The sequence below is a fragment of the Pseudomonas sp. PLMAX genome, assembly GCF_046042685.1.
GTDB lineage: Bacteria > Pseudomonadota > Gammaproteobacteria > Pseudomonadales > Pseudomonadaceae > Aquipseudomonas > Aquipseudomonas putida_AE.
Map to the genome: position 1 here is coordinate 6,630,001 of NZ_CP064949.1, position 230,686 is coordinate 6,860,686.

The 230,686-nt window shown below is 60.2% G+C and carries 201 protein-coding genes, 1 tRNA gene, 5 pseudogenes and 1 riboswitch (1 of these 208 cut by a window edge); of the genes and pseudogenes, 105 read left to right on the top strand and 102 right to left on the bottom strand.

Translation table 11 applies throughout. The features are described 5' to 3' along the window. The first annotated feature begins 133 nt into the window (after positions 1–133). Both DKB71_RS30305 and DKB71_RS30310 read left to right on the top strand, forming a co-directional pair. Entirely contained in the window at positions 134–1,579 is a 1,446-nt protein-coding gene (locus DKB71_RS30305) for a peptidoglycan DD-metalloendopeptidase family protein (RefSeq protein WP_408599137.1), read from the top strand. Between the two features lie 3 nt (positions 1,580–1,582). Continuing rightward, positions 1,583–2,674 carry an anhydro-N-acetylmuramic acid kinase gene (locus DKB71_RS30310; RefSeq protein ID WP_408599138.1) on the top strand — a complete coding sequence of 364 codons (1,092 nt, stop codon included), beginning with the start codon at positions 1,583–1,585 and terminating at the stop codon, positions 2,672–2,674. 67 nt (positions 2,675–2,741) lie between these two features. Here DKB71_RS30310 and erpA read toward each other — a convergent pair whose 3' ends face one another. Both erpA and argC read right to left on the bottom strand, forming a co-directional pair. Continuing rightward, positions 2,742–3,092 (bottom strand): iron-sulfur cluster insertion protein ErpA, encoded by a 351-nt coding sequence (gene erpA, locus DKB71_RS30315; protein ID WP_007906865.1) that lies wholly within the window; start codon positions 3,090–3,092, stop codon positions 2,742–2,744. A gap of 167 nt (positions 3,093–3,259) precedes the next feature. After that, positions 3,260–4,294 (bottom strand): N-acetyl-gamma-glutamyl-phosphate reductase, encoded by a 1,035-nt coding sequence (gene argC, locus DKB71_RS30320; protein ID WP_274078002.1) that lies wholly within the window; start codon positions 4,292–4,294, stop codon positions 3,260–3,262. A gap of 134 nt (positions 4,295–4,428) precedes the next feature. Between argC and hemJ the strand changes: the two genes are divergently transcribed. The 6 genes from hemJ (at position 4,429) to coq7 (ending at position 8,939) form a co-directional block, all read left to right on the top strand. Then, the gene (hemJ, locus tag DKB71_RS30325) at positions 4,429–4,857 is read left to right on the top strand and encodes a protoporphyrinogen oxidase HemJ (RefSeq protein ID WP_274078001.1); all 429 of its coding nucleotides are present in this window, start codon (positions 4,429–4,431) and stop codon (positions 4,855–4,857) included. A gap of 32 nt (positions 4,858–4,889) precedes the next feature. After that, entirely contained in the window at positions 4,890–5,858 is a 969-nt protein-coding gene (locus tag DKB71_RS30330; protein ID WP_408599139.1) for an NAD(P)H-dependent flavin oxidoreductase, read from the top strand. 62 nt (positions 5,859–5,920) lie between these two features. Beyond that, positions 5,921–6,868 carry a DUF805 domain-containing protein gene (locus DKB71_RS30335; protein ID WP_408599140.1) on the top strand — a complete coding sequence of 316 codons (948 nt, stop codon included), beginning with the start codon at positions 5,921–5,923 and terminating at the stop codon, positions 6,866–6,868. Positions 6,869–6,929: 61 nt separating this feature from the next. Continuing rightward, positions 6,930–7,718 (top strand): SDR family NAD(P)-dependent oxidoreductase, encoded by a 789-nt coding sequence (locus tag DKB71_RS30340; protein WP_406592782.1) that lies wholly within the window; start codon positions 6,930–6,932, stop codon positions 7,716–7,718. An 80-nt stretch (positions 7,719–7,798) separates the two neighbouring features. After that, on the top strand, positions 7,799–8,137 hold the full coding sequence (locus DKB71_RS30345) for a histidine triad nucleotide-binding protein (RefSeq protein ID WP_274077997.1): 339 nt from the start codon (positions 7,799–7,801) through the stop codon (positions 8,135–8,137). Between the two features lie 154 nt (positions 8,138–8,291). Further along, positions 8,292–8,939 (top strand): 2-polyprenyl-3-methyl-6-methoxy-1,4-benzoquinone monooxygenase, encoded by a 648-nt coding sequence (gene coq7, locus DKB71_RS30350; protein ID WP_274077996.1) that lies wholly within the window; start codon positions 8,292–8,294, stop codon positions 8,937–8,939. Positions 8,940–9,003: 64 nt separating this feature from the next. Here the strand turns inward: coq7 and DKB71_RS30355 are convergent, their stop codons facing one another. After that, positions 9,004–9,426, bottom strand: coding sequence for an OsmC family protein (locus tag DKB71_RS30355; RefSeq protein ID WP_015097046.1), 423 nt, complete (start codon positions 9,424–9,426; stop codon positions 9,004–9,006). A gap of 230 nt (positions 9,427–9,656) precedes the next feature. Here DKB71_RS30355 and crp point away from each other — a divergent pair, with 230 nt between their 5' ends. Next, the gene (crp, locus tag DKB71_RS30360) at positions 9,657–10,301 is read left to right on the top strand and encodes a cAMP-activated global transcriptional regulator CRP (protein ID WP_274077994.1); all 645 of its coding nucleotides are present in this window, start codon (positions 9,657–9,659) and stop codon (positions 10,299–10,301) included. A gap of 10 nt (positions 10,302–10,311) precedes the next feature. Here crp and DKB71_RS30365 read toward each other — a convergent pair whose 3' ends face one another. The 4 genes from DKB71_RS30365 to DKB71_RS30380 all read right to left on the bottom strand — a co-directional run bounded on the left by DKB71_RS30365 (position 10,312) and on the right by DKB71_RS30380 (position 13,595). After that, a complete protein-coding gene (locus tag DKB71_RS30365; RefSeq protein WP_408599141.1) occupies positions 10,312–11,013 on the bottom strand; it encodes a biotin/lipoate A/B protein ligase family protein in 702 nt (233 codons plus the stop codon). Positions 11,014–11,109: 96 nt separating this feature from the next. Next, a complete protein-coding gene (gene trpC / locus DKB71_RS30370; protein ID WP_274077992.1) occupies positions 11,110–11,946 on the bottom strand; it encodes an indole-3-glycerol phosphate synthase TrpC in 837 nt (278 codons plus the stop codon). Beyond that, complete coding sequence (trpD, locus tag DKB71_RS30375) at positions 11,943–12,992, bottom strand: anthranilate phosphoribosyltransferase (protein ID WP_274077991.1); 1,050 nt, start codon at positions 12,990–12,992, stop codon at positions 11,943–11,945. Before trpD ends, trpC begins: the two co-directional genes overlap by 4 nt. Positions 12,993–13,001: 9 nt before the next feature. Beyond that, positions 13,002–13,595 carry an aminodeoxychorismate/anthranilate synthase component II gene (locus tag DKB71_RS30380; protein ID WP_408599142.1) on the bottom strand — a complete coding sequence of 198 codons (594 nt, stop codon included), beginning with the start codon at positions 13,593–13,595 and terminating at the stop codon, positions 13,002–13,004. Positions 13,596–14,000: 405 nt separating this feature from the next. Here DKB71_RS30380 and estP point away from each other — a divergent pair, with 405 nt between their 5' ends. Further along, a complete protein-coding gene (gene estP, locus DKB71_RS30385) occupies positions 14,001–15,908 on the top strand; it encodes an esterase EstP (protein ID WP_408599143.1) in 1,908 nt (635 codons plus the stop codon). Between the two features lie 156 nt (positions 15,909–16,064). On the opposite strand, the gene trpE is transcribed toward estP, so the two are convergent. The 10 genes from trpE to DKB71_RS30435 all read right to left on the bottom strand — a co-directional run bounded on the left by trpE (position 16,065) and on the right by DKB71_RS30435 (position 28,351). Then, complete coding sequence (gene trpE / locus DKB71_RS30390) at positions 16,065–17,546, bottom strand: anthranilate synthase component I (protein WP_323628440.1); 1,482 nt, start codon at positions 17,544–17,546, stop codon at positions 16,065–16,067. Positions 17,547–17,616: 70 nt separating this feature from the next. Next, positions 17,617–18,435, bottom strand: coding sequence for a phosphoglycolate phosphatase (locus DKB71_RS30395; protein ID WP_274077987.1), 819 nt, complete (start codon positions 18,433–18,435; stop codon positions 17,617–17,619). Continuing rightward, positions 18,432–19,106 carry a ribulose-phosphate 3-epimerase gene (gene rpe, locus DKB71_RS30400; protein WP_033044299.1) on the bottom strand — a complete coding sequence of 225 codons (675 nt, stop codon included), beginning with the start codon at positions 19,104–19,106 and terminating at the stop codon, positions 18,432–18,434. Before rpe ends, DKB71_RS30395 begins: the two co-directional genes overlap by 4 nt. Positions 19,107–19,186: 80 nt before the next feature. Beyond that, positions 19,187–20,335 (bottom strand): iron-containing alcohol dehydrogenase, encoded by a 1,149-nt coding sequence (locus DKB71_RS30405; protein ID WP_274077986.1) that lies wholly within the window; start codon positions 20,333–20,335, stop codon positions 19,187–19,189. Between the two features lie 214 nt (positions 20,336–20,549). After that, positions 20,550–21,374, bottom strand: coding sequence for an ABC transporter permease (locus DKB71_RS30410; RefSeq protein WP_323628439.1), 825 nt, complete (start codon positions 21,372–21,374; stop codon positions 20,550–20,552). A 12-nt stretch (positions 21,375–21,386) separates the two neighbouring features. Then, positions 21,387–22,634, bottom strand: coding sequence for an ABC transporter permease (locus tag DKB71_RS30415; protein WP_274077985.1), 1,248 nt, complete (start codon positions 22,632–22,634; stop codon positions 21,387–21,389). A gap of 189 nt (positions 22,635–22,823) precedes the next feature. Next, positions 22,824–23,867, bottom strand: a complete 1,044-nt coding sequence (locus DKB71_RS30420) for an ABC transporter substrate-binding protein (protein ID WP_274077984.1) — start codon at positions 23,865–23,867, stop codon at positions 22,824–22,826. Positions 23,868–23,915: 48 nt separating this feature from the next. Continuing rightward, positions 23,916–25,040 (bottom strand): ABC transporter ATP-binding protein, encoded by a 1,125-nt coding sequence (locus tag DKB71_RS30425; protein ID WP_274077983.1) that lies wholly within the window; start codon positions 25,038–25,040, stop codon positions 23,916–23,918. A 281-nt stretch (positions 25,041–25,321) separates the two neighbouring features. Then, positions 25,322–25,951, bottom strand: a complete 630-nt coding sequence (locus tag DKB71_RS30430; protein WP_274077714.1) for a response regulator transcription factor — start codon at positions 25,949–25,951, stop codon at positions 25,322–25,324. Further along, positions 25,952–28,351 carry a PAS domain S-box protein gene (locus DKB71_RS30435; protein WP_408599144.1) on the bottom strand — a complete coding sequence of 800 codons (2,400 nt, stop codon included), beginning with the start codon at positions 28,349–28,351 and terminating at the stop codon, positions 25,952–25,954. A gap of 73 nt (positions 28,352–28,424) precedes the next feature. Between DKB71_RS30435 and DKB71_RS30440 the strand changes: the two genes are divergently transcribed. Next, complete coding sequence (locus tag DKB71_RS30440) at positions 28,425–29,402, top strand: alpha/beta hydrolase family protein (RefSeq protein WP_408599145.1); 978 nt, start codon at positions 28,425–28,427, stop codon at positions 29,400–29,402. A 15-nt stretch (positions 29,403–29,417) separates the two neighbouring features. Here DKB71_RS30440 and DKB71_RS30445 read toward each other — a convergent pair whose 3' ends face one another. Genes DKB71_RS30445 through DKB71_RS30455 form a run of 3 tightly spaced genes read right to left on the bottom strand, consistent with a single transcriptional unit; the run spans position 29,418 to position 31,877 of the window. Beyond that, positions 29,418–30,188: a DnaJ domain-containing protein gene (locus DKB71_RS30445; RefSeq protein ID WP_274077717.1), complete on the bottom strand. Its 771-nt coding sequence runs from the start codon at positions 30,186–30,188 to the stop codon at positions 29,418–29,420. A gap of 1 nt (position 30,189) precedes the next feature. Further along, positions 30,190–30,861, bottom strand: a complete 672-nt coding sequence (gene murU / locus DKB71_RS30450; protein ID WP_274077718.1) for an N-acetylmuramate alpha-1-phosphate uridylyltransferase MurU — start codon at positions 30,859–30,861, stop codon at positions 30,190–30,192. Further along, on the bottom strand, positions 30,858–31,877 hold the full coding sequence (locus tag DKB71_RS30455; RefSeq protein ID WP_408599146.1) for an aminoglycoside phosphotransferase family protein: 1,020 nt from the start codon (positions 31,875–31,877) through the stop codon (positions 30,858–30,860). Before DKB71_RS30455 ends, murU begins: the two co-directional genes overlap by 4 nt. Positions 31,878–32,007: 130 nt before the next feature. Between DKB71_RS30455 and DKB71_RS30460 the strand changes: the two genes are divergently transcribed. The 11 genes from DKB71_RS30460 to DKB71_RS30510 all read left to right on the top strand — a co-directional run bounded on the left by DKB71_RS30460 (position 32,008) and on the right by DKB71_RS30510 (position 46,130). Continuing rightward, positions 32,008–34,806 (top strand): LPS-assembly protein LptD, encoded by a 2,799-nt coding sequence (locus tag DKB71_RS30460; protein WP_274077720.1) that lies wholly within the window; start codon positions 32,008–32,010, stop codon positions 34,804–34,806. Then, the gene (gene surA, locus DKB71_RS30465; protein WP_274077721.1) at positions 34,781–36,103 is read left to right on the top strand and encodes a peptidylprolyl isomerase SurA; all 1,323 of its coding nucleotides are present in this window, start codon (positions 34,781–34,783) and stop codon (positions 36,101–36,103) included. Before DKB71_RS30460 ends, surA begins: the two co-directional genes overlap by 26 nt. After that, positions 36,100–37,089: a 4-hydroxythreonine-4-phosphate dehydrogenase PdxA gene (gene pdxA / locus DKB71_RS30470; protein WP_408599147.1), complete on the top strand. Its 990-nt coding sequence runs from the start codon at positions 36,100–36,102 to the stop codon at positions 37,087–37,089. The genes surA and pdxA overlap by 4 nt, the downstream gene beginning before the upstream one ends. Continuing rightward, on the top strand, positions 37,086–37,904 hold the full coding sequence (rsmA, locus tag DKB71_RS30475; RefSeq protein WP_274077723.1) for a 16S rRNA (adenine(1518)-N(6)/adenine(1519)-N(6))-dimethyltransferase RsmA: 819 nt from the start codon (positions 37,086–37,088) through the stop codon (positions 37,902–37,904). The genes pdxA and rsmA overlap by 4 nt, the downstream gene beginning before the upstream one ends. 120 nt (positions 37,905–38,024) lie before the next feature. Continuing rightward, a complete protein-coding gene (gene apaG, locus DKB71_RS30480; RefSeq protein ID WP_274077724.1) occupies positions 38,025–38,405 on the top strand; it encodes a Co2+/Mg2+ efflux protein ApaG in 381 nt (126 codons plus the stop codon). Continuing rightward, positions 38,405–39,289, top strand: a complete 885-nt coding sequence (locus DKB71_RS30485) for a symmetrical bis(5'-nucleosyl)-tetraphosphatase (protein WP_274077725.1) — start codon at positions 38,405–38,407, stop codon at positions 39,287–39,289. Before apaG ends, DKB71_RS30485 begins: the two co-directional genes overlap by 1 nt. 33 nt (positions 39,290–39,322) lie before the next feature. Then, on the top strand, positions 39,323–39,652 hold the full coding sequence (glpE, locus tag DKB71_RS30490) for a thiosulfate sulfurtransferase GlpE (protein WP_408599148.1): 330 nt from the start codon (positions 39,323–39,325) through the stop codon (positions 39,650–39,652). Positions 39,653–39,948: 296 nt separating this feature from the next. After that, complete coding sequence (locus tag DKB71_RS30495; protein ID WP_008061555.1) at positions 39,949–41,871, top strand: PrkA family serine protein kinase; 1,923 nt, start codon at positions 39,949–39,951, stop codon at positions 41,869–41,871. A gap of 141 nt (positions 41,872–42,012) precedes the next feature. Then, positions 42,013–43,284: a YeaH/YhbH family protein gene (locus DKB71_RS30500; protein WP_008061553.1), complete on the top strand. Its 1,272-nt coding sequence runs from the start codon at positions 42,013–42,015 to the stop codon at positions 43,282–43,284. Beyond that, positions 43,281–44,843 (top strand): SpoVR family protein, encoded by a 1,563-nt coding sequence (locus tag DKB71_RS30505; RefSeq protein WP_274077727.1) that lies wholly within the window; start codon positions 43,281–43,283, stop codon positions 44,841–44,843. The genes DKB71_RS30500 and DKB71_RS30505 overlap by 4 nt, the downstream gene beginning before the upstream one ends. A gap of 63 nt (positions 44,844–44,906) precedes the next feature. Next, entirely contained in the window at positions 44,907–46,130 is a 1,224-nt protein-coding gene (locus DKB71_RS30510; protein ID WP_408599149.1) for a multifunctional CCA addition/repair protein, read from the top strand. Positions 46,131–46,219: 89 nt separating this feature from the next. Here DKB71_RS30510 and folK read toward each other — a convergent pair whose 3' ends face one another. Continuing rightward, positions 46,220–46,738, bottom strand: a complete 519-nt coding sequence (gene folK / locus DKB71_RS30515) for a 2-amino-4-hydroxy-6-hydroxymethyldihydropteridine diphosphokinase (RefSeq protein ID WP_323608538.1) — start codon at positions 46,736–46,738, stop codon at positions 46,220–46,222. Beyond that, complete coding sequence (gene folB, locus DKB71_RS30520) at positions 46,729–47,085, bottom strand: dihydroneopterin aldolase (protein WP_008051601.1); 357 nt, start codon at positions 47,083–47,085, stop codon at positions 46,729–46,731. Before folB ends, folK begins: the two co-directional genes overlap by 10 nt. A 74-nt stretch (positions 47,086–47,159) precedes the next feature. On the opposite strand from folB, the gene plsY reads away from it, so the two are divergent. Then, positions 47,160–47,729: a glycerol-3-phosphate 1-O-acyltransferase PlsY gene (gene plsY, locus DKB71_RS30525; protein WP_323608539.1), complete on the top strand. Its 570-nt coding sequence runs from the start codon at positions 47,160–47,162 to the stop codon at positions 47,727–47,729. 23 nt (positions 47,730–47,752) lie between these two features. On the opposite strand, the gene tsaD is transcribed toward plsY, so the two are convergent. Further along, positions 47,753–48,778 (bottom strand): tRNA (adenosine(37)-N6)-threonylcarbamoyltransferase complex transferase subunit TsaD, encoded by a 1,026-nt coding sequence (tsaD, locus tag DKB71_RS30530; RefSeq protein WP_274077731.1) that lies wholly within the window; start codon positions 48,776–48,778, stop codon positions 47,753–47,755. A gap of 199 nt (positions 48,779–48,977) precedes the next feature. Between tsaD and rpsU the strand changes: the two genes are divergently transcribed. From rpsU to DKB71_RS30555, 5 genes are all read left to right on the top strand, one after another. Continuing rightward, positions 48,978–49,193 carry a 30S ribosomal protein S21 gene (gene rpsU, locus DKB71_RS30535; protein WP_002551877.1) on the top strand — a complete coding sequence of 72 codons (216 nt, stop codon included), beginning with the start codon at positions 48,978–48,980 and terminating at the stop codon, positions 49,191–49,193. A gap of 480 nt (positions 49,194–49,673) precedes the next feature. Continuing rightward, entirely contained in the window at positions 49,674–51,641 is a 1,968-nt protein-coding gene (gene dnaG / locus DKB71_RS30540) for a DNA primase (RefSeq protein ID WP_408599150.1), read from the top strand. Between the two features lie 67 nt (positions 51,642–51,708). Then, positions 51,709–53,556 (top strand): RNA polymerase sigma factor RpoD, encoded by a 1,848-nt coding sequence (gene rpoD / locus DKB71_RS30545; RefSeq protein WP_274077733.1) that lies wholly within the window; start codon positions 51,709–51,711, stop codon positions 53,554–53,556. Positions 53,557–53,678: 122 nt separating this feature from the next. Further along, positions 53,679–57,425, top strand: a complete 3,747-nt coding sequence (locus tag DKB71_RS30550; RefSeq protein WP_323628998.1) for an EAL domain-containing protein — start codon at positions 53,679–53,681, stop codon at positions 57,423–57,425. A 13-nt stretch (positions 57,426–57,438) separates the two neighbouring features. Then, positions 57,439–57,515 (top strand) — tRNA-Ile (locus tag DKB71_RS30555). 72 nt (positions 57,516–57,587) lie between these two features. Here DKB71_RS30555 and DKB71_RS30560 read toward each other — a convergent pair. The 4 genes and pseudogenes from DKB71_RS30560 to DKB71_RS30575 form a co-directional block, all read right to left on the bottom strand. Further along, on the bottom strand, positions 57,588–57,893 hold the full coding sequence (locus DKB71_RS30560; RefSeq protein ID WP_274077744.1) for an XRE family transcriptional regulator: 306 nt from the start codon (positions 57,891–57,893) through the stop codon (positions 57,588–57,590). Then, positions 57,886–58,075, bottom strand: a pseudogene (locus DKB71_RS30565) (type II toxin-antitoxin system RelE/ParE family toxin); the annotation flags it as partial. The pseudogene DKB71_RS30565 and the gene DKB71_RS30560, both read right to left, overlap by 8 nt. Positions 58,076–58,085: 10 nt before the next feature. Continuing rightward, positions 58,086–58,727: a site-2 protease family protein gene (locus DKB71_RS30570; protein WP_408599151.1), complete on the bottom strand. Its 642-nt coding sequence runs from the start codon at positions 58,725–58,727 to the stop codon at positions 58,086–58,088. Between the two features lie 74 nt (positions 58,728–58,801). Beyond that, positions 58,802–59,455 carry a hypothetical protein gene (locus DKB71_RS30575; protein ID WP_408599152.1) on the bottom strand — a complete coding sequence of 218 codons (654 nt, stop codon included), beginning with the start codon at positions 59,453–59,455 and terminating at the stop codon, positions 58,802–58,804. A gap of 218 nt (positions 59,456–59,673) precedes the next feature. Between DKB71_RS30575 and DKB71_RS30580 the strand changes: the two genes are divergently transcribed. From DKB71_RS30580 to DKB71_RS30625, 10 genes are all read left to right on the top strand, one after another. Next, a complete protein-coding gene (locus DKB71_RS30580; protein ID WP_274077737.1) occupies positions 59,674–60,135 on the top strand; it encodes an Lrp/AsnC family transcriptional regulator in 462 nt (153 codons plus the stop codon). Positions 60,136–60,423: 288 nt separating this feature from the next. Next, positions 60,424–62,106 carry an NAD(P)/FAD-dependent oxidoreductase gene (locus DKB71_RS30585; protein WP_274077738.1) on the top strand — a complete coding sequence of 561 codons (1,683 nt, stop codon included), beginning with the start codon at positions 60,424–60,426 and terminating at the stop codon, positions 62,104–62,106. Between the two features lie 12 nt (positions 62,107–62,118). After that, positions 62,119–62,913 carry a carbon-nitrogen hydrolase family protein gene (locus tag DKB71_RS30590; RefSeq protein ID WP_323628994.1) on the top strand — a complete coding sequence of 265 codons (795 nt, stop codon included), beginning with the start codon at positions 62,119–62,121 and terminating at the stop codon, positions 62,911–62,913. A gap of 48 nt (positions 62,914–62,961) precedes the next feature. Further along, positions 62,962–65,385: a pyrroloquinoline quinone biosynthesis protein PqqF gene (pqqF, locus tag DKB71_RS30595; protein ID WP_408599153.1), complete on the top strand. Its 2,424-nt coding sequence runs from the start codon at positions 62,962–62,964 to the stop codon at positions 65,383–65,385. Between the two features lie 158 nt (positions 65,386–65,543). After that, a complete protein-coding gene (gene pqqA / locus DKB71_RS30600; RefSeq protein WP_003444522.1) occupies positions 65,544–65,618 on the top strand; it encodes a pyrroloquinoline quinone precursor peptide PqqA in 75 nt (24 codons plus the stop codon). A gap of 80 nt (positions 65,619–65,698) precedes the next feature. Continuing rightward, positions 65,699–66,610, top strand: coding sequence for a pyrroloquinoline quinone biosynthesis protein PqqB (pqqB, locus tag DKB71_RS30605; protein ID WP_274077741.1), 912 nt, complete (start codon positions 65,699–65,701; stop codon positions 66,608–66,610). A gap of 126 nt (positions 66,611–66,736) precedes the next feature. Continuing rightward, positions 66,737–67,489, top strand: a complete 753-nt coding sequence (gene pqqC, locus DKB71_RS30610; RefSeq protein WP_408599154.1) for a pyrroloquinoline-quinone synthase PqqC — start codon at positions 66,737–66,739, stop codon at positions 67,487–67,489. Beyond that, positions 67,486–67,761 (top strand): pyrroloquinoline quinone biosynthesis peptide chaperone PqqD, encoded by a 276-nt coding sequence (pqqD, locus tag DKB71_RS30615; RefSeq protein WP_408599155.1) that lies wholly within the window; start codon positions 67,486–67,488, stop codon positions 67,759–67,761. The genes pqqC and pqqD overlap by 4 nt, the downstream gene beginning before the upstream one ends. 13 nt (positions 67,762–67,774) lie before the next feature. Next, entirely contained in the window at positions 67,775–68,905 is a 1,131-nt protein-coding gene (gene pqqE / locus DKB71_RS30620) for a pyrroloquinoline quinone biosynthesis protein PqqE (RefSeq protein WP_408601177.1), read from the top strand. After that, positions 68,871–70,697, top strand: coding sequence for a S9 family peptidase (locus DKB71_RS30625; protein ID WP_408599156.1), 1,827 nt, complete (start codon positions 68,871–68,873; stop codon positions 70,695–70,697). The genes pqqE and DKB71_RS30625 overlap by 35 nt, the downstream gene beginning before the upstream one ends. A gap of 5 nt (positions 70,698–70,702) precedes the next feature. On the opposite strand, the gene DKB71_RS30630 is transcribed toward DKB71_RS30625, so the two are convergent. Beyond that, positions 70,703–70,861 carry a YqaE/Pmp3 family membrane protein gene (locus DKB71_RS30630; RefSeq protein WP_003228885.1) on the bottom strand — a complete coding sequence of 53 codons (159 nt, stop codon included), beginning with the start codon at positions 70,859–70,861 and terminating at the stop codon, positions 70,703–70,705. Between the two features lie 211 nt (positions 70,862–71,072). Next, positions 71,073–72,356: an aspartate aminotransferase family protein gene (locus tag DKB71_RS30635; RefSeq protein WP_323606561.1), complete on the bottom strand. Its 1,284-nt coding sequence runs from the start codon at positions 72,354–72,356 to the stop codon at positions 71,073–71,075. A gap of 169 nt (positions 72,357–72,525) precedes the next feature. Here DKB71_RS30635 and DKB71_RS30640 point away from each other — a divergent pair, with 169 nt between their 5' ends. Beyond that, positions 72,526–73,455: a LysR family transcriptional regulator gene (locus DKB71_RS30640; RefSeq protein WP_274075526.1), complete on the top strand. Its 930-nt coding sequence runs from the start codon at positions 72,526–72,528 to the stop codon at positions 73,453–73,455. 227 nt (positions 73,456–73,682) lie between these two features. Here DKB71_RS30640 and DKB71_RS30645 read toward each other — a convergent pair whose 3' ends face one another. The 10 genes from DKB71_RS30645 to bioB all read right to left on the bottom strand — a co-directional run bounded on the left by DKB71_RS30645 (position 73,683) and on the right by bioB (position 86,073). After that, entirely contained in the window at positions 73,683–75,461 is a 1,779-nt protein-coding gene (locus DKB71_RS30645; RefSeq protein ID WP_408599157.1) for an acyl-CoA dehydrogenase C-terminal domain-containing protein, read from the bottom strand. Positions 75,462–75,652: 191 nt separating this feature from the next. Next, positions 75,653–77,449 carry an acyl-CoA dehydrogenase C-terminal domain-containing protein gene (locus DKB71_RS30650; RefSeq protein WP_408599158.1) on the bottom strand — a complete coding sequence of 599 codons (1,797 nt, stop codon included), beginning with the start codon at positions 77,447–77,449 and terminating at the stop codon, positions 75,653–75,655. A gap of 87 nt (positions 77,450–77,536) precedes the next feature. Continuing rightward, positions 77,537–78,829, bottom strand: coding sequence for a GGDEF domain-containing protein (locus tag DKB71_RS30655; RefSeq protein ID WP_408599159.1), 1,293 nt, complete (start codon positions 78,827–78,829; stop codon positions 77,537–77,539). Positions 78,830–79,003: 174 nt separating this feature from the next. After that, the gene (locus DKB71_RS30660; protein ID WP_323606565.1) at positions 79,004–80,809 is read right to left on the bottom strand and encodes a phenylacyl-CoA dehydrogenase; all 1,806 of its coding nucleotides are present in this window, start codon (positions 80,807–80,809) and stop codon (positions 79,004–79,006) included. Between the two features lie 253 nt (positions 80,810–81,062). After that, positions 81,063–81,359: a pyrroloquinoline quinone biosynthesis protein PqqE gene (locus DKB71_RS30665; RefSeq protein ID WP_323626428.1), complete on the bottom strand. Its 297-nt coding sequence runs from the start codon at positions 81,357–81,359 to the stop codon at positions 81,063–81,065. 106 nt (positions 81,360–81,465) lie between these two features. Beyond that, positions 81,466–82,146: a dethiobiotin synthase gene (gene bioD / locus DKB71_RS30670; protein ID WP_274075532.1), complete on the bottom strand. Its 681-nt coding sequence runs from the start codon at positions 82,144–82,146 to the stop codon at positions 81,466–81,468. Next, complete coding sequence (bioC, locus tag DKB71_RS30675; RefSeq protein ID WP_274075533.1) at positions 82,143–82,955, bottom strand: malonyl-ACP O-methyltransferase BioC; 813 nt, start codon at positions 82,953–82,955, stop codon at positions 82,143–82,145. The genes bioD and bioC overlap by 4 nt, the downstream gene beginning before the upstream one ends. Then, positions 82,948–83,679, bottom strand: a complete 732-nt coding sequence (locus DKB71_RS30680; RefSeq protein ID WP_408599160.1) for an alpha/beta fold hydrolase — start codon at positions 83,677–83,679, stop codon at positions 82,948–82,950. The genes bioC and DKB71_RS30680 overlap by 8 nt, the downstream gene beginning before the upstream one ends. Next, the gene (gene bioF / locus DKB71_RS30685) at positions 83,672–84,850 is read right to left on the bottom strand and encodes an 8-amino-7-oxononanoate synthase (protein ID WP_408599161.1); all 1,179 of its coding nucleotides are present in this window, start codon (positions 84,848–84,850) and stop codon (positions 83,672–83,674) included. The genes DKB71_RS30680 and bioF overlap by 8 nt, the downstream gene beginning before the upstream one ends. A gap of 167 nt (positions 84,851–85,017) precedes the next feature. Continuing rightward, entirely contained in the window at positions 85,018–86,073 is a 1,056-nt protein-coding gene (gene bioB / locus DKB71_RS30690; RefSeq protein ID WP_020796035.1) for a biotin synthase BioB, read from the bottom strand. 94 nt (positions 86,074–86,167) lie between these two features. Here bioB and DKB71_RS30695 point away from each other — a divergent pair, with 94 nt between their 5' ends. The 5 genes from DKB71_RS30695 to rarD all read left to right on the top strand — a co-directional run bounded on the left by DKB71_RS30695 (position 86,168) and on the right by rarD (position 91,949). Beyond that, the gene (locus tag DKB71_RS30695; protein WP_408599162.1) at positions 86,168–86,908 is read left to right on the top strand and encodes a ComF family protein; all 741 of its coding nucleotides are present in this window, start codon (positions 86,168–86,170) and stop codon (positions 86,906–86,908) included. A gap of 63 nt (positions 86,909–86,971) precedes the next feature. Further along, positions 86,972–87,736: a TOBE domain-containing protein gene (locus tag DKB71_RS30700; RefSeq protein ID WP_408599163.1), complete on the top strand. Its 765-nt coding sequence runs from the start codon at positions 86,972–86,974 to the stop codon at positions 87,734–87,736. A 67-nt stretch (positions 87,737–87,803) separates the two neighbouring features. Then, on the top strand, positions 87,804–89,705 hold the full coding sequence (locus tag DKB71_RS30705; protein WP_408599164.1) for a PhoX family protein: 1,902 nt from the start codon (positions 87,804–87,806) through the stop codon (positions 89,703–89,705). Between the two features lie 175 nt (positions 89,706–89,880). Beyond that, a complete protein-coding gene (locus DKB71_RS30710) occupies positions 89,881–90,855 on the top strand; it encodes a serine/threonine protein kinase (RefSeq protein WP_323626436.1) in 975 nt (324 codons plus the stop codon). Positions 90,856–91,061: 206 nt separating this feature from the next. After that, positions 91,062–91,949 carry an EamA family transporter RarD gene (rarD, locus tag DKB71_RS30715; protein ID WP_323606569.1) on the top strand — a complete coding sequence of 296 codons (888 nt, stop codon included), beginning with the start codon at positions 91,062–91,064 and terminating at the stop codon, positions 91,947–91,949. A 215-nt stretch (positions 91,950–92,164) separates the two neighbouring features. Here the strand turns inward: rarD and DKB71_RS30720 are convergent, their stop codons facing one another. Then, complete coding sequence (locus DKB71_RS30720; protein WP_274075541.1) at positions 92,165–92,683, bottom strand: glycine cleavage system protein R; 519 nt, start codon at positions 92,681–92,683, stop codon at positions 92,165–92,167. A 502-nt stretch (positions 92,684–93,185) separates the two neighbouring features. Between DKB71_RS30720 and DKB71_RS30725 the strand changes: the two genes are divergently transcribed. Beyond that, positions 93,186–95,363: a malate synthase G gene (locus tag DKB71_RS30725; RefSeq protein ID WP_408599165.1), complete on the top strand. Its 2,178-nt coding sequence runs from the start codon at positions 93,186–93,188 to the stop codon at positions 95,361–95,363. 62 nt (positions 95,364–95,425) lie between these two features. On the opposite strand, the gene DKB71_RS30730 is transcribed toward DKB71_RS30725, so the two are convergent. Together DKB71_RS30730 and DKB71_RS30735 are read right to left on the bottom strand one after the other, a co-directional pair. Then, positions 95,426–96,334 (bottom strand): EamA family transporter, encoded by a 909-nt coding sequence (locus DKB71_RS30730; protein WP_274075543.1) that lies wholly within the window; start codon positions 96,332–96,334, stop codon positions 95,426–95,428. Positions 96,335–96,708: 374 nt separating this feature from the next. Next, the gene (locus DKB71_RS30735) at positions 96,709–97,152 is read right to left on the bottom strand and encodes a response regulator (RefSeq protein WP_274075544.1); all 444 of its coding nucleotides are present in this window, start codon (positions 97,150–97,152) and stop codon (positions 96,709–96,711) included. Between the two features lie 254 nt (positions 97,153–97,406). Here DKB71_RS30735 and DKB71_RS30740 point away from each other — a divergent pair, with 254 nt between their 5' ends. The 10 genes and pseudogenes from DKB71_RS30740 to DKB71_RS30785 form a co-directional block, all read left to right on the top strand. Then, positions 97,407–99,347 carry a putative nucleotidyltransferase substrate binding domain-containing protein gene (locus DKB71_RS30740; protein WP_408599166.1) on the top strand — a complete coding sequence of 647 codons (1,941 nt, stop codon included), beginning with the start codon at positions 97,407–97,409 and terminating at the stop codon, positions 99,345–99,347. Further along, on the top strand, positions 99,344–100,051 hold the full coding sequence (locus tag DKB71_RS30745; protein WP_323606572.1) for a 3'-5' exonuclease: 708 nt from the start codon (positions 99,344–99,346) through the stop codon (positions 100,049–100,051). Before DKB71_RS30740 ends, DKB71_RS30745 begins: the two co-directional genes overlap by 4 nt. Before the next feature lie 228 nt (positions 100,052–100,279). Then, positions 100,280–100,798, top strand: coding sequence for an RNA polymerase sigma factor (locus DKB71_RS30750; RefSeq protein ID WP_032831242.1), 519 nt, complete (start codon positions 100,280–100,282; stop codon positions 100,796–100,798). Beyond that, the gene (locus DKB71_RS30755) at positions 100,795–101,757 is read left to right on the top strand and encodes a FecR domain-containing protein (RefSeq protein WP_408599167.1); all 963 of its coding nucleotides are present in this window, start codon (positions 100,795–100,797) and stop codon (positions 101,755–101,757) included. Before DKB71_RS30750 ends, DKB71_RS30755 begins: the two co-directional genes overlap by 4 nt. 121 nt (positions 101,758–101,878) lie before the next feature. Further along, on the top strand, positions 101,879–104,308 hold the full coding sequence (locus tag DKB71_RS30760) for a TonB-dependent siderophore receptor (protein ID WP_408599168.1): 2,430 nt from the start codon (positions 101,879–101,881) through the stop codon (positions 104,306–104,308). A gap of 72 nt (positions 104,309–104,380) precedes the next feature. Next, positions 104,381–105,511 carry a PepSY-associated TM helix domain-containing protein gene (locus DKB71_RS30765; RefSeq protein WP_408599169.1) on the top strand — a complete coding sequence of 377 codons (1,131 nt, stop codon included), beginning with the start codon at positions 104,381–104,383 and terminating at the stop codon, positions 105,509–105,511. Then, on the top strand, positions 105,508–105,687 hold the full coding sequence (locus DKB71_RS30770) for a hypothetical protein (protein ID WP_274075550.1): 180 nt from the start codon (positions 105,508–105,510) through the stop codon (positions 105,685–105,687). Before DKB71_RS30765 ends, DKB71_RS30770 begins: the two co-directional genes overlap by 4 nt. Positions 105,688–105,965: 278 nt before the next feature. Then, a complete protein-coding gene (locus tag DKB71_RS30775; RefSeq protein WP_323626440.1) occupies positions 105,966–107,267 on the top strand; it encodes an MFS transporter in 1,302 nt (433 codons plus the stop codon). A 168-nt stretch (positions 107,268–107,435) separates the two neighbouring features. Further along, a complete protein-coding gene (locus DKB71_RS30780) occupies positions 107,436–108,065 on the top strand; it encodes a glutathione S-transferase (protein WP_408599170.1) in 630 nt (209 codons plus the stop codon). Between the two features lie 144 nt (positions 108,066–108,209). Then, positions 108,210–108,522: pseudogene (locus DKB71_RS30785) on the top strand (RHS repeat-associated core domain-containing protein); the annotation flags it as partial. A gap of 430 nt (positions 108,523–108,952) precedes the next feature. Here DKB71_RS30785 and DKB71_RS30790 read toward each other — a convergent pair. From DKB71_RS30790 to DKB71_RS30810, 5 genes are all read right to left on the bottom strand, one after another. Then, on the bottom strand, positions 108,953–109,177 hold the full coding sequence (locus tag DKB71_RS30790; RefSeq protein ID WP_408599171.1) for a hypothetical protein: 225 nt from the start codon (positions 109,175–109,177) through the stop codon (positions 108,953–108,955). After that, a complete protein-coding gene (gene creD, locus DKB71_RS30795; RefSeq protein ID WP_408599172.1) occupies positions 109,174–110,544 on the bottom strand; it encodes a cell envelope integrity protein CreD in 1,371 nt (456 codons plus the stop codon). Before creD ends, DKB71_RS30790 begins: the two co-directional genes overlap by 4 nt. Before the next feature lie 72 nt (positions 110,545–110,616). Next, positions 110,617–112,059, bottom strand: a complete 1,443-nt coding sequence (gene creC / locus DKB71_RS30800; RefSeq protein ID WP_408599173.1) for a two-component system sensor histidine kinase CreC — start codon at positions 112,057–112,059, stop codon at positions 110,617–110,619. Beyond that, complete coding sequence (gene creB, locus DKB71_RS30805; protein WP_408599174.1) at positions 112,059–112,739, bottom strand: two-component system response regulator CreB; 681 nt, start codon at positions 112,737–112,739, stop codon at positions 112,059–112,061. Before creB ends, creC begins: the two co-directional genes overlap by 1 nt. A 59-nt stretch (positions 112,740–112,798) precedes the next feature. After that, complete coding sequence (locus DKB71_RS30810; RefSeq protein WP_323626445.1) at positions 112,799–113,305, bottom strand: ATP-dependent zinc protease; 507 nt, start codon at positions 113,303–113,305, stop codon at positions 112,799–112,801. A 165-nt stretch (positions 113,306–113,470) separates the two neighbouring features. Here DKB71_RS30810 and DKB71_RS30815 point away from each other — a divergent pair, with 165 nt between their 5' ends. After that, on the top strand, positions 113,471–114,358 hold the full coding sequence (locus DKB71_RS30815; RefSeq protein WP_408599175.1) for an acyltransferase: 888 nt from the start codon (positions 113,471–113,473) through the stop codon (positions 114,356–114,358). Here the strand turns inward: DKB71_RS30815 and DKB71_RS30820 are convergent, their stop codons facing one another. From DKB71_RS30820 to DKB71_RS30860, 9 genes are all read right to left on the bottom strand, one after another. Next, positions 114,359–114,931 carry a DUF2780 domain-containing protein gene (locus tag DKB71_RS30820; RefSeq protein ID WP_408599176.1) on the bottom strand — a complete coding sequence of 191 codons (573 nt, stop codon included), beginning with the start codon at positions 114,929–114,931 and terminating at the stop codon, positions 114,359–114,361. It lies immediately after the preceding gene. A 561-nt stretch (positions 114,932–115,492) separates the two neighbouring features. Next, entirely contained in the window at positions 115,493–116,692 is a 1,200-nt protein-coding gene (gene fdhA, locus DKB71_RS30825; RefSeq protein ID WP_046818240.1) for a formaldehyde dehydrogenase, glutathione-independent, read from the bottom strand. Positions 116,693–116,837: 145 nt separating this feature from the next. Beyond that, positions 116,838–117,695: a formyltetrahydrofolate deformylase gene (gene purU / locus DKB71_RS30830; protein ID WP_046818241.1), complete on the bottom strand. Its 858-nt coding sequence runs from the start codon at positions 117,693–117,695 to the stop codon at positions 116,838–116,840. Between the two features lie 147 nt (positions 117,696–117,842). Next, positions 117,843–118,475, bottom strand: a complete 633-nt coding sequence (locus DKB71_RS30835) for a sarcosine oxidase subunit gamma family protein (protein ID WP_323626447.1) — start codon at positions 118,473–118,475, stop codon at positions 117,843–117,845. A 156-nt stretch (positions 118,476–118,631) separates the two neighbouring features. Then, the gene (locus DKB71_RS30840; RefSeq protein WP_408599177.1) at positions 118,632–121,649 is read right to left on the bottom strand and encodes a sarcosine oxidase subunit alpha; all 3,018 of its coding nucleotides are present in this window, start codon (positions 121,647–121,649) and stop codon (positions 118,632–118,634) included. Then, entirely contained in the window at positions 121,646–121,975 is a 330-nt protein-coding gene (locus DKB71_RS30845) for a sarcosine oxidase subunit delta (RefSeq protein WP_274075562.1), read from the bottom strand. The genes DKB71_RS30840 and DKB71_RS30845 overlap by 4 nt, the downstream gene beginning before the upstream one ends. Before the next feature lie 14 nt (positions 121,976–121,989). Continuing rightward, a complete protein-coding gene (locus DKB71_RS30850; RefSeq protein ID WP_408599178.1) occupies positions 121,990–123,240 on the bottom strand; it encodes a sarcosine oxidase subunit beta family protein in 1,251 nt (416 codons plus the stop codon). 23 nt (positions 123,241–123,263) lie between these two features. Next, entirely contained in the window at positions 123,264–124,517 is a 1,254-nt protein-coding gene (glyA, locus tag DKB71_RS30855) for a serine hydroxymethyltransferase (RefSeq protein WP_274075563.1), read from the bottom strand. Positions 124,518–124,800: 283 nt separating this feature from the next. Further along, positions 124,801–125,529: a TraX family protein gene (locus DKB71_RS30860; protein WP_408599179.1), complete on the bottom strand. Its 729-nt coding sequence runs from the start codon at positions 125,527–125,529 to the stop codon at positions 124,801–124,803. Positions 125,530–125,660: 131 nt separating this feature from the next. On the opposite strand from DKB71_RS30860, the gene DKB71_RS30865 reads away from it, so the two are divergent. Next, positions 125,661–126,701, top strand: a complete 1,041-nt coding sequence (locus DKB71_RS30865; protein ID WP_274075564.1) for a low specificity L-threonine aldolase — start codon at positions 125,661–125,663, stop codon at positions 126,699–126,701. 199 nt (positions 126,702–126,900) lie between these two features. Then, a complete protein-coding gene (locus DKB71_RS30870; protein WP_408599180.1) occupies positions 126,901–127,725 on the top strand; it encodes an SDR family oxidoreductase in 825 nt (274 codons plus the stop codon). A 118-nt stretch (positions 127,726–127,843) separates the two neighbouring features. Here the strand turns inward: DKB71_RS30870 and gbcB are convergent, their stop codons facing one another. Then, complete coding sequence (gene gbcB, locus DKB71_RS30875) at positions 127,844–128,944, bottom strand: glycine-betaine demethylase subunit GbcB (protein ID WP_046818719.1); 1,101 nt, start codon at positions 128,942–128,944, stop codon at positions 127,844–127,846. Positions 128,945–129,227: 283 nt separating this feature from the next. Here gbcB and gbcA point away from each other — a divergent pair, with 283 nt between their 5' ends. Continuing rightward, entirely contained in the window at positions 129,228–130,523 is a 1,296-nt protein-coding gene (gene gbcA, locus DKB71_RS30880; RefSeq protein WP_408599181.1) for a glycine-betaine demethylase subunit GbcA, read from the top strand. A gap of 1,032 nt (positions 130,524–131,555) precedes the next feature. Here gbcA and DKB71_RS30885 read toward each other — a convergent pair. The 7 genes from DKB71_RS30885 to DKB71_RS30915 all read right to left on the bottom strand — a co-directional run bounded on the left by DKB71_RS30885 (position 131,556) and on the right by DKB71_RS30915 (position 139,990). After that, a complete protein-coding gene (locus DKB71_RS30885) occupies positions 131,556–132,122 on the bottom strand; it encodes a GNAT family N-acetyltransferase (RefSeq protein WP_323606585.1) in 567 nt (188 codons plus the stop codon). 112 nt (positions 132,123–132,234) lie between these two features. Further along, positions 132,235–133,005, bottom strand: a complete 771-nt coding sequence (locus DKB71_RS30890) for an electron transfer flavoprotein subunit beta (protein ID WP_408599182.1) — start codon at positions 133,003–133,005, stop codon at positions 132,235–132,237. 15 nt (positions 133,006–133,020) lie between these two features. After that, complete coding sequence (locus DKB71_RS30895; RefSeq protein ID WP_408599183.1) at positions 133,021–134,241, bottom strand: electron transfer flavoprotein subunit alpha/FixB family protein; 1,221 nt, start codon at positions 134,239–134,241, stop codon at positions 133,021–133,023. Then, positions 134,241–136,190, bottom strand: a complete 1,950-nt coding sequence (gene dgcB, locus DKB71_RS30900) for a dimethylglycine demethylation protein DgcB (protein ID WP_408599184.1) — start codon at positions 136,188–136,190, stop codon at positions 134,241–134,243. Before dgcB ends, DKB71_RS30895 begins: the two co-directional genes overlap by 1 nt. 137 nt (positions 136,191–136,327) lie before the next feature. Next, a complete protein-coding gene (gene dgcA / locus DKB71_RS30905) occupies positions 136,328–138,388 on the bottom strand; it encodes a dimethylglycine demethylation protein DgcA (protein WP_274075571.1) in 2,061 nt (686 codons plus the stop codon). 15 nt (positions 138,389–138,403) lie between these two features. Continuing rightward, positions 138,404–138,934, bottom strand: coding sequence for a 4-vinyl reductase (locus tag DKB71_RS30910; protein WP_046818255.1), 531 nt, complete (start codon positions 138,932–138,934; stop codon positions 138,404–138,406). Positions 138,935–139,012: 78 nt separating this feature from the next. Next, complete coding sequence (locus tag DKB71_RS30915; protein ID WP_008033250.1) at positions 139,013–139,990, bottom strand: dipeptidase; 978 nt, start codon at positions 139,988–139,990, stop codon at positions 139,013–139,015. Between the two features lie 236 nt (positions 139,991–140,226). On the opposite strand from DKB71_RS30915, the gene DKB71_RS30920 reads away from it, so the two are divergent. From DKB71_RS30920 to DKB71_RS30930, 3 genes and pseudogenes are all read left to right on the top strand, one after another. After that, on the top strand, positions 140,227–140,628 hold the full coding sequence (locus tag DKB71_RS30920; protein ID WP_408599185.1) for a lysozyme inhibitor LprI family protein: 402 nt from the start codon (positions 140,227–140,229) through the stop codon (positions 140,626–140,628). A 17-nt stretch (positions 140,629–140,645) separates the two neighbouring features. Next, a pseudogene (locus DKB71_RS30925) lies at positions 140,646–140,867 on the top strand (helix-turn-helix domain-containing protein); the annotation flags it as partial. 33 nt (positions 140,868–140,900) lie between these two features. Beyond that, positions 140,901–141,317, top strand: a complete 417-nt coding sequence (locus DKB71_RS30930; RefSeq protein ID WP_408599186.1) for a DUF3010 family protein — start codon at positions 140,901–140,903, stop codon at positions 141,315–141,317. Positions 141,318–141,439: 122 nt separating this feature from the next. Here DKB71_RS30930 and DKB71_RS30935 read toward each other — a convergent pair whose 3' ends face one another. Then, the gene (locus DKB71_RS30935; protein ID WP_408599187.1) at positions 141,440–142,384 is read right to left on the bottom strand and encodes a GlxA family transcriptional regulator; all 945 of its coding nucleotides are present in this window, start codon (positions 142,382–142,384) and stop codon (positions 141,440–141,442) included. A gap of 209 nt (positions 142,385–142,593) precedes the next feature. Here DKB71_RS30935 and choX point away from each other — a divergent pair, with 209 nt between their 5' ends. The 6 genes from choX to DKB71_RS30965 all read left to right on the top strand — a co-directional run bounded on the left by choX (position 142,594) and on the right by DKB71_RS30965 (position 147,997). Then, entirely contained in the window at positions 142,594–143,538 is a 945-nt protein-coding gene (choX, locus tag DKB71_RS30940) for a choline ABC transporter substrate-binding protein (protein ID WP_274075575.1), read from the top strand. A gap of 76 nt (positions 143,539–143,614) precedes the next feature. Then, complete coding sequence (locus DKB71_RS30945; protein WP_274075576.1) at positions 143,615–144,502, top strand: 3-keto-5-aminohexanoate cleavage protein; 888 nt, start codon at positions 143,615–143,617, stop codon at positions 144,500–144,502. A gap of 142 nt (positions 144,503–144,644) precedes the next feature. Continuing rightward, positions 144,645–145,610 carry an L-carnitine dehydrogenase gene (locus DKB71_RS30950; RefSeq protein ID WP_408599188.1) on the top strand — a complete coding sequence of 322 codons (966 nt, stop codon included), beginning with the start codon at positions 144,645–144,647 and terminating at the stop codon, positions 145,608–145,610. A 134-nt stretch (positions 145,611–145,744) separates the two neighbouring features. Further along, complete coding sequence (locus DKB71_RS30955) at positions 145,745–146,221, top strand: thioesterase family protein (protein ID WP_408599189.1); 477 nt, start codon at positions 145,745–145,747, stop codon at positions 146,219–146,221. Between the two features lie 12 nt (positions 146,222–146,233). Next, entirely contained in the window at positions 146,234–147,397 is a 1,164-nt protein-coding gene (locus DKB71_RS30960; protein ID WP_408599190.1) for a gamma-butyrobetaine dioxygenase, read from the top strand. A gap of 333 nt (positions 147,398–147,730) precedes the next feature. After that, complete coding sequence (locus DKB71_RS30965; RefSeq protein ID WP_408599191.1) at positions 147,731–147,997, top strand: hypothetical protein; 267 nt, start codon at positions 147,731–147,733, stop codon at positions 147,995–147,997. 103 nt (positions 147,998–148,100) lie between these two features. Here DKB71_RS30965 and DKB71_RS30970 read toward each other — a convergent pair whose 3' ends face one another. Continuing rightward, positions 148,101–149,204 (bottom strand): GlxA family transcriptional regulator, encoded by a 1,104-nt coding sequence (locus tag DKB71_RS30970; protein WP_007975492.1) that lies wholly within the window; start codon positions 149,202–149,204, stop codon positions 148,101–148,103. Between the two features lie 514 nt (positions 149,205–149,718). Further along, positions 149,719–151,095, bottom strand: coding sequence for an L-serine ammonia-lyase (locus DKB71_RS30975; RefSeq protein WP_408599192.1), 1,377 nt, complete (start codon positions 151,093–151,095; stop codon positions 149,719–149,721). A gap of 438 nt (positions 151,096–151,533) precedes the next feature. On the opposite strand from DKB71_RS30975, the gene DKB71_RS30980 reads away from it, so the two are divergent. The 3 genes from DKB71_RS30980 (at position 151,534) to choV (ending at position 154,568) form a co-directional block, all read left to right on the top strand. Further along, complete coding sequence (locus tag DKB71_RS30980) at positions 151,534–152,481, top strand: choline ABC transporter substrate-binding protein (protein ID WP_274075581.1); 948 nt, start codon at positions 151,534–151,536, stop codon at positions 152,479–152,481. 66 nt (positions 152,482–152,547) lie between these two features. After that, positions 152,548–153,393 (top strand): choline ABC transporter permease subunit, encoded by an 846-nt coding sequence (gene choW, locus DKB71_RS30985; RefSeq protein ID WP_274075582.1) that lies wholly within the window; start codon positions 152,548–152,550, stop codon positions 153,391–153,393. Further along, complete coding sequence (gene choV / locus DKB71_RS30990) at positions 153,390–154,568, top strand: choline ABC transporter ATP-binding protein (protein WP_408599193.1); 1,179 nt, start codon at positions 153,390–153,392, stop codon at positions 154,566–154,568. The genes choW and choV overlap by 4 nt, the downstream gene beginning before the upstream one ends. A 212-nt stretch (positions 154,569–154,780) precedes the next feature. Here choV and DKB71_RS30995 read toward each other — a convergent pair whose 3' ends face one another. After that, positions 154,781–156,721: a BCCT family transporter gene (locus DKB71_RS30995; protein ID WP_274075695.1), complete on the bottom strand. Its 1,941-nt coding sequence runs from the start codon at positions 156,719–156,721 to the stop codon at positions 154,781–154,783. A 380-nt stretch (positions 156,722–157,101) separates the two neighbouring features. On the opposite strand from DKB71_RS30995, the gene betI reads away from it, so the two are divergent. From betI to yccS, 11 genes are all read left to right on the top strand, one after another. Continuing rightward, positions 157,102–157,695 carry a transcriptional regulator BetI gene (gene betI, locus DKB71_RS31000; protein ID WP_150719160.1) on the top strand — a complete coding sequence of 198 codons (594 nt, stop codon included), beginning with the start codon at positions 157,102–157,104 and terminating at the stop codon, positions 157,693–157,695. 62 nt (positions 157,696–157,757) lie between these two features. Then, positions 157,758–159,230, top strand: coding sequence for a betaine-aldehyde dehydrogenase (betB, locus tag DKB71_RS31005; protein ID WP_274075585.1), 1,473 nt, complete (start codon positions 157,758–157,760; stop codon positions 159,228–159,230). Between the two features lie 152 nt (positions 159,231–159,382). After that, complete coding sequence (betA, locus tag DKB71_RS31010; RefSeq protein WP_408599194.1) at positions 159,383–161,083, top strand: choline dehydrogenase; 1,701 nt, start codon at positions 159,383–159,385, stop codon at positions 161,081–161,083. A 295-nt stretch (positions 161,084–161,378) separates the two neighbouring features. Beyond that, positions 161,379–162,104: an AzlC family ABC transporter permease gene (locus tag DKB71_RS31015; RefSeq protein ID WP_408599195.1), complete on the top strand. Its 726-nt coding sequence runs from the start codon at positions 161,379–161,381 to the stop codon at positions 162,102–162,104. Beyond that, a complete protein-coding gene (locus DKB71_RS31020; protein WP_408599196.1) occupies positions 162,101–162,445 on the top strand; it encodes an AzlD domain-containing protein in 345 nt (114 codons plus the stop codon). The genes DKB71_RS31015 and DKB71_RS31020 overlap by 4 nt, the downstream gene beginning before the upstream one ends. 228 nt (positions 162,446–162,673) lie before the next feature. Continuing rightward, a complete protein-coding gene (locus DKB71_RS31025; RefSeq protein WP_408599197.1) occupies positions 162,674–164,116 on the top strand; it encodes a TldD/PmbA family protein in 1,443 nt (480 codons plus the stop codon). Beyond that, positions 164,116–165,453, top strand: coding sequence for a TldD/PmbA family protein (locus DKB71_RS31030; RefSeq protein ID WP_408599198.1), 1,338 nt, complete (start codon positions 164,116–164,118; stop codon positions 165,451–165,453). The genes DKB71_RS31025 and DKB71_RS31030 overlap by 1 nt, the downstream gene beginning before the upstream one ends. A 135-nt stretch (positions 165,454–165,588) precedes the next feature. Then, positions 165,589–167,016 (top strand): multidrug transporter subunit MdtD, encoded by a 1,428-nt coding sequence (mdtD, locus tag DKB71_RS31035; RefSeq protein ID WP_408599199.1) that lies wholly within the window; start codon positions 165,589–165,591, stop codon positions 167,014–167,016. A gap of 105 nt (positions 167,017–167,121) precedes the next feature. Further along, positions 167,122–168,459, top strand: coding sequence for an ATP-dependent RNA helicase DbpA (gene dbpA, locus DKB71_RS31040; protein ID WP_408601178.1), 1,338 nt, complete (start codon positions 167,122–167,124; stop codon positions 168,457–168,459). Between the two features lie 154 nt (positions 168,460–168,613). Next, positions 168,614–169,792 carry an NAD(P)/FAD-dependent oxidoreductase gene (locus DKB71_RS31045; RefSeq protein WP_274075593.1) on the top strand — a complete coding sequence of 393 codons (1,179 nt, stop codon included), beginning with the start codon at positions 168,614–168,616 and terminating at the stop codon, positions 169,790–169,792. Between the two features lie 243 nt (positions 169,793–170,035). Continuing rightward, the gene (yccS, locus tag DKB71_RS31050) at positions 170,036–172,219 is read left to right on the top strand and encodes a YccS family putative transporter (protein WP_274075594.1); all 2,184 of its coding nucleotides are present in this window, start codon (positions 170,036–170,038) and stop codon (positions 172,217–172,219) included. Positions 172,220–172,234: 15 nt separating this feature from the next. Here yccS and DKB71_RS31055 read toward each other — a convergent pair whose 3' ends face one another. Further along, positions 172,235–172,972, bottom strand: coding sequence for a substrate-binding periplasmic protein (locus tag DKB71_RS31055; RefSeq protein WP_408599200.1), 738 nt, complete (start codon positions 172,970–172,972; stop codon positions 172,235–172,237). 255 nt (positions 172,973–173,227) lie between these two features. Between DKB71_RS31055 and DKB71_RS31060 the strand changes: the two genes are divergently transcribed. Next, positions 173,228–173,680 carry a GNAT family N-acetyltransferase gene (locus DKB71_RS31060; RefSeq protein ID WP_274075596.1) on the top strand — a complete coding sequence of 151 codons (453 nt, stop codon included), beginning with the start codon at positions 173,228–173,230 and terminating at the stop codon, positions 173,678–173,680. A gap of 99 nt (positions 173,681–173,779) precedes the next feature. On the opposite strand, the gene DKB71_RS31065 is transcribed toward DKB71_RS31060, so the two are convergent. The 3 genes from DKB71_RS31065 to DKB71_RS31075 are packed head-to-tail and all read right to left on the bottom strand — an operon-like array spanning position 173,780 to position 176,765. Further along, the gene (locus DKB71_RS31065; protein ID WP_274075597.1) at positions 173,780–174,076 is read right to left on the bottom strand and encodes a winged helix-turn-helix domain-containing protein; all 297 of its coding nucleotides are present in this window, start codon (positions 174,074–174,076) and stop codon (positions 173,780–173,782) included. 28 nt (positions 174,077–174,104) lie between these two features. Then, entirely contained in the window at positions 174,105–174,596 is a 492-nt protein-coding gene (locus DKB71_RS31070; protein WP_406591147.1) for a M48 family metallopeptidase, read from the bottom strand. 45 nt (positions 174,597–174,641) lie between these two features. Further along, positions 174,642–176,765 (bottom strand): putative bifunctional diguanylate cyclase/phosphodiesterase, encoded by a 2,124-nt coding sequence (locus tag DKB71_RS31075; protein WP_406591146.1) that lies wholly within the window; start codon positions 176,763–176,765, stop codon positions 174,642–174,644. A 321-nt stretch (positions 176,766–177,086) separates the two neighbouring features. Between DKB71_RS31075 and DKB71_RS31080 the strand changes: the two genes are divergently transcribed. Continuing rightward, positions 177,087–177,755, top strand: coding sequence for a polysaccharide lyase family 7 protein (locus tag DKB71_RS31080; RefSeq protein ID WP_274075600.1), 669 nt, complete (start codon positions 177,087–177,089; stop codon positions 177,753–177,755). Positions 177,756–177,969: 214 nt separating this feature from the next. Beyond that, on the top strand, positions 177,970–178,353 hold the full coding sequence (locus tag DKB71_RS31085) for a hypothetical protein (RefSeq protein WP_274075601.1): 384 nt from the start codon (positions 177,970–177,972) through the stop codon (positions 178,351–178,353). Between the two features lie 42 nt (positions 178,354–178,395). Here DKB71_RS31085 and fba read toward each other — a convergent pair whose 3' ends face one another. The 6 genes from fba to tkt form a co-directional block, all read right to left on the bottom strand. Then, positions 178,396–179,460, bottom strand: coding sequence for a class II fructose-bisphosphate aldolase (gene fba / locus DKB71_RS31090; RefSeq protein ID WP_019694035.1), 1,065 nt, complete (start codon positions 179,458–179,460; stop codon positions 178,396–178,398). A 133-nt stretch (positions 179,461–179,593) separates the two neighbouring features. Then, a complete protein-coding gene (locus DKB71_RS31095; protein ID WP_408599201.1) occupies positions 179,594–179,926 on the bottom strand; it encodes an MliC family protein in 333 nt (110 codons plus the stop codon). A gap of 56 nt (positions 179,927–179,982) precedes the next feature. Then, on the bottom strand, positions 179,983–180,204 hold the full coding sequence (locus DKB71_RS31100; protein WP_274075603.1) for a hypothetical protein: 222 nt from the start codon (positions 180,202–180,204) through the stop codon (positions 179,983–179,985). A 35-nt stretch (positions 180,205–180,239) separates the two neighbouring features. Then, complete coding sequence (locus DKB71_RS31105; RefSeq protein WP_274075604.1) at positions 180,240–181,403, bottom strand: phosphoglycerate kinase; 1,164 nt, start codon at positions 181,401–181,403, stop codon at positions 180,240–180,242. A gap of 26 nt (positions 181,404–181,429) precedes the next feature. Next, positions 181,430–182,485 (bottom strand): erythrose-4-phosphate dehydrogenase, encoded by a 1,056-nt coding sequence (epd, locus tag DKB71_RS31110; protein ID WP_408599202.1) that lies wholly within the window; start codon positions 182,483–182,485, stop codon positions 181,430–181,432. A 191-nt stretch (positions 182,486–182,676) separates the two neighbouring features. Then, the gene (gene tkt / locus DKB71_RS31115; protein ID WP_323606596.1) at positions 182,677–184,674 is read right to left on the bottom strand and encodes a transketolase; all 1,998 of its coding nucleotides are present in this window, start codon (positions 184,672–184,674) and stop codon (positions 182,677–182,679) included. Between the two features lie 258 nt (positions 184,675–184,932). Between tkt and DKB71_RS31120 the strand changes: the two genes are divergently transcribed. From DKB71_RS31120 to DKB71_RS31135, 4 genes are all read left to right on the top strand, one after another. Further along, the gene (locus DKB71_RS31120) at positions 184,933–185,928 is read left to right on the top strand and encodes a metalloregulator ArsR/SmtB family transcription factor (protein ID WP_274075607.1); all 996 of its coding nucleotides are present in this window, start codon (positions 184,933–184,935) and stop codon (positions 185,926–185,928) included. A gap of 18 nt (positions 185,929–185,946) precedes the next feature. After that, positions 185,947–187,137: a methionine adenosyltransferase gene (metK, locus tag DKB71_RS31125; RefSeq protein ID WP_274075608.1), complete on the top strand. Its 1,191-nt coding sequence runs from the start codon at positions 185,947–185,949 to the stop codon at positions 187,135–187,137. 134 nt (positions 187,138–187,271) lie between these two features. Continuing rightward, positions 187,272–188,945 carry an NAD-dependent DNA ligase LigB gene (gene ligB / locus DKB71_RS31130; protein WP_408599203.1) on the top strand — a complete coding sequence of 558 codons (1,674 nt, stop codon included), beginning with the start codon at positions 187,272–187,274 and terminating at the stop codon, positions 188,943–188,945. A gap of 103 nt (positions 188,946–189,048) precedes the next feature. Continuing rightward, a complete protein-coding gene (locus DKB71_RS31135) occupies positions 189,049–189,444 on the top strand; it encodes a DUF1090 domain-containing protein (protein ID WP_323626464.1) in 396 nt (131 codons plus the stop codon). Positions 189,445–189,493: 49 nt separating this feature from the next. Here DKB71_RS31135 and DKB71_RS31140 read toward each other — a convergent pair whose 3' ends face one another. Next, the gene (locus DKB71_RS31140; protein WP_274075611.1) at positions 189,494–189,943 is read right to left on the bottom strand and encodes a cytochrome c; all 450 of its coding nucleotides are present in this window, start codon (positions 189,941–189,943) and stop codon (positions 189,494–189,496) included. A gap of 128 nt (positions 189,944–190,071) precedes the next feature. Here DKB71_RS31140 and DKB71_RS31145 point away from each other — a divergent pair, with 128 nt between their 5' ends. Beyond that, positions 190,072–191,256 (top strand): murein transglycosylase A, encoded by a 1,185-nt coding sequence (locus DKB71_RS31145; RefSeq protein WP_408599204.1) that lies wholly within the window; start codon positions 190,072–190,074, stop codon positions 191,254–191,256. Between the two features lie 141 nt (positions 191,257–191,397). Here the strand turns inward: DKB71_RS31145 and DKB71_RS31150 are convergent, their stop codons facing one another. Together DKB71_RS31150 and DKB71_RS31155 are read right to left on the bottom strand one after the other, a co-directional pair. After that, entirely contained in the window at positions 191,398–191,781 is a 384-nt protein-coding gene (locus DKB71_RS31150) for an MAPEG family protein (protein WP_408599205.1), read from the bottom strand. Between the two features lie 31 nt (positions 191,782–191,812). Beyond that, positions 191,813–192,646, bottom strand: coding sequence for an EamA family transporter (locus DKB71_RS31155; protein WP_274075614.1), 834 nt, complete (start codon positions 192,644–192,646; stop codon positions 191,813–191,815). A 269-nt stretch (positions 192,647–192,915) separates the two neighbouring features. Between DKB71_RS31155 and DKB71_RS31160 the strand changes: the two genes are divergently transcribed. Continuing rightward, positions 192,916–194,085, top strand: coding sequence for an MFS transporter (locus DKB71_RS31160; RefSeq protein WP_408599206.1), 1,170 nt, complete (start codon positions 192,916–192,918; stop codon positions 194,083–194,085). On the opposite strand, the gene DKB71_RS31165 is transcribed toward DKB71_RS31160, so the two are convergent. Both DKB71_RS31165 and DKB71_RS31170 read right to left on the bottom strand, forming a co-directional pair. Further along, positions 194,086–194,973 carry a formate/nitrite transporter family protein gene (locus tag DKB71_RS31165; RefSeq protein ID WP_274075616.1) on the bottom strand — a complete coding sequence of 296 codons (888 nt, stop codon included), beginning with the start codon at positions 194,971–194,973 and terminating at the stop codon, positions 194,086–194,088. 71 nt (positions 194,974–195,044) lie between these two features. Beyond that, positions 195,045–195,449 carry an acyl-CoA thioesterase gene (locus DKB71_RS31170; RefSeq protein WP_008057039.1) on the bottom strand — a complete coding sequence of 135 codons (405 nt, stop codon included), beginning with the start codon at positions 195,447–195,449 and terminating at the stop codon, positions 195,045–195,047. A 198-nt stretch (positions 195,450–195,647) separates the two neighbouring features. Beyond that, positions 195,648–195,750: riboswitch (S-adenosyl-L-homocysteine riboswitch) on the top strand. Positions 195,751–195,773: 23 nt separating this feature from the next. Here DKB71_RS31170 and ahcY point away from each other — a divergent pair. From ahcY to DKB71_RS31190, 4 genes are all read left to right on the top strand, one after another. Next, entirely contained in the window at positions 195,774–197,183 is a 1,410-nt protein-coding gene (gene ahcY / locus DKB71_RS31175; RefSeq protein ID WP_274075617.1) for an adenosylhomocysteinase, read from the top strand. Between the two features lie 162 nt (positions 197,184–197,345). After that, on the top strand, positions 197,346–198,191 hold the full coding sequence (gene metF, locus DKB71_RS31180) for a methylenetetrahydrofolate reductase [NAD(P)H] (protein ID WP_274075618.1): 846 nt from the start codon (positions 197,346–197,348) through the stop codon (positions 198,189–198,191). Positions 198,192–198,381: 190 nt separating this feature from the next. After that, positions 198,382–199,197 carry an ABC transporter substrate-binding protein gene (locus DKB71_RS31185; protein ID WP_274075619.1) on the top strand — a complete coding sequence of 272 codons (816 nt, stop codon included), beginning with the start codon at positions 198,382–198,384 and terminating at the stop codon, positions 199,195–199,197. Between the two features lie 225 nt (positions 199,198–199,422). Then, positions 199,423–201,297: a DEAD/DEAH box helicase gene (locus DKB71_RS31190; protein WP_274075620.1), complete on the top strand. Its 1,875-nt coding sequence runs from the start codon at positions 199,423–199,425 to the stop codon at positions 201,295–201,297. Positions 201,298–201,525: 228 nt separating this feature from the next. Here DKB71_RS31190 and DKB71_RS31195 read toward each other — a convergent pair whose 3' ends face one another. From DKB71_RS31195 to DKB71_RS31205, 3 genes are all read right to left on the bottom strand, one after another. Further along, positions 201,526–202,113 carry a YceI family protein gene (locus DKB71_RS31195; RefSeq protein WP_408599207.1) on the bottom strand — a complete coding sequence of 196 codons (588 nt, stop codon included), beginning with the start codon at positions 202,111–202,113 and terminating at the stop codon, positions 201,526–201,528. 32 nt (positions 202,114–202,145) lie between these two features. After that, positions 202,146–202,697, bottom strand: coding sequence for a cytochrome b (locus DKB71_RS31200; RefSeq protein ID WP_274075621.1), 552 nt, complete (start codon positions 202,695–202,697; stop codon positions 202,146–202,148). A gap of 639 nt (positions 202,698–203,336) precedes the next feature. Beyond that, positions 203,337–205,070, bottom strand: coding sequence for an FAD-dependent oxidoreductase (locus DKB71_RS31205; protein ID WP_408599208.1), 1,734 nt, complete (start codon positions 205,068–205,070; stop codon positions 203,337–203,339). Between the two features lie 221 nt (positions 205,071–205,291). On the opposite strand from DKB71_RS31205, the gene DKB71_RS31210 reads away from it, so the two are divergent. Together DKB71_RS31210 and DKB71_RS31215 are read left to right on the top strand one after the other, a co-directional pair. Beyond that, positions 205,292–206,698, top strand: coding sequence for an adenosylmethionine--8-amino-7-oxononanoate transaminase (locus tag DKB71_RS31210; RefSeq protein ID WP_408599209.1), 1,407 nt, complete (start codon positions 205,292–205,294; stop codon positions 206,696–206,698). Between the two features lie 179 nt (positions 206,699–206,877). Continuing rightward, positions 206,878–207,597: a 16S rRNA (uracil(1498)-N(3))-methyltransferase gene (locus tag DKB71_RS31215; RefSeq protein ID WP_408599210.1), complete on the top strand. Its 720-nt coding sequence runs from the start codon at positions 206,878–206,880 to the stop codon at positions 207,595–207,597. 99 nt (positions 207,598–207,696) lie between these two features. Here DKB71_RS31215 and DKB71_RS31220 read toward each other — a convergent pair whose 3' ends face one another. Then, positions 207,697–208,314: a hemolysin III family protein gene (locus tag DKB71_RS31220; RefSeq protein ID WP_408599211.1), complete on the bottom strand. Its 618-nt coding sequence runs from the start codon at positions 208,312–208,314 to the stop codon at positions 207,697–207,699. 92 nt (positions 208,315–208,406) lie between these two features. On the opposite strand from DKB71_RS31220, the gene DKB71_RS31225 reads away from it, so the two are divergent. Then, entirely contained in the window at positions 208,407–209,321 is a 915-nt protein-coding gene (locus DKB71_RS31225; RefSeq protein WP_323606601.1) for a LysR substrate-binding domain-containing protein, read from the top strand. A 66-nt stretch (positions 209,322–209,387) separates the two neighbouring features. On the opposite strand, the pseudogene DKB71_RS31230 reads toward DKB71_RS31225, so the two are convergent. Next, positions 209,388–209,597 (bottom strand): annotated as a pseudogene (locus tag DKB71_RS31230) (malonate transporter subunit MadM); the annotation flags it as partial. Between the two features lie 419 nt (positions 209,598–210,016). Between DKB71_RS31230 and DKB71_RS31235 the strand changes: the two are divergent. The 5 genes from DKB71_RS31235 to DKB71_RS31255 all read left to right on the top strand — a co-directional run bounded on the left by DKB71_RS31235 (position 210,017) and on the right by DKB71_RS31255 (position 214,822). Continuing rightward, a complete protein-coding gene (locus DKB71_RS31235; protein ID WP_408599212.1) occupies positions 210,017–210,142 on the top strand; it encodes a hypothetical protein in 126 nt (41 codons plus the stop codon). A gap of 258 nt (positions 210,143–210,400) precedes the next feature. Next, positions 210,401–212,164 carry a B12-binding domain-containing radical SAM protein gene (locus DKB71_RS31240; RefSeq protein WP_408599213.1) on the top strand — a complete coding sequence of 588 codons (1,764 nt, stop codon included), beginning with the start codon at positions 210,401–210,403 and terminating at the stop codon, positions 212,162–212,164. A 24-nt stretch (positions 212,165–212,188) separates the two neighbouring features. Next, positions 212,189–213,052, top strand: a complete 864-nt coding sequence (locus DKB71_RS31245; RefSeq protein ID WP_408599214.1) for a DUF692 family multinuclear iron-containing protein — start codon at positions 212,189–212,191, stop codon at positions 213,050–213,052. Continuing rightward, the gene (locus DKB71_RS31250) at positions 213,033–213,560 is read left to right on the top strand and encodes a hypothetical protein (protein ID WP_408599215.1); all 528 of its coding nucleotides are present in this window, start codon (positions 213,033–213,035) and stop codon (positions 213,558–213,560) included. The genes DKB71_RS31245 and DKB71_RS31250 overlap by 20 nt, the downstream gene beginning before the upstream one ends. Next, positions 213,557–214,822 (top strand): hypothetical protein, encoded by a 1,266-nt coding sequence (locus DKB71_RS31255; RefSeq protein ID WP_408599216.1) that lies wholly within the window; start codon positions 213,557–213,559, stop codon positions 214,820–214,822. The genes DKB71_RS31250 and DKB71_RS31255 overlap by 4 nt, the downstream gene beginning before the upstream one ends. Before the next feature lie 158 nt (positions 214,823–214,980). On the opposite strand, the gene madM is transcribed toward DKB71_RS31255, so the two are convergent. From madM to DKB71_RS31315, 12 genes are all read right to left on the bottom strand, one after another. Beyond that, positions 214,981–215,745 (bottom strand): malonate transporter subunit MadM, encoded by a 765-nt coding sequence (gene madM / locus DKB71_RS31260; protein WP_020797401.1) that lies wholly within the window; start codon positions 215,743–215,745, stop codon positions 214,981–214,983. A 1-nt stretch (position 215,746) separates the two neighbouring features. After that, positions 215,747–216,163, bottom strand: coding sequence for a malonate transporter subunit MadL (gene madL / locus DKB71_RS31265; RefSeq protein ID WP_408599217.1), 417 nt, complete (start codon positions 216,161–216,163; stop codon positions 215,747–215,749). A gap of 61 nt (positions 216,164–216,224) precedes the next feature. After that, a complete protein-coding gene (gene mdcH / locus DKB71_RS31270) occupies positions 216,225–217,136 on the bottom strand; it encodes a malonate decarboxylase subunit epsilon (RefSeq protein ID WP_408599218.1) in 912 nt (303 codons plus the stop codon). Next, positions 217,133–217,753 (bottom strand): malonate decarboxylase holo-ACP synthase, encoded by a 621-nt coding sequence (locus DKB71_RS31275; protein ID WP_408599219.1) that lies wholly within the window; start codon positions 217,751–217,753, stop codon positions 217,133–217,135. The genes mdcH and DKB71_RS31275 overlap by 4 nt, the downstream gene beginning before the upstream one ends. After that, positions 217,747–218,550, bottom strand: a complete 804-nt coding sequence (mdcE, locus tag DKB71_RS31280) for a biotin-independent malonate decarboxylase subunit gamma (RefSeq protein ID WP_408599220.1) — start codon at positions 218,548–218,550, stop codon at positions 217,747–217,749. The genes DKB71_RS31275 and mdcE overlap by 7 nt, the downstream gene beginning before the upstream one ends. After that, a complete protein-coding gene (locus DKB71_RS31285; RefSeq protein WP_408599221.1) occupies positions 218,547–219,398 on the bottom strand; it encodes a biotin-independent malonate decarboxylase subunit beta in 852 nt (283 codons plus the stop codon). Before DKB71_RS31285 ends, mdcE begins: the two co-directional genes overlap by 4 nt. Then, entirely contained in the window at positions 219,391–219,690 is a 300-nt protein-coding gene (locus tag DKB71_RS31290) for a malonate decarboxylase subunit delta (protein ID WP_274075632.1), read from the bottom strand. Before DKB71_RS31290 ends, DKB71_RS31285 begins: the two co-directional genes overlap by 8 nt. Further along, on the bottom strand, positions 219,690–220,565 hold the full coding sequence (locus tag DKB71_RS31295) for a triphosphoribosyl-dephospho-CoA synthase (protein ID WP_408599222.1): 876 nt from the start codon (positions 220,563–220,565) through the stop codon (positions 219,690–219,692). Before DKB71_RS31295 ends, DKB71_RS31290 begins: the two co-directional genes overlap by 1 nt. Then, entirely contained in the window at positions 220,565–222,235 is a 1,671-nt protein-coding gene (gene mdcA, locus DKB71_RS31300) for a malonate decarboxylase subunit alpha (RefSeq protein ID WP_408599223.1), read from the bottom strand. The genes DKB71_RS31295 and mdcA overlap by 1 nt, the downstream gene beginning before the upstream one ends. Before the next feature lie 134 nt (positions 222,236–222,369). After that, the gene (locus DKB71_RS31305) at positions 222,370–223,452 is read right to left on the bottom strand and encodes an RHS repeat-associated core domain-containing protein (RefSeq protein WP_408599224.1); all 1,083 of its coding nucleotides are present in this window, start codon (positions 223,450–223,452) and stop codon (positions 222,370–222,372) included. Between the two features lie 363 nt (positions 223,453–223,815). Next, positions 223,816–224,013 (bottom strand): hypothetical protein, encoded by a 198-nt coding sequence (locus DKB71_RS31310; protein ID WP_408601187.1) that lies wholly within the window; start codon positions 224,011–224,013, stop codon positions 223,816–223,818. After that, positions 223,976–224,605: a transcriptional regulator gene (locus DKB71_RS31315; protein ID WP_323606611.1), complete on the bottom strand. Its 630-nt coding sequence runs from the start codon at positions 224,603–224,605 to the stop codon at positions 223,976–223,978. Before DKB71_RS31315 ends, DKB71_RS31310 begins: the two co-directional genes overlap by 38 nt. 448 nt (positions 224,606–225,053) lie before the next feature. Between DKB71_RS31315 and DKB71_RS31320 the strand changes: the two genes are divergently transcribed. Together DKB71_RS31320 and DKB71_RS31325 are read left to right on the top strand one after the other, a co-directional pair. Then, the gene (locus DKB71_RS31320; RefSeq protein ID WP_408599225.1) at positions 225,054–225,386 is read left to right on the top strand and encodes a DUF6124 family protein; all 333 of its coding nucleotides are present in this window, start codon (positions 225,054–225,056) and stop codon (positions 225,384–225,386) included. 30 nt (positions 225,387–225,416) lie between these two features. After that, the gene (locus DKB71_RS31325) at positions 225,417–226,844 is read left to right on the top strand and encodes an IS1182 family transposase (protein ID WP_408596762.1); all 1,428 of its coding nucleotides are present in this window, start codon (positions 225,417–225,419) and stop codon (positions 226,842–226,844) included. A 342-nt stretch (positions 226,845–227,186) separates the two neighbouring features. On the opposite strand, the gene DKB71_RS31330 is transcribed toward DKB71_RS31325, so the two are convergent. Together DKB71_RS31330 and DKB71_RS31335 are read right to left on the bottom strand one after the other, a co-directional pair. Further along, the gene (locus DKB71_RS31330; protein WP_408599226.1) at positions 227,187–227,654 is read right to left on the bottom strand and encodes a chemotaxis protein CheW; all 468 of its coding nucleotides are present in this window, start codon (positions 227,652–227,654) and stop codon (positions 227,187–227,189) included. Next, positions 227,647–230,686, bottom strand: a pseudogene (locus tag DKB71_RS31335) (Hpt domain-containing protein) (it continues 2,973 nt past the right edge of the window). The gene DKB71_RS31330 and the pseudogene DKB71_RS31335 overlap by 8 nt, the downstream one beginning before the upstream one ends.

Below are 230,686 nucleotides of genomic sequence, written 5' to 3' on the forward strand. Positions count from 1 at the left end.
GACGCCAATCCGCTGACAGAGCGTCTGCGGACTTGCTTAAGGGATGATTTGGTTATATTTTATACAGTTATTTCATCTTTATCATGTCATTCATCTTTTCCAATTCATCTTTTTCAAAGTCAAAACACTACTTATGACCAAAGAATCGTCTAAAGCGCCACCGCTTTACCCGAAGACCCACCTGCTCGCAGCGAGTGGCATTGCCGCCCTTCTGAGCCTGGCGCTTCTGGTATTTCCTTCCAGTGATGTCGAAGCCAAAAAGACAACCCTGAGTCTTGAACTGGAAAGCCCTGCTGAACAACTGACACAGGAACAAGACGCTGCAGAAGCCGTCCAGGCCACAAATGAGGCGGTCGAGTCTCCATTTGCGCAGATCGAAGACAGTGCGCAGGAACCCCAGGAAACCGCTCAAGCCGCACCTGCACCAGTAGTCCCTGCACCCACCCCTGCACCGGTTGCCGAAGAAAAGAAGGCGCCCACTCACAGGGAAGTGATCGTCACCAAAGGCGACACGCTCTCCACGCTGTTCGAGAAAGTCGGCCTTCCAGCCCCTTCGGTACATGACGTGCTGGCCAGCAGCAAACAGGCCAAGCAATTCAGCCAGCTCAAGCATGGGCAGAAACTCGAATTCGAACTGGGCCCTGACGGGCAACTGGCCAGCTTGCATAGCCAGGTCAGCGACCTCGAGACCATCACCCTGACCAAGAACGACAAGGGGTACAGCTTCAACCGCGTGACCGCCAAGCCCACCGTGCGCTCAGCGTACGTGCATGGCGTGATCAACAGCTCGCTATCCCAGTCCGCTGCCCGCGCTGGCCTGTCGCACAGCCTGACCATGGACATGGCCAGCGTATTTGGCTATGACGTCGACTTTGCCCAGGATATTCGCCAGGGTGACCAGTTCGATGTGATCTATGAACAGAAAGTGGTCAACGGCAAAGCGGTCGGTAACGGCCCGATCCTGTCCGCCCGCTTCACCAACCGCGGCAAGACCTACACCGCCGTGCGCTACACCAACAAGCAAGGCAACACCAGCTATTACACGGCTGACGGCAACAGCATGCGCAAGGCATTCATCCGTACCCCGGTGGACTTCGCCCGCATCAGCTCGAAATTTTCCATGGGCCGCAAGCACCCGATCCTGAACAAGATCCGCGCCCACAAAGGCGTCGACTACGCAGCACCGCGCGGCACGCCAATCAAGGCGGCCGGTGACGGCAAAGTATTGCTGGCGGGCCGCCGCGGCGGTTACGGCAACACCGTGATCATCCAACACGGCAATACCTACCGCACGCTGTACGGCCACATGCAAGGCTTCGCCAAGGGCGTCAAGACTGGCGGCACCGTCAAACAAGGCCAGGTCATCGGCTACATCGGCACTACCGGCCTTTCCACCGGCCCGCATTTGCACTACGAGTTCCAGGTGAATGGCGTACACGTCGATCCGCTGGGCCAGAAAGTAGCGATGGCCGACCCTATTTCCAAAGCCGAACGTGCACGTTTCCTGGCGCAGAGCCAGCCACTGATGGCGCGCATGGACCAGGAAAAATCCACCCAGCTGGCTTCGGCCAAGCGCTAGGCCATGGCGCTCTATATAGGGGTAATGTCCGGGACCAGCCTTGATGGCCTGGACATAGCGCTGATCGAGCAGGCCCCGGCGATCAGGCTGATTGCAACACATTACATCCCGATGCCCGACTCCCTGCGCGCCGAGCTGCTTGGCTTGTGCGCCAGCGGTCCGGATGAGATAGCCCGCTCCGCCATTGCCCAACAGAACTGGGTGAAACTGGCGGCGCAGGGCGTTCATGCCCTCCTTGCCCAACATCAGCTCAAGCCTGAAGACATTCGCGCGATTGGCAGTCACGGCCAGACCATTCGCCATGAGCCCGCTCGCGGCTTCACGGTGCAAATCGGCAACCCTGCCCTGCTGACCGAGCTGACCGGCATCACCGTGGTCAGTGACTTCCGCAGCCGCGACGTCGCCGCCGGCGGGCAAGGTGCTCCACTCGTTCCAGCCTTTCACGAAGCGCTTTTTGAAGAACGCACCGGCAACCGCGCGGTGCTCAACGTGGGTGGTTTCAGCAACCTCAGCCTGATTGAACCCGGCAAACCCGTTGCAGGTTTCGATTGCGGCCCGGGCAATGTGTTGCTGGACGCCTGGATTCACCAACAGCGCGGTGACAACTTTGACCGTGATGGCCAATGGGCAGCCAGCGGCAAGATTGAGCCGGCACTGTTGAAGATACTGCTCAGCGACCCCTTCTTCGTGACCAAGGGCCCAAAGAGCACCGGCCGTGAAGTCTTCAACCTGCCATGGCTGACCCGCCATCTGGCAGCGCTGCCGACCTTCGCTGCCGAGGATGTCCAGGCAACGCTGCTGGAACTGACGGCATTGACCATCATCGAATCGCTGCACAGCGCCCAGGCAGATACTCAAGAGCTGCTGGTCTGCGGCGGTGGTGCGCACAACGCCACACTGATGAAGCGCCTGGCCAACCTGCTACCGAATGCGACTGTCAGCAGCACCGCCACTCACGGTGTAGACCCGGACTGGGTCGAAGCCATGGCCTTCGCCTGGCTGGCCCACTGCTGCCTGGAAGGCATCGCGGCCAATCGCCCAAGCGTCACTGGCGCTCGCGGGCTGCGTGTACTCGGCGCCATCTACCCCGCATAAGTTGCGCACAGCAAAACGCCGCAGGGCCTCAGGGCCATGCGGCGTTTTGATGATACCGACGCGCTGATCAGATCGAGAACGAAGAGCCACAGCCACAGGTGGTGGTCGCGTTCGGGTTCTTGATAACGAAGCGCGAGCCTTCCAGACCTTCCTGATAATCCACCTCGGCTCCTGCCAGGTACTGGAAGCTCATCGGATCGACAACCAGACTCACACCTTCGCGCTCAACGATGGTGTCGTCATCGGCCACTTCTTCATCGAAAGTGAAGCCGTACTGAAAACCTGAACAACCGCCGCCCGTAACGAATACGCGCAGCTTCAAGCGATCATTCCCCTCTTCATCGACCAGGCTCTTCACCTTGTGCGCGGCACCGTGGGTGAATTGCAAAGCCGTGGGGGTGAAGGATTCGACGCTCATGCTGACTATCTCCCGGCGTTACGCCGTCATATTGCGTGATGACGCGCATTATCCGCTTCTCCTAGAAAAGCGGTCAACTATTGTTATGGTATATCAACCAACCCAGTCGCCCGCCCTGAATGCAAAAAGGCCCGTTCAACGGGCCTTTTGCTGGGTGCGATACAGCGTTACGGCAACATGCCCGCGTGGGACAGGCCCAGACGCTCATCCAGGCCAAACAGGATGTTCATGTTCTGCACCGCCTGACCCGACGCACCTTTGACCAGGTTGTCGATCACCGACAACACGACCACCAGGTCACCGTCCTGTGGACGGTGCACGGCAATACGGCAGACGTTGGCGCCGCGCACGCTGCGGGTTTCCGGGTGGCTGCCGGCAGGCATGACGTCGACGAACGGTTCGTCGGCATAACGTTTTTCAAACAGCGCCTGCAGATCCACCGAGCGATCCACGACGGTCGCGTAGAGCGTGGAGTGAATGCCACGGATCATTGGCGTCAGGTGCGGAACGAAGGTCAGGCCAACGTCCTTGCCGGCGGCACGACGCAGACCCTGGCGAATTTCCGGCAGGTGGCGATGCCCTTTGACGGCGTAAGCCTTCATGCTTTCCGACGTCTCGGAGTACAGCGAGCCTACGGCAGCGCCACGACCGGCACCGCTGACGCCGGACTTGCAGTCGGCGATCAGGCGCGAAGCATCGGCCAGGCCCGCTTCAAGCAATGGCAGGAAACCCAATTGAGTGGCGGTTGGATAGCAACCGGGCACGGCGATCAGGCGTGCTTTCTTGATCTGTTCACGATTGACTTCCGGCAAACCGTAGACCGCCTCGTCCAACAACTCCGGTGCACCGTGCGGCTGGCCGTACCATTTTGCCCACTCATCAGCGTCTTGCAGACGGAAGTCCGCGGACAGGTCGATGACCTTGGTCCCGGCCGCCAGCAGCTCGCCCGCCAGGGCATGCGCAACACCGTGCGGCGTGGCGAAGAACACCACATCGCAGGCGCCCAGGGTCTTGATGTCCGGAACGCTGAACGCCAGGCCGTCGTAATGGCCTCGCAGGTTCGGGTACATGTCGGCCACGGCCAGGCCAGCCTCGGATCGGGAAGTGATCACCACCACTTCAGCTTGCGGATGCTGTGCCAACAGACGCAACAGTTCGACACCGGTGTAACCCGTGCCGCCGACGATACCGACCTTGACCATAAACCTGCCCTCAACGAACCCACTGGAAAGCCGTCGATAATAGGGCCCGTATCGTCCTGCGACAACCGGCAAGGTGACGTGTGGAGCCTCAACCCTCTACTATCCGGGCTACCGTGAACCTGGGAATAACCAAAATGCTTTATCTGTGGCTCAAAGCTTTCCACATCATCAGCGTCGTCTGCTGGTTTGCCGGCCTGTTCTACCTGCCGCGCCTGTTCGTCTACCATGCTCAAAGCGAAGACGCGGTCAGCAAGGAGCGCTTCAGCATCATGGAGCGCAAGCTGTACCGGGGCATCATGGGACCTTCGATGATCGCCACGCTGATCTTCGGTGGCTGGCTCATCTACCTTAATCCAGGCATCTTCAGCCAGGGTGGCTGGATACACGCCAAACTGACCCTGGTCGTATTGTTGATCGGCTACCACCACATGTGCGGCGCGCAGGTGAAGCGCTTTGCCCGTGGCGAGAACACCCGCAGCCATGTCTTTTATCGCTGGTTCAACGAAGTGCCAGTCCTGATGTTGCTGGCTATCGTAATTCTGGTCGTCGTCCGGCCGTTTTAAATCAACAGGCACCCATTACCGGGGTATTTCCAATGTCGCTGCCCGCTCTGCTCGAACAACGTTTGCGTCTGCCCGTGGTGGCGGCGCCAATGTTCCTGATTTCCAACCCGCAACTGGTGCTCGCCTGCTGCCGCAATGGCGTGGTCGGCAGCTTCCCGGCGCTGAACCAGCGCGAGAGCAGCGGTTTCAAGGCCTGGCTGGAAGAAATCGAAGCCGGGCTGGCGAAACTGGAGAATCCCGCGCCCTACGCGGTGAACCTGATCGTTCACAACAGCAACCCGCGATTGCAGGCGGATCTGCAAATCTGTATCGAACACAAAGTGCCGATCGTGATCACCAGTCTCGGCGCCGTGAAGGAAGTGGTCGATGCGGTCCACAGCTACGGCGGCCTGGTATTCCATGATGTGACGACTCGCCGCCATGCGGAGAAAGCCGCTGAGGCGGGGGTGGACGGGCTGATCGCCGTCGCTGCGGGTGCCGGCGGACATGCCGGGACCTGGAGCCCGTTCTCGCTGATCGCCGAAATCCGCCAGTTTTTCGACAAGACCCTACTGCTGGCCGGGTGCCTGAATCACGGCCACGAAATTCTCGCCGCGCAATTGCTCGGCGCCGACCTGGCCTACTTCGGCACGCGATTTATCGGCACCACCGAAAGTCATGCACCGGATGCCTACAAAGAGATGCTGCTGACATCCAGAGCGGCAGACATCATCCATACTCCAGCGGTGTCGGGTGTACCGGCAAGTTTCATGCGCCGGAGCCTGGAGGCCGCCGGTTTCGACATGACAGCCCTGCAAAACAAGGGCGAGGTCAATTTCGGCTCCAAGCTCAAACCCATCAGCGATGAAGCCAAAGCCTGGAAAACCGTGTGGTCCGCGGGCCAGGGCGTGGGTGAAATCGATGACTTGCCGAGCGTCGAGCAACTGGTCGCGCGCCTCGACGCCGAGTACCGCACGGCGCAGGAACAAGCAGCGCAGCTGCGCCAACACTGGCCGCGCTGAACATTCGGGCCAGCCGAGGCTGGCTATTCGTACCAATGACTGGCGACAAGGATGCCTGGGCAATGAGCGAAAACCGTTACAAGATCGTGTTCGACGGAGCACTGTTGCCGGGTGTTGATCTCAACAGCGCCAAACTCAATCTCGCTACGCTGTTCAAGAGCGACGTCAACGCCATCGAGCGCCTGTTCAATGGTCGACCGGTAGCACTCAAGCGCGACCTGTCCAAGGCGGATGCGCAGACCTACCTCCAGGCCCTGAAAAACACTGGCATCGATGCCCGGATCGAGACGGAACCTTCCATCGAGCTTGACCTGGCCGATGTTCACGACCATCCCGCCGCGGCTGAGCCCCACTCCCCTTATGCGCCTCCACAGGCCCGCGTCGGCGAAAAACTGCCGGAGTTCGCCGCACTCAAGCCCTTCAGCATTGAAGGTCGAATCGGACGCCTGCGGTTTCTCGCATGGACCTTGGTGCTGAGCCTGGTCACACTGCCCGTTGTCGGCGTGTTTGCACTCATCGGCCTGGGCCTGGTCAGTGGCAATTCCACCACCGGACTGATCCTCGGCGGCATCCTGGCCTTCTTCCTGTTCCTGGCGTTCATAGTTGTCGGCGTTCTGTTCAGCGTTCAGCGTTTGCATGATATCGGCTGGTCGGGCTGGCTCTGGCTCCTTCACCTGGTTCCGTTCATAGGCAGTTTTTTCCCGCTGGTGATCATGCTCGTTCCAGGCAATACCGGCGCCAATCGTTATGGCCCACCCCCGCCGCCCAACAGCACGGCGGTCAAGGTTCTGTGCGCATTGTGGATTGCGTTTATCGGCTTGTTTGGCGTCGCCGCTATGCTGGGTGGTATCTCGGCAATCCAGCAAGAGTATGAAGACAGCCTCGAAAGCAGCTACCAAAGCGGCTCGGTGAGCACCGAGGAAATCGATGTCGACGTCGAACCTGAAGCAAATTCCCCAGCCGAGGCAGCCGAAGAAGCCCCGCCCCCTGTAGACTCTGCGAAAGAATGAACAGCGCTCCCCGCCCGTGACACCTGCGTCGCGGCGCGGAGCTGTTGCGATGGAGAATGGCATGACCCGTTACGCTCTGATCACTGGCGCTTCCAGCGGCATCGGCCTGGCGATGGCCGAAGCGCTGGCCCGGCGCGGCCGCAGCCTGATTCTGGTGGCCCGACAGCGTGATCAGCTGGAAAGCATTGCGATTGAACTGACCCAACGTTTTGGCGTGGAAGTGTTGTTCCGTGCCTGTGACCTGGGCGAGCCGCTACGCCTGTCCGGCTTTTTGCTGGAGCTGGAAGAAGGTGACCGGCAGATCGACCTGCTGGTCAACTGCGCCGGCATCGGCACCTGCGGCCCGTTCCTGGCGCAGGACTGGATGACCGAGCAGGACCTGATCGAAGTGAACATTCTGGCGCTCACCCGCCTGTGCCATGCCGTCGGCAACAGCATGGCGCTGCAGGGAGGCGGACAAATCCTCAACGTCGCGTCGGTCGCGGCGTTCCAGCCCGGCCCGTGGATGAGCACTTACTACGCCAGCAAGGCTTATGTGCTGCACTTTTCCGAAGGCCTGCGCGTCGAGTTGAAAAAATGCGCGGTCAAGGTCTCGGTGCTATGCCCCGGCCCGACTCGCACGGCGTTCTTCCGCACAGCGCAACTGAACAACGACAAACTGGCCAACAGCAAATTGCTGATGAGCCCGGAGGAAGTCGCGCTCTATACCGTGCGGGCCCTGGAAAAAAATCGCGCAATCATTATTCCCGGGCGGCGCAACCGCTGGTTCGCTACCCTGCCCCGGTTCGGCTCGCGCTGGCTGATCCGCACAATCACCGGCATGGTCATCAAGGCCCACTGCCCGCGCTGAATGGCCCTGCGGTAAAACACTGGGCTGGCGCATCCGCCATGGGTACACTCAGGCCAGCTCAAACAACGGAGAAAACAGCTGTGGATACTCTGTTCACCAAGATCATCAACCGGGAAATCCCGGCGAATATCATTTACGAGGACGACCAGGTACTGGCCTTCCACGACATCGCGCCACAGGCACCGGTGCACTTCCTGGTGATCCCGAAAAAGCCGGTACGCACCTTGAACGACCTGACCGAGGACGACAAGGCGCTGGCTGGACACATCCTGTTTACCGCCCAACGCCTGGCCAAGGAACTGGGTTGCGAAAAAGGTTTCCGCGTTGTCATGAACTGCAATGAAGAAGGTGGGCAGACTGTCTACCACATTCATATGCATGTGCTGGGTCAGCGTCAGATGCACTGGCCGCCGGGCTGATTTGTATTTTCCCTTGCCGGCGATGGCGTGATTGAGATCGCCTTCGCCGGCAAGCCGGGTTCCTACAGATATTGCCTGCGTCGCAATGTCCCAGCGCAAACCTTCCCCGGCCGATTGGGTTAAACTGGCCACCGAGATTCCTCCGGAGGTCAGCATGACTACCCAACGTCACTACTCGCCGATTGATCGCCTTCTGCTGCAAGCCGATGCCGCGATGCGCACCCTGCTGCCCTTCAGCGGCCAGCCTTACCGTCCGTCGCCCGCCATCGTGCAACCCGATGCGAAAATGAGTGACGAAGACACCCGCCACGTGGCCGGGCTGATGCGCATCAATCACACCGGAGAGGTCTGCGCCCAAGCGCTGTATCAAGGCCAGGCCCTGACTGCCAGACTGCCGCAAGTGCGCGTCGCCATGGAGCACGCCGCCGAAGAAGAAGTCGACCATCTGGCGTGGTGCGAGCAACGCATTCATCAGTTGGGTAGCCACACCAGTATTCTCAATCCGCTGTTCTATGGCATGTCATTCGGGATTGGTGCTGTTGCAGGCCTGATCAGCGACAAAGTCAGCCTGGGTTTTGTCGCCGCGACGGAAGATCAGGTGTGCAAGCACTTGAACGAACACCTTGAGCAACTGCCGGCCGAGGATGAAAAATCCCGGGCGATCCTGGAGCAGATGCGCATCGATGAAGAGCAACATGCCGAAAGCGCACTGGAGGCTGGGGGTTTCCGCTTTCCGGCGCCGGTGAAGTTCGGGATGAGTTTGATGGCCAAGGTCATGACCAAGAGTACTTATCGGATCTGACCGGCTGCGTCAGAGACAAAAAAGGCGACTGCCGTGAGGTAGTCGCCTTTTTTATGATCTCGATTCAACCCAGCTCGATGATCTCATAATCGTGGGTAATCTCGACACCTGCTGCCCCGAGCATGATCGACGCCGAGCAATACTTCTCGGCGGACAGTTCGATGGCGCGCTTGACCTGCGCTTCCTTCAGGCCACGGCCCTTGACCACAAAATGCATGTGGATCCTGGTGAAAACCTTTGGATCTTCGGTCGCACGCTCGGCTTCGAGGAAGGCTTCACAACTCTCGACGGCCTGGCGTGATTTCTTGAGGATGCTGACCACATCGAAATTGCTGCATCCGCCGACACCCAGCAGGAGCATTTCCATCGGCCGGACACCCAGGTTACGACCGCCGGCATCGGGCGGACCGTCCATAACCACGACATGACCGCTGCCGGATTCGCCGAGGAACATGGCTTCGCCAGCCCATTGGATGCGTGCCTTCATCGCCAAGACTCCACTGTCTAAAAAAAGGGTCGCCAGCTTAGCACAGGCCCCTTGATTGACAGTGATCACCGTCCTAGGACATAACCTGCGACGCTGTAGGTAAAATCTCGAATATTGCAGGAAGTGTCTGGTAAGCTGGCGCCAATTCACTGGCGCATGGCCAGCTATGCCCCAACGTGCGCAATTCATAAAAAACCCAACACACCCTGCAGTCTTTTCGGGATACAACCATGGTTGCTATTGCCCCCAACCCCAAGATGAAAAACCTCGACAAGCTGTTGATGCATTGCCAGCGCCGTCGCTATCAGGCCAAGAGCAACATCATTTGCGCTGGCGACCGCTCGGAAACGCTGTTCTTCATCATCAAGGGTTCGGTGACCATCCTGATCGAAGACGACGACGGTCGGGAAATGATCATCGCCTACCTGAACGCCGGGGATTTTTTCGGTGAATTGGGTCTGTTCGAGCAGGCAGGTCTGGAACAGGAGCGCAGCGCCTGGGTGCGGGCCAAGGTCGAATGCGAAGTGGCGGAAATCAGCTACGCGAAATTCCGCGAATTGTCCCAGCAGGACCCGGACATTCTTTACGTATTAAGCGGACAAATCGCACAACGCCTGCGCAACACTACGCGCAAGGTGGGTGACCTGGCGTTTTTCGACGTCACCGGTCGCGTCGCCCGTTGCCTGCTTGAACTGTGCAAGCAGCCAGACGCCATGACCCACCCCGACGGCATGCAGATCAAGGTGACCCGTCAGGAAATCGGACGGATCGTCGGTTGTTCCCGGGAGATGGTCGGACGCGTGCTCAAGGATCTGGAAGAGCGCAACCTGGTGGACGTCAAAGGCAAGACCATGGTGGTCTTCGGTACGCGCTAGGCTCGTAGACTTAGCCGCTGAAGATCTGCGCCAGCATTCGCCGGTAGAGTTCATCGAGGCGTTCCAGCGCATCCTTTGCTGCGAACTTCTCATGCAAGGCGATGTGGCTTTCGGCGCGCACCCGTTGCTCAAGGCCGCAGGCCTCATTGAAGCGGTTGACCGCCGCTACCATCGATTCGCGCTCGTTATCCAGCAACATCGCACCATGAACCAGCCCGACTGGACGCTGACCACCCTGACTCTGGCGCCAGCGCTGGGCGGTGCCGACCATCTTGCGCCCATCCAGGTTGACGTTGAACCGGCCATCACAGAACGCACCGTCAATTTCGCCCAGCGACGAAGTGCCGCCCAGCTCATCCAGTAACTGGCAGATCGGATCGCACAGACGCCGGTAGCCGGTCTCGATGCGGTTCAGATCCCCTTCGCTGCGCGGCGGCGCGTAAACCAGGGCAATGTTGATCGTTGTGGCCGATTGCGGAACAGGTTCGCCACCGGTATCGCGCAATAGCACCGGCCAGCCAGCAGCGGCGGAGACTTCGCAGGCATGTTCGAAACCTGGTAAGCGATTCAAGCGGCGCGGCATCACTAATGCCTGATCGCTTGGCTGCCAGAACAGCAGGCCAACCGCGGCGTCGCCGGCACAGACAGAGGCCAGCAAATCCTGTTCGGCTTGCAGGCCGGCTTCGATGGTCAGAGAAACAGGTGAGGTCACAAGGTACTCCGTAAGACAAAAAGTCTGTGGTGTTTCTTATGCCGCTATCGCGAGCAGGCTCGCTCCTGTAGGAGCAAGCTTGCTCGCGATGCCTTTTCAGTCGAGGGTAGAACCGCTGACAGGAATGCCGCGCTCCGGGAAGAACAGACGCTGCAGTTCAGTGCCCGGATTCTCGGCACGCATGAACGCCTCGCCAACCAGGAACGCGTAGACGTCGCTGATTTCCATCAGCTCGACATCGGCGCGATTGAGAATGCCGCTTTCGGTGATCACCAGACGATCGCGCGGGATACGCGGCAACAGATCGAGGGTGGTTTCCAGGTTGACCTCGAAGGTGTGCAGGTTGCGGTTGTTGATACCCACCAGCGGAGTGTCGAGGGTTTTCAACGCCCGCTCCAGCTCATCGCCATCGTGGACTTCCACCAGCACATCAAGGCCGACACCTTTGGCCACGGCGGCCAGTTCGGCCATTTTCACGTCGTCCAGGGCGGCGACGATCAACAGCACGCAGTCGGCCCCCAGCGCACGGGCTTCGACGATCTGGTACGGATCGATCATGAAGTCCTTGCGGATCACCGGCAGTTTGCACGCCGCGCGGGCTTGTTGCAGGTACAGATCGGCGCCCTGGAAGTAATCGATATCGGTGAGCACCGACAGGCAGGTCGCGCCGCCCTTCTCGTAGCTCCTGGCAATATCGGCGGGAACGAAGTTCTCGCGGATCACGCCTTTGCTCGGCGAAGCTTTCTTGATTTCAGCAATCACTGCCGGCTCTTTGAGCTTGGCCTGAGCCAGCAAAGCCTTGGCAAAACCACGGGGTGCATCGGCCGCCTTGGCCAGACTTTCCAGCTCGGCGAGGCTGACACGAGCGCTACGCTCGGCAACTTCTTCAACCTTGCGCGCCAGAATGTTTTCCAGAACCGTCGGTACACTCATCCCTCATTCTCCACTTTGAATACCGCGGTAAATGCACCCAGCTCCTCGAGTTTCTCCCGAGCAAGGCCGGTGTGCAGCGCATCGTGCGCCAGGGCAACACCCTCTTTCAAACTGCTCGCATGGTCGGCGGCGTACAACGCGGCACCGGCATTGAGCATGATCATTTCAGCCGCTTTTTGACCGTTTTCGGTCTTGCGCTTGCCCAGGGCATCGCGGATCAGCTCCAGGGACGCCGCCGGACTATCCACCGCCAGACCATGCAGACTCTGGCTCTTCATGCCCAGATCTTCCGGCTCGACCCAATACTCGGTGATCTGGTCGTTTTTCAGTTCCGCGACAAAGGTTGGTGCCGCCAGGCTGAATTCGTCCAGGCCGTCCTTCGAATGGACCACCAGCACATGCTTGCTGCCCAGACGCTGCAGGACTTCGGCCAATGGCCGGCACAGCGCTTGAGTGAATACGCCCACCACCTGATGTTTCACACCGGCCGGATTCGTAAGCGGGCCTAGCATGTTGAACAAGGTGCGCAACCCGAGTTCCTTGCGCGGGCCGGCGGCGTGCTTCATGGCACTGTGATGGGTCTGGGCAAACATGAAGCCGATGCCGACATTATCGATGCAGCGCGCCACCTGGACCGGGGTCAGGTTCAGGTAGATACCGGCCGCCTCCAGCAAATCGGCACTGCCGCTTTTACCCGAGACCGCGCGGTTGCCGTGCTTGGCCACCGTGCAACCGGCCGCCGCGACCACGAAGGACGACGCGGTCGACACGTTGAAGATGTTGGCACCGTCACCGCCGGTGCCCACCACATCGACTACACCGTCGAGGGTCTTGAGTTCGACCTGGTCCGCCAGCTCACGCATGACCGACACGGCACCGACGATTTCGTCGATGCTTTCGCTCTTCATGCGCATGGCCATCATGAACGCGCCGATCTGCGCGTCCGTGCATTGGCCGGTCATGATTTCGCGCATTACGTCGCGCATTTCATCAGTGCTGAGGTCGAGGTGATCGACGATACGGCCCAGGGCTGTCTTGATATTCATGAATAGTCCTTAGCGCGTGCCGCCGGTTTGTTTGAGGAAGTTGGCGAACAACTCGTGGCCCTGTTCGGTGAGGATCGACTCAGGGTGGAACTGCACGCCTTCGATGTTCAGGGTCTTGTGACGCAGGCCCATGATCTCGTCGACCGAGCCGTCTTCCAGTTGGGTCCAGGCGGTCAGCTCGAGGCAATCGGGCAGGGTTTCGCGCTTGACGATCAGTGAATGATAGCGGGTGACCGTCAGCGGCATGTTCAGGCCTGCAAAGACACCTTTGTCTTCGTGAAACACCGGGCTGGTCTTGCCGTGCATGACCTGGCGCGCGCGCACCACATCGCCACCAAAGGCCTGGCCGATGGATTGATGGCCCAGGCAGACGCCAAGAATCGGCAGTTTGCCGGCGAAGTGCTTGATGACGTCAATCGAGACGCCGGCTTCGGTGGGGGTGCAAGGACCGGGAGAGACGACGATGCGCTCAGGATTGAGGGCTTCGATCTGTGCAACCGTGAGTTCATCGTTGCGCACGACTTTGACCTGGGAGCCGAGCTCACCGAGGTATTGCACAACGTTGTAGGTAAAAGAGTCGTAGTTATCGATCATCAGCAACATGGCGTTAAGAACCTCTAAAATTCACTGACTTAATACAGCCTTCGAATGATTTACCCGCAGCGCCCTGCACTTTGGCGGTCGCTGGAATCGCGAAGCAAAGCGCAGTGTTACGAATAAAGAAGGCAAGCGGTAAAGATCCGGCCGGGCCGGCAGAAGGATTCAGGCGCGCCAACGCCAGCGGGCGTGTGCCTTGATGACTTGATCCAGGAGTTTGCTGACGATCAACACGGGGAAGGTCTCATTTATACGTCTTGGCACAGTAACTTAGCTGGGCAGAGCGTGCAATATGGGGCGATCGAAGCAAGTGAAACATTCGCCAGGTTCGCGCCGAATGGCATCAGGCTCTATAGTTTTTTTTGGCACTGTCGTTTCACTCACTAAAACAATAAACAAACGGACTTGCTCATGATCAGACAGACGCTGTTTGCACCGCTTGCCGGTTGCCTGCTCGCCATGGCCTGCGCCCAGGCGATCGCGGCACCCAATCCTTATTCGAACTTCATCGTCTTCGGCGACAGCCTCAACGATGCGGGGCAGTTTACCGACACGGGCGGACCTCCCGGTTCGACCCTGCGCTTCACCAATCGGACCGGGCCGACTTATCAGGACGGCAGCGGCGAAGCCTACTCCGCCAACTCGACCCAATTGCTTGGAGGCAGGCTTGGATTCTCAGCGGACCAGACCGCCGCTTCGACGTCAGCCGCCCGCGCCGCCCAGGGCCTTGCGGATGGTAACAATTGGGCTGTCGGTGGTTACCGCACCGATCAGATCCTCGATTCCATCACCACCGTATCCGCCACGGGTGAACGTGCGCGACTGGGTTACTTACCGACGAATGATTTGCGTGCAGATCCGAACGCACTCTATTACCTCTCCGGCGGCGGTAACGACTTCCTGCAAGGGCGCGTGCAAAGCGGCGCCCAGGCGAATGCCGCTGCGGACCGCCTGGCAAACAGCGTTCAGGTACTGCAAACGGCCGGTGCCCGGTACATCATGGTCTGGCTGTTGCCCGACCTGGGACTGACCCCTGCCATCAATGGCAGCCCTCTGCAGGGGCCTACTTCGCAACTGAGCGCGGCCTTCAACCGACAACTGGTCACTCGACTGGCGGGGATCGATGCCGAAATCATTCCGCTGAACATTCCCCTGTTGCTGCAGGAAACCTTTGCCGACCCAGCGCGATTCGGCTTTGCTACCGGGCAAAACCTGACGGCGACTTGCTTCAGCGGTGACGGCTGTACCGAAAACGCTACCTTTGGCATCAACAGCGCCAACCCGGACCCCAGCCAACTGATTTACAACGATGGGGTGCATCCGACCGAGGCCGGGCAAAAGCTGGTGTCCGATTACGCCTATTCCTTGCTCGCTGCGCCTTGGGAACTGACGCTGCTGCCAGAAATGGCCCACGCCACGTTACGTGCGCATCAGGATGAACTGCGCAGCCAATGGCAATCCGACTGGGAGGACTGGCAGGCCGTTGGCCAATGGCGCGCTATTGTCGCCGGCGGCGGTCAGCATCTGGACGTCGACAGTCAGGACAGCGGCGCCAGTGCCGATGGCAGCGGCTACAACCTGAACATCGGCGGCAGCTATCGCCTCAATGAAGCCTGGCGCGTGGGGGTGGCGGCGGGCTTCTATCGTCAGGATCTGGAAGCAGGCGATAACGATTCGGACTACAAACTCAACAGCTACCTGGCCACGGTATTCGCCCAGTTCCAGCAGAACCGTTGGTGGGCCGACGCCGCGTTGACCGGTGGCAAGCTGGATTACGACAATCTCAAGCGCAAATTCGATCTGGGTGCAGGCGAAGGTGCGGAGAAAGGCGACACCGACGGCTACCTCTGGGCCTTTAGCACACGCCTGGGCTATGACATTGCGCAGCCGGGCAGCGACTGGCACCTGTCGCCGTTCATCAGCGCCGATTACGCGAAAGTGGACGTCGACGGTTACTCGGAAAACACCAATCGTTCCACGGCGCTGACTTTTGATGATCAGAAGCGCGATTCAAAACGACTCGGCGCCGGGCTGCAGGGTAAATACCGGATCACCCCGCAAACCCAAGTGTTTGGCGAATATGCCTACGAGCGTGAATATGACGATGACGTGCAGAAGGTGAACATTGCCCTCAATAGCCTGCCTTCCCTCGACTTCAGGCTTGAGGGTTATACGCCGCAGAGCCATTTGAATCGCCTGAGCCTTGGCGTCAGCCACAAGTTGACGGCCGATCTGGCGCTGCGTGGCGGGTATACGTTGCGCAAGGATGATGACTTTACCCAGCAAGGGATTAGCGTTGGGGTCGCGCTGGACTTCTGATTGAGCAAACAGCAGGCATAAAAAACGCGGTGCCTTCACGGGCGCCGCGTTTTTTATGCTGGTGAAGTCTTTGTGGGAGCGGGCTTGCTCGCGAAGAGGCCAGCACAACCAACATTGATGTTGTCTGACCCACCGCTATCGCGAGCAAGCTCGCTCCTACAGGTCCGGAGTTTGTTCGGCCAGGGCCACCGCACGGAACATCGCGCGGCGTTTGTTCAGGGTCTCTTCCCATTCCAGCGCCGGCACCGAGTCGGCGACGATGCCGCCACCGGCCTGCACGTGCAGCTCGCCGTTCTTGATCACCGCCGTACGGATCGCAATGGCGGTGTCCATGTTGCCGTTCCAGGCGAAGTAGCCGACGGCGCCGCCGTAGACACCGCGCTTGACCGGCTCTAGTTCGTCAATGATTTCCATCGCCCGGATCTTCGGTGCGCCGGACAAGGTGCCCGCCGGCAGAATCGCCCGCAGTGCATCCATCGCCGTCAGGCCTGCCTTCAATTGGCCGGTGACGTTGGACACGATGTGCATCACGTTGGAGTAACGCTCGATCACCATCTTCTCGGTGAGTTTCACCGAACCGATTTCCGATACCCGGCCGGTGTCGTTACGACCCAGGTCGATCAGCATCAGGTGCTCGGCGATTTCCTTGTCGTCCGACAGCAGGTCTTTTTCCAGTGCCAGATCGGCCTCTTCGTTCGCACCCCGTGGACGGGTGCCGGCGATCGGGCGCACGGTGATCAGGTTGTCCTCTACCCGCACCAACACTTCCGGCGAACTGCCGACGACGTGGAAGTCACCGAAGTTGAAGAAGTACATGTACGGCGTCGGGTTGAAGCAGCGCAACGCCCGGTACAGATCGATGGGAGCCGCCTTGAAGTCGATCGACATGCGCTGGGACGGCACGACCTGCATGCAGTCACCGGCCAGAATGTATTCCTTGATGGTGTCGACCGCTTTTTCATAGTCGTCCTGGGTGAAGCTGGAGCGGAACACCGGATCAGCCGCTTGCTGCTTGCTGAAATCCAGGCCAGGGCGCGGGGTGATGGGTTGACGGAGTCTTTCCAGCAACTCCTCCAGTCGCGCGCGCCCTTGCTCAAAGGCGTCTTCCCGGGCCGGATCGGCCAGGACGATTGCGTGCATCTTGCCGGCGAGGTTGTCGAACACCACCACTGCGTCGGACACCATCAGCAGGATGTCCGGTACGCCCAGCGGATCCGGGTTCGGGCACTTGCCCAGGCGCTTTTCCACATAACGTACGCAGTCATAACCGAAATAGCCCACCAGGCCACCGTTGAAGCGCGGCAGGCCGGCGATAGTCGGCACGTTGTAGCGAGCCTTGAAAGCTTCGACGAAAGCCAGTGGGTCTTCTACATCGTGGCTTTCCGTCTCAACACCGTCGATGGTCACGCTGACGTGATGGTCATGCACCCGCAGCACGGTGCGGCACGGCAGCCCGATGATCGAGTAACGGCCCCACTTCTCGCCGCCCTGCACGGACTCCAGCAAATAGGAGTTGGGCTCGTCGGCCAGTTTCAGGTAGATCGACAACGGCGTGTCGAAGTCGGCCAGGGTTTCGCAGGCAAGCGGGATGCGGTTGTAGCCGGCAGCGGCCAAACGCAGGAATTCTTCGCGGATCATGAGGTGCCTCGTGGCTTGAGGTTCTAACAGTCAGGTATGCAAACGCGCCGGATGACCGGCCAGGATCAAGTCAGGCGCGCCAACGCCAGCGGGCCAGGGCCTTGATGACTTTCATCCAGAGTTTGCGAGTGACCACCACGATGGCGTTTCCAGAAGGGGGTTGAACAGCGTCGGCCAACGTTATCTCAGCGGCCGGGTCCAGGCAACCGCGAATTAGCTTGCGCAGATCGTCGATCACCAGCGCAGGCGATTCTTCGGCGATCGGACGCCCGTGGTTATAGCCGTAGCTCAAGGCCACGCACTTGACCCCCGCCGCTTTCGCCGCCAGCACATCGCTGCGCGAATCGCCGACGAACAAGGATTGCGAGGCCGGGATGTTGGCCATTTTCATCACGAAAAACAGCGCGGCCGGGTCGGGCTTTTTCTGTGGCAGGGTGTCGCCGCCGATGATCCATTTGAAATATCGGCCGATCTTCATCTGATCCAGCAGCGGCGCGACGAAGCGCTCCGGCTTGTTGGTGATCAGCGCCATCTCGACGCCCTGCTTTTGCAGCCATTTCAGGGTATCGCGCACACCGGGGTAGACCACGGTCAAGCCATGGCTGTCGGCATAGGCCTGCATGAAAATCTCCAGCGCACTGTCGGCCTCGGCGTCATCGACCATCGAATGGTCGATACCGCCGGCCAACGCACGGCGCACCAGCACCGGCGCGCCATTACCCACCCATTCACGCACCGCATCGAGACCGGCCGGTGCGCGACCGAGTTTGAGCAGCATCTTGTCCACAGCCACCGCCAGGTCCGGGACCGAGTCGACCAACGTGCCATCCAGATCGAACATCACCAGCCTGGGCAGGCATCCCGGGAACAGCTGCTCAAAGCCACTCATGGGCGAGCCAGCGCCAGTTCGGAACGCATTTTTTCAATCACTTCCTGATAGTTCGGTGCATTGAAGATCGCCGAACCGGCCACGAAGGTGTCAGCGCCGGCCGCCGCGATTTCACGAATGTTGTTCACGTTGACGCCACCGTCGATTTCCAGGCGAATGTCACGACCCGAAGCGTCGATCAGCGCCCGCGCCTCACGCAGCTTGTCGAGGGTGCCTGGGATGAACTTCTGTCCGCCGAAACCCGGGTTGACGCTCATCAGCAGGATCATGTCGACCTTGTCCATCACGTACTTGAGCACGTCCAGCGGCGTCGCCGGGTTGAACACCAGGCCCGACTTGCAGCCGCCTTCGCGGATCAGTTGCAAGGAGCGGTCGATGTGCTGGGTGGCTTCCGGGTGGAAGGTGATGTAGGTCGCGCCCGCTTCGATGAAGTCACCGACGATGCGGTCCACCGGGCTGACCATCAGGTGCGCGTCGATCGGCGCGGTCACGCCGTACTTGCGCAGCGCCGAGCAGACCATCGGGCCAATGGTCAGGTTCGGCACGTAGTGGTTGTCCATGACATCGAAGTGCACGAAGTCGGCACCGGCGGCCAGGACGTTGTCCACTTCTTCACCCAGGCGGGCGAAGTCGGCGGAAAGAATCGACGGAGCAATTACGAAGGGCTGCATGACGCACCTTTTCTGAGCAGAATCACGATGGCGCGCATTGTATACCTCATGCTTTGGCCGGCGCACCGAAAGCGCGATGATCAGTAGGCCGCCCGGTAGATTTTCTCGATATCGACAGCACTCAACCGGCGCGGATTGTTGCGCATCAGGCGCTCGATCCCCGCCGCCTCCACGGCCATCGCCGCAATGGCATCCTCGGGAACTCCGAAACTGCGCAGTCCTTGGGGGATTTCCACGGCCGCGCACAGCTCGGTCATGGCCTCAACGGCTTTGTCGGCCGCTTCATTGGCGCTCAGATGAGCAGTCTTCACGCCCATGGCTTCGGCAATATCCTGCATGCGTTCAACGCAAGCCATCTTGTTCCAGGTCATGACATGGGGCAGCAGCAAGGCATTGCTGACGCCATGGGCAATGTTGAAGCGCCCACCCAGCGGATACGCCAGAGCATGCACCGCGCCGACACCGGCATTACCAAATGCCATGCCCGCCATCAGGCTCGCGGTGGCCATGTCTTCGCGGGCCTGCAGGTTGGACGGGTTGGCGTAGGCCTTGGGCAATGCCTTGGCGATCAGTTTGATTGCACCGATGGCCAGGGCGTCGGTAATCGGCGAGGCATTGACCGACAGATAGGATTCGATGGCATGCACCAGCGCATCGACACCACTGGCCGCCGTGACACTGCGCGGACAGGTCAGGGTCATCTGCGGGCTGACCAATGCCACGTCCGGCAACAGATAGTCGCTGACGATGCCTTTCTTCAACTGCGCGACCTTGTCGGAAAGGATCGCCACGTTGGTGACCTCGGAACCCGTGCCGGCCGTGGTCGGGATGGCAATCAGTGGCGGGCCCTTGCGCGGCACCTGGTCGACACCGAACAGGTCTTCCAGCGCGCCGTGATAACCGGCGTAGGCCGCCACGCTCTTGGCGATGTCGATGGCACTGCCGCCGCCGAGGCCGATCAGCCCGTCATGCCCTCCGTCGCGATAGACCCGCATGCAGTCTTCGACGATGGCGATTTCCGGGTCCGGCAGCACCCGGTCGAAAATTTCGTAGCTACGCCCGCCCAGCTGCGCCAGCGCCAGCTCTACCGTGCCGGATTTGACCAGCGCGGCGTCGGTGACGATCAGCGGATTATCGATATCCAGACGCGTCAGCTCGGCGGACAGTTGCTCGATGGCCTCTGCGCCGGTGATCAGTTTGTGAGCGATTTTGAAAGAGGAAAGACCCATGTGCGCAGCCTCTTATAGGAGTGGGAGCTGGGCACAATAGTAGCTGGGGATTTGGGGTTGGCTGGTATTCAGGTCATGAATGACCGAACGTCCGATGGAGATCCAATGTGGGAGCGGGCTTGCTCGCGAAGGCTGTGTGTCATGCAACTTATACGTCAACTGACACTACGCTTTCGCGAGCAAGCCCGCTCCCACATTGTTACCGGGTTCGACTTCAGGCCTGCGCGGTACGAAGTTTCTCGCTGCGGCCACGCAGCCATTCCAGGGTCAGCAGCAGGATCACCGAGAACGCAATCAGCAGCGTCGCGGCGGCGGCGATGGTCGGGCTGAGGTTTTCGCGGATGCCGCTGAACATCTGCCGTGGCAAGGTCGCTTGCTCGGGGCCGGCGAGGAACAGCGTCACCACTACCTCATCGAACGAAGTGGCGAAGGCGAACAATGCACCGGAAATCACCCCGGGCGCGATCAACGGCAAGGTCACCCGACGGAACGCCGTGAGTGGCGAAGCACCGAGGCTGGCAGCGGCGCGCACCAGGTTCTGGTTGAACCCCTGCAATGTCGCCGACACCGTGATGATCACGAACGGCACACCCAATACCGCATGCACCACGATCAGCGAGAAGAAGCTGTTGCCCAGACCCAACGGCGCAAAGAACAGATAGCTGGCCACACCGATGATCACCACTGGCACCACCATCGGCGAAATCACCAGCGCCATCACCAGCGGTTTGCCGGGGAAGTCGCCACGGGTCAGGCCGATGGCCGCCAGCGTACCGAACACCATGGCCAGCACCGTAGCGGCTGGGGCGACGATAATGCTGTTCTTCAGGGCGCGCATCCATTCCGCCGAGGCGAAAAAGTCGTGGTACCACTGCAGCGAGAAGCCTTGCAGCGGGTACACCAGGAAACTGCCGGAGTTGAACGACAGCGGGATGATCACCAGCACCGGCAGGATCAGGAACAACAGGATCAAGCCGCAGAGTATCCGCAAGCTGTAGAACCACACCCGCTCAATGGGGGACATATAAGGACTCAGCATTTCATTCTCCCCTTAGCTCAGGCGCAGGCGACTGGCGCCCACCAGCCAGCTGTAAATCAGATAAAGCACGACCGTCGCGAGCAACAGCAGCCCGCCGAGTGCGGTCGCCATGCCCCAGTTGATGCTGGTGTTGGTGTAGAAGGCGACGAAGTAGCTGACCATCTGATCGTTCGGGCTGCCCAGCAACGCCGGGGTGATGTAGTAGCCGATGGCGAGGATGAACACCAACAGGCAACCGGCGCCGACACCGGCATAGGTTTGCGGGAAGTACACCCGCCAGAAACTGGCGAACGGATGGCAGCCGAGGGAAATCGCGGCGCGCATGTAGGTCGGCGAAATGCCTTTCATCACGCTGTAGATCGGCAGGATCATGAACGGCAGCAGGATGTGCACCATGGAGATGTAGACACCGACCCGGTTGAACACCAGCTCGATCGGCTTATCGATGATGCCCATGGCCATCAGGCCGCTGTTGATCAGGCCACCCGATTGCAGCAACACGATCCACGCCGCGACACGCACCAGAATCGAGGTCCAGAACGGCAGCAACACCAGAATCATCAGCAGGTTGCTCTGGCGCGACGGCAAGTTCGCCAGCAGGTAAGCCAGTGGATAGGCAAGCACCAGGCAGATCACTGTGATGACCAGGCCCATCCAGAAGGTGCGGGCGAAGATGTCGAGGTAGATCGCCTGGTCCGGAGTGGCCGGGGCGATTTCGCCGAGGTCATCGATGCGGTGGTCGACGGCGGCCAGCAAATAGTACGGGGTGATGCTGCTGGTGTTGCGGCGTACGGCTTGCCAGTAGGCCGGGTCGCCCCAGCGTTCGTCGAGACCTTCCAGCGCTTCTTTATAAGAGGCCGGTTCAGTGGCGAACGGCAAGGCGCGGGCGGTCTTGGTCAGCAGGCTGCGGTAGCCGGCCAACTCCATGTTCAAGCGTTTGGACAAATCGCCCAGGGTCTGATTCTTGCGCGCTTCGGCGAGGTCTTCGCTGGCTGCCTTGTACACAGGTTCCGCAGGCAGGCCGCGGCCGTCCCAGCTGGCAATGGCTGCCACAGTGCGCGGCATGCCGCCGACCACTTCCGGGTTACCCACGCTTTTGTAGAGCAGCGCCACGATTGGCACCAGGAACACCAGCAACAGGAACAGCACCAGCGGCGCGATCAACGCCTGGGCCTTCCAGCGGTTGACCCGCTCGGCATGCTTGAGCCGCTGCTTCAAGGTGGGGTCAGTGCCCGCGTTCACGGGAACGGCGATAGCCATGGCGTACTCCGGAAATCTTTGATCGTTACAGAGGTGGCACTCTTTGAATGTGAGTACACCTCTGTTCTTGATAACAACTGATCACCTGTAGGAGCCTGGCTTGCCAGCGATGAACGATAACGGGGTCTGGCTGATACACCGTGCCGCCCGGAACGCTGGCAAGCCAGCTCCTACAGGTTTAATCGCACGTTATTTGGCAGCCCAGGAATTGAAGCGCTGTTCCAGTTGCTCGCCGTTGTCAGCCCAGAAGCTGACGTCGATCTGCACCTGGTTGGCGATGTTTTCCGGGGTGGTCGGCATGTCCTTCAGGACATCCTTGGCCAGCAACGGAACAGCCTGGATGTTGGCCGGGCCGTAAGCGATGTTTTCCGAGTAGGTCTTTTGCTGCTGCGGCTGCACCGAGAAGGCGATGAATTTCTTCGCAGCTTCGGCACGCTTGGCGTCCAGGCCTTTTGGAATGGCCCATGCGTCGAAGTCGTAGATGCCGCCGTTCCACACCACTTTCAGGTTGCTTTCTTTCTGCACGGCAGCGATGCGGCCGTTGTAGGCCGAGCTCATGACCACGTCACCGGAAGCGAGGTACTGCGGTGGTTGTGCACCGGCTTCCCACCACTGGATGCTTGGCTTGAGTTCATCAAGCTTTTTGAACGCGCGGTCCTGACCATCCTTGCTGGCCAATACCTTGTAGACGTCTTTCGGCGCAACGCCGTCGGCCATCAGCGCGAATTCCAGGGTGTACTTCGCGCCTTTACGCAGGCCACGCTTGCCCGGGAACTGCTTGGTGTCCCAGAAATCCACCCAACTGGTTGGTGCGGTTTTCAGTTTGTCGGCGTTGTAGGCCAACACGGTCGACCACACGAAGAAACCCACGCCACACGGCTGGATAGCGCCTTTGACGTAGTCTTCGTTCTTGCCGAACAGTGCCGGGTCGAGCTGTTCGAACATGTCTTCGTCGCAACCGCGGGACAGTTCCGGCGACTCCACTTCCACCAGGTCCCAGGACACGCTCTTGGTGTCGACCATGGCTTTTACCTTGGCCATTTCGCCGTTGTACTCGCCCGCCACGATCTTGCCGTTGCCTGCCGCTTCCCACGGTGCGTAGAAGGCTTTGACCTGCGCGGCCTTGTTCGCCCCGCCAAAGGACACCACGGTCAGGTCCGGGCCAGCCGCCATCGCGCTGGCTGCCCCCATCATGCCCAGTGCCAGAGCGGTGAATTTCAGGGATCTCAACATTTATTGTTCTCTCCACGTGCAGGGTTGGTGTTGTTGAAGCCGGGGCGATCAATGCGCCTCTAGAAGTGGATCGAGCGCGCGAACGTGTTCGACCTGCCAGCCAAGCGGTACCACATCGCCGACCGCGAGCGCAGGATCCAGCTCGGCAATCGGTTGTTTCACGAAGAAGTCGGTCTTGCCACAGACTTCCAGGCGAACCCGGACGTGGTCGCCCAGATAGATGAATTCCGCCACCCTTCCCGAGAAGCGGTTGACGCACGACTCACTGGAGCCATTGAGGCTCACGCGTTCCGGGCGAATGGACAAGGTGACGGGTTCGCCGGTCTGGCCGACATTGACGGCCAGGGCTTCGACCTTTTCACCGCGACTCAACTCGACGATGCAACGATCGCCGGTCTGGCTGTGCAGGCGGCCATTGAGGCGGTTGTTTTCGCCGATGAAGTTGGCGACGAAGGTGTTTTTCGGCTCTTCATAAAGGGTGCGCGGCGGAGCGATCTGCTGGATTTCGCCTTGATGGAACACCGCCACCCGGTCGGACATGGTCAGCGCTTCGCCCTGGTCGTGGGTCACGTAGACCACGGTCACGCCCAGACGCTGGTGCAGGTGCTTGATTTCCATCTGCATGTGTTCGCGCAGTTGCTTATCGAGGGCGCCGAGAGGTTCGTCCATCAGCACCAGCTGCGGCTCGAACACCAGAGCGCGGGCCAGTGCGACGCGCTGCTGCTGACCACCGGACAATTGCGCCGGGTAACGCTGGGCGAACGTATCGAGCTGCACCATGCTCAGGACTTTTTTGACTTTGTCGCTGACGTCACTTTTATTCAGCCCGCGCACGGTCAGCGGGAACGCCAGGTTCTCGGCCACCGTCATGTGCGGGAACAACGCGTAGTTCTGGAACACCATGCCGATGTCACGCTTGTGCGGTGGCACGTTGTTGATGGCGCGACCGGCCAGCAGGATTTCGCCCGCGGTCGGTGTTTCGAAACCGGCGAGCATCATCAGGCTGGTGGTCTTGCCGGAGCCGGAGGGCCCGAGCAAGGTCAGGAATTCGCCTTTGCGAATGTCCAGGTTGAGGTCCTTGACGATCAGGTTCTCGCCATCGTAGCTCTTCTGCACTCCACGAAAGCTGACCAGAACATCATTGGCCCCTGCGCTTGAATCGACCTGGCTCATACCCACACCCTTGTTGTTGATGACTGCTGTGGACTAAGCCTAGTGGACGCTGGGGACCACGCAAATCGGGGGGCAAGAGAGAATCGCCTCAGCCATATGGAAGACTGGGGGTAGGGATTGCCCTACAAGGATGGCGCGTTTGGGTAGAGGCAGCGGCAAGCTTTCAGCTACAAGCCGCAAGTCAGAGCAAAAGCAGCTTGTCCGGTATGTCGCAAATGGATATGCCACAACCGAACCTGTGGGAGCGGGCTTGCTCGCTCCCACAGGGGGGGTCGGTGTTTTCAGAGAAGTTTGTGTTCCATCGCGTATTTCACCAGCTCCGCCAGTGAGGTGATGTTGAGTTTCTGCATCAACCGCGCCTTGTGGGTGCTGATGGTTTTGCTGCTCAATGCCAGTTGCTGGGCGATGTCGTTGACGTTGGCGCCCTGGGCCAGGCGTTCGAACACGGAAAACTCACGTTCCGAGAGCAATGAGTGCAACGGCCGCGAATCGGTCAGGCCGACTTCGAAGACCATCCGGTCGGCCAGGTCCGGGTCGATGTAGCGCCCTCCCGCGGCTACCCGGCGGATGGCTGTCAGCAACAGGGCGGGATCACTGTCCTTGGTGGCATAGCCCGCCGCACCAACCTTCAAGGCCCGCGCGGCCATCTGCGCCTCGTCGTGCATCGACAACACCAGGATCACCGGCGGATTGTTCAAGGCACGAATCCGCGGAATTGCCTCGAGGCCGTTGATCCCCGGCATGGAGATATCCAGCAGCACCACTTCGCAGGGCACGTGCCGCAAGGTCTCGAGCAACTGTTCGCCATTGCTCGCCTCCCCCACCACAAGCAAGTCCTTGGCCAGGCCGATCAATTGCTTGATGCCCTCACGCACGATGGTGTGGTCTTCGGCTACCAGTACACGGATCACTTACCTCTCCTCATCCAGGGGTACTCGCACGATCAGGGTCGTGCCCTCACCCGGCTCACTCTCAAGGGACAGCTGCCCGCCCATGATCAACACCCGCTCGCGCATGCCCACCACCCCAAAGGATGTCGGCCTGCCGCTCGAGGCGACAAATCCTACGCCATCATCGCTGACGGTCAGGCACAGGTCGTCACCCTCAATCGCCAAAGTCAGTTCGACAGTATGCGCCTGGGCGTGACGCATGACATTGGTCAAGGCCTCCTGAAGGATACGAAACAGGCCGATGGCCTTGGCATCACTGAGCACCGGCAAGTTTTCCGGCACCTGTACCAGACACGGAATCTGCGTGCGCGCCTCGAAGCGACGCGCCTGCCACTCGATGGCCGAAGCAATCCCGGCGTCCAGAATCGGCGGTCGCAAAGCCGTCGCTACATCGCGTACCAGCTGGAACAGTTGGGCGATCAAACGCTTCATGCTGTTCAACCGCTCGTTCAACCCGGGATCGAGTTGCGCATAAGCCAGCTCGCACATGGACGTTTCCAGCTTGAGCACCGTCAACATCTGGCCCAGTTCGTCGTGGACTTCCCGGGCAATACGGGCCTTTTCCTCTTCGCGCACGCTCTCCAGGTGCGCGGACAATTCCCGCAATTGCCCACGGGAGCTGGCCAGTTCCAGCTCGATGCGCTTGCTCTCGCTGATGTCCCAGACAATCCCATCCCAGACGTAGGCGCCATCCTCGAGTTGCCGGGTGATCGCCTTGATTTCAGCCCAACGCTGCTCGCCCTGTCGCGTCAGGATTCGCCCTTGCCAGGACCAGTCGCTGTCGGTGTCCAGCGCATGATCCTGGGTCTGGTGATAGCTCGCCTTGTCGTCCGGATGCACCAGGCTGCGCAGGCCTTTGTCACGATGGGCCAGGGTGGCCGGCGAGTAACCCACCAGGCTCTCGCTGCCTTCACTGATGTAGGCAAAGTCGATCTGGCCCGTCACCGGCGCCCGCTCCAGGCGAAAGACCAGGCCAGGCACATTCGCCGCGATCCCTTGCAAGCGCGCTTCACTTTCCTGCAGCGCCGCCAAGGCGCGACGCCTTTCGGTGACATCGGTCAGGTAGACCACCAGGTACTCGCCATCGCGAAAGCGCAGGAAGCTCAACGAGACATCGGCCGGCAGCACGCTGCCATCGGCCCTCAGGCAATGGGTTTCGAAACTTTGCGGCGCGTCGTCGCTGGCCCTGGCGCGCTTCCACAGGTTCAACCAGCGATCCATGTGCAGGCCGGGCTCGAAGTCGATCAATGGCCGCTCGATGATCCCACCAGGCGGATAGCCCAGCATGGTTTCGGCGGCGCGGTTGGCGTAGCGCACGTGACTGTCCCAGTTCACCCACAGAATGCCGACGGTACTCTGGTCGATGGAAAACTGCGTGAGTCGCAGGGCTTCTTCGCTGGCGGCGCGCAGGGCAATGTCAGCCTGCGCCGCCGCCAGCCGTTGCTCCAGGCTGTGCTGCTGGCGCCGTTGCCAGAACACGATGGCCATGGCGCTGAGCGCCACTACCAGCATCAGCAGGCAGAGGTTTTGCCAGAACCCCGGGGATTCGCTGAGCCGAGGATACTTGGGTTGCAGCCATTGGTTGTGCAGCGCCTCCAGATCCTTGGCCGGGATCGCCCGCAGCGCGCGTTCGACAATACCGGCCAACTCTGGCAGGTCACGCCGCGTGGCCACCCGCAGCAGCTGTGGCAAGCCGATATCCCCGACCACCACCAACCCGGCGAACTCCGGCTCGACGGACAGGCGCCCCAATTGCGCCTCGTCGACCACCGCGTAGGCCGCTTGCTGGCTCAGCAACAGCTGCAACGCCTGGCGTTCGACCGGCACCCCCTGCAGGTTCAAATGCGGGTAGTTGCCGCGCAGGTAATCGGCGGTGGCACTGGGCATGCGTACGGCGACGCGGGTCTGGCTGTCGAGTTTCTCCAGTTCCACCGCACCGGTGCTTTTCTGGTCGCTGACCACCAGTTGCGGCACCCGCATGTACGGATCGGAAAACTGCCAGAGGCGCAGACCGCCCGGGGTCTGGGTCAACCCCGGGGCGATGTCGATTTCGCCTGCGCGGGCGGCCGCTTCCAGTTGCTCCAGGTCAGGAAAGTTGCGCCAGCTCAGTTCCACCTTGAGCGACTTGGCGAGCCACTTCATCAGCTCGACATTGACCCCGGACAAGCGCTGCAAGCGGCGGTCGTACTGGGCGTAGGGCGCTTGCAACACCAACCCCACCCGCAGATCGCCCTGCTGCGCCAGCCATTGCTGCTGGCCTGCCGACAACGGCGCGACATGCGCCGGTGGCGCGGCGGCCGCCCAGCCCATCAAGGGCAACCACAAACAGCCGATAACCCACAGGCAGCGAAAAAGCATCATCGATCTCTCACACACTGACAAATACTGACCAACCCATTAGGCTGCCGGGATAACTTCTGGCCTGGAATATCCGATGCTCCCTGTCTACCGCCTGGCACTGCCAGCATTGTGCCTGTCGCTGATCCTGCCATGGGCTTTTTCCGCGGCAGCTGCCGCAGAGGCAAAACCCACCGAAGAAAAACCACTCGAACGCCAACCATTGCCTGAGCGTAGTCAGGAAGAAGCCGCTGCACTCGAGCGAAAAATTCCGCTTCAAGAACAGCAACAACTGCAAGCGGGCAGCGATACGTTCCTGGCCCTGTGGAAGCCGGCCAACTCCGCTGACCCCAAAGGCGCGGTGATTATCATCCCCGGCGCAGGTGAAACCGTTGACTGGCCGCAAGCAATCGGTCCGCTGCGCCGCCAATTGCCGGATGCGCAATGGAGCAGCCTGAGTATCACCCTGCCAGATTTGCAAAGTGATGCCATTGCGCCACGCGTGATGGAAGCCGCTCCAGCCCCCAAGGCCCCGGACGTCGGCAGCAAAGACTCGACCACCGCGGCCCCCATCGAACAGGCGGCGGGCGGCGAAGCCGAGGTGTTGGACAAGGCCGTCGCCGAAACCGCCGACGAGCAAAGCAAGGCTGACGCCGAGCGAATCTTCGCCCGAATCGACGCGGCCATCGCTTTTGCCGAACAGCAAAGCGCCCGCAGCATCGTCTTGCTGGGGCATGGCACGGGCGCCTATTGGGCCGCGCGGTATCTGAGCGAGAAGCAGACGGCGCAAGTCGAGCGCTTCGCCATGGTCGCCGCGCAGACGCCGGTCAAAGTGACACCTGAACTGGACGAACTCGCGCCAACCCTAAAGCTGCCCACCGTCGACCTCTTCTATATGGACAAGCCGCTGGATCGCAACGCGGCGCTGGCTCGCTTGCAGGCTAGCAAACGCGTGAAGACTTCGGCCTTCAGCCAGGTCTCGCTCAAGGCTTTGCCGGGCAATAACAAGGCACAACAGGAGCAATTGGTGCGCCGGGTGCGGGGCTGGTTGAATCCGCAAAATGCGGCGGACTGATTGACCGGGTCGTTGCTAGCGAAAATCCCGCCGCTGACGAATCAACGTATAGGCATTGTGCAGCTCGCGCGTCTTGTCGGTGGCCTCGCGAACCTGCGATGCCGTTGCACCACTGCCGGCAATCTTGTCCGGGTGATGGCGACTGAGCAGGCGTCGATAGGCACGCTTGATCTGGGCGGGCTCACTGGTGGCGGACACCCCCAACAACCGCAAGGCGTCCTGATAGCTTGTAATGACACTGCTGACCGGCGGTCGATGCTGCGGCTCGTAATCGGTTGCCAGCCCCTTGACCTGTGGCGCGCTCCACCCCAGCCAACTGCCCCACTGGAACAGCAGTTCACGCTCGCGGGTACCGGCATGACCATCGGCCCAAACCATCCGCCAGCAAGCGCGCAAGACCCCTTCTGCGGCAAAAGGCTGAGACCTCAGCCGGAGCAGATGACCCCGCAACCGGTCACTGCCCGCCTTGCCCCGATTGAACGCGGCAATCGCCCGTCGCTGTGCCGATTCGGACATTTCCAGGGCACGCATCTCCGCGCGGGCCTGCTGGATATGCCCCTCCACTACCCTTCCATCACACTTGGCCAGGCGCCCCAGTAATACAAACAACAACTCGTCGTTGCGCAGGACCGGTCGCCCCCCGAGCTTTTCGCGCAGATGCGCCCAACTTTGCAGGGCCAGGTGCCTGTCCAGCACCTGCCCCATCAAGGCCCCAAGCATGGCCCCGGGAATACTGGCGATGGCAAAGCCCGCTCCGGCTCCGATCAGAGTCCCTGGCCACAGCATGTCAGCGGCTCGCTTCGATCAGGGATTCAGCTTCCGCCAGGCGCTCGTGGGTGCCGACATCGACCCAAAGACCTTTCAGACGTTCGCCGGTCACTTGCCCTTCAGCCATGGCCTTGCGCAACAATGGCGCAAGCTTGAACGCCCCTGCCGAGCAGCCATCGAACAACTGTGGATGCAGCACGGCGATACCGCTGTAGGTCAGGGTGGCGGCGTCCGGCTGACCGTCCCGGACCTGGTCGCCGGTCAGGCTGAAGTCGCCGGCGAGGTGATGGGGTGGATTGTCGGCCAGCACCAGGTGCGCCAGCCCGGCGATGGGTTGATGCAGCACGCTGAAGTCATAGTCGGTCCAGATATCCCCGTTGACGACAAGGAAAGCCTCGTCACCCAACAACGGCAACGCGCGGAAAATTCCGCCACCGGTTTCCAGGGGTTCGCCTTCGGCCGAGTAGCGAATGCTGACACCGTAGCGCGATCCATCGCCGAGATAGTCTTCGATCTGCTGGCCGAGCCAGGCATGATTGATCACAATCTCGGTAAACCCGGCAGCGGCCAACGCTCGCAGGTGGTACTCGATCAGCGGCACGCCACCGGCGCGAACCAGCGGCTTGGGCGTGGTCAGGGTCAAGGGACGCATGCGCTCGCCCTTGCCCGCCGCCAGAATCATTGCCTTCATGCCGGCACTCCAGCACGCAGGCTGGCCAGCAGAACATCCAGTTCAGCCAGCTCAGGACGCCGCGCGATCACTGCATCTATATAAGCAAAGAAGCGTGGCACATCAGCCAGGTAACGCGGCTTGCCATCCCGGTGGCAAATGCGCGCGAAGATACCGATCACTTTCAGGTGACGCTGCACCCCCATCAGGTCGCTGGCGCGCAAAAAGTCTTCAAAGTCAGGCTGCACCGGAATATCCAGCGCAGCCGCTTGCTGCCAGTAATTTTCCAGCCAGCCGCGCACGCGCTCCTCGGGCCAACTGAGGAAGGCATCCTTGAACAGGCAGGTCACGTCGTAGGTGACAGGACCGTAGACGGCGTCCTGAAAGTCCAGCACACCGGGATTGGGTTCGCTGAGCATCAGGTTGCGCGGCATGTAGTCGCGGTGCACCAGGACTTTCGGCTGGGCCAATGCACTGTCGATCAACAGATCGCTGACCTGCTGCCAGAGCACTTGCTGCGCCGCATCGAACTCGATGCCCAACTCATGCTTGACGTACCACTCGGGGAACAACTCCAGCTCGCGGCGCAACAACGCCACGTCGTAACTCGGCAATGGCGCAACCATCGGCAACTGCTGGAACGCCAGGAGCGCTTGCAGGGCATCCTTGAACAAATCGTCGGCGTTTTCGCTGTCGATCACATCCAGGTACGTCTTCGTGCCCAGGTCATTGAGCAAAAGAAATCCGCGTTCAAGGTCTTCGGCGTAGATTTTCGGCACATTTATTCCGGATTTCGCCAGCAGAAAAGCGATATCCACGAAAGGCTTGCAGTTTTCCTGGGGCGGTGGCGCATCCATCACGATCAAGCTTCTGCCTGCGCCTTTCCAACGGAAATAGCGCCGAAAACTCGCGTCGCTGCTGGCCGCAGTCAACGTGGCCGGGGGGACGGCACCCCATCCCTGTTGCGCAAAAAGGATTGCCAGCTGTTCGTCGAGCCAAACTTTCAGGTGTTGCAAACGTAGATCTTGGTCAGGCATTGCAAGGGTCTCCGACGGCGCTAGCCGTCAAGCGGGTCATGCTTTATTATCCAGCATCTTTTTCAGACCATCGAGAGGCGTGCGGCCCACACCGCGGGCAGATGGCACGCAGGAAGCCCGGACTATTAAGATGGCATTGAAATCCCCCGCGTTTCGTAAAAAATTTCCGTTGTTGATGACCGGCAGTTTGCTGGCTTTGCAACCCTTGGCCACCCCTTTCGTGGTCGCCGCGGAACAGTATGACTGCTCGGCCTCCGCTTCGGGAGCCTGGAGTTGTGCGCCAAAATCGCCGGCGGCTGCATTGCCACCTCGTCCGGTCCACGACGGCAGCGCAGTCAGCGCCACCGGCGAGACACCCGCCGAAACGGGTACCAGCGAAGACACGGGGGCCAAGCCTGCACTGGTCACCGAATCCAAAGGCCGTGGCCTGAAGTCGCGTAGCGCAGACTACAGCCACCTCGACTGGGTTCCGCGCGAGCAGCTCACTGCAGCACAATTGGCCGAAACCGGTCCTTATTGCTCTGGTTCCTATATCGAACCGACTCGTCCTGGCATGAATGACAAGACGAATAAAAGTGACGCCCCAACCTTTATCGGCGCCAAAGCCTCCCGCTACAAGCAGGATGAGCAAGTCGCCACCCTGGCCGGTGACGTGGTCATGCGCCAGGGCAGCATGCAGGTCGAAGCCGACGAAGCCAACCTTTACCAGGCCGAGAGCCGTGGTGAGCTGAGCGGCAACGTGCGCATTCGCGACAACGGCGCACTGATCGTGGGCGACCACGCGGATGTGCAACTCGATACCGGTGAAGCCAAGGTCGACAACGCCGAATACGTGATGCACAAATCGCGTATCCGCGGTAACGCGCTGTACGCCAAGCGTGCCGAGAACGCGATCATCCGCCTCAAGGATGGTACGTACACCACGTGCGAACCGAACAGCAACGCCTGGCAGCTCAAGGGCAACAACATCACCTTGAACCCGGCCACCGGCTTCGGTACCGCGACCAACGTGACACTGCGGGTCAAGGACATTCCGGTCCTGTACACGCCGTATATCTACTTCCCGATCGACGACCGTCGTCAATCCGGCTTCCTGCCGCCGACCATCGGCACAGGCACCGATACCGGCTTCCTGCTGGTCACGCCGTATTACTTCAACCTGGCACCGAACTACGATGCCACGTTGTACCCGCGTTACATGAGCGATCGTGGCCTGTTGATGGAAGGCGAATTCCGCTACCTGACCAAGTCCAGCGAAGGTCAGTTCGGCGCCGCATACCTCAATGACGAGAACGACGATCGCAAGCTGCAGACCGATTACGAAAAAACCCGCTACATGTACAACTGGCAGCACAAGGGTGGTCTTGATTCGCGCGTCCTGACAGAAGTCGACTACACCAAGATCAGCGATCCTTATTACTTCCAGGATCTGCAGACTGACCAGATCGGTGTGAAAAGCGCCGACTACGTGAACCAGCAAGGTGTCGTCAGCTACCGTGGCGACAGCTACACCGCTCGCGTGAATGCCCAGGCTTATCAACTGGCGACCGTGTCGAACATCACGCCGTACGACCGCTTGCCGCAGATCACCTTCAACGGTGCGCTGCCGGATCGTCCAGGCGGACTGAATTTCACCTATGACACCGAGCTCGTACGGTTTGACCGGGACTTGAAGAACGGCAACTTCACCGATGAAGATGGCAACGTAGAGCCGCGCCTCGACACCAACGTTCAGGGTCTGGCCCGCGCCAATGGCGATCGCCTCAACCTTGCGCCAGCGGTCAGCTATCCGATGGAGGCAAGCTATGGCTTCCTCACGCCAAAACTCAAGTACCAGTACACGCAATACCAACTGGATCTCGACAGCATCGGCAAAAGCCAGGTTGCCGCGCAGACTGCAGAACAGGACCGCCTAAACGGCACGTTCGACAGCAACCAGAACCGTGGCGTGCCGATCGCCAGCATCGACAGTGGCCTGTATTTCGACCGCAAGACCAACTGGTTTGGCAAAGACTATAACCAGACCCTTGAGCCACGCCTGTTCTACCTCTACGTACCCGAGAAGGACCAGGAAGACATTCCGGTATTCGACACCAGCGAATACACCTTCAGCTATGGGTCGCTGTTCCGCGACAACCGCTTCTCTGGCTCTGACCGTGTCGGCGACGAGAACAAACTGTCCCTGGGCGTGACCAGTCGCTGGATCGAAGAAAACGGCTTCGAGCGCCAACGCATCAGCGTCGGCCAGGCTTTATACTTCAAGGATCGCGAAGTCCAATTGCCGGGTATCGATGCAAAAACCCGCGAAGACGCGCACTCTGACGTTTCTCCTTATGCGCTGGAGTACGAATACCGCTGGAACCGCGACTGGCGCACCACTGCCGATTACAACTGGGACCCGGACAGCCGCAGCCCTCGTTCGGGCAGCGCGATGTTCCACTACCAGCCTGAAGACAACCCGAACAAGGTCATCAACGCCGGCTATCGCTACCGCAATGACCAGGTTCGTTATGACCAGAACTCCGGTACATGGCAGGTCGGCGGTGGTGACTATGGCACCCCGGGCACTCCTGGCTACGTGAAGGACTACTACAAGATCGAACAGCACGACTTCTCGGTGATCTGGCCGGTCGTGCCGCAATGGAACGTCATCAGCCGCTGGCAGTACGACTACAACCGCAACCGTACCCTGGAAGCCTTTGGTGGCTTCGAGTACGACAACTGCTGCTGGAAACTGCGCCTGATCAACCGTTACTGGGTCGATTATGACGAAACCAGTCAAGACGCTCCGGAAAACGAAAAAGGCGACCATGGCGTCTTCCTCCAAATTGTTCTGAAGGGACTCGGCGGCCTCACTGGCTCCAAAGTAGAGAGTTTCCTCGACAAAGGCATCCAAGGTTATCGTGAACGTGAAGACCAAGCTTTCTGATTGTCTGCGCCCGCTTTTGCTGGGCGCGCTGTTCCTGGGTACCGCGGCCAACGCCGCGGTACAGTCCATCGATAAAGTGGTGGCCATTGTCGACAACGACGTGGTCATGCAGAGCCAACTGGACCAACGGGTCCACGAAGTCCAGCAAACCATCGCCAAGCGCGGCTCGGCCGTGCCACCGGCCAGCGTACTGGAGCAACAGGTGCTTGAGCGCCTGATCGTCGAGAACCTGCAACTGCAGATCGGCGAACGTTCCGGCATCCGTATTACCGATGAAGAACTGAACCAGGCTGTCGGGACCATTGCCCAGCGCAATAACATGTCGATCGAGCAATTCCGCGCTGCCCTGACTCATGACGGTCTGTCCTACGATGACGCGCGTGACCAGATCCGACGTGAAATGGTCATCAGCCGTGTGCGCCAGCGCCGGGTGGCCGAGCGAATCCAGGTGTCCGAGCAGGAAGTGAAGAACTTCCTCGCTTCAGACCTGGGCAAAATGCAGCTGTCCCAAGAGTTCCGCCTGTCCAACATCATGATTGCCACGCCGGAAAGCGCCAATTCCGAGGCCATTCAGGCTGCAGCCAAACAGGCTGACGCGGTGTACCAGCAGCTCAAGCAAGGCGCTGACTTCGCTCAATTGGCTCTCGCCAAATCCGCCAGCGAAACCGCACTGGAAGGCGGCGACATGGGCTGGCGTAAAGCCGCACAGTTGCCACCTCCGTTCGATCAGCTGCTGAGCACCATGGCGGTTGGCGACATCACTCAGCCAATGCGCACGCCAGGTGGCTTCATCATCCTGAAGATCACCGGCAAGCGTGGCGGTGAAGCCCAGGTACGCGACGAAGTGCATGTCCGCCACATCCTGGTCAAACCAAGTCCGATTCGTGACGAAGCTAAAACCAAGGCCTTGGCCGAGTCGCTCTACAGCCGCATTGAATCGGGTGAAGACTTCGGCGAACTGGCGAAAAGCTACTCGGAAGATCCGGGTTCCGCGCTCAATGGCGGCGACTTGAACTGGATCGACCCGAGCGTACTGGTTCCAGAGTTCCGCGAAGTGATGGCCAAGACCCCGCAAGGTCAGCTGTCCAAGCCGTTCCAGACTCAATACGGCTGGCACGTCCTGGAAGTCCTTGGCCGTCGCGCCACAGACAGCACCAACCAGGCTCGCGAGCAACAAGCGATGACCGTACTGCGTAACCGCAAATACGATGAAGAGCTGCAAACCTGGCTGCGTCAGATCCGTGACGAAGCGTACGTGGAAATCAAACTCCCTGGCGCCGACCAGGCAGCGCAGTGAAACCCCAACGTTTCGCGCTGACACCCGGCGAACCAGCCGGCATAGGTCCCGACCTGTGCCTGCTGCTCGCCTCGCACGCCCAGCCACACCCCCTGATTGCCATCACCAGCCGCGACCTGCTCCTTGAGCGGGCCGCGCAGCTGGGTGTGGCTGTCGATGTGCTGCCCGTCACGCCGGACAACTGGCCGGATGTTCCCGCTCCCGCCAACAGCCTGTATGTCTGGGATACACCGCTCAACGCCAAGGTCGTCGCCGGGCAACTGGACAAGGCCAACGCCGCTTTCGTCCTGGAAACCCTGACCCGAGCGGGCCAAGGCTGCCTGGATGGGCATTTTGCCGGAATGATCACCGCCCCGGTGCACAAAGGCGTGATCAATGAATCCGGTATCGCCTTTTCCGGGCACACGGAATTCCTCGCTGACCTGACCCATACCGCGCAAGTGGTGATGATGCTCGCCACTCGCGGGCTGCGCGTGGCGCTGGTCACTACTCACCTGCCTCTGCGCGAGATTGCCGATGCGATCACACCTGAACGGCTGGAGCGGGTCACGCGAATCCTGCACACCGACCTGCAACAAAAATTCGGCATTGCCCGGCCACGCATCCTGGTGTGCGGGCTCAACCCCCATGCCGGTGAGGGCGGACATCTGGGCCATGAAGAAATCGATATCATCGAACCCACGTTAGAGCGCTTGCGCGGCGAAGGCATGGACCTGCGCGGCCCCTTGCCCGCCGACACTCTGTTTACCCCCAAATATCTGGAGCACTGCGATGCAGTGCTGGCGATGTACCACGACCAGGGCCTGCCTGTGCTGAAATACAAAGGCTTCGGCGCAGCAGTCAATGTGACCCTCGGCTTGCCGATCATCCGCACATCGGTCGACCACGGCACCGCCCTGGACCTGGCCGGCAGCGGCAAGATCGACACCGGCAGCCTGCAAGTCGCCCTGGAAACCGCCTACCAGATGGCCGAGACCCGTTTATGACCGAGCAATACCAACACAAGGCGCGCAAGCGCTTTGGCCAGAACTTCCTGCACGATGCTGGCGTTATCGACCGCATCCTGCGCTCCATCCATGCCAAGGCCGAAGACCGTCTCCTGGAAATCGGCCCTGGCCAGGGCGCATTGACCCAAGGCCTGCTCAGCAGCGGCGCCCAGCTCGACGTGGTGGAACTGGACAAGGACCTGATCCCGATCCTCAACCAGCAATTCGCCGGCAAGAGCAACTTCAACCTGCATCAGGGTGATGCGTTGAAGTTCGATTTCACCAGCCTGAATGCCGCACCTGGCAGCCTGCGCGTGGTCGGTAACCTGCCCTACAACATCTCCACGCCGCTGATTTTCCACCTGCTGCACAACGCGCACCTGATTCGCGACATGCACTTCATGCTGCAAAAGGAAGTGGTCGAGCGCCTGGCGGCAGGGCCTGGTGGCGGTGACTGGGGCCGGCTGTCGATCATGGTCCAGTACCACTGCCGGGTCGAACACCTGTTCAACGTAGGGCCTGGCGCGTTCAATCCGCCACCCAAAGTCGACTCGGCCATCGTGCGCCTGGTGCCCCATGCGGTGCTGCCGCACCCGGCCAAGGATCACCGTTTGCTGGAGCGTGTCGTGCGCGAGGCATTCAACCAGCGCCGCAAAACCCTGCGCAACACACTCAAGCTGTTGCTGAGCAACGCCGAAATCGAAGCCGCTGGCGTCGATGGCAGCTTGCGGCCCGAACAGCTCGATCTGGCGGCCTTCGTACGCCTTGCCGATAAGCTAAGCGAACAAGTCCTACAGAAAGCCGCGGACGTCTGACAGAACTGAAGCGTTATCGGGTAGGACACCAGCGTTTATGTCTGGTTTACTATCCGATACCTGGCCTAGACTGATCATCAGTCATGCCCCGCGTTCCGCTTCGTTTTTAAGGCCCTTTGCATGTCCGATCCTCGTTATCAGGTCGACGTCAGCGTCGTCACCCGCTATCTGGCAGAACAGTCGCAACCCGAGCAAGAGCGTTTTGCCTTCGCGTATACCATCACCGTGCAGAATAACGGCTCGCTAGCGGCCAAACTGTTGTCTCGGCATTGGGTCATCACCGATGGCGACGGGCATGTCGAGGAAGTTCGCGGTGCGGGCGTGGTTGGCCAGCAACCGTTGATCGAGCCGGGCGAAAGCCATACCTACAGCAGCGGCACCGTCATGACATCCAAGGTCGGTACCATGCAGGGTACCTACGAGATGCGCGCCGATGACGGCAAACATTTCGATGCCATCATCGCCCCGTTCCGCCTGGCGGTGCCCGGAGCCTTGCACTGATGGCAACCTATGCCGTTGGCGACCTGCAAGGCTGCCTCGACGCATTGCAATGCCTGCTCAAGAAGGTCGCCTTCGACCCGGCAAGCGATCGCCTGTGGCTGGTGGGCGACCTGGTCAACCGCGGCCCGCAGTCGCTGGAAACCTTGCGCTTCCTCTATAGCATCCGCGAATCGCTGGTGTGCGTGCTCGGCAACCATGACCTGCACTTGCTGGCGGCCGGGAAGAACATCGAGCGCCTGAAGAAAGCCGACACCCTTCGCGAGATTATCGAAGCCCCGGACAGCGCCGAGTTGATGGAATGGCTGCGCCAGCAAAAACTCATGCACTACGACGAACAGCGCAACGTTGCGATGGTGCATGCCGGCATTCCACCGCAATGGTCGCTGCGCAAAGCGCTGAAATACGCTGCCGAAGTCGAGACCGCCCTGCGCGACGACAACCTGCTGCCACCCTACCTCGATGGCATGTACGGTAACGATCCGGCGAAATGGGACAGCGACCTCAAGGGCGTGACGCGCCTGCGGGTGATTACCAACTATTTCACGCGCATGCGCTTTTGTACGGCCGAGGGCAAGCTTGACCTCAAGAGCAAGGAAGGCCTCGACACGGCACCGGCCGGCTACAAACCGTGGTTCCAGCACAAGGAGCGCAAGACCAGGGACCTGAAGATCATCTTCGGCCACTGGGCAGCGCTGGAAGGCAAGGTCCAGGAGCCGAACATCTCGGCCCTCGACACCGGCTGCGTCTGGGGCGGTGCCCTGACCCTGATGAATGTCGACACGGGCGAACGCCTGTCCTGCAAATGCGACGAACATGGCCATGCCGCCGCGCCGCCAGTCGCCCCACAGATTTCCGAACCATCGTCAGCCAGCGCCCCGCGCTAGACTGCGCTTTCAGCCGAGCCACAGGAGCCCGCCATGAGCGAATTCAAACGTATCCCCCCGGAACAGGCCCAGGCCCTGCGCGAACAAGGCGCAGTGGTGGTCGACGTCCGCGATCCCGCGACCTTTGCCGCCCTGCACATCAGCGGCTCCAGGCATCTGGACAACCACTCCCTGCACGCCTTCATCCAGGGCGCCGACCTGGACGCGCCAACCGTGGTGGTCTGCTATCACGGCAACTCCAGCCAGGGTGCCGCTGCCTACCTGATCAGCCAGGGTTTCTCTGACGTCTACAGCATGGATGGCGGTTTTGAGCTGTGGCGTACGACTTACCCTAAGGAAACGGCGCAAGGCACCAGCGAATAATTTTTTTGTCATGTGCAAGCCCCAGCCACCGCGGGCTTGCGCGGTGGCAGACGAACGGTCAGCCACAACTAATTACGTATCTCGCCTTTACCTCCCGAATTCCCAACTATCCTTAAGCGCAGGCCATCCAAAACAGGGGAGAGCCGGTACACCGGCGCACGGGTCATCGGGAGTAGCTTTCGGGGTAGTCAGCTCCGAAAGAGTTCTGGGGGGTAAACAGCGACTGCCTGTTCGGTTGCTGCCAGCATCGACTGAGTGATCCGGCGTCGGCTCCACGTATCGAGCGAGGTGACGTCATGAGTATCTTTAGCCACTTCCAACAACGTTTCGAGTCCACACGCCAGGAAGAACTCTCGCTGCAAGAGTATCTGGAGTTGTGCAAAAAGGACCGTAGCGCCTACGTTTCCGCCGCCGAGCGTCTGTTGCTGGCCATCGGCGAACCGGAACTCCTCGACACCTCGACCAACTCGAGGCTGTCGCGAATCTTCTCCAACAAGGTGATCCGCCGCTATCCGGCCTTTGAAGACTTCCACGGGATGGAAGAATGCATCGACCAGATCGTGTCGTATTTCCGCCATGCCGCCCAAGGCCTGGAAGAGAAGAAACAGATCCTTTATCTGCTCGGCCCCGTTGGCGGTGGTAAATCGTCCCTGGCCGAAAAACTCAAGCAACTGATGGAAAGAGTGCCCTTCTACGCGATCAAGGGCTCGCCGGTATTCGAATCGCCCCTGGGTCTGTTCAACGCCACTGAAGATGGCGCGATCCTCGAGGAAGATTTCGGCATCCCGCGGCGCTACCTCAACACCATCATGTCGCCATGGGCCACCAAACGCCTGGCCGAATTCGGCGGCGACATCAGCCAGTTCCGCGTGGTCAAACTCTATCCGTCGATCCTCAACCAGATCGCCGTGGCCAAAACCGAGCCGGGCGATGAAAACAACCAGGACATCTCGGCACTGGTGGGCAAGGTCGATATCCGCAAACTGGAAGAATTCCCACAGAACGACGCCGATGCCTACAGCTATTCGGGCGCACTGTGCCGGGCCAACCAGGGCCTGATGGAGTTCGTCGAAATGTTCAAGGCGCCGATCAAGGTGCTGCACCCATTGCTGACCGCGACCCAGGAAGGCAACTACAACAGTACAGAAGGTCTCGGTGCGATTCCGTTCACCGGGATCCTGCTGGCCCACTCCAACGAATCGGAATGGCACACCTTCCGCAACAACAAGAACAACGAGGCGTTCATCGACCGGATCTACATCGTCAAAGTGCCGTACTGCCTGCGGGTCAGTGACGAGGTGAAGATCTACGACAAGTTGCTGTTCAACAGCTCGCTGGCCAAAGCCCATTGCGCGCCCGACACCTTGAAGATGCTCGCCCAGTTCACTGTGCTTTCACGCCTGAAGGAACCGGAAAACTCCAACATCTATTCCAAGATGCGGGTGTATGACGGCGAAAACCTCAAGGACACCGATCCGAAGGCCAAGTCGATCCAGGAGTATCGCGACAACGCCGGTGTCGACGAAGGCATGAACGGCCTGTCGACCCGCTTCGCGTTCAAGATCCTGTCCAAGGTCTTCAACTTCGATCCTCACGAAATCGCCGCCAACCCGGTGCACTTGCTGTACGTGCTCGAGCAACAGATCGAGCAGGAACAGTTCCAGGCCGAAACCCGTGAACGCTACCTGCGCTTCCTCAAGGAGTACCTGGCACCGCGTTACATCGAATTCATCGGCAAGGAGATCCAGACCGCCTACCTCGAGTCCTACAGCGAGTACGGGCAGAACATCTTCGATCGTTACGTGCTGTACGCAGACTTCTGGATCCAGGATCAGGAGTATCGCGACCCGGAAACCGGCGAAATCCTCAACCGCGTCGCGCTGAACGAGGAACTGGAGAAAATCGAAAAACCCGCCGGCATCAGCAATCCGAAGGATTTCCGCAACGAAATCGTCAACTTTGTGCTGCGCGCCCGTGCCAACAACAACGGCAAGAATCCGACCTGGCTCAGCTACGAAAAACTGCGGGTGGTCATCGAGAAGAAAATGTTCTCCAACACCGAGGACCTCCTGCCAGTCATCAGCTTCAACGCCAAGGCCAGCAAAGAGGACCAGCAGAAACACAACGACTTCGTCACTCGAATGGTCGAGCGCGGTTACACAGACAAACAGGTACGGCTGCTGTCCGAGTGGTACCTGAGGGTCAGAAAGTCCCAGTAAGGGAGCTGCAAGCGGCACGCGACACCGCCCCACCGAAAACGCGTTGTTGGCGTAAATGTGGCCATATGTCGCGCGCCGCTTGTTTCTGAAGCTTCTGTCTTGCAGCTTGAAGCTTATGACTCGAAGCTCCCCGGAGGGCCTATGAGCTATGTGATCGACCGACGTCTCAATGGCAAGAACAAGAGCACGGTGAACCGCCAGCGGTTTCTGCGGCGTTACCGTGATCACATCAAAAAGGCTGTCGAAGAGGCGGTCAGCCGGCGTTCCATTACCGATATGGAACACGGCGAGCAAATCAGCATCCCGGGGCGCGACATCGACGAACCGGTGCTTCACCACGGACGCGGCGGCAAACAGACCGTCGTGCACCCGGGCAACAAGGAATTTACCAGCGGCGAACACATTGCCCGGCCACCTGGGGGTGGCGGCGGCAGAGGACCTGGCAAGGCCGGCAACTCGGGCGAAGGGATGGACGAGTTCGTCTTCCAGATCACCCAGGAAGAATTCCTCGAGTTCATGTTCGAAGACCTTGAACTGCCGAACCTGGTCAAACGCAACCTGACCGGCACCGACACCTTCAAGACCGTGCGCGCGGGGATCAGCAACGAGGGCAACCCCTCGCGGATCAACATCATCCGAACCCTGCGCTCAGCCCACGCACGGCGAATCGCCCTGTCCGGCAGCAGCCGGGCGAAACTGCGCGAAGCCAAGGAGGAACTGCTGCGACTCAAGCAGGAAGAACCGGACAACTTCGGCGATATCCAGGAACTTGAGGCAGAAATCGAAAAGCTCAGCGCACGCATTCATCGCGTACCCTTTCTCGACACCTTCGACCTCAAGTACAACCTGCTGATCAAACAACCCAACCCCAGCTCGAAAGCGGTGATGTTCTGCCTCATGGACGTTTCCGGTTCGATGACCCAGGCGACCAAGGACATCGCCAAGCGCTTCTTCATCCTGCTGTACCTGTTTCTCAAGCGTAACTACGACAAGATCGACGTGGTGTTCATCCGCCACCACACCAGTGCCCGCGAAGTGGACGAGGAGGAGTTCTTCTACTCCCGAGAAACCGGCGGTACCATCGTGTCCAGCGCCTTGAAGTTGATGCAGGAGATCATGGCCGAGCGCTATCCGGCCAACGAGTGGAACATCTACGCTGCCCAGGCCTCCGACGGCGACAACTGGAATGACGATTCGCCTATTTGCCGCGACATCCTGATCAACCAGATCATGCCATTCGTGCAGTACTACACTTACGTTGAGATTACCCCACGGGAACATCAGGCCCTGTGGTTCGAGTACGAGCGCATCGCTGAAGCCTTTTCCGACACTTTTGCCCAGCAACAACTGGTCTCGGCCGGGGATATCTATCCGGTCTTCCGTGAACTCTTCCAGCGCAGGTTAGTGACATGACCGCCAAAGAGCAGAAGCGCCAACCCATATCCACCGGATCGGAATGGACGTTCGAGCTGATCCAGGCCTACGACCGTGAAATCAGTCGTATTGCAGCTCGCTACGCGCTCGATACGTACCCTAACCAGATCGAAGTGATCACCGCTGAACAGATGATGGACGCCTACGCCTCCGTCGGTATGCCGCTGGGGTATCACCACTGGTCCTACGGCAAACATTTTCTCAGCACCGAAAAGTCCTACACACGCGGTCAGATGGGGCTGGCCTACGAAATCGTGATCAACTCCGACCCGTGCATCGCCTACCTCATGGAGGAAAACACCATCTGCATGCAGGCGCTGGTGGTGGCGCATGCGTGCTACGGGCACAACAGCTTCTTCAAGGGCAATTACCTGTTCCGCACCTGGACCGATGCCAGCTCGATCATCGATTACCTGGTGTTCGCCAAGCAGTACATCATGCAGTGCGAAGAGCGCCATGGCATCGATGCGGTCGAAGATTTGCTCGACTCCTGCCACGCATTGATGAACTACGGTGTTGATCGCTACAAACGTCCCTACCCTATTTCCGCCGAGGAAGAACGACGCCGGCAAAAGGACCGGGAAGAACACCTGCAGAAGCAGATCAACGATCTGTGGCGCACCATTCCCAAAGGCGCAGACAAGTACAGCGACAAGGACAACGCGCGCTTCCCCGCCGAACCGCAGGAGAACATCCTGTACTTCATCGAAAAACATGCACCGTTGCTGGAACCCTGGCAGCGGGAAATCGTGCGGATTGTGCGCAAGATCGCCCAGTATTTTTATCCTCAACGCCAGACCCAGGTGATGAACGAAGGCTGGGCCACATTCTGGCACTACACCCTGATGAACGACCTGTACGACGAAGGCCTGGTGACCGACGGCTTCATGATGGAGTTCCTGACGTCCCACACCAGCGTGGTCTTCCAGCCTGGCTTCGACAGCCCCTATTACAGTGGTATCAACCCCTACGCCCTGGGCTTTGCCATGTACCGCGACATCCGGCGCATGTGCGAAGAACCTACGGAAGAGGATTACCGCTGGTTCCCGGACATTGCCGGCACCGACTGGCTGGCAGCCATCAAGTTCGCCATGAGCAGCTTCAAGGATGAGAGTTTCATCCTGCAGTACCTTTCACCCAAAGTGATCCGCGACCTCAAGCTGTTCAGCATTCTCGATGACGACCAGAAAGACGATCTACTGGTACCGGCCATTCATGACGAAGGCGGTTATCGCATCATCCGTGAAACCCTGGCCGCCCAATACAACCTGGGCAATCGCGAACCCAACGTGCAGATCTACAGCATCGACAGACGCGGCGACCGCTCCCTGACCCTGCGCCACCAGCAACACGACCGTAAACCGCTGGGAGAGTCCACCGAAGAAGTGCTCAAGCACCTGCATCGCCTCTGGGGCTTTGATATTCACCTGGAAACCCTGCAGGGTGACCAGATCATGAAAACCCACCATGTGCCACCGAGGGGCGAACACGCCGAAGGCGATTACGGCCGGCTGGACCTGGCTGTCATCCATTTGTGATGCCGTTTATGCCTCCGAACGCTCGACGCAAGGGTTATCCTGTCGAGCTAACGGAGGTTTTTCATGCAGATTTATAAAGTTGGCGGTGCAGTACGCGATCGCCTGCTCGGCATAGCTGTCACCGATATCGACCGGGTCGTGGTCGGCGCGACCACTGAAGAGATGCTCGCCAAGGGTTACCGGCCTGTAGGCGCTGACTTTCCGGTGTTTCTTCATCCGAAAACCGGCGAGGAATATGCCCTCGCCCGCACCGAACGCAAAAGCGGACGCGGTTATGGCGGGTTCACGTTCCACGCCAGCCCCGACGTGACCCTCGAAGAAGACCTGATACGCCGTGACCTGACGATCAACGCGATGGCCGAAGACGATCAGCAGAACCTGACCGACCCCTACCACGGCCAGCGCGATCTCGAAGCCCGTGTACTGCGCCACGTTTCGCCCGCGTTTGCCGAAGATCCGCTCAGGGTCTTGCGCGTTGCTCGCTTCGCCGCACGCTACGCCGAACTCGGCTTCACTGTCGCTCCCGAAACCCTCGATCTGATGCGCCAGCTCAGTGAGTCAGGCGAACTCCAGGCACTGACGGCTGAGCGCAGCTGGAAAGAAATCTCCCGCGCCCTGATGGAAAATCAGCCACAGGTGTTTATCGAGGTATTGCGCGCGTGTGGCGCGCTCGAAGTGCTGATGCCGGAAGTCGACGCACTGTTCGGCGTCCCGCAACCGGCAGCCCACCACCCGGAAATCGACACCGGCGCCCACACCCTGAGCGTGCTGCAGCAAGCGGCACTACACAAACAACCGCTCACCGTACGCTGGGCCTGCCTGCTGCATGACCTGGGTAAGGGGCTGACGCCAGAGGAGCAGTGGCCGCGTCACATTGCCCATGAGTCCAAGGGACTGAAGTTGATCAAAGCGGTCAACGAACGCTTCAAGGCACCGAGGGATTGCCAGGAGCTGGCGTTGCTGGTCGGCGAGTACCACACCCACGGTCATCGCGCACTGGAACTGAAACCATCGACCTTGCTGGAGCTACTGCAGAGCTTCGACGTTTACCGTCGGCCGCAGCGGTTCGAGGAATTCATCGCGGCTTGTGAGATGGATGCGCGAGGGCGGAAGGGGCTGGAGCAGAGAAGTTATCCACAGGCGGATTATCTGCGCGGGGCGGCGACGGTGGCGCGTAGCGTGGCGGTTCAGCCGTTGCTGGAGCAGGGATTCAAGGGGCCGGAGCTGGGTGAGGCAATCAAGCGTGAACGGCTCAAGGCGTTGAAAGCTTACAAGGAACAGGCCTAAGCAAGATCACAGGATCGCAGCCTGCGGCAGCTCCTACACAGGAATATGCGTTTCCATGTAGGAGCTGCCGCAGGCTGCGATCTTTTGCTTTAAAGCAAATCGGACGGGGTTAATGGCTGCCCACGCCACTCAAATGCCACCGGCGCAAGCACTTGATCAATCTGCGCTTCGGCCCACAACGCGGCGAAACTTTTACCTACACCCGGGTGCACGCGATCCGGCGCAATCAGCGACAACGGCCACAATACAAAGGCATTTTTAAGAATTTCCGCCCTCGGCAGTACCAGGCCATCGAAGTTGCCCACCAGGTCACCGTACAGCAACACGTCGATATCCAGAGGCAAACCTCGGCGATCAGGCGCGTAACGCCCATTATCGGCCTCAATGAACTTTAATCGGCGATCCAGTTCCATCAGCGGCAAGTCGGTACAGGCCGACACCACGAAATTGAAGAACGGCCCGCTCTTGATCCCCACTGGCTGGCTTTCGAAGACCGCCGAGCAACGCATATCCACCAAAAAACCCGCCAGTGCTTCCAGGCCGGCCTGCAAATGGGTTTCGCGCTCGATATTGCTGCCGAGCCCGAGATACACCTGAGTCAGCGACATCCGCGCTCGATCTCCACGCCCACGCCACCGGTAGCGGCAGGAACCGCACCTGGCTTGGTCAGTTTGAGGCGCATCCAGGTGATCTTGAATTCGCTCATCAGCACTTCAACCAGCCGCTCGGCAAAGGTCTCGACCAGCTGGAACTGCGCCTGCTCGGCAAAGGCCTGGATGCGCGACGAAACGCTCGCGTAATCCAGCGCCAGGGTCAGGTCATCGCCAGCGGCGGCCGGACGATTATCCCAGGCGAAACTCAGGTCAAGCCGCAAGCACTGTCGGATGCCTCGCTCCCAGTCATAGGCACCGATCACGGTGTCGACTTCCAGGCCCTCGATAAACACTCTGTCCAAGCACTTTTCTCCGCTACACGACAAGGGCGCAATGCGCCGTTAGAATCAGGGCGTCCTCGCCCGGAATAGTTAGCATGTTTTGGTTACTGGCGACCCTCGCCTACCTGCTCGGCTCTCTGTCCTTCGCCATTTTGCTCAGCCGCCTGACCGGTACCCCCGATCCGCGAATGAGTGGCTCGGGCAATGCCGGCGCCACCAACATGTTGCGCCTGGCTGGCAAGAAACTCGCCATCCTGACCCTGCTCGGCGACCTCTGCAAAGGCCTGTTGCCCGTACTGATCGCCAGCCTCGCAGGCCTGTCACTGCAGGATCAGGCCTGGATCGGCGTTTGCGCCGTCATCGGTCACCTGTTCCCGCTGTACTTCCGCTTTCGCGGTGGCAAGGGTGTCGCCACCGCTGCCGGCATGCTGCTGGGGCTGTACCCGCCAGCAGCCTTGATGGCGGTCTGCGCCTGGCTGCTGACGTTCTACCTGACCCGTACCAGCTCGCTGGCCGCCTTGATCGCCACGCCCCTGACCCTGCCACTGCTGGCCTGGCAAGAGCCGGCAGCGCTGCTGCCAATGTGCGCCCTGACCGCAATGATCGTCTGGCGCCACCGGGGCAATCTACGCGACCTGTTTGCCGGGCGCGAACGGCATTTTTAGCAACCAGCCATGAGCGCCGCTCATCACAGGGGCGACAACTGCTCCATCGGCCACCGTGCCTGCACGCTGATCGCCAGGCTTTCCTGCTGGCCTGCCTGCAGGCGCTGGCAACCGGCAAACGCAATCATGGCGCCATTATCGGTGCAGAACTGCGGACGGGCGTAAAAAACATCGCCCTTCAGGTCGCCGAGCATTTTTTCCAGGGAGGAGCGAAGCGCCTTGTTGGCACTGACGCCTCCAGCGATCACCAGGCGCTTCATGCCAGCCGCTTTCAGGGCGCGCTTGCACTTGATGGTCAAAGTCTCCACCACGGCCTGCTGGAACGCCAGCGAGATGTCGCAACGGGCTTGCTCACCGTCGTCCCCGGCACTCACACACTGCTGCCAGGTGTTCAGGGCGAAGGTTTTCAAGCCGCTGAAGCTGAAGTCCAGGCCAGGGCGGTCGCACATCGGACGCGGGAAAACGAAACGTCCTGCAACGCCCTGCTCGGCCAGCCGAGCGATTTCCGGGCCACCCGGATAATTGAGCCCCATCATCTTCGCGGTCTTGTCGAAGGCCTCGCCTGCGGCGTCATCCAAGGTTTCGCCCAGCAGCGTGTACTGACCGATTCCGTCGACCTGAACCAACTGTGTATGACCACCCGACACCAACAAAGCGACGAACGGAAATTCCGGCGGCTGAGACTCCAGCATCGGCGCCAGCAGGTGGCCTTCCATGTGGTGCACGCCCAGCGCTGGAATGCCCCAGGCAAAGGCCAGCGCCTGGGCACAGGAAGCGCCCACCAGCAACGCACCGACCAGGCCAGGGCCCGCGGTATAAGCGATGGCGTCGATCTCGGTCGGCACGCAGTCGGCTTCGGCCAACACCTGACGAATCAAGGGCAGCATGCGCTTGACGTGGTCACGCGAGGCCAGCTCCGGCACTACGCCACCATAGGCGCGGTGCAGGTCGATCTGGCTGAACAGCGCGTCGGCCAACAGACCGCGTTCACTGTCGTAAAGCGCGACACCGGTTTCGTCGCAAGAGGTTTCTAATCCCAGTACTAGCATGGGTTTGCGCCTTGTTTAGGCTGAATTCGAAGGCGCGCATAATAGTCGCCGCGTGATGCCCCGACCAGCGGTTTTCGATCAGAGGCTTTGCATTCCGTGCGATGAGGGGTTAACATCCGCAACCCTTAAAAACCGACGTCTTCAAGTGCTCTTTTGCCGCGAGGATGTTGACCCCGGTAATGAATGAAGGTAGCTCTGGATGCCAGCCGTCAAAGTAAAAGAGAACGAACCCTTCGACGTAGCTCTGCGTCGTTTCAAGCGCTCCTGCGAAAAAGCCGGTGTACTGGCTGAAGTTCGTAGCCGCGAATTTTACGAGAAGCCAACTTCTGAGCGTAAGCGCAAAGCAGCAGCCGCTGTTAAGCGTCACGCCAAGAAAGTTCAGCGCGAACAGCGCCGCGCCGTTCGTCTGTACTAATACACAGACGATCGTAGCAAGCTTCTGCCAAGCCCGGCTTCACGCCGGGCTAATGGCATTTGCGTAAAACGCTTGATGCTTCACCGTCGAAGCCGCAGACGCGACCGAGACAAATCTGCTTCACTGCGTCAGACCTGGCTCTTTTGCCAGCGGTGCACGTCTTTTCTGACGAGCCTTTCAAGGCTACTGACGAGCACACCCACTGATTCCTCTCACGACGATCAGCCCAAGGCACCTGTTTGCGTGCCGAAAAAGAGCTATCCGAGACCCTTGACGGGCGCAGCCGGATTCAGCGCAACACTTTCAAACAGTCGAATACTGATGAGTAGTAACGTCAGTGGATTTTCGGCAGATACACTTCCCGACAGCGATTATGCAGGCGATACCGGTCGAGCAGCACATTTTGCGTGCCTCAAGCAATGACCCGCGCTCAGCTACCCTTCGCTTCGGTTCCTTTTCAGCGCAGACGACGAGAACGCCATGGCCGGGCTGATTCCCCAGAGCTTCATTGACGACCTTCTGAACCGCACCGACATCGTCGACGTGGTCAGCTCGCGCCTGCAACTGAAAAAGGCCGGCAAGAACCATACGGCCTGTTGCCCGTTCCATAAAGAGAAAACACCCTCTTTCAGCGTTAGCCCCGACAAGCAGTTCTATTACTGTTTCGGCTGCGGCGCGGGTGGCAATGCCCTGGGCTTCATCATGGACCACGACAATCTGGACTTCCCCCAGGCTGTCGAAGAGCTGGCCAAGGCCGCCGGGATGGAAATCCCCCGGGAAGAAAGCGGGCGCCCGCACAAGCCGCGCCAGCCCACCGATTCGCCGCTGTACCCGTTGCTTACGGCCGCCGCCGATTTCTATCGCCAGGCCCTGAAAAGCCATCCGGCGCGCAAAGCCGCAGTGGACTACCTGAAAGGTCGCGGGCTGACCGGTGAAATCGCCCGGGACTTCGGCCTCGGTTTTGCGCCACCTGGCTGGGACAACCTGTTTAAGCACTTGAGCAGCGACACCCTGCAACAAAAAGCCATGATCGATGCCGGCCTGCTGATCGAAAACGCTGAAACCGGCAAGCGCTACGACCGCTTTCGTGATCGCGTGATGTTCCCGATCCGCGACAGTCGCGGGCGCATCATCGCGTTTGGTGGCCGGGTGCTGGGCGACGACAAGCCCAAGTACCTCAACTCGCCGGAGACCCCGGTCTTCCATAAAGGCCAGGAACTCTACGGCCTGTACGAAGCGCGCAAGAACAACCGCAACCTCGACGAAATCATCGTCGTCGAGGGCTACATGGACGTCATCGCCCTCGCCCAGCAAGGCTTGCGCAATGCCGTCGCGACCCTGGGCACCGCCACCAGCGAAGAGCACATGAAACGGCTGTTTCGCGTCGTGCCCAGCGTGCTGTTCTGCTTCGACGGCGACCAGGCCGGCCGCAACGCCGCCTGGCGAGCCCTCGAAGCCACGCTGTCGAGCCTGCAGGATGGCCGTCGCGCGCGATTCCTGTTCCTGCCCGAAGGCGAAGACCCGGACACCCTGGTCCGCTCCGAAGGCACAGACGCCTTCCGCGCACGCATCAACCAGCACGCGCAGCCATTGGCCGATTATTTTTTCCAGCAACTGACGGAAGAAGCCGACCCGCGCTCACTCGAAGGCAAGGCCCACATGGCCACCCTGGCAGCACCGCTGATCGACAAAGTGCCTGGGGCCAACCTGCGCATCCTGATGCGCCAGCGCCTCAGCGAAATCACCGGCCTGAGCGGGGAAGCCGTCAGTCAGCTGGTGCAAAGCGCCCCGCAAGAAGCGCCACCGGCCTACGATCCGGGCATCGATTACGACGCGATGCCCGACCACAGCGACTATCATCAGCCGCAATCGCAGGAAATGTACGTACCGCAGCAGGAATGGACGCCGAAGAAACCCGGCGCAGGCGGCAAGAAATGGGACAAGAAGCCGTGGGACAAGAACGGCAAGCGTGGTGGTGATCGCGATCAACCCCGCGCGCCCAGGGTGCCGGCGGCCGTAGAGCCTCCGACGCTCGCCGCGTTGCGCACGCTGCTCCACCACCCGCAACTGGCCGAAAAAGTCGAGGATGCCGGGCATTTTGCCGCCGAGGACCACACCAACACGCAACTGCTGGTGGCGCTGCTCGAAGCCGTACAGAAGAATCCCAAGCTAAACTCATTTCAGTTGATTGCGCGCTGGCACGGCACGGAGCAAGGACGTTTGCTCAAGGCGCTGGCGGAAAAGGAATGGCTGATTGACGGAGATAACCTTGAACAACAGTTTTTCGACACCATTACTAGCTTGTCAGCCCGCCAACGCGAGCGAAATCTGGAACAACTGCTCAGGAAAGCCCGACAAAGCGAGCTGAGCACAGAAGAGAAAAACCAACTGCGCGACCTATTAAGTCGCAATGTTTCCGCATCAAGCCCGACCTCAACTGGCGCGTGAGGTCATAGCTCAGGTATAATCCTCGGCTTGTTTTTTGCCCGCCAAGACCTTCAGTGGATAGGGTGTTATGTCCGGAAAAGCGCAACAGCAGTCTCGTATCAAAGAGTTGATCACACTTGGTCGTGAGCAGGGCTACCTGACTTACGCGGAGGTCAACGACCACCTGCCGGAGGATATTTCAGATCCGGAACAGGTGGAAGACATCATCCGCATGATCAACGACATGGGGATCAACGTATTCGAGGTTGCGCCAGATAAGGATTCCCTTATGCTGGCCGACGCCGATACCGACGAAGCCGCGGCCGAAGAGGCAGCTGCTGCGTTGGCAGCGGTCGAGACCGACATTGGTCGCACTACCGACCCGGTGCGCATGTACATGCGCGAAATGGGTACGGTCGAGCTCCTCACTCGTGAAGGCGAAATCGAAATCGCCAAACGTATTGAAGAGGGCATCCGTGAAGTGATGAGCGCAATCGCGCACTTCCCTGGCACGGTTGATCATATTCTCTCCGAATACACTCGCGTCACCACCGAAGGTGGCCGCTTGTCCGACGTCCTGAGCGGTTATATCGACCCGGACGATGGTATTGCGCCGCCTGCGGCGGAAGTACCGCCGCCGATCGACGCCAAGGCCGCGAAAGCGGATGACGATGCCGAAGACGATGACGCCGAAGCTTCCGATGACGAAGAAGAAGCCGAAAGCGGTCCGGATCCGATCATCGCCGCCCAGCGTTTTGGCGCTGTCGCCGATCAGATGGAAATCACCCGCAAGGCGCTGAAAAAGCACGGTCGCCACAACAAGCTGGCAATTGCCGAGCTGTTGGCACTGGCCGAACTGTTCATGCCGATCAAACTGGTTCCGAAGCAATTCGAAGGCCTGGTCGAGCGTGTGCGCAGTGCCCTGGATCGTCTGCGTCAGCAAGAGCGTGCGATCATGCAGCTCTGCGTTCGTGATGCGCGCATGCCGCGTGCCGACTTCCTGCGCCAGTTCCCGGGCAACGAAGTCGACGAAAGCTGGTCTGACGCACTGGCCAAAGGCAAGAGCAAATACGCCGAAGCCATTGGTCGCCTGCAGCCGGACATCATTCGTTGCCAGCAGAAGCTGACCGCGCTGGAAACCGAGACCGGTTTGACGATCGCCGAGATCAAGGACATCAACCGTCGCATGTCGATCGGTGAGGCCAAGGCCCGCCGCGCGAAGAAAGAGATGGTCGAAGCGAACTTGCGTCTGGTGATCTCCATCGCCAAGAAGTACACCAACCGTGGCCTGCAATTCCTCGATCTGATCCAGGAAGGCAACATCGGCCTGATGAAAGCGGTAGACAAGTTCGAATACCGTCGCGGCTACAAGTTCTCGACTTATGCCACCTGGTGGATCCGTCAGGCGATCACTCGCTCGATCGCCGACCAGGCACGCACCATCCGTATTCCGGTGCACATGATCGAGACGATCAACAAGCTCAACCGCATTTCCCGCCAGATGCTGCAGGAAATGGGTCGCGAACCGACCCCGGAAGAGCTGGGCGAACGCATGGAAATGCCTGAGGACAAGATCCGCAAGGTATTGAAGATCGCTAAAGAGCCGATCTCCATGGAAACCCCGATCGGTGATGACGAAGACTCCCATCTGGGTGACTTCATCGAAGACTCGACGATGCAGTCGCCAATCGATGTCGCGACCGTTGAGAGCCTCAAGGAAGCGACTCGCGAAGTGCTGTCCGGCCTCACTGCCCGTGAAGCCAAGGTACTGCGCATGCGCTTCGGAATCGACATGAATACCGACCACACCCTCGAGGAGGTTGGTAAGCAGTTCGACGTGACCCGTGAACGGATTCGTCAGATCGAAGCCAAGGCGCTGCGCAAGCTGCGCCATCCGACGAGAAGCGAGCACTTGCGCTCCTTCCTCGACGAGTGACACCAGAACCCCCGGCCCAGGCCGGGGGTTTTGTTTTGTGCAGATTAAATCCCCCGCACCACCCCACCCGCCGTTTTGCCCGTCTACACTCGAAACATTCCCCGAGCCATAACGAGACCGTTATGCCCAGACTGCCGACCGTGTTTTTTTTGCTGTCGCTGATTTCCTGGACCGCAACGGCTGGCGCGCTGACTCTAACCGACGAAGAACGTAGCTGGCTTGCGGCCCACCCGGACCTGCGCCTGGGTGTCGATGCGTCCTGGCCCCCCTTTGAGTTTCGCGACGACCAGGGGCGTTACCAGGGCCTTGCGGCAGACTATATCGACCTGATTCGCGAGCGACTGGCCATCAAGCTCACACCCATCGAGCCCGTGAGCTGGACGGTCGTGCTGGACCAGGCCAAACAAGGCAAGCTGGACCTTTTGCCGGGCATCATGTCGACCCCGGAACGCCAGGCCTACCTGTCATTCACCCGCCCCTACCTGGATTTCCCGATCGTCATCCTGGCGCATGTCGGAGGCGCCCAGCCGCGTAAACTCAAAGACCTGTACGGGCTGAAAATCGCCGTGGTGGAAAACTACGCGCCCCACGAACTGTTGCGTACCCACAATCCCGATCTGAACCTGGTGGCGATGCCCAACGTCAGTTCAGCCTTGCAGGCGCTGGCCACCGATGAAGTGGACGCCGTGGTAGGCGATCTCGCCTCCAGCATCTGGAGTTTGCGCCAGCTCAAGCTCGACGGGCTGTATGTCAGCGGCGAAACCCCCTACCGCTATCAGTTGGCCATGGGCGTACCACGGGACAACAAGATGCTGGTCGGCATCCTGGATAAAGTCCTGGCCGACATGTCGCCTGCTGAAATCAGCTCGATCCAGGAGCACTGGGTGGGCAACGTTCTCGATCATCGAACATTCTGGTCCGATCTGCTGATCTACGGCCTGCCTGGGCTACTGCTGCTGATCCTCGTGCTGGCTGGAGTGATCCGCGTCAACCGTCGCTTGAGTTCGGAAATCGCCCGCAGGGTTGATCTGGAGCAGGAACTGCGCAGCAGCGAATACCATTACCGCGGGCTGGTGGAGAGTCTGTCGGCCATCGCCTGGGAAGCGCGGATGAGCGACTTCACCTACAGCTATGTGTCGCCCCACGCCGAAGACCTGCTCGGTTACCCCCTGTCCCACTGGTTGATCCCCGGCTTCTGGCGCAACATCATCCACCCCGCCGACCTCACCCGCGCGCAGAGCTTCTGCGACCACGAAGTGCTGGCCGGGCGAGACCACAGCCTCGATTACCGGGTCATCACCGCTGACGGGCGTTGCTTGTGGGTCCGCGACATCGTCAGCCTGATCGAACACGGTCATGAGCCGGTGATGCGCGGCCTGATGATCGACATCAGCGAAACCAAGCGCACCGAAGAAGCACTGCGCCAGTCTGAACAGAAGTTCGCTTCGGTATTCCAGCAATGCCCGGACATCCTCGTGATCGCACGCCTCAGCGACGGCTGCCTGCTGGAGGTCAACGAGGCGTTCGAAGAACAGATCGGCCTCAGGGCCGAGGACGTTATCGGCCAGACCGCCACCAACCTCAACATCTGGGGCATCCCGGGCGTCGGGCCCGGGCTGCTGCAGCGCCTGCAGGCCGGCAGCATCCGCAACCTGGAGATGCCCTTTCGCCGCAGCAATGGCCAAGTGTTCACCGGCCTGATCTCTGCCGAACCGTTCGACCTCGACACGACCCCGGCGCTGGTAGTCGTGGTGCGCGACATCACCCAGCTCAAGGAAACCCAGCAACAACTGCAAACCTCCGAAGAGAAATTCGCCAAGGCGTTCCACGCCTCGCCGGACGGCCTGTTGCTGTCCCGGCAAAGCGATGGCCTGCTGATCGAGGTCAACGAGGGCTTCAGCCGCATTACCGGCTTCAACAGCGCAATGTCCGTGGATCGCTCGGCTCTGGACCTGGGGATCTGGGTCAACCTCAACGAGCGCAAGCAAATGCTCGACCTGTTGCACCGGGACGGTTTCGTCCGAGACTTCAGCTGCCATATCCGCCGCAGCGACGGGCAGATCCGCCTCTGCGAGGTCTCCAGTCGTCCGCTGCCAATCGGTGACGATGACTGCATGCTGACCATTGCCCGGGACATCACCGAGCGCCACCTGATGCAGGAAAAACTGCAACAGGCCGCCACGGTATTCGAGAGCACCGCAGAAGGCGTGCTGATCACCGATACCCAGCAGCACATCAGCGCAGTCAACCGTGCCTTTAGCGAAATCACCGGCTACAGCGAAAGCGAAGCACTGGGCCATACTCCGCGCCTGCTTGCCTCGGGCCTGCATGACAGCGCGTTCTACGCCGCCATGTGGCATCAACTGACCGCCGAAGGTCATTGGCAAGGCGAGATTTCCAACCGACGCAAGAATGGCGAACTCTATCCGAGCTGGCTGACCATCAGCGCCGTGCGCAATCGCGAAAATTTCATCACCCACTTCGTGGCCGTGTTCGCCGACATTTCCAGCCTCAAACACGCCCAGGCCAAACTCGACTACCAGGCTCACCACGACCCGCTGACCGGCCTACCCAACCGCACGCTGTTCGAGAGCCGTTTACTCAACGCCCTCAATCACCAGAAGGAAAACGGCGGCCAGGGGGCGGTGCTGTTCCTCGATCTGGACCGTTTCAAGCACATCAACGACAGCCTCGGCCACCCGGTCGGCGATCTGTTGCTCAAGGGCATTGCCGTGCGCCTCAAGGACCAGTTGCGCGACATCGACACCGTCGCGCGCCTGGGCGGCGACGAATTCATCATCCTGCTCCCCGGCCTGCAGCAAGCCAGCGACGCCGACAACATCGCCACCAAGCTGCTCAACTGCTTTACCGCGCCGTTCCAGGCCGGCGAACATGAGTTTTTCATCAGTTCCAGCATCGGCACGAGCCTGTACCCCAAGGACGGCTGCGACGTGGCCACGCTGATCAAGAATGCCGATGCGGCGATGTACCGCTCCAAGGCCAAGGGCCGCAACCGTGTCGAAAGCTATACCTTCGACCTCACCGCCCAGGCCAGCGAGCGCGTGGCGCTGGAGCACGAACTGCGCCGCGCCATCGAGCGCAATGAACTGCACCTGTGCTACCAACCCAAGATCAGCCTCGAGGACTATCGCCTGGTGGGCGCCGAAGCGCTGATTCGCTGGCGTCATCCGACCTTTGGCGACGTACCGCCCGAACATTTCATTTCGCTTGCCGAAGAAAACGGCATGATCCTGCAGATCGGCGATTGGGTTCTCGAGACCGCATGCCGGCAGATGTTTGAATGGAACCAGATGTACGAAGGCCTCGGCCCGCTGTCGGTCAACCTCGCCGGTGCCCAGCTGCGCCAACCAAACCTGCTGGGGCGCATCGAGCAGTTGCTCAAGGACAACCGCCTCAACCCCGGCTACCTGCAACTGGAAATCACCGAAAACTTCATCATGAGCCAGGCCGAAGAAGCGCTGGCGGTGCTGCACCAACTCAAGCACTTGGGCGTGCAACTGGCGATCGACGACTTCGGCACCGGCTACTCCTCGCTGAGTTACCTCAAGCGCCTGCCGCTGGACATTCTCAAGATCGACCAATCCTTCGTCCGCGGCCTGCCGGATGACCCCCACGACGCCGCGATCGTGCGCGCCATCATCGCCCTCGGCCGCAGTATGCAATTCACGGTCATCGCCGAGGGCGTCGAAACCCAGGCGCAGCAGCAATTCCTGGCCGCCGAAGGCTGTGAGCAGATCCAGGGCTACATCGTCAGCCTGCCCCTGCCCCCCGACGAATTTGCCGCAACGTTCCTTCGTACAGTAGTTTCAGATTTTTCGGATAGCACAGCCGCGAAACCATCGCTATAATCCGCGACCAATGGGGCCTATAGCTCAGTTGGTCAGAGCAGAGGACTCATAATCCTTTGGTCCACGGTTCAAGTCCGTGTGGGCCCACCAAACAAGAAAGCCGCGCAATGCGCGGCTTTTGCGTGTCTGAAGGGTTCGAATCAGTCGCCATTGTCTAATCGCTCAGTTGGCAAAGTTCTCGATCTTTACCTGACCTTCCGGGAAGGTGGCAATGATTTCCAACTCGCCACCCATTGCGCGGATGTAGTTGCGCAAAGTACTGATGTACATGTCTGTACGCCGCTCCATCTTGGAGATCGCCGCCTGGTTGACATGAAGTGTTTTGGCCAGCGAGTCCTGACTCAACGCTTGCGCCTGGCGCAACTCGTGCAATGGCATTTGAGCTCGCAGCTTCTGATGCAAAGCCTCGACACGCGATTGAGACTCTGGAGCTCGACGCGCCACCAAATCAGCAAATTTTTTAGCCATTTTCATAGCCCTCTTTCTTCAATGTTTCCAAGTGCTCGTCGAAGAAACGCTCGGCTAGCGGCACATGGTCCGTATACCAACGCTCCTGGCCGGTTTTATCACCCCCGATCAGCAGAATCGCGCAGCGCCGTCCCGAACGCGTACAGCACACGGTACGGCCTGCCAGCGTGTTGGACCCTAACGCAGGCCTATTCAAATATGTAACACGGGTATCGCCTGCACCGCCCGCAGCCGCTCAAGCATCTGCCCCGTCAACACGACCTCATACGTATCCGCCGCCCGCCCCCACTGCTCGACGATAACCATGCCGCCCACCAAGGCCGCTGCCAGTTCGGTAATGGTCCCGGACAGTTCTTCCACGATGTCTTGAGTCCGCTGCCACGCGCGATCCGTCAGAATTTTAAGTTCAGCGGTTATACGCTCGGACGCCGCCGGATCGGTCTCGGGATAAAGCACATTGCGCAGTAGATGCTGCAGCTCCCTGATCTTTGCGTAATCCTGCTCCGCCCCCTGCTCTCCCTTGAGGATGGCTGTGGCTTTCGACTTGTCGACGCGTTGCCCGGCTGAAGATTTTGCAGGCAGTGTCTGCGCCATTGCGCCAGCCAGAAGGACGATCATCCGGGCCTCCAGATGTTGCTTCATGGCCTCGATCGAAGAAATCGCCCGCACCAGGCTAACGGACGCCCCGCCGTGATGCCGTAAGTCCATGGTCACTGTCAGGCTCACGCTGCCCGTGGCAAAACCCAAGGCACGGGCGACGACGTAGTGGCCCATTTCGTGATGGGCAATCTCCCAGGCACGAGCCCGTACAGCAGGAGGCATTTTCTTCGACATGACCTGTCCCTCGTGTCACGACCACAATTGAGCTGTCATACATCACAGACCAAATGCGGACTCCGGGTCAATCATCAAAACCTGAATCGAACCAGGGTGCGCCAGAGGTTTTTCCACACCGAGCGTTTGTGTTTCTTCCAGTTGCGTTCCCACCATTCATCTTCATTTACCGCGCGCGCCTCGATGTCGCTGCCTGTCACCGCCGCTGCGTGCTGGCGAAACAGCATGGGAAATACACAATGTTGTTTGATCTGCCGTTTGAACAGGACATCGACTGGTACTCCGACGTAGGGAGTTTGGGCCAGCACCCTGCAGCCTTCGCGGGAGAGGATGTAGGCGTGCAGTGCCACCACGTTGCCGCGGGCAATGAACGGGAACCATGTCAGCCACGTACGACCCATGCTGTACCCCAGGTGCAACGCCTGAAACCTGTTACGGCGAATAAACCGGTTCACCCAGCGCACCTGTATCGGATGAAGCCCATAGGGCTTGGCATCGTCCTCGAAGATCAATACCCGCTGCCAACCTTCGGCCAGGACTTTTCTGGCCAGTGCCTGATGTGATTCGTAACAGCCTCGGATCGGGTCGCTGTTGCGCTGGGCAATGAAGAACTCGATCGGGTTTGAAATAAGCGTTGCGACGCTGCTTCGGAACAGTTGCCGCCGGTCATGGCGCTCACTCAAGGATATGCAGTACACCTGATCAACATCGAACGAGACCTTTTCCATTCGCCCCTGGCACCTTAAGACCTCTCCGCGACCCGACGTCACGGAAAGAATCAATGATCGGCAAGGGGGTCCTGCCACGTATGTCAGACACGTCCTGAAATGGCGTTGGCTTTTCTGATCGATATCGCCCACGGTCAGCAGGATGTTGGCGTCGCGAGCGCTGCGGGGGATGTGCCTGTAACATGCCTGCACATTGATCCAAGCCGCTGGAGACCGCCTTGCCTGACATTCGCCCGCCCGTTCTCGACGAAATCGACCGTCAGCTGATTGCGGCCCTGCAGATCAACGCCCGCGAAAGCGTGGCCATGCTCGCCCGGCAACTGGGCATCGCGCGCACCACCGTCACGTCGCGCCTGGCGCGGCTGGAAAAGGCCAAGGTCATCACCGGCTACGGCGTGCGGCTCGGCCAGCGCGTGGTGGATGGCGGGCTGCAGGCGTATGTGGGGATTACCGTGCAGCCGCGTTCCGGCAAGGAGGTGTTGCGGCGCCTGAGTGCGATGGCCCAGGTGCAGCAGTTGTGTGCGGTGAGTGGAGAATTTGATTATGTGGCCTGGTTGCGCAGCGATTCGCCGGAGCAGCTGGATGAGTTGCTGGATCAGATTGGCAGTGTGGATGGGGTGGAGAAGACCACGACGTCGATCATCTTGAGCAGCAAGATTGATCGGGGGCAGCCGGTTTAAGGTTTTTCCGATGGTTATGGCTGTCTGGCTGGCCTGCAAAGAACCTGTAGGAGCTGGCTTGCCAGCGAAGGCGTCCGGACCATCAACACAAGATTCAAAGGCCTCATCGCTGGCAAGCCAGCTCCTACAGTGGTCAGTGTGCGCAGTTATCTCGTCATACTGATCAGAAATCTGGCAAAACGACGACACTTTGCGTCTTATTAACGTGTTCGGTGCTCTCTAGAATGGCTGGCATCTTTTCCTATACTCAGATGCGCATTCCGCGTCGGGTCGCCAGCAAGGTCAGCCATGAACAAGAACAATCGCCATCCTGCAGACGGTAAAAAACCGATCACCATTTTCGGTCCGGACTTTCCTTTCGCCTTCGACGACTGGATCGAACACCCGGCCGGCCTGGGCAGCATTCCCGAGCACCATCACGGTGCCGAAGTGGCGATTGTCGGTGCCGGTATCGCCGGGCTGGTGGCCGCGTACGAGTTGATGAAGCTGGGTCTCAAGCCCGTGGTCTATGAGGCCTCGAAGCTGGGCGGGCGCCTGCGCTCCCAGGCGTTCAATGGCACCGACGGCATCGTCGCCGAGTTGGGCGGCATGCGCTTCCCGGTATCGTCCACCGCGTTCTATCACTATGTCGACAAGCTGAACCTTGAAACCAAACCCTTCCCCAACCCGCTGACACCGGCCTCCGGCAGCACCGTCATCGACCTGGAAGGCAAGACCCATTACGCACAGAAACTGGCGGATCTTCCTGCACTGTTCCAGGAAGTCGCCGACGCCTGGGCCGATGCCCTGGAAGCGGGTTCGCAGTTCGCCGATATCCAGCAGGCCATCCGCGACCGCGACGTGCCGCGCCTCAAGGAGCTGTGGAACACCCTCGTGCCGTTGTGGGACGACCGCACCTTCTACGATTTCGTGGCCACCTCCGAAGCCTTCGCCAAGCTGTCGTTCCATCACCGTGAAGTGTTCGGCCAGGTCGGTTTCGGTACCGGTGGTTGGGACTCGGACTTCCCCAACTCGATGCTGGAAATCTTCCGCGTGGTGATGACCAACTGCGACGATCACCAGCATCTGGTGGTCGGCGGCGTCGAACAGGTACCACAGGGCATCTGGCGCCATGTCCCGGAACGCTGCGTGCACTGGCCGCAGGGCACCAGCCTCAAGTCGTTGCACAGCGGCGCGCCACGTTCCGGCGTGAAGAAAATCGCCCACGCGCCGGACGGCCGTTTTGCGGTCACCGACAACAACGGCGACACCCGCGAATACGCCGCGGTGCTGACCACCTGCCAGAGCTGGCTGCTGACCACCCAGATCGAATGCGACGAAACCCTGTTCTCGCAGAAGATGTGGATGGCCCTGGACCGCACCCGTTACATGCAGTCGTCGAAAACCTTCGTGATGGTCGACCGCCCGTTCTGGAAGGACAAGGATCCGGAAACCGGCCGCGACCTGATGAGCATGACCCTGACCGATCGCCTGACCCGTGGCACCTACCTGTTCGACAACGGCGACGACAAGCCCGGGGTGATTTGCCTGTCCTATTCGTGGATGAGCGATGCGCTGAAAATGCTCCCGCACCCGGTGGAAAAACGCGTGAAGCTGGCGCTGGATGCGCTGAAAAAAATCTACCCGAAAGTCGACATCGCCGCGCGCATCATCGGCGATCCGATCACCGTGTCCTGGGAGGCCGACCCGCATTTCCTCGGCGCCTTCAAGGGTGCCCTGCCCGGCCACTATCGCTACAACCAGCGCATGTACGCGCATTTCATGCAGGACGACATGCCGGCCGAACAGCGCGGGATTTTCATCGCCGGCGACGACGTTTCGTGGACCCCGGCCTGGGTCGAAGGCGCGGTACAGACCTCGCTCAATGCGGTGTGGGGCATCATGAAACACTTCGGCGGTGCAACTCACGCCGAGAATCCGGGTCCAGGAGATGTGTTCAACGAAATCGGCCCGATCGCCCTGCCCGAGTAAGAGGAATCCGAAATGCGCGTAGCCCTTTACCAATGTCCACCGTTGCCCCTGGATGTCGCCGGCAACCTTCAGCGTCTGCATCAGCTGGCGCTGGAGGCAAAGGGCGCCGACTTGCTGGTACTGCCGGAGATGTTCCTGACCGGCTACAACATCGGCGTCGATGCCGTCAGCGTGCTGGCGGAGGTACACAACGGTGAATCGGCGCAACAGATCGCGCGCATTGCCAAGACCGCCGGGATAGCCATCCTGTATGGCTATCCCGAACGCTGCGAAGACGGACAAATCTACAATGCCGTGCAACTGATCGACGCCCATGGCGAGCGCCTGTGCAATTACCGCAAGACGCACCTGTTCGGTGACCTCGACCGTTCGATGTTCAGCGCCGGCTCGGACGACTTCCCCATCGTTGAACTCAATGGCTGGAAGCTCGGCTTCCTGATCTGCTACGACCTCGAGTTCCCGGAAAATACCCGCCGCCTGGCCCTGGCCGGCGCCGAACTGATCCTGGTACCGACGGCCAACATGATCCCGTTCGACTTCATCGCTGACGTTACCGTCCGCGCCCGGGCCTACGAGAATCAGTGCTACGTGGCTTATGCCAACTATTGTGGGAGCGAAGGCGATATCCACTACTGTGGCCAAAGCAGCATCGCGGCACCGGATGGCAGCCGCATTGCCCAGGCGGGACTCGATGAGGCGCTGATTGTCGGTGAGCTGGACCGCCAGTTGATGCTCGACTCCCGCGCAGCCAATCGCTACCTGATCGATCGCCGTCCCGAGCTTTACGGCGCGCTGAACAAGCGCTGAGCCACCGTTATCCGCTAGCATTGGCACTTCTCTGTCCTGGAAGTGCTCATGCCTGCGCTGAATCCCCCTCGCCCCCACACTGAAACCCTGGCCAACGGCTTGCGGGTGACGCTGCGTCATGCCCCGGATTTGAAGCGCTGCGCGGCGGCGTTGCGGATTGCCGCCGGCAGCCATGATGTGCCGTTGGCCTGGCCGGGCCTGGCGCACTTTCTCGAACACCTGCTGTTTCTCGGCACCGAGCGTTTTGCCGCTGACCAAGGGTTGATGGCCTTCGTCCAGCGCTACGGCGGCCAGGTGAATGCGCAAACCTGCGAACGCAGCACCGATTACTTTTTCGAGTTGCCACCCCAGGCGTTTGCCCAAGGCCTGGAGCGGTTGGCGGACATGCTCGCCCATCCGCGCATGAAGCTGGATGACCAGCACCGGGAACGGGAAGTGCTGCACGCGGAGTTCATCGCCTGGTCCCAGGATGCCGCGGCGCAGCAGCAACTGGCACTGATGGACGGGCTTAGCGACACTCATCCGTTGCGCGGTTTTCATGCCGGCAACCGCGGCAGCCTGCCGGTGCCGCAACCCGAGTTCCAGCAGGCCTTGCAGGATTTTTACCAGCGCTATTACCAGACCGGACAAATGACCTTGAGCCTTGCCGGCCCCCAGAGCCTTGATGAATTGAGGCTGTTGGCCGAAGCGTTCGGCAACGTCATTGCCAATGGCGAGAAGGTCCCGCAACAAGCCCCGACGCCGCTGATGGCAGGCGCGAGCAATAGTTATCAACAGGTCGGCGAGCATCGGCTGGACCTGCTGTTTGCCCTTGAAGCACTGCCCGACTCATCCGCCGAAGCGCTGGGCTTTCTGTGCCATTGGCTGAACACCGCGAAATCCGGTGGGCTGCTGGCTGAACTGCGCAAACAGGGCCGAGTTGAAAACCTCAAGGCGCGTCCCCTGTATCAGTTCGCCGGACAAGCCTTGCTGCACATTGAGTTCACCCTGCCCGCCAATGCTTTGGCGAGCGAGATTGGCGAGCAATTGCAGGACTGGCTGGGCTTTTTCGCCCGACAGGACTGGCGCGGGTTACGCGAGGAATACGCGGCGCTGCGCCAGCGCCAGGCAAGTAGTGCCTTGCAACTGGCTCGTCAGGACATCGAAGAGCGCGAAGTAGACTTATCCGAAGTCGGTGTTGCCGCCCTCAAGGTCATTCTGGAAAAAATCGGCGCTGTGGATAACTTCAACGGCCCGTGGCAACTCCCCGCGCCCAATCCGTTCCTGCGCACCGAAGCTGCGCCTCCAGGGGCCGGCTTGATTCGCGGACAAACCAGCGCCCACCGGGGCCTGCGCACCTTTGCCCAAGACCGCTCACGCAGCCGCCGCGAACGTTCGCCGATGCAGTTCAGCCAGGCGCTACCGGAAAACGGCGCTGAAGCTGCGCTGTACCTGCGCTGGCGCCTGGACGCGGCCCCCGGCACCAGCCTTCAATCGCGTCTGGAAAACACTCTGCAAGCGCTGCGTGAAGACGCAAGTGAAGCCGGCGTGGATTTTTCCTTCGCTGCGTCGGGCAATCAATGGCTGTTGAAAATGACCGGCCCGCAAGCGCCGATGCCGTCCATACTCGAACACGCGCTGAACCTGCTGACCCAGCCTGATGCAGGGCTGTCACCGCCATCACCGGCCCGCCCCACCTTGATGCCGATTCGACAGCTACTCAAGGTTCTGCCCGAGCACTGCCTTGAGCCATCGGTTGAATCGGACAACTTGGCACAACTGTGGTCGAGCGCTCGCTGGACTGGCCTGGCGAGCGGTTTTTCTGCCCAGACTCAGGCGGCCATGGGGCTAGCTTTGAGCCGCGTGCCGGGTACTGCGGATACGCAACAGGCGCCGGCACCGTCAATCCATTCGCAGCACCTGTGGAGCAGCATGACGACCCACTCCAGCGAACACGCGCTGTTACTGTTCTGTCCGACAGCCACCCAGGATCTGGCCGACGAAGCCGCCTGGTGGTTGCTCGCCCATCTCTGTCAGACGCCGTTCTATCAGCGCCTGCGGGTGGAGCTGCAACTGGGCTACGCGGTGTTCAGTGCCCTGCGACAGATCCACGGGCAGACCGGGCTGCTGCTGGGTGTGCAATCGCCGAATGTGGCCGCTGCGGAGCTCTTGCAACATATCGAACAATTCCTGAACGGGTTGCCGGCGCTGATCCAGGCCCTCGACGAAAGCGCCTTCATCAGCAAGCGCCAGACCCTGGCCGATCAGTTTTCCAGCGCCGCCCTGCCAACAAGCCAAGCCGCCGAATTGCTCTGGCAGGGTAAATTGGCCGGCCGCCCGTCGGATTATCTGACGCAGTTACCCCAGGCCATTCTCCTGACCGACCGCGGCGCACTGCTGGCCGCGATCCAGCGCCTGAACCGGGCCGAAGGCGGCTGGCGCTGCCTGGCGAACAACCCTGCACCCGGAGCGCCCTGGCAAGCGACAAAATGATCATTACCCAGACGGTAAGGAGCTTTTTCAAAGTTTCACGGGCAATCCGTGTGAAATTTTGAGTAACATAGCAGCCTAACTATTTGGAACATCTCTGACTGGAGGTGGACTATACATATAGATAGCGCTGTCCAACCTTACCTGAAGGAGTTCAACTGATGGCCTGGACCAAACCGGCTTACACCGACCTGCGTATCGGCTTCGAAGTCACCATGTACTTCGCAAGCCGTTGATCTCTGCCCTGGCAGAATGCAGCACAACGCCTCGGTTATCCGAGGCGTTTTATTTTCAGCGTTGAAATGATGGAGCGCCCATGTTTGTCCAGATCCTAGGTTCCGCCGCTGGCGGTGGTTTTCCGCAGTGGAACTGCAATTGCGAGAACTGCGCAGGTTTTCGCAACGGCAGCCTGCGGGCCCAGGCGCGCACCCAATCGTCCATCGCGATTTCCGATGACGGCGTGAACTGGGTGCTGTGCAACACTTCCCCGGACATCCGTGCCCAGCTGCAAAGCTTCGCGCCCATGCAACCGGGGCGTGCCCTGCGTGATACCGGGATCAGCGCGATCATCCTGATGGACAGCCAGATCGACCACACCACTGGCCTGCTCATGTTGCGTGAAGGTTGCCCGCATCAGGTCTGGTGCACCGACATGGTCCACGAAGACCTGAGCACCGGCTTCCCGCTGTTCAACATGTTGACCCACTGGAACGGCGGCCTGAGCTGGAACCGCATCGAGCTCGACCAGAGCTTCAGCGTTCCAGCCTGCCCGAACCTGCGTTTCACCCCGCTGCCCCTGCGCAGCGCTGCGCCGCCCTACTCGCCGCATCGCTTCGACCCGCATCCGGGCGACAACATCGGCCTGATCGTCGAAGACCTCAATACCGGAGGCAAACTGTTCTATGCACCGGGCCTGGGCAAAGTCGACGCGCCGCTGCTGGAGATCATGGCCGCCAGCGATTGCCTGCTGGTGGACGGCACGCTGTGGGACGACGACGAAATGCAGCGCCGTGGTGTCGGCACCCGTACCGGCCGGGAGATGGGCCACTTGGCGCAGAACGGCCCTGGCGGCATGCTCGAAGTGCTGGAGCAGCTGCCAACGCAGCGCAAGGTACTTATCCACATCAACAACACCAACCCGATTCTCGATGAGGATTCACCGCAGCGGGCGGAGCTGGATCGGCGTGAAGTTGAAGTGGCGTATGACGGCATGAGTATTGTGCTGTAACTGACGGCCCCTTCGCTGGCAAGCCAGCTCCTACAGTGACCGCGTACCCCTGTAGGAGCTGGCTTGCCAGCGAAAGGGCCAGACCAGCCACCAAAGAATCCACCGGCTGTACTCCGGAGACCCGCAATGACCGACACCCCGATGTCCCCCGCCGAATTCGAAGCCGCCCTGCGCGCCAAGGGCGCCTTCTACCACATCTATCACCCGTATCACGTGGCGATGTATGAAGGCCGGGCGACCCGCGAGCAGATCCAGGGCTGGGTCGCCAACCGTTTTTACTATCAGGTGAACATCCCGCTGAAGGACGCGGCGATCCTGGCCAACTGCCCGGACCGCGAGATCCGCCGCGAATGGATTCAACGCCTGCTGGACCACGACGGCGCCCCCGGCGAAGACGGCGGCATCGAAGCCTGGCTGCGCCTGGGCCAGGCCGTCGGCCTCGACCCGGACCAATTGCGCTCCCAGGAACTGGTGCTGCCCGGCGTGCGCTTTGCCGTCGACGCCTACGTCAACTTCGCCCGTCGGGCCAGTTGGCAGGAGGCCGCGAGCAGCTCGCTGACGGAACTGTTCGCGCCGCAGATCCATCAGTCGCGCCTGGACAGCTGGCCGCAGCATTACCCGTGGATCGACCCCGCCGGCTACGAATATTTCCGCACGCGCCTGGGTCAGGCGCGGCGCGATGTCGAGCACGGCCTGGCCATCACCCTCGAGCACTACAAGACCCGGGAAGGCCAGGAACGCATGCTGGAAATTCTCCAGTTCAAACTGGACATTCTTTGGAGCATGCTCGATGCCATGAGCATGGCCTACGAACTCAATCGCCCGCCGTATCACAGCGTGACCGGGGAACGGGTCTGGCATAAAGGAATCACCCTATGAGCTTCGATCGCAGCAAGACCCCGACCTGGCGCCCTGGCTACCGATTCCAGTACGAACCGGCCCAGCAAGGCCATGTGCTGCTGTATCCCGAAGGCCTGATCAAGCTCAATGAAAGCGCCGCGCTGATCGGCGGCTTGATCGACGGCGAGCGTGACGTCGCCGCGATTATCAATGAGCTCGACACCCAGTTCCCGGGCGTGCCCGAACTCGCGGACGACATCGAGCAATTCATGGAGGTTGCCCGTGCGCAGCACTGGATCGAACTTGCCTGATTCATCCAGGCAAGTGCCGCCCACACCCGAGATCGGCCTGCCCCTGTGGCTGCTGGCCGAGCTGACCTATCGCTGCCCGCTGCAATGCCCGTACTGCTCCAATCCGCTGGATTTCGCCGAACAAGGCAAAGAACTCAGCACCGAACAATGGCTCAAGGTGTTCCGTGAAGCGCGGGAGATGGGCGCGGCGCAGCTGGGTTTTTCCGGCGGCGAACCCCTGGTGCGCCAGGACCTTGCCGAGCTGATCGCCGAGGCACGCAAGCTGGGTTTCTACACCAACCTGATCACCTCCGGCATCGGCCTGACCGAGCAGAAAATCAGCGACTTCAAGAAGGCCGGGCTCGATCATATCCAGATCAGTTTCCAGGCCAGCGACGAGCAGGTGAACAACCTGCTGGCGGGTTCGAAAAAGGCCTTCGCGCAAAAGCTGGAAATGGCCCGCGCCGTCAAAGCCCATGGCTACCCGATGGTGCTGAACTTCGTGACCCATCGGCACAATATCGACAAGATCGACCGCATCATCGAGTTGTGCATCGCCCTGGAGGCAGACTTCGTCGAACTTGCCACCTGCCAGTTCTACGGCTGGGCTCAGCTCAATCGAGTCGGGCTATTGCCGACCAGAGAGCAACTGGTGCGCGCCGAACGCATCACCAATGAATACCGCGCCAAACTGGAAGCCGAAGGTCATCCGTGCAAGTTGATTTTCGTCACGCCGGACTACTACGAAGAACGCCCGAAAGCCTGCATGAACGGCTGGGGCAGTATTTTTCTGACAGTGACGCCGGACGGAACCGCCCTGCCCTGTCACGGCGCCCGACAGCTGCCGTTGCAGTTTCCCAACGTGCGCGACCACAGCATGCAGCACATCTGGTACGACTCGTTCGGCTTCAACCGCTTTCGCGGTTACGACTGGATGCCCGAGCCCTGCCGCTCATGCGACGAGAAGGAAAAGGACTTCGGCGGCTGTCGCTGCCAGGCGTTCATGCTCACGGGTGACGCGAGCAACGCCGACCCGGTGTGCAGCAAGTCGCCTCAACACGGCGTGATCCTCAAGGCCCGCGAAGAGGCGGAGCACGCGACCCAGACCATTGAACAACTGGCCTTTCGCAATGAACGAAACTCACGCCTCATCGCCAAAAGCTGAACCCTTCAGCGCCGCCAACGCCGTCGCGGCCGGTATCGATTTTGCCGAACTGCAGGTCGGGGCCCAGGGTTTGTTCTGGAACGAGTACCGCCCGGAGGATGCCGCGTGCCGGATCTGGCACTGGCGCGATGGCGTGGCCCACTGCCTGACGCCAGCGCCGTTCAGCGTGCGCAGTCGGGTGTACGAATATGGCGGGGGCGCGTTTTGCCTGACCGGTGACGGCGTGGTGTTCGTCAATGAGGCCGATCAGCAACTGTATCGCCAATCGTTGCAAGGTGAGACGCCCCAGTTGCTGACGTCCGGCGTTTGTCGATACGGCGATCTGCAGTTCGCTAACGGCCAAGTGCTGGCAGTCGAGGAAAACCGCAATGAACACCGCCTGGTGGCGATCGACCTGGCGGATGGCACGCGGCATTTGCTGGCCGAAGGCGCGGACTTTTACGCCGCACCGACCTTGAGTCCCGACGGGCAACGACTGGCCTGGATCGAGTGGAGTCGCCCGGACCAGCCGTGGACCGCGACCCGCTTGATGGTCGCCCATCGCCAGGCTGACGGCAGCTACGCCAGCCCCTGCTGCGTGGCTGGCGACCAATCCCAGGAGTCGCTGCAACAACCGCGCTTCGACAGTAACGGCCACTTGTACTGCCTGACCGATCGCGCTGGATACTGGCAGCCTTGGGTGGTATCGGCCGACGGCCTGAAGCCGTTGCCCTGCGCCGCCGCCGACCACGGCCCGGCGCCCTGGCAACTGGGCGGCTGCACCTGGCTGCCACTGAGCGAAGGCAGCTACCTGGCCAGCTGGACAGAAGGCGGTTTCGGCCGACTGGGGCTTTGCGCTACCGGATGCGACGACCTTACCGGCGACTACAGCCGCTTCCGCCATCTTGCCCTGGATGAGCGGTTCATCTACTGCATCGCAGCATCCCCCGTCAGTTCATCGGCGGTGATCGCCATCGATCGCCAGACCCGCCACGTCAATGTCCTCGCAGGCGGCATCGCACCGCTGCCCGCCGAGCAAATCAGTCGCCCACAAACCCTGCGCTACCCCAGCGGCTCGGGTGAATCCCACGGTTTTTTCTACCCGGCCATGACCGGCGACGCCAAGCCGCCACTGGTGGTGTTCATCCATGGCGGCCCGACTTCGGCGTGTTATCCGATGCTCGATCCGCGCATCCAGTACTGGGCACAGCGCGGTTTCGCCGTGGCCGATCTCAACTATCGCGGCAGCAGCGGTTACGGCCGTGCCTATCGCCAGGCCTTGCATTTACGCTGGGGTGAAGTGGATGTCGAAGACGCTTGCGCGGTGGTCAGCCATCTCGCTGATCGTGGCATGATCGACGGCGACAAGGCCTTCATTCGCGGCGGTAGCGCCGGAGGCTACACCGCGCTGTGCGCGCTGGCGTTCCACCAGGTGTTTCGTGCCGGCGCCAGTCTTTATGGGGTCAGCGACCCTGTGGCGCTGGGCCGGGCCACGCACAAGTTCGAAGGGGATTACCTGGACTGGCTGATCGGTGATCCGCAACAGGATGCCGAACGCTACGCCGCCCGCACGCCGTTACTGCATGCCAGCAACATTCACGTGCCGGTGATCTTCTTTCAAGGCGAGCTGGATGCCGTGGTGGTGCCGCAGCAGACCCGCGACATGGTCGAAGCCCTGCAGCACAACGGTATTCTAGTCGAAGCGCATTACTACGCGGACGAACGCCACGGCTTTCGCAAAGCCGCCAACCAGGCCCACGCGCTGGAGCAGGAATGGTTGTTCTATCGACGGGTTATTGCGTCAGCAAATTGAATGGTTCAGCGCTTGGCGATGATGTACACCGCATGCACGATCCCGGGAATGTAGCCGCACAGCGTCAGCAGAATGTTCAGCCAGAACGCTCCGCCGAAGCCCACTTGCAGAAACACGCCCAGGGGTGGCAACAGAATGGCGATGATGATGCGGATAAAGTCCATGCGAGCAGCTCCTGATTGAAGGGGGCTCACGCGAGCCCATAACCAATCGACCTGTACCGTTGGTCAGGGTTCAGCCCGATTTGCCCAGCCAGTGTATCCAGGCCATGTTTCTGAACGACGCAGCTGCCACAAAAAAACGCCCCACGCCAAAAGAATCAGGCGTGGGGCGTGCGTTATACCGCGAGACGGTTCGGGAATTCTTGGGGCCTGCCTAGACGGCGATCCCTTTGCGACATTGCAACTGCGCGGTGCGCACGCGGGAGAAAGCGCGGGCCAGGCGCAGCAGCATTTCATCGATGTTGGCTTTGCTCACCGTCAGCGCCGGGGTGAAACGCAGGCAATCGGCTTGCGGCGCATCGAGCAACAGCCCTTCGTACAGCGCGGCCTTGACCACGGCGTCGGCCGAGTCGTCGGACAGGGTCAGCCCCCAGAGCAGCCCTTGTCCGCGCAGTTCGCCATGTCCGTAGCGATGGGACAATCGCTGCAGGCCTTCGCGCAGGTGCTGGGCCATTTCTCCGACATGCTCGAGAAAACCCTTGTCCTGCACACTGTCGAGCACCGCCAGGCCGGCCGCGGTCAGCAGCGCATTGCCATGATGGGTGCCACTCATTTCGCCCGCCTCGATGCAGCAGGCCTTGCCCCGCGCCAACAGCGCCGCCACCGGCACACCACCGCCAAGCCCTTTGCCGAGCACGACGATATCTGCGCGCACGCCGTAGGACTGTTCAGCCAGCAGGCTGCCACAGCGACCGACACCGGTTTGCACTTCGTCGAAGATCAGCAGGATGCCCAGCTCGCGACACAGGCGCTCGACCCCTTTGAGGTAATGCGCAGTGGCCGCAATCACCCCGGCTTCGCTCTGGATCGGCTCGAGCATGATCGCCACGGTCCGTTCATCCACCGCCGCGTGAAGCGCCGCGAGATCATTGAAGGGAACGCGGCTGAAGCCCGGAAGCTGCGGCTCGAAACGGTTGATCAGGGTCGAGCTGTCCGACGCCGAAATCGTCCCCAGGCTACGACCATGGCAAGCCTGGTTGGCCACGATGATCCGCGAAGCGCCGCCGCGGTGCCGCTGCCCCCATTTGCGCGCCAGCTTGATCGCCGCTTCGCACGCCTCGCTGCCGCTGTTGAGCAGGTACGCCTGATCGCTGCCAGTGCTGTCACACAGGCGCTGGGCGAGATTGAGCATGCCGCGGTTATGCAAGCCGAAACCGGGATTGATCAGCGCTTGCGCCTGCGCGGTAATGGCACTGACCAGTGCCTTGGGGCTGTGGCCGAGGCTGTTGGCGCCGCCGCCCTGGGAGAAATCCAGGTACGCACGGTCCTCGCTGTCCCACAACCAGGAACCCTGGCCACGGACAAAAACCTGTTTGGGACGATCGACACTGGGCATCAGGTACTCGCTGCAAAGATTGTCGTCCCTGGACGGGGCGCAATGGTCCGCCAGCAAATCATCGAGACTGGGCGATTGCCGACGCAGGCTGAACAGATTCATGGGGTCAACCCTCGCAGAAGGTTTTTTGCGTTACCTATGCAAATGCCATCGAAGCAAAGGATATTCATCGCGTTCCGGGGCCCTGTAAGCCTTGTGAATGCAGTTAGACTAGGCCCAGGCAAGGCGTTGAGCCATTTCGATTTAGCAGCATTTTTGATAAGCATTACTTATGGATTTCAAGCAACTGCGTTATTTCGTCGCTGTGTATGAAGAGGGCCATGTGGGCCGGGCTGCCGAGCGCCTGTCGATTTCACAGCCGGCGCTGTCCCAGCAGATCCGCCACCTCGAACAATCCCTGGATGTGAGCCTGTTCGAACGCAGCAGCAAACGCCTGTTGCCGACCCTGGCGGCCCATACGCTGTACAACCATGCCCTGCCCTTGCTCGATGGCTTGCAACGGGCACGGGAAGCACTGGGCAACTTCAAGGGGCATGCGCTGCGCACCCTGGCCATCGGTGTGCTGCAAACCGTCCACACCAGCCTGGTGCCACAAATGCTCGAGCGGGTGCGCAAGGCGCAGCCCCATCTGGTGGTGCAGATCTATGAACTGACCGGGCTGGAAATCGAGCGACGACTGCTCAATGGCTCCCTGGACATCGGCATCGGCTACTTGCCGCCCCGCCAGCCGGGATTGCACGGGGTGATGTTGTACGAAGATGAACTGACGCTGGTCATCCCGGCCGACCATCCTTTGCGCGAATTCAAGAAAGTCTCCATGAGCCAGGCCGCCGAATTGCCGATGCTGCTGCTGGGCGAAGAATTTCAGATACGGCAAATCTGGCAGGCGCAACTGGCCAGCCTGGGACGACGCCCGCAGGTACAGGCCGAGCTGAACAACATGGCCGGCATTCTCGACAGCCTGCCGCACACGCGGTTGGCGACGGTGCTGCCCGGACGCTCGCAGAAAACCCACGGCAACCGGCAATTGTTGTGGAAACCCCTGAGCGAGCCGCGGGTGCCGCTGAAAGTCGGGTTGGTCTGTCGCGATGTGCAACGGCAACAGGCCTCGCTGGCCTTGCTGCGCACGTTACTGGAGGAGGTGATCAATCGGCCGGATGAGCGTTTGAACAGCCCGTCGATACTGGATGACCTGGGCTAAACACTTTTCTCAAGGCCAAAGAAAACCCCGCCGAAGCGGGGCTTTGCAGACTGTTTCCCTGACATCCTTTTCACTCCGCCGTCCTGGCAGAATCCTACGTGTCCGTGTTGTTACTTTGCGCTTCCTGCGCTACGTCCATGAGAAGTAGATTAGCTGTGGATCCAATTTCCGACTATGGGAGAACAGCAGCACGTCATGTAAGAGAATGCTTACATTAGGTTACATCATCAGAATTGCCCGGCATCCAGCAGGAACAACGATTCGCTACCGGCCTTCACCGACGCGCTCAACGAGTGAATACGCGGCAGCAAGCGGGCGAAATAGAAGCGTGCGGTGCCCAGTTTGCTCGCGTAGAAATCGTCCTGGGTTTCTTTGCCCAGGGCGGCCTTGGCCATCAACGCCCACATGTAGGCGTAAGCGACGTAACCAAAGGTTTGCAGATACTCGACCGACGCCGCGCCGATTTCATTCGGGTTGTTTTTCGCCCGATCCAGCAGCCATGAGGTCAATTCGTCGAGTGTGGTCACCGCATCGTTCAGTGGCTTGGTGAACTCCGCCAGGTCCGCACTGGCGGTGGCGGTGAAGTGACGAATCTCGTCGGCGAACAGGTTGTAGAACGCACCGCCCGTGCCGACGATCTTGCGCCCGACCAGGTCCAGCGCCTGGATGCCGTTGGTGCCTTCGTAGATCTGGGTGATGCGCACGTCGCGCACCAGTTGCTCCTGGCCCCACTCGCGGATGTAACCGTGGCCGCCGAACACCTGCTGGCCGTGAACCGTGGTCTCCAGACCGAGATCAGTGAGGAACGCCTTGGCCACCGGGGTCAACAAGGCCACCAGGTCTTCCGCGCGTTTGCGGGTGGTGGCGTCTTCGCTGAACTTGGCGGTGTCCAGTTGCATGGCCACGTAGGTGGAGAAGGCGCGACCGCCTTCGTTCGAGGCTTTCATGGTCAGCAGCATGCGACGCACGTCCGGGTGAACGATGATCGGGTCAGCCACTTTGTCCTTGTTCTGCGCGCCGGTTGGCGAACGGCTCTGCAGACGATCACGGGCGTACTCGACGGCGTTCTGATACGAGCGCTCGCCGGTGGCCAGGCCCTGGATGCCGACGCCCAGACGCTCGTAGTTCATCATGGTGAACATCGCCGCCAGGCCCTTGTTCGGCTCGCCGACCAGATAGCCCACGGCTTCGTCGAAGTTCATCACGCAGGTCGCGGAGGCCTGGATGCCCATCTTGTGTTCGATCGAGCCGCAGTTGGCCGGATTGCGCGCGCCCAGGCTGCCGTCGGCATTGACCATGAACTTGGGCACCAGGAACAACGAAATCCCTTTTGGCCCAGCCGGCGCATCCGGCAGCTTGGCCAGCACCAGGTGGATGATGTTTTCGGTCAGGTCGTGTTCGCCGCCGGTGATGAAGATCTTGGTGCCGCTGACCTTGTAGGAACCGTCGGCCTGAGGCTCGGCCTTGGTGCGGATGATCCCAAGATCAGTGCCGGCATGTGGCTCGGTCAGGCACATGGAACCGGCCCAGACGCCGGCGTACATGTTCGGCAGGTAGGCGGCCTTCAGCTCTTCACTGGCGTGGGCGTTGATCGACAGGCAGGCACCCGCAGTCAGCATCGGGTACAGACCGAACGACAGGCTGGCCGAGTTGACCATTTCTTCGACCTGGGCCGAAACGGCCTTGGGCATGCCCATGCCGCCGTAGGTCGGATCGCCACCGACACCGACCCAACCGCCTTCAGCGTAGGTCTGGTAAGCCTGTGGGAAACCTGCCGGCGTGGTGACGGCACCGTCCGCCCAGTGGCAACCTTCTTCGTCAGCGGCACGGCTCAGGGGTGCGATGCTTTTGCTGGTGACCTTGCCGGCTTCTTCGAGAATGGCTTCGACCGTTTGCGCATCAACGGTCTCGGCCAGCGCTGGCAGCTCGGCCCAGAGTTTGGCGACCTCGAATACTTCATTGAGGACGAAGCGCATATCGCGCAGGGGCGCTTTGTAGTCAGCCATGGCAAACCTCGCAAGATCTAAACAGGTGAATCGTAGGAGTTGTGTTTTTCGTTGGTTCCGAGTGTAACCCAACAACTTTTGCGACACATAGGGTCGATCTGTGACCGTTTTGTAATTTTTAGTCACCGACTATTCAGTCATAAAAAAGCCCGTAATTCAGCGGGCCTTCCTTTGTGATTCATTTTAAAAGATTAAAGCGCGAATATTTCCGCTGGCAGCTTCATCAGGCAATCACTGCCTGCCTCGATGGCTGCCCGATGAGCGGCAGTACGCGGCAGCAATCGCTTGAAGTAAAACTCGTTGGTGGCGAGCTTGCCCTGGCAATAATCGGCATCACCGCTGCCCGAATCCAGCTGCGCCTGCGCCACCAGCGCCATGCGCAGCCACAAGTAGCCGAGGATGATGTATCCGCTGTACATCAGGTAATCCACCGACGCGGCGCCGACTTCATCCGGGTTTTTCATCGCGGCCATGCCGACCTGGGTGGTCAGTTCGCCCCACTGCTGATTGAGCGCGTTGAGTTGCGCCACATAACCGGCCAAGTGCGGATGCCCGGCGTTCGCCGCACAGAACTTGTGGACGATCTTGGTGAAGCCGCGCAGCAACTTGCCCTGGCTGCCGAGGACTTTACGCCCGAGCAGGTCCAGCGCCTGGATGCCGTTGGTGCCTTCATAGATCGGGGCGATGCGGCAGTCACGAACCAGCTGTTCCATGCCCCATTCACGAATGAAACCGTGGCCACCGAACACCTGCATGCCATGGTTGGTCACCTCCAGCCCGGTTTCGGTCATGAAGGCTTTGCAGATCGGTGTCAGGAAGGCCAACAGGTCTTCGGCGTCCTGGCGCGCCGTTGCATCCGCGCTCAGGTGCGCCACGTCGAGCAATTGCGCAGTGAAGTAAGTCAGTGCCCGGTTGCCTTCGTTGAAGGCTTTCATGGTCAGCAACATCCGGCGCACGTCCGGATGCACGATGATCGGGTCAGCGGCTTTTTCCGGAGCCTTGGGACCCGTCAGCGCGCGCATCTGCAAACGGTCGTTGGCGTATTTGATCGCGCCCTGGAAACTCGCTTCGCCCAGACACAAACCCTGCATGCCGGTGCCCAGCCGCGCGTGGTTCATCATGGTGAACATGCAGTTGAGGCCCTTGTTCGCTTCCCCGATCAAAAAGCCCTTGGCCCCGTCGAAGTTCAGCACGCAGGTGGCCGAGGCCTTGATCCCCATCTTGTGCTCGATGGAGCCGCAGGAAACGCCATTGCGTTCGCCCGCTTCACCCTCGGCATCGGGCAGGAACTTGGGCACGATGAACAGCGAGATGCCTTTGGTCCCGGCCGGCGCATCCGGCAGTTTCGCCAGGACCAGGTGAATGATGTTGGCGCTCATGTCGTGCTCGCCGGCGGAGATGAATATCTTGCTGCCGGAGATCGCGTAGCTGCCGTCGGCCTGGGGCACGGCGCGGGTCTTGATGATGCCCAGGTCGGTGCCGCAATGGGCTTCGGTCAGGCACATGGTACCGGTCCATTGGCCGGCGGTGAGTTTGCTCAGGTAAGTGTGTTTCTGTTCGTCAGTGCCATGGGCGTGGATCGCCGACATGGCGCCGTGGGTCAGGCCGGGGTACATGCCCCAGGACGTGTTGCTGGAACCGACCATTTCGCTGATGACCAGCCCCAGTGAACTGGGCAGCCCCTGGCCGCCATACGCCGGATCAGCCGCCAGGCCATGCCAGCCACCCTCGACGTATTGGGCGAAAGCCTGCTTGAAACCTGCGGGCGTGGTGACCACGCCGTTGTCGAAATGGCAGCCCTCTTCGTCGCCGCTACGGTTGAGCGGCGCCAGCACGTTCTCACAGAATCTTGCGCCTTCTTCGAGGATCGCATTGATCATGTCCGGGCTGGCATCGGTGGCGCCGAGGGCGGCGTAGTTGCTGTGAAAATCGAAAACGTGGTCGATCAGAAAGCGCATATCGCGCAAGGGGGCCTTGTAGTCGGGCATGGTCATTTCTCCGGCAGCAGATGAATGCAACCTACTGCCGCCGACCCGCCCTTCACAATCACAGTCCAGACGCTGAATGCGCCGTCATCACTCAACCGTAGCGGCGTCCATGCGCACGGCGCCACGGCGGCTCTGCCCGAATGCCATCACGCAGTTACGCCCGGCGCCCTTGGCGCTGTAGAGCGCCTCGTCCGCGGACTTGAGCACTTTCTCGGGGGTGCGTTGCTCCACGCGTTCGGCAACGCCGATACTCACCGTCACCGACACGCTCGAGGCACTGGCGCCCGCGCGACGCTGCCGGCCCTGATTGTCATCCTGTGGACGGCTGTCCTGATTGCGCAGATGAATGTTGTAGGTGGCGATGGACTCGCGAATGACCTCCAGGTGCGGCATGCACTCTTCGAGGGTCTTGCCTGCAAACACCAAGGCGAATTCTTCACCGCCATAGCGATAGGCCTTACCGCCCCCGCCGATTTTCGACAACTTGCTGGCGACCAGTCTCAACACCTGGTCCCCCACGTCGTGCCCGTGGGTGTCGTTGAATTTCTTGAAGTGGTCGACGTCACTCATGGCCAGCACATAGTTGCGCCCCAGGCGCTGCATGCGCTCATTCAACGCCCGGCGCCCCGGCAGCCCGGTGAGTTCGTCACGGAAGGCCATCTGATAGGCCTCATGGGCCACGGCGGCGGCGATCATCAGCATCACCTGGCTGCACATGATGTTCAGGGTGAAAGGCAGGATGAAGGTTTTCGGCAACATCCAGAACAGCCCGAGCAACCCCACCAGCTGGGCGGCATGCAGGGGCCTTGGGTGACGCCAGTACTGCCAGGCCAGCAGCAGGAACACGGCGATGAACACAGGATAGGACAGCTGGATCAGGCTCATCCAGGCGCCGTGCAAGACAGGCCAGCGAATCTCCGCCAGCCACACCAGCAGCGTCTGCGGATAACTTTGCTCAAGGGCCAGGGCCACGCTACCCACGGCCAGCAACACGGCGAAACGGGCGACCATGTCCTGGAACAGATGCGTACGCTCCTGCCACGCGGCGAACACGCCGAACAGCAACGGCAACAGCAGGCAACACAAATGAAACACCACCGCGGCGTCCTCACGCACCTTGCCGTGGTCGCGGTAGTAGTCGGTCTGGGTGTCGAGCAGGAAGTAGGCGATGTACACCGTGACCATCAGGAACAGTTCACGCTGGCGTCGATAGACTGCGCAGTAGGCACCGCCAAGCAACAGCACCAGGGTCGGAAGCACCTGGAACAGCGACGTGAAGAAGACGTTCAGGTCCTTGATATAGGCAGCCGCGAGCCCCGCCAGCAACAGCAGCAATGAAGGCAAAAAGTGACTTACACGCATAGGGGAAGAACGCGGCAAAGGTATGGCTCCGACCCGTCATATCAGTGATGGCAATGTGCCCATAACTGTAACGGCAGGAACCCGGACTTGCTTAGCCCATTACCGAGGTATTTTCATGACAGTGCCTGTGCAGGCACTAAAAAAGCCGCTGCTCCGGAAGGAACAGCGGCTTTTCAAGAAGCGCGTTAGGACTTAGTAGCCCAGCGCGAAATCTTCTTCTTTCATGTCCATCAGGTTGTTGGCACCCGACAGCATGGTTGCAACGTGAGAGCGGGTACGTGGCAGGATGCGCTGGAAGTAGAAGCGCGCGGTCTGCAGCTTGGCGGTGTAGAACGCCTCTTCGGATGTGCCGGCAGCCAGTTTCTCGGCAGCCAGGCGCGCCATGTCAGCCCAGAAGTAGGCCAGGCAGGCGTAACCGGAGTACATCAGGTAGTCCACGGAGGCCGCGCCGACTTCTTCGCGATCTTTCATGGCGGCCATGCCGACCTTCATGGTCAGCTCGCCCCATTCCTTGTTCAGTGCAGCCAGCGGTGCAACGAACTCTTTGACAGCGTCGTTGCCTTCGTTGGTCTGGCAGAACTTGTGGACGATCTTGGTGAAGCCTTTGAGGGCCTCGCCTTGGGTCATCAGCACTTTACGGCCCAGCAGGTCGAGTGCCTGGATACCGGTGGTGCCTTCGTACAGCATCGAAATACGGCTGTCGCGAACGTTCTGTTCCATGCCCCACTCGGCGATGAAGCCGTGGCCGCCGTAGATCTGCACGCCGTGGTTGGCGGATTCGAAACCGACTTCGGTCATGAAGGCCTTGGCAATTGGCGTCATGAACGCCAGCAGTGCGTCGGCTTTTTTCTTCTCTTCCTCGTCCACACCGTACTTGACGATGTCGACTTGCTTGGCGGTGAAGTAGACCATCGCGCGGTTGCCTTCGGCGAACGCTTTCATGGTCAGCAGCATGCGACGCACATCCGGGTGCACGATGATCGGGTCAGCGGCTTTGTCCGGCGCTTTCGGGCCAGTCAGCGAACGCATTTGCAGGCGATCACGAGCGTATTTCAGGCCGCCCTGGAAGCCGATTTCGGCATGGGCCAGGCCTTGCAGCGCAGTACCCAGGCGTGCGGTGTTCATGAAGGTGAACATGCAGTTCAGGCCTTTGTTCGCCGGGCCGATCAGGTAACCGGTGGCCGCGTCGAAGTTCATCACGCAGGTGGCGTTGCCGTGGATACCCATCTTGTGTTCCAGGGAACCACAGGACACGGCGTTACGCGCGCCAACCGAACCATCGGCGTTCGGCATGAACTTCGGCACGATGAACAGCGAGATGCCTTTGGTGCCAGCCGGCGCATCCGGCAGGCGGGCCAGCACGATGTGGACGATGTTGTCGGCCATGTCGTGTTCACCGGCCGAGATGAAGATCTTGGTACCGGAGACTTTGTAGGAACCGTCGGCCTGAGGCTCGGCCTTGGTGCGCAGCATGCCCAGGTCGGTGCCGCAGTGCGGTTCGGTCAGGCACATGGTGCCGGTCCATTCGCCGGACACCAGTTTGGTCAGGTAAGCCTCTTGTTGCTCAGGCGTGCCGTGCTCGGAAATGGTGTTCATCGCGCCATGGGACAGGCCCGGGTACATGCCCCACGACCAGTTGGCTTCGCCGACCATTTCGCTGACCGCCAGACCCAGGGACTCCGGCAGGCCTTGGCCGCCGTGCTCCACGTCGTGGGCCAGGCTTGGCCAGCCGCCTTCGACGAATTGCTTGTAGGCCTCTTTGAAGCCAGTCGGGGTCTTAACACCGGACTCGCTCCAGGTGCAGCCTTCGATGTCGCCCACACGGTTCAGCGGAGCCAGCACCTGCTCACAAAACTTGGCGCCTTCTTCAAGAATGGCGCTAACCATGTCTGGAGTTGCGTCTGCACAAGCCGGAAGGCTCTGATAGTGCGCCTCGTAGCCGAGCAGTTCGTCACGAACGAAGCGAATATCACGCAAGGGGGCCTTGTAGTCAGGCATAGCGATAAACCTCTGCTGATGTAACCGGGAATGAGCGACCGTTGTCGAAACGATCAAACAGTTGTTTGAAACATACGTTTACGCCCAAATCTTGTCAAGCACCTATCTTTTGCCATTCGTCATCCGACTACCAATTAGCGCGCACGCGGGCCTGACGCTGTTGGCCTGAGCAACGCGCAGCGTGAGAAAGATAGTGGATAGCAGGACTCACGCTGAAAGCGTACCCGTCAGACGGTGCGCTTTCAGCGTGAGTTCAGGCGTAGGTGTCGATCAGGGTGCCAAGCATTTCGTCGGAAGCCTTGGCGACTTTGGCGCCCAGTTCCACCTGAAACCTGCCTTCGGCCATGGCGATATTGCTGCTCACGAGGTCAGACTGCTGACTGCGGTCGACTGAACGCAGGCGATCGGCCTGAGCTTCGGAAGATTGGCTGGTCACCGAACGCTCGATCGTTGTGTTGGCGATTTGTCCGGCGGCTTGATCGACACGGTTCTGCCCCGCCTGGACAGTGCTCAGGCCAGCATAAAAAGCGGTATTACCCGAAATTTCCATGGAAGAACTCGTCCTTGCAAAGAGTCGTCAATACCCATTGAAGCAGACATACCGGGAAATGGCCCGTCAAAAACACTAATGGCACAGTGCCGCTATCGCCAATACCTTAGTCCAGCAGGTCCAGTTGCAGGTGCTCCGCCACCGCTTCGGCCGTGACCATCTTGAGTTTCGGCACCCGTCCCAGGCACGGCGCAGGGAGGCGTTCGGCGAGGGTCGCGAGGTTTTCTTCCAGGCGTGCGGTCTTCGGATCAATGATGTTCGCCACCCATCCCGCCAGCTGCAGGCCATCCCGGGCAATCGCCTCGGCCGTCAGCAGCGCGTGGTTGATGCAGCCCAGGCGTATACCGACCACGAGGATAACCGGCAGGTTGAGCGCCATTGCCAGGTCCGACAGGTTGTCCTGGTCCGCCAATGGCACGCGCCAGCCGCCAGCGCCCTCGATCAGGGTGAAATCGGCCTGCATGTCGAGAATCTCGCGCATCGGCGTCAACAGCGATTGCACGGTCAACGCGATGCCTGCCTCGCGCGCGGCCAAGTGCGGCGCAATCGCCGGCTCCAGCGCCAGCGGATTGACCTGGGCGTAGGTCAGGGGCAGCGAACACTCCGCCAGCAGCGCCAGCGCGTCGGCATTGCGCAGGCCCTTGGGCGTCACCGTGCAGCCAGAGGCCACCGGCTTGCCCGCGGCCGTGCTTAACCCGGCTGATCGCGCGGCATACAGCAGGCCGGCGGCAATCGTGGTCTTGCCGACATCGGTGTCGGTTCCAGTGACGAAATACGCGGAGCTCATAAGGGTTTCTCCAAAACGGCATACACCACTTGATAAGTCGCCGGCAGGCCCTGGGCCTGACGAAACTGCTCATAAGCCTCGACCAGGCCGAGAATCCGCGCCCGACCGGTCAAGCCCCCCGGTCGCCCGGGGTTCAGGTTGTGCGCCCCCAAGGCCTTGAGCTCATGGGTCAGGCTGCGCACGTCCGGGTAATGCAGCACATGCGCCTGGTTTTCCAGGCTGATCGCCCGCAAACCGCTGGCCGCGCACAGCTGCTGATAAACGCCAAACTCGCGGAAGCGGTTGACGTGCACCATGCCATCCACCTGACGCCAGCTGTCACGCAGTTCGAACAACGTGCCCACACATAGACTAGCAAATGCGAAAACGCCCCCGGGTTTCAGTACTCGATGGGCCTCGCTGAGTACCGAAGTGAAGTCCGCGCACCACTGCACCGCCAGGCTGGAGAAAATCAGGTCGCACGTTGCATCGCGCAACGGCATGCGCTCGGCGTCGCCAGCGATGAAGTGCGTGGCGCCGCCCAAGGGCCGGGCGTGGTTGAGCATGCCTTCGGCGATGTCCAGCGCCACACCTTGGCTGACGGGAAACCGCTCACCCAGCGCACGACTGAAATGGCCGGTGCCGCACCCAAGGTCGAGCCAGCGCTGCGGCACGAACGCCTGGGGCAAACGGTTGAGCAACTGGCTGCCGACATCACGTTGCAACTCAGCCACGCTGTCGTAGCTCGACGCCGCACGGGAAAACGACGCGGCTACCTGGCGCTTGTCGGGCAAAGCGCCGGGCAATTGGGGAAAAGATAAATCAGTCATCGCCGCACTCATGCAAAAAGGCCTGGATCGCCCCCGCCACACCGTGGGGATTTTCCAGGAGGAACGCGTGGCCGGCCTGTTCGATCAGACCGATTTCAACATCCGGCAGCAGCGCCAGTAACGCCTCGGCGGCTTCGGCCGGCACCAGCCCGTCGAGGCCGGCATACAGATGCAATTGCGGACCGCGGAACGTCTGCAGGGCCTGGCGGGTGTCCAGTTGCGCAAGCACCTCCAGGCCACTCATCAGCACCGCCGGCGAGGAGTGTGGCGCGCCCCCGAGCAACAGCCTCGACAAGCCGCGCGGGTCTTCGGCACCTTGGGCACAGAGCAGTGAAAAGCGCTTCAACGTCGTGCGCGGATCGGTAGCGCAACCCGCCAGGAAGGCATCGAAGGTTTCCCCGGGCATTGCGGTTGGCCATTGTTCATGGCTGACAAAACAAGGGTTGCTCGCCAGGGTCAGCAGGCCACAGCAACGGTCGCCACGACGCGCCGCCAACTCGGACGCAAGCATGCCACCCAGCGACCATCCACCTAGCCAGGCGTCCTGTGGCACGCTGGCGTCGAGTTCATCGAGCCAATGTTCGAGATGGCTCGAGTCGAGCTCTGGCAGCGGCTCGATTTCCACGCGCAGATGTTCGTCCAGCCCCTGCAAGGCAGCGGCCAATGGCTCCAGCGGCGAAATCCCGAGACCCCAGCCGGGCAGCAGAATCAGTCGATCACGCATGGCCAGGCTCCGGTCCCAGTCGTTCATGACAATCGGCCAGTCCCTCTAACAATAGCTGCACTTGCGCCTCGCTATGGGAAGCGGTCAGGGTCACGCGCAGTCGGGCGCTGCCAGCCGGCACGGTTGGCGGGCGGATGGCGCTTACCATCAATCCGCGTTCGCGCAGCATCTGCGACAAACGCACCGCGCGCCCGGCGTCACCGATCATGATCGGCTGGATAGGCGTGAAGCTGTCCATCAGCTCCAGGCCGATCTGCTCGGCGCCTTGGCGGAACTGGCGAATCAGCGCCTGCAAATGCTCGCGACGCCAATGCTCGCTGCGCAGCAGTTCCAGGCTTTTGAGGGTCGCGCAGGCCAAGGCCGGGGGTTGGCTGGTGGTGTAGATGTAGGGGCGGGCGAACTGGATCAGGCTCTCGATCAACTCTTCGCTGCCGGCGACAAAAGCACCCGCCGTTCCGAACGCCTTGCCGAGCGTGCCGACCAATACCGGCACGTCTTCCTGGCTCAGGCCGAAATGCTCGACGCTGCCGCCACCCTGGGCCCCCAGGGGACCGAAACCGTGCGCGTCATCGACCATCAGCCATGCACCCTTGGCCCTGGTTTCCCGGGCCAGCGCTGGCAGATCGGCAATGTCGCCGTCCATGCTGAACACGCCGTCGGTGACGACCAGCGTATTGCCGGTGGCTTTTTCCAGGCGCTTGGCCAGGCTCATGGAGTCGTTGTGCAGATAGCGATTGAAACGTGCGCCAGACAACAGCCCGGCGTCCAGAAGCGAGGCATGGTTGAGCCGGTCTTCGAGCACCGTATCGCCCTGCCCCACCAGCGCCGTGACCGCACCGAGGTTGGCCATGTAGCCGGTGGTGAACAGCAGGGCACGCGGGCGACCGGTGAGGTCGGCCAAGGCTTCTTCCAGGGCGTGATGCGGGGTGCTGTGGCCGATGACCAGATGCGAAGCCCCGCCACCCACGCCCCACTTCGCAGCCCCGGCGCGCCAGGCTTCGATCACTTGCGGGTGATTGGCCAGGCCCAGGTAATCGTTGTTACAGAACGCCAGCAATGGCTGGCCGTCGACCACTACTTGCGGGCCCTGCGGGCTTTGCAGCAATGGACGTTGGCGGTAGAGGTTTTCAGCACGACGGGCAGCCAGGCGTGCGGCGAGATCGAAAGACATGCAGGCCTCGGTGTCAGATCGCAGAGTGCAAAAGTTGCACGATCCCCTGTGGGAGCCAGCCTGCTGGCGATGACGGACTGTCACTCAACATTGACGTCGATTGACCTGACACCATCGCCAGCAGGCTGGCTCCCACAGGTTTTGCATTTCTTCAGAAGGATCGGAGGTCAAACAGCCGCGTTATAGAACTGCTCGCTGCTCTTCTGCTCCACCAGCGCCTGTTCGATGGCGGCCTGATGCACTTCGTCGGCGTGTTCTTCGCGGGCTTCCGGCAGGATCCCCAAACGCCCGAACAGTTGCATGTCCTTGTCGGCCTGTGGGTTGGCAGTGGTCAACAGTTTTTCGCCGTAGAAAATCGAGTTGGCGCCGGCAAAGAACGCCAGGGCCTGCATCTGCTCGTTCATGGCTTCGCGGCCAGCGGACAGGCGCACGTGGGATTTTGGCATCAGGATCCGCGCGACCGCGAGCATGCGGATGAAGTCGAACGGATCGACGTCGTCGGCATTTTCCAGCGGCGTACCGGCGACTTTCACCAGCATGTTGATCGGCACAGACTCCGGATGCTCCGGCAGGTTGGCCAGCTGGATCAGCAGGTTGGCGCGGTCATCGAGGGACTCGCCCATGCCGAGGATGCCGCCGGAGCAGATCTTCATCCCCGACTCACGTACGTAGGCCAGGGTTTGCAGGCGCTCGCTGTAGGTGCGGGTGGTGATGATGCTGCCGTAGAACTCAGGCGAGGTGTCGAGGTTATGGTTGTAGTAATCGAGGCCGGCCTTGGCCAGCGCTTCGGTCTGGTCCTGATCGAGGCGACCGAGGGTCATGCAGGTTTCCAGGCCAAGGGCTTTGACGCCTTCGACCATTTTCAGCACGTAAGGCATGTCTTTGGCCGATGGATGTTTCCACGCCGCGCCCATGCAGAAACGGGTCGAACCGATGGCCTTGGCACGCGCAGCCTCTTCGAGGACCTTCTGCACTTCCATCAGCTTTTCTTTTTCCAGGCCGGTGTTGTAGTGACCGGACTGCGGACAATATTTGCAATCTTCCGGGCAGGCACCGGTCTTGATCGACAGCAGGGTCGATACCTGGACGCGGTTGGCGTCGAAATGCGCGCGGTGCACCGTCTGCGCCTGGAACAACAGGTCATTGAATGGCTGAACGAAGAGTGCTTTGACTTCGGCCAAAGACCAGTCATGACGCAAAGTTGCAGAGGTGCTGGCGCTCATGGGCGTTTCCTTTGTTTTATGCTTTGGCAGGCGACCGGGAAAGGGAATTTCCACCGGCGCATCACAGGTGTTTCGGCATATTTAAGGAAGAGCCATGCGCTGTCAACCACGATACGACAAGCAGGTTTACATCTGGTTAAAAAACAAACAGCACTGTTTGCTGTGTGATGAAGCGGCCGATGGCTCCACGCCCATTTGCATGGCTTGCGAAACCGAGTTGCCCTGGCTCGGCGAGCACTGCCAGACCTGCGCCCTGCCCTTGCCCGCTGCCGGCCTGACGTGCGGCCAGTGCCTCAAGCAGCCTCCGGCGTTTGAACGAGTGGTTGCGCCCTGGACTTACAACTTCCCGATCGACAGCCTGATCACCCGCTTCAAGCACAGCGCGCAATGGCCGTTGGGCCACCTGCTCGGCGAACTTCTCGCTCAATCCCTGCAACATCGCTTCGACGATGACTTGCCGCGACCCGATGCGCTGGTCCCCGTGCCGATGGCTGCCCGGCGCCTGCGCCAACGAGGCTTCAATCAGGCTGCAATGCTGGCGCGTTGGCTCAGCGAACGCCTCGATGTGCCTTCCGATGAACGGTTGCTATCGAGAACCCAAGACACCAACGCCCAACAAGACCTCAACGCCGCGGCCCGCAAAAAGAACCTGCAACACGCCTTCGCCCTGGCACCCGACGTATCGGTGAAGAATCGCCATCTGGCGCTGGTGGACGACGTACTGACCACGGGTGCCACCGCGCAAGCACTGGCTTGCCTGTTGATGGACGCAGGCGCCACACGGGTCGACGTCTATTGCCTGGCACGTACACCCAAACCTGGCGAGTCGCCGTGACTTGACTCCCGGGCCCCGAGCCGCCAACGTCCTCACCATCGTCATTGCCCAAAGCGTCTTGCCATGTCCTTGCCTACGCTGTTGTCCCAGCACATTGTGCGCCGCCCGCAACGCATTGCCCTGCTGCAACACATCGCCGAGCAGGGCTCGATCACCCGCGCGGCGAAAAGCGCGGGCCTGAGCTACAAGGCCGCCTGGGATGCCATCGATGAACTCAACAACCTTGCGCAAAAACCGTTGGTGGAGCGCAGTGTCGGCGGCAAAGGCGGTGGCGGCGCGAAACTGTCCACCGAGGGCGAGCGTGTGCTACGCCTCTATCAAAAGCTGCAGGTGCTGCAAGCCCAGGTCCTGGAGGCCGCTGAAGACGCCAGCGACCTCGATCTGCTCGGGCGCCTGATGCTCAGGACCAGCGCACGCAACCAGTTGCACGGCAAGGTGGTGGCCATTGAAACCCAGGGCCACAACGACCGGGTCCGCCTTGAACTGGCCGAAGGCTTGAGCATCGCTGCGCAGATCACCCACGACAGCACCCTGCGCCTGGACCTGCAAACCGGCACCGAAGTGGTCGCCCTGATCAAGGCCGGTTGGCTCGATGTGCTGGGCAGCGGCGACGAGGCAACACCCGGACACAATTGCCTCGAAGGCGTCATCGAGGAAATCCTCGACGCCGAAGACGGCCCCTGCGAAGTGCGCATCGGCCTGCCCAACGGCCAGACGCTCTGCGCCCTGGCCGAGCCCTGGCATTTGCAATCGCGCAAGCTGACCAGCGGCAAACCAGTGCGCGCGCAGTTCTCCCCGTCCAACGTATTGCTCGGCACGCCGCTTTAAATACACCTGCAACAAAAGCGTCATCGTCCGCCATTAAGGTGACTGCAAAAATCGCAGGGAGCCTGATGTGAGCCTATTAGAAGACAACCAACCCACCGACCTCGAACAGATGGTCGGCCTCAGCCGCCGTGGTTTCATCAGCGCAGGCGCCTTGTGCGGTGCCGCCATGTTCCTCGGCGGCAACCTGCTGAGCCGCAGCGCACTGGCCGCCAGTGTCAGCGCCGGCACCAGCCGGTTGCTGGGTTTCGAGAGCATCCCCGCCGCGACCAGCGACGCGATCAGCCTGCCACCCGGCTACAAGTCTTCGGTACTGATCAGCTGGGGTCAGCCCCTGCAGAACAACGGCCCGGCCTTCGACGCGAGTGGCAACGGCAGCGCCGAGCATCAGGAAGTCCAGTTCGGCGACAACAACGACGGCATGAGCCTGTTCGCCTTCCCCGATGACAACAACCGGGCGCTGATGGCGATCAACAACGAATACACCAACTACCGCTACCTCTACCCCCACGCGGGCATGCCGCAATCAGCGCAGGAAGTGCACAAGGCCCTGGCCTGCGAAGGCGTGTCGGTGATCGAAGTGCAGCGCAAGGAGGGTCATTGGCAGTTCGTCCAGGGCTCGCCCTACAACCGCCGCATCCACGGCAATTCGCCGATCAACCTGAGCGGCCCGGCTGCCGGTCACGCACTGCTGAAAACCAGTGCCGATGCGCAAGGCAAGACCGTCCTCGGCACGTTCCAGAACTGCGCCAACGGCAAGACGCCGTGGGGCACCTACCTGACCTGTGAAGAGAACTTCACCGATTGCTTTGGCAGTACCAATGCCGAGCTGAAGTTCGACGCCGCGCAGAAACGCTACGGCGTGGTGGCGACCAGCAAAGACATCAACTGGCATCAACACGATCCGCGCTTCGACCTGGCGAACAATCCCAACGAACTCAACCGCCACGGCTGGGTGGTCGAGATCGACCCGTTCGACCCGAAATCGACCCCGGTCAAGCGCACCGCACTGGGCCGCTTCAAACACGAAAACGCCGCCCTGGCTGAAACCAAAGACGGCCACGCCGTGGTGTACATGGGCGACGATGAGCGCGGCGAGTTCATCTACAAGTTCGTCAGCCGCGACAAGATCAACCACAAGAACCCCAAGGCCAACCGCGACCTGCTGGACCACGGCACCCTGTACGTGGCCCGTTTCGATGCAGGCGACGGCAATGCCGATCACCCCAAAGGCCAGGGTGCATGGATCGAACTGACCCACGGCAAAAACGGCATCGACGCCAGCAGCGGTTTTGCCGACCAAGGCGAGGTGTTGATTCATGCCCGTCTGGCGGCCAGCGTGGTGAAGGCCACGCGCATGGACCGTCCGGAATGGATCGTCGTCAGCCCCACGGACGGTCAGGTTTACTGCACCCTGACCAACAACGCCAAGCGCGGCGAAGAGGGGCAACCGGTGGGCGGGCCGAACCCGCGCGAAAAGAATGTCTACGGGCAGATCCTGCGCTGGCGCACCGACCGCGATGACCACGCCTCGAACACCTTTGCCTGGGATCTGTTCGTGGTCGCCGGCAACCCGCAAGTGCATGCCGGCACGCCGAAGGGCGGTTCGTCGAACATCACCCCGCAGAACATGTTCAACAGCCCGGATGGGTTGGCGTTCGATAAGGCCGGTCGGCTGTGGATACAAACCGATGGCGATTCGAGCAATGCCGGTGATTTCGCCGGCATGGGCAACAACCAGATGCTCTGCGCCGACCCTGCGACCGGGGAAATTCGTCGGTTCATGGTCGGGCCAATTGGCTGCGAAGTGACAGGCATCAGTTTTTCGCCGGACCAGAAGACGTTGTTTGTCGGGATCCAGCATCCGGGGGAGAACGGTGGTTCGACCTTCCCTGAGCACCTGCCGAACGGCAAGCCGCGGTCTTCGGTGATGGTGATTACCCGGGAGGATGGCGGGGTCGTCGGCGCCTGACAGGGCCTCTTCGCTGGCAAGCCAGCTACAAAGTCATGCACGATTTCAAAAATGGCGCATGACCTGTAGGAGCTGGCTTGCCAGCGAAGGCGTCAGCACAGTCACAACCTATCCATGTCTGTCTGCGCTACCATGCCTGGCCGGACGCAGCAGCCTGCTGCGCGCAGGAGTCAGCATGGCCCACCCGTTTGAAACGCTCACCCCAGACCTCGTGCTCGATGCCGTCGAAAGCATCGGTTTTCTCAGCGATGCCCGCATTCTGGCGCTCAACAGCTACGAAAACCGTGTCTACCAGGTCGGCATCGAAGACGCCGAGCCACTGATCGCCAAGTTCTACCGCCCGCAGCGCTGGACCAACGAAGCGATCCTTGAAGAACACCAGTTCACCTTCGAACTCGCCGGGGTCGAGGTGCCGGTCGTCGCGCCGATGATCCACAACGGTGAAACCCTGCACGAACACAATGGCTTCCGTTTCACCCTGTTCCCCCGCCGCGGCGGCCGCGCGCCGGAACCCGGCAACCTCGATCAGCTGTATCGCCTGGGACAACTGCTCGGCCGCCTGCATGCGGTGGGCTCGACCAAGCCGTTCGAGCACCGAGAGGCGCTGGCGGTGAAAAACTTCGGCCATGACTCGCTGACGACCTTGCTCGAAGGCAATTTCATCCCCCGCAGCCTGCTGCCGGCCTACGAGTCCGTGGCCCGCGATCTGCTCAAGCGTGTGGAAGATGCCTACAGCAATACGCCGCACCAGAACATCCGCATGCACGGCGACTGCCACCCCGGCAACATGATGTGCCGCGACGAGATGTTCCACATCGTCGACCTGGACGACTGCCGCATGGGACCGGCGGTACAGGACATCTGGATGATGCTGGCCGGCGATCGTCAGGACTGCCTGGGTCAGTTGTCAGAACTGATGGACGGCTACAACGAATTCCACGACTTCAATCCCCGGGAACTGGCGCTGATCGAACCCCTGCGCGCATTGCGCCTCATGCACTACAGCGCCTGGCTCGCACGGCGTTGGGACGACCCGGCGTTTCCGCGCAGTTTTCCGTGGTTTGGTACGGAGCGGTATTGGGGAGATCAGGTGTTGGCGTTGCGCGAGCAGCTGGCGGCGCTCAATGAAGAGCCGCTGAAACTCTTCTGAGAAACACAAATTCACTGTGGGAGCGGGCTTGCTCGCGAATGCGGTGTGTCAGTCGACATCAAGTTTGCTGACACTGCGCATTCGCGAGCAAGCCCGCTCCCACATTTGTTCTGTGTTCACAATTGCCCAACCTATTCAGGCAGGACATTCGTAGACAAATCTCCTTACAATCCCCTCTTTGTTAGCTGCCTAAGCAAGGATTCTGCATGCAAGCCGCCAACCCGCGTCGCGGGTACATCCTGGGCCTGAGTGCCTACATCATCTGGGGACTTTTCCCGCTCTATTTCAAAGCCATCGCCAGCGTGCCCGCCGTGGAGATCATCATCCATCGCGTGCTCTGGTCGGCGCTGTTCGGCGCCTTGCTGCTGATGGTCTGGAAACACCCGGGCTGGTGGCGCGAACTGCGGGAGAATCCGCGCCGGCTGGCGATCCTGGCCCTGAGCGGCACGCTGATCGCCGCCAACTGGCTTACCTATGTGTGGTCGGTGAACAACGGGCGCATGCTGGAGGCCAGCCTCGGTTACTACATCAACCCCTTGGTGAACGTACTGTTGGGGATGCTGATCCTCGGCGAACGGCTGCGCCGCATGCAATGGATTGCTGTGGGGCTGGCGGCGGTTGGCGTGGCGCAACAGGTCTGGCAAGTCGGCAGCCTGCCCTGGGTGTCGCTGGTGCTGGCATTGACCTTCGGTTTCTACGGGCTGATTCGCAAACAGGCGCCGGTCAAGGCGCTCCCGGGATTGGTGGTCGAAACCTGGATGCTGGTGCCGATCGCGCTGGCCTGGTTGCTGCTCAATCCAACCGCCAGCAGCGCCCAGGCTGAATTCTGGACCACCTCCGAAGCCTGGTGGCTGGTGGCTGCCGGCCCGGTGACCCTGGTGCCGTTGGTCTGTTTCAACGCCGCCGCGCGGCATCTGCCCTACACGACACTTGGATTCCTCCAATACCTGGCGCCGACCCTGGTGCTGCTGCAAGCCGTCCTGCTGTTTGGCGAGCACTTGTCGTCCAGTACGCTGGTGGCGTTCATCTTCATCTGGGCCGGCCTGGCGGTTTACAGCATCGATGCCTGGTTCAGCCTGCGTCGGCGCAGCTGATCAAAAAACGCACAAACCTCTGCAGGCCACGTTCTCCATGGCCTGCACCGATCCTTCCCAAGGTTATCCACAGCGTGATCCCCGCCGTTTGTGCGCAAGTCACTGAAACTGCTGGTTTTTTGATCAATCTTTGATAAGCCACGTCCGCCGTGGCCTGGCGGGCTGTCTCTACAGGTTATCCACAGGCAGGTGCACGTTTAATCTGGATAACCCGATCAAGGCTCACTGCGCAGTACCAATTCCACCATCAGATCGTCCGCCAGGGTTTCCAGGCGCGATTGCAGCACGTCCAGGGACAGCGTCAACGGCACCGCCAGTATCGCTTCGGCGTGGAATAGCGGCTCGCTGCTCATGGGCGCCGGACGTACTTCGGTCACCAGTCGTTCCAGGTTGACCCCCTGTTCACTGAGCAAGCGCGTGATGTCGCGCACGATCCCCGGCCGGTCATTGCCCACCAGTTCCATGGCGATCGGCTTCCAGGTGCACGACTGTTCGATGCCGCTTTCGGCGATCAATACGCGAATGCCATGGGCCGACAGCCCTTGCAAGGCATCGACCAGTGAATCGTAGGCTTCCGCCGGTACCCCGACCCGAAGAATCCCGGCGAATTGCCCAGCCATGCGTGACATGCGGCTTTCCAGCCAATTGCCGCCCTGCTCGGCGATGCATTGGGCAATGCGCTCGACCTGCCCAGGCTTGTCCGGTGCAAAAACAGTGAGTACGAGGTGGTCCATGGCGCAGCCCTCTTTTGTTATTGAAAGAGAAGTATAGGCAAGGGTGGTTGCTGTGCTGAATCGACTGACGCCACCGCCTGTAGGAGCTGGTTTGCCAGCGAAGCGATGCACCACCGATCTGCCGCCCGGGCACAAATCGTGTACAACTTTTTATATTTAACTGGAACAATCTCATGGTTTTTTGAGAACATCCCGATCCGCGACGTGACTGCAATGCGTCATGGGGTCGCAGAACGACGTAATTAGTCTAATTTTCACAACCGCAACTCATCATGTAGTATGCCGCTGCGCGCACTACATAACGTTGGATCGATGTCCGCCACAGGCGCAGTCGCATCCCTGAAAGCCCTGTCAGCAAGGCCCTAAAGCCGTTGATTGGTCCCCACCCAGCCGTCAGAAATGGCATGTACTGGTCGCAGGGTTTGTGGTTTAAATGGCCAGAGGCTTCATTGTTAAATTGAAGAGCTGAAAAGCGAAATAGCTGAGCAGAGTGAGGCAAGCAATGACTGAACACGTTCAAGTCGGTGGCCTGCAGGTCGCCAAAGTCCTGTTCGACTTCGTGAACAACGAAGCCATTCCCGGTACCGGCCTCACCGCCGATAAGTTCTGGGCCGGTGCCGACAAGGTCATTCATGACCTGGCGCCGAAGAACAAAGCCCTACTCGCCAAACGCGATGATTTCCAGGCTCGTATCGATTCCTGGCACCAGGAACGCGCCGGCCAGGCGCACGATGCCGTGGCTTATAAAGCCTTCCTGCAAGACATCGGTTATCTGCTGCCAGAAGCGGCCGATTTCCAGGTAACGACGCAAAACGTCGATGAAGAAATCGCCCGCATGGCCGGTCCACAACTCGTGGTGCCGGTGATGAATGCCCGCTTCGCGCTCAACGCCTCGAACGCCCGCTGGGGTTCGCTGTATGACGCGCTCTACGGCACCGACGCCATCAGCGAAGCTGACGGCGCGGAGAAAGGCAAAGGCTACAACAAGGTTCGCGGCGACAAGGTCATCGCCTTCGCCCGCGCCTTCCTCGACGAAGCGGCGCCCTTGGCGGCCGGCTCCCACGTCGATTCCACGCACTACAACATCGTTGACGGCAAACTGGTGGTCGCCCTCAAAGGCGGCAGCAACAGCGGCCTGCGCAACGATGCCCAGCTGATCGGTTTCCAGGGCGATGCCTCGGCACCCACCGCGATCCTCCTGAAAAACAACGGCCTGCACTTCGAAATCCAGGTTGATGCCAGTACCCCGGTCGGCCAGACCGACGCAGCGGGTGTCAAAGACATCCTGATGGAAGCCGCGCTGACCACAATCATGGACTGCGAAGACTCGGTCGCCGCCGTCGACGCCTATGACAAGGTGGTGATCTACCGCAACTGGCTCGGCCTGATGAAGGGCGACCTGTCGGAAGAAGTCGCCAAGGGCGGCAAGACGTTTACCCGCACCATGAACGCCGACCGCACCTACACCGGTGTCGACGGTAACGCGGTGAACCTGCACGGTCGTTCGTTGTTGTTCGTGCGCAACGTCGGTCACCTGATGACCATCGACGCGATCCTCGATAAAGACGGCAACGAAGTGCCTGAGGGCATCCTCGATGGCCTGGTGACTTGCCTGGCGGCGATGCACAACCTCAACGGCAACACTTCGCGCAAAAACACCCGCACCGGCTCCATCTACATTGTGAAGCCGAAGATGCACGGTCCTGAAGAAGCGGCGTTCACCAACGAGCTGTTCGGGCGCATCGAAGACGTGCTGGGCTTGGCGCGCAACACCCTGAAAGTCGGCATCATGGACGAGGAACGCCGTACCACGGTCAACCTCAAGGCCTGCATCAAGGCCGCCAGCGAGCGCGTGGTGTTCATCAATACCGGTTTCCTTGACCGCACGGGCGATGAAATCCACACCTCCATGGAAGCCGGCCCGATGGTGCGCAAGGCTGACATGAAGGCGGAAAAATGGATCGGCGCCTACGAGAACTCCAACGTCGATATCGGCTTGAGCACCGGCCTGCAAGGTCGCGCGCAGATCGGTAAAGGCATGTGGGCCATGCCGGACCTGATGGCAGCGATGCTGGAACAGAAAATCGCTCACCCATTGGCCGGTGCCAACACCGCGTGGGTACCTTCGCCGACCGCCGCTGCGTTGCACGCGCTGCACTACCACAAGGTCGACGTGTTCGCCCGTCAGGCCGAACTGGCCAAGCGTGCCCATGCGTCGGTGGACGACATCCTGACCATCCCGCTGGCCGTGAACCCGCAGTGGACCGCCGAACAGATCCAGAACGAACTGGACAACAACAGCCAGGGCATCCTGGGTTATGTGGTGCGCTGGATCGACCAGGGAGTGGGTTGCTCGAAGGTGCCGGACATCAATGACGTCGGCCTGATGGAGGACCGTGCCACGCTGCGTATTTCCAGCCAGCACATCGCCAACTGGCTGCGCCATGGCATCGTCACCGAAGAGCAAGTGATGGAAAGCCTCAAGCGCATGGCGCCGGTGGTGGATCGTCAGAACGCCGGTGATGCGCTGTACCGTCCGCTGGCACCGAACTTCGACAGCAACATCGCCTTCCAGGCGGCGGTCGAACTGGTGGTGGAAGGTACCAAGCAGCCGAACGGCTATACCGAGCCGGTTCTGCACCGTCGTCGTCGCGAGTTCAAGGCCAGGAACGCGCTGTAAAATATAGTTGCTCGACAACAATCCCCCGGCCTGACGACCGGGGGATTATTGTTTTTACCCCGTTATTTCCTGAGCCGTAAGGCGCTTTCAGCGATGTAGTTCGCAATTCTTGGTGCAAACATGAATATGGCAATACCCAGGACCGTAAGCACGAGGGCAAATAGTTTTACGCCTTCAATGGGTTCATCGAGCACATACCATGAAGTCAGGATACCGGATACCGGAACGATGACAGACAACGGGGCAACCTGGCTCGCCGGATACTTCCTGATCAAGCGGTTCCACGCCCAATAACCGAAAATGGTCGCCACGTACGCCTGGAACAGGATGGACAACAACACCGACGTATTCAAGTCCGTCAACAACGCCTCAAAGGGCTCAGCCCCCTTCACCCAATAAGTCATCAGGTACAGCGGCGCAATTGCATACAGACTCGACCAGACGACGAAGGAAAAGATGTCGACGACCTTGCTTTTCTTGATCAGTACATTGCAAAGACTCCAGCAAAAGGCTGCCAGTAGTATCAGGAACAAACCCTGGCTCTGGTCATGCGATTCGGTCATATGAATGATGAACATCAGCCCCACCAATGCCAGGAGAATACCTGCTACCTGAATGGCCGACATTTTTTCGCCGAATAACATCACTCCCCATATGACCGTAAAAAAGGCACTGAATTGCAGGAGCAAAGAAGTCACACCAGCACTGACACCGAGAAACATTCCGTAGTTCATCAACCAACACATTCCGACCCCGAACAACAAACCGTATAGCGCGAGGGTTGAAGCACTGATGTTTTTCGGCTTAGGAACGAAAAACACCAAGGGAAATGCACAAAAAGTGAAACGCAAGGCAGTCAGCATAAACGGGTCTATTCCATCGAGGCTGATATCAATGACCGAATAGTTGCTACCCCACATGACTGTTACTACGAGAATCAAAAGCAAGTCGCGCCAATCCATTTTTATCATGTTGTTCCCTTATAACCATCCACACGCACACACCTGAGAACTCTAACTTCCAGGTCAAAAATGGAATCACTCACCAAAATGAGAACACGCTTGTTCAATAGCGCCACTCAATGAGTCGCTTCCGGGCTAAGAAATCGGCATGTAATGATTAGTTATTATTTTTCTGAGTTGATTGAAAAACGGATTCAACAAAATTCATCCGAACTTCAATCTTAGGGAAGATATCTGAAAACCTGATCAACAACCGCCAGCTATTTATGAGCAGACTTGTCTCAACTCAAGGAGAAAAATTCAATTACACCCAGGAGAACGCAAACTCCACTCAAACACGGTTGAAAGGAGATACGAGGCAACTATCACTTACAAATGTTTGGTTACTGAATTCCTAGTTCTTGCTTGACCAGCGCTAACAATTTTTCGGCATCGATCGGCTTGAGCAGGAAGTCCACTACGCTCAGGTGCATCGCGGCAATCGCGTCTTTTACGTCGGCATCGCCGGAGACGATGATGATCGGCATCGCCGCCCGCACAGACTCCCGCACCTGGCGAATCAGGTCCAGGCCATCGATATGGCCCATGCGCAGGTCGGTGATCACCAGGCCAATCGAGGGTTTCTCTTCCAACATCTTGAGTGCGGTTTCGCCACTGGCTGCCGTCATGCAACGAATGCCGTCCAATGCCAGGATCTCCGACAACAACTCTCGGGCGTCCTTGTCGTCGTCGACGATCAGCACCCGTTGCGGCGGCAGGTCGGGTTCCAGCATGACGTCACTGAGCGCCTGGCGCTCGGCGTCACTCAAAATATCGTGGTCGGACATGGCATTCTCTACATGTTCAATTCAATTCCCTAGCACAGTGGTGAGACATCGCTAAGCACACCATCAATGTGCACTCCGTCGGAAAATTTTCCAATAGGGCAAAGGTGAGGTTTTTCTCACGTTTGGGTAGGTTCTTTCCGAATCTGCATCACGTTTGCGGCCTACCTAGACTTACGTCCAATGGGCACCCCGACCGTAGGGGTCGACCATGGGTGAGTCATCCGACAACAACAATTCAAAAAAAGACTGCGGTAATGGTTATGAGTAAAGCGGACGCCTTCACACAGGCAGGGAAAACCGCGGTGTTGCAGAACATCCAGGGCACTTTGCAATTCCTTCAGCGCTTCCCGCCCTTCAACCAGATGGAACACGCGCACCTGGCGTACCTGGTCGAGCAATGTCAGCTGCGTTTTTATGCCCCCGGCGAGAGCATCATCAAGCCCGCGGACGGCCCGGTTGAGCACTTTTACATCGTCAAGCAGGGTCGGGTCGTCGGCGAACGGCCGCACACGGCCAAGGGCGGCACCGAAACCACTTTCGAAATCACCACCGGCGAGTGTTTCCCCCTCGCTGCGTTGCTGGGGGAGCGTGCGACCCGTACCGAACATCTCGCCGCCGAAGACACCTTTTGCCTGCAGCTGAACAAGCTGGCGTTCATCAAGCTTTTTGCCATTTCCGGCACCTTCCGCGACTTTGCCCTGCGTGGTGTGAGCAGCCTGCTGGACCAGGTCAATCAGCAGGTCCAGCAAAAAGCCGTGGAAACCCTGGGCACCCAATATTCTCTCAACACCCGCCTGGGTGAATTGGCCATGCGCCATCCAGTGATGTGCAGCCCAATCACGCCCCTGCGTGAGGCCGTGACCCAGATGCACGAGCAGCAGGTCGGCAGCATTGTGATCGTCAATGAACATAAGGCGCCGCTGGGGATTTTCACCCTGCGTGATCTGCGTCATGTGGTGGCCAACGGCACCGGCGACTTCAGCGAGGCGATCGAGCGGCACATGACCCGGTCTCCGTTTTTTCTGTCTCCGGACCACAGCGCCTTCGATGCCGCGATTGCAATGACCGAGCGGCATATCGCCCACGTCTGCCTGGTCAAGGATCAGCGCCTGTGCGGCGTGGTCTCCGAACGCGATCTGTTTTCCCTGCAACGGGTCGACCTGGTGCACCTGGCGCGCACCATTCGCAGCGCCCAGCGTGTGGAAAACCTGGTGCTGCTGCGGGGCGAGATCGGTCAACTGGTGGAGCGCATGCTGGCCCACGGCGCGTCTTCGACCCAGATCACCCACATCATTACTCTGCTCAACGACCACACCGTATGCCGGGTGATAGAGCTGACCCTGGCCGAGAAAGGCGACCCGGGTATCCCGTTCAGCTGGCTGTGTTTCGGCAGCGAAGGTCGCCGCGAACAGACGCTGCACACCGACCAGGACAACGGCATTCTGTTCGAAGCACAGGACGCGGCCCACGCCGCCGAGATTCGCGGAAAACTGCTGCCCATCGCCCATCAGATCAACCAGAGCCTGGCGCTCTGCGGTTTCACCCTGTGCAAAGGCAACATCATGGCCGGCAATCCCGAGCTGTGCCTGTCCCGGGCCGAATGGGCGCGACGCTTTGCGGCGTTTATCCGAGAGGCCACGCCAGAGAACCTGTTGGGTTCAAGTATTTACTTCGATTTGCGCGTGGTCTGGGGCAGCGAGCAAGGCTTCGAACAGTTGCGTCGGGGGATTCTCGACCAGGTGGCCGACAACCGCCTGTTCCAGCGCATGATGGCGGAAAACGCACTGCGCAATCGTCCTCCCGTAGGACGTTTCCGTGAGTTCGTGCTGGCGCGCAAAAATGGTGAGAAGGCCACTCTGGACCTGAAGATCCAGGGCCTGACTCCCTTCGTCGACGGCGCGCGGTTACTTGCCCTGGCCCACGGCATCGAAGCGAACAACACATTAGAGCGCTTCCGCCAACTGGTGGCCAAGGAGGTCATCGAGCCACTGGACGGCGCGGCGTACGAAGAGGCTTATCACTTCATCCAGCAAACCCGCATGCAACAACATCAGCTGCAGACCCGGGAAAATTTGCCCTACTCCAACCGGGTCGATCCCGACAGCCTCAATCATCTGGATCGACGCATCCTGCGTGAATCCCTGCGCCAGGCTCAACGCCTGCAAAGCAGCCTGACCCTGCGGTACCAACTATGAGCCTGTTTTCATGGCTGCGCCCCGCAGGCCCAAGCTTGTCCGTAGAGTTGCAGCAGCGCCTTCAATGCCTGCCAACGGTGGGCGGATTGAGTGAATGCAGCCTGCGCGAGCAGCGCTGGGTCGTGCTCGACCTGGAAACCACCGGGCTGAACATGAACAAGGACCGAGTACTGTCCATCGGCGCCGTGGTCATCGAGGATGGCGCAATCGACTTCAGTCGCCAGTTCGAGCGCACGTTGCAATGCGACGAACTCAAACTCGGCCCCAGTGTGCTGATTCACGGCCTGGGACCCAGCGCCATTGCCGCCGGCAGCGATCCGGCCGAAGCGTTACTGGAGTTCATGGAGTTTGTCGGCGACAGCCCGGTGCTGGCCTTTCATGCGCCGTTCGACCAGCACATGCTGGGACGCGCATTGAAAGATCACCTGGGCTACAAGTTGCAGCATGCTTTCCTGGATGTGGCGGATATCGCCCCTTTGCTGTGTCCCCAGGCCAACATCCGCGAAGCCGGTCTGGACGAGTGGATCGACTGGTTCAAGCTGGAAGTCTTCGAGCGTCACAACGCCAGCGCCGACGCCCTGGCGACCGCCGAACTGGCGCTGATCCTGTTCAGCCGCGCGCGTCAGCAGCATATCCATAGCCCGTTGAACCTGCAGCAGCGGTTGAATCAGTGGAAGCGGCGGCAGCAAACCCATTCCTTTTAACACCACCCCCCCTGTAGGAGCGAGCTTGCTCGCGAAAAAACATCAGGCGCATCGGTCCTACCGGCAAAACGCGTCATCGCTGACGTTTTTCGCGAGCAAGCTCGCTCCTACAAGGTCTTACGACAAACCCTACCCCTACCCGACCGGTGTCAATTGCTTACCTTCCTCGCCTCTGACAGAATCGCGAACAATTCTCGTTAGTTAACACTTCCCAATCGGTGATGCTGCGTGTCGTCAGTCCCAAGCCCGCAAAGTGAGCTCGTTGGTGCGCTATATCGCGACCACCGCGGTTGGCTATTGGCCTGGCTACGGCGCAATGTCGCCTGCCCGCAACGGGCCGAGGACCTGAGCCAGGACACCTTCGTGCGCCTGCTCGGACGTGAGGAACTGAAAGAGCCGCGCGAGCCGCGGGCGTTCCTGGTGGCGATTGCCAAGGGCCTGCTGTTCGACTACTTCCGCCGAGCCGCGCTGGAACAGGCTTACCTCACCGAACTGATGCTGATTCCAGAAGCCGAACAACCGTCGGTGGAAGAACAGCAAATGATCCTCGAAGACCTGAAGAACATCGATCGTCTGCTGGGCAAGCTGTCGAGCAAGGCCCGTGCGGCGTTTCTCTACAATCGTCTCGATGGCCTTGGCCACGCGGAAATTGCCGAGCGCCTCGGGGTGTCGGTGCCGCGGGTGCGCCAATACCTGGCCCAGGGCATCCGTCAGTGCTACATCGCCTTGTACGGTGAGCCAACATGAGCCCGGTCAGCTCCAAGCCGGTGTCGGCGCAGGTGCTCGATGCCGCCATCGCCTGGCAACTGTCCCTGGACTCCGGCAACCCGGTGGAACGCGAAGAGTTCGCCAAATGGCACGCCGCCCACGAAGAACACGCCCGCGCCTGGCGTCAACTGGGCATGCTCGACCAGCGTTTCAGCGTCGCCAGCGGCCCGGCCCGCACCGCCCTGCTGCAATCGCGCGAAGGCATTCGCCGGCGGGTGCGCAAGCTTGGCAGCGGCCTGGCCAGCATCGTTGCAGTGTTGGGGTTGGCGCTGTTTGCCGGTGAGCGTTACCTGCCAATCGACTATTGGCTGGCCGACCAGCGCACCGCCACCGGCGAGCAACGCACCATTCGCCTGGATGATGGCACCCTGATCAACCTCAACACCCACAGTGCGGTGGACGTGCGTTTCGATGAGAAGCAGCGACTGGTCGTCCTGCAGGAAGGCGAAATCCTGATCGAAACCGGTCACGGCGATGCCCGGCCGTTTATCGTTGAAACCCGCGAAGGCAGCATGCGCGCCCTCGGAACGCGGTTCCTGGTCAAGCGTGAAGAGCAAGGCACGCGACTGAGCGTGCTGCAATCGGCGGTGGCCGCCCATCCGCAATCCAGTCCCGAAGAGCAAATTCTGCGCGAAGGCCAGCAAATGCTGATTCGCAGCGACGGCCTGGGCCCGATTGCCGCGCTCAACCTCGGCGCCGATGCCTGGACCCGCGGCATGCTGGTGGTGGACAACGCGCGGCTGGAGGATCTGGTGCGTGAAATCGGTCGCTATCGCCCGGGTCACCTGGGTGTGGCGCCGGAAGTGGCTGATCTGCGGATCACCGGTAGCTTCCCACTCAAGGACACCAACCTGGCCCTGAACGCGTTGTTGCCGACCCTGCCGGTGCAGATCGAACAGCACACGCCATGGTGGGTGACGGTGGCGGCCAAGCCCTGACAGGTGGTGCAGGACGCCGTGCAAATGATGAATCGAAATTATTTTCATCCAGCCCTATCACTTTTTGATTTTCGTCCGGCACCTAGGCAATTGAGAAGTATTCACTTTCAGGAGCCGCTGTATGTCCCGTTCGCTAGACACCTTGTTGCGCCCCGGTTTGCTGGCGCTTGCCATCGCTCTTTGCTCTCCCTTGGCCAGCAGCCAACTGATCGCCGCTGAACAGGCGTCCAGCGTTCGCGCCTACAACCTGCCGGCCGCGCCATTGGCCAGCACCCTGAACCAGATCGCCAGCCAGGCGGGCCTGGCGCTGTCGTTGAACCCGTCGCTGGCCGCCGGCAAGACGTCGGCCCCGGTCCAGGGCCAGTTCGACGCTGCCGGCGCCCTGCGCGAAGCCCTGCGTGGCACCGGTCTGCAACTGGAACAAAGCGGCGGCACCTACACCCTGGTGGCGGTGCCCGAGGGCGTGATGGCCCTGCCGGCGACCAGCGTCATCGGCGTGGAAGCAGACCCTGAAAACGCCTGGGGCCCGGTGCAAGGGTATCTGGCCAAGCGCACGGCCGCCGGGACCAAGACCGACACCGCGCTGGTCGAGGTGCCGCGTTCGATTTCGATTGCAACGCGCGACCAGATGGACGACCGCAACGTGCACAGCCTCGACGACGCCGTGCGCTACATGCCCGGCATCACCGCCAGCAGCTACGGCAGCGATACCCGCGCCGACTGGTTGCGCGTGCGCGGCTTCGAGCCGACCCAGTTCCTCGATGGCCTGCCACTGCCTAAAGGCGTGTACGCCAACCCGAAACAGGAGACCTGGAACCTCGACCGCTTGGCCCTGCTGCGCGGCCCGGCTTCGTCGATCTACGGCCAGACCCCGCCGGGCGGCCTGCTGGACATGGTCAGCCGCCGTCCCAGCGCTGAATCGAGCAACGAGATCCAGGTGCAATACGGTAGCGACAATCATCGCCAGATCAACTTCGCCAGTACTGGCAAGATCGACGATGAAGGGCAGTTCCTCTACGGCCTGAGCGGTGTGGTCCGCGACAGCGGGACGCAGATCGACCACGTCGACAACAAGCGCTACAACATTGCGCCCAGCCTGACCTGGAACATCGACGAAGACACCACCTTCACTCTGCTCTCGCAGTTCACTCGTGACGATACCGGGATCACCAGCCAGTTCCTGCCGATCCAGGGCACCAGAATCCATTCACCGCTCGGCGATATTTCCCACCACAAAAACCTGGGCGACCCGGACTGGGAATACTACGACCGCACCTACTACGCACTGGGTTACGCCTTTGAACATCGTTTGAACGATGTCTGGCAGTTCCGCCAGAACCTGCGCTACACCAAGTCGGACCTGTCCTTCCAGGCGCTCACCGTCGGCGCCTATCCGTTCACTCAGGTCGATGCCGACGGCAACGTGGGCCGAACCAGTACCTCGACCGACGAGGACATCAGCCAGTTCGCCGTGGATAACAACTTCCAGGCCGACTTCGCCACCGGCGATGTCCAGCACACCTTGTTGCTCGGCCTCGATCACCAGCGCAGCAACACCAACTACACCTCGATCTTCGGCGATGGCCTGACCACCAACGTCAACAACCCGATTTATGGCCAGCCGATCGTGCGTCCACCACGCTCCGACGCGTTTTATGACTACGACCAGAAGACCTATCAGACCGGCCTCTACATCCAGGATCAGCTGGCCCTCGACCAATGGCGCCTGACCCTGGGCGGCCGCGAAGACTGGGTCCACACCGGCACCAAGTTCTTCAACAAGGGCGATGCCACCAACACCGAACGCGATACCAACTTCAGCGGCAACGCGGCGATCAGCTACGTGTTCGACAACGGCATCGTGCCGTACCTGTCGTACGCCGAATCGTTCCAGCCAACCAGCAACGCCACCGCATCGCCGACCGATTCGTTCAAGCCGACTGAAGGCGAACAATGGGAACTGGGCATCAAGTACCAGCCACCGGGCAGCGATACCTTGCTGAGCGCGGCGATCTACGACTTGACCCAGAAAAACGTTTCGGTCACCACGACCAATTCGGCCGGCGTCAATATCACCAGCCAGACCGGTGAAGTGAAGGTCAAGGGCCTGGAGCTGGAAGCCGTTTCCGACGTGACCGAAAACCTCAAGGTGATCGCGGCCTACACCTTGGCCAAGTCCGAAGTGCAGGATGGCACTTTCAAAGGCAACCGCCTGCAGCTGATGCCTAATCAACAGGCTTCGCTGTGGACCGACTACACCTGGCACAACGGCGTGCTGGACGGTTTCGGCGTGGGCGGCGGCGTTCGCTACACCGGCAACACCTACGGCGACCAGGCCAACACCGAGCTGGGCAAGGCTGACGCCTACACAGTGTTCGACGCTGCCGTTCATTACGACCTCGGTCGCCTGGACAACAGCCTCAAAGGTGCCTCGCTGGCGCTGAACGCGACCAACCTGTTCGACAAGGACTACATCTCGACTTGCGACAGTTTCTACTGCTACTACGGTGACCAACGCAGTGTCGTCGCCAGCGCCACCTACAAGTGGTAACGGCTTGACCCGACAGGCCCAACGACCCGGCCGTCCTTCGTGGACGGCTTTGGTTTTTCTGAAGGCTATGAAATGAAAAGTAAAACAATTCGCCGCTGGTCCTTCGTCCACACCTGGACCAGCCTGATCTGCACCGTGTTTCTGCTGATGCTGGCACTGACCGGCCTGCCGTTGATCTTCCACCACGAGATCGACCATCTGCTGGGCGATGCCGCCGAGCTGAAGCAGATGCCGGCGGACACCCCGCAGCTGAATTTGCAGCAACTGGTGCAGGCCGCTGAAAAACATCGTCCCGGCGAAGTCATGCAGTACTTCGGTTTCGACGAGGACGAACCCAACGGCGCGATCGCGATCATGGCGGCCACCGCCGGCACCGAGCCGAACTCGTCCCACACCTTCATGCTCGACGCCCGCACCGGCGAAGCGCTGGAGATGCCGTCGGCCAATGGCGGCTTCATGATGGTCATGCTGCGCCTGCACGTGGACATGTTCGCCGGGCTGCCGGGCAAGTTGCTGCTGGCGTTCATGGGGTTGCTGTTCGTCGTCGCGATCGTGTCCGGTACCGTGTTGTACCTGCCGTTCATGCGCCGCCTGAAATTCGCCACCGTGCGCCAGGACAAATCCACCCGCCTGCGGTGGCTCGACCTGCACAACCTGATCGGCGTAGTGACTTTGACCTGGGCTCTGGTGGTGGGTGTAACCGGCGTGATCAGTGCCTGCGCCGACCTGCTGATTGCCGCGTGGCGCAACGACAGCCTGAGCGCGATGGTCGCGCCGTATCGCGATGCGCCGCCATTGACGCAACTGGCACCGGCCACGCGTTTGCTCGACATCGCCAAGGAAGTCGCACCCGGCATGCAGCCGGATTTCATTGCCTTCCCCGGCACGCGATTCTCCAGCGAGCACCATTACGCGGTGTTCATGAAAGGCAGCACGCACCTGACCTCGCACTTGCTGACGCCGGTACTGATCGACGCCAGCACCCTGCAAGTCACCGCCGTGGCCGAACGGCCCTGGTACATGGACGCCATGGGCATGTCACAGCCGTTGCACTTCGGTGACTACGGCGGCATGCCGATGCAGATTCTCTGGGCGACCCTGGATGTGCTGACGATCATTGTGCTCGGCAGCGGCGTCTACCTGTGGGTGGTGCGGCGCAAGGCTTCGAAACCCGTGCTGGAAAAAGCGGAGAGCGTGGCATGAGGCCCCGGCAGTCGAATTTCTGGAAGGTGTTCGCCACCCCCACCGTCATCGCCTTGTTCAGCGCGGCGGGGTTGTTCGCCGCGCTGCTGGGCGATGGGATCTGGGATGCCTTGAGCTGGCTTGGCCTGGGTATTCCAGCCGCCCTCGCCCTGCGCGGCCTCCTCCAACGCCGATAATGCGCCCCCCTCTGTAGGAGCGAGCTTGCTCGCGATAAACCTGAGAACGCCTCGGGGAGCCAGACTTCCAGCGTCATATTGAAGGTCATCGCGAGCAAGCTCGTTCCTACAAGTCATACGACGACAATGCCCCCCCCCGCCCGTCGCCTCTCCCCGCTAAATCCCTGACATATTTGTTGACACATTCATCCTTGCGCTTCTATAAAGGCGCATGTTGTACGACAACCTACAACAAATGCGACACCCACAATAAATCCAAGAAAAATGACGGTGATGTGATGAAAGTCAAAGGCATCCGCTGGTGGATGGTCGGTCTGGTAACAGCCGGTCTGATCGTCAACTACCTCGCTCGCAACACCCTGTCAGTGGCCGCCCCGACCCTGATGAGCGAAATGAACATTACCACCGAGCAGTACTCGCACATCGTGGTCGCGTGGCAGGTCTGCTATGCGCTGATGCAACCGGTAGCCGGCTACATCATCGATGCCATCGGCACCAAAATGGGCTTCGCGATTTTTGCCTTCGCCTGGTCGATTGCCTGCGCGCTGGCAGCACTGGCGAGTGGCTGGCAGGGCTTGGCATTCGTTCGTGGCCTGCTCGGGCTGACGGAAGCGGCAGGCTTGCCGGCGGCCGTGAAAGCCACCACCGAATGGTTTCCGGCCAAGGAGCGTTCGGTAGCCATTGGCTGGTTCAACATCGGTTCATCGATCGGCGCACTGCTGGCGCCGCCCTTGGTGGTCTGGGCGATCCTGCACAGTGGCTGGGAACTGGCGTTCCTGATCGTCGGGGGCCTGGGCGTACTCTGGAGCTTGCTGTGGGTGCTCCTCTACAAGCATCCCCGGGATCAAAAACGCCTGGGCGATGAGGAGCGCGCCTACATCCTCAGCGGCCAGGAAGACCACTTCAAGGAACCGGCCACCAAAAAGGGCAGTTGGAAGAAAATCATCGGCAGCCGTAACTTCTACGCCATCGCCAGCGCGCGGATCCTTTCCGAGCCGGCCTGGCAGACTTTCAATGCCTGGATTCCGTTGTACCTGATGACCGAGCGGCACATGAACATCAAAGAGATCGCGATGTTCGCCTGGCTGCCGTTCCTCGCCGCTGACCTGGGCTGCGTGCTCGGTGGCTACCTGAGCCCGTTCTTCCACAAGCACTGCAAAGTGTCGCTGTTCACCTCGCGCAAAATGGTCCTGCTGTTCGGTGCCTCGTGCATGATCGGTCCGGCATGCATCGGCCTGGTCGCCAGCCCGTACACGGCGATTGCGCTGCTGTGCATCGGCGGTTTCGCCCACCAGACCTTGTCCGGTGCGCTGTACGCGATCACCTCTGACTCGTTCGGCAAAAACGAAGTGGCCACGGCCACAGGCATGGGCGGGATGTTCGGCTACCTCGGCGCGGCCGCTTTCACTCTGGTGTTCGGCGTGATGGTGACCAAGATCGGCTACAGCCCGCTGTTCGTGACCCTGGCGATTTTCGACATCGTCGCGGCGTTCATCGTCTGGACCGTTGCCCGGGAACTCAAGCCTCAGCAGGCAGCTCCGGGCCCTGAAGCCGGGCAGACGCTGCAACCAGCCAGCTAAAACGCAAAACCTGTGGGAGCGGGCTTGCTCGCGAATGCGATATGTCATCTGATTAATTGTTGACTGACACGACGCCTTCGCGAGCAAGCCCGCTCCCACATGGCTCATCTTGAACCCACGCATCAACGCGCTATGCTGCCCGACACCTCCTCTGACCGAGACGTCGCCATGTCCACCCCGAGCATGACCCTCTACTACAACCCCCTCTCCCCCTTCGTGCGCAAAGTCATGGTGCTCCTGCACGAAACCGGTCAACAGGACCGCGTTGCCCTGCAGAACTGCGTACTCACGCCGGTCGACCCGGACCAGAACCTGATCGACGACAACCCCCTGAGCAAGATCCCCGCCCTGCGCCTGGCCGACGCCAGCATCATCCACGACAGCCGGGTGATCCTCGATTACCTGGACCATCAGCACGTCGGCAACCCGCTGATCCCCCGCGAAGGCTCGGCCCGCTGGCGGCGCCTGACCCTCGCCTCCATGGCCGACGGGATCATGGACGCCGCGGTACTCGTACGCTACGAAGTCGCCCTGCGCGCCCCGGAAAAACACTGGGACCAATGGCTCGACGGCCAGCGCGACAAAATTCGCCGTACTTTAGCTTTGCTGGAGAAGGATGCGATTGCCGAGCTGACCAGCCATTTCGACGTAGCGGCGATCAGCGTGGCGTGTGCGTTGGGTTATGTGGATCTGCGCCATCCCGACCTGGAGTGGCGTGAAGCGAATCCGCAGTTGGCGGCGTGGTATTTCGAGGTGAGTCAGCGGCCTTCGATGCTGGCGACGATGCCGAAGGTTTAGCACTTCGCTGGTTGAAGTGACGTTTGATGCTGCGCAACGACCCTATCAGTTCTGCTAGTAGGCAAAAAATGAAAAAAATCCGATGCTTAAGGTCCGACTTTATGAACCGTACCTGGAGCTCGGTCAATGCCTATACATTCCAGTAAAACAGTCCTGCTCGCGACCGATCAACAGCTCGGTCCTAAATGCCCTCGACGCGAATAGGCCTCACCCCATCGCCTACTCACCCTACGGCCATCGGCCGGCAAAAAACGGCTTGCTCAGTTTGCTCGGGTTCAACGGCGAACGTCCTGACCCGCTGACCGGGCATTATCATTTGGGCAATGGGTATCGGCTGTTCAATACGGTGTTGATGCGGTTTAACAGACCGGACAGTTCGAGTCCATTTGAAGAAGGAGGAGTGAATGCCTACTCGTATTGCGAGGGTAACCCGATAGGCCGGTGCGACCCGACTGGACAATCATTTTTGTCGATGATCAGGAAAATGGTCACGTTTGTGACACCTGCCCATCCGGCTGCAACGCTCAAGCTCACGGCATCAACCGCTGCGGCGGTAGTAGGCGCCGCCGGGTTTATGGTAGAGGCTGACGATGAAACGGCAAACACCGCACTTCTAATTGGGTCAGGTCTTCTTTTAGGCGCTGGATTAGGGGGGATGTACCGATTCCGTCCTTCCAGGACTCCTCGACTGGCACCGACACCTAATACCGTTACCAGGGGAGATTTTGAGATGGGTCCTCTGAGAAGCTCTCCTGCCGATCCCCCCACGATCCAGCAGTTCATTCCTCGCGCTAGAATCCCTGGAGTTGGCAGCCCCACCAACGCCGCCAACCTAAATATAAGAACCGCCTGAACAAGTAAAAAGGGAAAAAATGGCACAGATTTATTTAAAAAGGAGTGTGCCCTCCAGCCGAGACGTCGCCCTGTCCGACGGGATCATGGACGCAGCGGCGTTGATCCGTTACAAAGTCTGGTTTTTCGCCGACTGGACCGGGCTTTTTACGAGCAAGTCGAACGCACCACACCGGATCAACCGGAAACAACCCGAAAATCAGCGTCGCCAGCACCTCCCCTTCCCGCTGATCTTCCCGCAACCCCAGCGACCGACTCATTCCATCGCTCCAATATCGAACGCCAACGGCTTGGCCGCTTTCTGTCCGACCCCATACCAATCCAGTTTGCGGGTCAGCACCATGAACACCCCGAGCAAGCCGAACAGCAACAACGACCCCATCAACAGCGCGTAATCCTCGGCACTCAACAAGCCATAAAGCAGGCCATACAGTGCCGCCAGCCCCACCGAAAAACTCAAGCCGTGACGCACGCTACGCAATACATGGCAGACATAGAACCCGATTAACAGCACACAAGCGCTGGCCGACAATAGATACGCCAAAGCAAAGCCAATGTGTTCGGACAGCGACAGCAAAAGCAGATAAAAGAACGCTAGCGCCACGCCCACTAAAGCGTATTGCACCGGGTGCACCGCCAGGCTTTCAAGCACTTCAAAAAGGAAGAAACCGGCGAACGTCAGGACGATGAACAGCAGTGCGTATTTGATCGCGCGGTCGCTTTTCAGGTATTGGTCCACCGGGTCGACGAAGCTCACGCCAAAACTGCGACCGGACAACGCCTCGCAAGCACCACGGGGCACGCAGCTGTTGAGGATCTCTTGCAGATTGGTGGAGAAAAACGAAGTCTGCCAATTGGCGGTGAAGCCTTGATCGGTGATTTCGCGCTGGGCTGGCAGGTAGTTGCCGATGAAACTGGGATGCGGCCAGTTGGTGCTCAGCGAGACCTTGCTTGTCTTGCCCACCGGCAGGATCTGCAACTGGCCGGTGCCTTGCAGCTTCAGGTCGAAACCGAAGGCCAGCTCTGTGTTTTGCCTCGCGTCCAACGCTGGCAACGTCACATGGACGCCCTCACCCAGCCAGCCGACCTGACTACCCGGAACGAAGTCCAGACGCTGGCCGTTGAGCTCGAGTTTCAAGGCATTCTCGATGCCGCGAATGTCGCTGATGCCGACCGCCAGGAATGGCCGATCGAATTGGTAATCTGCGAAATCTTCCTGGATACCCAGCTGCGCCGGCACTGAAAAATGGCCGCTGATGCGGTTGTCGGCATGGAACAGCCGCGCCTGGTAAATGCCTCGGGAACGCAGTTCGGTCTGGACCTGGCCGTCGAGTTCGAAGCGCTCCGGGAGGAAGTACAAACGACCGCGCTCTTCACCTGTTTCCTGATAGCGTTCGTGGGTTTTTTCGTGGGTCTTCCAGGTGCGCACGACCTTGCGATAGGGCACCACCAACAACGGCCCGCTCAATTGCTGGCTGTAACTGGCGCTGCGGGCGATGTCTTCAAGCACGCCGTCGCGCAGTTGCTGGCGGTCCTGGATGACGCCGTTGATCATCAGCAACGGGATCAGCAATAACACAATCAGCAGGGCAATCGCCCCGAGTTTCAAGGTCAGGCTTCGGTTCATGGGACTCTCCCTGTTTTGATAAGGCAGAGTCTGGACGGGCTGTGTGGGGGCTTTATGGGGGGAATGTGGAGATTATGTGGAGACTGCGACTTGGTCTAAAGGCAGGAGCAAACTGACTTCAACGCCACCCTCAACGTTGCCGATGCTCATCACCCCACCATGCAACTTCACCACTTCTTCCACGAAATTCAGCCCAAGCCCGGTGCTTTTTCGCCCGGTATCCGGTCGTGGCAGCGAGTAGAAACGCTCGTTCAGGCGCGGCAATGCATAGTCCGGAATCGCTTCGCCCTGGTTGAAGAGCTTGAATTCGATCTGCTCGCCCATTCGCTCGGCGGTGAATCGCATCACGCCCTGAGCAGGGGTGAAATCCAGCGCATTTTCCAGCAGGTTGCCCAGCGCCTGCCGCAACAAAAACGGCTCCCCCCTCAGCATCAGGTCCGCCGCAATCATCTGTGACACGCGCAACTGGCTGCCTTCGATCCGCGCAGACTGGGCATCAATCAGTTCGGCCACCAACGCCGCCAGTGGCACCTCGACACGCGCCTCAAGCCCCTGACGCTGTTCAACTTGCGCCAGGTTCAACAGTCGCTCGATCAACTGTTGCATGCGCGCGCTTTCACTGTCGATGTTGCCGACAAAACGCTGCCGTTGAGCCAACGGCATCTCGCCCTGCAGCAGTTCCGCCGCGCCACGAATCGCCGCCAGCGGGCTCTTCAGTTCGTGGGTCAATGTGTGCACGTAACGCTCGACGTAGGCTCGGCCTTCGAGCTGCGTGCGCATCTGTTCTACGGCCGTCGCCAATTGCTCCAGCTCGCCACCGCGATAGTGCGGCACCTCGATCCGCCGGCCTTCGCTCACTGCCTGCGCATAAGCGGTCAAGCGCCGCAGCGACCGACTCAACCACCAGGACAACAGCGCACCGAACAGCAGGCCGAGGCCGATCAGGCCGGCGCCATAAGCCAGCAATCGTCGCTCGGTGCGATCCACATAAGGTTGCAACGAGCTGTTGGGCTTGGCCACGGTGACCACGCCGATGATCCGGCCGTTATCGCGTATCGGCGCGCCGACGTGCATCACCGACGAGCTCGCATCATTGGGGTCACTGCGGGTCGAGCGGGCGCCATATTCGCCGCGCAGGGTCAGGTAAACGTCGTTCCAGCGCGAGTAATCCTGACCGACCGCTGTGCCGCTGGAATCCAGTACCACGATGCCGCTGGCGTCAGTGACGTAGATGCGGTGGTTGACCTGGTTTTTCGGCAAACCCCAGATGTTCGCCGCCGGTTGCCGCTCGCCGTAGGCCTTGAGCAGTTCCGGCCAGCGGCTCTGGTTGAGGGTGCCGGCCTTGAAGTCATCGCGCAGGATTTCCGCCATCAGGTTGGCGGTGTCGACCAGGGTTTCTTCCGTGGACTGGCGCACCCCGGGACGAATTTCTTCCATCACGGTGTTGAGCACGAAGTAGCCGGTCAAGCCGACGAACAGCACATAGACCAGGAAAATCCGTAACCCCAATGGCATCAGCTGTGTCCCGGGCTGTAGCTGTATCCGAGGCCGCGATGGGTCTGAATCGGCTCTGCATCGGCCTTAACCGATCGCAACTTGGCGCGCACGCTCTTGATGTGGCTGTCGATGCTGCGCTCGTAGCCGGCATCGGCGGCCACGCCCAAGGCATCGAGCAATAGCTCGCGGCTGAACACGCGCTCGGGTTGCTCCAGCAGGCATTGCAGCAAACGGAATTCGTGTCGGGTCAGGCTCAGCGGCTGACCGCGATAACTGATCTGTATACGCTCGTAATCGATGCGGAACAGTGTTGGCGCGATTTCAGTCAGGTTTTTGGGTGCCATGCGCTTGAGAATCGCCCGGACCCGCGCCGCCACTTCACGGGGGCTGAACGGCTTGACCACGTAATCGTCGGCACCAATCTCCAGGCCTACGACACGGTCGATTTCGCTGTCGCGGGCGCTGAGAAACATCACCGGTACTTCGCTGAAACGTCGCAACGCCTTGCAGGTTTCGAAGCCGCTGATGTCCGGCAGACCGATGTCGAGGATGATCAGGTCCGCCGGGGTCTGCCGCTGATGCTCAAGCGCCGCCGCGCCAAGTGTCAGCCACGTGGTGGTGAACCCCTCGCCCTGCAAGGCGAAAATCAGGGTGTCGGCAATCGCCGCTTCGTCTTCGACAATCAGGATATGGGGCATGGCGTCCGAGCCTGGCGGTTGAGTGGTCGAACGGTGCCCCAAGCCTTACACCCCGTCAATCAGCAATCGGGCTTGTCCGCCGTAAACCGTCGAGCCGGATTCACCGCCGCGCCAAACTCGCGCAAGGCCTTGGCGCCGATCAACAAGGGATAATTGAAGCTGCTGCGGTCAGTCAGGTTGACCTCGACCGTGCGTTTTACATTGCCCAGGCACAACTCGAGATCGACCACCGGCCGCTTGGTGGGCGCGATCACTTCGCTGTCATCCTCGTCCTCTTCGGAGCGGGTCTTGATCTTGCTGATCCTCGCGACCTTGTGTTCGTAGACCTTGTTGCTCGCACCCTTGGTCGCCAGGCGGAAACGCACCCAGTCTTCGCCATCGCGGGTGAAAGTTTCGATGTCCTTGGCCGACAGCGAGGCAGTCAACGCGCCGGTGTCCATTTTGGCCTTGAGCACTTCGCCACCGATTTCCGGTAGCGAGATGTATTCGTAGCGGCCGTAGAGCGTCGGCTCGGCTGCCAAGGCCGGCAGGGCAAGGAGAGATAGCAATGCAAGAAGGGATTTCACGTACTGGGAGTCCTTGAGGAGTTGGCAGCGCAATTTTAGACCGTTGTTGAGCTGATCGTTCCCACAAGGGTAACGGTCCGGAGGTGAAACATTCGTCAGCGCCGATTTGGCCTGTCGTCCGAAGCTGCTTATCATGGCGCGCCCTAACGCTTCCAAGAGTCATTTATGCGCCGCCTGCTCACCGGCTGTTTCGTCACATTGCTGCTGTTGCTCAACACGCTGGTCCTGATCGGACCTTTGATGGTGTTCGCCTTGCTCAAACTGGTCCTGCCCGGGCGTTTTCGCGATTACGCGTCCTCGGTGGTGATGTGGATTGCCGAGACCTGGTCGGAAATCGACAAGCTGATCTTTCGCCTGTGCATTCCCACCCAATGGGATATTCGCGGCGGTGACGATCTGCGTCGCGACACGTCCTATCTGGTGATCAGCAATCACCAGTCCTGGGTCGATATCCCGGCGCTGATCCAGACGCTGAATCGACGCACGCCGTTCTTCAAGTTCTTCCTCAAGAAAGAACTGATCTGGGTGCCGTTCCTGGGCCTGGCCTGGTGGGCGCTGGATTACCCGTTCATGAAGCGCTACAGCAAGGCGTTCCTGGCGAAGAATCCGGAATTGGCCGGCAAGGACCTGGAGATCACCCGACAAGCCTGCGAGCTGTTCAAGCGCCAGCCAGTGACGGTGGTCAATTATCTGGAAGGCACGCGCTTCACCTCCGCCAAAAGCGCTCACCAGCAATCACCCTTCACCCACCTGCTCAAACCCAAGGCCGGTGGCGTGGCGTTTGTACTGGCAGCGATGGGCGAACAGCTGGATGCGATTCTCGACGTGACCGTGGTGTATCCGCAGCCGGCGATTCCGGGGTTCTGGGACTTGATCAGCGGCAACGTGCCGCGGGTGATCATCGACATCAAGACCCGCGAGCTCGACCCGGCGTTGTGGCAGGGCGATTACGAAAACGATCCGCTGTTTCGTGAGAAGGTCCAGAACTGGGTCAACCAGCTCTGGATCGAGAAGGACCGGCGTATCGACGTTTTGCGCGCCAATAGTCGCTAATCAGCTGCCAATTCCGGTGCCGGTGCCAGTGCCGGCACCCCAAATGCCACCCAGGCTTTGCAGCAGCGAACCGCCGACACCCTGCTGACCGAAGTATTGCAGGATCACCGGGGCAAACACGCCGATCATTCCGGTATCCATGCCCAGGGCGCTGAAGGCATTGTTCAGGTCGTTGGTGTCCTTGACGTTGCCCAGGGCGTTATCCAGCCCTGCGGATTTACCGGTCGCCCCCAACAAGCCGGCGAGCGCGCCCAATTCGCCGCCGCCCGACAGTGTGTCGATTCCAGGTACGCTTTTGGCCAGCTCCGAATAGTCGGTCGAACTCAATTGATTCTTCGCCAGCCCGAGCATCGCCCCGGCACCGCCGACGGCTTGTTGTGGCGTCACATTCAATTGGCTGAGCGCACCCAGCAGGTCCGCAGTCTCCGAAGTCGGCGCGGCCTCTGTGGCCGCGTTACCGCCCTTCATCCCCGCAATGGCATTGGCCGCATCGCCCAGGCTGAACTGTGCGAAGACCGGGCCGGCCACCAAGGTCATCAGGGAAGCCAGTACCAAACCGCGTGAAATCTTCATCCAGACATCCTCTTGTGCCATGAAAACGCCCGGCTCACGGGCGCAGAGCTGCCGGTTTGACCAGCTATGAGCGGGCATGTTCCTCAGGCACGCATCCATTTTCAACCCGCTCGTCGCAATACGGGACTGAGGGTTAAGAACCTATCAGATCTGCTAGTAGGCAAAGGCTGCAATAGGAACGATGCTGAAAGAACTGATTTCTTAGTCATGCCTGGAGCCTTGTCGCCTATTTCCTTGAAGTAACGTCGTTGGGACGTCAAAGCGTCAGTACATCGAACTTAGGGCGTCTGCCACCCTACTTCGAAACAGTTAATCAAACAGCCCGCCAGGGAAGGAGTCAGCACCGCATCAATCTACTGAGTTCTCAGCGTGATCGCATCCTGCACAACACTCGCGACATTCCGCATGATCAGCTAGGCACAAATATCCGAAATACACTTGAACGTCTAAATACAGAGATACGTGGGCTGAGCCGTCAACTGTAGCTATCGTCAATGCCACTCCGATGCGAGATACAAAAAAGGGCGACATCACGTCGCCCTTCGCTTGCTTCAAACGCTCTTACGCCGCACTAAACAACTTATGCGGATCAATCACAAACTTCTTCGGCACGCCCGCATCGAACTCGCCGTAACCTTCCGGCGCCTGATCCAGGCTGATGACCTGCACGCCGACCACTTCAGCGATGTTGATGCGGTCCCACATGATTGCCTGCATCAGCTGGCGGTTGTACTTCATGACCGGGGTCTGGCCGGTGTGGAAGCTGTGGGACTTGGCCCAGCCCAGGCCGAAGCGGATGCTCAGGCTGCCCATTTTTGCGGCGGCATCCACAGCACCCGGATCTTCGGTGACGTAGAGGCCAGGGATGCCGATCTTGCCGGCCACGCGTACCACGCCCATCAGGGAGTTGAGCACGGTGGCCGGGGCTTCGTGTTTGACGCCGTCATGGCCGTGACCGCGGGCTTCGAAGCCTACGGCGTCGATGGCGCAGTCCACTTCCGGTTCGCCCAGCAGCGCAGCGATCTGTTCGTGCAGCGGGGTGTCGGAAGACAGGTCGGCGATTTCGAAACCCTGGGCCTTGGCGTGGGCCAGGCGGATGGTATTGACGTCACCGACGATGACCACCGCCGCGCCCAGCAGGCGAGCGGAAGCGGCGGCGGCTAGACCCACTGGGCCGGCACCGGCGATGTAGACGGTGCTGCCTGGGCCAACGCCGGCGGTCACGGCACCGTGATAGCCGGTCGGCAGGATGTCGGAGAGGCAGGTCAGGTCACGGATTTTCTCCATGGCCCGGTCGCGATCCGGCAGTTTCAGCAGGTTGAAGTCGGCATACGGCACCATGGCGTATTCGGCCTGGCCACCGGTCCAGTCGCCCATGTCAACGTAACCGTAGGCACCGCCCGGACGGGCCGGGTTGACGCTCAGGCACACGCCGGTGTGCATTTCCTTGCAGGAACGGCAGCGCCCGCAAGCCACGTTGAACGGTACGGACACCAGGTCGCCGATCTGCAGGTTCTCGACGTCGCTGCCCTTCTCGATCACTTCACCGGTGATCTCGTGCCCCAGCACCAGGCCGGTTTGTGCAGTGGTACGGCCGCGCACCATGTGCTGGTCGGAACCACAGATGTTGGTGGAAACCACACGCAGGATGACGGCGTGGTTGATCTTCCTGCCGCGCGGGTCCTGCATTTTCGGATAGTCGATTTTCTGTACTTCGACCTTGCCAGCGCCGAGATACACCACACCACGATTGCCAGACATGCTTTCACCTCGCTGTTGTTTTTATGTAGCGGTCGCGTCGCCTGGGAACGGCGGCGCGTTGATTGCTCGGGTTATTGCCTGTGTGTCTTGCGTTGTTTGTTGCGGCCCCTTCGCTGGCAAGCCAGCTCCTACAGGGGGAGGCGATCTAGAGAACGACTGTTCTGTTCGCGTTCAAAAACACTCTTCTCTCAATGTGATACCCGACGGCCCGGGCCAGGGTCAGCCCTTCGATATCCCGCCCCTTGGCGATCAGGTCTTCCGGGTAATGGCTGTGATCCACCACCTCCACGCCTTGGGCAATGATCGGCCCTTCGTCGAGGTCGTTGTTGATGTAATGCGCCGTGGCGCCGACCAGTTTCACACCCTTGTTGTAGGCCTGGTGATAGGGCTTGGCACCCTTGAACCCGGGCAGCAGGGAGTGGTGGATATTGATCGCCTTGCCATCGAGTTTGCGGCACAGCTCCGGCGACAACACCTGCATGTAGCGGGCAAGGATCACCAGCTCGGCACCGCACTCTTCGATCACCTGCAACACCTGACGCTCCTGGGACGGCTTGTCGTTCGGGTCCAGCGGGAAATGGTAGTACGGAATCTGGTGCCAGTCGGCCAGCGGCTTGAGATCGGGATGGTTGGAGACCACGGCGGCCACGTCCATCGACAGCTGGCCGATGCGCTGGCGGTAGAGCAAGTCGTTGAGACAGTGATCGGCCTTGGAGACCATGATCACCACTTTCGGCCGGTAATGCGGCGGGGTCAGTTCGAAGATCATGCCGAAGGATTCACCGCGTTCGGCCAGGCCTGCGCGAAACGACTGCTCGTCGAAGCCATCCGGTTGGCGAAATTCCACGCGAATGAAGAAGCGGCCCGAGAGCCGGTCGTCGAAGGAATGGTGCTCGGTGACGTAGCAGCCCTGCTCGAACAGAAAGCGCGTCACCGCGTCCACGGTGCCGAGCACGCTGGGGCAGTCGGCGGTCAGAATCCATGTGTCTGGGGCGCGGCTCATAATGCGGTGACTCCTGAGAAATCGGTAAACCTGCCTGTAGGAGCGAGCTTGCTCGCGATGGACGTCAACGATAACGCGTGCATCCTGATGCAATGCGTCGCCCTCTGGTCCTTCGCGAGCAAGCTCGCTCCTACAGGTGATCGATGGTCAAGCCTGAACGCTAAGGCCATATTCGGCAGAAGCATCCTGCAACCACAACCACCAGTAATCCGAGAAGCTGCGGCGGATCAGCAGTTCCCAGGTGTCTTCGGCGGTGTGACGGATCACCAGTTGCGACTTGGCGAACACTGTGCCGACCGCCTTGCCCACCGGAAAGTTGTTGGGGTGCACGTCGTAGCTGGTGGACTTCATCAGCACCTGGCGCACGTTCGGGCCGCTCAGTTCGAGGATCTGCTGGCCACCGCTGACGTTGACGATCTGGATGTGCAGGTCGCCCAGCGCTTCACGCAGTTTTTGCTCGGCGGCGAACTCTTCGCCGGTCGGCACGATCAGCAGCCATTCATCCGGCCCCATCCATTGCAGGCTGGTTTCACCTTTGACGGTGACGGTCAGCGCACCTGGCAGTTCGATCCCGAGCGCCTTCTGCACGCCGGCGGCGAACGCGGCATCGTGCCCATCGCCACGAATGGTCAGGTGGCCGAGGAGTTTTTTCTCGCGCACGGTCACGCCGGCGCTCTTGCGACCCTTGCCCACCAGGCTGGCGAGGTCGGCGTGATGCAGCGACGACTCGGCCTTGGCCCCGGTGGTTGGGCGTTGTTGGTAAACATTGGCTGCGGTCATAAAGCACCTTTCCTGAATTCTGTTGGTTCCGGTCCTTGTGGTGGCTGTTGCGCCGCCTTCGCGAGCAAGCCCGCTCCCACATTCGACCGCGTTTCCCCTGTGGGAGCGGGCTTGCTCGCGAAAGCGGCAGCCAGCACACCACAGGACCCGAGGTCGTTAAACGTTCTGGCGTTCGCCCTTAGGATCGAAGAACACCGAAGAAACGATTTCCGCCTCGATCACGCTGCCGTCCGCCAGTGGCGCGAACACACGCTCACCCATGCGGTTCAGGCCGCCCTTGACCACGCCCATGGCAAACGAATAGCCCAGGGAGTTGTGCGCGTAGCTGGAGGTCACGTGGCCGACCATGGTCATCGGGATCGCCTGCTTGGTGTTGAACACCAGCTGCGCGCCTTCCGGCAGCCATTTGTTCGGATCGATCGGCTTCAGGCCAACCAGTTGCTTGCGCTGGTCACGCACGCAGTCTTCGCGATTCATCCCACGCTGGCCGATCCACGAGAACGGTTTGGTGCGACCGACACACCAGCCCATGTTCAGGTCGTCCGGAGTCATCGAGCCGTCAGTGTCCTGGCCGACGATGATGAAGCCCTTCTCGGCCCGCAGTACGTGCATGGTTTCGGTGCCGTACGGCGTCAGGTTGTACTTCTTGCCGGCGTCGACGATTTTTTCCAGCACGCCCATGGCGTAGTCGGCTTGCACGTTGACTTCGTACGACAGCTCACCGGTAAACGAAATCCGGAACACCCGCGCCGGCACACCGCCCACCAGGCCTTCTTTCCAGGTCATGAACGGGAAGGCTTCGTTGCTCAGGTCGATGTCGGTGACTTCAGCGAGCAGCTTGCGGCTGTTCGGCCCGGACAGGGTCATGGTCGCCCAGTGATCGGTCACGGAAGTAAAGTAGACCTTCAGCTCCGGCCATTCGGTCTGGTGGTAGATTTCCAGCCATTGCAGCACGCGTGCAGCGCCGCCGGTGGTGGTGGTCATCACGAAGTGGTTGTCGGCCAGGCACGCGGTCACGCCGTCGTCGAAGACCATGCCGTCTTCTTTGCACATCAGGCCGTAACGCGCCTTGCCCACGTCTAGCTTGGTCCAGGCGTTGGTGTAGATGCGGTTGAGGAACTCACGCGAATCCGGGCCCTGGATGTCGATCTTGCCCAGGGTCGAAGCATCCAGCAGGCCGACGCTGTCGCGCACGGCTTTGCATTCGCGCTTCACGGCAGCGTGCATGTCTTCACCGGATTTCGGGAAGTACCAGGGACGTTTCCACTGACCGACGTCTTCGAACTCGGCGCCGTTTTTCAGGTGCCAGTGATGCAGTGCGGTGAAACGCACCGGCTCGAAAATGTGCCCACAGTGACGACCGGCCACGGCACCGAAAGTCACCGGCGTGTAGTTCGGACGGAACATGGTGGTGCCCATCTGCGGGATGGTCACGTTCAGCGAACGGGCGGCGATGGCCAGGCCGTTGACGTTGCCGAGTTTGCCCTGGTCGGTACCGAAGCCCAGAGCGGTGTAGCGCTTGACGTGCTCGACCGACTCGAAGCCTTCGCGGGTCGCCAGTTCGATACCGGCCGCGGTGACGTCGTTTTGCAGATCGACGAATTGCTTCGGCGCACGCGCCGTGACTTTCTCGTAAGGCACTTGGAACAATGCCAGCGTCGGCTCTTCCTGGCGGACCAGGGCTTTTGGCAACTTGGCTTCGACCGGTCCGAAGCCGGCTTCGCTGGCCGCGCGAACGCCCCCTTCAAAACCGTCGGCCAGGGAATCGCCGAGGCCGTAGACACCGTTGATGCCACCGACGCATACGCGTTTCTGCGGCGCCTCACCCGGCACAAAACCGAGGATGTCTTCGCGCCAGATCGGTTTGCCACCCAGGTGCGAGGCCAGGTGGACCACCGGGCTGTAGCCGCCGGAACTGGCGACCAGGTCGCATTCGAGCCATTCGCCCGGGCTGGTGACCTTGTGTCCTTTGACATCGATCGCCGCCACGCGCGCAGCGGTCACGCGCTTACTGCCACGGGCTTCGATCACGGCGCTACCGGTGAGGATGCGGATGCCTTTGGCACGCGCCTCTTCCACCAGCGCACCGCGCGGGTTGCTGCGGGCGTCGGCGACGGCCACCACTTGCAGACCGGCATCGAGCCAATCCAGCGCAACGCGGTAGGCGTGGTCGTTGTTGGTCGACAGCACCAGCTTCTTGCCCGGTGCCACGCCGTAGCGGCGAACGTAAGTCGAGACAGCGCCGGCGAGCATGTTGCCCGGCACGTCGTTGTTGCCGTAGACCAGTGGACGCTCGTGAGTGCCGGTCGCCAGCACCACACGCTTGGCACGAACCCGGTGGATGCGCTGACGCACCTGGCCAATCGGTGCGCGGTCGCCGAGGTGGTCGGTGAGGCGCTCGTGGATGGTCAGGAAGTTATGGTCGTGGTAACCGTTGACCGTGGCGCGCGGCAACAGCAGCACGTCAGGGGTGTCCTTCAATTCGGCGATGACGCTGGCGACCCACTCGGTCGCAGGCTTGCCGTCGAGGCTTTCGCGGGAGTCGAGCAGGCTGCCGCCGAACTCTTCCTGCTCGTCAGCCAGGATCACACGGGCACCGCTGCGCGCAGCCGCCAGTGCAGCGGCCAGGCCTGCAGGGCCGGCGCCGACGATCAGCACGTCGCAGTGCTGGTTCATGTAGTCGTAGGTGTCCGGATCGTTCTCGGTCGGCGAGCGGCCAAGACCGGCGGCCTTGCGAATGTACTTCTCGTAGGTCATCCAGAACGATTGCGGGTACATGAAGGTTTTGTAGTAGAAGCCCGGTGGCATCAGCTTGCCGCCGACCTTGCCGAGAATCCCCATCATGTCGTTGTTGACGTTCGGCCAGCCGTTGGTGCTGGTGGCGACCAGGCCCTGGTACAGCGCTTGTTGCGTGGCGCGTACGTTCGGGATTTGCGTGGCTTCGGTGGCGCCGATCTGCAGCACCGCGTTCGGCTCCTCGGCACCGGCGGCATAGATGCCGCGCGGGCGGGAATACTTGAAGCTGCGACCGATGATGTCGACGCCGTTGGCCAGCAATGCAGCGGCCAGCGAATCGCCCTCGAAGCCTTTGTAGCTCTGGCCGTTGAAGGTGAAGGTCAGGACTTTGTTGCGGTCGATCCGTCCGCCGTTGGACAGGCGATTGGTCTGGCTCATACCTTCTCTCCCAGAGCCGTGGTGGCCGCTTTCGGGCTATCGGTCTTGTCGGTGAATTGTGGCTTGGCGCCGATCTTGTAGGTTTCGAGAATCTCGTAGGTCACGGTGTCACGGGTGGCGTTGAAGTACTGACGGCAACCGGCGACGTGATCCCACAGCTCGTGATGCAGGCCGCGAGGGTTGTCGCGGAAGAACATGTAGTCGCCCCACTCCTCGTCGGTGCAGCTGTTCGGGTCCAATGGACGCGGAATGTGCGCCTGGCCGGATGCGTGGAATTCCTCTTCGGAGCGCAACTCGCCGCAGTGAGGACAGAAGATATGCAACATGGGGATTTCTCCTGTTAGTGGGCAACCGCAGCAGCGCCGTGTTCGTCGATCAACGCACCGTTGTGGAAACGGTCGATGGAGAAAGGTGCGGCCAGTGGGTGCATTTCACCCTTGGCCAGGCTGGCGGCAAATACGTTGCCCGAGCCAGGTGTCGCCTTGAAGCCGCCGGTGCCCCAACCGCAGTTGAAGAACATGTTCGGTACCGGGGTTTTCGAAATGATCGGGCAGGCATCCGGGGTGGTGTCGACGATGCCGCCCCACTGACGGTTCATGCGCACGCGGGACAACACCGGGAACATCTCGACGATGGCCTGCACGGTGTGCTCGATCACCGGGTACGAACCCCGCTGGCCGTAGCCGTTGTAGCCGTCGATACCGGCGCCGATCACCAGGTCGCCCTTGTCGGACTGGCTGATGTAACCGTGCACGGCGTTGGACATGATCACGCTGTCGATGATCGGCTTGATCGGCTCGGACACCAGCGCTTGCAGCGGGTGGGATTCGATCGGCAGGCGGAAACCGGCGAGCTTGGCCATGTGCCCGGAGTTACCGGCAGTCACTACACCGACGCGCTTGGCGCCGATGAAGCCCTTGTTGGTTTCAACGCCGATGCACACGCCGTTTTCCTTGCGGAAGCCGATCACTTCGGTCTGCTGGATCAGGTCCACGCCCAGGGCGTCGGCGGCACGGGCAAAGCCCCAGGCCACGGCATCGTGACGGGCCACGCCGCCGCGACGCTGGACGGTGGCGCCCATCACCGGGTAACGGGTGTTCTTCGAGCAGTCGAGGTACGGGATCTCATCGGCCACTTGCTTGCCATCGAGCAGTTCGCCGTCGACGCCGTTGAGGCGGTTGGCGCTGACCCGACGCTCGGAATCACGGATGTCTTGCAGGGTGTGGCACAGGTTGTAGACGCCACGCTGGGAGAACATCACGTTGTAGTTCAGGTCCTGGGACAGGCCTTCCCACAGTTTCATCGCGTGTTCGTACAGGTGCGCCGACTCGTCCCACAGGTAGTTGGAGCGCACGATGGTGGTGTTGCGCGCGGTGTTACCGCCGCCCAGCCAGCCTTTCTCGACCACGGCCACGTTGGTGATGCCGTGTTCCTTGGCCAGGTAGTAGGCGGTCGCCAGACCATGCCCGCCACCGCCGACGATGACCACGTCGTAGACCTTTTTCGGGGTCGGCGTGCGCCACATGCGCTGCCAGTTTTCGTGGTGGCTGAGGGAGTGTTTGAAGAGGCCGAAGCCTGAGTAGCGTTGCATAGTCATTTACTCCAAAACCGCGCTCAGCGATAAACCGGGAAGTCCGCGCACAGTGCCGATACTTGCTGGGCGACATTGGCCTCGACATCGGCATCGCCGAGGTTGTCGAGGATGTCGCAGATCCAGCCGGCCAGTTCGACGCACTGGCTGACCTTGAAGCCGCGAGTGGTCACCGCCGGGGTGCCGATGCGCAGGCCGGAGGTCACGAACGGCGACTGTGGATCGTTCGGGACAGCGTTCTTGTTCACGGTGATGTGGGCGCGACCGAGTGCTGCATCCGCCTCTTTGCCGGTGAGGCCCTGACGGATCAGGCTGACCAGGAACAGGTGGTTATCGGTGCCGCCGGACACTACATCGTAGCCGCGTTTGATAAAGACGCCGGCCATGGCCTGGGCGTTGTCGATCACTTGCTGCTGGTAAGCCTTGAAGCCTGGCTCCAGCGCTTCCTTGAAGCACACGGCCTTACCGGCGATCACGTGCATCAGCGGGCCGCCCTGGGCACCGGGGAACACTGCAGCGTTGAGCTTCTTCTCGATTTCTTCGTTGGACTTGCACAGGATCAGGCCGCCACGTGGACCGCGCAGGGTCTTGTGGGTGGTGGTGGTGACCACGTCGGCGTACGGCAGCGGGTTCGGGTACAGGCCGGCGGCGACCAGACCTGCTACGTGGGCCATGTCGACGAACAGCAGTGCACCGACCTTGTCGGCGATCTGGCGGAAGCGCGGGAAGTCGAGGGTCTTGGAGTAGGCCGAGAAACCCGCAACGATCATCTTCGGCTGGCACTCGACGGCCAGGCGCTCGACTTCGTCGTAATCGATCAAGCCGGTCTTGGTGTCGATGCCGTACTGCACGGCGTTGTACAGCTTGCCCGAGGACGACACCTTGGCGCCGTGGGTCAGGTGACCGCCATGGGCCAGGCTCATGCCCAGGATGGTGTCGCCGGCTTGCAGCAGGGCCAGGTACACGGCGCTGTTGGCCGAGGAACCGGAGTGCGGTTGCACGTTCGCGTAGTCGGCGCCGAACAGCTGCTTGGCGCGTTCGATGGCCAGGGCTTCAACCTTGTCCACGTGCTCGCAGCCACCGTAGTAACGCTTGCCCGGATAACCTTCGGCGTACTTGTTGGTCAGGCCGCTGCCTTGCGCTTGCATGACGCGTTTGCTGGTGTAGTTCTCTGACGCGATCAGCTCGATGTGATCTTCCTGACGTTGCTCCTCGGCATTCATCGCCGCCAGCAGTGCATCGTCGTAACCCTGGATCTGGTCTTGCTTGCTGAACATCGCGTCTCTCCCAGCGGCGGCGGTGCGCCATTCGTCTCGGTGAGGCACTGGCTTTTCGGCAGTGCCCTTTGATAGCGATGGTATGACTGGCTTGGAGTCGTCAAATGCCTACGGGCGCCACGCAAAGGTGCGTTTACGACATGGCGGGAAACAGCTGGCCTGACGCAAGTCTCAAATCAGCACAACCCCCTTGTGGGAGCGGGCTTGCTCGCGAAGAACGATGACGCGGTCTGTCTGAAACACCGAGGTGCCTGCTTCGCGAGCAAGCCCGCTCCCACAAGGGTCAAGCGATGGCCTGGCGTAGTGCTAGCAACAGGAGGAAATGCGCGGGATAGAGCGCATAGGCCCAGCGGCGCATGGGTGGTGCTTTTACGTCATGGAAGTGTCGCAACAGGAACAGTCCCAGCCATGGCGCAATCAGACAAGTGACGATGGCGGGAATGGCCGCGCTGTTGCCCAGTCGCGCGGCGTAATACAGCACCTGCCATTGATTGGCCGCCAGACAGACCAGCCCCGGCAGCAGCGCGAAATACCAGGGACGACCGATCACCAGCAGCAGCGCGAATGGCAACAGGACTCCAAAGAAACCGAACATCACTTTCTGCGTGAACAGCGCCGCCAGCAGCAAGGCGACGGCTGCCAGTAACCGCGATTGCAGCGTCGGCTGCTGCCAGCCACGCGCCACCAACAGACCAAGGACCAGGGTGGGCATTACGTTCAGCGTGTCGTGCCCAGGAATGAACATTCGGTAGGGAATTTCGCTCACGGCGCTAAACAGCAACAACCAGCCCAGATAGCGCCATTGCCCACCCCTCTCCACAGCAGGCTTTCGCGCAAGATTGGCAGCCATTGCCAGACAGAACCACGGAAACGCCAACCGCCCCGGCACATACAGCAGATCGACGGAGTAACCGACATATCGCAGGTGATCGAGCACCATGCTCAAAAGCGCCAGCCACTTGAGCAGATCCAGTGCACGGTCACGCTGCTTTAAGTGTGTAGTCACGTGCATAATTGCCCGGCATCCTTGTAATTTTCTGACAGCGACATCCCGTGTGCTCTCCTGACGATCTTGGGTACAGTGCGCACCATCATTGACCACGAGACGCTTCACCATAGGCGTCCCGACCACGGAAGCAGGCCATGACCGATAAGAGCCAACAATTCGCCAGCGACAACTATTCCGGCATCTGCCCTGAAGCCTGGGCTGCCATGGAACAGGCCAACCATGGCCACCAGCGCGCTTACGGCGACGACGAGTGGACCGCCCGCGCGTCCGACGATTTCCGCAAATTGTTCGAAACCGACTGCGAAGTGTTCTTCGCCTTCAACGGCACCGCCGCCAACTCGTTGGCCCTGTCGTCGCTGTGCCAGAGTTACCACAGCGTGATCTGCTCGGAAACCGCCCACGTCGAAACCGACGAATGCGGCGCACCGGAATTCTTCTCCAACGGCTCCAAGCTGCTGATCGCCCGCACCGAAAACGGCAAGCTGACCCCGGAATCGATCCGCGAAGTGGCGCTCAAGCGCCAGGACATCCACTACCCCAAACCCCGCGTCGTGACCCTGACCCAGGCCACTGAAGTCGGCAGCGTCTACACCCCGGACGAAATCCGCGCCATCAGCGCCACCTGCAAGGAACTGGGCCTGAACCTGCACATGGACGGCGCGCGGTTCTCCAACGCCTGCGCGTTCCTCGGCTGCACGCCTGCGGACCTGACCTGGAAAGCCGGGGTTGATGTGTTGTGCTTCGGCGGCACTAAAAACGGCATGGCCGTGGGCGAGGCGATCCTGTTCTTCAACCACGCACTGGCTGAAGATTTCGACTATCGCTGCAAACAGGCCGGGCAGCTGGCGTCGAAAATGCGCTTCCTCTCCGCCCCATGGGTCGGAATCCTGGAAAACGGGGCCTGGCTCAAATACGCCCGCCACGCCAACCACTGCGCACAACTGCTGGCCGAACTGGTCAGCGACATTCCTGGCGTGGAACTGATGTTCCCGGTGCAGGCCAACGGCGTATTCCTGCAGCTGTCGGAACCGGCCATCGCCGCACTGACCGCCAAGGGCTGGCGTTTCTACACCTTCATCGGCAACGGCGGCGCACGCTTCATGTGCTCGTGGGATACCGAGGAAGAGCGGGTGCGGGAATTGGCCCGCGACATCCGCGAAGTCATGTCCCACTAACACCACAAACCCTGTGGGAGCGAGCCTGCTCGCGATAGCGGCGGATCAGCCAACATTGATGTTGGAGCAAAATCCGCCATCGCGAGCAGGCTCACTCCTACAAAGGCATCCGAATCCCCTGACATTCTGCACCTGAAGACTTCGTCTACATTGTCTGTCGAGCCGATCCGCTCACATAACAATAATCAGGAGCGTACGCATGTCACTGCAAGGCAAAACCCTGTTCATCACCGGCGCCAGCCGTGGCATCGGCCGCGAGATTGCGCTTCGCGCCGCGCGTGACGGTGCAAACATCGTGATCGCCGCCAAAAGTGCCGAGCCGCATCCCAAACTGCCAGGTACGATTTTCAGTGTGGCCCGGGAAGTTGAGGCCGCGGGCGGGAAGGCGCTAGCCCTGCAAGTGGATGTGCGCGATGAAGTCGCCGTGCGCGAGGCGCTGGCCCAGGCCAACGAACATTTCGGCGCCATCGATGCGCTGGTCAACAACGCAGGCGCGATCAAGTTGACCGGAGTCCAGCACATCGAACTCAAGCGCTTCGACCTGATGCACCAGATCAACACGCGCGCCGTGTTGCTGTGCAGCCAGGCTGCCCTGCCCTACCTGAAGAAATCCGCAGGGCACATCCTCAACCTGTCCCCGCCGCTGAATCTGGACACCAAGTGGTTCGCCCAATACAGCCCCTACACCGTGACCAAGTACGGCATGAGCATGCTGACGCTGGGCATGAGCGAGGAATTCCAGAATTACGGGATCAGTGTCAATTCGTTATGGCCGCAGACCATGATTGCCACTGCCGCGATCGAGTTTCAGCTGGGGTCGAGGGAGTCGTTCAAGCATGCGCGCCTGCCTGCGATCATGGCCGATGCCGCCCATATCATTTTGAGCAGTGCGAATCGCAGCCTGACCGGACGCTTGTTGATCGATGAGGAAGTATTGCGGGAAAACGGAGTGACGGAGTTCGAGCACTATCGGTTTGCACCGGATAGCAGCGAAAAACTCATGACTGACCTGTTTATCGACTGAGATATCCTCAACCCCTGTAGGAGCTGCCGAGTGAAACGAGGCTGCGATCTTTTGACTTTAAAGATCAAGATCAAAAGATCGCAGCCTTCGGCGGCTCCTACAGTGGCTTCGGCGTTAGTTAGAACTCGATGCGCACGTCACCCTTCGGCACACTGCAGCACGACAAAATGTACCCTTCGGCTTCGTCTTCCTCGGTGATCCCGCCGTTGTGTTCCATCTCCACTTCGCCACCCAGCTTCAAGACCTTGCAGGTGCCGCAGATGCCCATGCCGCAGGCTTTCGGGATCAGCAAACCCGCCTTCGCCGCCGCTGCGTGAACGGTTTCGCCCGGCGCAATGCGAATGCTTTTCCCAGACGCGACAAACTCCACCTGATGCAGATCCGCCACGTCGAGTTCCGGTGCATCGGCCGCCTGTTCAGCGTGCTCCACGGCGTCGGCACGCGCCTCTGGCGGGGTCGCGCCGAAAGACTCCTCGTGGTAACGCGACATGTCGAAGCCAGCGCCTTCCAGCAAGCGCTTGACCGCATTCATATAGGGTGTCGGGCCGCAGCAGAATACTTCGCGCTCAAGGAAGTCCGGCGCCATCAATTCAAGCATTCGCTGGTTGAGGTAACCGCGATAACCGGCCCAGGGCTCACCCATGCCGTGCTTCTCGCAGATCAGGTGCAGGCTGAAGTTATCGATCCGCGACGCCATGTGTTCCAGCTCGCGGTGGTAGATGATGTCCTTGGGCGAACGGGCGCTGTGGATAAACACCATGTCGACATTGCCGTTGGTGTCGTAGAACCAGCGCGCCATGGACATGACCGGCGTGATACCCACACCGCCGCTGAGGTAAAGCACCTTTGGCGCGGTGAAGTCCATGGCGTTGAACAGCCCGACCGGCCCGTGCACCGCCAGTTCCTGGCCTTCGTGCAGGGTGTCGTGCAGCCAGTTGGACACCTTGCCGCCCGGCACGCGCTTGATGGTTACCGAAAAGCTGTACGGCACCGATGGCGAGCTGGAAATGGTGTACGAACGCATGATCGGCTGGCCTTCGATTTCCAGCTCCAGGGTGACAAACTGCCCCGGCTTGAAAAAGAACAGGATCGGCTGGTCGGCCATGAAGCAGAAGGTGCGCACATCCCAGGTTTCCTGGATGACTTTGACGCAACGGACGATGTGCCGACCATTGGCCCAGGTCTGGGTGGTTACCGGGTTCAGGAAGCTGTTGGACATGCTGATCTCCACGGCCGACTGTCGGCCTTCATGTTGGCGATTCTGCGTATAGCGCGAACCACCCATTTACCTATCTGCGACATTCACATGCTTATCGCGACCAGCCCCCAACGACCGGGGCTTGCGCGTCGGGAACAGATTGCACCATGTCGCCCATGGATAAGGTTCTGGCCAGCGCCGGCCCCACACTCGCCACACACCAAGACACATTCTTTACACCTTGCGTAGCAACCCTGATTAGCCACTTTCGCCGGCCACACAGAATGGCCTTGAGGATTAAACGATGGACGTCACTACTACCCTTAGCCTGGGCGATCCGCTGGAACCCGCACGCAAGGCCACCGCGCAGATGCTGCAAGAGCGCGAGCGCACGTTCTCGCTGCCGCAGCCGTTCTACTCTGACGAGCGCCTGTTTGATATCGACATGCAGGAAATCTTTCAGAAAGAGTGGTTGATCGCCGGCATGACCTGCGAAATCCCCACCAAGGGCAACTACCTGACGCTGCAAGTGGGCAAGAATCCGATCATCGTGATTCGTGGCGCAGAAGGTGCAGTGCACGCGTTTCATAACGTCTGCCGCCACCGTGGTTCGCGCCTGTGCACCAGCGAAAAAGGCAAGGTCGCCAAATTGGTCTGCCACTACCACCAGTGGACCTACGAACTCGACGGTCGCCTCCTGTTCGCCGGAACCGAAATGGGCGCCGATTTCGACATGAAGCAATACGGCCTGAAACCGGTGAACGTGAAGACCGCCGGTGGCTACATCTTCATCAGCCTGGCAGAGAACCCGCCGGCGATCGATGACTTCCTGTCGACACTCAACCATTACATGGAACCGTACGACATGGAAAACACCAAGGTGGCGATCACCACCACCTTGATGGAAAAGGCCAACTGGAAGCTGGTGCTGGAAAACAACCGCGAGTGCTACCACTGCAACGCGTCGCACCCGGAACTGCTGAAAACCCTGCTGGAATGGGACGACGTCACCGACCCGCGCGCCGACCAGGCGTTCAAGGACCACGTGGCCGCCTCCGCCGCTGCCTGGGAAGCCGAGAAGATCCCTTACGCCCACGCCAGCTTCGGCCTGCGTAACCGCATCGTGCGCATGCCGCTGCTCAAGGGCACCGTGTCGATGACCCTGGACGGCAAACAGGGCTGCGCCAAGCTCATGGGCCGCATCAAGAACCCGGACCTGGGCTCGATGCGCATCCTGCACCTGCCGCACTCCTGGAACCACTGCATGGGCGACCACATCATCGTGTTCACCGTGTGGCCGATCAGCGCCCAGGAAACCATGGTCACCACCAAATGGATCGTGCACAAGGATGCCGTTGAAGGCGTGGACTACGACGTGGAGCGCATGCGCCAGGTCTGGGACGCCACCAACGACCAGGATCGCCGCCTGGCCGAAGAGAACCAGCGCGGGATCAACTCCACCGCTTATCAACCAGGGCCTTACTCCAAGACCTATGAGTTTGGTGTGGTGAATTTTGTGGATTGGTACAGCGAGCGCCTGCTGAGCAACCTCGGGGCTGAGCCTGCGCCTTACCTCAAAGGCGTCCCTGTTCAAGGCTAATGTAGGAGCGAGCTTGCTCGCGAAAAATTCAAGGACACCACTGGGTATCTGGATTTACGCGTCATCGTTCACGACCATCGCGAGCAAGCTCGCTCCTACAAGGGGCTTGCTCACAACAGGTTCTCTCCCCGCTAAATATTCCGCATCATTTAGAACTGTACGAAATATGATCTATTCCGGTCAGCGCTATGCTCTACGTGCCTCACAGCCTTCCGCAAACAAGTTATCCACACCTCCACCCACAGCAAATGGGGACAACTGGGGAAATGCGCAAAATTTTTTCCACAAAACCCAAAGAAAAACCGTGACTTATCCGAAACCAAGGTTCTCCAAAACATTGATCATTTTTTGATCTAACGCTCGAAAGCCTTGCCACACCTGGCCTGCAGAAGATCGCAAACACCTTATCCACAGAAGCGCCAACAGAGATTGGGGGCAACTTCGAGGCCGCTGTGGAAAACCGCTGAAAGCCGCGATATTTCTAGGTTTGCAGACGGTTTACTGGTTGAAATAGGCGATTTGATCATTTTTCAACCATAACCCTGAAAGCCATGAATCTAAAGGCCTGTAGCGTTGAGCGAACATCTTATCCACAGAAGCGCCAACAGAGATTGGGGGCAACTCAGCTGACTTGTGCACACTCCCCCTCGAAAAAAAGTCATGAAAAACCGCAGCTTAAGGTGGTTGTTTTTTGATCTGGTGGCTGCAAGCCGCGGTTTGTGTGGGTTTCAGCGAGGGGCGAACACGTTATCCACAGAAGCGCTAACAGGGATTGTGGGTAAAGAGGTCAACAGCTTCTGAAATGATCAACCCGTAGAAGAACTAGCAAAGACCGCTTAAAAGACTTCATAGCCAACCCACTCATAAAAACCAGTTTTATGATCAAGCGCTGAAGCACAGAAAATTTCGTGACCGGTTGCTGCACCCTTAACAGCGCACAATGGAAATGTAGCAGGAGGGTGAGGTCGCGAGAGGTAGACCGGTTATCCACCAGGCTGTGGATAACCGCTAGAGAAGGGATAATTCGAAGCCCTAGGGCCGATACATCAGATAGGCTTCACCCGTGACCCGAATCATCGGATGCGGCGTGATCTGGCAGGAATCGACGATGCGGAAGCCGTGGCGCTCATAGAAACGCCGGGCGCCGGTGTTCGCGGCGTAATCGATCAGGCTCAGGCCATTGAGTCCGAGCCGGTTGGCGCGGTCGTAGGCGTATGCAAGGAACTGCTTGCCCAGCCCCTGGTTGCGCCAGCCTTCATGCAGCGCCAGGCTGGAAATATAAAGGGTGTCGGGGATTTCCATGGTGGCGTACGGCGCCAGCACCGGGTCGGTCACCGGCGCTGCGAACGGGTCGTGACGCATTACATAGCTGTGCAACATGCCGATGACTTGCCCATTCGCTTGGGCAATAAGGCAGTTCTGCCAGGAGAAATCCACATCGTCGCGGGCATATCGCAGGGCCCCGACGTCCAGCAGATCCTGGCCGGGCTCGGCTAACTGGCTCCAGATGTAATCCGCGGCCCCTTCCGAGGAAATCTGGAACAAACGCGCAATCTCTCGCGCATCCGCGCGCACTGCCGAACGAAATTCAACCGACATGTATTGGAACTCCACCAATCATCGAGCGCCCGTTTTAACGTGGGCGCTTATGGCGCGGCAACGCGCCGGAGGGACAGTTATTTTTCCGGGTGTTGCAACTTGAAGTTCAATGTCACCGCACCACACCCTCTTCAATCAGCAGTTTGAGAATCGCTTCAGCCCCCGCCTGTGCCGTAACGCCCTTGAGCACCTGCCCCCCGCCACCGCTGGCCTTGGCCGTGGCAGCTTTCATGCGATCGGCGCCGCTCTTGGCCTTGATCACCTTCAAGCGTTTCGGCCGTGGCTTGGCCGGTTGCAGGGTGGCGACGGCCAACAGTTCGTCGTCGACGACCTCCACGTCATCAGCCTGCAACACCCCACGCCGGGCCGGGCCGTAGGCGCTCTGACGTGGCTTGGGTGCGGCGTTATCCACAGTCGCCAGGAACGGCAAGCGCACTTTCAAGCGACGGCGCTGGCCGCGCGGCAACGCCTGCAGCACCAGCGCAGAACCGCCATCGATCGACTCGACCTGCGCCAGCCCCACCACCAGCGGCCAGCCAAGGCCTTCGGCCAGCAGGAACGGCAACATGCCCGAGCCCTCGCCGGTCTCCGCCTGGCTGCCGGTCAATACGACCTGAGCGCCAGCGTCGCGCAAATAGGCGGTCAACGCCGGCAGCGCATCGGCGCCTTGCGGTTGTTCCAGCACATGCAATTGCTCAAGTCCCATGCCCAGGTAAGCGCGCAAGGCCGGCTCGGCGACATCACCGGCGTGCAGCACCTGCAAGTTATCCCCAGCCAGTTGCAAACCCAGTTCCACCGCCCGCGCATCCTGATCCGCACGGCGTGGTCGACCGGAGGTCGGGTGGGCGCCGATGGACACCAGGCTGATGATTTTCGTGCTCATAACCCTTTCCTTCCCTTAAGCCGCATCGCGCCTGGCCTCGTTGCGGTAGGCCTCTACCGCCGCGATCAAGGCTTGAAGAATCTCGGCGCTCTCGCCGATCACCGACAGGTCGGCCCGTTTGATCATGTCGCAGCCCGGGTCGAGGTTGATCGCCACCACCTTGTCGCAGGCACCGATGCCTTGCAGGTGCTGGATCGCCCCGGAGATCCCCACCGCCACGTAGACCCGTGCCGTGACCCAGGTACCGGACGCGCCGACCTGACGGTCGCGGGCCATGAAACCATCGTCCACCGCCACCCGGGACGCGCCTTCGGTGGCGCCCAAGGCTTCGGCGGTCCTGTGGAAAAGTCCCCAATCCTTGACCCCGTTGCCGCCGGAGAAGATGAATTCCGCTTCGGCCATTGGAATCGCTGCCGGGTCCACCGCCACCGCCCCCAGATCCTCGATGCGCGAGAGACTGCGGGCGACGGTTGTGGATAACTCCACCGGCAGGGCTTCGTGACGGGTTTCGCTGACCGGTTCGGCGCATTCCACAGCGGCCAGGATCAACCGCGCAAGCGGCCGCGCCAGGTCTTGTAAACCGGCACCGGCGCGGCCGATGCATTCCTGATCCTTGACCTGCCAAACCCGCGTGGCCGGGCGTTCGCCCAAGGCGGCAGCAAAGCGTCGACCCAGTTCACCGCCACCAGTACGACTGTCCGGCAGCAGCCAATGACGTGGGCTGAACTGGTTATCCACAGCCCGCAGGCCCTGGACCCGTTGCTCCGGTGCATAACCGCTGAACTGCTCGCCTTCAAGCACCAGCAGGCGATCGACGCCAGCCGTGGCGAAGGCGTTCTCCTTGTGCTCGCCGAAGACCACGGCCAGTACCGCGCCGTCCTTGCCGGCCAATTGATGAGCCAGGCCGAGCAAGTCGCGGTCGTGGCTGCTCAAGCGGCCGCCGACCATGTCCGGCACCACGCTGATGTAGAACGCCGGTGAAGGCACCTGATGCAGCGGCAATTGCACTTCAACGGCGGCGGTACGCTTGGTCGCCCCACCCTGCTGGGCGCCGCTACGGTCGATGCGCTTGATGCCGTTGGGTCCGATGAAGCCGATGCCATGGGGTTTTTTGCGGATGACGCCGTTCGGCCCCATCCAGCTGTGTTGCGCCGGTTGCATGGCCGCGTGCAGCGGGTGCAGGCGGTTGCGGGCGATCCATTCGGCACGGGGGTCGCGGCGGATAATGTCGCTCATCAATGCACCTCCGCAGGTTCACGTTGGGCCGGTGTGGCCGGCTTGCTCGGTGCCTGGTCTTCCAGCAACGCGTCAGCCACCAGTTCGGCAATGTCCTTGATCAACGGTCGCGGCTCAACCACGCCTTCAAGCATCGCGGTGCACTGCGGGCAGCCCACGGCCACCAGTTCGGCGCCCGTCTCGCGGATGTCGTCCATGCGCATGTCGGGAATACGCTGCTTGCCCGGAATGTCGGTGATCGGCGCACCGCCGCCGCCGCCGCAGCAGCGCGAACGGAAACCGGAGCGTTGCATCTCTTTCACTTCAATGCCGAGGGCGCGCAGGACCTGACGCGGCGCCTCGTATTCGCCGTTGTAGCGGCCGAGGTAGCACGGGTCGTGATAGGTCACGCTGTCACCCTTGTGCTGGCCGAGATTCAGCGCGCCGGCGCCGATGATTTCCGCCATGTAGGTGCTGTGGTGCTGCACCAGGTAGTTGCCATCGAAGGCGCCGTATTCGTTTTTCAGCACGTGGAAGCTGTGCGGATCGCAGGTGACGATGCGGTTGAAGCTGTATTTGGCCAGGGTCTGGATGTTGCGCTTGGCCAGCAACTGGAAGGTTGCCTCGTCGCCCAGACGCCGGGCCACGTCACCGCTGTCACGCTCTTCGAGGCCGAGCACGGCGAAGTCGATTTTCGCCGCTTTCAGCACTTTGACGAACGCGCGCAGGGTGCGCTGGTTGCGCATGTCGAAGGCGCCGTCGCCAACCCAGAACAGCACGTCGGTGGATTTCTTTTCGCCGAGCAGATTAAGGTTCAGGTCCGCTGCCCAGTTCATCCGCCCGCCCGGGGCGAAGCCGCCCGGGTTGTCGGTGGCGATCAGGTTTTCCAGGACTTCGGCGCCCTTGTTCGGGGTCGCGCCTTTTTCCAGGGTCAGATGGCGACGCATGTCGACGATGGCATCGACGTGCTCGATCATCATCGGGCATTCCTCGACGCAGGCACGGCAGGTGGTGCACGACCACAGGGTTTCGGCGTCCACCAGGCCGTTGACGATCGGCTGATGCGGATTACCGGCATGCTCGCCAATTGGTTTGCCTGGATACGGGCTGCCGGCGAATTTCGCATCGGTGCCACCCGCCAGACCGACGACCATGTCCTGAATCAGTTTTTTCGGGTTCAACGGCTGTCCGGCGGCAAACGCCGGGCACGCCGCTTCGCACTTGCCGCACTGTACGCAGGCGTCGAAGCCGAGCAGTTGGTTCCAGGTGAAATCCTTGGGTTTTTCCACGCCCAGCGGCGCGCTCGGGTCGTTCAGGTCCAGCGGTTTCAAACCGGTGGAACGACCGCCACCAAAACGCTCGGCGCGACGGTGCCAGGCCAGGTGCAGGGCTCCGGCGAAAGCGTGCTTCATCGGCCCGCCCCAGGTCATGCCGAAGAACAACTCGGACACGCCCCACAGCACGCCGATGCCGAGGATCACCGCCAACAGCCAGCCACCGAAGTTTTCCGGGAGGATACCGGCCACCGGCAGGGTCACCAGGAAGAACGACGCCGAGAACGCCAGCAGGCTTTTCGGCAGGCGCATCCACGGGCCTTTCGACAGGCGCGCAGGTGGGTTGCGTCGACGCAGGTAGACGAAGATCGCGCCGACGAACATCACCGCTGTCATCAGCAGCAGCGCATAGCCGAGGAAGCGGTTATGCAGGCCGAATCCGTGAACCAGTATCGCCAGCACGACGGACGCCACCGCGCCGCCAGCCGTGGCAACGTGGGTGTTGGCGATGTATTTGTCCCGCGCCACCACGTGGTGCAGGTCGACCATGTAGCGCTTGGGCATGGCGAACAGGCCGCCGATCAGGTCGACCTTCGAGGCTCGGCCCCGGCGCCACATGGCCACCCGCCGCAACGCGCCCAGAACCGCGAGGCCCAGGGCGGCGAACAACAGGATTGGAAGAAGGGTGTTCAACATGGTGGAGCTCCCACAAACCACGGAGTCATGCATCGGTCTTGTAGGAGCCGGCTTGCTGGCGATTCAGACGACGCGGTGAGTCAGGCAGACCGCGTTATCGTTCATCGCCAGCAAGCCGGCTCCTACAGGTGGTTGGCTTAGAAATCCTTGCACAGCCGCAGTGCGTCATAGATCGCCGCGTGCACGTTGCGCTGGGCCACGCAGTCACCGATACGGAACAGCAGGTAACCGTCACCGCTCTGTGCAAGGCTTGGTTGCGGCTTGATCGCGAACAAGGCTTCGACGTCGATCTGGCCCTTGTTGCGCGAGCCTTCCTTCATCGCGTAGTAGATTTCCTCGTCCGGACGCACGCCGTTCTCGATCACCACCTGGTCCACCACCCGCTCCTCTTTGGCGCCGGTGTATTCGTTTTCCAGTACTGCAATCAGCTTGTCGCCTTCGCGGTAGACCTTCTCCAGCATCATGTCGCCGGTCATGATCACTTCTTTCGGATACATGCTGCGGTAGTAGGTCGGGAACGACGTACCGCCGATGGCCACGCCCGGCTTGATGTCGTCGGTGACGATCTCGACCTGGCTGCCCTTGTCGGCGAGGAAGTCGGCGGTGGACATGCCGGTGAACTCGCAGATGGTGTCGTAGACCAGCACGTTCTTCGCCGGTGCAACCTTGCCGTCGAGGATGTCCCAGCTGCTGACCACAAGGCCTTCGGCCGCGCCCCAGTGCTCGTTTTGCTCGATGAACGGATGTCCGCCGACAGCCAGCACCACCACGTCCGGACGCAGGTCCATGATGGTCGGCGCATCCGCCGCGGTGCCCAGGCGCAGGTCGACTTTCAACCGTGCCAGCTCCAACTGGTACCAGCGGGTGATACCGGCGATCTGGTCCCGTTGCGGCGCTTTCGAGGCCGTGGTGATCTGCCCGCCAATGAACTCTTTCTTCTCGAACAGCGTGACGTCGTGACCACGTTCGGCGGCCACGCGGGCGGCCTCCATCCCGGCAGGACCGGCGCCGACCACCACCACCTTGCGTTTCACCCCGGTGGTTTTCTCGATGATGTGCGGCAGGCCCATATATTCACGGGAGGTCGCCGCGTTCTGGATGCACAGCACATCCAGGCCCTGGTACTGACGGTCGATGCAGTAGTTGGCGCCGACGCACTGCTTGATCTGGTCGATCTGGCCCATCTTGATCTTGGCGATCAGGTGCGGGTCGGCAATGTGCGCGCGGGTCATGCCGACCATGTCGACGTAACCGCCCTCCAGAATCCGCGTGGCCTGGTTCGGGTCCTTGATGTTCTGCGCGTGCAGCACCGGAACCTTGACCACTTCCTTGATGCCGGCGGCCAGGTGCAGGAACGGCTCCGGTGGATAACTCATGTTCGGAATCACGTTGGCCAGGGTGTTGTGGGTGTCGCAACCCGAGCCCACGACGCCGAGGAAATCGAGCATGCCGGTGTCGTCGTAATACTTGGCGATCTGCTTCATGTCCTCATGGGACAAACCATCCGGGTGGAACTCGTCACCGCAGATGCGCATGCCCACGCAGAAATCGTCACCGACCTCGGCGCGCACGGCTTTCAACACTTCCAGGCCGAACTTCATGCGGCCTTCGAAGGTGCCGCCCCATTCGTCGGTACGCTTGTTGACCCGCGGGCTCCAGAACTGGTCGATCATGTGCTGGTGCACCGCCGAGAGTTCGACACCATCCAGGCCACCGGCCTTGGCGCGGCGCGCGGCTTGCGCGTAGTTGCCGATCACCCGCCAGATTTCTTCTGGCTCGATGGTCTTGCAGGTGGCACGGTGCACCGGCTCGCGTACACCGGACGGAGACATCAGGGTCGGCCAGTTGAAGCCGTCCCAGCGCGAGCGCCGGCCCATGTGAGTAATCTGGATCATGATCTTGGCGCCGTGCTTGTGCATGGCGTCGGCAAGATTCTGGAAGTGCGGAATGATGCGGTCAGTGGACAGGTTGACCGAGCTCCACCACTCCTGCGGGCTGTCGATGGCCACGACGGACGAACCACCGCAGATCGCCAGGCCGATCCCGCCCTTGGCCTTCTCTTCGTAATACTTGACGTACCGGTCGGTGGTCATGCCGCCGTCGGTGGCATAGACCTCGGCGTGCGCAGTGCTGAGCACGCGGTTGCGGATGGTCAGTTTGCCGATCTGGATCGGCTGGAACATTGCTTCGAAAGCCATGGCGGGTTCCTCGACTTACAACGGCTTGACGATGAACAAGCCGTCTTCGTGGCCCTCTTCGGAGCCACCGTAGACTTGCTCGGCCACGGTGCGAATCTTGCTGCCGCGGGCGGCGAGGATCTGGTCCATCGCGCCGGCAAACCAGCCTGTGAACATGTAGTCGACCTTGCGCCCGACCTTGCCGTACACATAGACGAAGGCGGAGTGTTCGAGCTTGACGCTGGCGGTGCCTTTGTCGAGGTCGATGTCCTGGATCTTGAACAGGCCCCAGCCACGTTGCGACAGGCGCTTCATGTAGTGCTCGAACACCGCGACGCCTTCCAGGCCGTGGCATTCGGCTTCTTTTTCACACCAGTGCCAGGCGGACTTGTAGCCGGCCTTGTAGAGGATTTCGGCATAGGCGTCGGCGCCCAGCACTTCCTCGATGCCCATATGGTTATTGACGAAGAAATGACGCGGCACATACAGCATCGGCAGGGCGTCGGAGGTCCAGACACCGGTTTCGCTGTCGACTTCGATAGGCAATTGCGGGGCGATCTTGGCCATGGAAACTTAACTCCAGAAAAATTTTGGTGTTGCCTGCGGCGCGGATGGCCGCAGGTAAGGATTCAGAAGTGCGGCGGCTTATTCGCCCCAGACGTCTTTGAGCACGTTGACCCAGTTCTCGCCCATGATCTTGCGCACCACACGCTCGCTATGGCCGCGCTTGAGCAGGGTTTCGGTGAGGTTCGGGAACTCGCCGACGGTGCGGATGCCCAGCGGGTTGATGATCTTGCCGAAGCTGGTCAGGCGGCGGGCGTAGCCCTTGTCGTGGGTCAGGTATTCGAAGAAGTCCTGGCCATGACCCTGGGTGAAGTCGGTGCCGATGCCGATGGCGTCTTCGCCGACGATGTTCATGGTGTATTCGATGGCTTCGGCGTAGTCGTCGATGGTCGAATCGATGCCTTTGGCCAGGAACGGCGCGAACATGGTCACGCCGACAAAACCGCCGTGATCGGCGATGAACTTCAGCTCTTCATCGGACTTGTTGCGCGGGTGGATTTTCAGGCCCGACGGCAGGCAGTGGGAGTAGCAGACCGGCTTCTTCGATTCGAGGATGACTTCTTCGGACGTCTTGGAGCCGACGTGGGACAGGTCGCACATCACGCCAACGCGGTTCATCTCGGCGACGATTTCGCGACCGAAGCCCGACAGGCCGCCGTCACGCTCGTAGCAACCGGTGCCCACCAGGTTCTGGGTGTTGTAGCACATCTGCACGATACCCACGCCGAGCTGCTTGAACACCTCGACATAGCCGATCTGGTCTTCAAAGGCGTGGGCATTCTGGAAGCCGAAGAGGATGCCGGTCTTGCCCTGTTCCTTGGCCTTGCGGATGTCGGCGGTGGTGCGCACCGGAATCACCAGGTCGCTGTTCTCGCGGATCAGTTTCTGGCTGGCGGCGATGTTGTTGACGGTGGCCTGGAAGCCCTCCCACACCGACACGGTGCAGTTGGCGGCGGTCAGACCGCCCTTGCGCATGTCTTCGAACAGCTCACGGTTCCACTTGGCAATAATCAGCCCGTCGATAACGATGCTGTCGGCGTGCAATTCGGCTGGGCTCATCAGGCTGTCCCCTTGTTGTCGATTCATGCGCCGAATCGTCTGCCGGCGCTTTGGGGCCAGCATATGCCTGAGGGACGGGGCAGCCGGGTGCAAAAACGACAGGGGAATTGCCGAAAGCGTCAATCCGCGACAAAGGGTCGTCGCAAGGCACAATTGCCGACCTGTTCAAGGCGGTCCGCTTGGGCCAGAATTCGCCGCATCACTTGATGCTTCACTGGATGGGAGCGGCAACTCACATGAAATTCTTCTTCCTGGCATTGGCACTGATGGCGACCGGCGTACACGCAGCCGAGGAGTCCGAGGACACCCCCTGCGACAAAGTCGAAAACGACATCCAGACCCTGGAATGCTCGGCCTTCAACAAAACCACCGCCGAAGACTTGCTGAACGAAAACTACAAGAGCCTGGCCGAGCGCATGCAGTCGCTCTACGGCAAGAACCCGTCGCAATTGGCCGACATCACCGCGAAGATCAAAGCCGCGCAACAGCAATGGCTGAAAACCCGCGACGCCGACTGCGCAATTGAAGCCTTCCCGGCGACGGCCGGCAGCAAGGCATTCACTATTGCGCAGAACGATTGCGTGGCGCGGATGAGCGATGAGCGGTCGGAGTTTTTGGAGTCGATTGGGCAGGAGTAAACGCAAGGATGGAAAACATGATGATCCCTCACGAAGTCGTTAGCCGCATTGTCGACGGTGCGTTGCCTGTACGCGCCTGGCGCGAACACTTGAACCTTACACAGGACGAAGTGGCCAAACGCATGGGCATCTCCCAACCGGCCTTCGCCCAGCAGGAAACGGTCGCGAAGCCGCGCAAGGTCACCCGCGAAAAAATTGCAGCGGCGTTTGGCATCACCGCCAATCAACTTGAGCTGTAAGCTGCACGCCTTCAGCCAGAAAAGGGATTCAACATGAAAGTCTGCGGCATCGAAATCAAAGGCAGCGAAGCGATCATTGCCGTGGCCACCCTCGAAGGCTCGGCCCTGGGACACCTGGCGCTCGCCACCAAGAAAATCGCCCTCGAGGATGACGACGAAGCCGCCAACGTCAAGGTGTTTGCGGCTCAGGTGGCGTCGTTCGTGCGGGAGAATTCGATTGATCGCATTGCGATCAAGAAGCGCAGCAAGAAAGGCGAGTTTGCCGGTGGGCCGACGACGTTCAAGATCGAAGGGGTTTTCCAGTTGCTGGAGAATTGCGAAGTGACGTTGTTGTCACCACAGACGATCAATGCCCAGGCCAAGAAGCACGCGTTTGAGCCTCCGGCGACGCTGAACAAGTATCAGCATGAGGCTTACAAGGCGGCGTGTTCGGCGTTGCTGAAGAAATAACCGCAAAAACAGATCAAATTGTGGGAGCGGGCTTGCTCGCGAAGGCGCAGTGTCAGTCGCCATCATTGTTGATGACACACCGCTTTCGCGAGCAAGCCCGCTCCCACAGGGTTCCCAGGTGTCTATGCTTTTGCGGTGCGCCGGTCTTCCCGCGGACACCGCTCAAATTTCGCCCGATAACTGCGGGTGAAATACGACGGCGATTCAAACCCGCAGGCGATGCTCACTTCCAGCACGCTCATATCGGTCTGCCGCAGCAACTGCCGCGCTTTTTCCAACCGTAACCGCAGATAGAAATTGCTCGGCGTGTCGTTCAAATGCAGGCGAAACAGCCGCTCCAGCTGACGCCGCGTCACCTTGATCGATTCCGCCAATTCCAGCGTACTCAACGGCGGTTCGCTGTGCTGCTCCATCTCACCAATCACCTGCACCAGTTTCTTGTTACTGATGCCATAACGCGTGGCGACTTCCATGCGCTGGTGGTCTTTGCGCGGGCGGATGCGGCCGAGCACGAATTGTTCACTGACCTGGATCGCCAGTTCCGGGCCGTGGGCCTGGGCGATCAGATCCAGCATTAAATCGATGGACGCGGTACCGCCGGCGGAGGTGATGCGCCGACGGTCGATCTCGAACAGTTCCTGGGTGACGCTGAGCTGCGGATACGACTCCTTGAAGGCGTCGATGGCTTCCCAGTGCAGGGTCAGGCGGTGGCCGTCGAGCAGGCTGGCTTCGGCGAGGATAAAGCTGCCAGTGTCGATGGCGCCGAGGGTGACGCCTTCAAGGTCCAGCCGGCGCAGCCAGTGCTCCAGCGCTGGAGTGGCGAACTTCAGCGGTTCAAAGCCGGCGACCACCAACAAGGTCGAGCCCTTCTTCAACGGCTCCAGTGCCGCGTCGGCGTTGACCGACATGCCGTTGCTGGCCAGCACTGCCCCGCCATCGGCGCTCAATACATGCCAGCGATACAACTCGCCACGAAAACGATTGGCGACCCGCAACGGCTCGATGGCCGAGATAAATCCAATGGCCGAGAAACCCGGCATCAACAAGAAGTAGAAATCCTGGGACATGGTTCGCACTCGATGGCCGGTAACGAGAGGGCGGGTAGCGTGAGGACGTTGATACGCCACTTGCAACAGCCATTCAAGAGCACAGGTCGCTGCAGTGCAAGAGCTGGTCGCCGCAGTGCGCTTTCATGGCCGCTTAGCTGCGTAACTTGTCATCACCGGCGCATCAGACGCCGGAACTCACAATAATGAAACTGCCGAGGAACCTGAGAATGAAACGACTGATCAGCAGCTGTGTTCTTGCACTCAGTGGTACCGCTTTGCTGAGCGCCAGCGTCATGGCCGCGGAACCCGCCTCTTGCCAGAATGTACGCATGGGCGTGGTGAACTGGACCGACGTGATCGCCACCAGTGCGATGACCCAGGTATTGCTCGACGGCCTCGGCTACAACACCAAACAAACCAGCGCCTCCCAGCAAATCATCTTCGCCGGGATCCGCGATCAGCGCCTGGACCTGTTCCTGGGTTACTGGAACCCGCTGATGACCCAGACCATCACCCCGTTCGTCGACGCCAATCAGGTCAAGGTGCTTGAAGCACCCAGCCTGAAAGATGCCCGCGCCACCCTCGCCGTTCCGACTTATCTTGCAGACAAGGGCCTGAAAACCTTCGCCGACATCGCCAGGTTCGAAAAAGAACTGGGCGGCAAGATCTACGGCATCGAGCCCGGCTCGGGCGCCAACACCCAGATCAAGGCGATGATCGCCAAGAACCAGTTCGGCCTCGGCAAGTTCCAACTGGTCGAATCCAGCGAAGCCGGCATGCTCGCGGCGGTGGATCGCGCGGTGCGCCGCAAGGAAGCCGTGGTGTTCTTCGGCTGGGCGCCGCACCCGATGAACGTCAACGTGCAGATGACCTACCTCACCGGCAGCGACGACGCCCTCGGCCCTAACGAAGGCATGGCCACGGTCTGGACCGTCACCGCGCCGAAATATGCCGAACAGTGCCCCAACATCGGACGCCTGCTGAGCAACCTGACGTTCACCGCCGAAGACGAGAGCCGGATGATGCAGCCACTACTGGATCACAAGGACGCCTTCGAATCGGCCAAACAGTGGCTGAACGATCACCCGCAAGACAAACAGCGCTGGCTCGAAGGCGTGACCACCTTCGATGGCAAGCCGGCGGCTGAGAACCTCAAGCTGACCAGCAAATAACCCCCTGACTTGAACCACCGATTCGCAGCCCGAACGGGCTGCGAACGGAACCACTACGCCTGTAAGGAACCGAAAAATGAACCACGACGTCATCATCACCTGCGCACTCACCGGTGCTGGCGACACGACCGCCAGGAGCCCACACGTGCCGGTCACCCCGAAACAGATCGCCGCTGCCGCCGTGGAAGCCGCCAAGGCCGGCGCCACCGTGGTTCACTGCCATGTCCGCGATCCTGAAACCGGCAAGTTCAGCCGCGACGTGGCGCTGTACCGCGAAGTGATGGAGCGCATCCGCGAGGCCGATGTCGACATCATCGTCAACCTCACCGCCGGTATGGGTGGTGACCTGGAAATCGGCGCTGGCGAGAAGCCGATGGAGTTCGGCCCGAACACCGACCTGGTCGGCCCGCTGACCCGCCTGGCCCATGTCGAAGAACTGCTGCCGGAAATCTGCACCCTCGATTGCGGCACGCTGAACTTTGGCGATGGCGACACCATTTACGTCTCCACCCCGGCGCAGCTGCGTGCTGGCGCCAAACGCATCCAGGAGCTGGGCGTGAAGGCCGAGCTGGAGATTTTCGACACCGGTCACCTGTGGTTCGCCAAACAGATGATCAAGGAAGGCCTGCTCGACAACCCGCTGTTCCAACTGTGCCTGGGCATCCCGTGGGGCGCGCCGGCCGACACCACCACCATGAAAGCCATGGTCGACAACCTGCCTGCAGACGCCGTCTGGGCCGGTTTCGGCATCGGCCGCATGCAAATGCCGATGGCTGCGCAAGCCGTGCTGTTGGGCGGCAACGTGCGGGTCGGGCTGGAAGACAACCTGTGGCTGGACAAGGGCGTGCTGGCGACCAACGGCCAGTTGGTCGAGCGTGCGACAGAAATCCTCAGCCGCCTCGGCGCTCGTGTGCTGACCCCCGCGGAAGGCCGCAAGAAAATGGGCCTGACCCAGCGCGGTTGATTGCACTTACACCCTACCCCTGCAGGAGCCGGCTTGCCGGCGAAGAGGCCGGTAAATCCGCCGCATCTTCTGCGGTGCTGAAATCGCCTTCGCCGGCAAGCCGGCTCCTACAGGGGTTCACCGAACTCTTCAGGAAGTTGCCATGACCTTCATTACCGAAATCAAAATCTTCGCAGCGCTGGGCAGCGGTGTCATCGGCAGCGGCTGGGTGTCCCGTGCCCTCGCCCATGGCCTGGACGTGGTGGCTTGGGACCCGGCGCCCGGTGCCGAGGCCGCCCTGCGCAAACGCGTTGCCAATGCCTGGGGCGCCCTGGAAAAACAGGGCCTGGCACCTGGCGCCTCGCAGGATCGCCTGCGCTTTGTCACGACCATTGAAGAATGCGTGCGCGACGCCGATTTCATCCAGGAAAGCGCCCCTGAACGCCTTGAACTGAAACTGGAACTGCACAGCAAGATCAGCGCCGCGGCCAAGCCCGATGCCTTGATCGGTTCCAGCACTTCCGGCCTGCTGCCGAGCGAGTTCTACGAGAGCTCGACCCACCCGGAACGCTGCGTGGTCGGGCACCCGTTCAATCCGGTTTACCTGCTGCCATTGGTGGAGGTGGTCGGCGGCAAGAACACTGCCCCCGAAGCCGTGCAAGCGGCGATGAAAGTCTACGAATCCCTCGGCATGCGCCCGCTGCATGTGCGCAAGGAAGTGCCGGGATTCATCGCCGACCGCCTGCTCGAAGCGCTGTGGCGCGAGGCGTTGCACCTGGTCAACGACGGTGTCGCGACCACCGGCGAAATTGACGATGCGATCCGTTTTGGCGCCGGTTTGCGCTGGTCGTTCATGGGCACGTTCCTGACCTACACGCTCGCCGGCGGCGACGCCGGCATGCGCCACTTCATGGCCCAGTTCGGCCCGGCCTTGCAGTTGCCGTGGACTTACCTGCCGGCGCCGGAGCTGACCGACAAGTTGATCGACGATGTGGTGGACGGCACCAGCGATCAGTTGGGCAAACACAGCATTTCGGCGCTGGAGCGCTATCGTGATGACTGCCTGCTGGCCGTGCTGGAGGCGGTGAAGACCACCAAAGAGAAGCATGGGATGGCATTTGCCGAATAAACACCGCTGATCCCTGTAGGAGCTGGCTTGCCAGCGATGAGGCCGGTACATCCGCCACCTCTGCGGTGTTGCTAACTTCGCCATCGCCAGCAAGCCGGCTCCTACAGGTTTTCATGACTTCAGGACTTGATGACATGCCCTCTCTCACCACCTACCAAACCAGAATCATCCCCGACTGGGTCGACTACAACGGCCACCTGCGCGACGCGTTCTACCTGCTGATCTTCAGCTACGCCACTGACGCCCTGATGGATCGCCTCGGCATGGACAGCAACAACCGCGAAGCCAGCGGCAACTCGCTGTTCACCCTCGAACTGCACCTCAATTACCTGCACGAAGTAAAACTCGACGCCGAGGTCGAGGTGCATACACAAATCATCGCCCACGACAGCAAACGCCTGCACCTCTATCACAGCCTGCATCGGGTCGGTGACGACCAAGAGCTCGCGGGTAATGAACAAATGCTGCTGCACGTCGACCTCGCCGGGCCGCGCTCTACACCATTCAGCGAAGATACCCTGGGCAAACTGCAAGCCATCGTCGCCGAACAGACCGACCTGCCCGCCCCCGCCTACGTCGGCCGAGTGATCGCATTACCGCCAAAAAAATAACCAGGAGATCGCATGAACACCGCCGCCGCTTTTGCCGACTTCCGTACTTATCCATTGATCAGCGCGCTGACGGGCGTGCAGGCCATGGCCGATCGTGTCCTGGTGAAGTGGGCCGACAACCGCGTCAGCCCCTTTCACCACCCCTGGCTGCGGGACAATTGCCCGTGCCCGTCATGCGTCTACACGGTGACCCGCGAACAGGTGCTGGAAATCGTCGATGTACCAGAAAACCTGATGCCCGCCCAAACCAGCATCGACGCTGAAGGTTGCCTGAGCGTGCAATGGCAGGATGGCCACCTCAGCCGCTTCGACCCCGGCTGGTTGCGGGCCCACGCCTACGACGACGAATCCCGCGCCGAGCGCCTGGCCGGCAAGCCCAAGGCCAGGCTTTGGCACAGCGATCTGCAGTTGCCGGTGTTCGACTATCAAGCGCTGATGAAGGACAACGACGCCCTGCTGCAATGGCTGCTGGCCGTGCGCGACACCGGCCTGACCCAGGTCCGTGGCGTCCCCACCGAGCCCGGCTCGCTGAAGCTGATCGCCCAGCGCATTTCCTTCATCCGCGAGAGCAATTTCGGCGTGCTGTTCAACGTGCAATCCAAGGCCGATGCCGACAGCAACGCCTACACCGCTTTCAACTTGCCGTTGCACAGCGATCTGCCGACCCGGGAGTTACAACCGGGGCTGCAATTCCTCCATTGCCTGGTCAACGATGCCGAGGGTGGCGAGAGTATTTTCGTCGACGGTTTTGCCATCGCCGACGCCTTGCGCCGCGAAGACCCGGAGGCATTCACCAGCCTTTGCAAGATCCCCGTGGAGTTTCGCAACAAGGACCGCCACAGCGACTACCGTTGCCTCGCGCCGATCATCGCCCTGGATGCATTGGGGCAGGTGTCGGAGATTCGCATGGCGAACTTTTTGCGGGGGCCGTTCGATGCGTCGGTGGAGCAGATGCCCAGGCTGTATAGCGCCTATCGCCGCTTCATTGCGATGACGCGCGAGCCCCGATTCAGGCTGATGCAAAGGCTCAATCCGGGCGAGCTCTGGTGCTTCGACAACCGTCGCACTTTGCATGCGCGCAATGCCTTTGATCCCGCTACCGGGGCGCGGCATTTCCAGGGGTGTTATGTGGATCGAGATGAGTTGTTGTCGCGCATTCTTGTGTTGCAACGCTAGACCGCGTCATCGTTCTTCGCGAGCAAGCCCGCTCCCACAGGGGATCTGTGCACGACATTGATCCAATGTGGGAGATTCACAGGCAAAAAAAAGCCCCGATCAAGCCGTGACAGGATCGAGGCAGAGGGTACTGTTGAGGAGCTGCCGTGGGAAGGTGACCAAACCCTCGTGAAGCGAGCTGGGTCCAGTGTGCCGACTCTCAGCGCAGGGAAATAGCCCGAAAACGACCTGTTCATAGTCAATGCTGCCATAACGACAAATCGCCCTTGCCGCCACTGCGTGCCACTACCAGAATCGAGCCACGACATCATTCCCAGAAGAAGGATTAGCGTCATGATGCACGCCGATTTGATAGACCAGGAAGACCTGTTGGGCCAGCTCAAGTCATTGGGCTTTCAAGTGCCAACCGGCGCCACCGCCGAGCAGGCTTGCGAGTTTGCGGTGCGAGGTTTGAACAACGAGCGGGCCACCGTGCTGCGCACCATGGTCAAGCAGATGTACACCAGCAGCGCGACGATCCTGCCGGCGGTGCGCCAGGCCATTGACAGGCAATTGCTGCCGGCATTGGCGGAGTACCAGCAGAGCCATACCGCCCGTTAAGACACCTTCGCGAGCAAGCCCGCTCCCACATTCAACCGAGCTCCATCATGGGAATGCGGTTGAATGTGGGAGCGGGCTTGCTCGCGAATGAAGGCGCCTCGGTCTAGAGCCTTACACTGGCAAACGTCGACTCATTACGCGCCTGACTCAGCGCCGACAACGGCCCCGACAGCGGCGACAGCACCAGGGCCTGCGGCAGCGGCATCATCGCCACCTGTTGCGTGGTGTTGGAACCCACACGCTCGTCACGCGGCGGAATGCCGAAGTATTCGCGGTAGCACTTGGAGAAGTGCGGCGTGGACACGAAGCCACAGACCGACGCCACTTCGATGATCGACATCGGCGTTTGCTTGAGCAGTTGCCGCGCGCGGATCAGGCGCAGTTTCAGGTAGTAACGCGACGGCGAGCAATGCAGGTACTTCTGGAACAGCCGCTCGAGCTGACGACGGGACACGGCGACGTACACCGCCAGTTCGTCGAGGTCGATCGGCTCTTCGAGGTTGGCTTCCATCAGCGCGACGATTTCCTGCAACTTCGGCTGATTGGTGCCAAGCATGTGCTTGAGCGGTACGCGCTGGTGATCCTGTTCGTTGCGGATGCGCTCGTAGACGAACATCTCCGAGATCGCGGCCGACAGCTCGCGACCGTGATCGCGGCTGATCAGGTGCAGCATCATGTCCAGCGGCGCGGTGCCACCGGAGCTGGTGAAGCGGTTACGGTCGAGGGTGAACAGGCGGGTACTCATGGCCACCCGCGGAAACGCTTCCTGCATCGCCGCCAGGCATTCCCAGTGCACACTGCAATCGAAACCGTCCAGCAGGCCGGCGCAGGCCAGGGCCCAGCTACCGGTGCAGACTGCACCCAGGCGACGGGACTGCCGCGCCTGGCTCTGCAGCCAGGACACGTGTTCGCGGGTAACAGTGCGTTGAATGCCGATACCACCGCAGACGATCACGGTGTCCATGGGAGGCGCTTTGTGCATGGAAGCGTCAGGGGTGATTTGCAAACCATCACTGGCCCAGACTTGACCGCCATCGACGGTGAGGGTGGTCCAGCGATACAGCTCACGGCCGGACAACTGGTTGGCCATGCGCAGCGGTTCGACTGCGGAGGCCAGGGAAATCAGCGTGAAATTGTCCAGCAGCAGAAAGCCGATGGATTGAGGCGCACGGTTCTGGGGTTGGGCCCCGGAGTTGAACGTCGTCATCGCGGTATCTCCTCACACAAAGCGGGTGATGGCCTCAGGCGGAGGCTCTTGTTATTGCCATCGTTCTCGCGTGGGAGACGGGCTTTGTAATGACAGAGCAATTGCCATGCCTAAATTTGAATGCGCGTTCAATAACTCCTGAAAACGACGTCGGAATGTGTCTATATATGACGCGGCGGGAGTAGGGGTTATAAGTGCCATCAATGGCGGCAAGCGCTCTGCCCCGTTGCGTGTGAGCAAATCGGTAGCACTTGTGGGAACAGGGCTGCGGCGAGCCCTGCAAGAGTGTCACCGCAGGCACGGGTGACGGGTGGTCAGGGACAGGAGTGGTCCTGATTTTGAAGTCAGGTACTTATCTGTAAGCGACGCGCCAAAAGGTGGCGTGTTTTAAATCGGGTGTTCACTTAACGCGCAGTTTTGACTGGTCTGGCGCCTTCGCGAGCAAGCCCGCTCCCACAGGGGAACGCATTTCAATGTGGGAGCGGGCTTGCTCGCGAATGGAGGCGACTCGGTTTCAGCACTCCACCGCGCTTACCGCCAACCCACCCCGCGACGTCTCCTTATATTTGTCATGCATATCGGCACCGGTATCGCGCATCGTGCGGATCACCCGGTCCAGCGAGATAAAGTGCTGTCCATCGCCGCGCAAAGCCATCTGTGCCGCGTTGATCGCTTTCACGGCGGCAATCGCATTGCGCTCGATACACGGCACCTGCACCAGGCCGCCCACCGGATCGCACGTGAGTCCCAGGTTGTGCTCCAGGCCGATTTCCGCCGCGTTACACAGTTGTTCCGGTGTGGCCCCGAGGATTTCCGCCAAACCCGCCGCCGCCATGGCGCAGGCCGAACCGACTTCGCCCTGGCATCCGACTTCGGCCCCGGAGATCGAGGCGTTCTTCTTGCACAGGATCCCCACCGAAGCCGCGCCGAGCAGGTAGTCGACGACATTGGCGTCGGTCACGTCCTCGCTGAACTTCATGAAGTAGTGCAACACCGCCGGAATGATCCCCGCCGCGCCATTGGTCGGTGCCGTGACCATGCGCCCGCCGGCGGCGTTCTCTTCGTTGACCGCCAGGGCAAACAGGTTGACCCACTCCATGGCGCTCAGCGTCGAGCCGATCACGTTGGGCTTGTTCAGCTCCTGCAAGCTGCGATGCAATTTCGCCGCGCGACGGCGCACATTCAGGCCACCGGGCAGGATGCCCTCGTGCTTGAGGCCGTGCTCGACGCAATCCTGCATGGCGCGCCACAGGTGCATCAGGCCACTGCGGATTTCCTCTTCGCTGCGCCAGACCTTCTCGTTGGCCATCATCAGTTCGGCCACCCGCAGGTTGTGCGTTTTACACAGATCCAGCAGCTCGGCCGCACTGGAAAAATCGTACGGTAGCTCGGTGCGATCCATGTCGACCACCCCGCTGCTGGCTTGCGCCTCATCGACAACAAAACCGCCGCCGACCGAATAGTAGGTGTCGCGATGCAACTCGCCGTCATCGCCTTCGACAATCAGGGTCATGGCATTGGGGTGAAACGGCAGGTTTTCATCGATCAGGCGCATGTCCCTGGACCAGATGAACGGGACCGGCAAACGGCCATCGAGCAACAACGTATCCGTTTCCCGCAGGATGTCGATGCGCAGGCCGATTTGCGACGGATCGATTGCATCCGGCCACTCGCCCATCAATCCCATGATCACCGCGTTGTCGCTGCCGTGGCCGATACCGGTGGCCGACAGCGACCCAAAGAGCTGAACTTCGACTCGCCGAACCTGCTCGAGCAGCCCCCGCTCACGCAAACCCTGCACGAACAACGCCGCCGCCCGCATAGGCCCCACGGTGTGTGAACTGGACGGGCCGATGCCGATTTTGAACAGGTCGAAAACACTGATAGCCATTGCTGCCGGACTCCTGGATGTGCCAACGCCCAGGCGCAAAAGCGCCCGGTGACGCAGCTGCTACGCTCAAGCTGCAATCCGTCGGGATGGCCGCATCATCAGGCTTTTATCCTGTCGTTCGACGTCTCACACCGACGCACTCATGTCCACGAACGCCGCGTGTCTTTCACGTCGTGTTTGCGCCGTTTTTTTGCGGCTCAGACGGACAAAAGAGGCTGAAAAAAGCTGTAAACGACGTCACCGACACTGGATGCGACCATCCCTGTACTGGTTACGACGCACCCTGTAGGCGTCAGATTTTCACTGGTACATGATCGTATCGACTCGATTGCAAGGCGCCGTGGTAGAGCTGTCTCCAAAACGCCATCCAACCGCAACCTATAAGTGCGGTGGTTCCAGTCGGAAACACTGCCAAAAAAAACACCAAGGAGTCCATCCATGAAAGGTTCCCCGTCGTTGTTGTTGGCCGCCCTGCTTAGTCTGCCGGTTCTGGCGCAAGCCGCCGAACCGGCCCAATGCAACACCGTAAACTTCTCCGACGTCGGCTGGACCGACATTACCGCGACAACCGCGACCACCAGCGTCGTGCTCAACGCCCTCGGCTACAAGACCAAGACCACCATGATTTCCGTGCCCGTGACCTACAAGTCCCTGGCCGACGGCAAGAACATGGACGTGTTCCTGGGCAACTGGATGCCGACCATGGAAAACGACATCAAGCCCTACCGCGATGCCGGCACCGTGGACACCGTGCGCACCAACCTCAAGGGCGCCAAATACACCCTCGCCGTTCCCCAGGCGCTGTACGACAAGGGGCTGCATGATTTCGCCGACATCGCCAAGTTCAAGAAGGAACTGGACGGCAAGATCTACGGCATCGAGCCGGGCAACGACGGCAACCGCCTGATCCAGAGTATGATCGACAAGAACGCCTTCGGCCTCAAGGACGCCGGTTTCAAGGTCGTCGAGTCCAGCGAGGCCGGCATGCTGTCGCAGGTCGACCGCGCGCAGAAACGCGACACCGCCGTGGTGTTCCTGGGCTGGGCCCCGCACCCGATGAACAAGCGCTTCAAGATTCAATACCTGACCGGCGGCGACGACTTCTTCGGCCCCGATTTTGGCGCCGCCACCGTGGCGACCAACACCCGCAAGGGCTACGCCTCGGAATGCAGCAACGTCGGTCAGTTGCTGAAGAACCTGGAGTTCACCGTCGACATGGAAAGTGAACTGATGGGCAACATCCTGGACGACAAAATGAAGCCTGACGCGGCCGCCAAGGCCTGGCTGAAAAAGAATCCCCAGGTGCTCGATACCTGGCTCGCTGGCGTGACCACCATTGACGGTAAACCTGGCCTGGAGGCCGTGAAAGCCAAGCTCGCACAGTAATCGCTTATGCCGGGCGGGTTCGCCCGCCCGGGCTGTTTATCTCCTTGCATGCGGACGTTCACTACCATGCTGATTGATCAGAAAATACCTCTAGGCCAGTACATCGCAGGCTTCGTTGAATGGTTGACGCAACACGGCGCCAACACCTTCGACGCAATTGCCGTGTCACTGGAAACGATGATCCACGGCGTGACGTTTGCGCTGACCTGGTTCAACCCGCTGGTCTTGATCGGCCTAATCGCAATACTTGCCCACTTCATCCAGCGCAAATGGGGCCTCACCGCCTTCGTCATTGCCTCCTTCCTGCTGATCCTCAACCTGGGGTACTGGCAGGAAACCATGGAAACCCTCGCCCAGGTGTTGTTCGCCACCCTGGTCTGCGTATTGATCGGCGTGCCGTTGGGCATCGTCGCCGCGCACAAACCGATGTTCTACACCATGATGCGTCCGGTGCTCGATCTGATGCAGACCGTGCCGACCTTCGTCTACCTCATTCCTACCCTGACTCTCTTCGGTCTGGGTGTGGTCCCGGGCCTGATCTCCACGGTGGTGTTCGCGATTGCCGCGCCCATCCGCCTGACCTACCTGGGCATCCGCGATGTCCCGCAAGAACTGATGGACGCCGGCAAGGCCTTCGGCTGCTCGCGCCGTCAACTGCTCTCACGTATCGAACTGCCCCACGCCATGCCAAGCATCGCGGCCGGCATCACCCAGTGCATCATGCTGTCGCTGTCGATGGTGGTGATCGCGGCACTGGTGGGCGCCGACGGCCTGGGCAAACCCGTGGTCAACGCACTGAATACCGCTGATATCGCCCTGGGCTTCGAAGCAGGCCTGGCGATCGTACTGCTGGCGATCATGCTCGACCGTATCTGCAAACAACCCGACGCTAAAGTAGGGGGTGACGCATGAGCATAATTCGCTTCGAAGACGTCGACGTAATCTTCACCAAGGATCCGCGCGAGGCCCTGAAGCTTCTCGATCAAGGTTTGACCCGCAGCGAGATCCTGAAAAAGACCGGGCAGATCGTTGGCGTGGAAAAGGCCAGCCTGGACATCGAAAAAGGTGAAATCTGCGTGCTGATGGGCCTGTCCGGCTCCGGCAAATCCAGCCTGCTGCGTTGCATCAACGGCCTCAACACCGTCAGCCGTGGCAAGCTGTACGTCGAGCACGAAGGCAAGCAGATCAACATTGCTTCCTGTACCCCGGCCGAACTGAAAATGATGCGCACCAAGCGCATCGCCATGGTGTTCCAGAAATTCGCCCTGATGCCCTGGCTGACGGTGCGCGAGAACATCAGCTTCGGCCTGGAAATGCAGGGCCGTCCGGAGAAGGAACGCAAGAAACTGGTCGATGAAAAACTCGAACTGGTAGGCCTGACCCAATGGCGCAACAAGAAACCCGATGAGCTGTCCGGCGGCATGCAGCAACGTGTGGGCCTGGCCCGCGCGCTGGCGATGGACGCTGACATCCTGCTGATGGACGAACCGTTCTCCGCGCTCGACCCGCTGATCCGCCAGGGCCTGCAGGACGAACTGCTGGAACTGCAACGCAAGCTGAGCAAGACCATCGTCTTCGTGAGCCACGACCTTGATGAAGCCCTGAAGCTCGGCAGCCGTATCGCGATCATGAAAGACGGTCGGATCATCCAGTACAGCAAGCCTGAAGAAATCGTCCTCAACCCTGCGGACGACTATGTGCGCACCTTCGTCGCCCACACCAACCCGCTGAACGTGCTGTGCGGTCGCAGCCTGATGCGCACCCTGGACAACTGCAAGCGCATCAACGGTTCGGTGTGCCTCGATCCGGGTGGCGATTCGTGGCTCGACCTGGCCGAAGGCAACACCATCAAGGGCGCACGCCAGAACGGCTCGAGCCTGGATCTGCAGAACTGGGTACCGGGCCAGGCGGTTGAAGGCCTGGGTCGCCGGCCGACGCTGGTGGATTCGAACATCGGCATGCGCGATGCGCTGCAGATCCGCTACCAGACCGGCAACAAGCTGGTGCTGCACGACAACAACCATGTGGTGGGGATTCTCGGCGACAGCGAGCTGTACCACGCGCTGCTCGGCAAGAACCTGGGGTAAGGCAACAGACACAAAAACGCCGCGAGAGGATCGCGGCGTTTTTGTTTATGCGGATATCGGGCGATGCAGCTTCGTGGCTAATGGCCCCTTCGCGAGCAAGCCCGCTCCCACAGTTGACCGCATTCCTCTGGTAGAACTCGGTCACCTGTGGGAGCGGGCTTGCTCGCGAAGAATGCGACGCGGTGTCACTGAAACACCGCGCCCCTCACAACTTAGCTATAGACCCGGCCAAGGAGCTGCCGATGGCTTTCAAACTGATCGAGCACATCACGGGTGATCTGATCCTGAGTGAAGCCCATCAGGTCGTAGTCCTGGCTGCCGTTGTGCAGGTACACCTCGGCGCGGTAGTAACGCTGGCGCGCCTCATCGGATTGAGCCGACTCGGTAGGCGTAGCCAGATAACCGTCCAGGCTGACTTCGTAGACAAACGGGTTGCCCTCTTCCATCTCGACCCGCACACCCATGCAGCGCTTGGACTTGCCCAGCAGCGTCTGCACTTCCAGGCCCTGGGCACGCATTTGCGTGGTCGCATCCTGCAAGGCAGGGCTTACGTGTTTGTCCATGAAGCGCTGCACCACCGACTGGCTCGGTTGCAGGTCCAGCTGGGTCAAGCGCTCGCTGAAACCACGACGACCACGGGCCGCCAGTTCCGCTTGCTCCTGTTCGATCTGCACGTCCTGGCGCATGGCCTTGTGCAAGCCGAACATGAAGCACACCAACACCACCGAGAACGGCAGGCCGGCCAGCACCACCATGGTTTGCATGGCTTCGAAGTTACCGGCGAACAGCAGGCCGATGGTCACCAGGGTGATCACCACAGACCAGAAGATCCGCAGCCAGTGCGGCGCATCTTCGTCGACATTGCCGCCCTTGCACGACAGGTTGGCCATCATCACCGCACCGGAATCCGCCGGCGTCAGGAACAACACGAAACCCACGAAGATCGACACGCCGATCACCACTTTCGACGCCGGGTAATGCTCAAGCAACTGGTAGATCGCCATGGACGGCTGCTCCAGCGCCGTCTTCCCGAGCTCCACTGCCCCGTGGTTCATCACCAGGTCCAGGGCCGAGTTACCGAAGATCGACAGCCACGCCAGGGTGAAACCCAGCGGAATCAGCAATACGCCAGCCACCAGTTCACGCACCGTGCGACCACGGGAAATACGCGCGATGAACATGCCCACGAATGGCGCCCAGGAAATCCACCAGGCCCAGTAGAACAGGGTCCACAGGCCCAACCAGCGGTCGGACTTCTCGCTGTCGCCTTCGTACACATACAGGTCGAACGTCTTCAGCACCACGCCGTTGAGGTAGTCACCGACGTTTTGCACGAAGCCGTTGAGCAGGTGCAGGGTCGGGCCGAACAGCAGGACGAAAATCAGCAGGCCGCTGAACAGCACGATGTTGAGGTTGGACAGGCGACGAATGCCGTTTTCCACCCCGGACACGGCAGCGATGGTCGCCACGGTGCTCATCACGATGATCACGATCAGCAGGTTGGTGTTGCTGTGTTCCATGCCGAACAGGTTTTCCAGGCCCGACGACACCTGCAGCGAACCAATCCCCAGGTTGGTCACCAGACCCAACAGGGTCACGAACATGCCGAAGCCGTCCACCGCATGCCCGGCCGCGCCCTTGACCCAACGCTCGCCCACCAGCGGATACAGCGCCGAACGCAGCGCCAGCGGCTGGTTATGCCGGTAGGCGAAATACGCCACCGCCAGGCCGACCAGCGCGTAGATCGCCCAGCCATGCAGACCCCAGTGCAGGAAGGTCAGTTGCACCGCCTGACGGGCGGCAAGGTTGCTGCCGGCCACGCCTTCCGGCGGGTTGAAGTAGTGGTCCAGCGGCTCGGAAGCACCGAAGTACAGCAGCGAGATGCCGATCCCCGACGAGAACAGCATCCCCGCCCAAGCGCCGTAGCTGAAGTCCGGGGTGTCGTCCTTGCTGCCCAGTTTCAATTTGCCGTAGGACGAGAACGCCAGGCCGACCACGAAGATCAGGTAGGCGGCAATCACCACCATGTAGTACCAGCCGAAGCTGCGGGACAACCAGGCTTGCGCCATACCGAGCAGTCTGCCGGCCTCTTGCGGGGCGATGATCAGAATGGCGGTCAACAGCAGAATCAACGCGGTAGAGGTGTAGAACACCCAACCGTTGACCGTCACCTTCTCGGGTGGGGTCTTTATTAGCGAGGCAGAACTCATGGCACAGATGCTCCGGGCAGTGCGAGAGAAGAACGCAAGACAAACGGGTTACCCGACCAATCGGTTAGTGGGCAGCCGACCAGCGGGTGATATAAAGACAACCCCAAAGGGCCCGAAGCCCCTTGAGCGCCGTGACGCGTAGGTTTCGAGCATTTACGGAAGTCGTTTTTTTCGCCGCTACGCGTCGGAAAACTCTGTAGGCAGCGACGATTTGTCGCAGATCTTATTCTTTGTTGATTGAACGTTCAATCAAAACAAAATAGACTGGCCCTCAATCCGATAGACGTCCTGCGTCTGCCGGAAGGCCTAAGGAGATGTGCAAGATGCCCAAGGTCGGTATGCAACCCATCCGTCGCCAGCAGTTGATCGAAGCCACATTGCTGGCGGTCGACCAGGTCGGAATGGGGGACGCCAGCATTGCGCTGATCGCCCGTTTGGCCGGTGTCTCGAATGGCATCATCAGTCACTACTTTCAGGACAAGAATGGCCTGATCGCCGCCACCATGGGGTACTTGATGACTGTGCTGAGCGAGAACGTCACCGCGCGCCGACTGGCGCTGACAGATGACAGCCCGCGGGCGCATCTGCAGGTGATCATCGAAGGCAACTTCGACGCCAGCCAGGTCAATGGCCCGGCAATGAAAACCTGGCTGGCCTTTTGGGCCACCAGCATGCACCAGCCGTCTTTGCACAGGTTGCAGCGGATCAACGATCACCGTCTGTATTCCAACCTGTGCTGCCAGTTCCGCCGCGTGTTGCCGCTCGATGATGCGCGCACCGCCGCCCGGGGCCTGGCAGCGTTGATTGACGGCTTGTGGTTGCGCGGCGCGCTGTCGGGAGACGCTTTCGACACCGGGCAGGCACAACAGATCGCTTACGAATACATGGATATCCAACTGGCCAAGCGGGTGAGTTAGAGCACATATAGAACGCTCGACATCCGCACCGTGCCAACAACCAATGCACTTGCGAGGACTTTATGGCCCGTTTCGAACTGCAAAAACTCTACATCGACGGCGGCTACAGCGACGCTGGCAGCGACGCCACTTTCGAAGCCATCAACCCGGCTAACGGTGAAGTCCTCGCAAAAGTACAACGCGCTACGAAGGAAGACGTCGAGCGCGCTGTGGTCAGCGCCGAAAAGGGCCAGAAGATCTGGGCCGCGATGACCGCCATGGAGCGTTCGCGCATCCTGCGTCGCGCCGTGGACATCCTGCGCGAGCGCAACGATGAACTGGCCGCCCTGGAAACCCTGGACACCGGCAAGTCGTACTCCGAAACCCGCTACGTCGACATCGTTACCGGCGCCGACGTGCTGGAGTACTACGCTGGCCTGGTTCCGGCCATCGAGGGCGAGCAGATTCCGCTGCGCACCACCTCGTTCGTCTACACCCGTCGCGAGCCGCTGGGCGTCGTGGCCGGTATCGGCGCGTGGAACTACCCGATCCAGATCGCCCTGTGGAAATCCGCTCCGGCCCTGGCGGCCGGTAACGCGATGATCTTCAAGCCAAGCGAAGTCACCTCGCTGACCACTCTGAAACTGGCCGAGATCTACACCGAAGCCGGCCTGCCAGCAGGCGTGTTCAACGTCCTGACAGGCAGCGGCCGCGAAGTCGGCACCTGGCTGACCGAGCACCCGCGCATCGAGAAAGTCTCGTTCACCGGCGGCACCGACACCGGCAAGAAAGTCATGGCCAGCGCTTCGAGCTCTTCGCTGAAAGACGTGACCATGGAACTGGGTGGCAAATCGCCGCTGATCATCTGCGACGACGCCGACCTCGATCGCGCCGCCGACACCGCAATGATGGCCAACTTCTACAGCTCCGGTCAGGTCTGCACCAACGGCACCCGCGTGTTCGTGCCGGCGCACCTGAAAGCCGCTTTCGAAGCCAAGATCGTTGAGCGCGTTGCGCGCATTCGCGTCGGCAACCCGGAAGACGAAAACACCAACTTCGGCCCGCTGGTCAGCTTCGCCCACATGGAAAGCGTGCTGGGCTACATCGCCAAGGGCAAGGAAGAAGGTGCACGCCTGCTGTGCGGCGGCGAGCGTCTGACCGAAGGCGAATTCGCCAAGGGCGCGTTCGTTGCGCCGACCGTGTTCACCGACTGCAGCGATGACATGACCATCGTGCGTGAAGAAATCTTTGGCCCGGTGATGGCGATCCTCTCCTACGAGACTGAAGAAGAAGTGATCCGCCGTGCCAACGACACCGACTTCGGCCTGGCCGCCGGTATCGTCACCAAGGACCTGAACCGCGCCCACCGCGTGATTCATCAACTGGAAGCCGGTATCTGCTGGATCAACGCCTGGGGCGAGTCCGACGCGAAGATGCCGGTTGGCGGCTACAAGCAGTCGGGTGTTGGCCGTGAGAACGGCATCAGCTCGCTGAACAACTTCACCCGCATCAAATCGGTACAGGTCGAGCTGGGCGATTACGTCTCGGTGTTCTAACCCGGGTTGTGTATTGCCCTTGAGGCCGCTTTCGCTGGCAAGCCAGCTCCTACAGGGACAGCGCAATACCTGTGGGAGCCAGCCTGCTGGCGATCGAGTGCGCAGCACTCGCCGAGGCCTGACCTGAACCAACTTCAAAGAGGGTGCATTCAATGTCCCAAGAATTCGACTACATCATCATCGGTGCCGGCTCGGCCGGTAACACCCTGGCGACCCGCCTGACCGAAGACGCCGGCGTCACCGTCCTGCTGCTCGAAGCCGGTGGTCCGGACTACCGTTTCGACTTCCGCACGCAGATGCCGGCCGCCCTGGCGTTCCCGCTGCAAGGCCGTCGCTACAACTGGGCCTACGAAACCGATCCAGAACCACACATGGACAATCGCCGGATGGAATGCGGTCGCGGCAAGGGCCTGGGCGGTTCCTCACTGATCAACGGCATGTGCTACATCCGCGGCAACGCCATGGACTACGACGGCTGGGCGAAACTGCCAGGCCTGGAAGACTGGTCGTACCTGGACTGCCTGCCGTATTTCCGTAAAGCGGAAACCCGCGACATCGGCCCGAACGACTACCACGGTGGCGACGGTCCGGTCAGCGTGACCACACCGAAAGCCGGCAACAACCCGCTGTTCCACGCCATGGTTGATGCAGGAGTGCAGGCCGGTTACCCGCGCACCGAAGACTTGAACGGCTACCAGCAGGAAGGCTTCGGCCCGATGGACCGCACCGTGACCCCCAAAGGTCGTCGTGCTTCCACCGCCCGCGGTTACCTGGACGTGGCCAAGAAGCGTTCGACCCTGACCATCGTCACCCACGCCCTGACCGACAAGATCCTGTTCGACGGCAAGCGTGCGGTCGGCGTGCGTTACCTGGTCGGCGACGCCGAAGAGCGCGTTGAAGCCAAGGCGCGCAAGGAAGTGCTGTTGTGCTCCGGCGCCATCGCTTCGCCGCAGATCCTGCAACGCTCCGGCGTCGGCCCGGCCGAACTGCTGAACAAGCTCGACATTCCGGTGGTCCACGACCTGCCGGGCGTCGGTGAAAACCTGCAGGACCACCTTGAGCTGTACCTGCAATACGCCTGCACCCAACCGGTCTCGCTGTACCCGTCGCTGCTCTGGTACAACCAGCCGGCCATCGGTGCCGAGTGGCTGTTCAACGGCACCGGCATCGGCGCCAGCAACCAGTTCGAAGCCGGCGGTTTCATCCGTACCCGTCCGGAATTCGAATGGCCGAACATCCAGTACCACTTCCTGCCGGTGGCGATTAACTACAACGGCAGCAACGGTGTGAAAGAACACGGCTTCCAGGCGCACATGGGCTCCATGCGTTCGCCAAGCCGCGGGCGCATCCAGGCCAAGTCCAAGGACCCGCGCCAGCACCCGAGCATCCTGTTCAATTACATGGCCACCGAGCAGGACTGGCAGGAATTTCGCGATGGCATCCGCCTGACCCGGGAAATCATGCAGCAACCTGCGCTGGACGCCTTCCGTGGTCGCGAAATCAGCCCGGGCATCGAAGTGCAAACCGATGAGCAACTGGACAAGTTCATCCGCGAACACGCCGAAACCGCGTTCCATCCGTCCTGCTCGTGCAAGATGGGCACCGATGAAATGGCCGTGGTCGATGGCGAAGGTCGCGTGCATGGCATGCAAGGCCTGCGCGTGGTCGATGCGTCGATCATGCCGATCATCACCACCGGCAACCTGAACGCGCCGACGATCATGATGGCCGAGAAAATCGCCGACAAGATCCGTGGCCGCCAGCCATTGCCGCGCAGCAAGGCCGATTACTACGTAGCGGGCGATGCGCCGGTGAAGGGCAAGCCTATGCGTGAAGTGGGCCAGACAGCTTAACCACTAGCGAACTGGCTTCAAACAAAACCGTCAACCTTCCCGGGTTGTCGGTTTTTTTTGGCTAGCACATACTGCTTTAAACAAACAACAATCATCACAACAAGTAACTAAAAACAATTACAAACACTTCCACAAAACTCGCAACACATGTATTCACACCAACATAAAAACCTCCATTACTATCCGCGCCCCAATTCAATCGGACACGAGCAGTTTTAATGGAAATCAAGGACATGCCTGATATCGACTACCCCAAGGTCCTAAGTTATTTCAGAGACAACGGGGTGGTTCATTGATGGGGACTCCGGATGTATCGATTCGCTCTTCGGCCAGCAACGTTTTTATTGAAGGTGCACGGGACGCGATCACGTTTGGCGTTGCGTTCATTTTCCTGTACTTATCCATAGGTGTTTTAAGCGCGACACAATCATTATCACTGAGCCAAGCGCTCGCAACGACCCTGTTGATATTTTCCACCCCGCTGCAGTTTTTGCTGATACAAAGCTATAACGACGGATGGATATTGCTCCCCATCATCGTTGCGCTCAATGCTCGTTTCGTGCTGCTCTCCGCGACACTGGCACCTTATATAAGAAACACTTCAACCACGAAAACCATGGCATCCCTGATTCTCATCACTCCTTCGATATTCACAGGCTGCCTTACTCGATTCAAGCGGAAAACCGATCACCCCTTCACTTACATGATAGGCCTTGGCATCCCAATATTTGGTGTATCGATTATCTGTACCTACATCGGTTTCGTCGCCGGTGCAGGACTTACCTCACCGGTCATCTATGCTGCGATGACACTGCTATTACCCCTTCAATTTACAGCGTTGGCCGGCAAGCACTGGCCTCATTACGCGGAAGTATCAAGTTATTGGCTGGGCTTTGTCGGTGCACCATTGCTGATCTATCTATTCAAGGATTACAGCTTGCTCTGCACGCCTTTTATAATTGGCGGACTGGTCGTACTCATCGAAAACAATTACAAAAAACGAGGCAACGTAGCTTCATGACAATCTGGCTTCTTATTGCATTCTCCGCCGTTACCGCCTTTGCATTTCGTGCCCTGCCCTTTGCCTTCAAAAACAGCACTGCGCTCACCCGAACCCAGGGTTCCTTTTATCGGTTCATCAGCTACAGCGCGCAAGCCATGTTGGGGGTCATCATCTACGACACCGCGTTCAACAAGATGGATGCGCTTACGCTGATAAGGCAGTTTGAGATGATGGATGCAGTGAAGCTGTTCTTGCTGGTGGGCACCTTCATTGCGGTCGTCAAAACAAAAAAAATCCTGCCTTCTTTCTTTGCAAGCCTGTTCATTTATGTGGCAGCGTTCGCCTACCTGAGCGCTTGAAAACAGCGCCTTGACTGACAGAGGGATTGATCGCGAGCAAGCCGCAATGGGGTGTTCGCGAACTTCAATCGTCAGCAAACCTGTCACGCGTCCTCTGCAGTGCGCAATTTCCCCCCCCGCCATCCGCCCTTGATCCTCCCCACGCACAGGCCTACTCTAGTGCCGCGCAATCGCTTCATCCCCTCGCCGCACCGCTGCACCGCCACTCCATACCAAGGAGGTTCCCGAATGTTCGATTTCCACCCCCAGCTCAAGCAGCGCTTTGCTGCCTTGCGCACGGGCGCCGAATTCTTTTCCCTGCGTTATGTGCGCGAGTCCGGCCAGTACCTGTCGGTGCGCAAGAACGTCGCCGAACCGCCGAGCCTGAGCCGCGACGAAGGGGCGATGCTGACCGTGCGGGTCAATGGTGTGGAAGCCTATGCCGCCACCAACGATCTGTCGCAACAGGGCCTGCAAGCTGCCCTTGAGCGCGCCGAACAGCAGGCGCGCCGGCTCAAGCCTCACGCCTTGCTGGATCTGCGCGACCAGGCGGTATCCAGCGACCGTGCCGATTATTTCTCGCCGAACCTCGACCAGCCGTTCCCCTCCCTGAGCGACTGCTACCAGCTGCTGGGGGCCGAATCCGCCGCCGTGCCCAAGGACGAACGCCTGGTGAGCTGGCAGGTCAGCATCGGCATCACCCACGTCGAGCAGATCTACCTCAACAGCGCCGGCGCCGAACTGCGACAGGCCCAGCGCTTCGTCTACCCGGGCCTCGATGTCACCGCCTACGACGGCAACGACAGCCAGACCCGCACACTCGGCCGGGAAAACTTCGGTCAGCAGGGTGGCTTCGAGGTCATCAGCCGCTGCGGACTGATCGGCGCAGGGGTGAAAATTGCCGATCAGGCGCTGCAATTGCTGCTGGCACCGAACACGCCGCAAGGTCCGCGCGACCTGCTGCTGATGCCCGACCAGATGATGCTGCAGATCCACGAATCCATCGGCCACCCGCTGGAACTGGACCGCATCCTCGGGGATGAGCGCAATTATGCCGGCACCAGCTTCGTCAAGGCCGGCGACTTCGGCCATCTGCAGTACGGCTCGCCATTGTTGAACGTAACGTTCGATCCCGATATCCCGGAACAGCTCGCCAGCTACGGCCATGACGACGACGGCACGGCCGCCAGCAAACAGTTCCTGATTCGCCAAGGCCTGCTGCTGCGCCCCTTGGGCGGTGCACTCTCGCAGTTCCGCGCCGGCCTCGACGGGGTCGCCAACAGCCGCGCCTGCGGCTGGAACCGCCCGCCGATCGACCGCATGGCCAACCTCAACATCGAGCCTGGCGACCAGCCGCTCGAGCAACTGATCGGCAACATCGAACACGGCATCCTGATGAGCACCAACCGCTCCTGGTCCATCGACGATGCGCGCAACAAGTTCCAGTTCGGTTGCGAATGGGGCCAGTTGATCGAAAACGGCGAACTCAAGGGCGTGGTGAAGAACCCGAACTACCGGGCCATTTCCGCGCAGTTCTGGAAGAGCCTCAGCGCGGTCGGCGATGCCAGCACCTTCAAGGTCCTGGGCACACCGAACTGTGGCAAGGGCGAACCGAATCAAGTGATCCGCGTGGGCCATGCCTCGCCAGCCTGCGTGTTCAGCAACGTTGATGTATTTGGGGGAGACAGCTGATGACTACGTCGAAAGCCCAGGCCGAGTCGTTCAAGGCATTGGTCGCCGAATTACGCGAAGCGCTGCACGAACCGGAACAGTTCACCCTCAGCTACGCCGCCGAATCCTCGGCCTTCGTGCGCTTCAACCACGCCAAGGTGCGGCAGGCCGGGCAGGTGCAACAGGCGAGCATCGGTTTGAAACTGATCAACGATGGCCGCCACGCCGACCTGCAGATAACCCTGGCGGGCGATCCTGCAGTCGACCGTCAGCGCCTGGCCGAAGGCCTGCAACAACTGCGCGAAACCTTGCCGCTGCTGCCCCAGGACCCTTACCTGCTGCTCAACTACAACGGCTGGCAAAGCAAAAACGTGCAGGAGCATCCGCTGCCGGACACCGAGCAAGTGGTCGCAGAAATCACCCAGGCCGCCGAAGGCCTGGACCTGGTCGGATTCTATGCCGCCGGGCCGATCAGCCGTGGTTTCGCCAGCTCCGCCGGGGCGTTCGGCTGGCACCAGGCCAACAGCTTCAACTTCGATTTCAGCCTGTTCCATGAAAACGGCCAGGCGGTGAAGGCCAGCTACGCCGGACACGATTGGAATAGCGCAGGCTTTGCCAAACGCTTCCAGCAGGCACGTGAACAGCTTGAATACCTGGGGCGACCGCTGCGCACCCTGGCGCCGGGTCAGTACCGCGCCTACCTGGCGCCCGCCGCGCTGGAAGAGATCATGGGCATGCTGTGCTGGGGTGGCTTTTCGGCACAGTCGATCGCCAGCAAAAGCAGCCCGCTGCAGAAGCTTTACGGGGGCGATCAGGCGTTCAGCCCACTGGTCTCGCTGGATGAAAAGGTCAGCGGCTCGCTGAGTCCGGCGTTCTCCGACGAAGGTTACCCGCGAAGCGATCTGGGCTTGATTGTCGAAGGCAGGGCCGGTGCGCAACTGGTGGGTTCGCGCAGCGCCGCCGAATACGGCTTGACCGCCAACGGCGCCAGCGGCGGGGAATCGCCGACGGCCCTGAACATGCAGGCCGGGGAGTTGCCCGAGGCACAGATCCTCAAGCAACTCGGTACCGGCCTGTACATCAGCAACCTGTGGTACCTGAACTTCTCGGATCAACCGGCGGCACGCCTGACCGGCATGACGCGCTTCGCGACCTTCTGGGTCGAGAACGGCGAGATCCAGGCACCGGTCAGCACCATGCGTTTCGACGACAGCGCCTACAGCCTGCTGGGTTCACAGCTGGAAGCGCTGACCGCGGAGCGCGAATTGCTGTTGTCGGCGAGCACCTACAGCCAGCGGGCGACGGCATCGGCGTTGTTGCCGGGGGCGATCGTCCGGCGCCTGACGTTGACCCTGTAAACACAATCCCCCTGTGGGAGCGGGCTTGCTCGCGAAAGCGGTGGGTCATTCAACATTGATGTTGAATGTGATGGCCCCTTCGCGAGCAAGCCCGCTCCCACAGGGTTCGGTTCCCTGACCACCACAAGAGGTCCCATGCCCAACCGCCCGCCTCTCGATCCGGTCACCGCCCGCTGGGTGCCTTGGGTCGTCGCCATTGCCTTCTTCATGCAGTCCCTCGACGGGACGATCCTCAACACCGCCCTGCCGGCCATGGCCAGCGACCTGGCGGAAGACCCGCTGCGCATGCAGGGCGTGATCATTGCCTACATGCTCACGGTCGCCTTGCTGATCCCCGCCTCTGGCTGGATCGCCGACCGTTTCGGCACGAAAAAAATCTTCTTCAGCGCGATCCTGCTGTTCAGTTTCGGCTCGCTGCTCTGCGCCTTGTCCAGCAGCTTGAGCATGCTGATCGGCGCCCGGGTGATCCAGGGCCTGGGCGGCGCGTTGATGCTGCCGGTCGGGCGACTGGTGGTGCTGCGCGCCTACCCGCGCTCGGAACTGGTGCGAATCATGGGTTTCATCACCATTCCCGGCCTGCTCGGGCCGTTGATCGGCCCGACCATGGGCGGCTGGATGGTGGAGTACCTGACCTGGCACTGGATCTTTCTGATCAACCTTCCGGTGGGTCTTGTTGGCTGCTACGCCGTGTGGAAATTCATCCCCGACCTGCGTGGTTCCGAACGGACCCGCTTCGATAGCCTGGGGTTCCTGCTGTTCGGCGCGGCGATGATCCTGATCACCGTCGCCATGGAAGGCTTGGGCGAACTGCACCTGCCACACCTGCGGGTGATGCTGCTGTTGTTCGGCGGCATGGCCTGCCTGGCCGCCTACTGGCTGCGCGCCGGGCACATCGACAATCCGCTGTTCGCGCCATCGCTGTTCAAGACCCGGACCTTTGCCGTCGGCATTCTCGGCAACCTCTTCGCCCGGCTCGGTAGCGGCGCCCTGCCATTCCTGGTGCCACTGTTGCTGCAAGTGGCCCTGGGTTATTCGCCGTCCCAGGCGGGGATGAGCATGCTGCCGCTGGCGGCTGCGGCGATGATCGCCAAGTGGGTGGCGCGGCCGCTGATCGAACGCCTGGGCTACCGTATCGTGCTGACTGGCAACACCCTGGCGTTGGGGATCATGCTGGCCAGCATGGGCCTGGTCAGCGAGCAGACGCCGTACTGGCTGCTGCTGTGCCTGCTGGCAGTGCTGGGGGCGATCAACTCCTTGCAGTTCACGGCGATGAACACCGTGACCCTGATCGACCTTGATGACGCCAGTGCCAGCAGCGGCAACAGTCTGCTGTCGGTGGTCGCGCAATTGTCCCTGAGCCTGGGCGTAGCCTGCGCCGGTGCGCTGCTTGGCGGGTTTACGGCGGGGATCGGAAATGACGGCGTGGAGACGGTTTTGGGTGCCTTTCAACTAACATTCGTGACGGTTGGCATCATGGCAATGCTGGCTGCAGCGATCTTTTCCCAGCTCTCCCGGGAAGACGGACGGCGCGTCAAACGTCCGGAAGAACACATAGAGCCTTAGGGCGAATGGCCATCGGACTGGTACACTGCGCGACATTTTGTTTTGCAGGCCAGTCCCGTGACCACCATCGCCACCGAATTTAATACTTTGCCGCTGTCCGCCGCCATGCTGGCTAACCTCGACTCCCTCGGTTATGCCCAGATGACGCCGATCCAGGCGCAAAGCTTGCCGGTGATCCTCAAGGGGATGGACCTGATCGCCCAGGCCAAGACCGGCAGCGGCAAGACCGCCGCCTTCGGTATCGGCCTGCTGAACCCGATCAATCCGCGCTACTTCGGTTGCCAGGCGCTGATCCTGTGCCCGACCCGCGAGCTGGCTGACCAGGTCGCCAAGGAAATCCGTCGCCTGGCCCGTGCCGAAGACAACATCAAGGTCCTGACCCTGTGTGGCGGCGTGTCCCTCGGCCCGCAGATCGCTTCGCTGGAACACGGCGCACACATCATCGTCGGCACCCCGGGGCGCATCCAGCAGCACCTGCGCAAGGGCTCGCTGGTCCTGCACGGCCTCAACACCCTGATCCTCGATGAAGCCGACCGCATGCTCGACATGGGTTTCTACGACTCCATCGAAGAAATCATCATGCAGGCCCCGGAGCGTCGCCAGACCCTGCTGTTCTCCGCCACCTACCCGGTGGGCATCAAGCAGCTGGCCTCGAAGTTCATGCGCAACCCGCAGCAAGTGAAGGCCGAGGCGTTCCACGACGACACGCAGATCGAGCAGCGCTTCTACGAAATTTCCCCTGACGATCGCATGAGCGCCGTGACCAAGGTGCTGGGCCACTTCCGCCCGGCGTCCTGCGTGGCGTTCTGCTTCACCAAGCAGCAGGTCCAGGAAACCGTTGATCACCTGACGGCCAAAGGCATCTCCGCCGTCGGCCTGCACGGCGACCTGGAACAGCGTGATCGCGACCAGGTACTGGCGATGTTCGCCAACCGCAGCACCTCCGTGCTGGTGGCCACCGACGTCGCGGCCCGCGGCCTGGACATCGATTCCCTGGACATGGTGATCAACGTCGAACTGGCCCGTGATTCGGAAATCCACATCCACCGCGTCGGCCGTACTGGCCGCGCCGGTGAGAAAGGCCTCGCGATCAGCCTGGTGGCGCCGTCCGAAGCGCAGCGCGCCCAAGCCATCGAACAATTGCAGAAGACACCATTGACCTGGGATCAGGTGGACAACCTCACCTCCAAGGGTGGTGGTCCGCTGCTGCCTCAGATGAGCACCCTGTGCATCGCTGGCGGCCGTAAGGACAAAGTGCGTCCAGGCGACATCCTTGGCGCACTGACCGGTGAAGCGGGCATCCCGGGCGCCCAGGTCGGCAAGATCGCCATCTTCGACTTCCAGGCCTTCGTGGCCGTGGAACGCGGCGTCGCCAAGCAGGCCCTGCAACGCCTGAACGACGGCAAGATCAAGGGCCGTTCGTTGCGCGTGCGCATCCTGTAAGCGATCTTCGACCCAACGAAGATCCCCCTGTGGGAGCGGGCTTGCTCGCGAAAGCGGTTTCTCAGTCGACATTGATGTTGAATGTGATGGCCCTTTCGCGAGCAAGCCCGCTCCCACAGTTTGTTTTGTGGTGATATACCGAGAGGACACCGTTTTGCGCTCTACCGAAGTCGTGATCATTGGCGCTGGCGCCGCAGGGTTGATGTGTGCACTGACCGCCGCCGGGCGCGGGCGCCAGGTGCTGTTGCTCGACCACGCCAACAAGGCCGGCAAGAAAATCCTGATGTCCGGCGGTGGCCGCTGCAATTTCACCAACATGTACACGGAACCGAGCAATTTCCTCTCGCAGAACGCCCACTTCTGCAAATCTGCCCTGGCCCGCTACACCCAGTGGGATTTCATCGGCATGGTGGCCAAGCACGGCGTGCCGTACCACGAGAAAAAGCTCGGCCAGCTGTTCTGCGATAACAAATCCAGCGACATTCTCGAAATGCTGCTCAACGAGTGCGATCAAGTCGGCGTCAGCCTGCACCTGGACACCTCGATCCAGACCATCGAGAAACTCGAGAAGGGCTATTTGCTGGACACCACCCTGGGCCAGGTGACGTGCGAATCGCTGGTGATCGCCACCGGCGGCCTGTCGATCCCGACCCTGGGCGCCACCGGTTTTGGCTACCAGGTGGCCAAGCAGTTCGGTCACGACCTGCTACCGACCCGCGCGGGGCTGGTGCCGTTCACCATCACCGATCAACTCAAGGAACTGTGCACCGAGTTGTCCGGTACCTCGGTGGATTGCCTGGTCAGCTGCAATGACCAGAGCTTTCGCGAGAACATCCTGTTCACCCACCGTGGCCTCAGCGGACCGGCGATCCTGCAGATTTCCTCGTTCTGGGAATCCGGCGACACGGTCGAGATCAACCTGATGCCCGACCACGACGTACCGTCCTGGCTGCAACAGCAACAGGCCGAACGCCCGAACAGCGAACTGAAAACCCTGCTCGGTGAAATCTTCACCAAGAAAATGGCCAATCTGCTGGCGGACAACTGGTTCGTTTCCAAACCGATGAAGCAGTACACCCACGGGGAAATTGCTGCGATCGCCGAGAAACTGGCGAGCTGGAAAGTGGTACCGGCCGGCACCGAAGGCTACCGCACCGCCGAAGTGACCCTGGGCGGCGTCGATACCAACGAGGTGTCGTCCAAGACCATGGAATCGCTGAAAAGCCCCGGCCTGTATTTCATCGGTGAAGTGCTGGACGTCACCGGCCATTTGGGCGGCTTCAACTTCCAGTGGGCCTGGGCCTCCGGCTACGCCGCCGCACAATACGTCTGACACCCTGCTCCCTGTAGGAGCTGGCTTGCCAGCGAAGGCGGCCTGACAGTCAACAAAGATGTTGGATGTACCGGCCTCATCGCTGGCAAGCCAGCTCCTACAGGTTCTTTGTCTGCCTGAAGAAATGAGGCGGGCGTGTGACATCAAGGAACAGAAATTGCTGTCAGATGTGATCGCCGCCATTGCGTCGGCGTCATTACTGGCTCAATTTAGCGTCATTGCCTCGGAAGGCCTTCGCATTTCATGTCATCGACCTCGTTCCGTCAGTCTCTGCGCCGGCTTTGGGCGCTGGATAAATTCAGCTACAGCGTGCGGGTGTTCATCGCCCTGACCGGTACCATGGCTTTGTGCTGGTATCAGGATGAAATGGGGCTGTTGATCCCGTTGTTCCTGGGGATTATCGCCAGCGCCCTGGCCGAGACCGATGACAGTTGGCAGGGCCGCCTCAACGCGCTGGCGGTGACGCTGGTGTGTTTCGCCGTCGCCGCGCTGTCGGTCGAACTGCTGTTCCCCTACCCCATACTCTTCATCATCGCCTTCGCCCTCGCCGCCTTCTGCCTGACCATGCTCGGCGCACTTGGCGAACGCTATGGGGCGATTGCCTCGGCGACGCTGATCCTGTCGGTCTACACCATGATCGGCGTCGACCAGCGCGGTGGTGCAGTCACCGATTTCTGGCACGAGCCGGTGCTGCTGGTGGCCGGTGCCGCCTGGTACGGCCTGCTGTCGGTGCTGTGGCAGGCGCTGTTTTCCAACCAGCCGGTGCAGCAAAGCCTGGCGCGGCTGTTCCGTGAGCTGGGTTTCTACCTGAAGCTGAAGTCTTCGCTGTTCGAGCCGATCCGCCAGATGGACGTGGAAGCCCGGCGCCTGGAGCTGGCCCAGCAGAACGGCCGGGTGGTTGCCGCGCTGAACGTCGCCAAGGAAATCATCCTGCACCGGGTCGGCAACGGTCGCCCAGGCTCTAAGGTCAGCCGCTACCTGAAGCTGTACTTCCTCGCCCAGGACATCCACGAGCGTGCCAGCTCCTCGCACTACCCTTACAACGCCCTGGCGGACGCGTTCTTCCACAGCGACGTGCTGTTCCGCTGCCAGCGCCTGCTGCGCCAGCAAGGCAAGGCGTGCCGGGCGCTGGCCGAGTCGATCCAGATGCGCCAGCCGTTCACCTATGACGCGAGTTTCGCCGAAGCCCTCGGCGACCTGCACGCCTCCCTCGAACACCTGCGCATCCAGAGCAATCCTGCCTGGCGCGGGCTGTTGCGCTCACTGCGGGCACTGGCGGCCAACCTGGGAACCCTCGACCGCCTGCTCAGCGATGCCAGCAACCCCGACACCCTGGCCGACGCCACCGACAGCAGCCTGCTCGACCGCTCGCCACGCAACTTCAAGGATGTCTGGGTTCGCTTGCGCACGCAGCTGACGCCCACCTCCTTGTTGTTCCGCCATGCCCTGCGCCTGCCCCTGGCCTTGAGCATCGGCTACGCCATGGTGCATTTGATCCACCCGTCCCAGGGTTACTGGATCATCCTCACGACGCTGTTTGTCTGCCAGCCGAACTACGGTGCAACAAGGCGCAAGCTCGGCCAGCGGATCATCGGCACCGCCATCGGCCTGACCTTGGCCTGGGCGCTGTTCGACCTGTTCCCGAACCCACTGGTCCAGTCCTGTTTCGCGATTGCCGCCGGAGTGGTGTTCTTTATCAACCGCACCACCCGCTACACCCTGGCGACGGCGGCGATCACCCTGATGGTGCTGTTCTGCTTCAACCAGGTGGGCGACGGTTACGGGCTGTTCCTGCCGCGGCTGTTCGATACCCTGCTCGGCAGCCTGATCGCCGGCCTGGCGGTGTTCCTGTTCCTGCCGGACTGGCAGGGTCGGCGCCTGAACAAAGTGCTGGCCAACACCCTGACCTGCAACAGCATCTACCTGCGTCAGATCATGCAGCAATACGCCGCCGGCAAAAGCGACGACCTGGCGTATCGCCTGGCGCGGCGCAACGCCCACAACGCCGATGCGGCGTTGTCGACCACCCTGGCCAACATGCTGATGGAGCCGGGACATTTCCGTAAGGAAGCGGATGTCGGCTTCCGCTTCCTGGTGCTGTCGCACACCTTGCTCAGTTATTTGTCCGGGCTGGGTGCGCATCGGGAAACCCAACTACCACAGGATGTGCGCGAACAACTGATCGAAGGCGCGGGCGTGAAACTGGCGGCCAGCATCGATGAAATCGCCCAAGGCCTGGCGAGCAAATCCGCGATTGCCATCCAGAGCGATGAGGAGGAAGCGCTGGCCAACGCGCTCGAGCAGATGCCCGATGAAATCGATGAGGGTCAGCGCCTGGTGCAGACGCAACTGGGTTTGATCTGCCGGCAGCTGGGGCCGCTGCGCACACTGGCGGCGCATCTGATCAAGGACACCAGTGAGGATTGAGCCATCAGCCTCGGCTTACATGCCGTGGCGCTTCATCAGCCGTGCATAAGTGCCGTCGGCCTTCATGGCCACGATGGCGCGGTCAAAACCGGCGACGATCTGCTCATGCTGAGGATTTTTCAGGCTGACCAGAATGTGCAGGCCATTCTCGCTCAGCGGTTTGGGCAAGAACTCCACGGCATTGCGGACCTTGGGCGACTCACGGGCCAGGTAGTAACGAGCGACGTATTCGTCTTCCAGGGTCAGCTTGACCCTGTCGGCCGCGACCATGCGCACCGCCATGGCGAAGTTGTGCACCGGAATTTTCTGCAATGACACATCCTGATCGAAAGTCGGCGAATAGGCGTAGCCACGCACCACGGCAATCGGATAGGTGTACAGCTGCGGCAAAGTGCTGAATTCGATGGGTGCCTCTTTACGTTTGAGAAAGCGCACGCGATTGATCAGGTACTCGCCCGAAAACTGTCCGAGCTGTGTGCGCTCCTCGTTGAACCAGGCATTGACCAGAACGTCATAGCGGCCCTCTCCCAACCCCAGCAACGCACGCGCCCACGGCACCTGCTCGAAATCACTGGCATAGCCGGCCCGCGCCAGGGCGGTACTGACAATGTCCGTGGCCAACCCGCCGTTGAACAGCGTGGCGTCGGTAAAGGGTGGCCAGGCATCCGCCACCAGCCGCAACTTTTCTGCTACCACACTTTCAGTCAGCAACAGCAATCCAAGCAAAGCAAAGGCTCGATGCAATCGCGGCATGCCAGAAAATCCTTAGCGGGCGGGCTGCCCGACGTGTTTTCAGCCAAAACGCCAAGACCCGTACCGGCACCCCCAGGCACTCAAATGTCAGCGCGTTGCAGCACTGCACAGCGCTTGATTGAAGATTACACAAAGAAGACAGCGTCGCGCCAAATGAATGATGGCATTTTGGTCTTTGTCACAGATTCCTGCGCCATAAAGACATCCTTCGTCGAGGCGCTTAGTATCAACAGGACGTTTTCAGGGAATCGACACATGACAATCAACTGGGTCTGTAAACACCACAGCGATCTGGGCAAGGAGCAGCTGTATGCCATTTTGCAGCTGCGCGCCGAAGTGTTCGTCATCGAACAGAAATGCATCTACCAGGACATCGATGGCCAGGATCTGGAGGGCGACACCTGCCATTTGATGGCCTGGGACGGAGATCGGCTGGTGGCGTATCTGCGCCTGCTCGATCCCGAGCTACAGGGCGGTGACGTGGTGATCGGGCGGGTGATCATTGCGCCACAGGCGCGAGGTACCGGGCTGGGGCATGAAATGATGGCTCAGGCGATGAAGCAGATTGAAAAGCGCTGGCCGGACATGCCGGTCTACCTCTCGGCCCAGGCGCATTTGCAGGGGTATTACGGGCGATACGGGTTTGTGGTGGCGGGTGAGGAATACGTTGAGGATGGTATTCCACATATCGGCATGCGGCGTTCGTAAGGGCCCCTTCGCGAGCAAGCCCGCTCCCACATTGGAATGCGTTCCCCCCTGTGGGAGCGGGCTTGCTCGCGAAGGCGTCAGATCAATCACCACAAAAACTCAGGGATACTCCAACACCGCCTTGATCTGCCGAAGATTACGCTCGATCCACCCGCGATCGATCGCCCCCCACCCGCGAATCCGATAGCGCCCGGCATGGTTGCGCGCACCCTCTTCCTGCTCGAATTCGCAAACAATATCCAGGTCCGCCAGGGCGGCGATGGTGTCCTGGGCCGTGCGCCGGGGCATGCCGGTGGCTTCGGTCAATGCCGGAACGCTGCTGGCCAGGCCGCTGTCGATCAGGTACGCCACGTACAAGCGGCGGTAGAAGCTGCTCTTGGTCTTGCTTACGTCCATCCATGCGCTCCTTGTTCATTGGCTCTTTTCATTGCAGGTCGCGCCAGGTCAGGTACACCCGCACATCGAACTCCACCTGGTGATACCCGGGCAACATGTGCTCGCACAGCTTGTAGAAGGCCTTGTTGTGATCGGATTCCTTGAAGTGCGCCAACTCATGCACCACGATCATTTTCAGAAACTCCGAAGGCGCCTCCTTGAACAATGAGGCAATGCGGATTTCTTTCTTGGCCTTGAGCTTGCCGCCTTGCACCCGCGAGATGGTGGTGTGCAGGCCAAGTGCGCGGTGGGTCAGGTCCAGCCGGTTGTCGAACAGCACCTTGTCGATGGACGGGGCGTTACGCAGGTATTCCTGCTTGAGGTCCAGCGCATAGGTGTACAGGGCCTTGTCGCTCTGGACCCCATGCTTTTGCGGGTAACGCTGGCTCAGGTAATCGCCCAGCCGACCGTCGGCGATCAACTGACGCACCTGGTCCTGCAAGGTAGCCGGGTAGGCCTGGAGGTATTTCAACGCGGTCATCGCAGCGGCAACACAAATCACGAAAAGGTCGCCAGTGTAGCGAATTCAGCCAGTCAGCGCGCCCCAGTCGAAGGGCTGCACAAAGCTCTCGGTGTCTTCGGCCATCATCGGTCGGGCCACCAGGAAGCCTTGCACATACTCACAGCCATTGGCTTGCAGCCACTGGTATTGCGCCATGGTTTCGACCCCTTCGGCAATCACCAGCATCCCGTACTCCTTGCACAGGTCGACCACATTGCGTACCAGCGCCGCGTCCCTTGAGGACTGCGGAAGCCGGCCGATCAGATGGCGGTCGAGTTTGAGCGTATCCAGTTGCAGATCGCGCAAGTGCGACAGTGAACACGGGCCGGAACCGAAATCGTCAAGCGCCACCCGCACCCCCAGATTGCGCAGCAAACGCAGCTGTTTACGGGTTTCCTCCGGATTATGCATCAAGGCCTCTTCCGTCACCTCGACTTCCATGTGACGTGGCTGCAAACCATGTCGCTCCAGTACCAGGCGCAACTCGGTCACCAGATGGGGCATGGCAAACTGGGTGCTGCTCAAGCTGACGCCCACCACCAGGTCCTCGGCAAACAAAGTCTCCCAGGCTTTGCGTTGCCCGGCACTGCGCTGGTAGATCCAGCTGCCCAGGCGACTGATCAAGCGCGCCTCTTCCAGCAGCGGCAAAAACAATCCTGGCGGAACATCGCCGACACTCGGGTGCTGCCAGCGCAACAACGCCTCGAACCCGCGAATCCGCCCATCGGCAACCGCCACCTGCGGCTGATACACGAGATTGAAATCACGGTTTTCGATGGCCGTTCGCACGCTTTCTTCGAGCATCAGCCGCGAACGTGCCCGGCCGTTCATTTCGTGATCGTAAAACCGATACTGTTGCCGGCCGGCGCGCTTGGCTTCGTACATGGCGATGTCGGACGCGCGCAGCAAGCCGTCGAGATTGGCGCCGCAGTCGGGGAACGTAGCAATGCCGATGCTGGCACCGAGGACGATATCCAGACCATCGATTTGCTGGCAGACCGACACCCGTTCGATGAGCTTTTCCGCAATCTTGGCCGCCTGCTCGGGAAACTCCAGGTCCAGCAACGCGGTGAATTCATCACCGCCCATGCGTGCCAGGATATCGAACGGACGCAGGCAGGCCTTCAACTGTTCGGACACCCAACGCAACACCCGATCGCCAGCATCGTGGCCGAGAGAATCGTTGACCCGCTTGAAGCCATCGAGGTCCAGGTACAACAGGACCCAGGCGCTGTCGGCACGTTCGCCGCGCAACAGCAGGTTTTCCACGGTCTGGTAAAAGCCGCGACGGTTGAGCAGCCCGGTCAGCGGGTCGGTGACCGCCTGGAACTCGAGTTGCTGATGCAGGTGGCGCACCACCGACATGTCCAGCACTGTCACCACCATTGCATGCTGTTCCGTGGGCAGCGGCGCGCAGGAGAGTGCCACCGGTACCTGTTGCCCGGGGGCGGTACGCAGCAGGGCGTCGTGCAGGCGCAAGGTCTCGCCGCGCTTGTACCCGGCCAGCAGGTCAGAATCGGCCCAGACCGGTATGTGCGGTTTTTGCAGGAAATCCAGGAACTCCTTGCCCTGCAGCTCCTGCACCGTGGCGTTGAGCAGTCGCGACATCGCCGGGTTGGAAAATTGGATCAGGCCGTCCTCGCCGACCACCAGGATGCCCTCGGCGGCGTTGTCCAGCACCGAGGCGTTGAACGCGCGAGCGACCTCCAGGTCATGGCTCAGGCGCTGCAATGCCCGGCGATTGCGTTGATGCTCGAGCAGCGCCTGGACCTTGGGCTTGAGAATCTGCGGATCAAAGGGTTTGAACAGGTAATCCACTGCGCCACTGGCGTAACCCTTGATCACGGCGTCCTGGGACTGTTCGTTGGCGGTGAGGAAAATGATCGGTGTCAGGCGGGTCCTTTGGCTGCCGCGCATCAGGCGCGCCACTTCAAAACCGTCCATGCCCGGCATCTGCACATCCAGCAACACCAGGTCGACATCGTATTCAAGCAACAGCCCGAGCGCCTCGAAACCGGATGCAGCGGTGATCACCTGCCAATCCTGGCGCTGCAGCAAGGCGCGCATGCTCACCAGATTTTCAGGGTAATCATCGACGATCAACAGGGTTGAATTGCCTTCAGCTGGCATTGGGTGCGCGCATTCCATGCTGCTTCTCTAGGGCTGGATGTCAGGCCGACTTCTCGTGAAAACCGGACAGAAACTGTGCCTTCACTCTAGACCGGGATCTGCGAAAGCAGAAGGTGTCAGTGCGCCATCATTCGACCGAAGCGTCATTTGCCGACTAACGGTCGGCCACGCAGCCCGCTAAAACCGGGCAGGATGGCACTTCGACAGGATGTTGGCGCCAATTAACTGCCCGGCGGGCGTTAACAAAATAGTCCTCTACGCTTATAAAGACCGCCCCCAAAGGCACGTGCCAGAGCGTTTGGCACGTGCGTGCAGCATTAATTCGCGGAAGCTTTGATTATGATTGACCTCGCAACCTGGAACCTCAGTGTTCCCGTCGGCAGCCCGCCCTACACGGTTGAAACCTCAAAACTGGTGGACGGCTTCAAGGATCAATACTTCCACTCTGACACCGGCGTTCTGTTTTTCTGGTCACCGGTGACCGGCTCGCGCACTGAAAACGCGATCTATCCCCGCACCGAGCTGCGTGAAACCTACAGTAACGGCACGCTGAAAAACTGGTTCTACCCGGACGCCGACAACTTGCTTCACGCCACCCTGGCGGTGAACCAGGTCCCGAGCTCGGGCAAGATCGTGATCGGGCAGATCCACGCCTATAACAGCCAGAAGCCGATGGTCAAACTCGAATACCAATACAAGACCAAGACCGAGACCGGCAACCTCGTGATCAAGGTGCGCATGCACCCCGACGACGCCGAAAGCCGGGTCATCACCCTCGCCACCGGGATCAAGCTCAATAATGAGTTCAACTACCTCATCCACCTGAGCCCCGGCGGCGCACTGGGCGTCAGTGCGGCGGGCTACCAGTGGGACACCAATATCAGCGCCACCTGGCGCGACAAACCGCTGTACTTCAAGGCCGGGGTGTATGTGCAGGACAACACCGGGTACACCAGTGAGGGCGGGAAAGTGACATTCAGCAAGCTGGATATCGATCACGATAAATAAGCGCATTTCGAGTTCACAAAAACCCGTCCCTCACGACGGGTTTTTTCATGCAATTCAACACTGAAAGCTTATTACCTGATATTCGCACCAACATAACAACATCGAATAAATAACTGTCATTTATAACAGGTGAATATTCGCGATCTCGAAATTATTCTTTTTCAGCGCCCCCCAATAGTTCTCCTGGTTTCCAGATCGAATCAAGGAAGGCTCCATGAGTGCTCAGCAAAAGATCAACATGCAGGGATACATCACTGCCGCTTATAGCGCCACTGATGAAGCAGGAACGCCTTACGAATTGAACATCACTTCCAGCACTGACAGAAGCGGCGCCATGACAGGTACATTGCGCGTTGGCATGATTGAGTACGTGTTGGTCGGGGACTATCGGTTTAGAAATTCGACTGGCGCGCAAACCGATATTTACTTTGCCGGGTCAAACGAACGTGACCACTACGCGCGATCCGGATATTTCATTCTCGAAGCCAGCGATCGGCGTTATGAATCACTCAAGGGAAAACGCGTATGCTGCGATCCTCATACTCAGACACTGCGCATACTTGATATAGAATTTGTCAGAATTACCGCTCTTCCATAAAAAACCCGCCGATCGGCGGGTTTTTTATCAAACACCTGAGGCTTAGTTGACCTTGGCGTTCAACTCACCTTTCAGATAACGCTGGAACATCGCTTCCAGGGAGATCGGCTTGATCTTCGAAGCGTTGCCCGCGGTACCGAAGGCTTCGTAACGGGCGATGCACACGTCGCGCATGGCAGTCACGGTGGCGCCGAAGAATTTACGTGGGTCGAACTCGCTCGGGTTGGTGGCCATCAGGCGACGCATGGCGCCGGTGGATGCCAGGCGCAGGTCGGTGTCGATGTTGACCTTGCGCACGCCGTGCTTGATGCCTTCGACGATTTCTTCAACCGGAACGCCGTAGGTTTCTTTAATGTCGCCGCCGTACTGGTTGATGATCGCCAGCCACTCTTGCGGAACCGAAGAAGAACCGTGCATCACCAGGTGGGTGTTCGGGATGCGCTTGTGGATCTCTTTGATACGGTCGATCGCCAATACGTCGCCGGTAGGCGGCTTGGTGAACTTGTAGGCGCCGTGGCTGGTGCCGATGGCGATGGCCAGGGCATCCACCTGGGTGCGCTTGACGAAGTCAGCGGCTTCTTCCGGGTCGGTCAGCATCTGGCTGTGATCCAGGACGCCCTCGGCGCCGATGCCGTCTTCTTCACCGGCCATGCCGGTTTCCAGCGAACCCAGGCAGCCCAGCTCGCCTTCTACCGATACGCCGCAGGCGTGAGCCATGGCCACGGTTTGTTGGGTAACACGGACGTTGTAGTCGTAGTCGGTCGGGGTCTTGCCGTCTTCGCCCAGGGAGCCGTCCATCATCACCGAGCTGAAGCCCAGTTGAATGGAGCGCTGGCAGACGTCAGGGCTGGTGCCGTGGTCCTGGTGCATGCACACCGGGATGTGCGGGAATTCTTCGATGGCTGCCAGGATCAGGTGACGCAGGAACGGTGCGCCGGCGTATTTGCGAGCACCGGCCGAAGCCTGGACGATCACCGGGGAGTCTGTCTTGTCAGCGGCTTCCATGATGGCGCGCATCTGCTCAAGGTTGTTGACGTTGAAGGCTGGAACGCCATAGCCGAACTCGGCTGCGTGGTCCAACATCTGGCGCATGCTGATAAGTGCCATTGTGTGTGTCTCTCCCGGTTTGGGTCGTTAATCGTGCCAGCCTGCCGTAGCGGGGGCGGCTATTCAAGTTATTGCAGATCGGGGGTTGGTCCGGGCTGCGAATACGGTCAATGCTTTTGCGGTCTGGCCGTTGTTATTGGGCTTTACAGCCTCGGCCAATCAAATCATTGGTGGCGACCCAGTAGACCAGGCCTTCCTCACCTTTTATGTGAAACGCCAGCATGTTGTCGCTGTACAGCGAACCCGACGCGCCCGGCTCCTGCTTCAGGCGATGGACCTGGTCGGCCCCGCCCAGGCGCACGTCGACTTCGTTGTGGCTGTCGTCGGTGTAGCGCCAAACCACTTTGGCCTGGCTGTCGCAGGTCCAGGTGGTCCAGTCATCCGTCGCGGTGGTCGACTGGAACGGGTTCCAGTTGGCGCACCCGCCCAGCAATGCCAGCGCCGTAATGGCGATAAAGCCTTTCATCCGTGTCCCTCGACTGACGGCAGACACCGCCAGCCCTGAGTAAAGAGTCAGACCCGTCAAGGACAACCATGTTCCTTGGCGGGGGTCTGTGTCTCGTATTTGTCCAGGCCTTCAGGCCCGGAACGCTTGTTGAGCACCGGGTTGGTCTCCGCCTGCCAGTCGGCCTGGTTGCAACCGTTCCGGGGCGCGGACGGCGCGGGTTCCGGCGTGGCTTTGGGATTACTCCCGCAAGCCGCCAGCGATCCCGCGACGATCAACAGCGCTAAGGTCTTGACCATTTGAACACTCCCTTTCCTGGTCAAACGGGCGACCCTCAGGCCTTGGCCCGGCTTTCCAGGACTTCAACGGCTGGCAACACCTTGCCTTCGACGAACTCCAGGAACGCGCCGCCGCCGGTAGAAATGTAAGAGATTTGCTCGGCGACGCCATATTTATCGATGGCCGCCAGGGTGTCGCCACCGCCAGCAATGGAAAATGCCGCGCTGTCTGCGATGGCCTGGGCCAACACTTTGGTACCGTTACCGAACTGGTCGAATTCAAACACGCCGACCGGGCCGTTCCACAGGATGGTCTTGGACGATTTCAGCAGTTCGGCGAAATTGGCCGCCGTCTGCGGACCAATGTCCAGGATCATGTCGTCGGCGGCCACATCGGCGATCAGCTTCACAGTGGCCGTCGCGCTTTCAGCGAATTCCTTGGCGACCACTACGTCTACCGGCAGCGGCACGCTGACTTTGGCGGCGATGGCGCGAGCGGTGTCCAGCAGGTCCGGCTCGTACAGCGATTTGCCGACCGGGTGACCGGCAGCCGCCAGGAAGGTGTTGGCGATACCGCCGCCGACGATCAGTTGGTCGCAGATCTGGCTCAGGCTGTTGAGCACGTCTAGCTTGGTCGAGACCTTGGAACCTGCCACGATGGCAGCCATTGGCTGAGCCGGGGCGCCGAGCGCCTTGCCCAGTGCGTCCAGTTCGGCCGCCAGCAAAGGACCGGCAGCGGCAATCTTGGCGAACTTGGCCACGCCGTGGGTCGAACCCTCGGCACGGTGCGCGGTGCCAAAGGCGTCCATCACGAACACGTCGCACAGGGCCGCATATTGCTGGGCCAGTTCATCGGCGTTCTTCTTTTCGCCCTTGTTGAAGCGCACGTTTTCAAACAGCACGATGTCGCCGGCTTTCACGTCGACGCCGCCCAGGTAGTCAGCCACCAGCGGCACTTCGCGACCCAAGGCCTTGCTCAGGTAGTCGGCCACTGGCTTGAGGCTGTTCTCGGCCGAGAATTCGCCTTCGGTCGGACGGCCAAGGTGCGAGCAGACCATCACGGCCGCGCCTTTTTCCAGGGCCAGCTTGATGGTCGGCAGCGAAGCCAGGATTCGCGCATCGCTGGTGACGGCACCGTCCTTGACTGGGACGTTGAGGTCTTCGCGAATCAGTACGCGCTTACCTTGCAGATCGAGGTCGGACATCTTCAACACGGTCATGGGTCGCATTTCCTGAGTAGCTGTTCTTAGAGAGCAGGTTTTTTTGAGGCTGTGTGCAGATAGTGTTCCGCAACGTCCAGCATTCGGTTGGCAAACCCCCATTCGTTGTCGAACCAGGCCAGGATGTTCACCAGCCTTGGGCCGGAAACTCGAGTCTGACTGGCATCGACGATCGCCGAATGTGGGTCGTGGTTGAAATCACAACTTGCGTGGGGCAACTCGGTGTAGGCCAGCAGACCTTTGAGCGGGCCGCTGGTGGCAGCCTCGCGTAGGATCCAGTTGACCTCGGCGGCGTCGGTGTCGCTCACGGTCTGCATCGTGATGTCGAGGCAAGACACGTTAACCGTCGGCACACGTACGGCTTTGGCCTGAATTCGCCCGGCAAGTTCCGGCAGCAGACGTTCGATGCCGCGCGCCAGACCAGTGGACACCGGAATCACCGACTGAAACGCCGAACGGGTGCGGCGCAAGTCTTCGTGATGGTAGGCGTCGATCACCGGCTGGTCGTTCATGGCCGAGTGGATCGTGGTGATCGACACGTACTCTAGACCAATGGCCTGGTCCAGCAGTCGCAACAGCGGCACACCACAGTTGGTGGTGCAGGAGGCGTTGGACACCAGCAGCTCGTCGCCGGTCAGGCAATCCTGGTTCACGCCGTAGACGATGGTGGCGTCGACATCCGCCTCGCTGGCCATCGGCTGGGAAAACAGCACGCGCGGCGCGCCGGCGTCGAGGAAGCGCTGGCCGTCTTCGCGAGTGTGGTAGGCGCCGGAGCATTCCAGCACCAGATCGACGCCCAACGACGCCCAATCGATGCCTTCGGGAGTGGCACTGCGCAGGACCTTCACGCAGTCGCCATTAATATGCAGACAATCGCCGTCGACCTTCACTTCTCCGGGAAAACGCCCGTGGGTGGAGTCGAAGCGTGTCAGGTATTCAATACTGGCCATGTCGGCCAGGTCGTTGATCGCGACAATTTCAAACCCGGCCTTTTCGCCTCGCTCGAACAACGCACGCAAGACGCAACGACCAATCCGGCCGTAGCCGTTGAGTGCAACTTTGTAGGGACGCGGTTGAGGCATTGGGGTTCTCGATAGACGCAGTCAGACGAAATTCTTATGAGCAACTCGCCCCTTGTAGGAGCGAGCTTGCTCGCGATGGACTTAAGGACAACGCATTTATCCAGATAGCCAGCGTTATCGTTAACGACCATCGCGAGCAAGCTCGCTCCTACAGGGGGGACGGCGGCGGTCTTGAAACCGCCGCGTTTTGCTTAGTCTTCCAGCAGCTCTTCAGCCTGACCCAGGATGTTTTCCAGGGTGAAGCCGAACTCTTCGAACAAGGCAGGCGCAGGCGCCGACTCGCCGTAGGTGGTCATGCCGATCACGCGACCTTCCAGGCCGACGTACTTGTACCAGTAGTCGGCGATGGACGCCTCGATGGCGATACGGGCGCTGACCTGCAACGGCAGGACCGATTGCTTGTAGCCGGCGTCCTGGGCATCGAACACGCTGGTGCATGGCATGGAAACCACACGCACCTTGCGGCCCTGCTCGGTCAGTTTGTCGAAGGCCTGAACGGCCAGACCCACTTCGGAACCGGTGGCGATCAGGATCAGCTCAGGCTCGCCTGCGCAGTCCTTGAGCACATAGCCACCGCGGCTGATGTCGGCGATCTGGCCGGCATCACGGGTTTGGTGCTGCAGGTTCTGACGCGAAAAGATCAGGGCCGAAGGACCATCTTTACGCTCCAGCGCATACTTCCAGCACACCGCCGATTCAACGGCATCGGCCGGACGCCAGGTGTCGAGGTTCGGCGTGCAGCGCAGGCTGGCCAGTTGCTCGATTGGCTGGTGAGTCGGGCCGTCTTCGCCAAGACCGATGGAGTCGTGGGTGTAGACGTGGATCACGCGCTGCTTCATCAGGGCCGACATGCGTACCGCGTTGCGCGCGTATTCCATGAACATCAGGAAGGTCGCGCCGTAAGGCACCAGGCCGCCGTGCAGGGCCACGCCGTTCATGATTGCGGTCATGCCGAACTCGCGCACGCCGTAGTACATGTAGTTACCGCTGGCGTCATCGGCGGTGACACCTTTGCAACCTTTCCACAGCGTCAGGTTGGAACCGGCCAGGTCAGCCGAACCGCCGAGGAACTCTGGCAGCAGCGGACCGAACGCGTTCAGGGCGTTCTGACTGGCTTTACGGCTGGCGATGGTTTCGCCCTTGGCGGCCACTTCGGCGATGTAGGCAGCGGCTTTTTCCGAGAAATCAGCCGGCAGCTCGCCGCTCAGACGACGGATCAGCTCGTTGGCTTCGGTCGGGAACGCGGCGGAGTAGGCCGCGAAACGCTGGTCCCACTCGGCTTCGACCGCGCGGCCAGCTTCCTTGGCGTCCCACTCGGCATAGATGTCGGCCGGCACTTCGAACGGGCCGTGGTTCCACTTCAGCGCTGCACGGGTCAGGGCGATTTCCGCGTCACCCAGCGGGGCGCCGTGGCAGTCTTCCTTGCCTTGCTTGTTCGGCGAACCGAAGCCGATGGTGGTCTTGCAGCAGATCAGGGTCGGCTGCGAGCTCTTGCGCGCGGTCTCGATCGCCGTCTTGATCTCTTCCGGGTCATGACCGTCGACGTTGCGGATCACTTGCCAGTTGTAGGATTCGAAGCGCTTTGGCGTGTCATCGGTGAACCAGCCTTCGACTTCGCCGTCGATGGAGATGCCGTTGTCATCGTAGAAGGCGATCAGTTTGCCCAGGCCCAGGGTACCGGCCAGGGAGCTGACTTCGTGGGAGATGCCTTCCATCATGCAGCCATCACCCAGGAACACGTAGGTGTGGTGGTCGACGATGTTGTGGCCAGGACGGTTGAACTGTGCCGCCATGACTTTTTCAGCCAGGGCAAAGCCCACGGCATTGGCCAGGCCCTGACCCAGTGGACCGGTGGTGGTCTCGACGCCTGGGGTGTAGCCCAACTCCGGGTGGCCCGGGGTGCGGCTGTGCAGCTGGCGGAACTGTTTCAGGTCATCGATCGACAGGTCGTAGCCGGTCAGGTGCAGCAGCGAGTAGATCAGCATCGAGCCGTGACCGTTGGACAGCACGAAGCGGTCACGGTCGGCGAACGATGGATTGCTCGGGTTGTGCTTGAGGTAGTCGCGCCAAAGCACCTCGGCGATATCCGCCATACCCATGGGGGCACCGGGATGGCCGCTGTTGGCTTTTTGCACGGCATCCATGCTGAGGGCACGAATGGCGTTGGCACGCTCACGACGGCTAGGCATCGCTGATCTCCTGGGGTTTGATATAAACGAATCGGAAAAAGGCGAGCATTTTCCCTCACCGGGACACCTTGGGGCAATGACAGAAAGTCATCTGAAGGCGTTTTTCCCATGCTTGTTGACGGATTAGGCGGGTGAAACCTTTCCGCTGTTGCCTTGTAGAGTTAACCAGTTCGTGAGAAGTGCCATCTATCGATCAATATCAAAACTTTTTGATATTGATCTTGCGGTGCTTCCGGTGCGTGACTAGACTGCCGGCCTATGAATTTACGCGCGCCCTCCATTCGCCAGGACGATTGTGATGAGCTGGCGGCCTTGTGCAAGGCCGGCGGTGATCCCCTGCGCCTGAATGTCTTGCGTGCACTGACCAACGATTCGTTCGGCGTACTGGAACTGGCGCAGATCTTCGGCATCGGCCAATCGGGCATGAGTCATCACCTCAAGGTGCTGGCCCAGGCTGACCTGGTCGCCACCCGCCGTGAAGGCAATGCGATTTTCTACCGTCGCGCCCTGCCCCACACCGAGTTGCCGGGGGGCAAGCTGCATGCGGCTCTGCTCGAAGAAGTGGACAACCTGACCTTGCCTGCCGACGTGCAGATGCGCATCACTCAAGTGCACAAGCAACGCGAGGCGGCCAGCCAGGACTTTTTCTCACGGGTCGCCGAGAAATTTCGCGCCCAGCAAGACCTGATCGCCGGCCTGGCGCAGTACCGCGAAAGCGTGGTGGCCCTGCTCGACAAACTGAGCTTTGGCAGCGCGGCCACGGCGATCGAAGTCGGCCCCGGCGACGGCGCCTTCCTGCCGGAACTGGCACGTCGTTTCACCCAGGTCACGGCACTGGACAATAGCCAGGCCATGCTCGAACTGGCGCGCCAGGTGTGCGAACGCGATTCGCTGACTAACGTTAGCCTGCAACTGGCCGATGCCTTGAACGGCGTCAGCCTCAAGGCCGATTGCGTGGTACTGAACATGGTGCTGCATCACTTTGCCGCGCCGGCCGATGCGCTCAAGCACATGGCCAATTTGCTGCAACCAGGCGGCAGCCTGCTGGTGACAGATTTATGCAGCCACAACCAGAGTTGGGCCAAGGAGGCCTGCGGTGATCTCTGGCTGGGGTTTGAACAGGACGATCTGGCCCGTTGGGCCACCGCTGCGGGACTCGTCCCCGGAGAAAGCCTCTATGTAGGCTTACGTAATGGTTTCCAGATCCAGGTCCGCCATTTTCAGCGGTCGGCTGGCGACACTCACCATCGGTAATTTCAGGAAAACATCGAGATGAGCGAATACTCCCTTTTCACCTCCGAGTCCGTGTCTGAAGGGCATCCGGACAAAATCGCCGACCAGATTTCTGATGCGGTGCTGGACGCCATCATCGCTGAAGACAAGTTCGCCCGCGTGGCGTGCGAGACTCTGGTGAAAACCGGCGTGGCGATCATCGCCGGCGAAGTCACCACTTCGGCCTGGGTTGACCTGGAGCAGATCGTTCGTGACGTCATCACCGACATCGGCTACACCAGCTCCGACGTCGGCTTCGACGGCGCGACCTGCGGCGTGATGAACATCATCGGCAAGCAGTCCCCTGACATCAACCAGGGTGTCGACCGCGCCAAGCCTGAAGATCAGGGCGCTGGCGACCAGGGCCTGATGTTCGGCTACGCCAGCAACGAAACCGACGTGCTGATGCCAGCCCCGATCACGTTCTCGCACCAGCTTGTACAAAGGCAAGCCGAAGCCCGCAAGTCGGGCCTGCTGCCGTGGCTGCGTCCGGACGCCAAGTCCCAGGTCACCTGCCGTTACGAAGGCGGCAAGGTCGTGGGTATCGACGCCGTTGTGCTGTCGACCCAGCACAACCCGGACGTGTCGTACAAAGACCTGCGCGAAGGCGTGATGGAGCTGATCGTCAAGCACGTCCTGCCGGCCGAACTGCTGAGCAAGGACACCCAGTTCCACATCAACCCGACCGGCCAGTTCATCATCGGTGGCCCGGTGGGCGACTGCGGCCTGACCGGTCGCAAGATCATCGTCGACAGCTACGGCGGCATGGCCCGCCACGGCGGTGGCGCGTTCTCCGGCAAGGATCCATCCAAGGTTGACCGCTCGGCCGCCTACGCCGGTCGTTACGTGGCCAAGAACATCGTCGCTGCCGGTCTGGCCGAGCGTTGCGAAATCCAGGTGTCCTACGCCATCGGCGTCGCCCAGCCGACCTCGATCTCGCTGAACACCTTCGGCACCGGCAAGATCAGCGATGACAAGATCGTCAAACTGGTCCGCGAAGTGTTCGACCTGCGTCCTTACGCAATCACCACCATGCTCGACCTGCTGCACCCGATGTACCAGGAAACCGCAGCGTACGGCCACTTCGGTCGCACCCCGGCAACCAAGACGGTTGGCGAAGACACCTTCACCACCTTCACCTGGGAAAAAACCGACCGCGCCGAGCACCTGCGCACCGCTGCCGGCCTGTAAGTTTTTCCGGCGGTACCCAAAACCCCGCACGGTTCGCCATGCGGGGTTTTTTCATGCCTGGAAACAATCCCGCATACCCACCCGCCCGCTGCTGACTAACCTTCAGGCACCTCCATCGAGCAAGGACGCTCACGATGCTGCCCCGCCTGCTGACCGCTTTACTCCTCACTTTCGCGTGCCTGGACACTGCTGCCGGCGAATGCCCCGCCTGGCCACCCGCACGTGCCGCGCAGGAAATCGCCGTACTGCAAAAACAGATCGAGCGCTGGGATGACAGCTATCACCGTGAAGGTCGCTCGCTGATTGCCGACGAACTCTACGATCAGTCCCTGGCACGCCTGGCCGAGTGGCGCCAATGCTTCAGCCTCGGTGTGACCACCGATCCATTGCGCACCGCGACCGGACCGCTGGTCCACCCGGTGCCTCATACCGGCCTGGAAAAACTGCCGGACGGTCGCGCCGTCGAACACTGGCTGCGTGATCGCACGGATGTCTGGGCGCAGCCCAAGGTCGACGGCGTGGCGGTGACGCTGGTGTACCGCCAAGGCCTGCTGGCGCAGGCGATCAGTCGCGGCGACGGTATACAGGGCCAGGACTGGACCGCGTCGGCGCGCCAGATCGCCGACATTCCGCAACGCCTGTCAGCGCCACGGGACCTGGTGGTGCAAGGTGAGCTCTACTGGCGCCTGACGGACCACGTGCAAGCCACCGACGGCAGCCTCAACGCCCGCGGCACGGTAGCCGGCTTGATGGCGCGCAAGACGTTGAGCGTCGGGCAGGCCGAGGGGATCGGCCTGTTTGCCTGGGAATGGCCCCACGGCCCGACGAACTTGCCGGCCCGTATCGCGGAGCTGGAAAAACTGGGTTTCGCCGGTACCGCGCAGTACACCCAGGCCATCGGTACCTTGGCCGAGGTCGAACGCTGGCGCGATCACTGGTATCGCTCGCCCCTGCCGTTCGCCAGCGACGGGATTGTCCTGCGCCAGGCGCAGCGCCCGCCTGCCGAGCGCTGGCAGGCAAAGGCGCCGTACTGGATCGCTGCCTGGAAGTATCCCTTCGCCCAGACACTGGCCGAGGTGCGCAAGGTTCACTTCCAGATTGGCCGCACGGGGCGGATCACCCCCGTGCTGGAGTTGACCCCGGTAACCCTCGATGACCAGCAGATCAAGCGCGTCAGCGTCAGCTCCCTGCAACGTTGGCAAACCCTGGATATTCGACCGGGCGACCAGGTGGCCATCAGCCTCGCCGGGCTGACCATTCCCAGGCTCGACGGCGTGGTGCTGCGCAGTACCGAACGCGTGGAAATGAACGTGCCGCTGGCAGCCGACTTCCATCCCTTGAGCTGTTGGCAGCCAACCCCGGGATGCGAAAGCCAGTTCCTCGCGCGCCTGACCTGGCTCAGCGGCAAGCACGGACTGGCCCTGCCCCATGTCGGCCCCGGCACCTGGGAAAAACTTCTTGAAACAGGTCGCCTGAACAGCCTGTTGGATTGGTTGACCCTCGATGCTCAAGAGCTTGCTAACATTGACGGTTTCGGCGAGCGCAGCGCTGCCCGGTTGGCCACCAGTTTCGAGAGTGCCCGGCAACGCCCGTTCGCCCGCTGGCTCAAGGCCCTGGGCATGCCTCCGACCGGCCGGGCGTACCTCGGCGATTCATGGCATGAGCTGGCGCAACGAGACATCGAGCAATGGCAGGCCCAGCCCGACATCGGACCAGGACGCGCGACACAGTTGAGCGCATTTTTCCGCGATCCGCAGGTCCTGGCCCTGAGTGAAACGCTGCGCCGGGCCGGCATGGACGGTTTTTAGTCTTGACCCGGTGACGTCCGTGCGCCCGGGAACCCAATAGTCCCGATGGGCTCAAACATGCCATCGCTGCATCGACACGAATGCCTTTTCACCTGGAGCTTTTATGAAATTTCTTCCACCGCTGGTCCTTTTGACCCTTTGCAGCGTAATGGCCACGCCCCTGATGGCTGTCGAAGACGCCCCAGGCCTGACCGGTTGCGCGGCCAAGAAACAAGGCATCATCAATCAGATCGAATTGGCCAAATCCCGCGGCAATACCGACCAGCAGGCCGGTCTGGAGAAGGCTTTGAGCGAAGTCAGCGCCAATTGCACCGATGCCTCGCTGAAGAAAGAACGGGAAAACAAGGTGCTGGACGCCAAGCACGAAGTCAGCAAGCGCCAGGCCGACCTCGACAAAGCCATGAAACAAGGCGACGCCGAGAAGATCAACAAGCGCAAGGACAAACTCGCCGAGTCCCGCAAGGAATTGCAGGAAGCGGTGGACGAACTGGACAGGTAGGAGCTGGCTTGCCAGCGATCCTCTTGGCGGCCTCAAGCCCTCCTAAAGGTCAATGATCCCGAAACTCCTTATGGCACGCACTGCAGGCATCTTCGACCTTCTGTACCGCCGGCCCCAGGTTACTGGCCTTGTAGGGTTGAACCTGACTGGCGATCACCAGTTCGCCGGTGGCAGTTTCCAGGCTGCGAGCCATCTGCTCAAAGCGTGCCTGCTTCTCCCAGACATCACTCTTGGCGCTGGTGTGGTCTTCTTCACGCACCTGCGGGAAATGTTTCCACGGCTCATGGGACAGCGCATCGAGTTTCACCGCGCCCTCAGCGAATCTGGGGCCATCGAATGCAATACGGCCACGCAGCATCCCGCCCAGGTCTTCACCGGTCTTGAGCATCTGTTTGAAAATGGCCTTGCGCTGGCCGAGGGGCGAATTGGGGTCGACGCCGCCACAAGCGGACAGCGTGAGGCAGGCCAGCAATACAACAGAAAGTCTTTTAAGAGTCATGGTGGCTTCAGGTCGCGGAAAACGTCGGCCAGTATCCTCGCGTCACCGGCAAACACCAATACCCCTATTATCAATACGGGTTGCATGAGCGCACTCGACACTCAGGCAACCGGCAAAGGAATTATCCAATGAACAGCCGTTTCAAGGCCTGGTGTCACCCCCTGGCCTGGACGCTTCCGATAGTGGCCGTGCTTGCAGGCTGCACCGGCGGTGAAGACAAACAACCGAAGACCCACGCCCTGGCCACCTACTCGAGTGCCACCTGGGAAGCATTGCCGGCAGTCTCCGACAGCGACCTGGTCGCCGGTTTCGGTTCCTGGCGCAGCGCCTGCACCCGACTCAAGGCCGACCCGGTCTGGGGCGGCACCTGCGCAGCGGCGGCCAACGTGCCGCAGAGCGCCAATGAGATTCGCGGCTTCCTCAAGCAGAACCTGGATGTCTACGGCCTGCGCGCCGCCAACGACAACCCCAACGGCCTGATCACTGGCTACTACGAACCGGTCTACCCGGGCAGCCTGACCCAGACCGCAACGGCGAACATCCCGGTGTACGGCGTGCCCGAAGACATGATCATCGTCTCGCTGGACAGCATCTACCCGGAACTCAAAGGCAAACGCCTGCGCGGTCGACTTGAGGGCCGCGTGCTCAAGCCGTACGACGATGCCGCAACCATCGAGAGCAAGGGGGTCAAGGCGCCCGTGGTGGCCTGGTTGACCGACCCGATGAACCTGCAATTCCTGCAGATCCAGGGTTCAGGCCGTATCCAGCTCGACAGCGGCCGGCAACTGCGCATCGCCTACGCCGACCAGAATGGCCACCCGTACCGGCCCATCGGGCGCTGGCTGGTGGAGCAAGGCGAGCTGAAAAAAGAAGACGTGACCATGGGCGCCATCAGCAACTGGGCCAAGGCCAATCCTTCGCGCATTCCGGAACTGCTCGGCAGCAACCCGAGCTATGTGTTTTTCACTCGTAACCCGGATAGCAACGAAGGGCCGCGCGGTTCGCTGAACGTGCCATTGACGGCCGGTTACAGCGCAGCGGTGGATCGCAAGGTGATTCCGCTGGGCAGCCTGTTGTGGTTGTCCACCACCAAACCGGACGGCACTGCCCTGGTACGCCCGGTGGCGGCCCAGGACACCGGCGGCGCGATTGCCGGCGAGGTTCGTGCGGATCTGTTCTGGGGCACCGGCGAGGCGGCCGGGCAACTGGCGGGAGACATGAAGCAGCAAGGACAGATCTGGATGCTGTGGCCCAAAGGCGCGGCGCTGCCACAAGTGCCGCAGGTGGCGGATGCGGCTAAACCAAATCCCTGAGATTTGCGCTGCCTGGTCAATCGCCTTCGCGAGCAAGCCCGCTCCCACATCGGATCTTCAGTGGACACAGACTTTGTGTTGAAGGTTATCCAGTGTGGGAGCGGGCTTGCTCGCGAAGAGGCCCTTTATGGCGGTGAAAATTCAGACCGACACAACGAAAAACGCAGCAATCAACCCCATCCCCACAAACCACGCCAACGACCGCAAAATCGCCAGGTCAGCCAGATAGAAAATGATGTACAGCAGCCGACTGGTGATGAACAACACCGACAGCACATTGATCGTCACCAGCTCCGCATTGCCCACCAGATGCGCCACGATCACTGCCGCCGCGAACGCCGGGGTCACTTCGTAGCTGTTCAGTTGCGCCGCATGCGCGCGCCTGGCCAAACCATTGAGCGACTCGAGAAAGTCACGGGGATCATGGTTGTCACTCAGACGAAACCCGCCACTGGCCTTGGCGATGCCTGTACAGACATAAGGCAGAAAAATCGCGATCAAAATGCACCACAGAGCAACCGTCATAAAGCAGTCCCTTCTTCACGTTTCAGAACAGTCAGAATTTCATCACCAGCATGCCGACCAACACCAGCCCACAGGCTAAGAGCCTTGGGCCGCCGAAAGGTTCTTTCAGGTAACGCATGCCGAACAGCACCACCAGAATCACGCTGATCTCGCGCAAGGCAGCCGCTTCGGCAATCGAGCCCAGCTGCATGGCCCACAGCACCAGAGCGTAGCTGAATAACACGCAGAATCCGACCGCCAGACCCAGGCGCCACTGCTCGCGCCAAAACAACTTGAACGCCGGCCGTTTGCGTACCCAGGCCAGCAATGGAAACGGCCAGGCACTGAGCAATGTCACCCAGACCAGGTAATCCAGAGGATGCGACCAGCGCCGCAGCGCCTGGCCGTCGATGAAGGTGTAGCAACCGATGCACAAGCCGATCAGCGCCACCACCGGCAGCATCGACCACGGCAAGCGTGCACCGCCTCCCCCCTGCCAGAGCAGGCAAAGCATGCCGAGCGGGATCAGCAGGATTCCGAAAATCTGCTGGTTAGTCAGCACCTCCCCGGCAAAAATCAGCGTCAGCGCCAACACCACCAGCGGCGATAAACCGCGCATCAACGGATAGACCAACCCGAGGTCGCCGACCCGATAGGCCTGGATCAGCAAATAGCGGTAGAGCAACTCGAACGCAGCCGAGGCAAGAATCCATGGCCAGATTTCCAGCGGCGGCAGCTGCACGAACGGCAGCATCAGCGCGACAAAAAGCAACGCCACGCTGTCCATGCAGGCCACCACCAGCAAACGCTCGGCACTGAATTTGATCAGGGTATTCCACGCCGCATGCAGCAGCGCCGCCACCAACACCAACGCCGTCGCAAGCACGGCCTACTCCTTTTCTTGTGGATCGCCCCCTTGTAGGAGCCGGCTTGCTCGCGATGGCGATTTCAGGGACGCCATCGCCAGCAAGCCGGCTCCTACAAGAACTGATTCGCCATATGTCAGCAGCTGTTTATACTGCAACCGACCACGCCGCACTCAGTTGCGCACACCTAATTCCAATAAAAAATGCCCCGGCCCGCTCTCATCGATATCGGTCCTTGGCATGCGTATGCCTGATCAAAGCGTCAAGACTACCGACAGAGACCTTGCGCATGCCACTCGCCTTGCTTGCCCTTGCTGTTGCCGCGTTCGGCATCGGCACCACTGAATTCGTCATCATGGGCTTGTTGCCCGATGTTGCCCGCGACCTCGCGGTGAGCATTCCCGACGCCGGACTGCTGATCACCGGCTACGCCCTGGGCGTGGTGTTCGGCGCACCGATCCTCGCGGTCGGCACCGCCAACATGCCGCGCAAGGCGACACTGCTGGGCATGACGCTGATGTTCATCCTCGGCAACATGCTCTGCGCCCTGGCCCCCAATTACGCCACGCTGATGGCCGCGCGGGTGATCACGGCCCTGTGTCATGGTGCGTTCTTCGGTATCGGCTCGGTGGTCGCCGCCGGCCTGGTGGCGCCGAACAAACGGGCCCAGGCCATTGCCATGATGTTCACCGGCCTGACCCTGGCCAACGTGCTTGGGGTGCCACTGGGCACCGCGCTTGGGCAGTACGCCGGCTGGCGTTCGACGTTCTGGGCGGTGTCGGTGATCGGTGTGATCGCGGCCATTGCGCAATGGGTCTGGCTGCCAAAGCACATCGCGATGGACAAAGCCAACCTGGCCAGCGAGTTCAAAGTGCTGGGCAAGGCCAACGTGCTGCTGGCGTTGGGCATGAGCGTGCTGGCCTCGACCAGTTTGTTCAGCGTATTCACCTACATCGCGCCGATCCTGCAGGACATCACCGGCGTCAGCCCCCATGGCGTGACCATCATGCTGTTGCTGTTCGGCGTGGGTCTGACGGCGGGCAGCATGCTCGGCGGACGATTGGCCGACAGCCGCCTGCTGCCTTCACTGGTCGGCATGGCGCTGGCCGTTGTGGTGGTACTGGCCGCGTTCAGCCAGACCAGCCACTCGGTGATTCCGGCCGCGATCACCCTGGTGCTGTGGGGCATTTTTGCCTTCGCCCTGTGCCCGATCCTGCAACTGCTGATCATCGACCAGGCCCATGAAGCGCCCAATCTTGGCTCAACGTTGAACCAGAGCGCATTCAATCTCGGTAACGCGGCAGGTGCCTGGATCGGCGGGCTGGTGGTCGCCAGCGGTGCCGACCTCGCGGACCTGCCGTGGACCGGTGCAGCGGTCAGTGGCCTGACCGTGCTGGCCGCGCTGTATTTCATCTACCTGCAACGGCGCGCTGGCGCTGTGGTGAATGTGCCGGGCTGATCATTTCCTGATCTCCTGCGGATCAGGTTTTCCAGCCTGATCCGCTGGTTCTTTTGGCGGCCCACTCTCGCTGCGAATCTGCGCATGGCTGATCAAGGCGAAGATGAAGCTGCCACCCACGATGTTGCCCACCAGTGTCGGCCCGGCGAACACCAGCCAGAAATCCTTCCACGGCAGCTCGCCGGCAAACACCAGATAACCGACTTCCAGCGAACCGACCACGATGTGGGTGAAATCCCCCAGCGCCATGAGGTAGGTGATGAGGATGATGATCCACATCTTGGCGCTCTCCATGGACGGAATCATCCAGACCATGGTGGCGATCATCCAGCCCGAGATGATGCCCTTGGCGAACATCTGGTCGACGTCGTTTTCCATGACCTTGCGGCCGATGTCGAGGAAGGCCACGTCGGTCTTGCTGTCGAAAATCGGCAGCTCCAGCATGACGTAGGCTACCAGCAAGGTGCCGCAGAGGTTGCCCACCAGCACCACCGACCACAGCCGCAACAACCGACCGAAGTTGCCGAGCGTGGGTTTGCTCATGATCGGCAGCACGGCGGTCAGGGTGTTTTCGGTGAACAGTTGCTGGCGGGCGAGGATCACCGCGAGGAAACCGGCGCAGTAGCCGAAACTGGCGATGACCTTGAATCCTTCGCCGTCCGGTAATCGGGAATTGAGCAAGCCCATGCCCATCAGCGACAGGCCCATGGTCAGGCCTGCGGCCAGCGCCGACCACCACAGGGCGGCAACGCTGCGTTCCAGCTCCTGATTGCCCTGGGTGCGGATGATTTCGTGCAGAACCGCCGCGCGTGGTGGCTGGTTTTTTTCGACTTCGTGCTGTTCTTTGGCCGAGAGGTCGGGGGTCTTGCCGTCTTTTCGAGTGTCCATGGAACTCCTGAACCGCTGGCTGCGATGTAGTTACGACCCGCGCGGTTCAGATTCCGTTCGTCATCCTCAAATTATTCGACGGCGCCTTCATCCTTGAACTGGTCTTTGACGTATTTGATCTCGGTGCGGCCGTGTGGCGCCGGCAACCCGTCTTCGCCCAGGTTGACGAAAACGATCTTCTCCACCGTCAGGATGCTCTTGCGGGTGATCTTGTTGCGCACTTCGCACTTGAGGGTGATCGAGGTGCGACCGAACTCGGTAGCGGTGATACCCAACTCGATGATGTCGCCCTGGCGCGAGGCGCTGACGAAGTTGATTTCGGAAATGTACTTGGTGACCACGCGCTGGTTGCCCAGCTGGACGATCGCGTAGATCGCCGCTTCTTCGTCGAGCCAACGCAGCAGGCTGCCGCCGAAAAGCGTGCCGTTGGGGTTGAGGTCTTCGGGTTTAACCCATTTGCGGGTGTGGAAATTCATGTTCACTCCTGAGCGTCTTGCCGAATGATGGGCACTATCTTGGCAGACCCCGGGCCAGAGCTCTATTGAGCATCGACTATGGTCTCGATTACCGTTCGGACATTGACCAACAGAAACCCTTTGGAAGATCAGCATAGCCCGCTATAATCGCCCCCGTTTCAAAACGGTAATCTTCACTTGCTACCGTTTTCCCGCCACCTGTCCGAGGGGCGCTGCAGCAGGTTCAACCTGTCAGGCTCGGATGGGGCGTTGCTTGGCTGTCATCAGCCAGACACTAAACGCACAACGGCGCCCATTCGCATACATTACGAATGGAGGCTCTTCATGAGCGCTGTTATCACGCCTGCAGATTTTAACGATTACAAAGTCGCCGACATGTCCCTGGCTGCCTGGGGCCGTCGCGAAACCATCATCGCCGAATCGGAAATGCCGGCCCTGATGGGTCTGCGTCGCAAGTACTCCGAAGAGCAACCGCTCAAGGGCGCGAAGATCCTCGGCTGCATCCACATGACCATTCAGACCGCCGTGCTGATCGAAACCCTGGTTGCCCTGGGTGCCGAAGTACGCTGGTCGTCCTGCAACATTTTCTCGACTCAGGACCAGGCTGCTGCGTCCATCGCCGCTGCCGGCATCCCGGTTTTCGCCTGGAAAGGTGAAACCGAGCAAGAGTACGAGTGGTGCCTGGAGCAGACCATCCTCAAGGATGGCCAGCCATGGGACGCCAACATGATCCTCGACGACGGCGGCGACCTGACCGAGTTGCTGCACAAGAAGTACCCACAGGTACTGGACCGCGTTCACGGCGTGACCGAAGAAACCACCACCGGCGTGCACCGCCTGCTGGACATGCTGGCCAAGGGCGAGCTGAAAATCCCGGCCATCAACGTCAACGACTCGGTGACCAAGAGCAAGAACGACAACAAGTACGGCTGCCGTCACAGCCTGAACGATGCGATCAAGCGTGGTACCGACCACCTGCTGTCCGGCAAGCAAGCGCTGGTCATCGGCTACGGTGACGTGGGCAAGGGCTCGGCCCAGTCCCTGCGTCAGGAAGGCATGATCGTCAAAGTCTCCGAAGTCGACCCGATCTGCGCCATGCAAGCCTGCATGGACGGTTTCGAACTGGTTTCGCCGTTCATCGACGGTATCAACACTGGCACCGAAGACAGCATCGACAAAGCGCTGCTGGGCAAGATCGACCTGATCGTGACCACCACCGGTAACGTCAATGTTTGCGACGCGAACATGCTCAAAGCCCTGAAGAAGCGTGCTGTTGTCTGCAACATCGGCCACTTCGACAACGAAATCGACACCGCTTTCATGCGCAAGAACTGGGCATGGGAAGAGGTGAAGCCGCAGGTTCACAAGATCCACCGTACCGGCGCTGGCGATTTCGATCCGCAGAACGACGACTACCTGATCCTGCTGGCTGAAGGCCGCCTGGTTAACCTGGGCAACGCCACTGGCCACCCAAGCCGCATCATGGACGGTTCGTTCGCCAACCAGGTACTGGCGCAGATCTTCCTGTTCGGCCAGAAGTACGCCGACCTGTCGCCAGCCCAGAAAGCCGAGCGCCTGACCGTTGAAGTACTGCCGAAGAAACTCGACGAAGAAGTGGCCCTGGAAATGGTCCGCGGTTTCGGCGGCGTCGTGACTCAACTGACCAAGACCCAGGCCGACTACATCGGCGTGACCGTCGAAGGTCCGTTCAAGCCGCACGCTTACCGCTACTGATCGGATCTGCAGCCTGCTCTCCCTTGTGGGAGCGGGCTTGCTCGCGAAGGCGGTTCATCATTCGACATAAATGTTGTCTGACCCACCGCTTTCGCGAGCAAGCCCGCTCCCACATGGGGATGTGCACGTCTTCCAGGCTTACGTGTTTCCAAGGATATGACCATGTCCCAAGATCGTCGCTACAGCTTCGAGTTCTTCCCTACCAAGACCGACGCTGGGCATGAAAAGCTGCTCGCCACTGCCCGTCAGCTGGCCACGTACAACCCCGATTTCTTCTCCTGCACCTATGGCGCCGGCGGTTCGACCCGTGATCGTACGCTCAACACCGTGTTGCAGCTCGAAAGCGAAGTCAAAGTCCCGGCCGCACCGCACCTGTCCTGCGTCGGCGACAGCAAGGCCGACCTGCGCGGCCTGCTGAGCCAGTACAAGGCCGCCGGCATCCAGCGCATCGTCGCGTTGCGCGGTGACCTGCCTTCGGGCATGGGCATGGCCAGCGGCGAAATGCGCCACGCCAACGACCTGGTTGAATTCATTCGTGAAGAAACCGGTGATCATTTCCACATCGAAGTCGCTGCCTACCCGGAAATGCATCCACAGGCACGCAACTTCGAAGACGATATCGACAACTTCGTGCGCAAGGCCAATGCTGGCGCCGACAGTGCGATCACCCAGTATTTCTTCAACGCCGACAGCTACTTCTACTTTGTCGAGCGTGTGCGGGCCAAGGGTGTGAACATTCCGATCGTGCCGGGGATCATGCCGATCACCAACTACAGCAAGCTGGCCCGCTTCTCCGATGCCTGCGGTGCGGAAATCCCACGCTGGATCCGCAAGCAACTGGAAGCCTACGGCGACGATACCCAGAGCATTCAGCGTTTCGGCGAGCAAGTCATCACCGAAATGTGCGAACGCCTGCTCCAGGGCGGCGCGCCAGGGCTGCACTTCTACACGCTGAACCAGGCTGAAGCGAGCCTGGCGGTGTGGAACAACCTGAAGTTGCCGCGTTAAGCATCAAGGCAAGATCAAAAGATCGCAGCCTGCGGCAGCGCCTACAGGGGAAATGTGTAATCCCTGTAGGAGCTGCCGAAGGCTGCGATCTTTTGCTTTCACGCACTTTTATTGTGCGGCAATCCACGGAGTTAGAGCATCTGCTGCCAGTTTCTGGCTCTTTCGCGTTTCTCGTCGTAATCTCAAGCCCATGCCTTTGATCACGCAGTTAATCGCCCTGCTCGTTATCACTTGCCTTAGCTTTGCCGCTAGGGGCGAGAAATTGCGCATTGTCACCGAACCCTGGGCACCTTACGTGTACGAGGAAAACGGCAAGGCCCTGGGGCTGGACTACGAAACCACCGCCATCGTCTTCAAGCGCCTGGGCATCGAAGTGGAATGGCAATTCCTGCCCTGGAAACGCTGCCTGTCGATGCTCGAAACCGGCCAGGCGGACGGTGCACTGGACATTTTCCACAGCGAAGAGCGCGATGCGACCCTGCTCTACCCCAGCGAACCGCTCTCGGAAGTCCAGTTCGTGATGTTCTACGCCAATGCCCGGCCCCATCCGTTTCGCACCCTGGACGAACTGCGCGGCCTGACCATCGGCATCTCTCCCGGCTACCTGTACAGCCAGGACTTTCGGGACTCGACCCTGTTCACCCGGGAACCGGCCCCCAGCCATGAAGCGAACTTCGGCAAGCTGGTGCGCGGGCGGATCGACCTGCTGATCACCGACCGCCGGGTCGGCCAGCACCTGCTCGACGAACTGAACATCCGTAACAAGATCACCGAAAACCCCACGATCATCAGTCAGCAGAGCCAGTTTCTGGCAGTGCGCCGCAATGCCGGCATGGACCTGCTGGTGCAGCGCTTCGGCGCCGAACTCAAACGCTTCAAGCGCGAACCGGCCTACGCCGAACTCAGCGCGCGCTATGGCGCCGCCCCGGCCATTATCGTCAACCCCGCACGAACCACGGCCAACACGGAAAAAACCGTTGAGCAGCAGGAAAGCGGCGCGCAGTGATTGCTCTGTTATACTCCGGCCTTCCCGCCAGGCTCACGCCCGGACGCTCGGAACCGTTCAAGGCATCTCGACCCCGCTACAGCGCAGCTTTTCAGCCCGCGCGAGCGCTCCAGACGAGCCTTCGTGACCGAAGCAGGACCGGACGGGATTGCGTTCCCCATAAACGCCATTCGCGCCAGGCAAGACTCCCATTGGGCCAAGCCCTAACTTAGAACAGGATTACTCATGTCCTTTGCTTCCCTCGGTCTCTCCGAGGCTTTAGTCCGCGCCATCGAGGCAGCGGGCTATACCGAGCCTACTCCGGTGCAACAGCGGGCCATTCCCGCCGTGTTGCAAGGTCGCGACCTGATGGTCGCGGCACAGACAGGTACTGGTAAAACCGGCGGTTTCGCCCTTCCGATCCTGGAGCGGTTGTTCCCCAACGGTCACCCGGACAAATCCCAGCGTCACGGCCCGCGCCAACCGCGCGTACTGGTCCTGACCCCTACTCGCGAACTCGCCGCGCAAGTGCACGAAAGCTTCAAGGTCTATGCCCGTGACCTGAAGTTCGTCAGCGCCTGCATCTTCGGTGGCGTCGGCATGAACCCGCAAGTCCAGGCCATGTCCCGTGGCGTCGACGTGCTGGTGGCTTGCCCTGGCCGCCTGCTCGACCTCGCCGGCCAAGGCAGCGTCGACCTGTCCCACGTGGAAATCCTCGTGCTGGACGAAGCCGACCGCATGCTCGACATGGGTTTTGTCCATGACGTGAAGAAAGTCCTGGCCCGTCTGCCGGCCAAACGCCAGAACCTGCTGTTCTCGGCGACCTTCTCCAAGGACATCACCGACCTCGCCGGCAAGTTGCTGCACAACCCGGAACGCATCGAAGTCACGCCGCCGAACACCACGGTCGAGCGCATCGAACAGCGCGTATTCCGCCTGCCGGCCAACCACAAGCGTTCGCTGCTGGCGCACCTGATCACCGCCGGTGCCTGGGAACAGGTCCTGGTGTTCACCCGCACCAAGCACGGCGCCAACCGCCTGGCCGAGTACCTGGACAAACACGGCCTGAGCGCCGTCGCGATCCACGGCAACAAGAGCCAGAACGCGCGCACCAAAGCCCTGGCCGACTTCAAGGCCGGTACCGTGCGCATCCTGGTGGCCACCGACATCGCCGCCCGCGGCCTGGACATCGATCAGTTGCCACACGTGGTCAACTTCGAACTGCCGAACGTCGATGAAGACTACGTGCACCGTATCGGTCGTACCGGCCGTGCCGGTCGTTCGGGCGAGGCGATCTCGCTGGTGGCCCCGGACGAAGAAAAACTGCTGAAAAGCATCGAGCGCATGACCAAGCAGAAAATCGCCGACGGCGACCTGATGGGCTTCGATATCAGCGCTGTGGAAGCCGAGAAACCCGAAGCACGCGAGCGTCCGGACGTGCGCAACCCGCGCAATCCACGTGGCCCGCGCGGTGATGGTCCGAATGGCGGCGGCGGTGGTGGCGGTCGCAAGGACAAAGGCAAGGACAAGGGCAAGGAAAAACCGGCGGCCGAGCGCGGTGAGCGTCCGGCCCGTCAGCAAAAGCCGCGCGAAGGCACCCCGGCCCGCGAGCAGCGCCAGCCAAGCCAGGCGCCGCGTGCCGCGGCTGATCGTGCTCCGGACGAGTTCCTGGACGACGATATCGATAACTTCGGTAACCGCGTCGACTACGTGCCACAGCAGAAACCTGCCCAGGGCCGTGGTCGTCGTCCAGGTGCACCGGCACAAGGCACCGCCGCCGGTTCCGGCGCTCCTCGTGGCGGCAAGCCACAGGGCGGTCGCCAGAACGGTCCGCGCAACAGCGATGGCGCCAGCACCGGCACCCCGCCAGCCAAGCGCAGCGGTCCACGCAGCGGCGCGCCACGTGATGGCCAGGCCCGTCGCGAAGACTCGCGCAACCGCCGCCCGGCCCGTGACGATCAACCGCGTTCGGAACCGGCCGTGCAGAACCCGCGCGGTCCTGCGCCGAAGATCATGCACAAGGAGTCGAAGGCCGATCGCTTCCCGACACCTGAGCAGCTGGATCAACTGCCAAGCCGTCCTCGCGGTGAAAAACCGGCATTGCTGACCCGCAATCGCTGATTTGTCGCTGCGATAAAAAAATGCCCCGAACCGAAAGGTCCGGGGCATTTTTTATGCTTGAACACAAAACCTGTAGGAGCCGGCTTGCCGGCGAAGGCGTCCGAAAGACCGACGCAACGTTCAAAGACGCCTTCGCTGGCAAGCCAGCTCCTACAAGGGGATTGTGTAGCGCAATAAAAAACGCCCGCGCTCAAAAGAGCAGCGGGCGTTTTTTGTCAGGCGCGAAAATTATTTCGCTTTGACACCTTCAAAGGTCACGTACATTTCAACTGCATCGGACGATGGGCCCAGGTCTTTCTGCTTGCCGAAATCGGAACGCTTGAGGCTGAAAGTACCCTCGAAGCCTGCACGGTAGCCGCCCCATGGATCCTTGCCTTCACCCAGGAAAGTGGCCTTGACCACGATTGGCTTGGTCACGCCGAGGATAGTCAGGTCGCCAGCCACGTCAGCAGTGTCCTTGCCAGCGGCATTCTTGCCGGTAGGTTTGACGCTGGTGGAAACGAAGGTGGCCTTGCTGCCGTTCAGGAAGTCTTTGCTGGAGATGTGCTTGTCACGTTCTGCGTTGTTGGTGAACACACTGGCGGTGTTCACGTTGAATTCGATCTTGCTGTCTTCAGGCTTGGCAGCGTCAAAGCTGAACTTGCCGTCGATGTCCTTGAAGGTACCGGTGATGAAGCTGTAGCCCAGGTGGCTGATCTTGAAGTCAACGAAGGCGTGCTGGCCTTCCTTGTCGACCACGTAGTCAGCGGCCATTACGTTACCGGCAGACAACAGGGCGGAGCCGATTGCCAGAGCGGCCAGAGTCTTTTTCAACATACTTTGTTTTCCTTTGGAGTCGAGGTTGAGCTTCAGGCTTTGCGACCCAGCATGCGCTTGAGGGTCACATCACGGTCGATAAAGTGGTGCTTCAATGCTGCCAACGCATGGAGGCCGGAAAAAATTACCAGCACCCACGCCAGGTACAGGTGAATCACACCGGCGGTATCTGCCTGGTCCGGTAGCCCGGACACCAGCGCAGGCACTTCAAACAAGCCAAACACCGGGATACCGACACCTTCTGCGGTGGAAATCAGGTAACCGGCAATCATCACAGCGAACAGACTGAGATACAGAAAGCCATGGCCGAACCTGGCGCCCAGGCGCGTCATGCGGCTGTAGCTGGACAAGGTTGGTGGCGGCGGACTGACGAAGCGCCACAACACCCGCAGCACCATCACGCCCAGCAACACCAGGCCGATGCTTTTGTGCAGGTCCGGCGCGTCTTTGCGCCAGGTGCTGTAGTAGTCGAGCCCGACCATCCACAGCCCCAACGCGAACAATCCGACGACCGCCAGCGCCACACCCCAGTGCATGAAAATGCTGACCCAGCCGTAGCGGGAAGTAGAGTTTCGTAGCTGCATTTGCCTAGATCCCTGTAAGTGCTGGCCCAAGACTATCGATTTATCTATCGAATTAAAGCGGAAAATTTCGCTTTGAAATATCGAAAAATGCGATCAAGAGTCTGTAACACACGGGTTAAGGAAAGATTAAAGTCGAGATTGTGAAAAAAAGTGAATACAAACCTGAGAACACCTGTATCAAAAGGTTTATTCGATTTCGGCTCTCGGTTTTTTCAGGCGTAAAAAAAACTCAGCCCTGAGCCGCGTTTGTTTTTACACCTGAACGTTACGAAACCTTGGTCTCAGTAGTCTGCGCCCTGCCTAATTGTGATACACGGGAGGCGGCTGTAAACAGTCAGGATCGTACGGATTCATATCGCATTTATAGGCCAGTTCATGGCCGAATCTTCGGCTGTACTCCTCATTAAATAGCTCGGCATTTGCACATCCGAAAAGGGCTATCAATAGGATGATTACTATCACTTCTTTCATGTGCTCTCCCGTTTCTGAAGAGCATAGAACTCAAGGTCAAGCGCTACCCATCATTCCCTTCTGATTCGCTTGTGGGAAGTCTCTGATGTATCGCTGAGGCGTGTAGGACTGACCGGAAGGCAAAAAAAAGCGCGACCCTCGGGCCGCGCTTTTTTTTACGCCTGAACGTTACTGCGCCTTGGTGACCGTGGTCGCCGCTGGCTTCTTCGCTTGCTCAGTCTTTTTCACGGGCGCCTTGGCCGAGGTTTTTTTCGTCTCGGTTTTCTTCGCCGGCGCTTTGGCCGGGGTCTTCTTCGCCGGCTCGGCTTTCACCGGTGCCGCAGGCTTCGGCGCTTCGACCGGAGCAGGAGCAGGGGTCGGTGCCGGCGCTGGTGCAGGCGCCGGTGCGACAGGTTCTGGTGCCTTGACCGGTTCCGGCTTCTTCGCGTCATCCGAGCCGCCGAACAGGTTGGTGAAGAAGTTGCCCTTCTTCGCCGCCACCGCGCCGGCTGCAGCTGCAGCGGCTACTGGAGCGGCCTTCGGTTCAAACGATTTGCCCGCCGCCAGGTCTTCAACCTGACTGGCTGCACGCTGACCGGTGCGCAATGCGCCTTCCAGGGTGCCCGGGTACAGGGTGTCGGTGTGCTCGCCAGCAAATGCTACGCGCTGGATCGGGCGTTCCCACAGGCGCCAGAACTTGCTGATCTGGCCTGGGCCGAAGGCCAGGTAAGCGCCGCCCATCGAAGGGTCGGTGCTGTAGCGGCGGATTTCATAACCGGTGAACGAACCGCGCGCCTGTGGATAAAACGCGTGCAGGCGGATCAGCACCTGATCGACCATCTGCTTGTCGCCGAACGCCTGCATGACCCGTGCGTTATCGCCGGACAGGTTGATCACCACGTTGGCGCCGCCCTTCAAGGCCGGTTCGATCCACAACATGCCGAGGCCGGTGTTGCTATAGATCTCACCGGACATGCGCGCCTTGGGTTCCCACACCGGCGTCTTGAACTTCAGCATGATCTGGTCGCGCCAGCCGTAGTTGGTGCCCTTGATCGCCGCCAGGTGCTGGGCGTCCAGCGCCGGGGTCATCTGGATCTTGTTCAGCGCGCGCAGAGGCACGGCCAGTACGACGTAGTCTGCCTGATAGCCGACGCTGCCGACCTTGACGGTGACGCCGTCCTTGTCCTGGATGATGGCCGAGACCGGGGAGCTGGTCTTGATGGTTTTCAACTGCTTGACGAAGGCCTGGGCCAGCACCGGGCTGCCGCCGACCAGGCGCGAAGCACGCAGGTCACGGTCGGAAACGCCACGGTAAACGCTGCTCTGCTGGGCGAAGTACAGCAGCGAGATACGCGAAGGCTCGTCATAACGGGTACGAATCTGCTGGTTTACCAACTGACGGGCAGTGGCCGGCAGGGTCAGGCGATCGAGCCAGTTGGACACGTTGATCTGGTCCAGGGCGTGCAGCGTGTTGTTCGCCGACGGGTTTTGCGGGTCTTCGATCGAGCGCGCCAGGTCGTCCACAGTCTTTTCGTAGCGCTTGAGCGCTTCGGCCGTGGTTGGATCCTTGGTGGCCAGGTCGGCGGCGGTGTAATACACGCCGTCGATCAGGTAGCTCGGGGTGCGCACGAATTCAGGGGCTGGCGTGGTACTCAGCTTGAATTCCGAGACATACTTGTTCAGGACCGGCTGGGTCTTGTTGTTGCCGATCCACTCGCTGGTGGCCATGCCGGAGCGACCGCCCAGGCTCGGCTTGGCTTCCAGCAGCGTGACCTGCCAGCCCTTGTTCTGCAGCTCATAAGCAGCCGTGAGGCCCGAGACCCCGCCGCCGATCACGATCGCGGTCTTATCCTTTGCCAGCGCAGACACGCTGAACAGCCCCAACATCACCAGCGCACAGGCGCGCAGCCAACCGACAGACATTCTGCGAACTCCGGAAATTCAGGAAAAAATAGCGGTTTTGCGAGCCAGGCGGCTCTAGAACCGCGAAGGATACGTCAGCCGTCAGACGCCCGCCAGCAACGTCTACCGCCCTATACAAAGTAGCTCAATCGACACAATGGGTTGTTCCCGAGGCACGCATTGCATAGGCTTGCGCGATTGTATGTCCGCGCATGTCACGGAACGCCTCGAGGAGACTGAACATGGGCCTGAATAATCAGTGGATGCAACGCGATCTCGCGGTGTTGTGGCATCCCTGCACCCAGATGAAAGATCACGAACAACTTCCGCTGATCCCGATCAAGCGCGGTGAAGGCGTGTGGCTGGAAGATTTCGAAGGCAAACGCTACCTCGATGCGGTCAGCTCCTGGTGGGTGAACGTGTTCGGTCATGCCAATCCGCGCATCAACCAGCGCATCAAGGATCAGGTCGATCAACTTGAGCACGTGATCCTCGCCGGCTTCAGCCATCAGCCGGTGATCGAGCTGTCCGAGCGCCTGGTGAAGATGACCCCCGAAGGCCTGACCCGGTGTTTCTACGCCGATAACGGTTCGTCGTGCATCGAAGTCGCGCTGAAAATGAGCTTTCACTACTGGCTCAACCGCGGCCAACCGAACAAGAAGCGCTTTGTCACCCTGACCAACAGCTACCACGGCGAAACCATGGCGGCGATGTCGGTGGGCGACGTGCCGCTGTTTACCGAGACCTACAAGGCGCTGCTGCTCGACACCATCAAGGTGCCAAGCCCCGATTGCTACCTGCGCCCGGAAGGCATGAGCTGGGAAGAACACTCGCGCAACATGTTCGCCGCCATGGAACAGACCCTGGCCGAAAACCATGACACGGTCGCGGCCGTGATCGTCGAGCCGCTGATCCAGGGCGCCGGCGGCATGCGCATGTACCACCCGGTGTACCTCAAGCTGCTGCGCGAAGCCTGTGATCGTTATGGCGTGCACCTGATCCACGACGAAATCGCCGTAGGCTTCGGCCGCACCGGGACAATGTTCGCCTGTGAGCAGGCCGGCATCCGTCCGGACTTCCTCTGCCTGTCCAAGGCCCTGACCGGCGGCTACCTGCCGCTGGCGGCGTGCCTGACCACCGACGACGTCTACAGCGCCTTCTACGACGACTACCCGACCCTGCGCGCCTTCCTCCATTCCCACAGTTACACCGGCAACCCGCTGGCGTGCGCGGCGGCCCTGGCGACGCTGGATATCTTCGAAGAAGACAACGTCATCGCGAACAACAAGGCTTTGGCCCAGCGCATGGCCTCGTCCACCGCGCACCTGGCCGATCACCCGAACGTCAGCGAAGTGCGCCAGACCGGCATGGTGCTGGCCATCGAGATGGTCAAGGACAAGGCGAGCAAAGAGGCTTATCCGTGGCAGGAACGTCGCGGCCTGAAGGTGTTCCAGCATGCGCTGGAGCGCGGTGCGCTGCTGCGGCCGTTGGGCAGCGTGGTTTACTTCCTGCCGCCGTACGTGATCACCCCGGAGCAGATCGACTTCCTTGCCGAGGTGGCCAGTGAAGGGATCGACATCGCCACCCGCGAGAGCGTCAGCGTGGCGGTGCCGAAGGACTTTCATCCGGGGTTCCGTGATCCGGGTTGATTGATTTCACCGGATCTTCTGTGGTGTCTGGTCTGCCGCTTTCGCTGGCAAGCCAGCTCCTACAGGTCGGATGTCGCCCCACATTTTTGCCGCAACCACATATTCTGTAGGAGCTGGCTTGCCAGCGATAAGGTCGGCACGACCTTCAGACGCTCCACACCCTTTTTCAGAGATCCCGCATGAGACTGTCCCGCTTCTTCATCGACGCCCCCCTGAGCACCGGCGAGCACGAGTTGCCCGAAGCCCAGGCCCATTACATCGGTCGCGTGCTGCGCATGGCCGAGGGCGATGCGTTGCAACTGTTCGACGGTTCCGGCCATGAATTTCGCGGCACACTGGTGGAGGTCGGCAAAAAACGCGTAGTGGTGCAGATCAATGAACAGTTTACCGGCCAGGTGGAATCGCCGTTGCAGATCCACCTCGGCCAAGGCTTGTCCCGTGGCGAGCGCATGGACTGGGCAATCCAGAAAGCCACCGAACTGGGCGTGACTGAAATCACCCCGATCTTCAGTGAACGCTGCGAAGTACGCCTCAAGGACGAACGCGCCGACAAACGCCTGCTGCACTGGCGCCAGGTGGCGATCAGCGCCTGCGAGCAATGCGGCCGCTCACGGGTACCGGTGATTCATCCGCCGGTGCTGTTGGGTGACTGGATCAAGCAGACTGAGGCCGAGTTGAAATTGGTGCTGCATCCGGTGGCCGAGCCGTTGGTGAGCCATGCCAAGCCCGGGACGCTGGCGTTCTTGATTGGGCCGGAGGGTGGTTTGTCCGATGCCGAGGTCGATCAGGCCAAGGCCAGCGGCTTCCATGCCGCACGCCTCGGCCCGCGAGTGTTGCGCACCGAGACCGCGCCGGTTGTGGCATTGGCGGTGGCCCAGCAGCTCTGGGGTGACTTCTAGTCCGCCTTCGCGAGCAAGCCCGCTCCCACAGTAGATCTCCCTTGAACGCCACCGATCAAATGTGGGAGCGGGCTTGCTCGCGAATGGCCGTAACTCGGTCTAAACGACGTAAAAGAATATCGCCACAAAATGCAGCAGACTCCCGGTGATCACGAATAGATGCCAAACCCCATGGGCATGGCGCAGGCGATGGTCGAGGGCAAAAAAGACGATGCCCACCGTATAAAAAATTCCCCCCGACGCCAGCCACGCAAACCCGGCAGTGCCCAGCGCCGCCAGCAACGGCTTGACCGCCACCAGTACGATCCAGCCCATTACCGCATAGATCACGATCGACAGGACCCGCGCTTCCGACCTCGGCTTGATTTCCTGCAGGATGCCGATCAGCGCCAGCCCCCAGACAATCCCGAACAAGGTCCAGCCCCACGGCCCGCGCAGGGTCACCAGGCAGAACGGCGTGTAGCTGCCGGCGATCAACAGGTAGATCGAGAAGTGATCGACCTTCTGCATGATCGCTTTCTTGCGTCCGCGCACGCTGTGGTACACGGTCGATGCGCTGTACAGCACCAGCAAGGTGAAGGCGTAGATCGCCATGCTGACGATCTTCCACGGACTGCCATCGAGGCTGGCGACCACGATCAGCCACACACCACCGACAAACGCCGCCACTGCCCCGACCAGATGCGTCCAGGCGTTCAATCTTTCCCCGTGATACATCGTTTACCCCACCTCGAAAATCGATAAAGCGCGATTGCGCGATTCAACCCGCATGCGTGCACAATCGGGTTATTCCAAAAAGAGTCCACCCCATGCTGATCGATGAAGAGTTGACCCTGAAAAAACTCGAGGTGTTCCTGGCCTTCATGCGCACAGGCAACCTGGCCCGCGCCGCTGCCGAATTGCAGACCAGTAACGTTAGCGTACATCGGGCCATCCACTCCCTGGAAAGCGCCCTGCGCTGCCCCTTGTTCAAGCACGAGGGGCGTAACCTGACGCCACTGGAAAGCGCCTACGTGCTCGAAGAACGGGCGCAGAAGCTGATTCAGGATGTGGTGGAAACCGTGCGCCTGACCCGCGAAGCCGCCGGCTTTTCCGCGGAACGTTTCAAGCTGGGCTCGCTGTACTCACTGACGGTGAAGACCGTGCCGCAGCTGATCATGGGCCTGAAGATCCGCCGCAGCGAACTCAACATCGACCTGATCCTGGGCTCCAATATCGACCTGCTGTACAAGCTCAAGAACATGGAAGTCGACGCGATCCTGGTGTCCCTGGACGAGAGCATCAACGACCCGGATTGCGAGCAGATCCCGCTGTTTTCCGACGACATCTTCCTCGCCACGCCCGCCGATTCCAGGTTCGCCCAGCGCAGCGAAGTCGACCTGGCCGAGGTCCGCGACGAAACCTTCATCACCCTGACCCAGGGCTTCGCCACGCATCAGGACGGGAAGCGGGTATTCGAGCAGGCGGGGTTCGAGCCGAAGGTAGCGATGCAGGTCAACGACATCTTCACCCTGCTGAGCATGGTCAGTTCGGGCGTCGGTTATGCGTTGCTGCCGGGACGGATTGCGGCGGTGTATGAGAACCGGGTGAAGCTGATTGCGTTGCAGGAGAAGTATCGGTTGCAACAGCACATTGGCGTGGTGTTCCTGAAGGCCAAGGAACGCGATCCGAATTTGCTGGCGTTGCTGGCGGAGTGTCGGATGTATGCCAATCGCCAGGCTTGAAACCGAGTCGCCCCCATCGCCAGCAGGCTGGCGATGGCGTCAGCCCAGACAACTCAAAATCTGAAATCAGCCAACAATCCCCCGAACAATGAAGTACAACAACGAAGGCCCCAGCAAGCACCCAAGCCCGGTGTGGAATGTCGCTGTCAACGCACCATAAGGTACCAACCGCCGATCCGTCGCCGCCAGCCCCGCCGTCACACCGCTCACCGTGCCAGCCAGCCCACCAAACACCATCGCCGAACGCGGGTTATCCAGGCCCATCCAGCGCGCCGCGTCTCTTTTATTGGTCACTGCACAGCAATGAAAAAATTTAACCTCACCTTCAAAACGACCCATAAACTAATTTAACGCGCTGTTTTCTAGACATAAAGTCGAGAAGTTAGTTTACGCATCGTACCAAAGCGGAAGACCCAACAATCTATATTCACCGCCTATTTGTAGGATATTTCCCTTAAAGTAGGATGAGGCCTACAAAATCACGAATATCCTAGGAAATTTCGGAAGTTTTATTTTTTATTTGACTGCAATCTGATTCGATACTTATATGAAACCGTCACAGATAGCTATCCATCAGTGGCAGGAGGTTAGACACTCAGCTGCGCACAGCTACATATCTGCCGAGCTCTAACTTAAACGTTGTCAAACCGGAGATATCCTGTGACTTAGGTGTCACATTTCAGAAGGAGAAAGGTATGAATGACGAAATAATTAATGATGAAAACCACTTAGATGAATTAGCCTCCGATGTTGAGGTTATGACTCCTGTTCCAGATGGAACGTATGACATGGTTGCTGGAAAAACAGCGCCAGAGTTCTAATGAAATAACCAGGGCATCGTTTATCGATGCCCACTTCTAAAATCCGAGGCTGCCAACACATGAGAGCTACGATCAATGAGGGTGTTCTATGCTTAACAGAACTTGGATACTGTTTTTTCCACAATGGCACACACCTTTTGAAAATTCCGAAAAAAAAGTTTATTGAAGCACTTGATTCCCATGAAAAATCCTTAGCGCTAACAGAGCGGTATCCAGCTTTTTTCAGTATGTCTGAGGCCAAAGAGGCAAGGGGTGCGTATGAACGAAGCGTGCTGGAATTCACTAAATATTGACAGTGACATTTATGATCCTACTCGACTTGCGTTAGTTTCGCTGCCATACGGCGAAGGTCCGCAAAAAGTAATGCCTCTGGGACTGCAGAACATATCAGCCTACGTAAAAAAACATGCACCACATGTAAAGTGCAAAATATTTGATTATTCTGACTTATACACGTCAGACACTCACGAATTGAAAGACTTGATAGACTGGCAACCTGCACTGGTAGGAATATCTATTTACAGCAGCCATGTTCAAGCAGCGATCGCTTGGGGGCAATTAATTAAAAGCGCGCTACCTGAGACAGTTTTATTCTGCGGCGGCCCGCATATAAGCCTTGCAGCGAAAGACTTTTTACGTGTGTCAAATGGTACTTTTGAACTGGCGCTTTATGGTGAAGGAGAACACTCAACAGCCACACTGCTAAATTTATTCAATAAATCTCGTGAGGAAGCCCAACCCTCTCCGCCCACAAAAAACACTAACAAAAACCCTACACCAAAACAAATATTTATAGACAATCACTTACAAGAGATACCAAATGCAGTTTGGATCTCCGCAACCGGGATAACGTACGAAACCTATAAACAGAAGATACAACTACCCGCAACTGAATGGGAAAATCCGTTATTGGAATATTGTTCCGAGCGTTTACAAAACCTCTATTTCACGGACAGGAGAGATGGTAAAAAAAGAAGATCAATAGCTCTTACCAGTAGCCGTGGCTGCCCTTTAGCGTGCTCATTTTGCGCTATCGTTGCGGCAGATAAAGATGGTCCTAAGTGGCGCGCTGTCGACGCGACCACGCTTGTTAATTGGATTGCAGAGGCTCACAAACAATACTCTTTTGAACATATTTACATGATGGACGCTAATTTTTTTGTTCGAAAAGATAGAGTACTGGAGTTCTCTGAAAAACTATACAAGCTGTTCGGTGGCGAGGTTACATGGAGCAGTTCTTCTACAGTAGGATATCTGCTTAAGTTACGAACAGAATTGCCAAAATTAGTTACGCAAGGATTAAGACTGGTCGAAATGGGTATTGAGTCTGGCTCACAAACTCAGCTCGATTATATGAATAAGAGAGTCACAGTAAAGGATAATATAGACGCAATTAGGGCCTTACAAATCAATGGAATTGACGTCGGCCTCGACTTTATCATGTTCTATCATGACCAACAAAAAAGAGAAATTATAGAAAATCTAAGCTTTCTGCTCAACTCTGGGATGACTGAGCATGAATCCTTTGATCATTATTTCAATATCATGATGATATATCCAGGAACGCCTGTTAGAGACAATCTTGAAAGGAAAATGGGCATTAAGTTCAACTTGATCGACTTACCTAACAGCAGAAAGCTTATAGAAAATCAAGAGGTGAGGGAAATCTACGACGCCTATATAGATTATTTTGCAATACCTCTCCTAAATTCTCTAGAGAACGCAATTTCTATAAATATAGAAAAAATCTCACAAAGCACCTCGCTAGGAGAAATTGCACACCTATCCTTGCTTAATATTTACCTAAGACATATGCCATTCAAAATTCTTTGGGGGCTCTGTCAGCGGACGGGGGAGCGGACGGCAATATTTACAGGAAAAGAGTTCCTAACATATACCTCTATCTTAAAAAAAACCTTGCACGGCAAAAAACCAAATAACTCGCCGAAACGAGTCGCTTTAGAAACCTCTACGCTTGGTGTTGGCGGTAGAAAAGGTGAACTAATCGGAAAGTCTGCATAATTATCCTTCGAGCAGGTGAATTTTATGGACATCAATTTGATACGTCTAGGTGTGAGTGGCGATATAAATAAGCTAAAACAATTTATCTATTTACAAACAAACACCAATAGCGTTTACCGTGGTGCCCCAATCAAACACTTCAGCTTGGGCGTGCGCCCCTGGGATAGGTTGGAGAAATCAATTATTGATTTTTGCGAAACTGCTGACTTCACTATTTCCGTACACCCAGTAGATATAAACTTCTCTGGGGTGATCGACATGGCAGAGTTAGCAAATCTGAAAAAAATAACTGATACTCTCCCGGTATGTTACATCGAAGAAGACATAGGCATATGGAGAAATGGCAATCTTTTTCTAGGCGCCCATCAAACCAATCCACCCTTAAATAAAAAATCATTACAAACAACAATAATCAACGCCAATAGGGTAAAGCATTTCCTTGAGCTACCCATACTACTAGAGAATCCTCCCGTATACAGCGAGTTCGGAAACATACCGTTTTGGGATTTCTATTTAGAGCTATGCATTCAGTCTGGTTGTTCCATGGCCTTTGACGTAGGACATTACTTGGGCTATTGCAAAAGCAAAAATCTTGCTTTCGCTATACCTGACGCCAAACATGAAATATGGAGCTTCATCCAGACGTTACATATATCAGGAATAAAATCCTGGATGTGGAATGGTATTCCTGTGTGGCTCGACCAACACTCAGACCCCTTCAATATTGAACTGATGGAAGCTTTCAAACCAACCATCACCCAAGCATACAATACGGAAAATATTTTACTGGAAATGGAGGGCTCATCCATTGAAGTTGAGCGAAGTAACATAAACCTCGTAAAAAAATCGCTCGCAGAGGTATCAGAAAATGATAATAAAAAACACTGATACTATCGACTTGATTTTCACTGAAATATATAAATCGAAAAATATTCTAACTTCCCCAACCTCTAAAAGCGATAAACATTTCACATTTGAATGCGTCAGACGATATCTAGACATATCCAGGCATTTAAATAGAAGATGGCCTTATACGATTAGATACCTACAATCAATCTATGGAGATGATATTTTAACTAATGTATTTGAACAAATTGATACGACGGGGAGCACCTACAGAAATCTCAATGATGCAGCCTGTGGTATTTTTTTTAACAATATCGCTAAGAACTCAAATATTGATTTCGAGCTATTACTTTACGAAGATTATAGAAATGGCAAAACTAAACCTTCAGCATACACCACTAAGCAACCTTTAGAGAAATTCACACTAATCCCTTATGATCTTGATTCAATATATACGACACTGATGTTTTACGGTCGCGCCTACGCGCCGACCGCTCTATATGCAACCCTTATTCTAGAGCCCGGTAATACTTATAGAGTAACCGAATGAAAAGTGCACACACACTTATCGCGAGATCTGATGCGTTGTATGGTGGCGTTGCAATGGGAGCAACAATTCTCGAACTAGCCTTAATTGCAAGCAATCCGAATTTAGGCCAGTTTTCGCTGGAATTCTCGCTTGCAACGCAGTTAATCATCTCCTTGATTGTGGAATTTTACATTGGACACTACTTTGTATTTAGACTAGGCATTGCCAATACTACCATCTATGGATTCATATTCAAACTGGCATGCGCTATTTTCCTGACATTGGGATTCTGGGCAGCATTGCTTGAATATTGGTACACAGGCTGGAGCTTAATTCTAATCGCTTTCGTATGCGACTCAGCAGGAACAGGCTGTTTAAAATCATCTTTCCGGCCAGCTTATAATGCCCTACATATAAAGATGACTGGCAAGAGCGCTGATTACATCAAAGCATTCAACCACCTTCTATACATTCGAATTGGAACGCCTTTATTTTTATTAATGACGGCCTCCCTCATAATAAATTCCACCTCCTATTTATATGCCACAACAGCAATAATGTCGATGCTACTACTACTCAGATCAGCGCAAATATATATATCAAACAGTGATCTTCGACCCACCAACACAAGCAGAACTACTTTAATACACTCAAGCCGGCATGCATATCTTAAGCACTTCACTATTGCCGCCAAATATCCAGTGCAAATAACTGGCTATGTTGCGGGAAACGTATTTGAATCTTTGATATTTATGTACGCAATAGGTTTGCTCTATCGGCATAGCAACCTCTTGGGCTTAGCCCAGCAGTTTTCTTGGTTAGGAAGCTCAGCGATTGCGTACATGGTCTTTTTGGCATCTACGGTATTAGGGAGGCTTGTGATATCCAGATATATCATCAGCAAATCCAACACCACACTCGCAACCTCCTGTTTGATTGCGACTGTTATCACATCTTTACTGCTGGTACTGACCAACAAGGACATTACTTTCTTTTTATCGCTAGCTTTGTTTTGTCTATTAGGCGTAGTGATCGGAACTATATTTACCCGACTAACCTCAAATGAAGTTTTCCATAACGCGAACGATACTGATGCAGTATCTTTTTTTCTTGTCAGCGAACTTTCCACAACATTAATCATCATCCTGATCATCACTGCAAGCAGCTTCATTTTTAATCCTGAGAGGATTATTGATGGACTATGTTATGGCCTAGTTGCACTGATGATGGCATATTGCCTAGCTATAATTATTATCCAAGCCACAACAAAAACCTCTAAATAACATCAAACAAACATTTCAACTTCCTCATAAAATTTCAGCCACGCTAATCTGAGCCGTCTCCAATTCTGTGAAGGTTATACTTGTATAACTCCACATTTCACCGAGCAGCTCATGAAACCCGGTAAATGTGGAGACGACCATTAGCAAATTCGGAGAATCTACCCCACAATCCCCCGAACAATGAAGTACAACAACGAAGGCCCCAGCAAGCACCCAAGCCCGGTGTGGAATGTCGCTGTCAACGCACCATAAGGTACCAACCGCCGATCCGTCGCCGCCAGCCCCGCCGTCACACCGCTCACCGTGCCGGCCAGCCCACCAAACACCATCGCCGAACGCGGGTTATCCAGGCCCATCCAGCGCGCCGCCATCGGCGTGCCGACCATCACCAGGATCGCCTTGATCAACCCGGTGGCAATCGACAGCGCCATCACATCCGAGGTCGCGCCAATCGCCGCACCGGTCACCGGCCCGACGATGTAGGTCACCGCCCCCGCGCCAATCGTGGTCATGCTCACCGCATCGCGATAACCGAACACCCAGGCCATGCACGCGCCGACAATGAACGGCAGCACCGTGCCCAGCAGCAGCGCGATCACGCCGATCAAGCCGGCCTTTTTCGCTTCGGTGGCCTGCACTTCGAACGCCGTGGCGACAATCGCGAAGTCCCGCAGCATGGCGCCGCCCATCAGGCCGATGCCGGAGAACAGCGTCAGGTCCGCCAGGCCTTTTTGCCCGCCGGTCATGGTGCCGCCGACCCAGGCCAGGACCAGGCCGATGACGATCGCGATCGCCGAGCCATGGATGCGCCCGAAGGTCAGGCGTTTGGAGAGGATGACCGACACCCACATGATCACGCCGACGAAGGCGAATGCCGTGACCAGGCCGTTGTGCTCCAGGCCTTTCTCGATGAGATCCCACATATCAGCGACCTCCTACTGGCGTGCCGACGGGGGAAACCTCCGCCGGTTCATCGGGCAAGGGTTCGCCTTTGTGGGTCCGGCTGATCAGGGCAATGGTGCAGCCGCAGACCACCACCGAGCCGATCGCCGCCAGCACCGCCACCGGCCCGCCGTGCAAGGCCGTGACTACGTTCTGTTGCGCGGCCATCGCCACCACCACCGGAATGTACATGGCACCCCAGAAGCCGACGCCCATTTCGCAATCCTTGGTCATGCCGCCGCGTTTTTGCATCCACAACCGCGCGCAGATCAACAGGATCATCGCGATCCCGACCCCGCCGACGTTGGATTTGACCCCCAGCAGGACGCCGAGCATGTCACCCATGATCACCCCTGCCAGCGTACAGATCGCCAGCAGCGCCACACCGTAAATAATCATTGTTGTCGTCCTCAAAGTGCATCGTCGAATGTTGTTCTTGTTGTTCGAAGCCTCAGGGTGTCTAGGGGTGGCGCAGTCCCTCCTCACGCAACAGCGCCTGCAGGGTATCGAGCCGGGCACCGTCGAACGCGATCACGGTGCCCTGTTCGAATACCCGGCGCGCCAGCCCGGTCAACACCGCACCGGGCGGCAGTTCGATCTGCAGACGTACGCCGCGCTCGTAAGCGCTTTGTACCGTGCCGCGCCAATCCACCACGCGGCACATGTTGAAGGCCAGGTCGTCGCGCAAGGCGTCGACCTTGATCACCGGGCGCGCGCGACTGCCGCTCAGGTAAGCGATCTTCGGCGTTTGCAGCTTCACATTGGCGAAGGCTGCGGCGAGGGTTTGCGCCGGCGCATCCAGCAGCGGGCAGTGCGACGGCACACTCACCGCCAGACGCTTGGCCAGCCCTGCCCCACGCGCTCTTGCCAGCTCGGCCAGCGCTTTCATCGCCGCGTCACTGCCGGCAATCACCACCTGGTTGTCGGCGTTGATATTGGCCAGGTACACAGGCGTATCGACGCTGTGAACCTGGGCCAGCAAGCCCTCCACCACCGCCAGGTCCAGGCCGATGATCGCGGTCATTCCGTAGCCCTGTGGATACGCCTGCTGCATCAACTCACCGCGCAGGCTGACCAGATGCAGCGCATCGCTGAACGCCAGGGCACCGGCGACCACCGCGGCCGGGTAGGCACCGATGGAAAGCCCGGCGACGTAATCGGTCGGCAATGACAACTGCCGTGCAGCCGCCACACCGGCGATCAACAGGCAGAGCTGCACCGCCCTTGTCGATTGCAGCGCTTGGGCAGAGTCCAGCAGCCGTACGTCTTCGCCCAACACATCGCTGGCTTCGCCCAGGGTTTCCCGAGGCAAACCCTGGAGCATGCCCGGCCGCTGCGCACCCTGACCCGGGAACACCAGCAAGCTGCTCACGCTGCCTGCTCCTGCGGGTTCCATGGATCGATGACCAGACAGGCTCCCGTTGCATTCTTGAGCAGGACCCGAGTGGAAGAGCCCGCCCATTCACGCAAGGCGACCGCGCCAAACGAGGTCTGCAATTGCATGTCCACCACACACGGAGTCGCATCGAGCAATGCCACCAGCTCCCGAGCCTGATCACGCGCCAGAGGGTGTGGCGTGCGCAGAATAAGATCCAGATCGCTGGCCTCATGAAGGGCCGCAAAGCCGCTGGCCAACTCGAACCCGGCACTGCCGCTGACACCCCAGACCCAACCGCAGGCATCGAGTACGGGGCGCAATTGAGCCAAGGCCTCAAGCGCCGGCAGGTCACGGTGGCCATCGACATGACACAGCTCTTCCGGGCTGACACGACGGCTGATCGCCGCCATCGCCATCGACGTCCCATAACGCTGCTCACGCAAACGACCCCGCACGCCAACCGCAATCCGATCCGCCGTCGACAGCGCACGGCGCACCACCACGGGCTGACCGGCGCAGATGGACTCAACCACCCAGGCAGGCGCATCCACCGGCAGCTGCTGCGGGGTCATGCCCCACAGCAGGTCGTGGGCCAGGAACCCGCTCACCACTGCTCCCTCAGCAATTGGCGGACCTTGCTCGAGGCCGCACGATGGGCCGCGCCGAGGCGACCGCTGAGATCCGTGCCATTGCGCGCAACATCATCAATCGCCTGGGCCAGGCACTCGCTCACCCGCGCCAGATCCGCCGCGGTGGGCTGTTCGATCTGCTGCACCGCCAGGGTTTCCCAGAGCAGGCCGAGGCTGGCATAGCTGTCGATGTCGTAGGCCATCGGCGGCACGCTGGCGGCCAGGGTTTCCAGCTCTTCGACACTGCGCAAGGTCACCCGCGCCGCCGAGGCCTTGCCCATGGCGTGCACCATCACGCCCGGATCGCGCAGGGCAATCAGCCGGTTGGCCTGATACCCATGGGCGAGAAAGGCACCAGACATGGCCTTGCCCACCAGCAGACCGATGACCGCATGCCCGGCCAAACGGGCGCGGGCATAACTGTCCGCCGCACCGGCCAAGGCCTGATGAATGCCGAGGGCTTCTTCACGGCGGCCATAAGCCTGGCTCGGCACGTCGACGATGGCGATCAAGACGCGTTTTTGCGGTTTGTCCTGATCGGCGGCGATGACTTCGCCCACCGCCTTGGCCAGGCCCCAGCCTTCGAGCAGACCGACTTCGCCTTGACGAGCGCGGACGAAACGGTTGTCGGGGTCGGCCACCACAGCGATAAACCGCACGGGTTGTTCATCAAGAAAACCATCCGCCACTTTCAGCGAGGCCGGCAAACCGTCAACCGGTCGGGTATCGGCAGCCAAGGCGTTGAACCAGTTCAAGCCTCTGAGGGAATAGGCACTCATGGGCGCTCTCCTTGATACAGGTCGCGAACCGTGGCCGGCTCGATTTGCGGTTCGGCATCCAGACGCGCCAGCCGTTGCAGAAACAGCTCGGCCTGGGTGCTGCGCTGCTGCGCGGGCAAACCCTGCTTGAGCAGTTCGCCGACCTGCTGGCGAATCTGCGCCACGTCGTCATCGGCGTAGCGATCCACCAGCCCCGTGGCAAAACGTTGCTCGCCACCGGTGAGGCTCCAGATGAAAGGACGATCACGCGAGTCGTATTCTTCGAGCCCGGCTTCCTGCTCGATCACCTGCGGGCCGTTCAGCCCGAGCCGCGCTTCCCGGGTCACCAGCAGATAGCTGCAGAGCCCGGCGGCAATCGACATGCCGCCGAAGCAACCAACACTACCGGCCACCACACCAACCACTGGCTGGTACTGGCGCAAATCGACAATCGCCGCATGAATATCGGCAATCGCCGCCAACCCGAGATTGGCTTCCTGCAATCGCACGCCACCTGTTTCCAGCAGCAGCACGGCGCGGGTCGGGATGCCCTTGCGGTTGTCCTCGGCAGCCAGTTCTAGGGCCCCGGCAATTTTCGCCCCGCCGACTTCACCAAGGCTGCCGCCCTGGAAGGCCCCTTCGATGGCCGCGATCACCACTGGCAAACCTTCCACGCTGCCCTTGGCGATGACCACGCCGTCATCGGCCTGTGGCACCACGCCCTGGCGCGACAGCCATGGCGACATGACCCGCTGGAACGGGTCGAGCAATTCGCGAAAGGTGCCGGCATCGAGCAAGGCTTTGGCCCGTTGCCGCGCGCCCAGCTCAACAAAGCTGTGCTTATGAAGAAGCGCTGTACTGTCAGTCATGGCCGATCTCCTCGAAGCCCTGTTCCAGGCGCAGGCGGACCACGCCGGGGGTGGCGCCGAAATCGTGGATATCGATGTCCATCGCAGGCAAGGTCTGACCGTCGAACATCCGTGCGAACAGGTGCTGCCAGCGTTGTTCGCTGCCATTGACCGAGGTCTGCACGGTGATGGTCAGCTTGCCGGCCTGACCCGGTTCGATCAGCACTTCCAGATCGCCCGAGCCGACACAGCCCACCAAGGTGCGACCGCGCGGCGGCTGCCCGGCGGGAAATTCAAAGGATAAGGTTTCCATCAAAACGCTCCCTGATTGATGTCGTCGCCGGACTCGATACGATCGAGGAACAGGCAGGCTGCGAGCAGGTCGGCAGCACCGCCGGGCGAGGCATTCAATGCGATTAATTGTTGGTCCAGCTCGTGCAGCCGACGGCGCCCGGCAAGGCTGGCGCTGCCACCCGCGTCGAGCACCGCCTGGGCGCCAAGCTGCATGGTGTGCAGGCCCTCTTCCCCGGCGCGATACAGCACGCAGGTGTCGGCCAGATGGGTCATGATCGCCAGCAGCGCATCGAGCCGGGCGTTCTGTTCGCCATGGCCGGCCGCGCGGCTGCACTTGAGTTGCGGCAGCGCGCGCTGGGTCACCGCCGGGAAACCGAGTTGTGCTTCTTCACGGGCCCCGCGCGCACCGTAGCGTTGAGCGACCTGGGCGCCATGGCTCAGCGGACGCGGTGCGTAACGATCATCGAGCAAGGCCAGGCGTGCGGCGCGCAAGGCGACAGAACCGGCAGCGCTGGATTGCGGCTCAAGCGCAACTGCGGCGACCAGCAGCCCCAGCGCCCAGATCGCCCCACGATGGGTATTCACGCCGTGGGTGGTGGCGAGCATCGCCTGTTCGCCTTCCCGCCCGATCAGGCCAATGGCCTCGCGCAGCGGCAATCCAACCTCGCCAATCTCGATAGCGATTTGCGCCATTTCCTTGAACGCCGGCCACAAGGCCAGCGCCGAGGCGTGCATCAGCCCCAGGTGCAGATCGGTATGGGCGCCATTGCCGCGACGGTCGACCAGCGCCGGCTTCGGCGACAGGTCCGCCTCATCGATCAGCGCATCCACCGCCAGGTCCGCCAAGCGTTCGGCCAGGCTCAGGGTTTTCGCTTGCAGGTTGAGTGCGTGCATTACCAGCTCCTGAACTTGGCGGGTGGGTTGTAGAGGCCACCGGACCACTCCACCAGATCCGCCACGCTTTTCGCGGCAAGCAACTCGCGGGTGGCGTCGGTGCGGCGGATGCCGAGGTCTTCGGGCAAGGCGATCAAGCCTTCGCGGCGCATGCGCGCGGTATCTTTTGGGTTGTGGCGCAGGCCGATGGCGGTCACCCCGGCAACCGCAGCGATCATGGCCCGGCGCTCTTCCAGCGAACGGGCCTTGTACAGGTAGGCGATGCCTTCCTCGGTCAGCAGGTGGGTGACGTCGTCGCCGTAGATCATGATCGGCGCCAGCGGCATGCCGCTTTTCTTCGCCACCTCCACCGCGTCAAGGGTTTCGACGAAGGTCGGTTTGCCGCCCTCCTGGAAGGTCTCGACCATTTGCACCACGAGTTTTTTACCGCGTTCGAGCATCGGCTCGGCTGCGTCGGCGTGGCGCATGTCGAGCCAGGCTGGCGTGCCGTGGCGGCGACCGCGCGGGTCGTGGCCCATGTTCGGCGCCCCGCCGAAACCGGCCAGGCGACCGCGGGTCACGGTGGAAGAATGGCCGTCGCCGTCGACTTGCAGGGTCGCGCCGATGAACAGGTCCACCGCGTATTGCCCGGCCAGTTGGCTGAACATCCGGTTGGAGCGCAGGGAGCCGTCGCGCCCGGTGAAGAACACGTCCGGCCGGGCGGCGATGTAGTTCTCCATGCCCAGTTCGGTGCCGAAGCAATGCACGCTTTCGACCCAGCCGCTTTCAATTGCCGGGATCAAAGTCGGGTGCGGATTGAGCGTCCAGTTGCGGCAGATCTTGCCCTTGAGGCCGAGGGATTCGCCGTAGGTCGGCAGGATCAGCTCGATGGCGGCGGTGTTGAAACCGATGCCGTGGTTGAGCGACTGCACGTTGTGTTTTTCGTAGATCCCGCGAATCGCCATCATCGCCATCAGCACATGCACCGGCTTGATGTGCCGGGGGTCACGGGTGAACAGCGGCTCGATGTAGAACGGCTTGTCCGCCACCACCACGAAGTCGACCCAGGAAGCGGGAATGTCGACCCGCGGCAAGTCGCTGACATCGTCCACCAACTGATTGACCTGGACGATGACGATGCCGTCGCTGAAGGCGGCCGGCTCGATCAGCGCCGGGGTGTCTTCGGTGCTGGGCCCGGTATAGATGTTGCCGGCGCGGTCGGCCATGAAACCGGCGCTGAGCACCACGTTGGGAATCAGGTCGACCACCAGTCGCGCATAGAGCTCGATGTAAGTGTGGATCGCGCCGATTTCCAGCAGGCCGTCTTCCAGCAACTGGCTGATGCGCAGGCTCTGGGTGCCGGCGAAGGAGAAATCGAGCTTGCGGGCGATGCCACGTTCGAACAGGTCCAGGTGCTCGGAGCGACCGACGCTGGGCATGATCATGTGCAGGTCATGCAGCTTCGCGGGGTCGGCCTTGGCCAGGGAACGGGAAAGAAAATCCGCCTGCTTCTGGTTGTTGCCCTCCAGCACCACACGATCGCCGGGCAGAATCAACGCTTCCAGCGCCGCCACGATCTTGTCGGTGGGCAACACCACACCGTCAGCCAGGTCTCGCACCTGCGCAAGACGCCGCTGCTTCTCGCTGCGCCGCCGCGTCCATCGCGAGTCGGGGGATATTGTTGTTGTCATGACCACTCCACGGGTTCGCTGTCGTGGGGGTCACAGTAGGAGCGATGGGTGGGGGCATCAATCAAGCAGAGTGGTGGATTGTTACGGTTAGGGTAATGAATCGATTGAGGCCTAATTTGGTGATAACTTCTAACCTATTGGTTCCTGATTTTTTCAATGCTTTTTAGAATAGTAGAAGGTGTAGGCTTATATCCATCTTTCCTGGCCTCACTGAAGCCCTCTCTCATGTAGTACATTGCTAAAGTGTTAGCTCTACGATGATAAATTAGCTGATCGCCCCGCGGCGTACGCATAAAGCTTTGTACATCATCATTATTGCGAAGCTCGGAATATCGCTTCAACAGATCGCTATTGTAGTGATTAAGGTTAACAAGTTTTCTGAGGGGCGCAGGAGCCGGGACCACAGACTGTCCAACAACAGCCTCTGCACTGAGCAACTTAAGTGTTTTAGGTGAAGATTCCATGGAAAATTTTAATTTTTTTGAAGCAGGACCGGGTGAGAAGCGCTTAGAGGATGACTGAACGCCAAATAATTCACTCGACTGCAATGCAGTTTGGCTAAATGGACTCTGTTTCGTACTATGTTTCACTAGCTCAATCTCCCTGGTGCTCCATGCGTACCATGGAGTTCTGGAGATTTCTTTTAGGCGAGTTTTAATAAAAGAGCTCGACACTTTTGCGATCCAAGGAGCAGAAAAATTTCCTGTTTGATCAGACCTATTAACTGGATCTCCCAAACAGTAGGCATATGAATTTAGCCCACCTTTGTCAAACGGACTCATACTGTCTGGGTTGATAAACCTCATCAACGCCGGATTAAACGCCCTATAACCATTACCCAACAAATAATACCCGGTGATCGCATCCGGCCGTTCACCATTAAAACCCAGCAAACTGGTTGAATCACGTTCTGCGTGACCATAGGGAGAATAAGCAATCGGTAGCGAGTTCCTATCCACTGTGTGCATCACTGAACGCTGCTGATCAGTGGCCAATAAAGCCGTTTCCAGTGAGCCGCCCAAACGTTTCTGTTGTGCCAGTAACTGATCACCCTCCTGCACAATCGAACAGCGCGCCAAGCCATGGATCTCCGTGGCCAGACGGTTTTTGCAGTAAAAACGCTGAAGAGCGTCCTGTTTGACCGGATTCGAGCCAATCAGACGGTCCAGTGGATCATAGTGATAAGTGCAGAGAACTTCTTTGTTTGGGGAAGGCATTGGCAGGGCTCCTGCTGCTCCTTGCTGGTGGCATTGAGCTTCGGCCCTTGTGCTGCAGGTGTCTACTAGCAGAACTGATAGGTAAACGCTGGCCTGAGGCCAACCACATTGTCAGCGGACAGAACGAAGTCGAGCTTGCGCACAATGCCGCGGGGGCCAGGTGCTCGGGGCGACCGACGCTGGGTATGATCATGAAAGTTGCGTTGTCAGGGCTGACGCCTTCGCGGGCAAGTCGAATCGTCGCACCGCCGCTCCTACAGTGTCCGTGTATTGCCCATCATCTGCGGCAACCACAATACCTGTGGGAGCGGGCTTGCCCGCGAAGGGGCCAGGAAAGTTTCCAAAGCGTTGAGCCATGGGTCATCACGGTTCGCCCATCTGCTCCTGCACCCGAATCAAAAGCTGCGCAGTACTTTCCAGCGCCAGCAAAGAAGTAGTTTGTGCATCTTTCAGTCGAGCGATTGCCGAACGCATCAAGCCTTCGCATTCCTTGCGTTCCGGCGGCTCGACCTTCAACCCACCGCTACGTACCAGATTCTCCAGATTCTCGCTGCTGCCCATCCTTGGACTCCACAGGGTTCTCACCCATCAGATTGATCTTGTCCTGCTGCGCTACCCGCACGACGAAGCTGTTTTCAGCCTTTATTTTTGCGGCCCAGTCTTCGGGGGTGTAGAGCGTCGGATTGAGGGTGCGGCCCAGTTGCTCTTCCAGAGGCAAGAGCCGTTCCATCACTTCACTGTAGTGCAGCCCCTCCCCGATCAGCATCAGATCAATGTCACTGGATGCGTTGGCCTGATCCTTGGCGATCGACCCGTAGATAAACGCCCAGACGAGTTGATCAGCGAAGGGCTGTAGTGCGTCGCGCAGGGGCTGTGCGATACCGAAGGTTTTGCGCGTGATGCCTAGAAGTTCGGCATAGATCGGGCATTCGGGATTGGCTTGATAGTGAGTCTGGTTGCCCTGGCGGGACATCGTCAGTATGCCCGCCCGTTGCAGGCGATCCAGTTCGCGCATGAGGCTGCCTTTGCCCACTTGAGCCCAGCGCGCGATCTCGTTGGCGTAGAAGCTTCGGTCGGGTTTGCCGAACAGCAGGCCCAGCACTTTTTGCTGGGTGGTCGTGAACAATGCTTCGCAGAGGGAAAGGTTTTGCACAGTGACAACCAATAAGTCCCAAAAAGGGAACGATAGGTCCCTTTTTGGGAATCTTCAACCTGCGAACGTCTTCGCCAGCCGGTCGGGTTTTGTGTTTAAACATTTGTCCGCGGATGGGGTGGAAGGCTACAACGCCTGACAGCGCTGCCTACAGAAATGCAGGAACCCGCTGACTGGTGCGCTTTTGCGTTGATCTTTATTGTTTGGGTGTCGCTGCAAATTCAGCGGCCGGGTTTGGAACCCCGAGGTGTAGACGACGCAAAAGCGCCTTTCATAACGTATGCTTGCGCACCTTGAATGTGTGCACTCCGTTATGGCGGCTGTGCGCGGGAGACCTTCGGGTCTGCCGGGTTTTGTCCGTTTACCCCGGGTTCCAACCTGCGTACAGCTGCCACCCTTCGATTGGAACCCAAGGGAGCAGCTAAAACTCGTAAGACGGAGATTCACTATGTTCAAAGTTACTCCCAATCCCCCAGACGCAGATCCCCAAGCTTGCGTCGAAGACGAAAAACTCAAAGAAGCCGCCGACCGCGCCCTCTCCCATTACTTCCCGCCTGCTCACGAAAAACCGGCCAAGCGCCGAAAATTCCAGCTGTTCACCGTCTCTCCCGATATCGGCACCGAAGCGCTTCTGGCCAATGCCTCCGAAGACCTGCTGTCCATCAGTGCCATTGCGGCCGATCTGGCGGACGGGGTGGAAGGTTCGCGGCGTTCGGTAGCCTTGGCGCTCAGCCGAATGGCCCAGAGTGTGTCAAAACATCCAAGCCAACCCTTGCTATGATTCCCCAGGATTTCATCGCAAGGGTTGCCCATGAAACGCTTTATTCAAGGTGAACACCGAGGTCAAAGTACCTTGCTCCCCGAGAGCCTGGACGATTACGTCAGCGACACCAATCCTGTGCGTGTTGTCGATGTCTTCGTGGATGAACTCGACCTGATCGCCTTGGGTTTTCAAAGCGCCGTCCCTGCTGAAACGGGCCGACCGGCTTACCACCCCGCAGTCATGCTGAAGATCTACATCTACGGCTATCTCAATCGCATCCAGTCGAGCCGGCGCCTTGAGCGCGAGGCGCAGCGCAACGTCGAACTGATGTGGCTTACCGGTCGGCTGATGCCGGACTTCAAGACCATCGCCAACTTTCGCAAAGACAACGGCAAGGCCATTCGAGGCGTCTGTCGGCAGTTTGTCGTGCTGTGTCAGCAACTGGGGCTTTTCTCGGAAAACCTCGTTGCGATCGACGGCAGTAAATTCAAGGCGGTGAACCACCGCGACCGCAATTTCACCAGCGCCAAGCTGAAGCGTCGGATGGAAGAAATCGAATCGAGCATTGCCCATTATCTGAAGGCGCTGGATGCGGCTGATCGAGAAGAGACCAAGCCTTCAGGGCCCAAAGGGGGGCTGGAGGAGAAAATCGCCAAACTGAAGGAGCAGATGAAGGCGCTTCAAGCGATTGAAATACAGCTTGAGGCGTCGCCGGACAAACAGGTCTCACTGACCGACCCGGACGCGCGCTCCATGATGACGAGCGGCAAAGGCATCGTGGGTTACAACGTCCAAGCGGCGGTCGATACCAAGCACCATCTGATCGTCGCGCACGAGGTGACCAATGAGGGTCACGACCGTGATCAGCTCAGTTCAATGGCGCTGCAGGCCCGTGAGGCGATGAAACTCCAATCGTTGTCGGTGGTGGCTGACCGAGGGTATTACAAAAGCGGGGAGATCCTTGCCTGCCACGAGGCAGGGATTAGTGCTTATGTACCGAAGACGCTGAGCTCGCGCGCCAAATACGAAGGTCGCTTCGGCAATAATGAATTTGTTTACGACGCGGATAACGATGTGTACGTCTGCCCAGCCCATGAAGCGCTGATCTGGCGCAACTCTTACGTCGATAATGGCAGGACGTTGAACAGTTACTGGAGCTCTAACTGCCGGTCCTGTTCGATCAAGGCGCAATGCACTCCGGCCAGAGAGCGAAAGATACGTCGCTGGGAACATGAAACTGTGCTGGAGGAAATGCAGGTTCGCCTGGCCAATACGCCGCAGATGATGAGCATCCGCAAGCAGACCGTCGAGCATCCCTTCGGGACGCTCAAACAATGGATGGGTGCGACACACTTTTTGACCCGACGGCTTGCCGGAGTGAGCACCGAAATGAGTTTGAATGTGCTCGCTTACAACTTGAAGCGAGTGATGAAAATCCTCGGTGCGCAGAACCTGATGAAAGCGTTGACGGCCTGAAAGGGCTCCTGTTTTGCTCGATGGACGAGCAGAGAAGCCCTACGAGTGGCATTGAAGCGTAATGGAGCTACGGAGAGCACTTTAGGTGTAATTAGCCAGCCAACCACCGTCGGCGCTACGCGCCGACCATGCTTGAATCAGTTTTTACACACTCTGGGCCGATGGTGTGCATTTGTTGGTAGAGCGGGCGTTGGATCATCATGAGGCGTTGGCTCGGGCCAAGGTTTAGCTGTCAGGCCTTCGGTGAATTGGAGGCCGCCTTCGCGAGCAAGCCCGCTCCCACATTGGTTTTGCGGCGAACACAAAACCCTGTGGGAGCGGGCTTGCTCGCGAAGGGGACCTTCAGACGAACCCGGCACTCACCAACAACTCTTCCAGCGCCAGCAGATCCGGCACCTTGGCCACTTGATCCGCCACCTGCACCGCCGCTTTCTCCAGCGAACACAGCGGCACATCCACATAGCTCAACTGACTGTCGAGCTTGTACGAGCGCGGAATCCCCTGCACCAATAGTGCGATGAACTTCAGCTCGGGGCGACCGCCGAGTGCATTGAGAATGACAATTCGCGCGCGTTCGCCGATGACGATTTTCTGCCCGCAGGCCGACTCGAAGCTGAGCAACGGAATCTGCCGGTCGCGCCAGGCTACCCGGCCCAGGTACCAGGGCGGTGAGTCCAGGTTGAAGGCCGCGGGCTGGTAGTCGATCAGCTCCGCCACCGCGACGTTGGGCAGGATCAGGTTGCGGTCGGCCAGGGGCAGCAGCAGGCCGGTGAGCTGGCTTTCGCGCGAGTCGTGGCGACGCTCATGCATGGGTCTTGCTCCACAGGGCGATGCTTTCGAGCAGTACCGATTCCTGGTACGGCTTGCCAAGGTAGTCATTGACGCCGATGGCCATGGCCCGGTCGCGGTGTTTCTGGCCGGTGCGGGAGGTGATCATAATGATCGGCAGGTGCCGCAGGCGCTCATCGTTGCGCACTTGGGTCGCAACTTCGAAGCCATCCATGCGCGGCATTTCGATGTCCAGCAGCATCAGGTCCGGGCTGTGCTCTTCGAGCAGCAGCATGGCGTCGACCCCGTCCTTGGCGGTCAGCACGTTCATGCCGTGGCGTTCGAGCAAACGGCTGGTGACCTTGCGCACGGTGACCGAGTCGTCGACCACCATCACCAGCAACGGCCGCTGCGGCTCGACCTCGACCTCGACTTCGTGGCTCGCCGGACGCTGCGGCGCACGCGCTTGCATGGCGCGAACCGGCGCCAGCAGGTCCAGGATCAGCACCACCCGGCCATCCCCCAGAATCGTCGCTCCGGATACCCCTTGCACCGCCGCAAACTGCGGGCCGAGGCTTTTCACCACGATCTCGCGCGTGCCCGCCATGGCATCCACCTGCACCGCAATGTGCCGCTCGTTGCACTGCACCAGCAACACCGGCAGCGGCAGGCTCTGGCCCGACAGCCGTGGGCGTGGGCTGGTTTTCAGCAACTCGCCCAGGTAACACAGTTCATAGCGCTGCCCGGCGTATTCATAGGTCGGCGGATCAAGTCGAAAATGCCCTTCGAGTTCATTGGGCAACACGCGCACGATGCCATCGATGGTGTTCAGCGGAATCGCGTATTGATCCTCCGCGCATTGCACCATCAAGGCCCGGTTGACCGACACGGTGAACGGCAGGCGAATGCGAAAATGCACGCCCTGCCCCGGCACCGAGTCGATGCTCATGGTGCCGCCCAGTTGCCGCACTTCTTCGTGCACCACGTCCATGCCGACCCCTCGCCCGGAGATCTGGGTGATTTTCTCGGCCGTGGAAAACCCCGGCTGGAGGATGAATTGCAGCACGTCGTGGTCGCTGATGACGCTGTCCGGGGCGAGCAGGCCGCGCTTGATCGCCTTGCGCCGTACCGCCTCCAGGGGCACGCCGGCGCCGTCGTCGCGAATATCGAAAATGATGTCGCCACCCTCGCGCAACAGATCCAGGGTGATCCGCCCTTGCGCCGGTTTGCCCGCCGCAACCCGCACGTCGGCGGGCTCCAGGCCATGGTCGACGGCGTTGCGCAGCATATGCTCCAGCGGCGCCGCCATGCGTTCGAGCACATTGCGATCCATCTCGCCTTCGGCGTTGCCGACGATGAACTCGACGTCCTTGCCCAGCTCACCGGCCACCTGGCGGACAATGCGCTTGAGGCGCGGCAGCATGCGCTCGAACGGCACCATGCGCGTGCGCATCAGGCCTTCCTGCAATTCGGTGTTGATGCGGCCCTGCTGTTGCAATAGGTTTTCCGCGTCCTGGTTGCGCCGGTCGAGGGTTTCCTTGAGGTCGAGCAAGTCGGAGGCGGATTCGAACAGGGCGCGCGACAGTTGCTGCAATTGCGAGTGGCGGTCCATTTCCAGCGGATCGAACTCTTCGTAACCCAGGCGCTCGGCCTCGACCTGCTGACGGCTGAGGATCCGGCCCTGGGTTTCGGTATCGAGCCGGCGCAACTGGTCGCGCATGCGCTCGATGGTGGTTTCCATCTCGTTGAGCGCCACCTGCGCGTCGTTTACCTGTTGTTCGATGCGACCACGAAAGATCGAGGTTTCAGCGGCCAGGTTGACCAGGTCATCGAGCAGCTCCGCCGAGACCTTGACCATGTCCGCCCCGGCATCGGGTTGCAGCTGTGGTGGCTCGGCTTTCGCCGCCACGGTGAGCGGCGCCGGGGTTTCAGCCAGTACCGGGTGACTGAAGTTCTGGATCGCGTCGATCAGCCGGTCGGCCGGCGGCAAAGGCTCGCCGGCGCGCGCCGCGTCGAGCATCTGGGCCAGGCGGTCATGGCTGCGCTGCAGCAGCTCGAACAACGCCGGCGTGGGTTGTAGCACGCCGGTGGACAGGCCTTCGTAGAGATACTCCAGCTCATGGGCCAGGTCGCCGATCGGGGCGATTTCCACCATGCGCGCACCGCCCTTGAGGGTGTGCAGGTCGCGCAGCAGGGTTTCCATTTCCTGGCGGTTCGACGGCTCGGCCTGCCAGCGCAGCAGCGCCGCGCCGGAGCTTTCGATGATGTCGAAGCCTTCTTCAAGGAAGATGTCCAGCAACTCGCCGTCATGGTGGGTCGAGTCGTTGCCGGTCGCCGCTTCGAGCACCTCGGCGTTGCTCGCGTGACCTTGCCTGAAGGCGCGAATCGCTTCGATCAGGTCCTCGGGATCGCCCAGGGCTTGATGGTCTTGCAGTTGCTCAAGCAACTGGGCCAGGCGGTCATGGCTCTGTTGCAGCAGCTGCGCCAGCGCTTCGCTGTGGCTGTAACGGCGATCCACCAGTCCCTCATAGAGGCTTTCCAGTTCATGGGCCAGGTCGCCGACCGGCTCGACCTCGGCCATACGCGCGCCACCCTTGAGGGTGTGCAGATCGCGCTGCAACGACGACAGGGGCGCGGCGTTATGCGGGTCATTGAGCCAGCGCTGCAGGGAATGGTTGGCGCTTTCGAGGATATCCTCGGCCTCCTCGAGGAAGATCGAGACGATGTCGTTGTCCAGTTCGGCGGCGCGCCCCCCTGTAGGAGCTGGCTTGCCAGCGATGGACGTCAACGATGACGCGTTGTCATTGGATGACCGCGGCGCCTGTGAGTCCATCGCGAGCACGCTCGTTCCCACAGGGGGGGGTAGCGTGCGCTCAAGTTCAGCGGTGGCGTCGCCCAGCTCGCGGATGCTCAAGGTGCGACTGCCGTCACTGCGAATCAGGCCCATGGCGGATGGATCGAGGCTCTGGTCGAGCAAGCCGTGCAAGGCCCGAACCCGTTCCGGACGCGGGCTGACTTCCTGGCCGGCCGCCAACTCATCGAGCATGTTGATCAGCGCTTCGTGGGCACTCTGT

Bases quoted from the DNA above. Each gene is read 5' to 3' on its own strand.
- DKB71_RS30305 (WP_408599137.1), top strand. From the start codon at position 134: ATGACCAAAGAATCGTCTAAAGCGCCACCGCTTTACCCGAAGACCCAC.
- DKB71_RS30310 (WP_408599138.1), top strand. From the start codon at position 1,583: ATGGCGCTCTATATAGGGGTAATGTCCGGGACCAGCCTTGATGGCCTG.
- erpA (WP_007906865.1), bottom strand. From the start codon at position 3,092: ATGAGCGTCGAATCCTTCACCCCCACGGCTTTGCAATTCACCCACGGT.
- argC (WP_274078002.1), bottom strand. From the start codon at position 4,294: ATGGTCAAGGTCGGTATCGTCGGCGGCACGGGTTACACCGGTGTCGAA.
- hemJ (WP_274078001.1), top strand. From the start codon at position 4,429: ATGCTTTATCTGTGGCTCAAAGCTTTCCACATCATCAGCGTCGTCTGC.
- DKB71_RS30330 (WP_408599139.1), top strand. From the start codon at position 4,890: ATGTCGCTGCCCGCTCTGCTCGAACAACGTTTGCGTCTGCCCGTGGTG.
- DKB71_RS30335 (WP_408599140.1), top strand. From the start codon at position 5,921: ATGAGCGAAAACCGTTACAAGATCGTGTTCGACGGAGCACTGTTGCCG.
- DKB71_RS30340 (WP_406592782.1), top strand. From the start codon at position 6,930: ATGACCCGTTACGCTCTGATCACTGGCGCTTCCAGCGGCATCGGCCTG.
- coq7 (WP_274077996.1), top strand. From the start codon at position 8,292: ATGACTACCCAACGTCACTACTCGCCGATTGATCGCCTTCTGCTGCAA.
- DKB71_RS30355 (WP_015097046.1), bottom strand. From the start codon at position 9,426: ATGAAGGCACGCATCCAATGGGCTGGCGAAGCCATGTTCCTCGGCGAA.
- crp (WP_274077994.1), top strand. From the start codon at position 9,657: ATGGTTGCTATTGCCCCCAACCCCAAGATGAAAAACCTCGACAAGCTG.
- trpC (WP_274077992.1), bottom strand. From the start codon at position 11,946: ATGAGTGTACCGACGGTTCTGGAAAACATTCTGGCGCGCAAGGTTGAA.
- trpD (WP_274077991.1), bottom strand. From the start codon at position 12,992: ATGAATATCAAGACAGCCCTGGGCCGTATCGTCGATCACCTCGACCTC.
- DKB71_RS30380 (WP_408599142.1), bottom strand. From the start codon at position 13,595: ATGTTGCTGATGATCGATAACTACGACTCTTTTACCTACAACGTTGTG.
- estP (WP_408599143.1), top strand. From the start codon at position 14,001: ATGATCAGACAGACGCTGTTTGCACCGCTTGCCGGTTGCCTGCTCGCC.
- trpE (WP_323628440.1), bottom strand. From the start codon at position 17,546: ATGATCCGCGAAGAATTCCTGCGTTTGGCCGCTGCCGGCTACAACCGC.
- DKB71_RS30395 (WP_274077987.1), bottom strand. From the start codon at position 18,435: ATGAGTGGCTTTGAGCAGCTGTTCCCGGGATGCCTGCCCAGGCTGGTG.
- rpe (WP_033044299.1), bottom strand. From the start codon at position 19,106: ATGCAGCCCTTCGTAATTGCTCCGTCGATTCTTTCCGCCGACTTCGCC.
- DKB71_RS30405 (WP_274077986.1), bottom strand. From the start codon at position 20,335: ATGGGTCTTTCCTCTTTCAAAATCGCTCACAAACTGATCACCGGCGCA.
- DKB71_RS30410 (WP_323628439.1), bottom strand. From the start codon at position 21,374: ATGCTGAGTCCTTATATGTCCCCCATTGAGCGGGTGTGGTTCTACAGC.
- DKB71_RS30415 (WP_274077985.1), bottom strand. From the start codon at position 22,634: ATGGCTATCGCCGTTCCCGTGAACGCGGGCACTGACCCCACCTTGAAG.
- DKB71_RS30420 (WP_274077984.1), bottom strand. From the start codon at position 23,867: ATGTTGAGATCCCTGAAATTCACCGCTCTGGCACTGGGCATGATGGGG.
- DKB71_RS30425 (WP_274077983.1), bottom strand. From the start codon at position 25,040: ATGAGCCAGGTCGATTCAAGCGCAGGGGCCAATGATGTTCTGGTCAGC.
- DKB71_RS30435 (WP_408599144.1), bottom strand. From the start codon at position 28,351: ATGATGCTTTTTCGCTGCCTGTGGGTTATCGGCTGTTTGTGGTTGCCC.
- DKB71_RS30440 (WP_408599145.1), top strand. From the start codon at position 28,425: ATGCTCCCTGTCTACCGCCTGGCACTGCCAGCATTGTGCCTGTCGCTG.
- DKB71_RS30445 (WP_274077717.1), bottom strand. From the start codon at position 30,188: ATGCTGTGGCCAGGGACTCTGATCGGAGCCGGAGCGGGCTTTGCCATC.
- murU (WP_274077718.1), bottom strand. From the start codon at position 30,861: ATGAAGGCAATGATTCTGGCGGCGGGCAAGGGCGAGCGCATGCGTCCC.
- DKB71_RS30455 (WP_408599146.1), bottom strand. From the start codon at position 31,877: ATGCCTGACCAAGATCTACGTTTGCAACACCTGAAAGTTTGGCTCGAC.
- DKB71_RS30460 (WP_274077720.1), top strand. From the start codon at position 32,008: ATGGCATTGAAATCCCCCGCGTTTCGTAAAAAATTTCCGTTGTTGATG.
- rsmA (WP_274077723.1), top strand. From the start codon at position 37,086: ATGACCGAGCAATACCAACACAAGGCGCGCAAGCGCTTTGGCCAGAAC.
- apaG (WP_274077724.1), top strand. From the start codon at position 38,025: ATGTCCGATCCTCGTTATCAGGTCGACGTCAGCGTCGTCACCCGCTAT.
- DKB71_RS30485 (WP_274077725.1), top strand. From the start codon at position 38,405: ATGGCAACCTATGCCGTTGGCGACCTGCAAGGCTGCCTCGACGCATTG.
- glpE (WP_408599148.1), top strand. From the start codon at position 39,323: ATGAGCGAATTCAAACGTATCCCCCCGGAACAGGCCCAGGCCCTGCGC.
- DKB71_RS30495 (WP_008061555.1), top strand. From the start codon at position 39,949: ATGAGTATCTTTAGCCACTTCCAACAACGTTTCGAGTCCACACGCCAG.
- DKB71_RS30500 (WP_008061553.1), top strand. From the start codon at position 42,013: ATGAGCTATGTGATCGACCGACGTCTCAATGGCAAGAACAAGAGCACG.
- DKB71_RS30505 (WP_274077727.1), top strand. From the start codon at position 43,281: ATGACCGCCAAAGAGCAGAAGCGCCAACCCATATCCACCGGATCGGAA.
- DKB71_RS30510 (WP_408599149.1), top strand. From the start codon at position 44,907: ATGCAGATTTATAAAGTTGGCGGTGCAGTACGCGATCGCCTGCTCGGC.
- folK (WP_323608538.1), bottom strand. From the start codon at position 46,738: ATGTCGCTGACTCAGGTGTATCTCGGGCTCGGCAGCAATATCGAGCGC.
- plsY (WP_323608539.1), top strand. From the start codon at position 47,160: ATGTTTTGGTTACTGGCGACCCTCGCCTACCTGCTCGGCTCTCTGTCC.
- tsaD (WP_274077731.1), bottom strand. From the start codon at position 48,778: ATGCTAGTACTGGGATTAGAAACCTCTTGCGACGAAACCGGTGTCGCG.
- rpsU (WP_002551877.1), top strand. From the start codon at position 48,978: ATGCCAGCCGTCAAAGTAAAAGAGAACGAACCCTTCGACGTAGCTCTG.
- dnaG (WP_408599150.1), top strand. From the start codon at position 49,674: ATGGCCGGGCTGATTCCCCAGAGCTTCATTGACGACCTTCTGAACCGC.
- rpoD (WP_274077733.1), top strand. From the start codon at position 51,709: ATGTCCGGAAAAGCGCAACAGCAGTCTCGTATCAAAGAGTTGATCACA.
- DKB71_RS30550 (WP_323628998.1), top strand. From the start codon at position 53,679: ATGCCCAGACTGCCGACCGTGTTTTTTTTGCTGTCGCTGATTTCCTGG.
- DKB71_RS30560 (WP_274077744.1), bottom strand. From the start codon at position 57,893: ATGGCTAAAAAATTTGCTGATTTGGTGGCGCGTCGAGCTCCAGAGTCT.
- DKB71_RS30570 (WP_408599151.1), bottom strand. From the start codon at position 58,727: ATGTCGAAGAAAATGCCTCCTGCTGTACGGGCTCGTGCCTGGGAGATT.
- DKB71_RS30575 (WP_408599152.1), bottom strand. From the start codon at position 59,455: ATGGAAAAGGTCTCGTTCGATGTTGATCAGGTGTACTGCATATCCTTG.
- DKB71_RS30585 (WP_274077738.1), top strand. From the start codon at position 60,424: ATGAACAAGAACAATCGCCATCCTGCAGACGGTAAAAAACCGATCACC.
- DKB71_RS30590 (WP_323628994.1), top strand. From the start codon at position 62,119: ATGCGCGTAGCCCTTTACCAATGTCCACCGTTGCCCCTGGATGTCGCC.
- pqqF (WP_408599153.1), top strand. From the start codon at position 62,962: ATGCCTGCGCTGAATCCCCCTCGCCCCCACACTGAAACCCTGGCCAAC.
- pqqB (WP_274077741.1), top strand. From the start codon at position 65,699: ATGTTTGTCCAGATCCTAGGTTCCGCCGCTGGCGGTGGTTTTCCGCAG.
- pqqC (WP_408599154.1), top strand. From the start codon at position 66,737: ATGACCGACACCCCGATGTCCCCCGCCGAATTCGAAGCCGCCCTGCGC.
- pqqD (WP_408599155.1), top strand. From the start codon at position 67,486: ATGAGCTTCGATCGCAGCAAGACCCCGACCTGGCGCCCTGGCTACCGA.
- DKB71_RS30625 (WP_408599156.1), top strand. From the start codon at position 68,871: ATGAACGAAACTCACGCCTCATCGCCAAAAGCTGAACCCTTCAGCGCC.
- DKB71_RS30630 (WP_003228885.1), bottom strand. From the start codon at position 70,861: ATGGACTTTATCCGCATCATCATCGCCATTCTGTTGCCACCCCTGGGC.
- DKB71_RS30635 (WP_323606561.1), bottom strand. From the start codon at position 72,356: ATGAATCTGTTCAGCCTGCGTCGGCAATCGCCCAGTCTCGATGATTTG.
- DKB71_RS30640 (WP_274075526.1), top strand. From the start codon at position 72,526: ATGGATTTCAAGCAACTGCGTTATTTCGTCGCTGTGTATGAAGAGGGC.
- DKB71_RS30645 (WP_408599157.1), bottom strand. From the start codon at position 75,461: ATGGCTGACTACAAAGCGCCCCTGCGCGATATGCGCTTCGTCCTCAAT.
- DKB71_RS30650 (WP_408599158.1), bottom strand. From the start codon at position 77,449: ATGCCCGACTACAAGGCCCCCTTGCGCGATATGCGCTTTCTGATCGAC.
- DKB71_RS30660 (WP_323606565.1), bottom strand. From the start codon at position 80,809: ATGCCTGACTACAAGGCCCCCTTGCGTGATATTCGCTTCGTTCGTGAC.
- DKB71_RS30665 (WP_323626428.1), bottom strand. From the start codon at position 81,359: ATGGAAATTTCGGGTAATACCGCTTTTTATGCTGGCCTGAGCACTGTC.
- bioD (WP_274075532.1), bottom strand. From the start codon at position 82,146: ATGAGCTCCGCGTATTTCGTCACTGGAACCGACACCGATGTCGGCAAG.
- bioC (WP_274075533.1), bottom strand. From the start codon at position 82,955: ATGACTGATTTATCTTTTCCCCAATTGCCCGGCGCTTTGCCCGACAAG.
- DKB71_RS30680 (WP_408599160.1), bottom strand. From the start codon at position 83,679: ATGCGTGATCGACTGATTCTGCTGCCCGGCTGGGGTCTCGGGATTTCG.
- bioF (WP_408599161.1), bottom strand. From the start codon at position 84,850: ATGTCTTTCGATCTCGCCGCACGCCTGGCTGCCCGTCGTGCTGAAAAC.
- bioB (WP_020796035.1), bottom strand. From the start codon at position 86,073: ATGAGCGCCAGCACCTCTGCAACTTTGCGTCATGACTGGTCTTTGGCC.
- DKB71_RS30695 (WP_408599162.1), top strand. From the start codon at position 86,168: ATGCGCTGTCAACCACGATACGACAAGCAGGTTTACATCTGGTTAAAA.
- DKB71_RS30700 (WP_408599163.1), top strand. From the start codon at position 86,972: ATGTCCTTGCCTACGCTGTTGTCCCAGCACATTGTGCGCCGCCCGCAA.
- DKB71_RS30710 (WP_323626436.1), top strand. From the start codon at position 89,881: ATGGCCCACCCGTTTGAAACGCTCACCCCAGACCTCGTGCTCGATGCC.
- rarD (WP_323606569.1), top strand. From the start codon at position 91,062: ATGCAAGCCGCCAACCCGCGTCGCGGGTACATCCTGGGCCTGAGTGCC.
- DKB71_RS30720 (WP_274075541.1), bottom strand. From the start codon at position 92,683: ATGGACCACCTCGTACTCACTGTTTTTGCACCGGACAAGCCTGGGCAG.
- DKB71_RS30725 (WP_408599165.1), top strand. From the start codon at position 93,186: ATGACTGAACACGTTCAAGTCGGTGGCCTGCAGGTCGCCAAAGTCCTG.
- DKB71_RS30730 (WP_274075543.1), bottom strand. From the start codon at position 96,334: ATGATAAAAATGGATTGGCGCGACTTGCTTTTGATTCTCGTAGTAACA.
- DKB71_RS30735 (WP_274075544.1), bottom strand. From the start codon at position 97,152: ATGTCCGACCACGATATTTTGAGTGACGCCGAGCGCCAGGCGCTCAGT.
- DKB71_RS30740 (WP_408599166.1), top strand. From the start codon at position 97,407: ATGGTTATGAGTAAAGCGGACGCCTTCACACAGGCAGGGAAAACCGCG.
- DKB71_RS30745 (WP_323606572.1), top strand. From the start codon at position 99,344: ATGAGCCTGTTTTCATGGCTGCGCCCCGCAGGCCCAAGCTTGTCCGTA.
- DKB71_RS30755 (WP_408599167.1), top strand. From the start codon at position 100,795: ATGAGCCCGGTCAGCTCCAAGCCGGTGTCGGCGCAGGTGCTCGATGCC.
- DKB71_RS30760 (WP_408599168.1), top strand. From the start codon at position 101,879: ATGTCCCGTTCGCTAGACACCTTGTTGCGCCCCGGTTTGCTGGCGCTT.
- DKB71_RS30765 (WP_408599169.1), top strand. From the start codon at position 104,381: ATGAAAAGTAAAACAATTCGCCGCTGGTCCTTCGTCCACACCTGGACC.
- DKB71_RS30770 (WP_274075550.1), top strand. From the start codon at position 105,508: ATGAGGCCCCGGCAGTCGAATTTCTGGAAGGTGTTCGCCACCCCCACC.
- DKB71_RS30775 (WP_323626440.1), top strand. From the start codon at position 105,966: ATGAAAGTCAAAGGCATCCGCTGGTGGATGGTCGGTCTGGTAACAGCC.
- DKB71_RS30780 (WP_408599170.1), top strand. From the start codon at position 107,436: ATGTCCACCCCGAGCATGACCCTCTACTACAACCCCCTCTCCCCCTTC.
- DKB71_RS30790 (WP_408599171.1), bottom strand. From the start codon at position 109,177: ATGAGTCGGTCGCTGGGGTTGCGGGAAGATCAGCGGGAAGGGGAGGTG.
- creD (WP_408599172.1), bottom strand. From the start codon at position 110,544: ATGAACCGAAGCCTGACCTTGAAACTCGGGGCGATTGCCCTGCTGATT.
- creC (WP_408599173.1), bottom strand. From the start codon at position 112,059: ATGCCATTGGGGTTACGGATTTTCCTGGTCTATGTGCTGTTCGTCGGC.
- creB (WP_408599174.1), bottom strand. From the start codon at position 112,739: ATGCCCCATATCCTGATTGTCGAAGACGAAGCGGCGATTGCCGACACC.
- DKB71_RS30815 (WP_408599175.1), top strand. From the start codon at position 113,471: ATGCGCCGCCTGCTCACCGGCTGTTTCGTCACATTGCTGCTGTTGCTC.
- DKB71_RS30820 (WP_408599176.1), bottom strand. From the start codon at position 114,931: ATGAAGATTTCACGCGGTTTGGTACTGGCTTCCCTGATGACCTTGGTG.
- fdhA (WP_046818240.1), bottom strand. From the start codon at position 116,692: ATGTCTGGCAATCGTGGTGTGGTGTATCTCGGCGCTGGCAAGGTCGAA.
- purU (WP_046818241.1), bottom strand. From the start codon at position 117,695: ATGAGCCGCGCCCCAGACACATGGATTCTGACCGCCGACTGCCCCAGC.
- DKB71_RS30835 (WP_323626447.1), bottom strand. From the start codon at position 118,475: ATGACCGCAGCCAATGTTTACCAACAACGCCCAACCACCGGGGCCAAG.
- DKB71_RS30840 (WP_408599177.1), bottom strand. From the start codon at position 121,649: ATGAGCCAGACCAATCGCCTGTCCAACGGCGGACGGATCGACCGCAAC.
- DKB71_RS30845 (WP_274075562.1), bottom strand. From the start codon at position 121,975: ATGTTGCATATCTTCTGTCCTCACTGCGGCGAGTTGCGCTCCGAAGAG.
- DKB71_RS30850 (WP_408599178.1), bottom strand. From the start codon at position 123,240: ATGCAACGCTACTCAGGCTTCGGCCTCTTCAAACACTCCCTCAGCCAC.
- glyA (WP_274075563.1), bottom strand. From the start codon at position 124,517: ATGTTCAGCAAGCAAGACCAGATCCAGGGTTACGACGATGCACTGCTG.
- DKB71_RS30860 (WP_408599179.1), bottom strand. From the start codon at position 125,529: ATGCACGTGACTACACACTTAAAGCAGCGTGACCGTGCACTGGATCTG.
- DKB71_RS30865 (WP_274075564.1), top strand. From the start codon at position 125,661: ATGACCGATAAGAGCCAACAATTCGCCAGCGACAACTATTCCGGCATC.
- DKB71_RS30870 (WP_408599180.1), top strand. From the start codon at position 126,901: ATGTCACTGCAAGGCAAAACCCTGTTCATCACCGGCGCCAGCCGTGGC.
- gbcB (WP_046818719.1), bottom strand. From the start codon at position 128,944: ATGTCCAACAGCTTCCTGAACCCGGTAACCACCCAGACCTGGGCCAAT.
- gbcA (WP_408599181.1), top strand. From the start codon at position 129,228: ATGGACGTCACTACTACCCTTAGCCTGGGCGATCCGCTGGAACCCGCA.
- DKB71_RS30885 (WP_323606585.1), bottom strand. From the start codon at position 132,122: ATGTCGGTTGAATTTCGTTCGGCAGTGCGCGCGGATGCGCGAGAGATT.
- DKB71_RS30890 (WP_408599182.1), bottom strand. From the start codon at position 133,005: ATGAGCACGAAAATCATCAGCCTGGTGTCCATCGGCGCCCACCCGACC.
- DKB71_RS30895 (WP_408599183.1), bottom strand. From the start codon at position 134,241: ATGAGCGACATTATCCGCCGCGACCCCCGTGCCGAATGGATCGCCCGC.
- dgcB (WP_408599184.1), bottom strand. From the start codon at position 136,190: ATGTTGAACACCCTTCTTCCAATCCTGTTGTTCGCCGCCCTGGGCCTC.
- dgcA (WP_274075571.1), bottom strand. From the start codon at position 138,388: ATGGCTTTCGAAGCAATGTTCCAGCCGATCCAGATCGGCAAACTGACC.
- DKB71_RS30910 (WP_046818255.1), bottom strand. From the start codon at position 138,934: ATGGCCAAGATCGCCCCGCAATTGCCTATCGAAGTCGACAGCGAAACC.
- DKB71_RS30915 (WP_008033250.1), bottom strand. From the start codon at position 139,990: ATGAGCCCAGCCGAATTGCACGCCGACAGCATCGTTATCGACGGGCTG.
- DKB71_RS30920 (WP_408599185.1), top strand. From the start codon at position 140,227: ATGAAATTCTTCTTCCTGGCATTGGCACTGATGGCGACCGGCGTACAC.
- DKB71_RS30930 (WP_408599186.1), top strand. From the start codon at position 140,901: ATGAAAGTCTGCGGCATCGAAATCAAAGGCAGCGAAGCGATCATTGCC.
- DKB71_RS30935 (WP_408599187.1), bottom strand. From the start codon at position 142,384: ATGTCCCAGGATTTCTACTTCTTGTTGATGCCGGGTTTCTCGGCCATT.
- choX (WP_274075575.1), top strand. From the start codon at position 142,594: ATGAAACGACTGATCAGCAGCTGTGTTCTTGCACTCAGTGGTACCGCT.
- DKB71_RS30945 (WP_274075576.1), top strand. From the start codon at position 143,615: ATGAACCACGACGTCATCATCACCTGCGCACTCACCGGTGCTGGCGAC.
- DKB71_RS30950 (WP_408599188.1), top strand. From the start codon at position 144,645: ATGACCTTCATTACCGAAATCAAAATCTTCGCAGCGCTGGGCAGCGGT.
- DKB71_RS30955 (WP_408599189.1), top strand. From the start codon at position 145,745: ATGCCCTCTCTCACCACCTACCAAACCAGAATCATCCCCGACTGGGTC.
- DKB71_RS30960 (WP_408599190.1), top strand. From the start codon at position 146,234: ATGAACACCGCCGCCGCTTTTGCCGACTTCCGTACTTATCCATTGATC.
- DKB71_RS30965 (WP_408599191.1), top strand. From the start codon at position 147,731: ATGATGCACGCCGATTTGATAGACCAGGAAGACCTGTTGGGCCAGCTC.
- DKB71_RS30970 (WP_007975492.1), bottom strand. From the start codon at position 149,204: ATGACGACGTTCAACTCCGGGGCCCAACCCCAGAACCGTGCGCCTCAA.
- DKB71_RS30975 (WP_408599192.1), bottom strand. From the start codon at position 151,095: ATGGCTATCAGTGTTTTCGACCTGTTCAAAATCGGCATCGGCCCGTCC.
- DKB71_RS30980 (WP_274075581.1), top strand. From the start codon at position 151,534: ATGAAAGGTTCCCCGTCGTTGTTGTTGGCCGCCCTGCTTAGTCTGCCG.
- choW (WP_274075582.1), top strand. From the start codon at position 152,548: ATGCTGATTGATCAGAAAATACCTCTAGGCCAGTACATCGCAGGCTTC.
- choV (WP_408599193.1), top strand. From the start codon at position 153,390: ATGAGCATAATTCGCTTCGAAGACGTCGACGTAATCTTCACCAAGGAT.
- betI (WP_150719160.1), top strand. From the start codon at position 157,102: ATGCCCAAGGTCGGTATGCAACCCATCCGTCGCCAGCAGTTGATCGAA.
- betB (WP_274075585.1), top strand. From the start codon at position 157,758: ATGGCCCGTTTCGAACTGCAAAAACTCTACATCGACGGCGGCTACAGC.
- betA (WP_408599194.1), top strand. From the start codon at position 159,383: ATGTCCCAAGAATTCGACTACATCATCATCGGTGCCGGCTCGGCCGGT.
- DKB71_RS31015 (WP_408599195.1), top strand. From the start codon at position 161,379: ATGGGGACTCCGGATGTATCGATTCGCTCTTCGGCCAGCAACGTTTTT.
- DKB71_RS31020 (WP_408599196.1), top strand. From the start codon at position 162,101: ATGACAATCTGGCTTCTTATTGCATTCTCCGCCGTTACCGCCTTTGCA.
- DKB71_RS31025 (WP_408599197.1), top strand. From the start codon at position 162,674: ATGTTCGATTTCCACCCCCAGCTCAAGCAGCGCTTTGCTGCCTTGCGC.
- DKB71_RS31030 (WP_408599198.1), top strand. From the start codon at position 164,116: ATGACTACGTCGAAAGCCCAGGCCGAGTCGTTCAAGGCATTGGTCGCC.
- mdtD (WP_408599199.1), top strand. From the start codon at position 165,589: ATGCCCAACCGCCCGCCTCTCGATCCGGTCACCGCCCGCTGGGTGCCT.
- dbpA (WP_408601178.1), top strand. From the start codon at position 167,122: ATGCTGGCTAACCTCGACTCCCTCGGTTATGCCCAGATGACGCCGATC.
- yccS (WP_274075594.1), top strand. From the start codon at position 170,036: ATGTCATCGACCTCGTTCCGTCAGTCTCTGCGCCGGCTTTGGGCGCTG.
- DKB71_RS31055 (WP_408599200.1), bottom strand. From the start codon at position 172,972: ATGCCGCGATTGCATCGAGCCTTTGCTTTGCTTGGATTGCTGTTGCTG.
- DKB71_RS31060 (WP_274075596.1), top strand. From the start codon at position 173,228: ATGACAATCAACTGGGTCTGTAAACACCACAGCGATCTGGGCAAGGAG.
- DKB71_RS31065 (WP_274075597.1), bottom strand. From the start codon at position 174,076: ATGGACGTAAGCAAGACCAAGAGCAGCTTCTACCGCCGCTTGTACGTG.
- DKB71_RS31070 (WP_406591147.1), bottom strand. From the start codon at position 174,596: ATGACCGCGTTGAAATACCTCCAGGCCTACCCGGCTACCTTGCAGGAC.
- DKB71_RS31075 (WP_406591146.1), bottom strand. From the start codon at position 176,765: ATGGAATGCGCGCACCCAATGCCAGCTGAAGGCAATTCAACCCTGTTG.
- DKB71_RS31080 (WP_274075600.1), top strand. From the start codon at position 177,087: ATGATTGACCTCGCAACCTGGAACCTCAGTGTTCCCGTCGGCAGCCCG.
- DKB71_RS31085 (WP_274075601.1), top strand. From the start codon at position 177,970: ATGAGTGCTCAGCAAAAGATCAACATGCAGGGATACATCACTGCCGCT.
- fba (WP_019694035.1), bottom strand. From the start codon at position 179,460: ATGGCACTTATCAGCATGCGCCAGATGTTGGACCACGCAGCCGAGTTC.
- DKB71_RS31095 (WP_408599201.1), bottom strand. From the start codon at position 179,926: ATGAAAGGCTTTATCGCCATTACGGCGCTGGCATTGCTGGGCGGGTGC.
- DKB71_RS31100 (WP_274075603.1), bottom strand. From the start codon at position 180,204: ATGGTCAAGACCTTAGCGCTGTTGATCGTCGCGGGATCGCTGGCGGCT.
- DKB71_RS31105 (WP_274075604.1), bottom strand. From the start codon at position 181,403: ATGACCGTGTTGAAGATGTCCGACCTCGATCTGCAAGGTAAGCGCGTA.
- epd (WP_408599202.1), bottom strand. From the start codon at position 182,485: ATGCCTCAACCGCGTCCCTACAAAGTTGCACTCAACGGCTACGGCCGG.
- tkt (WP_323606596.1), bottom strand. From the start codon at position 184,674: ATGCCTAGCCGTCGTGAGCGTGCCAACGCCATTCGTGCCCTCAGCATG.
- DKB71_RS31120 (WP_274075607.1), top strand. From the start codon at position 184,933: ATGAATTTACGCGCGCCCTCCATTCGCCAGGACGATTGTGATGAGCTG.
- metK (WP_274075608.1), top strand. From the start codon at position 185,947: ATGAGCGAATACTCCCTTTTCACCTCCGAGTCCGTGTCTGAAGGGCAT.
- ligB (WP_408599203.1), top strand. From the start codon at position 187,272: ATGCTGCCCCGCCTGCTGACCGCTTTACTCCTCACTTTCGCGTGCCTG.
- DKB71_RS31135 (WP_323626464.1), top strand. From the start codon at position 189,049: ATGAAATTTCTTCCACCGCTGGTCCTTTTGACCCTTTGCAGCGTAATG.
- DKB71_RS31140 (WP_274075611.1), bottom strand. From the start codon at position 189,943: ATGACTCTTAAAAGACTTTCTGTTGTATTGCTGGCCTGCCTCACGCTG.
- DKB71_RS31145 (WP_408599204.1), top strand. From the start codon at position 190,072: ATGAACAGCCGTTTCAAGGCCTGGTGTCACCCCCTGGCCTGGACGCTT.
- DKB71_RS31150 (WP_408599205.1), bottom strand. From the start codon at position 191,781: ATGACGGTTGCTCTGTGGTGCATTTTGATCGCGATTTTTCTGCCTTAT.
- DKB71_RS31160 (WP_408599206.1), top strand. From the start codon at position 192,916: ATGCCACTCGCCTTGCTTGCCCTTGCTGTTGCCGCGTTCGGCATCGGC.
- DKB71_RS31165 (WP_274075616.1), bottom strand. From the start codon at position 194,973: ATGGACACTCGAAAAGACGGCAAGACCCCCGACCTCTCGGCCAAAGAA.
- DKB71_RS31170 (WP_008057039.1), bottom strand. From the start codon at position 195,449: ATGAATTTCCACACCCGCAAATGGGTTAAACCCGAAGACCTCAACCCC.
- ahcY (WP_274075617.1), top strand. From the start codon at position 195,774: ATGAGCGCTGTTATCACGCCTGCAGATTTTAACGATTACAAAGTCGCC.
- metF (WP_274075618.1), top strand. From the start codon at position 197,346: ATGTCCCAAGATCGTCGCTACAGCTTCGAGTTCTTCCCTACCAAGACC.
- DKB71_RS31185 (WP_274075619.1), top strand. From the start codon at position 198,382: ATGCCTTTGATCACGCAGTTAATCGCCCTGCTCGTTATCACTTGCCTT.
- DKB71_RS31190 (WP_274075620.1), top strand. From the start codon at position 199,423: ATGTCCTTTGCTTCCCTCGGTCTCTCCGAGGCTTTAGTCCGCGCCATC.
- DKB71_RS31195 (WP_408599207.1), bottom strand. From the start codon at position 202,113: ATGTTGAAAAAGACTCTGGCCGCTCTGGCAATCGGCTCCGCCCTGTTG.
- DKB71_RS31200 (WP_274075621.1), bottom strand. From the start codon at position 202,697: ATGCAGCTACGAAACTCTACTTCCCGCTACGGCTGGGTCAGCATTTTC.
- DKB71_RS31205 (WP_408599208.1), bottom strand. From the start codon at position 205,070: ATGTCTGTCGGTTGGCTGCGCGCCTGTGCGCTGGTGATGTTGGGGCTG.
- DKB71_RS31210 (WP_408599209.1), top strand. From the start codon at position 205,292: ATGGGCCTGAATAATCAGTGGATGCAACGCGATCTCGCGGTGTTGTGG.
- DKB71_RS31215 (WP_408599210.1), top strand. From the start codon at position 206,878: ATGAGACTGTCCCGCTTCTTCATCGACGCCCCCCTGAGCACCGGCGAG.
- DKB71_RS31220 (WP_408599211.1), bottom strand. From the start codon at position 208,314: ATGTATCACGGGGAAAGATTGAACGCCTGGACGCATCTGGTCGGGGCA.
- DKB71_RS31225 (WP_323606601.1), top strand. From the start codon at position 208,407: ATGCTGATCGATGAAGAGTTGACCCTGAAAAAACTCGAGGTGTTCCTG.
- DKB71_RS31235 (WP_408599212.1), top strand. From the start codon at position 210,017: ATGAATGACGAAATAATTAATGATGAAAACCACTTAGATGAATTAGCC.
- DKB71_RS31240 (WP_408599213.1), top strand. From the start codon at position 210,401: ATGAACGAAGCGTGCTGGAATTCACTAAATATTGACAGTGACATTTAT.
- DKB71_RS31245 (WP_408599214.1), top strand. From the start codon at position 212,189: ATGGACATCAATTTGATACGTCTAGGTGTGAGTGGCGATATAAATAAG.
- DKB71_RS31250 (WP_408599215.1), top strand. From the start codon at position 213,033: ATGATAATAAAAAACACTGATACTATCGACTTGATTTTCACTGAAATA.
- DKB71_RS31255 (WP_408599216.1), top strand. From the start codon at position 213,557: ATGAAAAGTGCACACACACTTATCGCGAGATCTGATGCGTTGTATGGT.
- madM (WP_020797401.1), bottom strand. From the start codon at position 215,745: ATGTGGGATCTCATCGAGAAAGGCCTGGAGCACAACGGCCTGGTCACG.
- madL (WP_408599217.1), bottom strand. From the start codon at position 216,163: ATGATTATTTACGGTGTGGCGCTGCTGGCGATCTGTACGCTGGCAGGG.
- mdcE (WP_408599220.1), bottom strand. From the start codon at position 218,550: ATGAGTGCCTATTCCCTCAGAGGCTTGAACTGGTTCAACGCCTTGGCT.
- DKB71_RS31285 (WP_408599221.1), bottom strand. From the start codon at position 219,398: ATGACTGACAGTACAGCGCTTCTTCATAAGCACAGCTTTGTTGAGCTG.
- DKB71_RS31290 (WP_274075632.1), bottom strand. From the start codon at position 219,690: ATGGAAACCTTATCCTTTGAATTTCCCGCCGGGCAGCCGCCGCGCGGT.
- DKB71_RS31295 (WP_408599222.1), bottom strand. From the start codon at position 220,565: ATGCACGCACTCAACCTGCAAGCGAAAACCCTGAGCCTGGCCGAACGC.
- mdcA (WP_408599223.1), bottom strand. From the start codon at position 222,235: ATGACAACAACAATATCCCCCGACTCGCGATGGACGCGGCGGCGCAGC.
- DKB71_RS31305 (WP_408599224.1), bottom strand. From the start codon at position 223,452: ATGCCTTCCCCAAACAAAGAAGTTCTCTGCACTTATCACTATGATCCA.
- DKB71_RS31310 (WP_408601187.1), bottom strand. From the start codon at position 224,013: ATGGGCAGCAGCGAGAATCTGGAGAATCTGGTACGTAGCGGTGGGTTG.
- DKB71_RS31320 (WP_408599225.1), top strand. From the start codon at position 225,054: ATGTTCAAAGTTACTCCCAATCCCCCAGACGCAGATCCCCAAGCTTGC.
- DKB71_RS31325 (WP_408596762.1), top strand. From the start codon at position 225,417: ATGAAACGCTTTATTCAAGGTGAACACCGAGGTCAAAGTACCTTGCTC.
- DKB71_RS31330 (WP_408599226.1), bottom strand. From the start codon at position 227,654: ATGCATGAGCGTCGCCACGACTCGCGCGAAAGCCAGCTCACCGGCCTG.